The organism is Rhizobium sp. BG4 (assembly GCF_016864575.1).
Taxonomy (GTDB): domain Bacteria; phylum Pseudomonadota; class Alphaproteobacteria; order Rhizobiales; family Rhizobiaceae; genus Rhizobium.
In genome coordinates this window covers 338,619-569,304 of record NZ_CP044127.1, presented here as the reverse complement: position 1 = coordinate 569,304, position 230,686 = coordinate 338,619, and the positions used below count along the sequence as shown (strand labels likewise).

At 58.2% G+C, this 230,686-nt stretch carries 204 protein-coding genes, 2 tRNA genes and 13 pseudogenes (2 of these 219 only partly in view); 105 read left to right on the top strand and 114 right to left on the bottom strand.

Features of this window, described 5'->3' with window-relative positions; genetic code table 11:
- The 3 genes from F2982_RS30380 to F2982_RS32140 all read left to right on the top strand — a co-directional run.
- Positions 1-138, top strand: partial view of a hypothetical protein gene (locus F2982_RS30380; RefSeq protein ID WP_199629773.1) — the 3' portion only. Its footprint begins 150 nt before the window's first position; only the last 138 of its 288 coding nucleotides appear in the window; its start codon lies beyond the left edge, outside the window; its stop codon occupies positions 136-138.
- 740 nt (positions 139-878) lie between these two features.
- A complete protein-coding gene (locus F2982_RS30375) occupies positions 879-1,817 on the top strand; it encodes a CDP-diacylglycerol diphosphatase (protein WP_203431281.1) in 939 nt (312 codons plus the stop codon).
- 447 nt (positions 1,818-2,264) lie between these two features.
- Positions 2,265-2,390, top strand: coding sequence for a hypothetical protein (locus F2982_RS32140; RefSeq protein ID WP_281438226.1), 126 nt, complete (start codon positions 2,265-2,267; stop codon positions 2,388-2,390).
- A gap of 1,291 nt (positions 2,391-3,681) precedes the next feature.
- Here F2982_RS32140 and F2982_RS30370 read toward each other — a convergent pair.
- From F2982_RS30370 to F2982_RS30350, 5 genes and pseudogenes are all read right to left on the bottom strand, one after another.
- Positions 3,682-4,431, bottom strand: a pseudogene (locus tag F2982_RS30370) (PQQ-dependent sugar dehydrogenase); the annotation flags it as partial.
- A gap of 145 nt (positions 4,432-4,576) precedes the next feature.
- Positions 4,577-4,876 carry a DUF736 domain-containing protein gene (locus F2982_RS30365; RefSeq protein ID WP_058328783.1) on the bottom strand — a complete coding sequence of 100 codons (300 nt, stop codon included), beginning with the start codon at positions 4,874-4,876 and terminating at the stop codon, positions 4,577-4,579.
- Positions 4,877-5,361: 485 nt separating this feature from the next.
- The gene (locus F2982_RS30360; RefSeq protein WP_174047123.1) at positions 5,362-6,351 is read right to left on the bottom strand and encodes a tyrosine-type recombinase/integrase; all 990 of its coding nucleotides are present in this window, start codon (positions 6,349-6,351) and stop codon (positions 5,362-5,364) included.
- Complete coding sequence (locus F2982_RS30355; protein WP_174047122.1) at positions 6,348-7,265, bottom strand: tyrosine-type recombinase/integrase; 918 nt, start codon at positions 7,263-7,265, stop codon at positions 6,348-6,350. Before F2982_RS30355 ends, F2982_RS30360 begins: the two co-directional genes overlap by 4 nt.
- The gene (locus tag F2982_RS30350; protein WP_174047121.1) at positions 7,259-8,467 is read right to left on the bottom strand and encodes a tyrosine-type recombinase/integrase; all 1,209 of its coding nucleotides are present in this window, start codon (positions 8,465-8,467) and stop codon (positions 7,259-7,261) included. The genes F2982_RS30355 and F2982_RS30350 overlap by 7 nt, the downstream gene beginning before the upstream one ends.
- Before the next feature lie 510 nt (positions 8,468-8,977).
- Between F2982_RS30350 and F2982_RS30345 the strand changes: the two genes are divergently transcribed.
- Positions 8,978-9,277 carry a DUF736 domain-containing protein gene (locus F2982_RS30345; protein WP_058328783.1) on the top strand — a complete coding sequence of 100 codons (300 nt, stop codon included), beginning with the start codon at positions 8,978-8,980 and terminating at the stop codon, positions 9,275-9,277.
- Between the two features lie 167 nt (positions 9,278-9,444).
- On the opposite strand, the pseudogene F2982_RS30340 reads toward F2982_RS30345, so the two are convergent.
- The 8 genes and pseudogenes from F2982_RS30340 to F2982_RS31920 form a co-directional block, all read right to left on the bottom strand.
- A pseudogene (locus F2982_RS30340) lies at positions 9,445-10,023 on the bottom strand (sorbosone dehydrogenase family protein); the annotation flags it as partial.
- Positions 10,024-10,030: 7 nt separating this feature from the next.
- Positions 10,031-10,474 carry a DUF2231 domain-containing protein gene (locus F2982_RS30335; protein ID WP_199629772.1) on the bottom strand — a complete coding sequence of 148 codons (444 nt, stop codon included), beginning with the start codon at positions 10,472-10,474 and terminating at the stop codon, positions 10,031-10,033.
- A 450-nt stretch (positions 10,475-10,924) separates the two neighbouring features.
- On the bottom strand, positions 10,925-11,077 hold the full coding sequence (locus F2982_RS30330; RefSeq protein ID WP_199629771.1) for a hypothetical protein: 153 nt from the start codon (positions 11,075-11,077) through the stop codon (positions 10,925-10,927).
- 277 nt (positions 11,078-11,354) lie between these two features.
- Positions 11,355-12,842, bottom strand: a complete 1,488-nt coding sequence (gene amyA, locus F2982_RS30325) for an alpha-amylase (RefSeq protein WP_199629770.1) — start codon at positions 12,840-12,842, stop codon at positions 11,355-11,357.
- A gap of 691 nt (positions 12,843-13,533) precedes the next feature.
- Positions 13,534-13,962: a hypothetical protein gene (locus F2982_RS30320; protein WP_203431280.1), complete on the bottom strand. Its 429-nt coding sequence runs from the start codon at positions 13,960-13,962 to the stop codon at positions 13,534-13,536.
- A gap of 142 nt (positions 13,963-14,104) precedes the next feature.
- Entirely contained in the window at positions 14,105-15,427 is a 1,323-nt protein-coding gene (locus F2982_RS30315; protein WP_199629801.1) for a type II toxin-antitoxin system HipA family toxin, read from the bottom strand.
- Complete coding sequence (locus F2982_RS30310; protein WP_199629768.1) at positions 15,417-15,701, bottom strand: helix-turn-helix domain-containing protein; 285 nt, start codon at positions 15,699-15,701, stop codon at positions 15,417-15,419. Before F2982_RS30310 ends, F2982_RS30315 begins: the two co-directional genes overlap by 11 nt.
- 370 nt (positions 15,702-16,071) lie before the next feature.
- Positions 16,072-16,278: pseudogene (locus F2982_RS31920) on the bottom strand (hypothetical protein); the annotation flags it as partial.
- Between F2982_RS31920 and F2982_RS32245 the strand changes: the two are divergent.
- The 3 genes and pseudogenes from F2982_RS32245 to F2982_RS31905 form a co-directional block, all read left to right on the top strand.
- Positions 16,190-16,723 (top strand): annotated as a pseudogene (locus F2982_RS32245) (glycosyltransferase family A protein); the annotation flags it as partial. The pseudogenes F2982_RS31920 and F2982_RS32245 overlap by 89 nt on opposite strands.
- The gene (locus F2982_RS31910; RefSeq protein ID WP_246777684.1) at positions 16,705-17,046 is read left to right on the top strand and encodes a glycosyltransferase family A protein; all 342 of its coding nucleotides are present in this window, start codon (positions 16,705-16,707) and stop codon (positions 17,044-17,046) included. The pseudogene F2982_RS32245 and the gene F2982_RS31910, both read left to right, overlap by 19 nt.
- A 6-nt stretch (positions 17,047-17,052) precedes the next feature.
- On the top strand, positions 17,053-17,538 hold the full coding sequence (locus F2982_RS31905; RefSeq protein WP_246777683.1) for a hypothetical protein: 486 nt from the start codon (positions 17,053-17,055) through the stop codon (positions 17,536-17,538).
- Between the two features lie 187 nt (positions 17,539-17,725).
- Here F2982_RS31905 and F2982_RS31900 read toward each other — a convergent pair.
- Positions 17,726-17,840, bottom strand: a pseudogene (locus F2982_RS31900) (conjugal transfer protein TraH); the annotation flags it as partial.
- A 30-nt stretch (positions 17,841-17,870) separates the two neighbouring features.
- On the opposite strand from F2982_RS31900, the gene F2982_RS30295 reads away from it, so the two are divergent.
- Together F2982_RS30295 and F2982_RS30290 are read left to right on the top strand one after the other, a co-directional pair.
- Positions 17,871-18,305, top strand: coding sequence for a chemotaxis protein CheW (locus tag F2982_RS30295; protein ID WP_203431279.1), 435 nt, complete (start codon positions 17,871-17,873; stop codon positions 18,303-18,305).
- 258 nt (positions 18,306-18,563) lie between these two features.
- Positions 18,564-18,773, top strand: a complete 210-nt coding sequence (locus F2982_RS30290) for a hypothetical protein (protein WP_199629766.1) — start codon at positions 18,564-18,566, stop codon at positions 18,771-18,773.
- Positions 18,774-19,076: 303 nt separating this feature from the next.
- On the opposite strand, the gene F2982_RS30285 is transcribed toward F2982_RS30290, so the two are convergent.
- The 6 genes from F2982_RS30285 to F2982_RS30260 all read right to left on the bottom strand — a co-directional run bounded on the left by F2982_RS30285 (position 19,077) and on the right by F2982_RS30260 (position 21,701).
- Entirely contained in the window at positions 19,077-19,679 is a 603-nt protein-coding gene (locus tag F2982_RS30285; RefSeq protein ID WP_203431278.1) for a hypothetical protein, read from the bottom strand.
- A gap of 118 nt (positions 19,680-19,797) precedes the next feature.
- Positions 19,798-20,037 (bottom strand): hypothetical protein, encoded by a 240-nt coding sequence (locus tag F2982_RS30280; RefSeq protein ID WP_199629764.1) that lies wholly within the window; start codon positions 20,035-20,037, stop codon positions 19,798-19,800.
- A 7-nt stretch (positions 20,038-20,044) separates the two neighbouring features.
- A complete protein-coding gene (locus tag F2982_RS30275) occupies positions 20,045-20,404 on the bottom strand; it encodes a hypothetical protein (RefSeq protein WP_203431277.1) in 360 nt (119 codons plus the stop codon).
- 222 nt (positions 20,405-20,626) lie between these two features.
- Positions 20,627-20,881 (bottom strand): hypothetical protein, encoded by a 255-nt coding sequence (locus F2982_RS30270; protein WP_203431276.1) that lies wholly within the window; start codon positions 20,879-20,881, stop codon positions 20,627-20,629.
- A gap of 242 nt (positions 20,882-21,123) precedes the next feature.
- Positions 21,124-21,375 carry a hypothetical protein gene (locus F2982_RS30265; RefSeq protein ID WP_203431275.1) on the bottom strand — a complete coding sequence of 84 codons (252 nt, stop codon included), beginning with the start codon at positions 21,373-21,375 and terminating at the stop codon, positions 21,124-21,126.
- A complete protein-coding gene (locus F2982_RS30260; protein ID WP_203431637.1) occupies positions 21,372-21,701 on the bottom strand; it encodes a helix-turn-helix transcriptional regulator in 330 nt (109 codons plus the stop codon). The genes F2982_RS30265 and F2982_RS30260 overlap by 4 nt, the downstream gene beginning before the upstream one ends.
- Before the next feature lie 376 nt (positions 21,702-22,077).
- Here F2982_RS30260 and F2982_RS30255 point away from each other — a divergent pair, with 376 nt between their 5' ends.
- From F2982_RS30255 to F2982_RS30245, 3 genes are all read left to right on the top strand, one after another.
- Positions 22,078-22,305, top strand: coding sequence for a hypothetical protein (locus F2982_RS30255; RefSeq protein ID WP_199629760.1), 228 nt, complete (start codon positions 22,078-22,080; stop codon positions 22,303-22,305).
- 2,215 nt (positions 22,306-24,520) lie between these two features.
- On the top strand, positions 24,521-24,871 hold the full coding sequence (locus F2982_RS30250) for a hypothetical protein (RefSeq protein ID WP_199629759.1): 351 nt from the start codon (positions 24,521-24,523) through the stop codon (positions 24,869-24,871).
- 91 nt (positions 24,872-24,962) lie between these two features.
- On the top strand, positions 24,963-25,307 hold the full coding sequence (locus F2982_RS30245) for a gamma-glutamylcyclotransferase family protein (RefSeq protein WP_199629758.1): 345 nt from the start codon (positions 24,963-24,965) through the stop codon (positions 25,305-25,307).
- A 498-nt stretch (positions 25,308-25,805) separates the two neighbouring features.
- Here the strand turns inward: F2982_RS30245 and F2982_RS30240 are convergent, their stop codons facing one another.
- Positions 25,806-26,030: a hypothetical protein gene (locus F2982_RS30240; RefSeq protein ID WP_199629757.1), complete on the bottom strand. Its 225-nt coding sequence runs from the start codon at positions 26,028-26,030 to the stop codon at positions 25,806-25,808.
- 249 nt (positions 26,031-26,279) lie between these two features.
- On the opposite strand from F2982_RS30240, the gene F2982_RS30235 reads away from it, so the two are divergent.
- Both F2982_RS30235 and F2982_RS30230 read left to right on the top strand, forming a co-directional pair.
- A complete protein-coding gene (locus F2982_RS30235; protein WP_148194569.1) occupies positions 26,280-27,545 on the top strand; it encodes a DNA repair exonuclease in 1,266 nt (421 codons plus the stop codon).
- A gap of 1 nt (position 27,546) precedes the next feature.
- A complete protein-coding gene (locus F2982_RS30230) occupies positions 27,547-31,053 on the top strand; it encodes an AAA family ATPase (RefSeq protein WP_203431274.1) in 3,507 nt (1,168 codons plus the stop codon).
- A gap of 651 nt (positions 31,054-31,704) precedes the next feature.
- On the opposite strand, the gene F2982_RS30225 is transcribed toward F2982_RS30230, so the two are convergent.
- Positions 31,705-32,082: a hypothetical protein gene (locus tag F2982_RS30225; protein WP_112719030.1), complete on the bottom strand. Its 378-nt coding sequence runs from the start codon at positions 32,080-32,082 to the stop codon at positions 31,705-31,707.
- 83 nt (positions 32,083-32,165) lie between these two features.
- Between F2982_RS30225 and F2982_RS30220 the strand changes: the two genes are divergently transcribed.
- Entirely contained in the window at positions 32,166-32,519 is a 354-nt protein-coding gene (locus tag F2982_RS30220) for a hypothetical protein (RefSeq protein WP_203431273.1), read from the top strand.
- A 1,500-nt stretch (positions 32,520-34,019) separates the two neighbouring features.
- On the opposite strand, the gene F2982_RS30215 is transcribed toward F2982_RS30220, so the two are convergent.
- The gene (locus F2982_RS30215) at positions 34,020-34,235 is read right to left on the bottom strand and encodes a hypothetical protein (RefSeq protein WP_148194572.1); all 216 of its coding nucleotides are present in this window, start codon (positions 34,233-34,235) and stop codon (positions 34,020-34,022) included.
- Between the two features lie 616 nt (positions 34,236-34,851).
- Between F2982_RS30215 and F2982_RS30210 the strand changes: the two genes are divergently transcribed.
- Together F2982_RS30210 and F2982_RS30205 are read left to right on the top strand one after the other, a co-directional pair.
- On the top strand, positions 34,852-35,904 hold the full coding sequence (locus tag F2982_RS30210; RefSeq protein ID WP_348652532.1) for a DUF1932 domain-containing protein: 1,053 nt from the start codon (positions 34,852-34,854) through the stop codon (positions 35,902-35,904).
- Between the two features lie 141 nt (positions 35,905-36,045).
- A complete protein-coding gene (locus tag F2982_RS30205) occupies positions 36,046-36,303 on the top strand; it encodes a hypothetical protein (protein WP_203431271.1) in 258 nt (85 codons plus the stop codon).
- A 283-nt stretch (positions 36,304-36,586) separates the two neighbouring features.
- On the opposite strand, the gene F2982_RS30200 is transcribed toward F2982_RS30205, so the two are convergent.
- Positions 36,587-36,778, bottom strand: a complete 192-nt coding sequence (locus tag F2982_RS30200) for a CsbD family protein (protein WP_199629750.1) — start codon at positions 36,776-36,778, stop codon at positions 36,587-36,589.
- Positions 36,779-36,893: 115 nt separating this feature from the next.
- Here F2982_RS30200 and F2982_RS31895 point away from each other — a divergent pair.
- Positions 36,894-36,986 (top strand): annotated as a pseudogene (locus F2982_RS31895) (SOS response-associated peptidase); the annotation flags it as partial.
- A gap of 148 nt (positions 36,987-37,134) precedes the next feature.
- On the opposite strand, the gene F2982_RS30195 reads toward F2982_RS31895, so the two are convergent.
- Complete coding sequence (locus F2982_RS30195; RefSeq protein WP_199629749.1) at positions 37,135-37,623, bottom strand: cupin; 489 nt, start codon at positions 37,621-37,623, stop codon at positions 37,135-37,137.
- 170 nt (positions 37,624-37,793) lie between these two features.
- On the opposite strand from F2982_RS30195, the gene F2982_RS30190 reads away from it, so the two are divergent.
- On the top strand, positions 37,794-38,693 hold the full coding sequence (locus tag F2982_RS30190; RefSeq protein ID WP_199629748.1) for an SDR family oxidoreductase: 900 nt from the start codon (positions 37,794-37,796) through the stop codon (positions 38,691-38,693).
- A complete protein-coding gene (locus F2982_RS30185) occupies positions 38,693-40,474 on the top strand; it encodes a glycoside hydrolase family 15 protein (protein WP_203431270.1) in 1,782 nt (593 codons plus the stop codon). The genes F2982_RS30190 and F2982_RS30185 overlap by 1 nt, the downstream gene beginning before the upstream one ends.
- A 687-nt stretch (positions 40,475-41,161) precedes the next feature.
- Here the strand turns inward: F2982_RS30185 and F2982_RS30180 are convergent.
- The 5 genes from F2982_RS30180 to F2982_RS30160 all read right to left on the bottom strand — a co-directional run bounded on the left by F2982_RS30180 (position 41,162) and on the right by F2982_RS30160 (position 44,617).
- Entirely contained in the window at positions 41,162-41,629 is a 468-nt protein-coding gene (locus F2982_RS30180; protein ID WP_203431269.1) for a hypothetical protein, read from the bottom strand.
- Positions 41,619-41,936, bottom strand: a complete 318-nt coding sequence (locus tag F2982_RS30175; RefSeq protein ID WP_199629745.1) for a hypothetical protein — start codon at positions 41,934-41,936, stop codon at positions 41,619-41,621. Before F2982_RS30175 ends, F2982_RS30180 begins: the two co-directional genes overlap by 11 nt.
- Positions 41,937-42,146: 210 nt before the next feature.
- The gene (locus tag F2982_RS30170; RefSeq protein ID WP_203431268.1) at positions 42,147-42,515 is read right to left on the bottom strand and encodes a hypothetical protein; all 369 of its coding nucleotides are present in this window, start codon (positions 42,513-42,515) and stop codon (positions 42,147-42,149) included.
- A 793-nt stretch (positions 42,516-43,308) separates the two neighbouring features.
- Positions 43,309-43,500: a CsbD family protein gene (locus F2982_RS30165; protein ID WP_199629743.1), complete on the bottom strand. Its 192-nt coding sequence runs from the start codon at positions 43,498-43,500 to the stop codon at positions 43,309-43,311.
- Between the two features lie 247 nt (positions 43,501-43,747).
- A complete protein-coding gene (locus F2982_RS30160; RefSeq protein ID WP_203431267.1) occupies positions 43,748-44,617 on the bottom strand; it encodes an NmrA family NAD(P)-binding protein in 870 nt (289 codons plus the stop codon).
- Positions 44,618-44,718: 101 nt separating this feature from the next.
- On the opposite strand from F2982_RS30160, the gene F2982_RS30155 reads away from it, so the two are divergent.
- Complete coding sequence (locus tag F2982_RS30155; RefSeq protein WP_203431266.1) at positions 44,719-45,612, top strand: LysR family transcriptional regulator; 894 nt, start codon at positions 44,719-44,721, stop codon at positions 45,610-45,612.
- A 526-nt stretch (positions 45,613-46,138) separates the two neighbouring features.
- Here the strand turns inward: F2982_RS30155 and groL are convergent.
- Together groL and groES are read right to left on the bottom strand one after the other, a co-directional pair.
- On the bottom strand, positions 46,139-47,767 hold the full coding sequence (groL, locus tag F2982_RS30150) for a chaperonin GroEL (protein ID WP_112719010.1): 1,629 nt from the start codon (positions 47,765-47,767) through the stop codon (positions 46,139-46,141).
- Positions 47,768-47,826: 59 nt separating this feature from the next.
- The gene (gene groES, locus F2982_RS30145) at positions 47,827-48,141 is read right to left on the bottom strand and encodes a co-chaperone GroES (protein ID WP_203431265.1); all 315 of its coding nucleotides are present in this window, start codon (positions 48,139-48,141) and stop codon (positions 47,827-47,829) included.
- 273 nt (positions 48,142-48,414) lie between these two features.
- Here groES and F2982_RS30140 point away from each other — a divergent pair, with 273 nt between their 5' ends.
- The 9 genes from F2982_RS30140 to F2982_RS30100 all read left to right on the top strand — a co-directional run bounded on the left by F2982_RS30140 (position 48,415) and on the right by F2982_RS30100 (position 53,635).
- Positions 48,415-48,687 (top strand): usg protein, encoded by a 273-nt coding sequence (locus F2982_RS30140; RefSeq protein ID WP_199629739.1) that lies wholly within the window; start codon positions 48,415-48,417, stop codon positions 48,685-48,687.
- Positions 48,688-49,310: 623 nt separating this feature from the next.
- Positions 49,311-49,784: an Hsp20 family protein gene (locus F2982_RS30135; RefSeq protein ID WP_203431636.1), complete on the top strand. Its 474-nt coding sequence runs from the start codon at positions 49,311-49,313 to the stop codon at positions 49,782-49,784.
- A gap of 73 nt (positions 49,785-49,857) precedes the next feature.
- The gene (locus F2982_RS30130; protein ID WP_148194588.1) at positions 49,858-50,157 is read left to right on the top strand and encodes a DUF982 domain-containing protein; all 300 of its coding nucleotides are present in this window, start codon (positions 49,858-49,860) and stop codon (positions 50,155-50,157) included.
- Between the two features lie 9 nt (positions 50,158-50,166).
- A complete protein-coding gene (locus tag F2982_RS30125; RefSeq protein WP_148194589.1) occupies positions 50,167-50,445 on the top strand; it encodes a hypothetical protein in 279 nt (92 codons plus the stop codon).
- 752 nt (positions 50,446-51,197) lie between these two features.
- Positions 51,198-51,407, top strand: a complete 210-nt coding sequence (locus tag F2982_RS30120) for a cold-shock protein (protein WP_162708743.1) — start codon at positions 51,198-51,200, stop codon at positions 51,405-51,407.
- 121 nt (positions 51,408-51,528) lie between these two features.
- On the top strand, positions 51,529-51,756 hold the full coding sequence (locus F2982_RS30115; protein WP_203431635.1) for a hypothetical protein: 228 nt from the start codon (positions 51,529-51,531) through the stop codon (positions 51,754-51,756).
- Between the two features lie 27 nt (positions 51,757-51,783).
- Positions 51,784-52,164 (top strand): DUF6481 family protein, encoded by a 381-nt coding sequence (locus F2982_RS30110; RefSeq protein ID WP_112719003.1) that lies wholly within the window; start codon positions 51,784-51,786, stop codon positions 52,162-52,164.
- Positions 52,165-52,230: 66 nt separating this feature from the next.
- On the top strand, positions 52,231-52,506 hold the full coding sequence (locus F2982_RS30105) for a hypothetical protein (RefSeq protein ID WP_112719002.1): 276 nt from the start codon (positions 52,231-52,233) through the stop codon (positions 52,504-52,506).
- Positions 52,507-52,642: 136 nt separating this feature from the next.
- The gene (locus tag F2982_RS30100; protein WP_203431264.1) at positions 52,643-53,635 is read left to right on the top strand and encodes a PAS domain S-box protein; all 993 of its coding nucleotides are present in this window, start codon (positions 52,643-52,645) and stop codon (positions 53,633-53,635) included.
- 135 nt (positions 53,636-53,770) lie between these two features.
- On the opposite strand, the gene F2982_RS30095 is transcribed toward F2982_RS30100, so the two are convergent.
- Positions 53,771-54,769 carry a sensor histidine kinase gene (locus F2982_RS30095; RefSeq protein ID WP_203431263.1) on the bottom strand — a complete coding sequence of 333 codons (999 nt, stop codon included), beginning with the start codon at positions 54,767-54,769 and terminating at the stop codon, positions 53,771-53,773.
- Between the two features lie 158 nt (positions 54,770-54,927).
- On the opposite strand from F2982_RS30095, the gene F2982_RS30090 reads away from it, so the two are divergent.
- The 4 genes from F2982_RS30090 to F2982_RS30075 all read left to right on the top strand — a co-directional run bounded on the left by F2982_RS30090 (position 54,928) and on the right by F2982_RS30075 (position 60,671).
- On the top strand, positions 54,928-58,047 hold the full coding sequence (locus F2982_RS30090; protein ID WP_203431634.1) for a response regulator: 3,120 nt from the start codon (positions 54,928-54,930) through the stop codon (positions 58,045-58,047).
- A gap of 425 nt (positions 58,048-58,472) precedes the next feature.
- Complete coding sequence (locus F2982_RS31890; RefSeq protein WP_246777682.1) at positions 58,473-58,865, top strand: hypothetical protein; 393 nt, start codon at positions 58,473-58,475, stop codon at positions 58,863-58,865.
- Positions 58,866-59,125: 260 nt separating this feature from the next.
- Entirely contained in the window at positions 59,126-60,052 is a 927-nt protein-coding gene (locus F2982_RS30080; protein ID WP_348652531.1) for an SDR family NAD(P)-dependent oxidoreductase, read from the top strand.
- A gap of 73 nt (positions 60,053-60,125) precedes the next feature.
- Entirely contained in the window at positions 60,126-60,671 is a 546-nt protein-coding gene (locus tag F2982_RS30075; protein ID WP_203431262.1) for a response regulator, read from the top strand.
- Positions 60,672-60,921: 250 nt separating this feature from the next.
- Here the strand turns inward: F2982_RS30075 and F2982_RS30070 are convergent, their stop codons facing one another.
- Together F2982_RS30070 and F2982_RS30065 are read right to left on the bottom strand one after the other, a co-directional pair.
- Positions 60,922-62,742 (bottom strand): ABC transporter ATP-binding protein/permease, encoded by a 1,821-nt coding sequence (locus F2982_RS30070; RefSeq protein ID WP_246777767.1) that lies wholly within the window; start codon positions 62,740-62,742, stop codon positions 60,922-60,924.
- Between the two features lie 499 nt (positions 62,743-63,241).
- A complete protein-coding gene (locus tag F2982_RS30065; RefSeq protein ID WP_199629738.1) occupies positions 63,242-63,685 on the bottom strand; it encodes a PRC-barrel domain-containing protein in 444 nt (147 codons plus the stop codon).
- Between the two features lie 164 nt (positions 63,686-63,849).
- On the opposite strand from F2982_RS30065, the gene F2982_RS30060 reads away from it, so the two are divergent.
- Positions 63,850-64,182, top strand: a complete 333-nt coding sequence (locus F2982_RS30060) for a hypothetical protein (RefSeq protein WP_203431260.1) — start codon at positions 63,850-63,852, stop codon at positions 64,180-64,182.
- A gap of 34 nt (positions 64,183-64,216) precedes the next feature.
- On the opposite strand, the gene F2982_RS30055 is transcribed toward F2982_RS30060, so the two are convergent.
- The 4 genes from F2982_RS30055 to F2982_RS30040 all read right to left on the bottom strand — a co-directional run bounded on the left by F2982_RS30055 (position 64,217) and on the right by F2982_RS30040 (position 70,218).
- The gene (locus tag F2982_RS30055; protein ID WP_203431259.1) at positions 64,217-65,464 is read right to left on the bottom strand and encodes an arsenic transporter; all 1,248 of its coding nucleotides are present in this window, start codon (positions 65,462-65,464) and stop codon (positions 64,217-64,219) included.
- Between the two features lie 19 nt (positions 65,465-65,483).
- Positions 65,484-68,621 carry an efflux RND transporter permease subunit gene (locus tag F2982_RS30050; RefSeq protein WP_203431258.1) on the bottom strand — a complete coding sequence of 1,046 codons (3,138 nt, stop codon included), beginning with the start codon at positions 68,619-68,621 and terminating at the stop codon, positions 65,484-65,486.
- Positions 68,618-69,775, bottom strand: coding sequence for an efflux RND transporter periplasmic adaptor subunit (locus F2982_RS30045; RefSeq protein ID WP_203431257.1), 1,158 nt, complete (start codon positions 69,773-69,775; stop codon positions 68,618-68,620). Before F2982_RS30045 ends, F2982_RS30050 begins: the two co-directional genes overlap by 4 nt.
- 83 nt (positions 69,776-69,858) lie before the next feature.
- Complete coding sequence (locus F2982_RS30040) at positions 69,859-70,218, bottom strand: hypothetical protein (protein ID WP_203431256.1); 360 nt, start codon at positions 70,216-70,218, stop codon at positions 69,859-69,861.
- A gap of 274 nt (positions 70,219-70,492) precedes the next feature.
- Here F2982_RS30040 and F2982_RS30035 point away from each other — a divergent pair, with 274 nt between their 5' ends.
- From F2982_RS30035 to F2982_RS30025, 3 genes are all read left to right on the top strand, one after another.
- Positions 70,493-71,155: a response regulator transcription factor gene (locus F2982_RS30035; RefSeq protein ID WP_203431255.1), complete on the top strand. Its 663-nt coding sequence runs from the start codon at positions 70,493-70,495 to the stop codon at positions 71,153-71,155.
- Between the two features lie 11 nt (positions 71,156-71,166).
- The gene (locus F2982_RS30030; protein ID WP_203431254.1) at positions 71,167-72,516 is read left to right on the top strand and encodes a HAMP domain-containing sensor histidine kinase; all 1,350 of its coding nucleotides are present in this window, start codon (positions 71,167-71,169) and stop codon (positions 72,514-72,516) included.
- Positions 72,517-72,666: 150 nt separating this feature from the next.
- Positions 72,667-73,092, top strand: a complete 426-nt coding sequence (locus F2982_RS30025) for a sulfocyanin-like copper-binding protein (protein ID WP_112718991.1) — start codon at positions 72,667-72,669, stop codon at positions 73,090-73,092.
- 154 nt (positions 73,093-73,246) lie between these two features.
- Here F2982_RS30025 and F2982_RS30020 read toward each other — a convergent pair whose 3' ends face one another.
- Positions 73,247-73,444 (bottom strand): hypothetical protein, encoded by a 198-nt coding sequence (locus tag F2982_RS30020; RefSeq protein WP_112718990.1) that lies wholly within the window; start codon positions 73,442-73,444, stop codon positions 73,247-73,249.
- A gap of 344 nt (positions 73,445-73,788) precedes the next feature.
- Here F2982_RS30020 and F2982_RS30015 point away from each other — a divergent pair, with 344 nt between their 5' ends.
- Positions 73,789-74,211 (top strand): hypothetical protein, encoded by a 423-nt coding sequence (locus F2982_RS30015; RefSeq protein WP_130279573.1) that lies wholly within the window; start codon positions 73,789-73,791, stop codon positions 74,209-74,211.
- Between the two features lie 683 nt (positions 74,212-74,894).
- Here the strand turns inward: F2982_RS30015 and F2982_RS30010 are convergent.
- Positions 74,895-75,185 carry a hypothetical protein gene (locus F2982_RS30010; protein WP_130279572.1) on the bottom strand — a complete coding sequence of 97 codons (291 nt, stop codon included), beginning with the start codon at positions 75,183-75,185 and terminating at the stop codon, positions 74,895-74,897.
- Between the two features lie 1,124 nt (positions 75,186-76,309).
- Between F2982_RS30010 and F2982_RS30005 the strand changes: the two genes are divergently transcribed.
- A complete protein-coding gene (locus F2982_RS30005; RefSeq protein ID WP_112719047.1) occupies positions 76,310-76,489 on the top strand; it encodes a DUF3309 family protein in 180 nt (59 codons plus the stop codon).
- 244 nt (positions 76,490-76,733) lie between these two features.
- Here the strand turns inward: F2982_RS30005 and F2982_RS30000 are convergent, their stop codons facing one another.
- Complete coding sequence (locus tag F2982_RS30000) at positions 76,734-76,949, bottom strand: DUF3072 domain-containing protein (protein ID WP_203431253.1); 216 nt, start codon at positions 76,947-76,949, stop codon at positions 76,734-76,736.
- Between the two features lie 137 nt (positions 76,950-77,086).
- Between F2982_RS30000 and F2982_RS29995 the strand changes: the two genes are divergently transcribed.
- Positions 77,087-77,788 (top strand): DUF72 domain-containing protein, encoded by a 702-nt coding sequence (locus tag F2982_RS29995; RefSeq protein WP_203431252.1) that lies wholly within the window; start codon positions 77,087-77,089, stop codon positions 77,786-77,788.
- On the opposite strand, the gene F2982_RS29990 is transcribed toward F2982_RS29995, so the two are convergent.
- The 6 genes from F2982_RS29990 to F2982_RS29965 all read right to left on the bottom strand — a co-directional run bounded on the left by F2982_RS29990 (position 77,785) and on the right by F2982_RS29965 (position 82,443).
- The gene (locus F2982_RS29990; RefSeq protein ID WP_148194602.1) at positions 77,785-78,387 is read right to left on the bottom strand and encodes a J domain-containing protein; all 603 of its coding nucleotides are present in this window, start codon (positions 78,385-78,387) and stop codon (positions 77,785-77,787) included. The two genes, F2982_RS29995 and F2982_RS29990, sit on opposite strands and share 4 nt — an antisense overlap.
- 948 nt (positions 78,388-79,335) lie before the next feature.
- The gene (locus F2982_RS29985; protein ID WP_148194603.1) at positions 79,336-79,554 is read right to left on the bottom strand and encodes a hypothetical protein; all 219 of its coding nucleotides are present in this window, start codon (positions 79,552-79,554) and stop codon (positions 79,336-79,338) included.
- Positions 79,551-80,351 carry an exodeoxyribonuclease III gene (xth, locus tag F2982_RS29980; protein ID WP_203431251.1) on the bottom strand — a complete coding sequence of 267 codons (801 nt, stop codon included), beginning with the start codon at positions 80,349-80,351 and terminating at the stop codon, positions 79,551-79,553. Before xth ends, F2982_RS29985 begins: the two co-directional genes overlap by 4 nt.
- A 3-nt stretch (positions 80,352-80,354) precedes the next feature.
- Positions 80,355-80,531 (bottom strand): DUF3606 domain-containing protein, encoded by a 177-nt coding sequence (locus tag F2982_RS29975; protein WP_203431250.1) that lies wholly within the window; start codon positions 80,529-80,531, stop codon positions 80,355-80,357.
- A 786-nt stretch (positions 80,532-81,317) separates the two neighbouring features.
- A complete protein-coding gene (locus F2982_RS29970; protein ID WP_203431249.1) occupies positions 81,318-81,461 on the bottom strand; it encodes a hypothetical protein in 144 nt (47 codons plus the stop codon).
- Between the two features lie 106 nt (positions 81,462-81,567).
- Positions 81,568-82,443, bottom strand: a complete 876-nt coding sequence (locus F2982_RS29965) for an SDR family oxidoreductase (RefSeq protein ID WP_246777766.1) — start codon at positions 82,441-82,443, stop codon at positions 81,568-81,570.
- A 246-nt stretch (positions 82,444-82,689) separates the two neighbouring features.
- Between F2982_RS29965 and F2982_RS29960 the strand changes: the two genes are divergently transcribed.
- Both F2982_RS29960 and F2982_RS29955 read left to right on the top strand, forming a co-directional pair.
- Positions 82,690-83,565, top strand: coding sequence for an alpha/beta hydrolase (locus tag F2982_RS29960; RefSeq protein WP_203431248.1), 876 nt, complete (start codon positions 82,690-82,692; stop codon positions 83,563-83,565).
- 282 nt (positions 83,566-83,847) lie between these two features.
- A complete protein-coding gene (locus tag F2982_RS29955) occupies positions 83,848-85,122 on the top strand; it encodes a cation:proton antiporter (RefSeq protein WP_203431247.1) in 1,275 nt (424 codons plus the stop codon).
- Positions 85,123-85,172: 50 nt separating this feature from the next.
- Here the strand turns inward: F2982_RS29955 and F2982_RS29950 are convergent, their stop codons facing one another.
- Positions 85,173-85,478, bottom strand: coding sequence for a metalloregulator ArsR/SmtB family transcription factor (locus F2982_RS29950; protein ID WP_203431246.1), 306 nt, complete (start codon positions 85,476-85,478; stop codon positions 85,173-85,175).
- 408 nt (positions 85,479-85,886) lie between these two features.
- Between F2982_RS29950 and F2982_RS29945 the strand changes: the two genes are divergently transcribed.
- The 4 genes from F2982_RS29945 to F2982_RS29930 all read left to right on the top strand — a co-directional run bounded on the left by F2982_RS29945 (position 85,887) and on the right by F2982_RS29930 (position 88,642).
- Positions 85,887-86,153, top strand: coding sequence for a YMGG-like glycine zipper-containing protein (locus tag F2982_RS29945; RefSeq protein WP_246777681.1), 267 nt, complete (start codon positions 85,887-85,889; stop codon positions 86,151-86,153).
- 210 nt (positions 86,154-86,363) lie between these two features.
- Entirely contained in the window at positions 86,364-87,116 is a 753-nt protein-coding gene (locus F2982_RS29940) for an exonuclease domain-containing protein (RefSeq protein ID WP_203431245.1), read from the top strand.
- Positions 87,117-87,437: 321 nt separating this feature from the next.
- Positions 87,438-88,334: a magnesium transporter CorA family protein gene (locus F2982_RS29935; RefSeq protein ID WP_246777680.1), complete on the top strand. Its 897-nt coding sequence runs from the start codon at positions 87,438-87,440 to the stop codon at positions 88,332-88,334.
- Positions 88,335-88,441: 107 nt separating this feature from the next.
- The gene (locus tag F2982_RS29930) at positions 88,442-88,642 is read left to right on the top strand and encodes a LuxR C-terminal-related transcriptional regulator (protein WP_112718976.1); all 201 of its coding nucleotides are present in this window, start codon (positions 88,442-88,444) and stop codon (positions 88,640-88,642) included.
- A gap of 205 nt (positions 88,643-88,847) precedes the next feature.
- Here the strand turns inward: F2982_RS29930 and F2982_RS29925 are convergent, their stop codons facing one another.
- On the bottom strand, positions 88,848-89,888 hold the full coding sequence (locus F2982_RS29925) for a phosphatidylglycerol lysyltransferase domain-containing protein (RefSeq protein WP_112718975.1): 1,041 nt from the start codon (positions 89,886-89,888) through the stop codon (positions 88,848-88,850).
- A gap of 136 nt (positions 89,889-90,024) precedes the next feature.
- On the opposite strand from F2982_RS29925, the gene F2982_RS29920 reads away from it, so the two are divergent.
- Positions 90,025-91,212 carry an NAD(P)/FAD-dependent oxidoreductase gene (locus F2982_RS29920; protein WP_112718974.1) on the top strand — a complete coding sequence of 396 codons (1,188 nt, stop codon included), beginning with the start codon at positions 90,025-90,027 and terminating at the stop codon, positions 91,210-91,212.
- A gap of 142 nt (positions 91,213-91,354) precedes the next feature.
- Here F2982_RS29920 and F2982_RS29915 read toward each other — a convergent pair whose 3' ends face one another.
- From F2982_RS29915 to F2982_RS29880, 8 genes are all read right to left on the bottom strand, one after another.
- Positions 91,355-91,771 carry a CBS domain-containing protein gene (locus F2982_RS29915; protein WP_203431244.1) on the bottom strand — a complete coding sequence of 139 codons (417 nt, stop codon included), beginning with the start codon at positions 91,769-91,771 and terminating at the stop codon, positions 91,355-91,357.
- Positions 91,772-91,897: 126 nt separating this feature from the next.
- Positions 91,898-93,982: a glycogen debranching protein GlgX gene (gene glgX / locus F2982_RS29910; protein ID WP_203431243.1), complete on the bottom strand. Its 2,085-nt coding sequence runs from the start codon at positions 93,980-93,982 to the stop codon at positions 91,898-91,900.
- A gap of 924 nt (positions 93,983-94,906) precedes the next feature.
- The gene (locus F2982_RS29905) at positions 94,907-95,125 is read right to left on the bottom strand and encodes a hypothetical protein (protein WP_130279569.1); all 219 of its coding nucleotides are present in this window, start codon (positions 95,123-95,125) and stop codon (positions 94,907-94,909) included.
- 212 nt (positions 95,126-95,337) lie between these two features.
- A complete protein-coding gene (locus F2982_RS29900; RefSeq protein ID WP_112715766.1) occupies positions 95,338-95,823 on the bottom strand; it encodes a hydrolase in 486 nt (161 codons plus the stop codon).
- A gap of 63 nt (positions 95,824-95,886) precedes the next feature.
- The gene (locus F2982_RS29895; protein WP_199629720.1) at positions 95,887-96,429 is read right to left on the bottom strand and encodes an MOSC domain-containing protein; all 543 of its coding nucleotides are present in this window, start codon (positions 96,427-96,429) and stop codon (positions 95,887-95,889) included.
- An 826-nt stretch (positions 96,430-97,255) separates the two neighbouring features.
- Complete coding sequence (locus tag F2982_RS29890) at positions 97,256-97,456, bottom strand: hypothetical protein (RefSeq protein ID WP_130279568.1); 201 nt, start codon at positions 97,454-97,456, stop codon at positions 97,256-97,258.
- Between the two features lie 302 nt (positions 97,457-97,758).
- The gene (locus F2982_RS29885; protein ID WP_203431242.1) at positions 97,759-97,947 is read right to left on the bottom strand and encodes a hypothetical protein; all 189 of its coding nucleotides are present in this window, start codon (positions 97,945-97,947) and stop codon (positions 97,759-97,761) included.
- 181 nt (positions 97,948-98,128) lie between these two features.
- Entirely contained in the window at positions 98,129-98,518 is a 390-nt protein-coding gene (locus tag F2982_RS29880; RefSeq protein ID WP_246777679.1) for a DUF4142 domain-containing protein, read from the bottom strand.
- Between the two features lie 191 nt (positions 98,519-98,709).
- Between F2982_RS29880 and F2982_RS29875 the strand changes: the two genes are divergently transcribed.
- Together F2982_RS29875 and F2982_RS29870 are read left to right on the top strand one after the other, a co-directional pair.
- Positions 98,710-98,970 (top strand): DUF982 domain-containing protein, encoded by a 261-nt coding sequence (locus tag F2982_RS29875; protein WP_112715772.1) that lies wholly within the window; start codon positions 98,710-98,712, stop codon positions 98,968-98,970.
- Positions 98,967-99,449 (top strand): DUF2243 domain-containing protein, encoded by a 483-nt coding sequence (locus F2982_RS29870; protein ID WP_112715773.1) that lies wholly within the window; start codon positions 98,967-98,969, stop codon positions 99,447-99,449. The genes F2982_RS29875 and F2982_RS29870 overlap by 4 nt, the downstream gene beginning before the upstream one ends.
- 284 nt (positions 99,450-99,733) lie before the next feature.
- Here the strand turns inward: F2982_RS29870 and treY are convergent, their stop codons facing one another.
- The 3 genes from treY to F2982_RS31885 all read right to left on the bottom strand — a co-directional run bounded on the left by treY (position 99,734) and on the right by F2982_RS31885 (position 103,814).
- On the bottom strand, positions 99,734-102,241 hold the full coding sequence (gene treY / locus F2982_RS29865) for a malto-oligosyltrehalose synthase (RefSeq protein ID WP_203431241.1): 2,508 nt from the start codon (positions 102,239-102,241) through the stop codon (positions 99,734-99,736).
- Positions 102,242-102,647: 406 nt separating this feature from the next.
- Positions 102,648-103,226: a hypothetical protein gene (locus tag F2982_RS29860; protein ID WP_203431240.1), complete on the bottom strand. Its 579-nt coding sequence runs from the start codon at positions 103,224-103,226 to the stop codon at positions 102,648-102,650.
- A gap of 264 nt (positions 103,227-103,490) precedes the next feature.
- Entirely contained in the window at positions 103,491-103,814 is a 324-nt protein-coding gene (locus tag F2982_RS31885) for a hypothetical protein (RefSeq protein ID WP_112715777.1), read from the bottom strand.
- Positions 103,815-104,130: 316 nt separating this feature from the next.
- Here F2982_RS31885 and F2982_RS29855 point away from each other — a divergent pair, with 316 nt between their 5' ends.
- From F2982_RS29855 to F2982_RS29830, 6 genes are all read left to right on the top strand, one after another.
- Positions 104,131-104,601, top strand: coding sequence for an Hsp20 family protein (locus F2982_RS29855; protein ID WP_203431632.1), 471 nt, complete (start codon positions 104,131-104,133; stop codon positions 104,599-104,601).
- A 49-nt stretch (positions 104,602-104,650) separates the two neighbouring features.
- Entirely contained in the window at positions 104,651-104,893 is a 243-nt protein-coding gene (locus F2982_RS29850; protein ID WP_203431631.1) for a hypothetical protein, read from the top strand.
- Positions 104,894-105,617: 724 nt separating this feature from the next.
- The gene (locus tag F2982_RS29845; protein ID WP_203431239.1) at positions 105,618-108,824 is read left to right on the top strand and encodes an alpha-1,4-glucan--maltose-1-phosphate maltosyltransferase; all 3,207 of its coding nucleotides are present in this window, start codon (positions 105,618-105,620) and stop codon (positions 108,822-108,824) included.
- Between the two features lies 1 nt (position 108,825).
- A complete protein-coding gene (treS, locus tag F2982_RS29840) occupies positions 108,826-112,122 on the top strand; it encodes a maltose alpha-D-glucosyltransferase (RefSeq protein ID WP_203431238.1) in 3,297 nt (1,098 codons plus the stop codon).
- Positions 112,119-114,335: a 1,4-alpha-glucan branching protein GlgB gene (gene glgB, locus F2982_RS29835; RefSeq protein WP_203431237.1), complete on the top strand. Its 2,217-nt coding sequence runs from the start codon at positions 112,119-112,121 to the stop codon at positions 114,333-114,335. Before treS ends, glgB begins: the two co-directional genes overlap by 4 nt.
- Positions 114,336-114,924: 589 nt before the next feature.
- A complete protein-coding gene (locus tag F2982_RS29830) occupies positions 114,925-115,167 on the top strand; it encodes a DUF2934 domain-containing protein (RefSeq protein ID WP_203431236.1) in 243 nt (80 codons plus the stop codon).
- A 29-nt stretch (positions 115,168-115,196) separates the two neighbouring features.
- On the opposite strand, the gene F2982_RS29825 is transcribed toward F2982_RS29830, so the two are convergent.
- Positions 115,197-116,111 (bottom strand): EamA family transporter, encoded by a 915-nt coding sequence (locus tag F2982_RS29825; protein ID WP_203431235.1) that lies wholly within the window; start codon positions 116,109-116,111, stop codon positions 115,197-115,199.
- A gap of 75 nt (positions 116,112-116,186) precedes the next feature.
- On the opposite strand from F2982_RS29825, the gene F2982_RS29820 reads away from it, so the two are divergent.
- The 7 genes from F2982_RS29820 (at position 116,187) to F2982_RS29790 (ending at position 125,275) form a co-directional block, all read left to right on the top strand.
- Positions 116,187-116,786 carry a CGNR zinc finger domain-containing protein gene (locus tag F2982_RS29820; RefSeq protein ID WP_203431234.1) on the top strand — a complete coding sequence of 200 codons (600 nt, stop codon included), beginning with the start codon at positions 116,187-116,189 and terminating at the stop codon, positions 116,784-116,786.
- A 1,378-nt stretch (positions 116,787-118,164) separates the two neighbouring features.
- Positions 118,165-119,403, top strand: coding sequence for an adenylate/guanylate cyclase domain-containing protein (locus F2982_RS29815; RefSeq protein ID WP_203431233.1), 1,239 nt, complete (start codon positions 118,165-118,167; stop codon positions 119,401-119,403).
- A gap of 668 nt (positions 119,404-120,071) precedes the next feature.
- Positions 120,072-120,725, top strand: a complete 654-nt coding sequence (locus tag F2982_RS29810) for a hypothetical protein (RefSeq protein ID WP_203431232.1) — start codon at positions 120,072-120,074, stop codon at positions 120,723-120,725.
- 686 nt (positions 120,726-121,411) lie between these two features.
- Complete coding sequence (locus tag F2982_RS29805) at positions 121,412-121,765, top strand: helix-turn-helix domain-containing protein (RefSeq protein WP_203431231.1); 354 nt, start codon at positions 121,412-121,414, stop codon at positions 121,763-121,765.
- A 1,729-nt stretch (positions 121,766-123,494) separates the two neighbouring features.
- Complete coding sequence (locus F2982_RS29800) at positions 123,495-124,622, top strand: PAS domain-containing protein (protein WP_203431230.1); 1,128 nt, start codon at positions 123,495-123,497, stop codon at positions 124,620-124,622.
- The gene (locus F2982_RS29795) at positions 124,619-125,050 is read left to right on the top strand and encodes a response regulator (RefSeq protein WP_112715815.1); all 432 of its coding nucleotides are present in this window, start codon (positions 124,619-124,621) and stop codon (positions 125,048-125,050) included. The genes F2982_RS29800 and F2982_RS29795 overlap by 4 nt, the downstream gene beginning before the upstream one ends.
- Positions 125,051-125,059: 9 nt before the next feature.
- Positions 125,060-125,275 carry a hypothetical protein gene (locus F2982_RS29790; RefSeq protein WP_203431229.1) on the top strand — a complete coding sequence of 72 codons (216 nt, stop codon included), beginning with the start codon at positions 125,060-125,062 and terminating at the stop codon, positions 125,273-125,275.
- Positions 125,276-126,554: 1,279 nt separating this feature from the next.
- On the opposite strand, the gene F2982_RS29785 is transcribed toward F2982_RS29790, so the two are convergent.
- The 6 genes and pseudogenes from F2982_RS29785 to F2982_RS29760 all read right to left on the bottom strand — a co-directional run bounded on the left by F2982_RS29785 (position 126,555) and on the right by F2982_RS29760 (position 130,890).
- Positions 126,555-126,962: a hypothetical protein gene (locus F2982_RS29785; protein ID WP_203431228.1), complete on the bottom strand. Its 408-nt coding sequence runs from the start codon at positions 126,960-126,962 to the stop codon at positions 126,555-126,557.
- A 421-nt stretch (positions 126,963-127,383) separates the two neighbouring features.
- Positions 127,384-127,959, bottom strand: coding sequence for a hypothetical protein (locus F2982_RS29780; RefSeq protein ID WP_203431227.1), 576 nt, complete (start codon positions 127,957-127,959; stop codon positions 127,384-127,386).
- A gap of 137 nt (positions 127,960-128,096) precedes the next feature.
- A complete protein-coding gene (locus F2982_RS29775) occupies positions 128,097-128,510 on the bottom strand; it encodes a hypothetical protein (protein ID WP_203431226.1) in 414 nt (137 codons plus the stop codon).
- 445 nt (positions 128,511-128,955) lie between these two features.
- On the bottom strand, positions 128,956-129,168 hold the full coding sequence (locus F2982_RS29770; protein ID WP_203431225.1) for a hypothetical protein: 213 nt from the start codon (positions 129,166-129,168) through the stop codon (positions 128,956-128,958).
- 655 nt (positions 129,169-129,823) lie between these two features.
- The gene (locus F2982_RS29765; RefSeq protein WP_203431224.1) at positions 129,824-129,985 is read right to left on the bottom strand and encodes a hypothetical protein; all 162 of its coding nucleotides are present in this window, start codon (positions 129,983-129,985) and stop codon (positions 129,824-129,826) included.
- A 171-nt stretch (positions 129,986-130,156) separates the two neighbouring features.
- A pseudogene (locus F2982_RS29760) lies at positions 130,157-130,890 on the bottom strand (Ku protein).
- 463 nt (positions 130,891-131,353) lie between these two features.
- Here F2982_RS29760 and F2982_RS29755 point away from each other — a divergent pair.
- Both F2982_RS29755 and F2982_RS29750 read left to right on the top strand, forming a co-directional pair.
- Positions 131,354-131,611 (top strand): GlsB/YeaQ/YmgE family stress response membrane protein, encoded by a 258-nt coding sequence (locus F2982_RS29755; RefSeq protein WP_203431223.1) that lies wholly within the window; start codon positions 131,354-131,356, stop codon positions 131,609-131,611.
- Between the two features lie 210 nt (positions 131,612-131,821).
- Positions 131,822-132,293, top strand: a pseudogene (locus F2982_RS29750) (DUF1003 domain-containing protein).
- Between the two features lie 101 nt (positions 132,294-132,394).
- Here F2982_RS29750 and F2982_RS29745 read toward each other — a convergent pair.
- Together F2982_RS29745 and F2982_RS29740 are read right to left on the bottom strand one after the other, a co-directional pair.
- Positions 132,395-133,318, bottom strand: a complete 924-nt coding sequence (locus F2982_RS29745) for a neutral zinc metallopeptidase (RefSeq protein ID WP_203431222.1) — start codon at positions 133,316-133,318, stop codon at positions 132,395-132,397.
- Positions 133,319-133,427: 109 nt separating this feature from the next.
- Positions 133,428-133,940, bottom strand: coding sequence for a ferritin-like domain-containing protein (locus F2982_RS29740; protein WP_203431630.1), 513 nt, complete (start codon positions 133,938-133,940; stop codon positions 133,428-133,430).
- Positions 133,941-134,426: 486 nt separating this feature from the next.
- Here F2982_RS29740 and treZ point away from each other — a divergent pair, with 486 nt between their 5' ends.
- On the top strand, positions 134,427-136,208 hold the full coding sequence (gene treZ, locus F2982_RS29735; protein ID WP_203431221.1) for a malto-oligosyltrehalose trehalohydrolase: 1,782 nt from the start codon (positions 134,427-134,429) through the stop codon (positions 136,206-136,208).
- 6 nt (positions 136,209-136,214) lie between these two features.
- Positions 136,215-138,098 carry a 4-alpha-glucanotransferase gene (gene malQ, locus F2982_RS29730; protein ID WP_203431220.1) on the top strand — a complete coding sequence of 628 codons (1,884 nt, stop codon included), beginning with the start codon at positions 136,215-136,217 and terminating at the stop codon, positions 138,096-138,098.
- 310 nt (positions 138,099-138,408) lie between these two features.
- On the opposite strand, the gene F2982_RS29725 is transcribed toward malQ, so the two are convergent.
- Together F2982_RS29725 and F2982_RS29720 are read right to left on the bottom strand one after the other, a co-directional pair.
- On the bottom strand, positions 138,409-138,585 hold the full coding sequence (locus F2982_RS29725; protein WP_203431219.1) for a hypothetical protein: 177 nt from the start codon (positions 138,583-138,585) through the stop codon (positions 138,409-138,411).
- Between the two features lie 9 nt (positions 138,586-138,594).
- Entirely contained in the window at positions 138,595-139,770 is a 1,176-nt protein-coding gene (locus F2982_RS29720) for a zinc-dependent alcohol dehydrogenase (protein ID WP_203431218.1), read from the bottom strand.
- Between the two features lie 516 nt (positions 139,771-140,286).
- Here F2982_RS29720 and F2982_RS29715 point away from each other — a divergent pair.
- Positions 140,287-143,568 carry a DEAD/DEAH box helicase gene (locus tag F2982_RS29715; RefSeq protein ID WP_246777678.1) on the top strand — a complete coding sequence of 1,094 codons (3,282 nt, stop codon included), beginning with the start codon at positions 140,287-140,289 and terminating at the stop codon, positions 143,566-143,568.
- Positions 143,569-143,814: 246 nt separating this feature from the next.
- On the opposite strand, the gene F2982_RS29710 is transcribed toward F2982_RS29715, so the two are convergent.
- Positions 143,815-144,684, bottom strand: a complete 870-nt coding sequence (locus tag F2982_RS29710; RefSeq protein ID WP_203431217.1) for an SDR family oxidoreductase — start codon at positions 144,682-144,684, stop codon at positions 143,815-143,817.
- A gap of 610 nt (positions 144,685-145,294) precedes the next feature.
- Here F2982_RS29710 and F2982_RS29705 point away from each other — a divergent pair.
- Complete coding sequence (locus tag F2982_RS29705; protein ID WP_203431216.1) at positions 145,295-145,711, top strand: hypothetical protein; 417 nt, start codon at positions 145,295-145,297, stop codon at positions 145,709-145,711.
- Positions 145,712-147,226: 1,515 nt separating this feature from the next.
- Here F2982_RS29705 and F2982_RS29700 read toward each other — a convergent pair.
- From F2982_RS29700 to F2982_RS29675, 6 genes and pseudogenes are all read right to left on the bottom strand, one after another.
- Positions 147,227-147,966 (bottom strand): annotated as a pseudogene (locus tag F2982_RS29700) (ribonuclease activity regulator RraA).
- A gap of 21 nt (positions 147,967-147,987) precedes the next feature.
- Entirely contained in the window at positions 147,988-149,151 is a 1,164-nt protein-coding gene (locus F2982_RS29695) for a mandelate racemase/muconate lactonizing enzyme family protein (protein WP_203431215.1), read from the bottom strand.
- A 30-nt stretch (positions 149,152-149,181) separates the two neighbouring features.
- A complete protein-coding gene (locus tag F2982_RS29690; RefSeq protein ID WP_203431214.1) occupies positions 149,182-150,279 on the bottom strand; it encodes an ABC transporter ATP-binding protein in 1,098 nt (365 codons plus the stop codon).
- A gap of 10 nt (positions 150,280-150,289) precedes the next feature.
- On the bottom strand, positions 150,290-151,180 hold the full coding sequence (locus F2982_RS29685) for a carbohydrate ABC transporter permease (protein WP_203431213.1): 891 nt from the start codon (positions 151,178-151,180) through the stop codon (positions 150,290-150,292).
- On the bottom strand, positions 151,177-152,136 hold the full coding sequence (locus tag F2982_RS29680) for a sugar ABC transporter permease (RefSeq protein WP_203431212.1): 960 nt from the start codon (positions 152,134-152,136) through the stop codon (positions 151,177-151,179). The genes F2982_RS29685 and F2982_RS29680 overlap by 4 nt, the downstream gene beginning before the upstream one ends.
- Positions 152,137-152,213: 77 nt before the next feature.
- Positions 152,214-153,692 (bottom strand): sugar ABC transporter substrate-binding protein, encoded by a 1,479-nt coding sequence (locus F2982_RS29675; protein WP_203431211.1) that lies wholly within the window; start codon positions 153,690-153,692, stop codon positions 152,214-152,216.
- Positions 153,693-153,893: 201 nt separating this feature from the next.
- Between F2982_RS29675 and F2982_RS29670 the strand changes: the two genes are divergently transcribed.
- The 5 genes and pseudogenes from F2982_RS29670 to F2982_RS29650 all read left to right on the top strand — a co-directional run bounded on the left by F2982_RS29670 (position 153,894) and on the right by F2982_RS29650 (position 159,647).
- Entirely contained in the window at positions 153,894-154,604 is a 711-nt protein-coding gene (locus F2982_RS29670) for a GntR family transcriptional regulator (protein WP_112716169.1), read from the top strand.
- A gap of 53 nt (positions 154,605-154,657) precedes the next feature.
- Positions 154,658-155,823, top strand: a pseudogene (locus F2982_RS29665) (mandelate racemase/muconate lactonizing enzyme family protein).
- A 65-nt stretch (positions 155,824-155,888) separates the two neighbouring features.
- Positions 155,889-157,250 carry a mandelate racemase/muconate lactonizing enzyme family protein gene (locus tag F2982_RS29660; protein ID WP_203431210.1) on the top strand — a complete coding sequence of 454 codons (1,362 nt, stop codon included), beginning with the start codon at positions 155,889-155,891 and terminating at the stop codon, positions 157,248-157,250.
- A 15-nt stretch (positions 157,251-157,265) separates the two neighbouring features.
- Positions 157,266-158,471, top strand: coding sequence for a mandelate racemase/muconate lactonizing enzyme family protein (locus F2982_RS29655; RefSeq protein ID WP_203431209.1), 1,206 nt, complete (start codon positions 157,266-157,268; stop codon positions 158,469-158,471).
- A gap of 189 nt (positions 158,472-158,660) precedes the next feature.
- Positions 158,661-159,647 (top strand): aldo/keto reductase, encoded by a 987-nt coding sequence (locus F2982_RS29650; RefSeq protein ID WP_203431208.1) that lies wholly within the window; start codon positions 158,661-158,663, stop codon positions 159,645-159,647.
- Between the two features lie 576 nt (positions 159,648-160,223).
- Here the strand turns inward: F2982_RS29650 and F2982_RS29645 are convergent.
- Positions 160,224-160,727 carry a 2'-5' RNA ligase family protein gene (locus tag F2982_RS29645; protein WP_203431207.1) on the bottom strand — a complete coding sequence of 168 codons (504 nt, stop codon included), beginning with the start codon at positions 160,725-160,727 and terminating at the stop codon, positions 160,224-160,226.
- Positions 160,728-161,072: 345 nt separating this feature from the next.
- Here F2982_RS29645 and F2982_RS29640 point away from each other — a divergent pair, with 345 nt between their 5' ends.
- Positions 161,073-162,929 (top strand): glycoside hydrolase family 15 protein, encoded by a 1,857-nt coding sequence (locus F2982_RS29640; protein WP_203431206.1) that lies wholly within the window; start codon positions 161,073-161,075, stop codon positions 162,927-162,929.
- A 498-nt stretch (positions 162,930-163,427) separates the two neighbouring features.
- Here F2982_RS29640 and atzF read toward each other — a convergent pair whose 3' ends face one another.
- From atzF to F2982_RS29590, 10 genes and pseudogenes are all read right to left on the bottom strand, one after another.
- Positions 163,428-165,224 (bottom strand): allophanate hydrolase, encoded by a 1,797-nt coding sequence (gene atzF, locus F2982_RS29635; RefSeq protein WP_203431205.1) that lies wholly within the window; start codon positions 165,222-165,224, stop codon positions 163,428-163,430.
- The gene (locus F2982_RS29630; RefSeq protein WP_203431204.1) at positions 165,221-165,574 is read right to left on the bottom strand and encodes a cupin domain-containing protein; all 354 of its coding nucleotides are present in this window, start codon (positions 165,572-165,574) and stop codon (positions 165,221-165,223) included. Before F2982_RS29630 ends, atzF begins: the two co-directional genes overlap by 4 nt.
- Positions 165,567-166,235, bottom strand: a complete 669-nt coding sequence (locus tag F2982_RS29625; RefSeq protein ID WP_203431203.1) for a cysteine hydrolase — start codon at positions 166,233-166,235, stop codon at positions 165,567-165,569. The genes F2982_RS29630 and F2982_RS29625 overlap by 8 nt, the downstream gene beginning before the upstream one ends.
- Positions 166,235-167,785: an ABC transporter ATP-binding protein gene (locus F2982_RS29620; RefSeq protein ID WP_112715953.1), complete on the bottom strand. Its 1,551-nt coding sequence runs from the start codon at positions 167,783-167,785 to the stop codon at positions 166,235-166,237. Before F2982_RS29620 ends, F2982_RS29625 begins: the two co-directional genes overlap by 1 nt.
- A 1-nt stretch (position 167,786) precedes the next feature.
- On the bottom strand, positions 167,787-168,842 hold the full coding sequence (locus F2982_RS29615; protein WP_130279540.1) for a ring-opening amidohydrolase: 1,056 nt from the start codon (positions 168,840-168,842) through the stop codon (positions 167,787-167,789).
- Positions 168,842-169,543 (bottom strand): isochorismatase family cysteine hydrolase, encoded by a 702-nt coding sequence (locus tag F2982_RS29610; RefSeq protein WP_203431202.1) that lies wholly within the window; start codon positions 169,541-169,543, stop codon positions 168,842-168,844. The genes F2982_RS29615 and F2982_RS29610 overlap by 1 nt, the downstream gene beginning before the upstream one ends.
- Before the next feature lie 9 nt (positions 169,544-169,552).
- Positions 169,553-170,569 (bottom strand): formamidase, encoded by a 1,017-nt coding sequence (locus F2982_RS29605; protein WP_130279539.1) that lies wholly within the window; start codon positions 170,567-170,569, stop codon positions 169,553-169,555.
- Positions 170,570-170,588: 19 nt separating this feature from the next.
- Positions 170,589-171,514: pseudogene (locus F2982_RS29600) on the bottom strand (ABC transporter permease).
- Positions 171,514-172,644 carry an ABC transporter permease gene (locus F2982_RS29595; RefSeq protein ID WP_130279538.1) on the bottom strand — a complete coding sequence of 377 codons (1,131 nt, stop codon included), beginning with the start codon at positions 172,642-172,644 and terminating at the stop codon, positions 171,514-171,516. Before F2982_RS29595 ends, F2982_RS29600 begins: the two are co-directional and overlap by 1 nt.
- A 21-nt stretch (positions 172,645-172,665) precedes the next feature.
- Positions 172,666-173,793, bottom strand: a complete 1,128-nt coding sequence (locus F2982_RS29590) for a BMP family ABC transporter substrate-binding protein (RefSeq protein ID WP_112715965.1) — start codon at positions 173,791-173,793, stop codon at positions 172,666-172,668.
- 319 nt (positions 173,794-174,112) lie between these two features.
- On the opposite strand from F2982_RS29590, the gene F2982_RS29585 reads away from it, so the two are divergent.
- The 5 genes from F2982_RS29585 (at position 174,113) to F2982_RS29565 (ending at position 179,983) form a co-directional block, all read left to right on the top strand.
- Positions 174,113-174,781: a GntR family transcriptional regulator gene (locus F2982_RS29585; RefSeq protein WP_130279537.1), complete on the top strand. Its 669-nt coding sequence runs from the start codon at positions 174,113-174,115 to the stop codon at positions 174,779-174,781.
- Between the two features lie 469 nt (positions 174,782-175,250).
- Entirely contained in the window at positions 175,251-175,937 is a 687-nt protein-coding gene (locus tag F2982_RS29580) for an HAD-IA family hydrolase (RefSeq protein ID WP_130279536.1), read from the top strand.
- 205 nt (positions 175,938-176,142) lie between these two features.
- Positions 176,143-177,255 carry an NADH:flavin oxidoreductase/NADH oxidase gene (locus F2982_RS29575; protein WP_130279535.1) on the top strand — a complete coding sequence of 371 codons (1,113 nt, stop codon included), beginning with the start codon at positions 176,143-176,145 and terminating at the stop codon, positions 177,253-177,255.
- 678 nt (positions 177,256-177,933) lie between these two features.
- Positions 177,934-178,167, top strand: coding sequence for a DUF2171 domain-containing protein (locus F2982_RS29570; protein WP_112716171.1), 234 nt, complete (start codon positions 177,934-177,936; stop codon positions 178,165-178,167).
- A gap of 79 nt (positions 178,168-178,246) precedes the next feature.
- Positions 178,247-179,983, top strand: a complete 1,737-nt coding sequence (locus F2982_RS29565) for an FAD/NAD(P)-binding protein (protein WP_130279534.1) — start codon at positions 178,247-178,249, stop codon at positions 179,981-179,983.
- Here F2982_RS29565 and F2982_RS29560 read toward each other — a convergent pair.
- The 4 genes from F2982_RS29560 to F2982_RS29545 all read right to left on the bottom strand — a co-directional run bounded on the left by F2982_RS29560 (position 179,899) and on the right by F2982_RS29545 (position 183,504).
- On the bottom strand, positions 179,899-180,906 hold the full coding sequence (locus F2982_RS29560) for an MOSC domain-containing protein (RefSeq protein WP_203431597.1): 1,008 nt from the start codon (positions 180,904-180,906) through the stop codon (positions 179,899-179,901). The genes F2982_RS29565 and F2982_RS29560 overlap by 85 nt on opposite strands.
- A 111-nt stretch (positions 180,907-181,017) precedes the next feature.
- A complete protein-coding gene (locus tag F2982_RS29555; protein ID WP_203431596.1) occupies positions 181,018-181,707 on the bottom strand; it encodes a VWA domain-containing protein in 690 nt (229 codons plus the stop codon).
- Complete coding sequence (locus tag F2982_RS29550) at positions 181,674-182,372, bottom strand: pilus assembly protein TadG-related protein (protein ID WP_203431595.1); 699 nt, start codon at positions 182,370-182,372, stop codon at positions 181,674-181,676. Before F2982_RS29550 ends, F2982_RS29555 begins: the two co-directional genes overlap by 34 nt.
- 493 nt (positions 182,373-182,865) lie before the next feature.
- On the bottom strand, positions 182,866-183,504 hold the full coding sequence (locus F2982_RS29545) for a L,D-transpeptidase (RefSeq protein ID WP_148195175.1): 639 nt from the start codon (positions 183,502-183,504) through the stop codon (positions 182,866-182,868).
- A gap of 679 nt (positions 183,505-184,183) precedes the next feature.
- Here F2982_RS29545 and F2982_RS29540 point away from each other — a divergent pair.
- Positions 184,184-184,444 (top strand): hypothetical protein, encoded by a 261-nt coding sequence (locus tag F2982_RS29540; protein ID WP_203431594.1) that lies wholly within the window; start codon positions 184,184-184,186, stop codon positions 184,442-184,444.
- A gap of 1,040 nt (positions 184,445-185,484) precedes the next feature.
- Here the strand turns inward: F2982_RS29540 and F2982_RS29535 are convergent.
- A complete protein-coding gene (locus F2982_RS29535; protein ID WP_112715981.1) occupies positions 185,485-185,895 on the bottom strand; it encodes a response regulator in 411 nt (136 codons plus the stop codon).
- A gap of 356 nt (positions 185,896-186,251) precedes the next feature.
- Between F2982_RS29535 and F2982_RS29530 the strand changes: the two genes are divergently transcribed.
- The 5 genes from F2982_RS29530 to F2982_RS29510 all read left to right on the top strand — a co-directional run bounded on the left by F2982_RS29530 (position 186,252) and on the right by F2982_RS29510 (position 190,953).
- Entirely contained in the window at positions 186,252-186,470 is a 219-nt protein-coding gene (locus F2982_RS29530; RefSeq protein ID WP_112715985.1) for a hypothetical protein, read from the top strand.
- Between the two features lie 243 nt (positions 186,471-186,713).
- A complete protein-coding gene (locus F2982_RS29525) occupies positions 186,714-186,914 on the top strand; it encodes a hypothetical protein (RefSeq protein WP_203431593.1) in 201 nt (66 codons plus the stop codon).
- 2,610 nt (positions 186,915-189,524) lie between these two features.
- A complete protein-coding gene (locus tag F2982_RS29520) occupies positions 189,525-189,923 on the top strand; it encodes a DUF1236 domain-containing protein (RefSeq protein WP_112715989.1) in 399 nt (132 codons plus the stop codon).
- Between the two features lie 60 nt (positions 189,924-189,983).
- Complete coding sequence (locus F2982_RS29515) at positions 189,984-190,565, top strand: BA14K family protein (RefSeq protein WP_148195172.1); 582 nt, start codon at positions 189,984-189,986, stop codon at positions 190,563-190,565.
- Between the two features lie 28 nt (positions 190,566-190,593).
- The gene (locus F2982_RS29510; protein ID WP_112715993.1) at positions 190,594-190,953 is read left to right on the top strand and encodes a response regulator; all 360 of its coding nucleotides are present in this window, start codon (positions 190,594-190,596) and stop codon (positions 190,951-190,953) included.
- Between the two features lie 745 nt (positions 190,954-191,698).
- Here the strand turns inward: F2982_RS29510 and F2982_RS32240 are convergent.
- Both F2982_RS32240 and F2982_RS32235 read right to left on the bottom strand, forming a co-directional pair.
- Positions 191,699-192,247 (bottom strand): substrate-binding domain-containing protein, encoded by a 549-nt coding sequence (locus F2982_RS32240; protein ID WP_246777765.1) that lies wholly within the window; start codon positions 192,245-192,247, stop codon positions 191,699-191,701.
- On the bottom strand, positions 192,169-192,723 hold the full coding sequence (locus tag F2982_RS32235) for a LacI family DNA-binding transcriptional regulator (protein ID WP_246777755.1): 555 nt from the start codon (positions 192,721-192,723) through the stop codon (positions 192,169-192,171). The genes F2982_RS32240 and F2982_RS32235 overlap by 79 nt, the downstream gene beginning before the upstream one ends.
- A 121-nt stretch (positions 192,724-192,844) precedes the next feature.
- Between F2982_RS32235 and F2982_RS29500 the strand changes: the two genes are divergently transcribed.
- On the top strand, positions 192,845-193,669 hold the full coding sequence (locus tag F2982_RS29500) for a phytanoyl-CoA dioxygenase family protein (protein WP_112715997.1): 825 nt from the start codon (positions 192,845-192,847) through the stop codon (positions 193,667-193,669).
- Positions 193,670-193,783: 114 nt separating this feature from the next.
- On the opposite strand, the gene F2982_RS29495 is transcribed toward F2982_RS29500, so the two are convergent.
- Positions 193,784-196,033 carry an EAL domain-containing protein gene (locus tag F2982_RS29495; RefSeq protein WP_203431592.1) on the bottom strand — a complete coding sequence of 750 codons (2,250 nt, stop codon included), beginning with the start codon at positions 196,031-196,033 and terminating at the stop codon, positions 193,784-193,786.
- A 209-nt stretch (positions 196,034-196,242) separates the two neighbouring features.
- Between F2982_RS29495 and F2982_RS29490 the strand changes: the two genes are divergently transcribed.
- Positions 196,243-196,986, top strand: coding sequence for a transporter substrate-binding domain-containing protein (locus tag F2982_RS29490; RefSeq protein ID WP_246777764.1), 744 nt, complete (start codon positions 196,243-196,245; stop codon positions 196,984-196,986).
- 170 nt (positions 196,987-197,156) lie between these two features.
- Here F2982_RS29490 and F2982_RS29485 read toward each other — a convergent pair whose 3' ends face one another.
- Both F2982_RS29485 and F2982_RS29480 read right to left on the bottom strand, forming a co-directional pair.
- Positions 197,157-197,858, bottom strand: coding sequence for a hypothetical protein (locus F2982_RS29485; protein ID WP_199629689.1), 702 nt, complete (start codon positions 197,856-197,858; stop codon positions 197,157-197,159).
- A gap of 204 nt (positions 197,859-198,062) precedes the next feature.
- A pseudogene (locus F2982_RS29480) lies at positions 198,063-199,852 on the bottom strand (thiamine pyrophosphate-requiring protein).
- Positions 199,853-200,114: 262 nt separating this feature from the next.
- Here F2982_RS29480 and F2982_RS29475 point away from each other — a divergent pair.
- Positions 200,115-200,732, top strand: a complete 618-nt coding sequence (locus tag F2982_RS29475) for an NAD(P)H-dependent oxidoreductase (RefSeq protein ID WP_203431590.1) — start codon at positions 200,115-200,117, stop codon at positions 200,730-200,732.
- A gap of 1,045 nt (positions 200,733-201,777) precedes the next feature.
- On the opposite strand, the gene F2982_RS32230 is transcribed toward F2982_RS29475, so the two are convergent.
- A complete protein-coding gene (locus tag F2982_RS32230; protein ID WP_203431589.1) occupies positions 201,778-202,203 on the bottom strand; it encodes a hypothetical protein in 426 nt (141 codons plus the stop codon).
- Here F2982_RS32230 and F2982_RS29465 point away from each other — a divergent pair.
- A complete protein-coding gene (locus F2982_RS29465) occupies positions 202,196-203,857 on the top strand; it encodes an alpha-amylase family protein (RefSeq protein ID WP_203431588.1) in 1,662 nt (553 codons plus the stop codon). The genes F2982_RS32230 and F2982_RS29465 overlap by 8 nt on opposite strands.
- Before the next feature lie 523 nt (positions 203,858-204,380).
- Here F2982_RS29465 and F2982_RS29460 read toward each other — a convergent pair.
- From F2982_RS29460 to F2982_RS29445, 4 genes are all read right to left on the bottom strand, one after another.
- Positions 204,381-204,983 (bottom strand): general stress protein, encoded by a 603-nt coding sequence (locus F2982_RS29460; protein WP_203431587.1) that lies wholly within the window; start codon positions 204,981-204,983, stop codon positions 204,381-204,383.
- Positions 204,984-205,007: 24 nt separating this feature from the next.
- On the bottom strand, positions 205,008-205,319 hold the full coding sequence (locus F2982_RS29455; RefSeq protein ID WP_112716013.1) for a PepSY domain-containing protein: 312 nt from the start codon (positions 205,317-205,319) through the stop codon (positions 205,008-205,010).
- 458 nt (positions 205,320-205,777) lie between these two features.
- Entirely contained in the window at positions 205,778-206,134 is a 357-nt protein-coding gene (locus tag F2982_RS29450; RefSeq protein WP_203431586.1) for a hypothetical protein, read from the bottom strand.
- A gap of 1,065 nt (positions 206,135-207,199) precedes the next feature.
- Positions 207,200-207,976 (bottom strand): SDR family NAD(P)-dependent oxidoreductase, encoded by a 777-nt coding sequence (locus F2982_RS29445; RefSeq protein WP_203431585.1) that lies wholly within the window; start codon positions 207,974-207,976, stop codon positions 207,200-207,202.
- A 1,093-nt stretch (positions 207,977-209,069) separates the two neighbouring features.
- On the opposite strand from F2982_RS29445, the gene F2982_RS29440 reads away from it, so the two are divergent.
- On the top strand, positions 209,070-209,306 hold the full coding sequence (locus tag F2982_RS29440) for a hypothetical protein (RefSeq protein WP_130279523.1): 237 nt from the start codon (positions 209,070-209,072) through the stop codon (positions 209,304-209,306).
- Positions 209,307-209,414: 108 nt separating this feature from the next.
- Here F2982_RS29440 and F2982_RS29435 read toward each other — a convergent pair whose 3' ends face one another.
- Positions 209,415-209,942, bottom strand: a complete 528-nt coding sequence (locus F2982_RS29435; RefSeq protein WP_246777754.1) for a response regulator — start codon at positions 209,940-209,942, stop codon at positions 209,415-209,417.
- Positions 209,943-210,404: 462 nt separating this feature from the next.
- Here F2982_RS29435 and F2982_RS29430 point away from each other — a divergent pair.
- A tRNA-Ile gene (locus tag F2982_RS29430) sits at positions 210,405-210,478 on the top strand.
- A 27-nt stretch (positions 210,479-210,505) separates the two neighbouring features.
- On the opposite strand, the pseudogene F2982_RS29425 reads toward F2982_RS29430, so the two are convergent.
- Positions 210,506-211,057 (bottom strand): annotated as a pseudogene (locus tag F2982_RS29425) (HipA domain-containing protein); the annotation flags it as partial.
- A gap of 170 nt (positions 211,058-211,227) precedes the next feature.
- Here F2982_RS29425 and F2982_RS29420 point away from each other — a divergent pair.
- Both F2982_RS29420 and F2982_RS29415 read left to right on the top strand, forming a co-directional pair.
- Positions 211,228-211,482, top strand: coding sequence for a hypothetical protein (locus tag F2982_RS29420; RefSeq protein WP_203431584.1), 255 nt, complete (start codon positions 211,228-211,230; stop codon positions 211,480-211,482).
- A gap of 74 nt (positions 211,483-211,556) precedes the next feature.
- Positions 211,557-211,629: transfer RNA gene (locus F2982_RS29415), tRNA-Ile, on the top strand.
- A 779-nt stretch (positions 211,630-212,408) separates the two neighbouring features.
- Here F2982_RS29415 and F2982_RS29410 read toward each other — a convergent pair.
- Positions 212,409-213,538, bottom strand: a protein-coding gene (locus F2982_RS29410; protein ID WP_203431583.1) for an IS3 family transposase whose coding sequence is annotated in 2 segments (ribosomal slippage) — positions 212,409-213,295 and positions 213,295-213,538 — 1,131 coding nt in all. Because the reading frame shifts where the segments join, the coding sequence is not laid out codon by codon here.
- Between the two features lie 88 nt (positions 213,539-213,626).
- Entirely contained in the window at positions 213,627-214,436 is an 810-nt protein-coding gene (locus F2982_RS29405) for a mechanosensitive ion channel domain-containing protein (RefSeq protein ID WP_203431582.1), read from the bottom strand.
- Positions 214,437-214,675: 239 nt separating this feature from the next.
- Here F2982_RS29405 and F2982_RS29400 point away from each other — a divergent pair, with 239 nt between their 5' ends.
- Complete coding sequence (locus tag F2982_RS29400) at positions 214,676-214,873, top strand: hypothetical protein (protein ID WP_199629684.1); 198 nt, start codon at positions 214,676-214,678, stop codon at positions 214,871-214,873.
- A 699-nt stretch (positions 214,874-215,572) separates the two neighbouring features.
- On the opposite strand, the gene F2982_RS29395 is transcribed toward F2982_RS29400, so the two are convergent.
- The gene (locus tag F2982_RS29395) at positions 215,573-215,725 is read right to left on the bottom strand and encodes a hypothetical protein (RefSeq protein ID WP_199629683.1); all 153 of its coding nucleotides are present in this window, start codon (positions 215,723-215,725) and stop codon (positions 215,573-215,575) included.
- Positions 215,726-216,126: 401 nt separating this feature from the next.
- Here F2982_RS29395 and F2982_RS29390 point away from each other — a divergent pair, with 401 nt between their 5' ends.
- On the top strand, positions 216,127-216,606 hold the full coding sequence (locus tag F2982_RS29390) for an MgtC/SapB family protein (RefSeq protein WP_199629682.1): 480 nt from the start codon (positions 216,127-216,129) through the stop codon (positions 216,604-216,606).
- Between the two features lie 36 nt (positions 216,607-216,642).
- On the opposite strand, the gene F2982_RS29385 is transcribed toward F2982_RS29390, so the two are convergent.
- The gene (locus tag F2982_RS29385) at positions 216,643-217,581 is read right to left on the bottom strand and encodes a transposase (protein ID WP_203431581.1); all 939 of its coding nucleotides are present in this window, start codon (positions 217,579-217,581) and stop codon (positions 216,643-216,645) included.
- Positions 217,582-218,076: 495 nt separating this feature from the next.
- Positions 218,077-218,535: a hypothetical protein gene (locus F2982_RS29380; RefSeq protein ID WP_203431580.1), complete on the bottom strand. Its 459-nt coding sequence runs from the start codon at positions 218,533-218,535 to the stop codon at positions 218,077-218,079.
- 372 nt (positions 218,536-218,907) lie between these two features.
- On the opposite strand from F2982_RS29380, the gene kaiC reads away from it, so the two are divergent.
- From kaiC to F2982_RS29355, 5 genes are all read left to right on the top strand, one after another.
- Positions 218,908-220,593, top strand: a complete 1,686-nt coding sequence (kaiC, locus tag F2982_RS29375) for a circadian clock protein KaiC (protein ID WP_203431579.1) — start codon at positions 218,908-218,910, stop codon at positions 220,591-220,593.
- An 11-nt stretch (positions 220,594-220,604) separates the two neighbouring features.
- A complete protein-coding gene (locus F2982_RS29370) occupies positions 220,605-220,898 on the top strand; it encodes a circadian clock KaiB family protein (RefSeq protein ID WP_246777753.1) in 294 nt (97 codons plus the stop codon).
- Complete coding sequence (locus tag F2982_RS29365; protein WP_203431577.1) at positions 220,895-222,373, top strand: HWE histidine kinase domain-containing protein; 1,479 nt, start codon at positions 220,895-220,897, stop codon at positions 222,371-222,373. The genes F2982_RS29370 and F2982_RS29365 overlap by 4 nt, the downstream gene beginning before the upstream one ends.
- A 506-nt stretch (positions 222,374-222,879) precedes the next feature.
- On the top strand, positions 222,880-223,758 hold the full coding sequence (locus F2982_RS29360; RefSeq protein WP_203431576.1) for a hypothetical protein: 879 nt from the start codon (positions 222,880-222,882) through the stop codon (positions 223,756-223,758).
- Complete coding sequence (locus F2982_RS29355) at positions 223,755-226,508, top strand: EAL domain-containing protein (protein WP_246777752.1); 2,754 nt, start codon at positions 223,755-223,757, stop codon at positions 226,506-226,508. The genes F2982_RS29360 and F2982_RS29355 overlap by 4 nt, the downstream gene beginning before the upstream one ends.
- A gap of 30 nt (positions 226,509-226,538) precedes the next feature.
- Here F2982_RS29355 and F2982_RS29350 read toward each other — a convergent pair whose 3' ends face one another.
- Both F2982_RS29350 and F2982_RS29345 read right to left on the bottom strand, forming a co-directional pair.
- Positions 226,539-227,054: a helix-turn-helix domain-containing protein gene (locus F2982_RS29350; protein ID WP_203431575.1), complete on the bottom strand. Its 516-nt coding sequence runs from the start codon at positions 227,052-227,054 to the stop codon at positions 226,539-226,541.
- Positions 227,055-227,091: 37 nt separating this feature from the next.
- Complete coding sequence (locus F2982_RS29345) at positions 227,092-227,661, bottom strand: hypothetical protein (protein WP_203431574.1); 570 nt, start codon at positions 227,659-227,661, stop codon at positions 227,092-227,094.
- Between the two features lie 209 nt (positions 227,662-227,870).
- Here F2982_RS29345 and F2982_RS29340 point away from each other — a divergent pair, with 209 nt between their 5' ends.
- From F2982_RS29340 to F2982_RS29325, 4 genes are all read left to right on the top strand, one after another.
- Entirely contained in the window at positions 227,871-228,173 is a 303-nt protein-coding gene (locus tag F2982_RS29340; protein WP_203431573.1) for a hypothetical protein, read from the top strand.
- 171 nt (positions 228,174-228,344) lie between these two features.
- Positions 228,345-228,548: a CsbD family protein gene (locus tag F2982_RS29335; protein WP_203431572.1), complete on the top strand. Its 204-nt coding sequence runs from the start codon at positions 228,345-228,347 to the stop codon at positions 228,546-228,548.
- Between the two features lie 733 nt (positions 228,549-229,281).
- The gene (locus F2982_RS29330; protein ID WP_203431571.1) at positions 229,282-229,704 is read left to right on the top strand and encodes a hypothetical protein; all 423 of its coding nucleotides are present in this window, start codon (positions 229,282-229,284) and stop codon (positions 229,702-229,704) included.
- Positions 229,705-230,223: 519 nt separating this feature from the next.
- On the top strand, positions 230,224-230,686 hold the 5' portion of the coding sequence (locus F2982_RS29325; protein WP_203431570.1) for a DUF992 domain-containing protein. It continues 62 nt past the right edge of the window; the window shows 463 of its 525 coding nt (coding positions 1-463); its start codon is at positions 230,224-230,226; its stop codon lies off the right edge, out of view.

The window sequence follows — 230,686 nt, the reverse complement described above, 5'->3', positions numbered from 1 at the left end:
GTCCGGCGGTATTCGCAACAATTATTGTCCTCCGCTGGCTTTGACGCTGCGGATGATAGCGCCTGGTTCCGCGAGATGCCGCACCTGGCTCATATTAAAAAATACGCGCCGTTGTCAGCAAATGGGGATGAGGCATGATCGGCACCATCATTCTTCTCGAAAGCTGCAGCCACGCTGCATAAGGCCGATTCAGCGGCGCTGAAGTCGGAAAGCCAGATTGATTCCTTGTAGACCAATCCAACGGTAACGAGGCAAACGGCGGTCTCGCATGAAAAAGCTGACATGGCCGGGGAACGCCGCCGATGCGTTGGACTACCCCATCCTTTTGGCGCTCCCGTCCAGGATGATGATGATAAGGGCGCTCTTTTCAGCCGCTCGGCTCTAGACCGGCTTCCACCGCCCCAATCAGCGAACCAAAAGACCCGCTGGCGTGTGCCAGCGGGTCTCAAGCTGATGGGTATCAGGGGAGGCGGTTGGTCTGAAAGCCGCCATCCAGATTCAACCACGATGCCGAGATATCGTCCAGCCTGGGGGCGGCTCGATCATCCGAGTGGTTACCAATTTCTACCGACGCCACCGCCTGATCGTCCCTTTTGGCCGTATGTGAATAATAGGCAACGTTGGGATCAAGGGCGGGTTATGAGCCTCGGTTGGGAAGTGCCGTCTTGCCGACGACGCCACCTGCGGTGAAACTCAACGTTGCTGACCTCATGGCCTGAATATCTTCTCTCGATGGCAAACGCGCTGACGCAGCGTGTCCCGGATAGCGCTATCAACGCTGCCTTGTCCTTCCATGCCTCGCAGCGATGAAAGATGATCGTGAACACGCGCCGATCGCTCGGAAGCTTTGCCTCCTGCGGCTCAATAGGAACGTGCGCTTGCGTTCCCAATCTCCTTATGAAGAGGCAAGTTATAATATTACCAGGCTGTCAACCGCGGAAGAGACTACCGAAACCGGTATCCGGATCGACGTCACGAATTTGAGATTGGACATTGGCCGTTCCCACGATAAGAGCTTCAGGCGACCAGCTCTTTGGATCGGTGGTGGTCATTTCACAAACTTACTCGGCAACCTCATGACGTTCCGACTTCTGCCTCTTACAATTGCGCTGACGCTCGTCGCGGTCGGGAGTATGTCGTTCTCGAGCCGGGCGGCACTCGGGATCGTGCTCAAGACTTGCGAGGTCAGCTACGAGCTGTCGGGAGGAGCGTTTCCCTGTCTTAAGGTAGTGGAGGGGAAGGTGCCGCTGTCCTCATACGCCGTCCTGCGTGAGCCGACGGCTGGCGAGCGCACAATCTTCACACCGCTTTCGGCGCTAAGCGCTATAGAGGACCCGCGGCTTTTGGATCCTGCCACTCCCAATTACTTCGCTATGGCGTGGCAAGAGAGATCGCTTGGCATTCCCGCAACGCGGCAGGCTTGGGACGACGCGGCACTGGCGATCAATGCCGCAATCTTCCGCACACAAGACCATCTGCACATTCATATCGGATGTGTGAAGCCACGCGTAAAAAACGCTCTCGCCAGGTCGACCATTAGCGCCGTGCGGTTCGAGCGCCTGAAGCTGAAGCTGGAAGGACAGCTCTACTGGGCACTTTTCGTTCCCGGCGACGGACTAGCTAGCGTCAATCCGGTTCAGGTCGTCGCAAGCGAGATCCCGGGGGCGGCGCGCAACATGAAGGGTGTGACAATCGGAGTTATCGGCGGTGAACACCCCGATGGCACAAGGGGCATCTACATCCTAGCCAATGTCATGACTTCGTTGCCTCGCCATCCTGCGGCGGCGGAAGATCTCGTCGACCCAAAGTGCAGTTAAGTGGGCTACTCGCGCTGGTGAACACGGCCGAGTGCCGATTTCGATGAAGCCGCAGCTTTGTTCCGAGATGATCGCGCCCTTTGATTCCGTGAGGACCGCGCTCCTTTTCCAGGAGGTCTGCAGGTAGGTATCGCCGTGAATACGCTGAGGCGAAGCGTCAAGCGCTCGGGGAAAATCTCTTAATAATCTGATTGACGACCACCGGTGGGGCCACACAAAAGCCGCATCATTATAAGCATTTGGCTCTCGGCAGGGCGACTCGAGACCGGCCTGCCATCTGGATCGACCCATCCGCTTTAAAGCCCGCAACCGTGACAGGACGCGGGCTTTATCGCGTTGAGCCGCGATGATATGGCGGGCCAGAAAATCTCATCTAGCCATAGGATGTAGTCCATATAGCAAATTGCGGTTCACCGGGTTCACCGGCATGTTCGCGCCATGGAAGCAATGCCTCTTTACATGCGCCTGTCGTGGGCGGCCGCCATCGTTCTTTTCACACTGATCGGCATGTGGGTGCTCGATGATTTTTTCATCAACGTCGAGCAAGAGGTCGAGTATCTTCAAGATGGCTAGCCGAATGGATGCTCACACCAATGAGGAAGGCACTGATCATCACCTCTACCGGCATGGGGCTCGCGGTATCGATACTTCGAATTCGGACCGACCTCGCTTATATTCTGATCAGCCGAAAGGCCTGAGGCTGGCGGTCTTTACGCTCTTCCTCACGGTACTGGCCCTGGGCGCCGTCGCCTTATCGTTCAGTGTCAGCGTTTTTAATTAAGCAGCCTTCTGGCTGCACTGCAGCTGGATTATCTGGTGCCGGCCGTGAAGGTGTGATCCACGCCGTCTGACAGAAGCAAGATGCCTCCTCCGATGATCCCGCCCCACATCAGGAGCGAAATCGCGGTTGCCAGAAGCAGGAACTTGGCGCGATTCGTCATGCCGTATAGGTTACCCTTAGGGCGAAGGCCAGCAACCGATGGTTCGCTATGGTACATATTGGCCGGTATGCCGCACCTGATCCCGCCAGCTTCAGAACCGCTCACCCACCATTGTCGCCAATAGGCATGGATTAGAGGTGTAGCGTTTGCGATTTAAATCGGACCTAAGTCCGATAGGCGCACGGAATAGCTATCCCATCTCCCTTAGCGTCAACGGAGTGCAAAGCATGCTTTGGTGGGTTCTGACGGTATATCTTGTTCTTCAAGCGGCCATCTTCGCGGTCGTGGGCGCGATGGTGATTAAACACGTCCTGAGCAAGCGGCGAGAAGAAAGTAGGGTAACTGCAAATAACAACGTTGCCGAAGAGCAGGGAGCCAGGACCGCCGCGACGTCTTGAACCGTGGAAAATTTACTTTTACGCAACGGCAGTTCCATTGCATCAAACTGATTGTGTACTAAGCTTTTTCCATGGCGTTGGAGGACGCTGCGGAGGGATCGACATGAGCATAAGCGACGCTGCTGCAGCCATCATTGTTTCATTCGAGCTTTCAGCGCTGATGTGGCTTTCCGCGTGGCATTTGGTGATCGGATAGCGGCGCAGTTCATGGGCGCTTTCGGTGGCATCTGAGATGGCTCGAACCGCACTGATTGTGTAGTTGTCTGTTCAGCCGGCAGCGTCCAAATCTCCAACTCTGTCCGCCCCATCGCCGCTCCTTCCCGGACCGCATCGATAAATGCTCGAAGAGCCGGTGCCACCTGCCGTTGTTGCCGATAGCAGATGAACCAGCCAGGAAATGGCGCGGGCCGCGCATCGAGACAACTTACCAGTCACCCATCCGGCCCTGGCCTGATTGCCGATCTCGATGCCATAAACACCAATTGAAGCTGATGCAGCCGGGCGGCAAAGCCCGGCTGAAGACTGCTATTGCGCGGAAACGCGCCAGACGGTATTGCCGACATCATCGGCAACCAGCAGCGCCCCCGATTTATCGAGTGCCACGCCAACCGGGCGGCCGCGGGCCTGCTCTTGGTCATCGAGGAAACCAGTCACCACATCCTTGGGCGAACCGTCAGGCTTGCCGCCATTGAAGGGCACGAAGACCACCTTGTAGCCGTTGAAGGCGTTGCGGTTCCAGCTTCCATGCTCACCGACGAAGGCGCCGCTGGCATAGTCCTGCGGCAGGCTGGTACCCTTGCTGAAAGCCATACCGAGCGGCGCCACATGCGAGCTCAGCGCATAATCGGGCGCGATCGCCTTGGCAACCATATCCGGCCGCTGCGGCATGACGCGCGGATCGACATTCTGGCCGTAGTAGCTGTAGGGCCATCCGTAGAACGCGCCGTCCTTCACCGAGGTCATATAGTCCGGCACCAGATTCGGCCCGAGTTCGTCTCGCTCGTTGACCACCGTCCACAAGGCCTTGGTCTGCGGCTCGATGCTCAGCCCGTTCGGATTACGCAGGCCACTTGCATAGATGCGATGGCGGCCGGTCTGCCGGTCCACTTCCCAGATCGCAGCGCGATCCTTTTCGGCCTGAATGCCATTCTCGGTGATATTGCTGTTCGAGCCGACCCCGACATAGAGCAGAGAACCGTCCTCGTTGGCCGTCAGGCTCTTCGTCCAGTGATGGTCGATCGGCCCGCCGGGCAGTTCGGTCAGAACTATGCCGGGATCGTTGATTATGCTGAGAGTGTGATTATGCGGAGTGCCTGTCGCTGAAGGCTGGATTTGGCGGCGGTTGCGGCGATTTCGTCTCCGCATAATTCCGCTGGTGTGGAGGGGCGCCCCGCCGTGAAGCGGAGCGCCGATCGGCTGGTCAGCGCGACCAGATGAGCTTGTGCTCGCCCTTGTCGCCCTGGACCAGGGAGGCGTAGACCGGCGCCGTGAAGGACGGATCGTCGAGCTTGAGCGAGAGGTATTCGGCGCCGGTTTCGCGGGCGGTGCGGGTCCAACCTGCGCCGAACTCGACACCCCCTGCGGTGACGCGGAAGTCCGGGGCGCGGTCGTTGTCGCGGTCGCAGGGCTTGATGGTGGCCTTGACGTTGAGGGTGAGGGTCTTGATGGTGCCTGCGTAGGTGCCGTTTTCGTCGCGGGTGAAGGTGCCGATCTGAGCCATTGTCGTATCTCCTGAGGTTGTCCGAAGCCACCCGATGCGGCCTCGATGGCGGTCGAGAGGCGACGGATTGGACGGAATGCATCTGCAGGACCGCAGCGTGAGCGTAGGACGGCGGCAGCCGAGCTTGTTGGCTCGCGAGGAATGGCCGCTTGCGGTCAGGGGAAGAAGGTCGGCGGAGCCGTTGCAGGCCAAGGCCGGTCCGGTGCCAGACCAGCCCAAAAGAGAGGCCGTATTGGGGGCTTTGCGCCGTCAGCAGAGAACGACGCGAATGATCGGTTGTCGCCTCATCGGCATGATCAACGGCGCCGCCGGCGCCATCACCTCTCCCGTCGTCGCCGTCGGCACCATCTTCCAATCCACCACGCTAGCCGCGCCCGACAAGGCACACCGGCTATGTCGAGCGCGATATCAGATGAACCGGAACAGACCGTAGCGGTGTAGAACTCCGCTCAAGAGTGCACCCGTTCGGAACCCGCGGATACCTTCTAGTCCGAGAGCAATGATGCGATCAGGGCATCCGGTGCCTTGAACCGGCCACGCCTCAGCTCAGGTGGAATTACCGCCTCGACCGCTTCCAACTTCTCGGATGGGTCGATGCGGAGGTAGACCTCGGTCGTGCGGATATCGGCGTGGCCGAGCCATAGGGCGACCTTGCGGATGTCGCGGGTTGCCTGCAGCATCACAACTGCGCAGCCATGGCGAAGCTGATGTGGTGAGACGCGACGGCCGCGAAGCGATGCGTAGCTCTCGGCTGCCTTGCCGACATGTTTGTCGAGCACATACTCGAAGCCGGCGCGGGTCATCGGGTCGCCCTGAGCATTGACGAAGAGCTCCGGTACGCGGACTGCGCCACGAACACTCAGCCACGCACGAAGGTCCCGCGCAGTTTCCTTCCAGAGCGGCAGGCAACGTTCCTTGCGGCCCTTTCCCATGACCTTCACGCTCGCACCGTTCTGAAGCGAAAGGTTCTCTGTCTGAAGGCCGACCAGTTCGGAGACCCGCAAGCCTCCGGCGAAGCAGAGATGCATCATTGCCCGATCACGGATGCCAGATCTCGTCGCCAGATCGGGCGCGTTTAAGATCGCGCGGATTTCGTCCATCGTCAGATGACGGATGAGCTTCTGGTCATGGCGCTTGGTCGGAATCGCATGGACCCGGCCGATCTGCTGAAGCGCGGAGGGAACCTTGTGCTCGAGATAGCGCATGAACGCCTTGATGGCGGCAAGCCGCATATTACGGGTGGACGCGCTATTGCCACGATCCTGCTCAATGTGCTCCAGGAAGGCCACGATCATCGATGCGTCCAGGTCTTCGATGGCGAGCAGAGACGGACGCGTGCCGAGCCGTTTGGCTGTGAAGTTGAACAGCAGCTTGAAGCTGAACGCGTATGTCTCGCAGCTTTGCGGGCTGTAACCTCGCTGTCGCGGCATATAATCTCGCAGGAAGCCAGTGATGAGAGGGGCGAGCTCCGTCATAAGCCGTCCTCCCCGACCAGAGTTTCTGCCGCGGCGGCGATGTCGGTCATCATGTCCGGCGTCGCCTCGAGATACCAGTACGTATTGTGGATACTGACATGGCCAAGGTAGGTCGACAGAGCGACGAAGTGCCGGGCAACTTCGCCGCGATCGGCGCCGCATTGTTCCAGGACGCGGGTTGCGAAGGTATGTCGAAGGTCGTGGATGCGTGGCTGCTGACTTCGCGCCGGCGCGATGCCTGCCCGTCGTAAGATGCACCGGAACGTATAGTTCACCGTAGTCGGGTAGAGCCGTCGGTGCTGGACAGATGGGAAGAGCCAATCGCTCTCGCCGGCGTGTTGACGCCGAGCTTGAAGATAGCGTTGGAGCGCTTCCATGACGGTGGCGTGCAGCGGTACCAGCCGGCTCTTGCGGAACTTGGTTTCGCGAATGTGTAACACGCCGTCTGGCAGGATGTCGTCGAGCTTGAGCGCGAGAGCTTCGGAGATGCGCAGTCCAGTCGCTGCGATCAGCCCAAAAAGCATGACATAGAGCTCGCGACGCAGTGGATTGGGCTGCTGGCGCCTCAGATTGCCGGCCACAACGAGAATACGGGCGATCTCCTCCGCGCTGTAGATGTAGGGAACAGGTCGATTGGTGGACCGCTTGATATCTGCGGGCGGTATCTCGTGACGAGGATCTTCCGCCTGCATGAAGCGGGCAAAGGCGATCAGGGCCGTCAGCCGATGCGACATGGCGTTTGGGCTCTTGGCTGCCACCGGCAACCAAGAAAGAGCGGTTGCCGTGCGAATGTGGCTCTCGTTGCGTTCCGCTGCAAAGCGCGCGAACGCCAGGAGATACCGGTCCACCCGGGCAAGTTTGTAGCCCAGCGCGCGGCGTAAACTGATGTAGCGGGTGACGTCGGCGCTCAGCATGGCAACCTCCCGCCCCATGGCTGCGCGATCTCGGACAAGAGGCCAATGTCTACTTTGGCGTAGAGCGCGGTCGTCGATGGAGAACGGTGACGCAATACAGCTCCGACGCCGGCAAGGCTTGCGCCGCTCCGCAGCATCGCGGTCGCCGCTGAGTGCCGAAGCACATGCGCGCCACGGTGGATGCTTTTAATTCCGGCTCTGTCGAGCGCGCGACGCACGATGCACTTTACGGCAATGCGGCTTAGCGGTCTGATCGGCGCGATATCCGTCAGGAACACACGCGTCCTTGCAATGTGCGGCCTTGCCCTTTCGATATAGGCTAATATGGCATCGCCGACGTCCTGAGGCAGCGGGAGCCATTCCTCGCGCCGGACCTTTCCGATCAGCGTTATCCGACCATTCTTCCAATCGATTTGACCAAAAGTGATATTGGCAACTTCGCTCGCCCTGAGGCCCAACCGAGCCAGAAGCAACATGACAGCGCGGTCGCGCAAGCGGCTTTCGCCCTCACAGTTGGCAAGGAGGCGGTCGATATCACTTTGACCAAGAAAGCGCGGTGTCGTCGCCAGTTGCCAGTTCGCAAAGCTCGGGACCGCGTGTTCCCGCCCCGCCGGGCAATGCCCCATCGCGACGAGATATTTGAGGTACATGCGCGTGGCGACGGCGATGCATCGCGCCCGCGAACGGCCGTGCGGCCTCGCTCGAACAAGCACGAAGTTGCGGATCGCCTCGGCCGTATAAGCCGCGGGATCTGATCCAAGCGATATCAGTAAATCGGCCAATACCGGCTGGTACAGGTTGAGCGTCGAGTCCTTGATGCCGCGTTGTTCCCGCATCCAGCGACTAAAGGCGGCCAGGGCCGGCCACGTCTCCTCCAGTGACGGAGCCTGCTCCTGCAGCAGAATGTTGCACTCGCGCAGATACGTGACGAACAGTGCGGCAGCACCCTGTGGCGCACGGGCGGTCTTGCTGCCTTTGAACACCGATGCCGATGCGTTCAGACCCTCGGCGAGTGTTTCGACACCGAAGCCGGCGGCACGCACCCAATCACCCCACAGTGCCAGTAGGCGCACCACCTCCACGATTGTTGCGCCCGAATAATTCCGCTGGCCAAGCCAGTGCTTGAATCCGTTGACATGTGGTTGCAGCCAAGTGATCCGAACATCGACACTGCGGCGATGTCTGTACTTTCGCTTTGTCATTCTGCTTCCTCGATTTGATCGTTGGTGCCGGAAGAGTCCGGCGCGTCGAACAAATCGAAGGTTTCCAAGCCATTCCAGCGTCGGCGGACAGCTTTTCCGGCCTCACCCTTGCGTTTGCGAGCAAAGGGACAGAGCAGCGCTTTTTTCTCGGATCAGATGGAGATGGTGCCGACGGCGACGACGGGAGAGGTGATGGCGCCGGCGGCGCCGTTGATCATGCCGATGAGGCGACAACCGATCATTCGCGTCGTTCTCTGCTGACGGCGCAAAGCCCCCAATACGGCCTCTCTTTTGGGCTGGTCTGGCACCGGACCGGCCTTGGCCTGCAACGGCTCCGCCGACCTTCTTCCCCTGACCGCAAGCGGCCATTCCTCGCGAGCCAACAAGCTCGGCTGCCGCCGTCCTACGCTCACGCTGCGGTCCTGCAGATGCATTCCGTCCAATCCGTCGCCTCTCGACCGCCATCGAGGCCGCATCGGGTGGCTTCGGACAACCTCAGGAGATACGACAATGGCTCAGATCGGCACCTTCACCCGCGACGAAAACGGCACCTACGCAGGCACCATCAAGACCCTCACCCTCAACGTCAAGGCCACCATCAAGCCCTGCGACCGCGACAACGACCGCGCCCCGGACTTCCGCGTCACCGCAGGGGGTGTCGAGTTCGGCGCAGGTTGGACCCGCACCGCCCGCGAAACCGGCGCCGAATACCTCTCGCTCAAGCTCGACGATCCGTCCTTCACGGCGCCGGTCTACGCCTCCCTGGTCCAGGGCGACAAGGGCGAGCACAAGCTCATCTGGTCGCGCTGACCAGCCGATCGGCGCTCCGCTTCACGGCGGGGCGCCCCTCCACACCAGCGGAATTATGCGGAGACGAAATCGCCGCAACCGCCGCCAAATCCAGCCTTCAGCGACAGGCACTCCGCATAATCACACTCTCAGCATAATCAACGTTTTGCGGTGCACCGCAAAACGTTGATCTTGGTTTCGCCGGGTACATAGGGATAGCGCACGATCGCATCCGTGTTGGCGACGTAGAGATCATTGCCGACAAGGACGACGCCGAAAGGCGAGTTGAGGTGATCGAGGAAAACGTCATGAACCTCGGCGACACCGTCGCCATCGGCGTCCCTCAGGAGCGTGATGCGGTTGCTCGCCTCGTTTCCACCACCGCTTCCCCCCGTCGCGAATGACTGGACGAAGCCCATAATGAGGTCTTTGGGGCGCTTGGCGGATGCCTCCGGCGGTGCGACAGATTCGACGGCTAGGATATCGCCGTTCGGGAGCGTATAGACCGAGCGGGGATGCTTGAGGCCGGAAGCGAGCGCCTGGATCTTCAGCCCGCTTGCGACCTTCGGCGTCTCGCCATCCTTCCAGCCGACGACCTTTGCCACATGCATCGGCGGGATGAGATATTGCGATTGCTCCGGCAACTTCGGATTGGGGCCAATTTCGCTGCCAGGATCAGGCTCGTCGCCGCTGCATCCGGCAAGGAGCAGTGCGGTGGAGGCAAGCAGGACCGCAGCGGGAATCGCGTGGCGCGCAACGGAGTGCATGGTCATCTCAATATCCTCCCGCTATGCGCCGTTCTGTGATCGATCCACAGACGGCGACGACGATCATCAGCACGAAGGCGATCACCGACAGCGCCAGGCCTGTCGGAACAACGGAGGTCCAGGCGTCGCGGCTATGGACGAAGGCGTTGAAGAGCGAGACGACGAATACGGCAATGTTGCCGAGCACGTAAAGCAACGCCGCCCCACCCGCAAGGCGGAAACGGCCGCGTGCGAGATCGACAAGGCCCGCAAGCAGAGCTAGCCCGCCAAGCAGCAAACCGGCCGTCAGCAGCCAGGCCGAGAAATTCGCCCAAGTCATCTCCGCTGTCTGCGAATAGGCGATGTCTGTGATCAAAGCGCCGGTGAAACACGCGGCGGCGAAATGCAGTGGGATGGCGCGCAGCGACGCGCTGTAGCGCTGAATTGGAATTCCTGAAGTTGAATATGTCATGGTCCTCACCTGAGCGGGGCCTTGCCCGCCGCGGATAAACCTTGCGGAATCCAGTTTGTTCCGGCGTTCACGCGATTGAGACGAGAGCGCAGACACCCGGGCCGGATGCCGGCGCCGCCAGTCTTCTGCCGCCTGCAGCGCGGTGGTGTTCCGCTTGTCGCTGAACGGCTTTCCGACAATGGCAAGCCGCTATAAAACCTTGCGGTACGGCGCGCGGGCGCGCCAGCAGCGCTTCCGCCGCCGAGCACCCCGTCGAAACGAAGCAGGTCGCGGCCTCTGCCCTGCGCCGCTGCTTTGTCGAAGGCTCCATTGTCGGCATCTGTTTCTCCTTCTTCTTCAGGGTAAGGAGCTTACCGAGCTCTTCCCATTGCGCCTTGTGCGTGTCAAGGTTTCGGAACCGAGCTTCTTCAGGTTCAGCAGCTTCCAGCGCACAGCGGGACGTTCTGCCGCCTATCGCAAGGCGATGGCTTCAATGTCCGGATCGCCGTCATGTAACGTCGTCAGGAATCGTTGGGCAGTCGCGACGAGGCGGGCGCCGACATCAGCGATCAGGCAATCCTTCGTTTCGATGAGATCGTCGGGAGTGAAGGGTATGGTTTTCATGCCGACGAATTCGCGGGCGCAGGTCTTATCGAGACTGCTGAGTGACGGCCGGAGCAGTTCGTGCGCCGGGCGGAGAGAGCTGGCAACAGGACAAAGAATGTGCGGAAGAGCTCGTCGGTGAGCCCTCCGTTCTCATAGAGGAGCTTAACGTCGAACAGGGACACGCCTCGCCGGCTCCACCGCCGCCCCCCAGTGGCGGATGATTCCGTCGCATCCGCCATTTCCTGGAGGGCGTGTAAACAGACGTTTGCAAGGGTGAGGGGGCTGATCTTGTGTCCTAAAGGCCGTCCCGGCACACCCAGACACTAACGCTTCCACCGTTTGTGGGGAAATCGCCGCGACCGTGTCGATCCGTAGTCACCTCAGCATCGTGATGACCGAGAAAGTCGACGAACGCCATATTTGCCTGGTCCGGACCAAGCTCAAGAGACAGATTTCCGGCGTCACCGTTAGACATGATCACCGCGCAACCGGGATCGGTATCAGTTCCCTGGCGGACGAAACCGATAACGTTGGGGCTTTCGAAGCGATCGATCTGAACGCCGTTGGCAAACCGCCTTCGGGCCTCAATTAGTCTCGGCAAGCAGCCGATCAGGGGCATCTGCACCTCCTGGTGGCTGCCGTCGTCTCCCGCATCGCTGTAATTGGCACCGTATAAGTCGGGATAGAAGACGCAGGGCGTTCCTTGTTCGCGCAGGAGGATCAAGGCATAGGCCAGGGGCTTGAACCACGGTTCAACCGCCGCTTCGAGCGACTGGAGAGGCTGCGTGTCGTGATTGTCGACCAGTGTCACCGCGTGCTCGGGAATGGAGGAAACGAGTGAACCGTCGAAGATCGTTCGCATGTCGAACTCTGCGCCCGCTTTGGAGGCCTCATGGAAGCGGTGGTGAAGCGCGACGTCAAAAAGCATCAGCTGACTGTCCACGAGGTCAAGATAGTTTGCGAGCGTCGCCATCTCGGGGTGCCAGTATTCAGCGACCACGAACAAGTCTGATCCGACGGTATCGCGCATATGGCCGACCCAGTCTTTGAAGAACCATGCCGGGATATGTTTCGCGGCATCCAACCGGAACCCCGATACAGGAACCTGTTCGGAGAACCAACGGCCCCAGTATTTCAGCTCCTCGTAGACAGCCCTGTTGCGGAATTCGACATCAGCGCCCATCAGATAGTCGAAATTGCCCAGCTCGTCATCGACTTCAACGTTCCATTGACCCTCGCCATACGCGTTCATAAGCCGGAACACTCCGGTCTCATCGGGCTCTTCGATGACGTCGACGCCGCTAAAACACTGCTTGTCCCATATGAACTCGGAGTGTTTGCCGGATCGTCCCGGAAACGTGAACCGGGTATGGGCGAGGGCCTCAATATCGTCTTCTTCGATCCGTGTCCGGTCGTCGGAATTCACGCGTCGGACGACGACGCGCTCCTTCTCGTCCGCTCCCATCTTGTGGTTCAGCACGACGTCATGGATCGGACGCAGGCCGTGGTCATTCAAGGCTTTGCAAGCTTTCTCAAGTGCATTTCTGTCGCCGTATTTTGTCGCGACGCTTCCCTTCTGGTCGAATTCGCCGAGGTCGAAGAGATCGTAGGTGTCGTATCCGACCGATTTTGCGCCGGAGGCGCCTTTGTAAGCTGGCGGCAACCAGACGTCGGTAATGCCCAACGCCGAAAGTTCGCCAGCTTTCTCGGCTACCTCATTCCAAAGAATGCCTTCGCCTGGCAAGTACCAGTGGAAAAATTGAAACAGCGTACGTTTGCTCATGTTGTTTCCGAGGTAAGAGCGCTTTGTTCGTGGAGCATCACAGGCGCGATGACAAAATAGGATCGGCCGCCAGTGGGGCTATCGGATTCGATGGGGAAGACGGCAGTTGGTCAGTAGTTCATGCAGTGTCGCAAATTGTCCAAACAATGCGAGAAGATCGCGCTCTTGCTTTTCGTCCAGTCCGTGTCGAGCAGCAAAGTCGAGTACTCGGAAAACCCGCCGATCTCGATCTGTCGCAATTGATTTTGTTTGGAAATGACTACTCATCAAATGGCCCCCGCTGAATGCGCCGTAAAAACGCCCACCCTGGCGATTGGTTCCGAACGACGTGATAAGGAGGATATTACCGAGCCGTCACGGCAGGGTAGCGTCCAGTCTGTGACTATCCGCAGCGCAGTGGCGCTTGCAAACAAGCTTGCCCGTATCGCTTGGGCAGTACAGCGGAAAAATCGCCCGTTCAATCGAACTCCTGGCATAGCGCAAGCATGGCAGGACCGGCTGCGCTTCACGCACAGCCCACGGGAAGGATTATAGATGGCCTGACAGTTGATCGGCGCGCGGAAAGGCGTTGGCGACGATGTCTTGCCTGAGCCGGGGCCGGCGAGGACGAGTGTTGCCTCCTCATCGGTCACGACGACAAGGCGCTGCTCCGGCGTCAGCTGGTTTTTCTCGATCGTGTCGAAGACGCCTTTCATGCCGGCGAGGTCTGAATCGATGATGCGCTCGATGGCAGCGCGGAGTACGTCGTCGGGATGTCTTGGAACGCCCGGACGGCGATGAGCTGTTGCGGCTCTTCTGAAAGGACGCCGTCAGGGATGGTGGCTGGCAAAGCGTTGATGATGGCTGTGGCCCGCGAGAGGAAGGGTGAGAGAAGGCAGGCGGCGGGGTAGCGGCGGGGCTGGCCAAGGCGCGCTATCACTTCGGACAGCGCAGTGAGTTCGCCTTGTGCCGCTTCGAATTGCCTGAGGAAGTGGGTGCGGAAGGCTTCTTTGGCCCGCAGAAATAAAGCCGGCGGCATTGTGCGGCGTGACGCCCGCCAATCTTGCGCTCCGGCCGCGGCCAGCGGTACGTCTATCGTGGTGAACCCCGATATGCGGTGATTTGCGCCGGGCCTGCCCATGATGAGAACGGCGCCTGGCGGCGGCTGCCGAGGAAGGTGATGCCGGAGGCGGTCTGCTCGGCAGCCCATGAGGCATGGCCGAGGGAGCGGAGGAATGCTCCCGGCCGGGCGCGTGTTTTGAGCTGCTTTGGCGCTGTCATCGTCAGGCGCCTGCGCTTGTGAGCAGCGCGTTGTGGGCGGTGCGGAAGGCGTCCTGCAGCGCCTTGTGGTTGGCGAGTCCTTCAAGGGCGTAGCTGTTGAGAAACTGGCGTCCGGCGAACAGCTTGCGGTCGACGGGGCTGAGGTCTGCTTCATCGCAGATCTCTTGCCAGAGCTTGGCGATGGTTATGATCTGTTGTTCGATGAGCGCGGCGGCTTGGGCCTCTTTCAGGTGATAGTCGGGCGCGGCAGCGAGCAGAGTGGCGAGCGTGCTGGCACGGCCCTCGCCCTTGATGAGCATGGCTTGGGTGGCTTCACTGCCGGTGCGGCCTTGCGGGCAGATGTCATAGGCCGGCGTGAGCGTGAGCATCTTGCCGTCCCAGAAGGCGGCGTGGTTGCGGGCGTGGTCGTCGGTATTGCCGCACAGCACGTTGAAGCAAATCCGCCCGTAGAGTTCCCTGAGCGTGTCTTTGGGGTTACTGAAGCGGTGGCGGATGAGTGCGGCCAAGTCTTCGTAGGAAGCGTAGCGGGCCATCATCTCATCGAGACCCAGCATGGTCAGGGCCGAGACCATGGCGCGGCGCGTCCAGCCGTCCTTTGTGTGGGTGCGGTCAAAGCGTTCGATCAGCAGCACGTCCTTATGGGCGGCGCTGGTCATCGACACGGGCGCGGCGTTAAGACCGCAGGCGGCTGCCAGCTTCATCGCGATGAATTCGGCCTTCGCAACGCTGTAGGTGTCGTTAGCGGCTGAGAATTTAGCGATGAATTTCCTTGTGCCGTCGTCGATGAGCGCCTTGGGACGCGCGCCGCCGATCGACGTGCCGTGATTGAGGGCCTGGTCGAGCGCCGGGGTCAGGGGGACGCCTTTTTCGATAAGGGCGGCTGCCTCCATGAGCTCGTCAAGCGATGCCTGTGCGGCAAGGCGGGGGACATACTCCGTGGCCGACGCCTGGAAATCGAGGGCGCCAATCCGGTCGGAGCCTGACTGGAGCAGGAAGGTCAGCTCGCTGATCTCGGGTACGCCGGCAGCATCAGGTTTCTTACCCGTCAGCCTGTTGATGATGACGCGGCGGCCCCACGCATCCGGCGAGCCGTCGCGAATGCAGCTCGCCATCGACAGGCCGTTGATGGGCGCAATGACGCCCTCCTGAAGGGGCAGTTCAGGCTCGTAGATGGGGATGGCGCTCTTACGGCGGCGGTAGCTGGCGCCGTAGGTAAAGAGCAGGCGCTCGCCATCCTGGTCGAGGCGGCCGGCGACCACTGGTTCCGTCGCCCCGGGCAGCCACATCCAGACAAAGGCTTCGGTAGCGTCCGCCTTAGAAGTCATCATCGACCTCCTTCACGGCGTGGCGGACGCTCTTGGGCAGCAGGGTCAGTTTTTCGTCAAGGCGGGCATTGTGCATCTGAAGCATGCGCTCGTCATAGTCGAACAAGCGCACGCCGACGATTGAAGCGACCTCGAAAACGATGCCGATCTCGGGGCCGGGAGCGCCTTTTTCGATGCTGGATAGGGTCGTGCGGCTGATGCCGGCGCGGTCGGCCAGTTCCTGCGCGGTCAGGCCGCGCCCGGCCCGGCCGACGCGGATCAGCTTGCCGAGCATGGCGAGCGCTTGGTGCGTGACTCTGGAGTAGCTTCTCTGACGGGGCACGGCTATACCTGCTTGTTCATTTGAGTGGACATGAGGCTTCTCCTCGCGTCCAGAATTTTGTACATTGTGCCATGAGCTCGGTGGACAGTCAAGGATTGTTCATTTGATTGGACATAAGGCTATCTCGTGAACAGGATTTTGAACAAAATTGGGTGCCGGGGGCGGTCAGGCTAATCCGCGTTCGGGTAAAGCGCCTGAGGCAGCCGTCGCCAAAGCCTGCGCTTTCTGCAGAGCAGTCTCAAATACTGGTGAAGGCCCGTGATGTAGGTGATGGCCTGTGACCTGCGCTTCACCCCATTTATCAAAAGTGTAGCGCCAGATCTTATCCTGGGCCGCGTCTGCGCGGGGATAAAAGCGGTAGTCCCCATGACCAGCGCTGCGTATTATGGTGGATCACATCCTCTGCCGTCACGGACAGAAATTCGCTGTCATCGGCATGCATGGCCGGACCAAGCTGCTTCTGCAGGCTTTCCCAGGCTTCTTCACGGCTCTTCAAGTCGCGCCGTATCAGAGCGCGAATGTATTCGGCCCGAAAGCTGCCGGACGTGGAAAGTGGTGTAAGAAGGACCCGATCCGGTGGCAAGAAGCGGTCGCCCTCAAGCACAAGACGCGACCCAGCGCGCCCAATTAGTCAACAATGCAAATGCATAGAAAAAGGTTACAAGCACGATGGCAAATCCCGGGTCCAGGAGCATATCATTGATCTCTCATGCCGAGGCCAGCGCGGCTATTTGGCCAAACATATCGTGCGCGGCGGCGCGTGCGTGACGAACGTAGCACTGGGCCCGTTCCCGATCATCGTCGGTCCAAGCAGCCAGCCGGCTGAAGGTCTATTTCGGATCGGACTCATGCAGATGGCCGAGTCCGGCAGCGTCGAGCAGACGCTTGAGAGTGTGGTCCGAAACAAAGCCGACATGGACATCATCGTCGTTGACGATGCGTCAACGGACAATACGTGCGAAGTCGTCGAGCAATACATGCATGTCCATCAAAACATCAGGCTGCTTCGAAGCGAAACCAATACCGGCCGCGGGGCGCCCGCAACAGGGCGCTCGCGCTTGTCGATAGCGAATATTGCCTGTTCCATGATGCCGACGACCTTCTTGGCGAAGATGACATCAATACAGTGCTGCCGCTGATGGACAGCTCCGGTGTGGATGTCGCTGCCTTCAGATACAGCGTCCTCAGAACGGCCGACGAAATCCCCGGAGGGATGCCGCCGGTCGACAAGAACATATGGGACGGCGTGCTTGGCGATCGTGAGAGTGCCATTGTCGAACTGGATGAGGCCGCATAGTTCCTGGTGACGATCAACTATCCCTGGAACGAGATCATTAGGACGTCATTCATCCGGTCGACGAACTGGCAATTTTCGACGGCGCGAATTAACGAGGACATCCTGCCGCATTGGGCTGCCTATATGAATGCCGGCAGGTTCCTGGCCATCAATACCAGCCTCACCACGCATCGGCTCGTTCCCGGCCGTGAGCAGCATACCAACACGTTTGACGAGCGCCGCCTCGAAATGTTCAAGGCACTTGAGGATGCCGAGAAGCTATTTGCCGAGAACCGGATTTTCAGGGCGAAATACTATCCTGTCTTTGTCATTTTCAAAGCGGGCCTGCTCGAATGGGTCAACCGGCAGATCAGGCAGGATCTGCGTAGCCTGTTTAGGGAATATGCCTCCTATTCCTACCGCAATTTTACGGACGAAGATTTCGACAGGGTCTATCGCATCAATCCGGGCATTGCACTTGGGAGCTATAGAACTAAACACTCTCACAGGTAGGTTTCGATCGGCTCGGGCCGATAGAGTACTGTGAGATTTTGTGGCGGCCTAAACTACCGAGACGGGTAGGCACTGACGGCTTACGGTTCTCCGCTCGAGAAGCTTTCAGACATCCCAATCATCGAACTCAGGAGTACCTTCCTTTGAAGGACGAGCGTCTCGTTTGTCGTCGGCAACACGGGTGTGACTCGAACTGACCTGTGTTCCAGACGTAAACCGCATCGTCGAAAATTTTGTGGAAAGACCTCTGCGCTCGTGGGGTTTCCGTACCATTTTCTCAAGATCCGAAGGATCTTGGCGAACAAGGGCGGCGACAGCTGGGAGGAATTCTGATGTCCAGCATGAGCACGAACCTGAATGAGCAGACGACGCTGGACATCATCTCATTCCAGCTTGACGCACAAACATTCTGCATCGAGACGACGTCCGTCCGCGAAATCCGCGGATGGGGAGCCTCGACACCGTTGCCACATACGTCGCCCGAGGTTCTTGGCGTCATCAACCTGCGCGGCACGGTTATTCCGACGATCGATCTTGCCCGTAAACTGGGAATGCGCCCGTGCGAAACCACGGAAAGTAGCGCGATTGTAGTCGTGGAAGTCCACGGCAGGCCATCAGCGGCGTCTCCCGTAACCGGCAGGCGCCGCTTTTTTTTGGCCACGACCAATAATCAAGGAACAATCTATGGAAGACACAGCAACGGGCAACCAGCCGACCTATTCGACGTGGCTAGACTTTCGGTCCGCAACCGGCGGGACGACGAATAATGGCTGCAACTAACCTCGAAAAGCTAGTCGTCCAGCAGCCAGCAAATCGAGGGGCTCGTTGAAACCGTACAAAGACCGCATGGAGATCCTGACGGACGGCGCGCGCTACCTGCCAGATGGCACTGTCGTCGAAATCACCAGCAAGGTTCGGGCTTCGGCTTTCGCACCGCTGGCAATCACCGGCAGCGGCTCGGTTGCCGCGATCGATCGGCTGGCGCCGCAGAGGCAACCGGCTCCGTTGATGCCACGCTGGCCGTTTTGGAGACCTCGCTTGCAACGATAGGCGGGGAGGGCATCGCCAGCGACAGCCCGGTCAATATCGCCATCGGCGCGATTTCGGACACCTATCGTCCCGTGACGCTGTATTTCGCCACTTTCGAAGAGACCGGAGCGCCGGCGCCGTTTGTGCTGCACAAGATGCCGTTGGGCTTCGGTCAGGCGAGTACCCGCTGCATGAGAAGATGCTAGCTCAAGACTGGTTATCGCTCGGGATGTGCGGGCCGTTCATGTTCGAGTATATGCGAGCTCGCAAGCGGCCGAACCCAGCCGATCCTGACGCCGAACAGATCTCTTGCGTCGGCGGTCACCTGGATCTGACAATTGCCCGCGCTGACGCGAGTATGAGCAGCGCCGCTTGGTGACTTGAGCAGATGCTGTCGGATGTAAGATCGATCCGTTGTCGGCCTAGCCATCAAAGGGCTCGCCGGTGTTTGCCGGCGGGCTCGTCCTTACACCTCGACAGGTCAAGCGGCTTTCAACAACCCAGACAGACTAGTGCGCGGCGGCTTCCGTCGGTGCGGACGAGGCGCCCGCATCGCCGTTTGCGGCGGGAGTCTGATCCGATGCGCCAGCGCCTGCTTCATTAACGCCACCATCGGCCGCCGAACCGGTCTGCCCTGCATCATCACTTTCGGTCGGCGAGGCCGAGCTGCCATCGGTATGTACGGTCGTCTGCTGATTGCGATCGTCTGCCATTGAGGTTGGCACATCGGTGGCAGGCGCGCTTCGGAGTGATCGAGCCAGGGTCGTTCGAACATGGGGCTTGGGCGCAGCTCTCTTCGATGGATCGGTCAACACAAAAATTCGTCCTGTTCGGTCCCGAACCTTGAGGTGACCGTTGTTGTCGTAGGCTACAATCACGCCAACACCACCCGAAATGCGGCTATCGACGACAACCCGCATGCCCCCAACACTTTCGACGTGCAGGCCGGGCCATCCGTACGCCGGCTTAGCCTGTTTGGGCTTGGGCGTGTCCGAGCGGTTGGTGTCGGTACGAGAGTCATTATGGCGGCAGGACGCATAGGCCATGTTACAGGCGTTTGCGGCGACCGGCAGCATGATCGCCAAGATTGCCGCTGCGAAGGTTTTGTGCATCGAATTTCCTCTAATGATTGAGGAAATCAGTAGCGGAAATCGATTTGTAGGCTATAGCTAAATCTTACGATTGCTATCGCTCGTCGCTCCATCCGCACCCAAACTCGAAGGGCGCAACCTACTTCTCCCTACGCTTGCTGATTTCTCCCAGGGTGCCGAGCATCAGTGCGGCAAGGAAGCCATAAACGCCTCGATCTATGATTGCTCCGGAGCTCGCCGCCGTGCCGCCGTATCGGCGCAGCGCTTCCTCGTACGGGCCCAGGAACTCGGTCGCGATGCCGAGGCCGGTGATGATTCTCAGGACGCTGCCAACGAGGACGATCCACGCCGCAATGGTGATTAGCTTGGTGAAGATCATTCGGCGCTCAACTCTTTTTGGCCGATGGCTTTGACGGCTTTTCTTCAAGGTTCTTCGGTAGCGGCGTGCTTGAACAATGCAGGTGCATCTCTCGGGCGAATGCCTTACGCTTTTCCTCCTGGCTGGCATCCGCCGCAGCGGCGAGAGGAAGGCCGAACGGCCCTAACAAGATACCAGATGCCAAGCCGATAGCCATGCGGCCGCCGACCTTGTCGTCGTAGTTAAGCGCTTGCAGGCGGATCTCTTTGCACTCCGCGCTGTTGAATTTCGGATCGGTGACCGTCAGCGTGCCAGCGTATTTTTGCGGCGTAGGCGTGCACGACGACAGGACGGCAAGGCTTGCCGCTATTACAACCAGTTTCTTCATGATGTTCCCCAATTCCTGCTTGTGATCTAGCAGCAACTTGAGGACGTGTTTAGCGGCGCGATAAACAACCCACCGATTTTTTTGGGTGTTCGGCCGGTAACGCAGAAAGCCGGCCGAGTTGGTTGCTCAGCGGGCTTTCTGGTCCCTCAGTTGGTGGGCGTGGCGACACACCGGTGTCTGCGGCGCGCGTTTGCCCAGGGCCGTCCGCCACCTACACAGATATCAGCGCCAATAGCGGCGATAATCGTAGTCCGATGCCGCAGAATTGCGGCCGAGAATGTAGCCGATGCACAGGCCGATTGCGCCGACCGTCAGCGCGAGGCCAGTTGCTGTGTGCGGATGTTCGGCTGCGCCGGCAGCCACTGCGCTCGTCTCGCGGCGGACAGCGTCCACAGCGTCAGATGCCACTTTGCGAACGCCTGTCGGCGGCTCAGTGGGGGTTCCGGTGAAGCCGGTTGTCAGATCGTCCTTAGCCATTGTCTTCCTCCAGGAGTTTGAGTTGGTGGAAGAACTGGGGAAGGGCAGGGATGGTTCCGTAACTGTTTCAACCATGTTGCCTTATCGTGTCTGTGTCGAGAAGGTGAGATGTCCCGACACGAAGACCAAAGGCATGATACCCTAGAAGCCCGTTGCCACCCCGGCGGCGGGCTTTTTATTCCGAGCGACATCCAGCGTACTGCTGCGCTTCACGATACAGACGCAATCGTGTGAGGGATGCCTCATTCCGCAATGAGAGCAGCCAGCACGGCCAGATCCTTCCGCTTTATCTCGTCGTCGACGTCGTCGTTCTTGTTGGCGTGGAACCAGTCTGCAACGGCCTTGACCCGTGCGCCTTGCGGCTCGGGATATAAGCCGAGGCGGCTTGCCCACTCGCGGACCGTCTCGCGCTCCATGCGGCCGACTAGATACCGGTCGTGGACAGTCTTGGCGGATGCTAGGAGGTCAGTGGTGGCTTTGGGTGTGTGGTTCATCCGCCGGCACCGGGATGCGCGTCGTTCTCAAACATGTCCTTGTATTGGATAGTCTCGTCTTCGTTGGTGTCGATAGAGGCACCGGCCGGCGCGAAAAGACGGACACCAGGCCCGCCGCTTCCGCTGTAAGTACCGTCAATGAAGGTGACGCCAGCAGCTTGAAGGGCGCGCGCTATAGCAGCGAGGTTATTTGCGCCAGGCGTCCGCCGGCCTTTCTCGAAATCGATAATCACGCCACGCGATACGGAAGCGCGAGCTGCGAGCTCGTTTTGGTCTAATTCCAATAGGGCACGAGCGGCTCTGCACTGCGACGGAGAAATCGACATAAAGTCCAACGTTGGATCTAGTGCTGACAGAAAGGCTGATATCTGACATAAAGTCTTACATTGAACTTCCGCACTTGGCAACGAGGAGCCGCCAGGACGGCCTAGTCGAAGTACGCTTCTATTTCGGTGTCAAAGGAAGGAAGAAGGTCCAGCTTCGCGAGAAGCAGGGCACGGCCGCGTTTCTGCGCGAATATGCATGCGCCGAAAAGGGCATCCCCTATAGCGACGCTTCAGTCATCGCGGACTCGGCCAAGCCCGTTGTCGCGCGGTCGTTCCGTTGGCTCTGCCAGCAGTATTTCAAGCGAGCCGATGAGTCGCCGGCGCCATTTGCATCAAGCATGGCGACAAGCCTTTCGAACTCCTCGAGAGAAAGCATGTGACTGCTATTCGAGACACGCGGATCGACAGTCCGGAGGCTGCCAACAACATCGTCACGGCGATCAGCGCTCTCTATGCGTGGGCCATCGAGGTGGGCGAGGCGAAGGTCGATCCGTGCAACGGCATCAAGCGGCTCAAGTCAGGCGAGGGATGGCATTTGCTACCTAATTGCGGACCTTATCATGAAGGACGTCGGACCTGCTGGGCGAACAGGATTATCGGCTGATTTGTTTGGACGGGTGCCTGACGAACCGCGTCGGTGCTGATGAAATACAAGTAGGGCGCTCAACCCGAAGACGGGGAGCGCCCACACGTGTTGCTCGAAAACGCGAAAGCCGCGCGATGCAGCAGGCGTCTCGAAGGGCCTGCTCATTATAGGCTCGCCTCAGGTGGAGAAAGATAAGCTGGCGCATAGCAGCTATGCGCCTTCCATCGCTAAGTACTCATGCGAGGCGATGGAATTTGCATGAGGGACGTCAGGTGATGGGCTGCATCATAAGGGTCGCGAAAGACCTGTCGTGCTGATCCTACGGTCCTGGTGGAGCCACTTCGCACCGCGAAGTCTCTGTAGAGACGCCCGGTGCCTGGTTCTTGCTTCAGCCAAGCATGCGGAACCGGTTCGCCATCTGCCCGGCGGCAAACAACGAGCGCCGGTTCGGGACCTTTCAACGTCTTGACGACGTGGTGCTCCAAGAAGCCCGTCAAGGCTTCGAGGAGGCACGTGATCTCTGCGAAGACATCGACATCAGAGGCGCCATCGTCTGAGTGTGGGATGTGCCGGCCTGTAGAGCGGTAAGTGGTCATGTCCATCTTCGCGAATTGTGGGTCTGCTCCATGTCGCTGCACACAGCATTAGTCAATGCTCGCATAGCCCGCCGAGCGCGGGTTTCAACGACCCAAGACGAATCCGATGTTGGAAGCTCCGGCGGCCTCGCTGTTGTTCAGTGCATTCTGGCATCAATGGAGCTGGTGACTGGAATTGCTGGCTGAGCGATGTCTGGAACCGGGTCTTGTACGCTATCGGACGAGACTGTTGCCTTGTCCTCGATCCGACGCAGTTATGCGCGCATGAGTGAGCAAGACGATCCACCCAAAATCCGTCACCGAAATGCGATAACAAGGGCCGAGCGGCGATCGCGCGAAGAAGAGACGCATCGCGTTGCCATTGCGGCGATAGAGGCCGAAGCAGAGGCCCGTCGCCGTAAGACCGAGCGACTCAAAGCGGCGCGCGAGGCAACGAAGCCTTTCGGCTGAGGTCGTCCGCACCGTTCAGGGGAGGGTTCTCGAATGGCCCCTGGATCCAACATCAACCGGCCCAAACCGTGGCAAAGCGGCCACGCAAGAATCACCGTAGAAAATCCTTCGAAGATCACGTGCCGATTCAAGACGCCCGGCGCGTGAGATCGCCTCACTCATGCGGCGGGTTAGGCCTTGGACTTGTGAGGCGATCTCTGTGCGGCGGAGCAGTGACGAGCCGCCGGACCTGGATTTCGGCGAGGTCATTGCCAGAGAGTGATGGGAGAAGCAATGACCTCTAGGCGGGAAAGTGTCTGATGCTTTGACGCCTGAGGACCAGCATGCACGGAAACGACAGCAATGTCGAACGTTGTGCGAAACACTGCGAACTGAGGCAGGGTCGAGTGCCGGGCGCCGGTGCCCTTCGCTTTACATAAGCGTTCGCTTCTCCCTCCGTCGAGAGCCTAGGCTTTGAACGGCGTGGGCTGATGGAGACGATGGTGGCGAATTTGTTCTCGTCGCGCCGGATAGCGGGATTTTCACTGAGAACGCTGAACGCAATGCTGCTTTCGCCGACGCCGCCCAGCTGCTTTATCTTGAGGCGCAAGACATTCGCTTGAATACCGATAGAGAAATTCCTGGACCGCGTTGACCGAGAGGATAGGCCGGAGCCAGAGAAAATGCTGTGCGCTACTATCGTCGTTGCGATTCCTCAGCAAAATACCGATCGTGTGAAAAACAGTCCGGGAGAGTAGCGGACGGTGGCAGCATTCTGTCGTGCGTTGCGAACTCCTGGAGGGTCACCTGCGCTGTGTTCTGGCTCGTGCCGGCGAGTGAGGAGAGTAGCGCCGGTACGCCAGCCAATCGAACCTCGCAGACGGCGACGTAGTGCGGCCGCCGCGTCCCGACAGGAGACTGCGGGAGGGGGTGCGGCGGCCATAACCTTTCGATCACGATCGAACTACGTCTCGGCAGCCCAGAAAGTTTTAGCCAATGCCTCCGCCCTGAAGAGACAGGCTTCCCGTTCGACAATGGCCTGCGCATTCTGCAATGGGAAACCTGTCGCCACTATTCGGCCGATGCTGCACCGATGATGCCGACGTCGGCTTCGTGGAACTGCAACGCGTAACCCGAGTTATTCGCAGGAAATGACTTTGGAGGCTGCAATGCAAGTGCGAGACACCCGGATCACGCCGGAGGGGAGGATGCTGACCGTCGAGTTTGTGGGACAGGGTGGCGAGCTTGTATCCATTGCTATGGATAACTCCGATAACAACATTGATGCACAAAATGCGGTGGAGCACGCGAAAGCAATCATGGTTGAGCTCGTGTCGTCGGGAGGCGAGGGTGAAGATCCTGGCGTCAATCGAAATGACGCCCTCAGCGACGGCAACTTCGACGAGGGCGGCTTGGGGTTGCAAACACCATCGAGCGTGCGTCACGGGCAAGATCACGAGACCCTAAAGGGAGAGGTCGACGAAGGTTTCCAAGCCTGGCCAGCAAGCGAGGCGGTGTCTGCCACAGCCACAAGCGTTTCCCAAAGGCCGAAGAAGTAGCCGGCCTTTCAAGCGACTTGGCGATCATTCGCAATTCCTTTCCACTTAGGCGTTATCAGAACGTCTGGTTTTAAAATACGGCACAGTAACAATGACAGTTGAACATCGCCTCGCGACCTATGGCAGCCTTGCACCTGGAAAGCTCAACAATAACCAACTTGACGGACTTGCAGGCTTCTGGCGGTCTGGCAAGATTTTCGGGCGCCTCGTGGACGCTGGCTGGGGCTCGGACTTGGGCTTTCCCGGTCTTGTGCTCGATGACCAGGCCTACGCGATCCCGGTGTCGGTCTTCGAATCCTCCGATCTTCCACATCACTGGCAGCGGCTGGATTCGTTCGAAGGCGAGGGTTATCGTAGGGCGCCGGTCTCCGTCACCATCGATGGCGAACAGGTTGAGGCTCACGTTTACACCTTGGCTAAGATTGCAAGGCTGTGAGATCCAACGTTCCAGCGATCCGGTTTGGGTATAGATCGGTTCGTTCGAGGCTACACCTACCTGCATGCGGCAGGCCGTGTGAGTTGCGCGCCGGCCGGAACAGACGTGCAAAAACCTGCGAACACCGGCATCCGCGTGTCCTCGGCAAATACCCGCTTTACCTACACAACGAAGAAGCCACATCAACTACGGGGGTTGGGCTTCGCACCGGAGTTGAACGCATGCTCTTCAGCGTCGCGTTGAAGCGGCTGGCCTCATGGACAAGCGTTGATGATCACCGCCGTCAATACTGATAGGGCCGAATGCTGGCTTCGTCGTGGTCTTTGCTGAAGAGCGAGAGCCCGCTCGCCTCTTCCGCTTCACCGCGATAAAGCACCGTCGCCGAGACGTGCTGATGAGAAAGTACGTGATCCAGCGCGCGCAACGATAGCCATCGGAACTGGACTTGTCGCTCCGGTCGGCCGGGAAAGGGCGTACGACGCGATGGAGAAGCCGACTTCAAACGGCTGTCGGGTGACGCTTGATCTGCCTCTGAGCCGTGACGCCCTTCGAGGTCAAACTGCATTTCAGCGATGTTTTAAAACCGGTCTGGATTTCGATATACCCCGCCTGCTTGGCTGCCAGCGCGGTTTTCAAACCGATGTTATGCGGCGGATAGGTGAAATGCTTGTCCGTCAAGCTGGCGATAAGCCTTTGCATCCTCATCCCTATATCGGTGGTCATGCCTTCCTCTCGCATTCTGCAGCTTCCGCGTGGCCTAACGTGCGTTTTAAAGCCGAGATTTAGCGATCGCAATCCTCCTGGTGGCGCGCCCAGAAGAATTGGGGCCCATCGAAGAAGCCGGCAAAACGCGCAGCCGCGGGTGAGGATTTGACCTTGCGGAAAGTTGGGGATAGCAGAACAAAACAGGAATTCGAACTGGCATTTTGAACCCAGAAAGGCTAACGAGGCTGACACGGACAAGGGCAGACCATGGCATTCCGATTCGTCCACACCGCCGACATCCATCTCGACTCGCCGCTGAAGTCCCTTGCGCTTCTCAACGGCGAGCTGGCAGATCTCATCGGGCTTGCTACCAGGCAATCGTTCATCCAGACGATCGAGCTGTGCCTCGAAGAGCAGGTCGACGCTCTGATCATCGCTGGCGACCTCTACGACGGTGAGCAGACGTCGATGAAAACGGCGCGGTTCCTTGCCGAACAACTCGGGCGCTTGCATCAGGGCGGTATTCGGACCTACATCATCCGCGGCAACCACGATGCCCTCTCAAAGATCACCGCACAGCTTGTGATGCCGGACACGGTCAAGGTGTTCGGTGAGGTCGCTGAACTGGTCACCATCGAGCGGTCCGCCGGGGATTTCGACGTTGCGATCCACGGAATGAGTTTTGCTAAGCCGCATGCGCCAGAATCTCTCCTCCGACACTTCGCCGCCCCACTGCCCGGCGCGGTCAATATCGGGATCATGCATACCAGCCTTGGTGGCTCAGCAGGACACGATCTTTACGCGCCCTGCAGTGTTGCCGAGCTCAGACAGGCAGGGTTTCAGTACTGGGCGCTCGGCCACATTCACAAACGATCCGCTCTGCAAGACCAAAGCTGCGCTGTCGTGATGCCCGGAATACCGCAGGGGCGTGACATCAATGAGGACGGATCGAAGACGGTGTCACTGGTGACCGTGCGTGATGACCGCTCGATCCTCGTCGAAGAACGAAGAACTGCCGTCGCCCAATTCGAGCGGCTCCAAATCGACGTCTCAATGGCCGCTGACTGGGACGACTTGGTGGCACTGTGCAAACTTCAGCTTGGCGAACTGGCCTCGGCGATACCGAAAGGCCAGATCGTGGCACGGGTGGAGGTGATAGGGACGAGTGAGCTTGCTTGGCGCGCTCGCAGGGACATCGATCTTCTGAGGACGGAGTTCGAAACACATGGGTCGTTGATCGGAAATATCTGGATCGAAAAAGTGAAAGTCTCGTCGTCGCGGCCGCGGCAAAACGGCGGGAATCCGGGAGCGCTGGGCGAGCTTGCGACTATCATTGCGCGAGAGATCCATGGCTCGATCGATTTCAATTCGGAGGTCAAGGCGATTGCCGACGAATTGCGCGGCCAGTTGCCGGCGGAGCTCAGGGACATCATCGGAAAAGATCAGGCGGCGTATGACGGTTTGATGGCGAAGTTTGCAAAAGAGGGGACAGCGCATGTGCTCGCGCTTCTCCAGGGGGCCGAGGGAGAGTGACGTGCGGATCAATCGTCTCGACCTGACGCGCTACGGCAAATTCACGGACGCTGTTGTTGATTTTGGGCAACGTCCGGTCGGATCGCCCGACCTGCATGTCGTTTACGGCCCTAACGAGGCAGGCAAGTCGACCACTTTCAATGCGATCCTCGATCTCGTCTTCGGGATCGGACACAGCACCAAATACGGATTTTTACATCCTTATTCAGCAATGAGATTAGGCGGCAACCTGCTTGTCGCTGGACGGGATCGTGAGTTCGTCCGGGTCAAGCGCCTGCAAAATAGCCTGCTGGACGGCGATGAGCGCACTGTTGCGGAAACCGAGATCATGGCTGATCTCGGTGGGATCGATCGCTCTGCGTTCTCGACGATGTTCTCGCTCGACGAAGAAACCCTCAAGAGCGGCGGCGAGAGCATCCTGGCCAGCAAAGGCGATCTCGGGCAGCTGCTTTTTTCTGCAAGCGCGGGTCTTTCAGATCTCAGTCGACGGCTCGGCGAAATCCGGGGCGAAGCCGATCGGTTTTATAAGCTACGGGCTCGCAACACGGAACTCGGAGAGCTCAGGTCGCGTCTCGCGGACCTTAAGGTGAAGCGTGACGAACTCGATCTGCTGGCAACTGATTTCGCGCGGATGAGGATTGAACTTGCGGCGCATGAGGAACGATACCAGAAGGCGGTTGATCAACAGTCGGCGATTCAACGGCGGTCAAACGAGATTAACCGCATCCTGCGAGCTCTTCCAACGATGGCGCGGCTGTCACTCTACCGGGAAGAACTGCGGGCGACGATTGCCGTACCGGAGCCCCCAGGCTCATGGAAGAATGAACTCTCGGCCATTCGCAAGGAAAGCATCGAACTGCGGGTTAAGATTGACGCCGTTGCGCATTCGATCGCCACCATCGAGAGCGAGATCGAGAGAGTTGCCGATCCATCGGAGGTTCTGGCCTTCGCAGGTAGGGGGGAGGAGCTCCTAAAGACACTGGAGCCACGCTATGTCACGGCGGTGGTCGACATTCCGAAATTGAAAGGGCGGATCGCAGACCTTTCAGTTGACGCGCTGCTTCTCCAGCTTGGGCAGCCGGGAGAGAAGAACCCGGCTCGCCTGATTCTTGACGCGACCACAGTCGGCAGACTGAGGGGCCTCATCAACGCGAGGTCAGGCGTTGATGCGCGGTTGGAAGCCGCCAGCAAAGAGCTCGCCCGAACCAATCGCGCTCTTGCAGAGGAGGGCGGAGCCTACGAGCGCCTAGTTGAATACAGGCAGCCAGAACGCCGCAGAGCGTTCGAGGCTTTAGCCGCGACTGTCAACGCGATCGAGACGCTCGACGACGAAACATCGCTTCGGCTTCTGACGCGGCGCAGACAAGCCGCTGAGGCCAGCGTGCTGGAAAGCATGGCCCAGCTCGTGCCGTGGCGAGGCACGTCGGCTGAGCTGGCTGCGATCCCGGTTCCGTTGACGACCACCGTCGAAAAATGGAAAGCCACATATGCAAACTGCCGCGATTCTGAAAAGTCCGCGGCCTCGGACAGAGATAGATTGCAATCCGAACTCGACCGTGTGGATGCCGAAATCGCGGATATTCGGGGACGTTCCGGAAAAATCGACGAGACGTCGGCGATCGCCAGCCGTGCTGCGCGCGATGAAGCATGGCTATTGCATCGACAGACGTTAACGATCGAGACCGCGCTCGACTTCGAACGCACCATGAGGGCAGACGACCAGGCCGTGTCGGCGCGTCTTCTGCATTTCGCCGATAGCGGAATGCTGGCGCAACTCAGCCTCACGCGCGCCGTTGCCATCGCAGAGCTTCAGTCCGCGGACCAGCGCCTTTCAGACGCGCGCTCTGCGCTGGCAGCGTTGACTTCGGAGATGCTCACCAGTTTCTCGGGCGTGGCGGCGGCCCAGCTCCTCGTGCGTGACCCAAACGAACTTCAAGAATGGCTCCGTCGCCGGACAACGGCTCTGGCGGCCCGCGACGACTTGGGTTCGATCGACCAGGAGATTGCGGATGTCCGAGATCGATCTGTCTCGGCGAAGCTGCGCATAACAGCAGCGCTCAAAGCCGCCGGCATCAAGGCCGTCGATGTTGACGATACCGTCTCACTCATCGCGCTGGCCGAACGTGAGCTCGATCGGTTCAATTCGGCGATGGATCAAGCCGACCGGCTTGAACGCCTCAATGCTGACCGCAACGAGCGGACAAAGCTTCTGGCCGAAGCGCAAAGCGACGATGCCGAGTGGAACGCTAGGTGGGCGGAGCTATGCGCTGGTTGCTGGCTCGAGGATCAACAATCTGTTCCGGATGTCGACGCCGTCAATGTGATCATACCGATCCTTGAAAAGCTGTCGTCGGCGGTCGAAATGAAAGAGAGCCTGGTAGACCGCGTTCAGAAGATGGAGCAGGACGCCATTATCTTCGAGCAGACGGTCTTTGCTCTGTGTTCGGGCCTCGGTATGGACCGGTCGGGATCGCTCGGCGATATGACGCGGGCAATCGGAGAAAAGATCAAAATCGCCGAGCGGGACCGGGATCGGGTCGAGAAGCTTGAAGAAGCACTCGATCAGGCGCGGGAGCAGGAGAAAGAGCTGTTGGTGACCCGACAGGTTCTTTCCGCTCGCACTGACGAGATGACGGCATTCTTCGGCTGCACCACCATTGATGAGGTGGAAGCGCAAATTGATCTTTGCTTGAAGCGGCAGGCAGTCCGCGCGGCCATTGATGACCTTGAGCGCGAACTCCTGGAGATCACCGGCGTCCAGGACATTCTCGAGGTTGAACACCGACTTTCGCTTGCCGACAGGAATGCGCTTGAGGTCGAGCTGGAGGGCATGAAGCCGCTTCTTGCACACCACGAGCAGGCGTGCCGAGATGCGTTTCACGAGCTCTCCACCATCCGCAAGGCATTGGACGCGGTCGGAGGCGACGCAGCGGCCGCTCAGATCGAGGAACGGCGTCGGACCACGCTGCTGGACATTGAAGAGCGGGCAGAGAGATATCTCGAGCTGAGGATCGGTATCGTTGCTGCCGAACAGGCGCTCAGGCTTTACAGGGATCGTCATCGGAGCGGGATGATGTCCAGAGCGTCGGAAGCGTTCCGGACCATCAGCCGCGGCGCCTATTCCGGGGTAGCCGCGCAGCCCGGCAAAGATGGGGAAGTGTTGATGGCTCTATCAGCGAGCGGCGGATCTCTATCGGCAGACGCGCTGTCGCGGGGAGCACGGTTTCAGCTTTACCTGGCATTGCGAGTGGCGGGATACCACGAATTCGTGACCGAGCGGCCCGGCGTCCCGTTCATCGCCGATGACATCATGGAGACGTTCGACGACTTTCGGGCGGAAGAAGCCTTCAGGCTGTTTGCCGGGATGGCGCAACATGGCCAGGTGATCTACCTCACGCATCACAGACACCTAATCGATATTGCGAAAAAGGTGTGTCCATCGGTACGGGTACATGATTTCGACCACTTCCAGCGGCAGGCAACAGTGAGCGGAATAGCGGCGGAATAAGATATAAACGCAGCTATCCCTTTTGCTCGTGCGGTACGATGACCTTTTCGGTCTGTTCCCGATCACGCCTCTGTCTCGGCGGCTGTAAGGCTGGTTTTAATTGGCTCTCTTGAATTGGGGAGATCATGCCATCCGCACGGAGGCTGCATTGCGGACTGGCGAGCCGTCCTGGTTATGAAGAGTACGCTTGGACCCGATTGTCGGCCGGCTCGTTGCAGGCCTGGGATTGACGCCACGTGGGTGACAAGGAAGCGGACATGCGCGATTGGCCGTGTGTTCGTCCCCTGTCGGTTTCGATCCCACAGGCTTCCTGCCGCGGGCTAGCTGTTCGGATTAACAACCTCGGACACAGGCTCCTTCGCGGCCTCACCTGGTTTTGCGATAACGACATAGGTCCCCGCTAATGCGAGCGCTGCTGCGAAAATAATCGCCACGAAGATGTACATATGGTGGCGAGCTTTGCTACCCGAGGACATGTGATCTCTCTCTAAAGACGACGGAGAAAACGCACACACGACGACTTGAGTTCCCGGTGCGCGAAAGATATCAACCGGGGATCCCTGGTCGCATGCCCTCGGAGTTGAAGACGCGACCATCAACTTGAACGGTGGTGGTTCAGATATGGTGGGGGCTCTTCACGCCCAAACATCTTCAGTCTGCTGCTCTAACGGGGCTTTCCGCGGTTCGGGTTCGAGCGGTCTGCCGAAGCAAAAGGATCGCCTCACCATATATCTCCCGGCGGCGCGCTTCGCGCATTGCCACCAATCGAGTCCGGGTCGCAGGCGAACGATGATCGTCCGGTCTCCGCACTGCCAGTTCCTCGTTTTCGACGAGATCGGCCAAGATATTGCGCATCACACCATTGAGTTCACGCAGTTCGCGCATCTCGGACAGCACCGGAGACGTATGGAGCCTCCGGGCGATTGCGGCGTCGATCGACTTTTCCGTCAGCCGCGTTTTCGCGAGCAGATATCGAGCGGCCAGAGTGGCAACGAGCGTGATGACCGCGGCTGAGATGATGACAAGCATGACGTGGCTCCTGACCCCACTTACATCGTGCTCGCACGGGCATTGTTCAATGCCTGATCGGCATAGAACTGGAAGTGGATTGGATGGCGGCTGCTGCCCCAAATTTCGCGGCCGAAGGACTATGTGCCGCCGAGCTACCGCTCGCAGAAGAATCCGATATGGGAAGGGGTTTGCTGCAGTGCTGCGATCAGACGCTAAACTCTCCGCGAGGTGTGCCAAATGGCGTGCATGTCGGGGGAGCTCAGGCTTCAATGCAGTTATCGGAGATTGCCGCGGCGGGCACAATCGCCGATTTTGAAGACATCGGCCATCCTGTCTGCCTCCTCGGCCTCGAGCGTATTAAGCAGCACGCCGTCAAAATCGAGCGGCCAGCCCGTAAAGATGTCGATGATCGACCAGCACTGGTGGTAAACATTCTTGAAGACCCAATATTGTAGGTGCGACATACGCGAAAGGTAGCGCTCGCAACATCGTGGGAGGCGCGCACTGCGATCGGGTCATTGCGATCTTTGGCGGACCGCAGCCTCGTTCTGAGCAAGTTGACCCTTGGGAGAAGTCGGAACATCCTCGCTCGCCCATATCAAAACGGCCAAAGCCGCGACCGACAGATAGCCAAGCTTGTGTGTCAGGACGCTGCGCGCGGCTTGCGAGCGCGTGCAGCAAGTTCTCGTAACTGAGTTCATTCGTCTCGCCCATTGGTGGTTTCCGCGGAGCCTAAGGCCTTGGTTGAGCCGAGCCAATCCCCAGAAATGGGCTACCGAGCTCTGCATTTGCGTGGCGTTGCCAGCAGCCGCCCCGCGTAAGCGACCGGATCGCGACAGGCTGTCGTCAAGCTAGAACCCCGGCAGATCCCTGTATTGCGCAGGCGCCTCCAAGATACAGTGGGCAGCTACAGCGGCCTGGATTGGCGTTCGATGCGGGCAGGGGAAGAGACGTAATGTACGACAATGGCGGCAAACGCTCGAACGCTTTGGTCGACGGCCCGGCGGGATTAGGGCGGGAGTGGCATCAACAGCAAAACGAATGTGGCATGTCCATTGGATTTCAGTGATGTAGCTCATTGGCTCCCTCACGACATGGGAGTGAGCCCCTTGATCGCCCGCAAGGGTTGGTGCAATACCGTCGACGTTGGATAGCTTAGGAGTTTCGGAATGCCCGATGAACCCTTCGAAAAGCTCAAGGACTATATGTACACCCTGATAATCGTTGCAGTTATCTTCTTGGTGATTGCGGCCGCAGGTGGAACACCCATAGGGTTTGGGCCGCGATAAGGCTGAAGGGTCATTGCCAATGCCATAGGCTTCTTGATTATGGCCTTGGCCTCGATGATCGCGTGCGCGTTTGGCCACCAAGTTGTGTGTGAGTCCCTCCTGCAGGCCACTATGACGGATCTATATTGAGCCACCTTGAGGCTATCGCGGGATTGCCGCGACATGGAGAGCACGATAGCGTCGCGGCTATGTAAACCCGGCCGCCATTATCCCGTCGGATATCCGCGTTCGCGACGATATGATGCGCCTGCTTGGGTTAGCTTGCAGCGGGGACGTAGCCCAAGCGAACCCTCCCGCTGAATGAGGCCTGCCTTCTCGGCGAGGATGACCGTTTTGATGCCGACGTTATGCGGGAGGGGGCGAAACGCTACGTCACTCATCGAATTCAACAGCAACATAAGACGAACAGAGGAGTTGATCTGTATTCCCGGCATGCGAGGCTCCAATTCACCTCGCTGAAACGACACCGCTGAAAAGTTGTTCGGGAGGGATTGTTCAAAACCGTACAGAAGCCGATTTGCCCTTATATCGCGAATAGGAGGAAGATCTGCATTCCCATCATTACGAAGTTGGAAAGCTTTGTGCGGCAGTGGACAGGAAAATTGCGATCAAGTAGCAACTGCCACCAACAGCGACGTTTTGGAAAGATGGGCTACACGACAGACCTCACATGGCCATTGTGTATGCCGGGTCCGTTTCTTCGTCTACAGGTTCAGTCAGCACGACCTCCTCTGGAAGCGGTGTCATACCCGTGCGGATCTCTTCCGCATGCCACCACATCGCGTCGCGGGGCATGCGCGCCCGACGAAGAGGCTCCATTTCCGTGAAAATGAATCGGCGCCTGTAAGCGCTGGGGCTTTCGGCAATGTAAAACGGCTTCATGCGCTCTTGTCCAAGGAACCATGGCTTCTTTAGGAAGCGTTCCGGCGCGTCGGTCCAAAGCGGAGCCGGTCCTAGCCTCCACCTACGGCAGAGGTGTTCCCCAATAGCTCTCACCAGCGCGTCAAAACGCTGGTCAACCGTTAAATCGGGTGTATCAACGAGCCGCTCTCGTCTCCGGCGACTTGAGGGATCAATGTAAAAACCGTCAAGAAAACTGGCAAGGTGGTATCGAAACTCGCTACCCGTCTCAAGGTGCGAGTGGACGGCCGCGGCCAGCGATCCAGGTCGGACTCGCTTGCATTGGCGCCATTGTATTCATCTACCAAACCCTTGATCTTCGTGCTCAATTGCTAGGAGACGGGGGGAACGACGATTCCCGGAATGTTAGGATAGCACTGCTCCATGAGTTCAACAATCTTCTCGTAGGTGTTGATCCCGGTGAGTTCCATCAGCGCCACAGCATCTGTCGCGTCTAGCGATCGCACGGCCGAGATCGTCTGCTGAGTCTCGCGCTTAAAATTCCCAAGTGACGGTCATCGTTGCTGGCTATCTCGGCAAAGGTAACTTGCATCGGAGCTTGTCGCCACTAGTTCCGACTTCAATATCATAAAGGCAAATGTTAATGTCAAAAATCGCTGTGATCGGAATGGGAGCTATGGGTAGCGCTGTCGCGGAAGCCCTTATGTCCTCCGGAGCGGAAATCAGTACCACCTTGGAAGGACGCAGTTCAGCGACACGGGATCGGGCTGCGGTTGCTGGCATCCGTGAGGAAGACCTGATGTCGTTGGTCGACGCCGATATCATCTTGTCGATTGTCCCGCCGTCTCAGGCTTTAGCGGTGGCCGACAAGGTCGCGACGGCGGTTCGCTCATCCAAATCTTCTACGACATTCGTTGACTGCAATGCCGTTTCTCCACAAACGATGGAAAAGGTCTCTGAAGTCTTTAAGGACACTGCTGCGACAGTTCTCGACGCCTGCATTATCGGTGGTCCGCCACAGGCAGGCAAACCCGGCCCCCGCTTCTATATCAGCGGAGATGCAAGAGAGACCGTAGCGGTTCTCACCGAATTCGGCTTGGATGCGCGTCTTCTTGAGCGCGATGTCGGTGCCGCATCGGCACTCAAGATGTGCTACGCCGGTATCAACAAAGGCCTGATTGGCCTCGGCACCGCGATGCTGTTGGCAGCCGCTCGGAATGGAGCTGACAAAGCCCTGATGGCGGAGCTATCCGAAAGTCAGCGGCAGCTGGTCGAGAAGCTCGGCCACGGCATTCCTGACATGTATCCCAAAGCGTACCGTTGGGTTGCGGAAATGAACGAAATTGGCGCGTTTCTGGGAGCGGATGAGCCAGCTGTCGAAATATTCGCTGGAATGGCAGGTGTCTTCCAGCAAGTTGCGGACGACCAGGCCGGCAACAACGGTCTAACGGCCGTTTTGAGCGGCATGTTAGCCCAGCGACCGGAAGGAAGCCTCAACCGATACGATGCCTTGAGCAATGGCAACTTTGATGAAGGCAGTAGAGGTCTGGAGCCGGTCCCAAGCGCTCGCGAAAGTCACGACGAAGTCGAATTGGAGGCCGAACTGGAGGAGGGGCTCGAGGATAGCTTCCCTGCCAGTGATCCGGTATCGGCGATCGTGACGAGCATACCGGGGACGACGAAGAGATAGAGGCTGCAGCTTTCGCCGGGCTGCGCCAGCTTGGTGCGTGTCCTGCTTCTAAGAACGCGGTTGGAACAAAGTAGTGGTCGGTAGATTTAACCTGCGCGGCTGCTGCGGGGGTCGCGTCCATGAAGTGGAGGGAATTTCGGAATGCATCTGGTGCGGACAAATGTTGCCAGGACGACAGAGGCGACTGTCACGGTGGAGTTTCATGGGGAGGGCAACGAGCTTGTGGCTGTCCGCATGTCAGCCGACAGCGTTTCCAGCGATGACGACGCTATAGCGTTCGCTGCGCAGATGTTGGAAGACTTGCGTATTGCTGCGACCACGCCCGGACCAGCAACGACCCGCGAGGGAGCAAGCATCGCTGAAATGCTTGCTGCCGAGGAAGCGATGAAGTCCAGCTGATTGCAGCGATGGAAGATCGCTCATCAGCATTTCACAATTTGTCCAGGAACCATGCTGCTGCAAGTGAGGGCCGCACCTCCGACAAAGCGGGGGCCTCAAAGTCTGCCTGCATGTGTTCTGAAGATATCTGCCTGTCTGCTACACGCTGTGGGTTCCCTGGCATGGGCTTACGAAGACGGGGGTCAGGACGGAGATCTGGCACTAGAATCTAGGGAAGCGCGGCTATGAGAGCCGGCCCGCTGGGGTAGCACTACCAGCGGACCACCATGTCCTGCCGAAGGCGTTATGCCTTATCGACGACCTTCTTTACTGCGTCCTTAGCCTGGCCTTTCGCCTGCTGAGCATCGCCCTTGGCTTCTTGCGCCATGCCCTTTGCCTTCATATCACGGTTATCGGTTGCATCGCCCACGCTTTGGCGGGCTTTGCCAGCCAGTTCATTGGCTTTACCGGAAACCTTGTCAGCTGTGCTTCCCATCGGAAAACTCCTCTCAAGAGACTTGATTGCCTCGAAGGGGTGAACCTCTGTCCGAAAAGTTCGTTCCGCCGCGACCGCCTGATTGCGCCTTGAGCGATATCGCTATCGGCGTCACGATTGGCAGGCCTGGCTTGACCTTTCGCAACCGGAGGCCGAGCTTATCAGACCGCTGCCGGCGGGCAGCCTCGCTGTAGAGCTGGTTCGTCAATGCCGTGACATGTTGGGGGCCACACACCTAGAGGCGCGGGCGCACAGCAAGCGTGTGCCCTCCCCAGATCCTCGAAGGACATTGCGCCACTTTACTGGGAATTGCCAAAGCGTCGAACCGCGCGATCAGGCATTGGCAAAGGAAAAAATCATCGCCAAAACTCTTTCAAGCCACCGGTCGCGCCAACGACCGGATCGTTGCCTGGTATTGAAAGCGACGAAATGATCGCAAGCAGCTCGGCGCTCGGTGCCTGCGTCTGGATATCTGCCTGCTGGCGCGGAGGGTAAGCTCCGACGATCTCGAAGTCGCTTGATGCCTCTATTTTCTTGTGGCCCGTTCCTGCTGGTAGGAGAAGGCAATCTCCCGTCGCGAGTTCGATGATTTCGCCACCAGGTCCGCCGAGTTGAAGCTTGGCTGTACCGCGCCCCACGCCCAACGCCTCATGCGCTCCCGAGTGGTAATGATGATAATCGAACACGCCATCGCGCCAGATACCGGTCCAGCCGTTCTCCTCGAATGCCTCCTCGAAATCCGACGAGGTGGCATGGAAAATTGCCTGGCGGTAGATCAGGACTGGCAACCGAGTGTTGTTTGGGACCCAGTCACTTGGTCTAAAAGATTTGTGCTCGATGTTCATAGGAGTTGGCCCGTTGAGGATAGGGCGGCGGCAACGGCCGTAGCCCGCATTCGACCAACCACCGAAAGCAGAAACAGTTCCGAAATTAAGTGCCCTTTCTGCGCTGCTCGGGAACAACTTCCTATCACGGAGCTTTTGATCTCTCCTTCATGAAAAAGGTTAGATGATCAATGGCTTCCGCCGACCAGTTTAATATGCAGAACCCGCTCACGCAGTATCCTCAGCCGAAATTTCCTGAGCAACCACAGCCAGTACCCGGCTTGGCGAGCAAGATGCAGCCTGTGCCCGATCACGGTGAAACATCCTATAAGGGTACCGGTCGACTGAACGGTCGCAAAGCACTCGTGACTGGTGGCGACTCCGGGATCGGCCGGGCAGCCGCGATTGCCTTCGCCCGTGAGGGAGCCGACGTCGTCATAAACTATCTGCCTGAAGAACAGAGCGACGCGGAGGAGGTGATCAAGCTCATTGAGGCGGAAGGCCGAAAGGCAGTCGCGATCCCTGGCGATCTCAAACGCGAAGCGTTCTGCAAAAAGCTTGTTGAGACAGCGAATGACGAGCTGGGCGGTCTCGATCTCCTGGTCAATGTGGCTGGTCGCCAGAAAGCCATCGCCGACATTTCGCAGCTGACAACCGAACAATTCGATGAAACCTTCAAGACGAATGTCTACGCCCTGTTCTGGATATGCAAGGCGGCTGTCCCGCTCATGCCTGAAGGCTCATCGATCATCAATACCGCTTCCATTCAAGCTTACCAGCCGTCTGCGACACTTCTCGACTACGCGCCGACGAAGTCGGCAATCGTCGCGTTCAGCAAGGCACTGTCCAAGCAGGTTCTGCCAAAGGGGATCCGCGTGAACATCGTGGCACCTGGTCCATTCTGGACGCCGCTGCAGACATCCGGAGGCCAAACGCAGGACGTCATCACGGCGTTCGGCAGCGAGGTCCCGATGAAACGTCCCGGTCAGCCAGCCGAATGTGCGCCAATCTACGTTTTCCTGGCCTCCCAGGAATCGAGCTACATCACGGGCGAGAGCTTTGGCGTGACCGGCGGCAATACGCTACCCTGATGCTGGGAACCCTCGTTCCAGTCAGGATTGACGGCTATCTCCCACTGGAGCACTACGCTGCAGTGGGAGGTGGTCGCTCAGTTGCCCTTGTCGGCGCTGACGGCGCCATTGACTGGTGGTGCGCCCCCGACATGGACTGCCCGCCGCTGTTCAACCGTCTGCATGATCCAGCGGGCGGTCAATTCACCATCACGCCGACCGCAGAGTTTCACATCGAGCGGCAATACCGGCAAGACAGCAATGTTCTGGAAACGATCTTCATCACCGACACCGGGTCTGCCCGGTTGACCGAGTCCCTGAACAGCGGTGTCGCTGGACGGCTGCCGTGGTGCGAACTGGCTCGTCGAATTGAAGGTTTGAGGGGTTCTGTCGAATTCAAAATTACGCTGGAGCCGACATGCGCTGAGCGGCAGGTAAGGCGCGCCGATCATCCGAACGCAGCAATACGGTATATCGGGGATTTGACAACAACCTTCTGTCACGATGATAAGGTTGGTATCATCGTCGATGAGGATCAGCGAACACTTGCCTGCCACACGACGTCAGCCGGTTCATCGACATGTGTTGCTTTTCTCGTGGCCGATCAAGCTCCTCTTGCCATACCAAACCTCAAGGATATCGACCGTCGGATTGACCTCAGCGATGACGAGTGGCGAAGGTGGTCCAGCGAGTTGGCCTATGACGGCCCATTCAAAGGCGACCTTGTGCGCTGTGCGCTATCCCTGAAATTTCTCGTCTATTCCAAGACTGGGGCTATCGCTGCAGCCGCGACGTCTGGACTTCCTGAGCGGTTTGGCGGCGTCAAAAACTATGATTACCGATATGCGTGGGTGCGGGATGCTGCCTATACGATCAAGGCTTTGCTGCGTGCGGGATCACTTGAGGAGCCCATCGGTGCTTTTGGCTGGTTGGTCCGTACCATATCTGACGATGGGCCGGTACCGAAGGTCGTCTACACATTGACAGGCGAGGCAGTGCCTGACGAGCGAACGGTCGCCGTCCCCGGGTACAAGGCGTCATCGCCTGTCAGGGTGGGCAATAGGGCCAGAACACAGACACAGCTCAGCTGTTACGGCGATGTCCTGGAAACCGCAGCCCTGTTTGCAAAATGTGGCCATGTCCTTGATCCGCAGGCAGCCGGGCTTATGGCAGGCTTGGCGGATCAATGCCTGACACGGTGGCGCGAGCAGGACTGCGGTATTTGGGAGCTTGAGGACCAGCAACACTACACCTTTTCCAAAATTGGCTGCTGGCTGGCGCTGAAGAACGCGGCCTGGCTTGCCAGGGAAGGACATATCAGGGGCGACGCTGATCGCTGGCTTGGCGTGAGCGATCAAATACGCAAATGGATCGACGAGAACTGCTGGTCCAGCGAGAAGCAGGCATACACATTTTTTGCCGGGACCGATCGGCTCGACGCGGCGCTCTTGCTGACAACCCGCTTCGGTTTCGAGCACGACGACCGCCTCAAGAGTACGCGGGCCGCAATCGAACGAGAGCTGGCTGTCGGTCCGCTGGTTTACCGCTACAGCGGCGCTGCGAAGGAGGAGGGGACTTTTGTTGCCTGCTCATGCTGGCTTGTCGAAGCATATGCCTTCTTAGGTGAGGTCGATCATGCCGAGCAATTGCTCAAGCGCTTGCTCGAAAGGCTTGGAAATAATTTCGGCATTCTGAACGAAGAGATCGATCCGGCGACCGGCTCGGGGCTTGGAAACCTGCCTCAGGGCCTCAGCCACCTTGCACTGCTACATGCCATCTATTCCATTGAGGAAAATCGATGACCAATGGCAAGCCGGCTTTGCGGCGGAAAACTGTTGACTGCGGATCTGCTAGCATCAATGCTTCGATGACAGCCCGGGTTGTGGGCGACGCATCGAGCTTGCCACCGTTGATTTCCTCAACAGCCTGGTAAAAGCCACCAACCCATTTACCCGACAGGATAGCAAAGATCCGAAAAACACCTCGGATCTTCTGGGTCCTACCGCATCCGCAGGGGTCGCGTAACGTTCCTTGCCCTCAGCATGCACACCTTTCCACCGTGAAAATTGTTCCATTGGTGGCTTAAGCCAAAGGGCCTATGTGATTTCGCGCGCCTTCAATTGGATATTGACGGCGCACCAGGCGGCACTTGGGCAGCCTGGCAAGCGGAAGGTAACGGACCGGGTAGCTCATGGCATAGTCAGCAGAGCAGCGAGCAAACACCGGCTATCCCGCCTTGTTTAGCCGACGAGTTACATCATCGCGGCGGCAGGTATTCCTAAACGGTACACTATTTATGCCGCCTTAAGCCTGTCGTCGTCCGAGTGTGGAAGGGAAGGTTCCGGTTTTGAACGACTCATCAACTAGCTGCTTATTGGTTTGGCCGCATTGCGGTAGGAGCCCGCTGAACCCCCGCTTTCGAGCGCGGCGGGCTCCGCAACTGAAGCGCTTGTTCGGCGCAGATTACTGCCTGGGTCTGCCGGTGTCGCTCATCGCGACATATTCCCCAGGTAAAGGCTCGCGCCTTTCTTTCCGCACTTGCAGCGCATGGCTTTCGCGAGCGCTCCCATGGTGACATCCTTCCCGAACCTTCGCTGGATCTCCCAGCGGCTCACCGGCTTGCGGCGTTTGCATGCCAAGCACTGAGCAAAAATGGTGTTGTACTCTGCCAGCTCGCCGATCGTCCTATCATCATCGGCCTTCGGCTCTTCCTTCAGCAGGACTGTGCCGGCTCCAGCATACGAGAGCTTGCAGGTCTCATTGATCGGCGCGTTCGGTCCGCGCGTGCAGCCGAACCGCGAAGCCAGATGGTAACGAAGGCTCGGCATGCTCTGATCACCGGATTCGGCCAGAAGATCGTCTGCCGATGCCGCGCCGGCCCTTTCGCATTTGATGCAAAGGAACTCGACGGTCCGGCCGGCATATTCAGACAGCCAGTAGGCGCCATTACGAGGCACCGAGCCGCTCCAGGCGCCAGCCGCCGGCAGGGGGCTTTCCACCTCTCATCGCAACACGGTAGTCAGCTTCGATGATCGCTTCCTCTTTGGCTGCGGTAACGCTTTCGGCCCAGCGAGTGATCCGGAATTTGCCGACCCGGAATATGTACCGCTTCAGGTTTTTGCGTTTGCCAGCCGTGTAGCCCGCCTGGAAGATGGTCCAGGCTGCGTGGACGTCCGTGCGTTCCCTGAATTCGGGTGTCTGGGCGTTCCACCATTCGTCGAAAGCCTTGCGAAACTGCGTCTTAGGTTGCGGTTTGTCGAGCACGTCAATCCCCGTGCTCGCAGGCAGGCCCAGACAAGCGAGCAAAGCCCTTGCCCGTTGCGGCCCCCGCAAGGGTCGATTGAATGCGCAGATGCCAACAGTTATCGAGCAGCGCCTGGATAGCTGCTATTGCGTCGCCGTCAAGCCAAGCGTGAGCCGCGGCGGACTCGTCGGAAGCGGACGGCCTTGGCGGATTTTTTATAACATGAGACATCAAATAGGTTCCTGGTTGGCCTGATGCGCTCTGATCCGAACGTAGGCGCCGCCGATAGCGTCATCGATGTCGCCTTGCCACGGAAACCAAGCTGCCTTCGAGAACCGGTCCGGGTTATAAAGCCGGTGGCCGCCGCAAGCCTGCTTAGCCGCTTCGTCGATCGCCACTTCTATTTCGCCATACGGCCCAGCGTCGGGCATCGCATAGGCGCAAGCCACGGCAAAACGCAGACTGCTGATCGCACGCGTGCCAACCATCCGAATGAGGTCGGGGTGGACATCGGCTGCGCTCACCTCGCCAGCGGGTGTCATATACATATCGACACCGTTATCCTGTGCAGCGGCATGGTCTATCGATCGCGCAAACATGCTCGTTCTCCGTGGTTCGAATTGTGAGGTAGGCGGCCGCATCGCCAAGATTGTTCCTATTATGTTCCGATGGCGTCGAGAGTCAATATCGATCTCGTGCTCGACCTAAACAAAGCTTTGGCTGGCGATCTTGTGAGCCGAGACAACGGTTAAACTTTTGTCGAGGGTAGCAGGTGCGCTGCGCGAGCTTGACCTGGCGGTGTGGCACTTCGGGCAGGGAAGCCACGCAGATCGTCAGTTGGGATCGGGAAGGGTCACAGATTATCTGGGAGGATCGAAAGGCGATGTGGCAGTTCAGCAAGCGGGTGAACTCGATAGCAGGAGTGCGGCGCATCCCTGCCTCCTCACGCATATTGGCAGGGTGGCTGCCAGAACTCCGTGTCAAAGAGGATGAAAGACAGCGGGCCGAACAAAGTTCAACGGTTCGCGATGATGATCAAGCTACCTGCCTCGTCTCGATGAAGTAGTAAGTCCGGCTGTCGATGCCGACATGGCGTTCCCCGCTGAGGCACGCGAGGCCAGCCCTGCCGGTCTCCGCGGCAAGCATGCGGCATCGCGGTCGATCACACACCCTGAATTTGCACTTCCTCCTGCTCCAATCGCGGTTGTCACATCTAACCGCGGGTGTCGCTGGCCGTCGTCAGCGTAGGCTGCCGCATAGAGAGGAAGCTCTGGGTCACTTGCGCTTATCGTTTTGTGACGGGGATCTTCGCGGGCCGCGATCCAACTGAAAAGTAGACAACAAAAAGGCGCGCCGACTTGGCGCGCCTCTAAACGCTTCGAGCCTTCAAAATCAGGCGCGATCGACGATGTTCTTCACAGCATCCTTCGCCTGACCCTTCGCCTGCTGCGCATCGCCGTTGGCTTCCTGCGCAAGACCCTTGGCCTGCATTTCCCTGTCGTTGATGGCTTTTCCAACAGCCTGCTTGGCCTGGCCTGCCAGTTCGTTTGCCTTGCCAGAAATCTTGTCGCTGGTGCTACCCATTTGAAATTCTCCTCAGAGACATAAGCGTCTCGGCCAAGAAACGGCGCATGCGGTGTTTGGTTCCACGCTGCCAGAAACGCCACCAAACCCGCAAGCGCGCCGCAAGTTGCATTGGATCGGCTGATTGCTTGAGCCTTGAGGCGCCAGCGGTTGCCGGCAGTCGTTCGGAGCGTCACTGCGGCTGCGCTCCAGCAGGCGAAATGCAGCTATTTCGCTGCATTTCGACAGGCCGACCCCCAATCAGCTCTCAATGCATGGCTGCCAGCGATGTTGCCGTCTCACGATAGCCGTGCAGCGGTCGCCCGAGCATCGTTATCAGCCGCTCCACGTCACCTTGTTCAGGGATCATGCCGTGGCTCACGTAGCGTTCGGCCATAAGCCGCATTTCATAGGCGGTCCATTTCGGCATGAATGTTGCCATGGTCTGCTCGAAGCCGCTCGGGTCGTCGCCGCCGTAGACGATAGGCCGGCCGAGAACGTCGGACCAGATATCGGCAACACTTTGGCCGGTGAGCGTGTCCGGTCCGACCAGATTGATCGTCACCAGTGGAAGTTTGCCGGTGGCCATGTCGCGACGGATGAGTTCGATGGCTGCCACCTCGGCGATATCGCGCGCGTCGACCATCGCAACGCCCTTTGACCCGATCGGCATTGGATAGACGCTGTGGTTGATGACAACGTCCTTGATCATGATCTCATTGTCGATGAAGTAGCTCGGGCGCAGGATCGTCGCGCTGAAACCCATCTCTTTCAACATTTGCTCGGCGCCGGCCTTCACCGCGAAGTGCGGGACATTGACGGCGCGATGCGCGTCGAAGACCGACAAATAGACGACGCGTTCGACACCGGCTTCTCTGGCGATGTTCAGTGTGATGATCGCCTGGGTGAATTCGTCGCCTGTGACCGCGTTCAGGAGGAACAACGTTCGCACGCCCTTAAAAGCGTTGCGAAGAGCGTCGAGGTCGAGAATCTCGCCTTCTGCGACTTCGACCTCCATTGGAAAGTCGGCCTTTGACGCGTCACGGGTGAGAATCCTGACGGTGGCTTTGCGAGCCACGAGCTGATTGACGACATGCCGACCGACACGACCCGTTGCACCGATTACGAGGATTGTCATGGAAGTTCTCCTTGCGTTGTTGACAACCCGAATATGAATGGATCACTGATGACCCACTAGACGGGAATTTTGGACCAAATGTCTCGCAGGTGGAACAGCTGATGGATCTTCTCGGGCTTGCCGATTTCGTTCTTGTTGCCAGGCATGGCGGTTTTGGTCGCGCAGCGCGCGCGACCGGACGCCCCAAAGCAACGCTCTCGCGACGCGTCAGCGACCTCGAAGCCAGCCTCGGACTGCGCCTTGTTGAACGCGGTGCAAGGACGCTGAAGCTCACGGAGGAGGGGAGGGCACTGCACCACCGTGCCGGGGCACTTCTCATGGAATTGGACGAGACGGCGTCGGCAATTGCAGCTGGGGGCGAGCGACCGCGCGGGAGGCTGCGGATCAGCGCTCCGTTGCTGTTTTCCCAGATGGCGATGGGAAAGCTGGCATCGAGTTTTGCGCTGCAATATCCCGATGTGCGGCTCGACGTCACGACTGAAGACCGGGCAGTGGACATGGTTGAGGAGGGCTATGATCTGGTCATTCGGGTAAACCCGGACGCGGACAACGCCCTCGTCGGCAGGGCCTTCCTTCGCGACCGGCTTGTCATCGTCGCGCCGTTGTCGCTGCAAGCGCCACCGGAAGGCACCAACGTGCCTGTGGTCGTGCGCGGCCCGCCGGGGCCGCCTGATACTTGGCACGTGAACCGCAACGGTTCGGCATTTACGATAGGTGCGGAGCCGATCCTTGGACTGACGTCTTTGTTGAATGTGCGCGATGCTGTGCGAATGGGCGTGGGTGCTGCCCGCCTGCCGATTTCGCTGGTAAGTGGCGATATTGCCGCTGGGAGGCTCTCGTTATGGGGCGATGTGCAAGGATCGGATATCAGGCTTTGGGCTCTTTATCCTTCGAGACGACTGCTTAGCGCGCGCGTCTCAGCGTTCCTCGATCACCTGAGGGAAGCGTTTCCGGACGGATCACCGGAAGCGCTTTCGGCTTACATCGACTGCTGATCGACAAGGGTAAAGAGCGTTTCAGGAGCTCGGCGACCACCATATTGGCGAAAACGATGCGCGGCTCGTCTCGGTCGCAGAAGCCAGCCGGCTATCGCTATTGCGCCGAGCGGCTTTAACATTGGTCCGCGCCGGCGTATCCGACGAGGAAGAAGCGCGCCGATTTCCGGTTCGGGGAGATGGGCATGACGTAAACCCGTTCGGGATCGATCCGGACAGGCGGTACCACCAGTGCCCGAGCCGGCGGCTAGCGCTGCCGGCTCGGAGCTTTGCCCTATACAGCTTGGTCTGCTTCCATGGCCGCAGCCATGAGCTGATCGCGCTCGCGAAGTCCTTTGTTGAAAAGTCGGGCGACGGCAACCGTTAGCTTTGCAACGGCACCCGGGTCATTTGCGATGCCCTTTGCACGGACGACCTCCCTGACCACCCCGGCGCATAGACGTGCATCGTCTCTTGAAATCGGTTCTATCATGACAACCGCTCGCTAGTACCCGCCCCTGGGAAGGGGCGGGCTGGCCTTTGGAGACTAGAAATCCATGCCGCCACCGGCGGGCAGAGCAGGCGCGGCTTCCTTTCTGGGCTTTTCAGCGATCATCGCTTCTGTTGTTACCAGAAGTCCTGCAACCGAAGCCGCATCCTGGAGTGCGGTGCGAACAACCTTGGCGGGGTCGATGACACCTTGCGCGTAAAGGTCGCCATATTCGCCGGTTTGAGCGTTCCAACCGAACGACGGCTCGTTCTTTTCACGCAGCTTGCCAACCACGATCGAGCCTTCGGCACCGGCGTTTTCGGCTATCTGCCGTACGGGGGCCTCGATCGCCCGGCGAACGATGTCAATCCCGACCCGCTGATCGTCGTTGGCCGTGGGCAGACCCTCAAGCGCCTTTGCCGCGCGCAGCAGCGCAACGCCGCCGCCGGGCAGAATGCCTTCCTCGACCGCCGCGCGCGTTGCATGTAAGGCATCGTCCACTCGGTCCTTCTTTTCCTTCACCTCGACCTCCGTCGAGCCTCCGACACGGATGACAGCGACGCCACCCGCGAGTTTTGCCAGGCGCTCCTGCAGCTTTTCGCGGTCGTAATCGGATGTCGTCTCCTCGATCTGCGCGCGGATCTGGGCGACGCGGCCATCGATCTCGGACTTCGAGCCGACGCCATCGATGATGGTCGTGTTTTCCTTCTCGATCGCCACCTTCTTGGCTCGGCCGAGCATGTCGAGCGTGACGTTTTCAAGCTTGATGCCGAGGTCTTCGGAAATGACAGTGCCGCCTGTGAGGATGGCAATGTCTTCAAGCATCGCCTTGCGGCGATCGCCAAAGCCTGGCGCCTTGACGGCAGCAATTTTGAGCCCGCCACGCAGCTTGTTGACGACGAGTGTCGCAAGTGCCTCGCCTTCGACGTCTTCGGCAATGATCAGCAACGGTTTGCCGGACTGAACGACCGCTTCCAGGACTGGCAGGAGAGCCTGTAGATTCGAGAGCTTCTTCTCATGGATGAGGATATAGGGATCCTCCAGCTCGACGCGCATCTTGTCCTGATTGGTGACGAAATACGGGCTGAGGTAACCGCGATCGAACTGCATGCCTTCGACCACTTCGAGCTCGGTCTCGGCGGTCTTGGCCTCCTCGACGGTAATGACGCCCTCATTGCCGACTTTCTCCATCGCCTCGGCGAGGTACTGGCCGATCTCGGCGTCGCCGTTCGCAGAAATGGTGCCGACCTGAGCGATTTCGGAATTGCTGGTGATTTTGCGGGCGTTGACCTTCAGCTCCTTGACCACGGCGTCGACGGCAAGATCGATGCCGCGCTTGAGATCCATCGGGTTCAAACCCGACGCCACAGCCTTGGCGCCTTCCTTGACGATTGCCTGCGCAAGCACTGTTGCTGTGGTCGTGCCGTCGCCGGCCAGATCATTGGTCTTCGACGCCACCTCGCGCAACATCTGTGCGCCCATGTTCTCGAACTTGTCTTCGAGCTCGATTTCCTTGGCCACCGAAACGCCGTCCTTGGTAATGCGCGGGGCGCCGTAGGACTTGTCGATAACCACATTGCGACCTTTAGGGCCGAGCGTCACCTTGACGGCGTTGGCAAGAATATCGACCCCACGCAACATGCGCTCACGGGCATCGGTATTGAATTTGACTTCTTTCGCAGCCATGTCTTCACTCCTTCAATAGGCAGCTTTTTGACTGATATCGTTCGCCTGACAGCCAGCGGTCAGGCGGCTTTCTTCTGTTCGACCTCGGCCTCGATAACGCCAAGAACGTCGCTTTCCTTCATGATCAGCAGGTCTTCGCCGTTGATCTTGATCTCGGTACCCGACCATTTGCCAAACAGGATGCGATCACCCGCCTTGACGTCGAGCGCCTGAACCTCGCCCGCGTCATTGCGCGCGCCGCCGCCGACGGCAACAACCTCGCCCTCTTGGGGTTTTTCCTTGGCGGTATCGGGTATGATGATGCCGCCTTTGGTTTTTTCCTGGCTCTCGATGCGGCGCACGAGAATGCGATCATGAAGCGGTCGGAACGACATGTTTTCCTCCATTGAGCAAAAATAATGACGTTGAACCCGGACCGGACCGGATGACAGTCAGGGCGGGTGCGAACCTCAACCCGAGCGTTCGCGCGAAAAATTTATTTTCGAGATTTTTTGATTTCAAGTAGGTGGCGACAAAAAATTAGCACTCACCCCACGTGGCTGCTAACAAAATGAAATCTAACGATAAAATATGGATTATGGGTGAGGTGCGTTGATCGCGGCGCCGTTTTGCGCCACCATGATCACGCAGAAAAATGGAGCTTCGCTATGCAGTTTTCATCGGATCTGGACCGCCAGCTCAATGGTTACGGGCTAACCACCGCACACATCCTCTATCGTATCCCCGACTTTGTGTCCGTCCTGCAGACCTACGTCTGGCAAGACTATGATCAGGCTCCCGACTTTCCGGTGATGCGCAGGTTCCTTCATTTCTGGGAGGCATCGCTCGATGGAGCGCTGCATTCGGTCCGTTACAGCCATCAGAGGCTGGTCGGGCCAAACGAATGGCGGCGCGTTGATGGCGAGTTCAAGCTAAACTGACCCTGAAAGAGCTTTGCTGCTCATTCTAGCTCGTGTGCGACCCAACTGCAGGGCCCGCTAGCGATCGGTCGTTGCTTGGCTTTGGTCGTCCTGAAATCCTGTATGGAATGCGCGTCCCTGCTGGCAAACCTCGGTTCTTGTGGGCAGTTCAGAGACCATCGGCACCGCGGTGAATGCTCAGTGACGCCTCAAAGCCTGCCATCTTGACGCGCCCTGGCTTCCCTCGCACATCGAGCAGCGTGAAGAGCGGCTCGTACGCCAGGGCAACGATCAGGTCGATGTTTTGCCAATGCGGCGCAAGGCTCGCTCGACGCTACCATCCTTTAAAACAATCCGCACAAGGCCGCTTCAGTGCCGCAACGCTCTCTGACATTGGTCGTGACGGACACATCCGCGGCGCAGGGACGCACGCACAGAAACTATAAATTGCCGATGGTGGGCATTCCGGGAAAGAGCCAATCTCATGCGGAACCTTAAATCGCAAATTTTCTTTTTTGCCGGTCTTGAAACCGCAAATCTTGAAACCAAATCGTTTTGCGCCAGCTGCTGGAACGGAGCTGGCCTTGCTAGGGGCGCCACTTAGAGCGCTCCCGTACCCATGTTGCTTCAAGGAGGATATGGCTATGGCAACATCTTACGACTACGCACCGTTGTTCCGATCGACCGTCGGCTTTGACCGGCTTTTCGATCTTCTTGAAAACGCCCAGCGCGCCCGCTCGACGAGCGATTGGCCACCTTATGATATCGTCAAGACCGGCGATGACAGCTACCGTATCTCGATTGCGGTTGCCGCCTTTGCAGACGGCGATCTCGATATCACCTTCCAGTCAAATCTCCTGACGGTGACTGGCAAGAAGCAGGAAGGCTCTGGCGAAGCCTACCTTCATCGCGGGATCTCCGGCCGATCCTTTGAGCATCGTTTCGAGCTTGCTGACCATGTCAGGGTGGACGGCGCCGATTTGAGCAATGGTCTATTGTCGATTGATCTTGTTCGAGAAATCCCGGAGGCGCTGAAACCGCGCAAGATTGCAATCGAGAGTTCACCTGCTTCGAACACACGCGGCCGCCCTCAGATCGAAGGGCAGAAGGCGGCGTGATCAAGCCCGCTTGGAAAGCAGGCGCCACCGCGGTGGCGCCTCTCAACGCAAAGGGTTTGGAAGGAGACGAACAATGAAACCCGATATGTTTAGACAGCCGATCACGATCTTGGTCGGCTTGGGCTTTCCCGCCGAAATACGCGGCGCGATGGATGCTTACCGCTACCTTGCTGAGTGGCCCGCCTCGTTCAGAGATACGGCTCACTCCGTTGCTCTGAAGGCGTGTCAAGCGGTCCTTCGCGGTGAGATCGAGGCCGAGACCGCCCGTGGTCTGTTCACGGCATTTGCGGAGAAACATGATCTGATGGCGCCCGAAGCCTCGGCGATTGCAGCATTGCGCAGGCGCGGCGATCGCGATCCGCATGTTCAGTGAGGTGTTGCCGTGATGAACACAGTCTTGCAGCAGGCAGTCGACAATGTCGTGTCGATGGGACCGGCAGTATTGATGCAGGGCATGCAACTCGCCCGTCCGATGGATGTCGTAAGATCCCACTCGCTTTCGCTCGATGACAGGCGCACCATCCTTGCGGCCTGGGCCTCAGATCTCTACGCGGTGGTTTCGAAACCGGCTCTCCGGCACTTGCCCGGAACGCCTGAACCAGTATCGATCGACGAGATCCAGTCAGCGCTCAAGGAACTTGACCGCCAGGACGGATCATGAGGTGCAGTCAGCCGCGAAACGCGTCAAGCCGCTGACAGAGGGTTCATTCCCTCATTGCGACGCCCAGATCGCCACGTGTCGCGAAAGGCGTGCCACGGTGAGAGCGTCAAAGGTATACGAAAACAGCTGGCGCGGCATTGCGCCAGCCGGGTGTCTCCGAGATGGTCGGAACATGTTGTGTTTGCTGCCGGCAGGGGACGGTATCTTCTGCGATCGCGTTGCGCCGAACCTGCGGGACACATCCCGGGGGGCGCATTGTCATGATCCAGCCGCGCCAGTCTCAGGCGCCGCGATACGGCGATGGCCTTTCAAGCCCGCTTGCGTCTGAAGATCAGATGACGATTGGGCCACCACTGGATCGGGCGAATAAGCCCTGGGTAAGTCTTCCGCATGAAGGTCATGCTTGATCATCATCGCCGTACCGTCACACCTTGAACCGTCGAGCATCACTTGGCCAGGCCAAGCCAGCGGAATTGCGGACGCTCAAACGAACTGTCCCCCGGCCACGGCCCGCTCGCATGGCTGCCACGCATGCAATCTGAAGATGCAATGCAGTTAAATCGAGAACTAAACGTTGACGCGATGCGTTCCTTGCTCTATCTATTGGTTCATCGATCTTTTGCTTGCCGAGCTTTGTTCACCGCGCGATTTGCAACGCGCCCTAAGCGAACTTTTCTTTCAAAAATAGTCGGTTTTCACCTGCGCGGCATCGGCTTCGCAGTTCTTCACTCTATGCTTTGAAAGGGTTTATCATGACCACTGGCACCGTAAAATGGTTCAACACCACCAAAGGCTTCGGCTTCATCCAGCCTGACAATGGCGACGCTGACGCGTTCGTCCATATCTCGGCAGTCGAGCGCGCGGGAATGCGCGAGCTGGTCGAAGGCCAGAAGATCGGCTTCGAGCTGGAGCGCGACAGGAAGTCGGGCAAGATGTCGGCCGTCAATCTTCAGGCCGCGTGAATTGAAACATGCTTCCCTTTGACCACGGATGTACTGGCACTGCCGGAAGCTGTTTCGTTGAGGCCGGGCGTCACGCCTGGCCTTTTTATTTTCGGCGGAGCGCCGGATGATCGAGGTTCTAATGACAGAAACATACAGTAAGTCCCGCCAGCGCGCTGAAAATGCCTTTAGTGCCGTGCAGACGCAGGCCCAGTTCTTCGCCAAGAACCATGCGGCAGAGGAACTGGAAGCCGTCGCTCAGGCAAGGGACGCAAAGACGCAGAGGCTGAGAGAGGCCCGTCTTGCCAAAGAGTCTGAAGAGCGCATGGCGGCTACCGCGGTTAACACCGCAGGTGTGAAGTCGCGCTGATTTTCTACGAAGAGACATGAGACCAGAATGAAGAACGCCAAGAATACAGACATCGTCGATCGCCGGGCTGCATCCGCCGCCGCGAAGACAGATCTTCTCAATGCCTATCGCGCAGCCCAGGCTGCGGCAGCACCTTCCAAGCTCGAAAGGCAGGCCGAACGAATGGCTGTCGCGACTGCGCGCGAAGAGCGGCGCGTCGAACGGGAGCGCCTCAAGCTTGAGGAACAGGAGCGGACCAGGAACGAGATGGCAGCGCATCAGGCCGCACTCGAGGCTGCAGCTGTTGCCGAAAACCAGGCGAAAGAAGCCGCCGAAAACGCGCGCATCGCGCGGGTGATCGAAGACGAGGCCGCACGAAAGGCTGAGCGCGACCGGCGTTACGCCAACCGCAAGGCAAGGCAGGCCTAGTTTTCGGACCCGCCCGGACCATCAGCGCGCGGCGTCATGCTTGGCCCATCAACCGAAAGGCAACCTATGGCACCGGACACGAACGAACTTCAGGCAATCAACACCGCCTGGCAGATAGCTATTCAGGAGATCTTGCGGATGGTCATCCGCGATATGTACCGAGCCGGCGGCGAGTCCCACTTCAAGGAACAAATCGCGCGCATCGAAGAAGCCGCGGTCGACAGCATTCATACCGATCTCAGGCTGAGAGGAACGAATGAGTGGACGGAAGTTCTCGTCAAAGAACGGGCAAGCAATTTCGTGACCACACTGCTCACCTCATTTACTTACGACCGTGCCTGAACGTGGAGCAGAACCAGGCGATTTTTTTGTGCGGGCGCGATGCGTTGATTGAACTTTTTTATGGCTCGCGAGGTTGATCTGTCAGGCGACTGCCTAAATCACGGTAGCGCAATTCATAAAAGGTCATCGGTCGTCCATGGAAGAGCACAGCGCAGAACGCCTTGCAGCCATTGTAGAATCGTCGTTCGACGCCATCATCAGCAAGGATCTTTCAGGCATTATCGTAAGCTGGAACAAGGCTGCCGAAGGCATGTTCGGTTATACGGAAAGTGAGGCCATTGGAAAGCCGATTTATCTCATAATCCCCGATGACAGGCGCGATGAGGAAGCCGATATTCTGCGTCGGCTGAAGCTGGGGGAGCGGATAGAGCCCTTTCAAACGACGCGACGCTCCCGAGACGGACGGATCGTGCCGATTTCCATTACAATCTCGCCGATCAAAAGCCGCGACGGTATACTTGTCGGTGCATCGAGTATCGCGCGGGACATTTCAGAAACGCGCGAGACCGACCGGCGGCTTCGCCTGCTCATGCGGGAAATCAATCATCGCGTCAAAAATCAGTATGCCGTCGTTCTTGCTGTCATAAGGCAGACGGCGACACGCTCGCGGTCGATCGAAGATTTCGAGAAACGGGTTCGAGAGCGCATTATGGCGCTATCGCATTCTCATGACCTGCTCTCCCATGTTGACTGGGCTGGTGTCAGCCTTGCTGATCTCGTGACGCATCAGCTCAAGTCCTTTGAGGATCTGCAACCAGTCCAGGTGGCCGGGCCCGAGATAGTGCTGGACGCCAATGCCGTTCTCAATCTCGGCATGGCCTTTCACGAACTGATCATGAATGCGATGCGTTTCGGGGTAACGGATGCCGGAAGCATATCTGTGAGATGGTGCCTGATCGGTTCTGAAGGTGGGGATGTTCTCGAACTCGTTTGGTCCGAGCCGGCAGCGGCCTATGCTGATCTGCTCGCGCAAGAAGAGGGCTTCGGAGCTCTCGTTCTCGCCAAGCTGGTGCCCTCGGCTCTGTCTGGTCAGGCGGAATGGAGTTTCACCGACGGGCTGATTGTTTGGAAGCTTAAGGCGCCGCTGGCACGAATCCAGATTGGGCTGGGTTCGCCGGCACATCTGTAATGATCGTTGGCGCGATCGAGCGATGGTTCGTGCGGGACAGCTGGTGGTCTCGCAGACAGTCAACATAGTCGTCACGAGCCGATAGCGACGAAATCCGGATCCATCTTCAAAAAGGACGCGAACGGGGCTGCCGGGCTACACCGTGAGGTGAGCTTCTCTCATCCTCAGCGTTACCACGACACCCCCCTCTATCCAGTTGTAGTCGATCGAACCAGCAAGTTGACCGGAAATGGTTCGCTGCAGGAGCTTGCTGCCATATCCCTCTGCCGACACCGGTGTCGAGGTTCGATTAGCTCCGCTTTCCGTCCAGACGATTTCGACCTCGTCATCGTTGACGCGGCCGGATATGTCCAGCAAGCCGGCATCATTCGACAGCGCGCCGTATTTTAGGGAATTTGTTGCCAGCTCATGAACGACAAGGGCAAGGCTTGTCGCGGCCTTTTCCCCGATGCCCATGCGCGGGACAGCCACACGGATGCGTCCCGCAAAGGCACCGACATCGTCATAGGGCGCCAAGATTACGCTGAACAGATCCCCCAGCAGAGCCGCGTTGCCCTGCCCATTCGGCAGAGGCCGAACGAGCTCGTGGGCTCGGCCAAGCGCAGTCAGGCGTTGTGTCAGCTGCTTTGCCATCTCCTCCTTGGTCTCGGCGGACCGCGACGTAATGTTCGTCAGACCGGCTGCTAGGGCCAGCAAGTTCTTCACGCGATGGCTCATCTCGCCCGCGAGAAGCTCATGACCCTCCTCGGCCTGCTTGCGACCTGTCACGTCCAGAAAGATGCCAGTCATTTTCTTCGTGGCGGCATCGCCGTCGTTCCCCTGGCCCCTAGCGGAAATCCATCGGACATCGGATGCATCGGTCAGAATGCGGAAATCAATTTCAAAGGCACCGTCGATGGCACGGGTCGCTACGAAGGCAGCTCTGACCCGATCGCGGTCGGCGGGATGGACCTTGGCGGAAAGGTGTTCGAAGGTAAGTTGCTCTGTTGCAGCGATGTCCCAGAGCTCGTAGGCCTTGGCATCCATAACGAACGTGTCATCATCCACCATCCAGCTCCAGAGTGCGACGCCGGCCGACTTGATCGCCAGCCTGAGTTCATTCGCGCTCCATTCCGGCTGCGACCCTTCACCCATCTTAGATCTCTTCCTGCAAAAAAACGTGGCCTTCAGAACTAGCGGGCTGGACAAGCGTTATCAATGGCCTAAGTCGGTCCTGCAATAGTCTGCCGGGAAATGTGATGAATACACAAGCTCTTGACCGATACTCGGACATATTCGTCGGTGACGGCGAAATGGCGCGAATGATGCGCCAGCATGATTGGGCGAGTAGCTCGCTTGGACCGCCCGACCAATGGCCGGAAGCGCTGAAGGTCGCCTTGCGGTTATTGCTGACGTCGAAGTTCGAGATGTGGCTCGGCTGGGGACCTGAGATCGCATTCTTCTATAATGATGCCTACCGGCCAACGCTTGGAAACAAGCATCCCAATTCGCTTGCCGTCCCCACTAAAATTCTCTGGGCGGAGATCTGGGACGATATCAAAGGGCGCCTGGAGACCGTTTATGAGACCGGGCAGTCGACCTGGGACCGCGCTTTGTTGCTTCTGCTCGAACGCAGCGGTTATTCTGAAGAAACCTATCACACGTTCTCCTACAGCCCGTTAATTGGCGACAGCGGCAAGGTTGAGGGTGTGTTTTGCGCGGTGGCCGAGGAGACCGAGAGGGTCATCGGCGAAAGGCGTATCTCGACGATGCGAGCGCTGGCTTCGGGACTTGCAGCTGCCGACACTCAGCGAGAGGTCGTCGAAGCGTCCTTCTCCGCTCTCGCAGGAAATCTTCAGGATCTTCCGTTTAGTGCGCTTTACTTGTTCGATGAGCATGGCAACGCCAGACGGCAATGGATAAGTGGCGGGTCGGATGACAATCCTTTATTGCCCTGCATCGTCACGGGCAGTTCCGGGCTTTGGAATTTAAAACGCGCTTGGACAGATCAAGTGGTGGATCTGGTTGACCTGGCAGAAGCCGATAGTGTTCCATCCGGACCATGGCCAAGGGCGCCCGAGAAGGCGGCTATCGTCCCCCTGATCGGACAGGGCGGGGACAATCCCAAGGGCGTACTCATCAGCGGCCTCAACTATCACCGCGCGATCAGCGACGAGTATGTCGACTTCCTGAAGCTCATCGCGGGGCAGATTGCGTCTCGCCTGGCAAGCGCCGAAGCCTTCGAAACCGAGCGCCGGCGAGCGGAAGCTCTCAGCGAGGCAGCTCAGATGAGGGAGCAGGCGGCAATCGCTCTTGAGCTGCTTAATCGCCAGCTGTCGTCGGAAGTCGAGCTTCGCACCGCCGAGAGAGACCGGATGCGAGAGCTGTTCCAGCAGGCGCCAAGCTTCATGTGCATTTTAAGCGGAGCGGATCACGTCTTCGAACTTGTCAATGATGCTTACCTGCAATTGGTTGGCCCCCGGCAGCTTCTCGGCTTGAGTGTCAAAGACGCGCTTCCAGAGGTTGCTGGACAGGGCTTCATTGAGCTGCTGGATAGCGTGTTCCAGTCGGGCAAGCCCTATATCGGTCGGAACCTGCAGGTATTTTTGCAGCGAGAGGGCGACAAGGAGCCGGACGAACGTTTCATCAACCTGATCTATCAGCCGATTGTTGGGACGGATGGCCAGGTCACAGGGATATTTGTTGATGGCTTCGACGTAACGCACCAGAAGAGGGCGGAGGATCAGCTCCAGAGCCTCAACCATACTCTTGAACAGCGGGTTGAGCAGCGTACGCACGAACTTCGAACCGCACTGCTACAGCTTGAAAAAGAAACCGTGGAACGCGAAACTGCGCAGATGGCCTTGCGGCAGGCGCAAAAGATGGAGGCTCTTGGAAATCTCACGGGCGGTGTTGCGCACGACTTCAACAATCTCTTGCAGGTTGTAAGCGGAAACCTTCAGCTCCTCTCCAAGGATGTCGACGGAAACGCGAGGGCGCAGCAGCGTCTGGAAAACGCCTTGTCCGGCGTTGCCCGAGGCGCGAAATTGGCATCCCAACTCCTGGCATTCGGTCGCCGCCAGCCGCTTGAACCGAAGGTCATCAACTGCCGCAAGTTAATCCAGAACATGGACGACATGCTGCGGCGCGCGCTGGGCGAGGAGGTCGAGCTCGAGACCATCGTTTCTGGTGGCTTGTGGAACACCTTAATTGATCCGGGTCAGCTTGAGAACGCGATTCTCAATCTGGCAATCAATGCCAGGGATGCCATGGATGGGCGCGGACGCCTGACAATCGAAACAGCGAACGCGGTGCTTGATGACGATTACGCCCGTGCGCAGGAAGACGTCCGGCCCGGCCAATATGTACTGGTGGCGGTAACAGATACAGGATCGGGGATCGCCGATGATATCATCGACCATGTGCTTGAACCGTTCTTCAGCACAAAGTCAGAAGGCAAGGGAAGCGGCCTTGGATTATCCATGGTTTACGGCTTCCTGAAGCAATCTGGTGGCCATCTCAAGATTTACACCGAAGTCGGTCATGGTACGACGATCAAGCTCTATATGCCGCGAACGATGCAGGTCGAGGACGGCGTGGCGAACCTGAGTGCCATGCCGGTTGAGGGAGGCACCGAGACCATTCTTGTGGTCGAAGACGACGAGGCTGTGCGGGAGACTTCCGTCGCTCTTCTAACCGATCTCGGTTATCGCGTTCTCAAGGCGCATGACGCCCAGTCGGCGTTTGCCATCGTCAATAGCGGGATGCTGATCGATTTGCTGTTCACCGACGTCGTAATGCCGGGGCCAATGCGCAGCACAGAACTCGCCCGCAGGGCAAAGGCAATGTTGCCTGGTCTGGCAGTGCTTTACACCTCAGGATACACGGAAAATTCCATCGTCCACGGTGGCCGGCTGGATGCCGGCGTCGAACTTCTGTCAAAGCCCTACACCCGCGAGGCTCTTGCTCGGAAAATACGACATGTCCTTAGTAATGCCCGCCAGCACCTGATCGCTGTCGAGCGGATCGAACGGCTGGAGCAAACGCCTGTACACGGCGAACCGGATCAAGAGGCGGGAGCGACGAGGGTCCTTGTGGTCGAAGATGAGCCGCTGATCCTGATGGCGACCGTCGACATGATTAGCGAGCTCGGCCATACCGTTCATGAAGCCGGCTCGGCTGAAGATGCGCTCGCCGTTTTAGAAGAGGAACAGATCGATATTTTGGTGACTGATGTCGGGCTTCCCGGGATGGCAGGGACGGATCTGGCCAAACGTGTCCGAGAGCGATGGCCAACAGTGCGGATTGTCTTTGCGAGCGGCGACGACAGCGCCAGGGCGGCCTCCGGCATCGAGGATGCATTTCAGCTGGCGAAGCCATTCACGATCGATGGCTTGGCCCTCGTCCTGTCGAAATGTTTGGCCCTCCCGTGATGTCTCGACGACGGATGGTGGCGTCGTGAGGATCGGCGTCGGCGCGCGTGCATGGCCAAATGCATCGCGTATCGGCGCGCAAGATCGTCATGATGAGCGTCTGACAAGTGGACAGGACACCACCGGCAATCACCGCTGGTAACCGTCAGCCCAGCGGATCCCGTGCGAGCATGCTCTGGCGACGAGTTGACGCCGCTTTCCCTGTGCTGGGTCAGAGACCGCGGCGGGCGAGATTTGTCCTGGAAAGGGCGCCGACATCTTTGAGAGCGCAGGTCATGTCTCGATCGCCGTCCGCGGCTTCGACGAGCGGCTCACTGCAAGCGTAGCTTATCCGACAGTCAAACCTCGAGACGTCTTGGTCTGGAGGAAAGATTGCCTGAGCGATCGCAGGGCGGTGGTCGTCCATCCCAAGCATCATTCAATCGGTGCGACCCACCCCGGACCTTGGTCTGACCGGCGACCGCATTTGGAACAAACAGTCGCCGATCGAATTATCTGTTGGCAGAAACAAGCCTAAGGCACTGGAATTTCAAGGGAATGCTGTGCTGGGTTATCGCTCAAGAGGAGGATTGGATATGGAAGATCGCGGGCCGACAGTTATTAACACAGGCGGTGGCAACGGTGGCTGGGCGGTTGCTGTTGTCCTTGCAGTTGTCGCCATCGGCGCTCTGCTGCTGTTCACCGGAGTAATCGATATTCACGGCGGAAAGGGTGGCGGCGGCACGAGCGTTACTGTCAATGCTCCTGCAGTCGAGGCGCCTGCCGCGGAGAAGCCCGCAGCCTCGCCGGAAAAGCCGGCCGCGCCTGCCGCTCAGTAACGCTGACGATCGACCGGTCCGGCGTCCTCTGGACCGGTCAAAACCTCGTGCGCGAGAATGATGGGACGGCTGACAATCACGGGACGTCGAAGTTTCTGGGACGCTCCATGCCCGTCACCGTAGGGAGCACATATGCAGCAGCGATCGCCGCCATAAGCACTGCGATGGCCGTGCACACCAACGATAGCTTCGTCTTCAGCCTCATAACAGCATTACAAACGAAGACGCCGCCGCCGGGTTCCTTCGTAAGACATCTTTGATTGGTTGCGACGCATAGCAGCCGCTCGCATGACAGATCAATTTCCGATCATGAGACGAAGGGACGTCAGGTCAGGCGTACCAACCGTCAAGTCAATAATTCTGTGTGGCTGGTCGATCCGCGCACTTTCCTTAACCGTATAGCGCATATCGAGAAGGCCTCCGTCGATGAGACCATCGAGCACCGCGAGACATCGGCGACCTTACATGCAGTGAGAGGGCAATCCGTGTTTTCCATGCGTTCGCTTCCCGAAGGATATGCTTCGATTGTCATAGGCGCTTCGGGAGGAATTGGTTCTGCAATTGCCGAAGCGATCCGTCAGGATCCGAGGGCTGGCGAAATCGTCAGGTTGTCTCGATCGGATGATGGGCTGGAAGTCGAGAAGGAGTGGACGGTAAAAGCGCATGCCGCCACCCTCGGCGCACGGACATTCCACCTGATGATCTGCGCCACAGGAGCTCTCACCATCGATGGCCACGGTCCGGAAAAGGCCATCCGGCAGATCGATCATGACATTATGGCAAAGCAGTTCTCGACCAACGCCATCGGGCCAGCCATTGTGCTCAAACACTTTATGCCGCTGCTGCCGCGAAAGGAACGCTCTCTCTTTGTCGTGCTCTCTGCGAGGGTCGGATCGATCGGCGACAACAGACTGGGCGGATGGATCTCTTACCGAAGCGCAAAGGCAGCCCTCAATCAGATAGTCAAAACCACGTCTATCGAACTGTCGCGGACGAAGCCACATGCCATCCTCGTCGCTATCCACCCCGGTACTGTCGCCACGACACTGACGGAGCCATTTTCGGGCGGCCACGCGCGACAAGCGCCGGATCGAGCCTCAAGGCTGATACTTCAGACCGCAGACGGTCTCACGTCTGCACAAAATGGTGGGTTCTTCGCCTATGACGGCAGCGCGATTGCCTGGTAGATGCTTTTGCGGCGATGCGATCCGGGAGGGTGATCTCACCGTAATAGCGGGGTAACTGAAACGGAGGGTTAGGATGGCCCAAGCCGAGGAACCGAAGGCACGTTTTCTGATCGTCGACGATGATAAGGTCTTCGCGCAGAGGCTTGCACTTGCTCTGTCCAACCGAGGCTTCCGTGCCGCGACCGCTACGTGTCTCGATGCTGCTTACGCCGCCTTGTCCGCCCGTGATTTCGACGTCCTGATCACCGATTTGCGGATCGGTGATGAAAGCGGCCTCGACTTGGTCACGGCGATGCAAAGAGAATTCCCCTTCTCGAAAATCCTGGTCCTGACCGGTTATGGAAGTGTTCCGGCTGCCGTGACTGCCGTCAAGCTGGGCGCGACTGAATTTTTGAGCAAGCCGGCGGATGCCGATGAGATCCTCGAAGTTCTGGGTTTCACCAGACCGACTGCAGAGCGCACTGACGTCCCGCTGACCTCGCCGCAACTGATGCGCTGGGAACACATCAACAGTGTCTTCGAGGCGACGGGAAAAAACGTCTCGATGACCGCCAGGCAATTGAACATGCATCGCCGTACGCTGCAGCGCCTGCTGGCGAGAGGGCGGCCGCAGAACTGATCTAAGGACGATCTCGAACGTAACAGCAAAGTCCGCCGAGCCGCCAACGGCGGATACGCGCGTTTGCGCGATGCGTCGCTCGTGCTGCGACGCGGGACCGGCCGCTCCGCCCTCCTGCGGCCGGTCCCCCTTGCTGCCGCGAATGCAGGGGCCGTGTGGCGGAATCGATCCCTGGCAGTTTGCTTTTGATGGCACCCGCGCGCTCCCGGCTGGCTTTGCGATGCCGGCACATGCGGTTAAGCTTCGCTGCCTAAGGGACCTTCTTCAGTTTGCGAGAATATTTGGTGAGCTTGGTCAGGACGTTGCGTTGTTTTCGGTAGGGTGCTAGGTCGACGTCGCTGACGAGCCTCGCTCCGCCTTCCCGCTTCTCAAGCGTGATCTTACGGCTATGGAAGGCCTCCAGTTCGGCGCGGTGGGCAACGCTTACGATTGTTGCGTCCGGCAGCTCGTCGATCAGCATTTCCATGATCTTGTCCTGTGTCTTTTCGTCAAGCGCCGAGGTTGCCTCATCAAGCACGATAATGTCGGGGTCGTTGAGCAGCAGGCGCGCGAAGGCTAGCCGCTGCTTTTCGCCGCCGGACAAGGTGTGGTCCCACGGAGCATCTTCTTCGATTTTCTCGATCAAATGACCCAGTCCGACTTTCTCTAGAGCGGTTTGCAATTCGTCTTCCGTATGGCTGTCCGCGGGCTGCGGGTAGGATACGGCACGTCGGAGCGTGCCCGAGGGGATGTAAGGCCGCTGCGGCAACATGAATAGCTGCTTGCCGGGATGGAAATTGACGCTGCCTCCGCCCCACGGCCACAGGCCTGCGATCGCTCGCACCAGGGTGCTTTTTCCTGATCCCGACTCTCCGGCGACCAGCACGCGTTCACCCGGTCCGACTTCGACCTGCGTCTCTTTGACGACAGCGGTCCCGTCTCCGAGCGCGACCGAGACGTCGTTCAAGCTGAGCATGGTCTCGCCTTCTGTCTCGCCGCGCTTGATCCGATCCAGGGATTGGCTCTTTTCAGCGTTTTCCAACCCGTCCAGCGACATCATCAACGACGCCACGCGCCGGGCACTGGCGTTCCAGTCGGCAAGCCGCGGGTAGTTGTCGACCAGCCACCCAAACGCACTTTGGACGATGGTGAAGGCCGACGCTGCCTGCATGACCTGCCCAAGCGTCATGCTGCCATCGAGAAATTTGGGTGCACACAGCAGCACCGGGACCACCGGCGCGATCAGCATGGAGCCGTGCGAAACAAGCGTTGTGCGCATATGCTGATGGGCGAGCAGCCGCCACTGTTGGCGCACATTGGCGAATGTTTTGTCGAGATCGTTGCGCTCTTCTTCCTCGCCACCCAAAAGGGCTATACTCTCACCATTCTCGCGTACACGGGTCAGGGTATACCTAAATTCCGCTTCGACCTGATTTTTTGCTTCGGAGACACGAACGAACCGCCTTCCTATAAATGTGATCGAACCGGAAGTTACGAGCGCGTAGATAACCGCTGTCACGACGAGAAAGCCCGGAATCGTGATGGTCATCCCCGCAATAGGCAGGCGCAGGGCGCCGCCTATCGTCCATAGCACGACGATAAAGGTGGACGCCGAGACGAACGCAGCGATCACGCCGGCGACAAAGTCGACGGGGGATTCGGTAGCGATGCGCATATCTTCCGATAGCCGCGCTTCCGGGTTCTGGTGATCGCCGCCGATAAGATTGAGCTGGTAATAGCGCCCGTTTGCCAACCAGCGAGCAATCAGCGCTTTCGTAAGCCAGGATCGCCAGCGTCGCTGTATGAGCATGCGCACGTAAACCTGGATGGTGACGACTGCGACGCACCCCAGAACGAGCGGCGGAAACACCGCCCCAAGAAAGTAGACTGTCGACGCATTGCGCTGCTCAATGGCGTCGAAGAGGCCACGGTTCCAGACATTGATCCCATACTGGAAGGCAACGTTGATGGCTATGAGGAGGAGGAGACCAATCGATGAGGCCCAGGCCAGCCGGTCTCCGTTGCGACCCCAGTACTCGCGGCCACTGATCCAGAAACGCCGAAGCAGATACGCCTTGCGCGCGTCTTCCATCTGCTCGGGGGTCAAACGGGTTTCAGCCTCATGCGCTTCTTTGGCCGGCGTTTTATCCAATGTCGATCCCTCCCGTTTGGTCGATGCTCAGGCTCGGGTGCGGTCCGAGCCAGCTCCCTAGCGAAATGCACCGTCTGTCGTCGCTGCGACGTCCCGCAGCATATCAAAAGTGCGAAATGCCTGCATAAAGATGTGGTTGTATTAGGCTCGGCCGGTCACGCACACGCCACAGGGTCTTTGAGCCTAGGCCGATCCAACGGCCGCTAGCGGCTATAAGCGGTCTGGCAATCCTGTGTTGCGATATCCCAATGCGGCCGTGTTTGGTGGGGAACCCGCGGCTTAAATGCCAATAAGGGCGCGCCTTCGAACCTATTGCGAGCCCTTTTCATTATTCCTTTACCATTTTCCCGCAACTCTAATAGCGTCACGGGGTTGAGATATCGTGGCGCTATTCGGGGCACGCCTGATTTTCGCGTAGCGTGCCCCACTTCCTAAAACATCACTTTTTCAGCTTCGAATAGTCGAACTTCGGAGCCTTGGACAGATCGTCCTTGTTGGTGTCCACGTAAGCCTTCCAAGTGCCGTTATCGTCTGCCAGGGCCAGCGATGCCGGATCGATGACGATGTAGCTTTCACCAATGCCGAGAAAACCACCGACGCTCGCCACCACGCCAATTACCGATTTGCCGTCACCAATGACGATATCGGAAATTTCGCCGACGTCCTCGTTCGCCTTGTTGTAGATCTCCACGCCGATCAGTTTGGACGTTACAATGTCGGCATCTTTGATCTCGACATATTTCAGCGGCGTGGTCGCCGCCTTGCCCATGGTGATGCCAGGGCCAGCCATCATCGCATCCGCGCCCGGGGCAACGGTCTGCTGCGCGAAGGCGGCGCCTGCGGAGAGGATCGAGAGGGCGGCGGCGATAGGGATAAGCTTCATGAACACTCCTATGAAAACTGCGCTCAGGTCGACGCCTGGCGCCCATAAACGGTGTTCCGTCGGAAAGAGTTCCACGGCGCGGGAACGATTGATCGCGTCGACGCATTTATGCGCTGCCGGACTGAAAATCTCGTGCGCTGGCAGATTTTACGCAAGGAGATAAGATGCTTGAAAGAGTGTTTGCCACGTTCACGATCTGCCTGATTGCGTCAGGCGCCTCAGCCCAGTCCGTGACAGATCCTGCTGTCGATGCGTGCAGGTCAACTGGTCTGCTGGCGTTGCGCGAGCGCGCTCCCGATATCACCGATCTTGTTCTCGACATGGAAAGCATCGCCGTCAGTAAAGCTGACACCCGTGTCGAGGACGTTCCGGTCAAGACAGTGGTCCTCGGTGAGGCGTATATCGCCCGAAAAGATAAGACGGGCGCGCCGGACCGGTTTGTGTGCCTGCTTGGTGAAAAAGGCAAGGTTCTTTTGACGTTCTTTACGGCCCAATAAGGGTTACCTTCAGATCAACGGCATCGCCAGCTTTCTAAAGCGCAGCCAGCGAAGCAATCAGCGCCGGGATCATCACGACCGCCCCCGCCTTTAGAAACGTATACGCGCTTACGGTGATGCCTTCGCGTCGGAGAGCAGACAACCATAGTATGGTTGCCAGTGATCCGGTGACCGAGAGATTGGGGCCGAGGTCGACGCCGACGAGAACTGCCCCCGCCAGCCGGTCGGAAAGATGGGCTGCATTGACAACGCCGCCAGCGAACAATCCGACCGGCAAATTGTTTGCGACGTTTGACAGGAAGGCCAAGCCGATGCCTGTGATCGCTACTGCCTGCCACTCAGAATAGGCACTGATCGCCGTCAACTCGCTTGCTAGGGAAGCGGTCATCCCGGTCTGATTGATAGCCTCTACCACGACAAAAAGTCCAGCCACCAGGAGAATAACACTCCAGTCGATCGCGCGGACGATGCCAAATGGATTTTGCCGGGCAACAGTAAGAACGATGAGCGTGGTGACCGTGGCGGCGATAAAGGTGGGCAACCCCAAGTCCAGATGTGCAGCCGATGCTCCGACGAGAACAAAGGCGGTTGCAACGAGGCCGATGCCCGCAAGCCTCGCCGGAAATGATAATGCAGGTGTCGGAATATCGGCGGCCAAGGTCTCCGACAACAACGCCTTGCGCTGCGTGACGTAGAGCGCGACGAACGTTATCATGATTGCCGCAATCGACGGAACGAAAAACGTCGCCAGCCAGCGGCCCAGTGAGGGCATTTCGCCGCCAGCGAAGATAACGAGGTTTGCGGGGTTGGAAATTGGCAGGATAAAACTCGCAGCATTTGCGATGAAGGCGCAGATGAACACATAAGGCAACGGGTCGTTGACCTTGGCGGCCCGGCAAGCGGCGTATACGGCGGGTGTCAAGACAACGGCGGTCGCATCGTTAGACAGAAGAGCTGTTACGACCACTCCGACGGCGTAGATAAGCGCAAACAGCCTTTTCGGCGATCCCTTGGCACGGGATGTGGCAATTGCCGCGACCCAGTCGAAAAGTCCTTCTCTGCGAGCAAGTTCGGACAGCAGCATCATGCCGATCAGGAACAGGTAAACATCGGTTCCCTTTGCCACGCCCGCCCAGATTTCCGCCGGATTGAGGATACCAAGGACAAGGATCAATCCTGCGCCCAGGACGGCCCAGACGGCTTCAGGTAGCCGGAAAGGGCGAATGACGACGCCAGCCGCAGTTCCTGCAGCAATTGTAAGGGTAAGAGCTGACTGGTTCATATGCATTCCGGAGTGTATGTCAGTGCGCGATCTGCGCGGGTTTTTCCTTGACCTCGGCCCAGTTCGACCGGCGTAAATGGTCGAGCAAGAGGTAGATCACGGGCGTCGTGTACAGTGTCAGCAACTGGCTGACCAGCAGGCCGCCAACGATTGCGTAGCCGAGCGGCTGACGCAGTTCCGATCCCACTCCGTGCCCGATAGCAAGGGGCAGGCCTCCAAGCAAGGCTGCCATCGTCGTCATCAGTATCGGCCGAAAGCGCATTTGCGCCGCCTGGACAATCGCCTCCTCGCTCCCACAGCCCTCCCGCTCGGCCTGAACGGCAAAGTCCACAAGCATAATCCCGTTTTTCTTGACGATGCCAATCAGCAGTATGACGCCTATCATCGCAATAAGTCCGAAATCAAAACCCGCCACCTTCAACGCGAGCAGCGCGCCAAGACCAGCCGATGGCAGTGTCGAGAGAATGGTCAGCGGATGAACAAGGCTCTCGTAAAGAACCCCAAGGATGATATAGACAACAACGAGTGAAGCGACGATCAATAACGGTACGGTTGCAAGCGAGGCTTTGAAAGCTTTCGCGCTGCCCGCAAAGCTCGTTTCCAGAGAGGCAGGCGGATGCATGCCGGCGACTGCGGCTTCAATCGCCTTTGTTGCATCACCCAGAGCAATATCAGGCGCGAGATTGAAAGAGATCGTCACCGCAGGCGACTGACCCTGATGGGCAATCGAGACAGGCGAGACGCCGTCCGTTGACCACTTGGCAACGACCGACAGGGGCACGAGGTTGCCGTTGCTCGCACGTACCGACAGCCGGTCCAGAGTTGCTATGTCGTGCTGCAGGTTTGGCAAGACTTCGAGGATGACCCGGAACGTATCGGTTTGCGTTGAATAGGATGCGACCTGACGCTGACCGAAGGCATCATAGAGGGTATCGTCGACCGCCGATGGTAATACGCCGTAAAGCGTTGCTGCTGCCCGGTCGATCTTGATGGACAGGTTGGGCGCCTCGGCCTGCTGGTCACTGCCGACATCACGCAGTTCTGGAAGGCTTTGCAGCTGACTGGTGACCCTTTTGGCCCAGTTGCCGAGCTCAGCGATATCGGCGTCCTGCAACGTGAACTGATACTGCGTCTTCGCTGGACGTGCGCCGATATTGATGTCTTGGGCCGACGACATGAACAGCTTTATCCCCTGCTGAGCATTGAGCGCCTCGCCCAGCCTGTCGATCACTTGTTTGGCACTGGCGTCTCTTTCATTCAGAGCTTTAAGGGTGATGTTGACATGCCCCTGATTAAGGGCATTTCCGCCATTGCCCCCGCCAATGTCCATGAAAACCGAGTAGACCGCCGGATCCTTCAGGATGATGGCGCTTACGCGCTCCTGCAGCTTGGCCATTTCCGTGAATGAGATATCGGGCGAGGCCTGAGACAATCCACCGATAAACCCGGTGTCCTGTTCGGGGAAAAAGCCTTTGGGAATTGTGATGAACAGGTAAGCCGTCGCACCAAGGGTGGCCAAGAACAGCGCCAGCGTCAGGAAGGGATGGCGGATGAAGGGACGGAGCGATCTGACGTAGCCGGCGGTCAAGGTCTCGAACAGCGCCTCGCCGGTGCGATGAAACCATCCTTCCTGCGCCGGGTTGACCGGGCGAATGAATTTCGATGCCAGCATCGGGGTCAGCGTCAGCGAGACGAGCGCCGATATGGTGATTGCGATCGTCAGGGTCAGCGCGAACTCTCGAAACAGTCGTCCGACGATACCGCCCATCAGCAGGATCGGGATCAGCACGGCAACCAGGGACAGGCTGATCGAGACAATCGTAAAGCCGATCTCTCGAGAGCCCCGCCTGGCCGCTACCTCCGGTTCGACGCCTTTCTCGATATGACGCGTGATGTTTTCCAGCATGACGATGGCATCATCGACAACGAAGCCGACTGCCACGACGAGAGCCATCAGGGAAAGATTGTCCAAGCTGAAGCCAAGGGCCCACATGGGTGCGAGCGAGCCCGCAAGCGCGATTGGCAGGGTCAGGGCGGGTATGATGGTCGCCCTGAGGCTCCTCAGGAAGAGAAAAATGACGGCGACGACGAGACCGATGGTCAGCATCAAGGTGAACTGGACGTCGTCCACGGATGCACGGATCGTTGTCGTTCGATCAGTCACCAACTCCAGCCGGATCGACTTTGGAAGCGAGGCTTGCAACGCTGGCAGCTGCTCCTTTACCGCATCCACCACGGCGATGACGTTGGCCCCTGGTTGTCGAAAGACGTCGAGCGCAATGCCACGCGTGCCGTTCGTCCAATGCGCCATCTTGTTATCTTCTGCGCCATCAATGGCCAGGCCAATGTCGCGGATACGTACGGGGCCGCCATTTCTGTAAGCTATGACCGCATCATTCCATTCAGCGCTGCTCCCGATCTGATCGTTCGTGTAGATCGGGAAGGTTCGGGTTGGATCGTCGATATTGCCTTTGGGTGCACTAAGGCTGAGATTGCCGATCGCGCTTCGAACGTCTTCCAGCGTCACGTCAGCCTGCGCCAACCTCCCAGGATCGACTGAAATCCGAATTGCAGGCTTTTGCTTGCCGCCAATGTTGACGAAGGCGACGCCGTCGACCTGGCCGATTTTCGATGCGACGTTGCGCTCGATATATTCGTCGAGTTCAGGAAGAGGAAGCACGTCCGACGTTGCTGAGAGCTGCATGACAGGTGCATCGGCCGGGTTTGCCTTATGAACCCTTGGCAGCGACGTCATGTCTTTGGGCAGCTGTCCTGCGGCTTCACTGATGGCCGTCTGCACATCGCTTGCCGCTGTCTGGATATTCTGGTCGAGCCCAAACTGCACGGTTATGGAGCTGGTGCCGAGAGAGCTGTTAGAGGTCATTTCGCTAATGCCGGACACGCGCGATAGGGCGTCCTCTATCGGCTGCGCAACGCTGGCGGCCATCGTTTCAGGCGAAGCGCCGGGAAGATTGGCTTCAATTTGGATCGTCGGGAAGTCGATTTGTGGTAGTGCCGATACCGGCATGAACGGGTAGCATATTGCCCCGAGAAGAAAGATACCGCTCATGATCAGACCGGTTGCAACCGGATGAGCGATGAAGAAGTCGAAAAAGCCCCCCGACCTCGAAGTGTCGCTGTTCTCCTCGATTGTCATGGTTTGGTCGCTCCGGATAGCTGGCCGGTAGGCGAACCGCTCCATGGGGTGACGACAACCTTTGCGCCGTCACCGATACGCGATTGGCCGTCCATAACAACCTCCTCGCCGTCGCCGATACCTTCGCTGACGAGCGCCATGGCGTCGGTGACAAATGCCGTCTTGACGCTACGACGGGCCACCTTGCCATCCGCTTCAACGACATAGGCATAAAGGCCGTCCTGTCCACGGGCGAGGGCCTTGTCAGGCACGACGATCCCTGTGCGCCTTTCGACTGTCAGTCGCGTTGCGACAGGAAGCCCTGGCCAAAGAATGCTTTTGGCATTGTCGAACGTGGCCTTGAGATGAATCGAACCATTGGACGCATCGACAGAATTGTCGAGTGTCGTCAGCTTGCCCTCCGCCAGGGTTTTGCTGCCGTCGGTACTTGTCAATCTGACGGCCGCGATGCCACGCTCGAGCGCCGCTCGAATCTCACCGAACCGGTCGCCGGGAGCGACAAAGGATACGCCGATCGGGTCCATCTGCGTGATTGTGACGACGCCGCCGGTGGAGGCGGCGGTGACGACCGAGCCGACGTCGACCTGTCGAAAGCCGGCTCGCCCGGCAAAGGGCGCGGTTATGGTGGCGAAGCCGAGCTGGGTCTGCGCATTTTTGATGAGCGCATCATCGTATTGAACGGCTGCTAATGACTGTTGGCTCGATGCCGTCTTTTGCTCCAGGGTTGACGCGGAGGCTACGCCCTTATCAGCAAGTGCAGCATAGCGCTGGGCGTCGGTTCGCGCGCTATTGAATTGTGCTTCGTCCTGAGCCTTCTTGGCCCGCGCAGAGGCAAGCGATGACAAAAGTTCGCGGTCGTCGAACTTAACGAGAGTGCTACCCTTTTCCACCATTTGCCCCTCATCGAACAGGATTGCGACGACCTGGCCGTCGATGCGCGGCCTGATCGTCACTGACTGGAGAGGTGAAACCGTGCCGATACCATTGATCACACGGTCAAGGATGGCCGTTCGCGCTGCGATCGCCGTGACCGGGATCGCAGGCTGTTCGTCCGCCATCAAGGGACAGGTCATCTGGACAAGAATGCTGAAGGTAATCAGCGCGCAGCCGAGCTTGCCCGGTGCGGCAAGCGGTTGAGCCAAGGATTTGATCATGCCCGCCACTCCGTGAAAGCCGCCGATTAACGCACGCCGACGAGTTTGGTTTCATCGGCGCGCGTCAGGTCATAGTCCGCCCTTCAACGGCGCAACTCACGCAGCGCTTCGCCGATTGGCCCGCCATGAGGCGGGGGACCAGGCGGGGGACGAAGTGCGTCGGTTCTCCCATTCTGATGGACGACGTAGCTAGCGTGCAGGAAGCCATGTTCGAAGCGGCCCTGGACGCTGACAGGCTCGCTGATGGCGACAATGCTTCCGCTCTCACCGGCAGGCCCCGTCTCGATGAGCGCGCGGCCTGTCTCGTCCTGAACGATGAACTTGTTGCCGTAAATTTCTGCTACCGTCCCTTTGACCGTGACGGTGCTCCAATCATCTTTCAAGCTGGAGATCGATGTCGGTGTCAAAGGTGCGAGATCGACGTTTGGGCGGGTGAATTTCATTGCTGCCGCTCCGCCAACCGCTCCTATGGCGAGCACGGCAAAGGCTGCGATGCCAAACGCGGCTACGTGTGCTGCTCCTCTCCGTCCGCGTTGTGGTCGTTCCAGATGCGCCGCTTCGTGGGTCGCTGGGTCATTCGACATGTTCGGTCTCCAGGTTGTTTTGACGTGCCGACTATAGTCCTGACCGCCCGACAGAGCCTGAACGCCCATGTTCAGTTTGAGTTAAGCGAAAACGCCCTATTTCGGATGGAGCATAGGATGATGTGGATTAAACATGCGCATTCTTTTGGTGGAAGACGACGTCGATCTTTCGGCCCGCATTGCAGCCAGTTTGCGTGCGGAGAATTTTGTGGTTGATATCGCCCGAAACGGTGAGGACGGTGAGCATGCCGGTTTGACGGAAATCTATGACGTTGTGGTGCTCGACCTCGGTCTGCCAAAGAGTGACGGGGTCACGGTTCTTAAATCGTGGCGAAGCCAGGGACGTAACTTTCCGGTCATGGTCCTGACGGCGCGTGAAGGATGGCCAGACAAGGTTGCGGCATTCAAGGCAGGGGCCGACGACTTCTTGACGAAACCCTTCCGCTTCGAAGAGCTTGTTCTTCGCTTGCGGGCTCTGGTCCGGCGCGCGGCAGGACACGCAGCTTCGATCGTGCAATGTGGCGACATATCCTACGATGCACAGCTCGGGACGTTCGAGCAGTCGGGACTTCCTCTCAAGCTGACAGCCTTTGAATGGCGCGTGCTTTCCTGTCTTATGCTGCGCAAGGAAACCATCATCGACAAGCGCGAGCTGCTCGAGAGGGTCTATGAAGGCGACGCCGATGTCGATTCCAATTCGATCGAAGTCATTGTTGCACGGCTGCGGCGCAAGATCGGGGCGGACCGGATCGAGACGGAGCGGGGGCGCGGCTACAGGCTGACGAAAGGGATTTGATTCGGGACGCTATGCGAAACCAGTCGACACTGGCGGGCCGGCTTATATGGTTCTCGGTCGCCTACGCCTCGCTGGCGGTGATTGTCACGTCGCTTGTACTTTGGTTCGTCATTGCCGGCGTTGTCAGAGAGCAGGTCGATCAACGCCTGGACCTTCAGATCGAGACCATACGCAATGCAATCGTTATCGGCGCTGATGGCGGTGTCGGCTTGCGAGGATCTGTGGATGCCCCTCCTTTCGACCGGCAAGGTTCCGGTTGGTACTGGCAGGTCGAGGCAAAGGGCCAAAGGCTGTCGTCGCGTTCTCTTGGCAGCGAAACGATCGAAAGCCCACCGTCGCCGTTTGACTGGCGTCGGTTGCTGACAGGCACCTCACAAGCAGCCGACGGAGGTGACGGCCGCGGCGGGGATCTGCACTTCCGGGTCGCGAGGACTTTTGTCGGCGGAACCGGTATGGAGATTGTCGCCTCTGCCCCCTCATCTGCGTTGAGCGTGCCCTCGAAGAGGGCATTGGTCTTTCTGGTTCCCGCCATGCTGATACTGGGTGCCTGCTTGATCATCGGAAGTGTTCTTCAGGTGCGCTTTGGACTTTCTCCGCTTCGCAGGCTTTCCGGTCAAATCGCTGAGATCGCGACGGCGCAGCGATCCGCCCTGCCGCCAGCACAAGCTGCCGAGCTTTTTCCAATAGTGGAGGAAATCAACCATCTGGTCGAAGCCAACAGACTTCGTCTGGCCCAGACCAGGCTTCAGTTTGCCAACCTGGCCCATGGGCTGAAAACACCAGTGGCAGGCCTTGGTCTTGCTCTCAATGATGATAACGATCCAAGCGGAGCGTCGAGGGCGCTCGTGGCGCGCATTGACCGGAACATCCGACATCACCTCGGTAGGACACGGTCCAGCTTTGCCGATGCAGGTCATTACTTTTCGATCGAGCTGGCTCCAAGGATCGACGATATTCTGGAAATGATGTCGAGGATCTACGCGGACCGCAAGATCGTCATCAGGAATAGCGTTTCGAGTGGAACCTTTCTGAACTGTTCTCCGGAGGATGCAGACGAGATACTGGCAGGCATCATCGATAACGCCTTCAAATGGGCCGCTTCGGAGGTTCAAATCTCAACCACAATCGAGCAGGACAATGTCGCCGTCGTCATCGCGGATGACGGCCCGGGCATCGAGGAAGCCTTTATCGGTGACGTCCTTTCTCCCGGACGCCGGCTGGATGAGACGAAGCCAGGCGATGGGTTCGGGCTTACTATCGCGGCAGAGCTGGCTGAAATGTACGGCGGTTCGGTCGAACTGGCCGTGCGACAAAGCCATGGCCTGGTGGTGACGATCAGGCTTCCGGTCGCCATGCGCTGATCAGCCAGACGCTCTGTGCCGCAGGAATACTGTCGTTGACTCGCGCCTGGACGATGACGCGAATATTTCTGTTATTTCTTGATTTCAGGTAACTGTCAGATTTCGCCCCTATGTGCCTCTGGTTTTGTTCAATCCAGGAGACCTGAACGCATGCTGCAAAACAAGAGCATTTTTGCTACGCTTTTAACGCTGTGTCTCGCGACGCCAGCGCTTGCCGCAACAACGGTGACGGTGACAGAAGGCGGAGAGGGCGGCGGACCAATGACCCTGACCGTCGACCAGCCGACCGTGAAGGCAGGCGACGTGCTGTTCAAGGTCCACAATGATGCGATGACCGAGGAACATGAAATGGTTCTGGTCAAGCTCAAGAGTGCCGACCAGCAGGTCTCCGTCGTCAAGGGCAAGCATCGCGTGGATGAGAAGCAACTCAAGAGCCTAGGCGAAGTGTCCGACCTCAAGCCTGGGGCCGACGGCACACTGAAGGCCAAGCTCGCTCCAGGTTCCTATCTCTTGCTCTGCAACATCAAGGGGCATTACGAAGCGGGCATGCATGCCACGCTGACTGCAGTCAAATAAGCCGCCGTCGGGCGGCGTGGCGCCGCCAGACATTTTATTCGGGGCATGATGCGTCACTCTGCGGCATCCTTGCGCATAACACTTGCGGAGAGAAGAAGGCTTCTCGCCAACTTGTCACGCAATCGTAAGCCGTTTGGGTCTTTGAGCATCTGGTCTAGAAGCAGTGGATCTCGTCGCAAGACGGATCGGCTGCTTCTTCCTGTGGGCCATCAGGTTCGATTGTCGCTGGTGCTGCAAATCCGATGTCGGCAAGAATTTGTGCTTTCGTCGCAATGGAGAACGCCTCGATGGCATTGATGAGATCTTCTCGTCCGCCTCGACGATAGATTTCGGTCGCTTTTGCAAAAATCATGACGTCTCCCTCGCTGCGCCCGCTCAGGCGTGCGCGCGATCCTTCGGAAGTAGGAGGAGCAAGGTGTTAGTCAACTCATCCGAAAGCGGTAGAGCGCGGCCAGCAGACGTGCATCAGCCGATCTCAACGTCCGGCTTTCGCAGGAGGCCGGGCACTGCCCGGCAGCCTCGATGATATTAGGTCTTCAATCGTCCTTTTGCGTCGCAACTTGCTCGGTCATTGCGGCGCGGTGCAAGCGGCGGTCTTTGCCGCGTGAAACCCTCGTCACCTCGCTACTTATATCTCGACTTTCTTCTGCCGCCATGCAACTAAAGATCGTCTGCCTTAGTGCCCAGGGGATTGATGTGTCAGTCAGCTATGACGAAATTCTGGCCGCAGCAAATGCAGCACTGGAGCCAACGGCTGCGGCATATACAGCGGTGCACGACAATGCTGGCAGCGCGAAGGTCAAGGCAGCGGTCGCACGTGCCTGGAAGACAGTTCACGAAGCAGCAGAGCTTGTCTTAGAGGCGGATCAACATGCGCTGAAGCGCTCGACATTTCGCGGCAACGACTTGAAAGAGTTGATCGGCATTGGAGTGGCCTTGGTGGAAGGGTCGATGAAGAAGACCATGGAACAACCGCGCCAGGTCGCCAATCTTTTGCGTGAGATCGAGACGGTGCTCCGAAACGTGTTCCGCTCGCTGAAAATCGTCGACGCGAGAGTTGAGGCTATCACAAAATTAACGAGCCCAGAACCCATTCGTGCCTCGTCGTCGGAGCGCTGACCGTGCCTTGACAGGCCGGGGTGGCATGTGGCGTGCAGTTCGGCTGTCGCGGGACCGTCGACCTCTCAATATCTTTAGAAACTCGCGGCGACTACGCTCATCGATCACGACCTTCCTCACGCCTTGGTTGTACGCTTTAGGTGTCAGCTGCTCCAGCGGTGTCTTCAACGCGTCCCACTGACCACACTATTGGCGCTTGGCCCCAAGCTGACGATATCAAGGAGCTCAGACATGCTGAAGAAGACCACTCCGAGCAGGACAAAAATTGCCAAGCTGAGCAGCGCCGTTCGTTTTTTCATAGCGCAGAGCTAACGCAGTAGCGACACGCAACAATCGGACTTAGGTCCGACGTCTTTCTAAGATTTCCAAGTTCTGCAGTCTTGTCGGCCGGGGTTGACGTCGCTGAGGCCTCGGCGCGAGCTCTTGCGGGGATATAGAACACCGCAAAGAAGCCTCGACAATTGCGCGGAGCTCGTCCATCGAGGCGGGCGCCGCTCGCCCAACAGGCGCGTCCTTTCGCGACGGACACCGGCAAACCGTGCGCACGAAGCTCACGACACCGTCCCGCATGGTGTGTACCACAATTTTGTTGACGATCGGCCGATGCAGTTGCAACTCCCGGCGGAGGCGTATCGCGGTCGATGATTGCTTGAGCCGAGGCGCCAATCCTGACGATGGGCAATTCACCGACTGTTGCGCTCGATCAGGCGATTGAGCTTGCCGTTGCCCCAGGAGTGATAAGATGCTCGAACCGGATTTCGGGGCTGCGGGGCAAGGCGGCGGTTGATGACGGACGAAAACAGCAGACGCTTGAGACGCGCATGGCCTCGGACGCCATGGCTGTACAAGTCGTGAAGCAGGGCGCGAATTTCGAACCATTCATCCTCTGATGAGATCGGCAGATCCTCCTCCAGCTCGCGCAGTATCTGGAGACAGGTTTCGCTCAACGGAGATTCTGTGCTTTCTTCCACCATGTTACAGGGACGATCCGCGCTCCAAGCTGGTAAGACACTTAAATTCGGTCAGACGTTTAAACGAAAATTGCAATTACGAAAAGCCCGCCGTACTTAAGGAGGCACCCCACAATGTCGGTTCTGCTGCTCAAGCCTCGCCGGCGAGGGTCTTGATCAATTCGAACAGGCTTTGTGATCATGACGAATGCTTATTCAGCGGGCCTGCCTCTTGGGGAGGCGGCGGGTCTTTGACTGCAAGAAGTGCAGCGTCGTGATCGTCAGTGTGGATATTTCTTCACCGAAAGGCACTACCGGAGTGGTCCCGGGTATGCCCGCAACTGCTGCAATCGGCCAACCCAATCCGGTCCGACCTAGTTCGTATTGTTGCACGTCCTGAAACACAATGGCCAGCTTCTCAGGCAGAGCGGCTGAGATATTTTCAGCATTCTTCTCCGGCTTTGCAAACGCGCGCCCACATCAACGTCGACCTGCGACGGGATGGAAGGCGGACGTCGTGACATGACGGATCGTTTCCGATGTGTGGTCTCGGTAGAGGACGCGTGGGATGCGAAGAGGCAATCCGACCGATCGGCGCGAATGTTCCTGCAAGCGCCGTAAGCGAAGAATGACACGAATGAAGGTGGTGAGCATTCTGTCGGTCTAGCCCGTCAAGCAGCGCCCCGGTATGCCGTCACTCGCTGCCGGGGTGTTGCGACGCAGTCTGAAAGCGGCAGGTGGGCTAGGCACTACCGCAATGGCCGCAACTGCCCCCGGCGGTCAAAGTCCTGCAAGTTGAGGACGTCGACCATCCGGTCGGCTTCTGGTCCGTCCAAGCAGTCGAGCGTGACGCCATGAAACTCTGCCGGCCATCCCGTAAATATGTCGATGACGGAATAATTCCGATCAAACGGGTTCTTCGAGATTTGGTAGCGTAAATGATCCATTGTGAAGACAAAATAACGTCGGTGCCACCGCGATCAAGAGGCTTGAGGGTCAGCTGCCACTCCTATCAGAACGGCTTTGTAAGGCGAGCCCGATTCGCTCGCGCATCAAGTTGGAGGCAACCTAGACATAAGGACTCTGGGCCCTAACTAACTGATTGCAGTGCCGTAATGGCAAAACTATCAATGACGAAGGATGCTCATATGACAACACTCATAATCATCATTGTTCTTATACTCCTCCTCGGCGGCGGCGGCGGCTACTACGCCCATGGCAGATATGGCGGGCGCGGCTTGGGGGGCGTGCTTGGCCTTGTCGTTGTCATCCTGTTGGTACTTTGGCTGCTTGGTGCGCTGCATGGAGGCGCTGCCCCGCCAGTGTGATCTGCCAGGTTGGGTGGCGGCAGAGGTCGCCACCCGCCCCATGCCTTGGACAATTCGATCGAGCAGAGGCGGCGCGCATGGCCCTAATGAGACCCGGCCGATGGCGATCGCGTTGAACTTCGATGTCATGACGGCTACGGCGGCGAGACCTCCAGAGCACGATAGTCGATCGTTGCCAATGCCGTTTGCACCCGACGCAAGTCAGCCGCGTCGAAAGCACCTTGTGCGCCGGCGCGCCCCTTCGTCATTCCAGGTCGAGTGAGCGGCGTAGGTCCTCGATCCGCTTGGAGGCCTTTGCTTTTGTCAGGTCTTCCGAGAAGGCGTCAGAGCGGTGGGCCTGCTCCGACAAGGTCTTGAGGTAGGAGCTTTGCGCCCCGGTCATTGGCTCGTCGCCACTCACCCAGTCGTCCGGGTCCTTCTGTGTGTTCGACGAACTGTCCGGTTTTGAATTTTCACGCATGCCGATCTCCTGAAAACTGAAGTCGTTCCCCAAACGTTCCGGAAGCGCGGTGGTTCCAATCTATGTTGGTTGGCGTGGAACCAGGCCCAGGTCTGCTCCGTTTCGCCTTGATGATTGTCAGCTGCGAGGACATCGATTTGCCGACCATCGCTACGGCAGGCTGGTCCATTCCAAAGAAAAACGCCGATCGGTTCGCTGAAGAAGGAAGCGCCCTGACACGATATGCTTCCATCTTCGACGGCGTAGAGATCAATTCGACCTTCTACCGCCGACACCGGCCGTCCACCTTCGCGCGATGGGTCGACGCAGTACCGGATGCATTCCTGTTCTCGGTAAAGCTTCCGAAGGAGGTCACTCACGAGCGAGCGATGAGAGACATCGCTGCGCCGTTCCAGACGTTCCTTGGCGATATCGCACCATTGGACAAAAAGCGCGGACCTCTTCTTTGCCAGCTGCCGCCGTCGCTTGCCTTTAATGCTGAGGTGCTCGCACCGGCCTTCAGGATAATGCGCGACGCCGATGATGGACCGGTTGTTGTTGAGGCACGACACGCGAGCTTTTCGTGCAGCGAGGCATTGGATCTATTAAAGACATATGCGATGGACCGTGTTCTTGCAGATCCTGCGCCGGTCTGGCCAGCAAACGATTTTGACAGGCGACCAAGATACATTCGTCTGCATGGCACGCCAAAAATTTACTGTTCAAGCTACAGCAAGGAGGAAATCCGTTCATTCTGCGATCTGCTGGCGTCGGACAGCTGGTGCGTTTTCGACAATACAGCTTCGGGCGCTGCAATCGAAAACGCAATGACGATGCGCCAGCTCCGCGAGCCATCCTAACAGAAGCCGCTGCCTTTGAGGATTCTATAGGCATTGATCGTGGCCCTAAGGCGATCCTCCGACTGCCGATCCCCGCTATTGGCGTCCGGATGGTCGAGTTTAAGCCGCTCTTTATATCGACGTCTTATGTCGTCTGCGGTGGCATCACGCGGGAGCGCGAGCGTGTCAAAGGCCTGGGCTTCAAGTGGCCTCAGCTTTCGCAACGAAATAGTGCCGGTCGGCTGGACGGCTTTTCCGCGCGCTTTCAGTGACTTTGCCGAACCCGAGGGTATCGACGAGGGCAGTGGCGTCTCCAAAGCCTGGTGATTTGTTCTGACGCCACGCGCCGGAATTCTGCCAGCGGCGGCGTCGAGCTGATATCTCGCGACGACGGGGTCTGATTTGCCTGGCGAGTAGTCGTAGCCCTTGCTGTACTGTCTCGAGTGTCCAGCGCAAAACATCAGGTAGAGCCCATCGGCGGCGCCCCCAACCGGTGCGCGGTGAGTGCCGGCGCTTTCGCACCCTTCCCACTGACACTTAGGGCCAGTCTGCTCCTGAGTTGCGCTGCGCCGTCCACTGCGTGTTGGCCGGATGCCAACGAAGATCTTATTATCGCTCATTGGACTGCTATATGGCGAACACTTTGTGCAGGGCAAGCGTGCGATCGATCATCGTATCCTGACGGCAACCTCGCGAGCCCTCAAGGCATAGTGTGACGGCGGTTCGGCCGGCAGTTACGACCTCGTCTCCCCCTTTGACCTCCGCTCTCGCGGCCGGCGGTGACGTTCTTGAACGCAAACGAGATTGCACCGGTCTGTTCGGGTGAAGGACCAGGTTCGAGCTCTCTTCACATCCCTGGCGTCCTCTCGTCGTGGATCATTGTGCTATGGACACTGAAAGACGGCGGGCTCGGCCGGAGAATGGATAAAAGAAAAGGCTCGTCGCATTCCGGTACGACGAGCCTTTGACATGCAGGGGTCTCGATCATCTTACTCTACTACCCCAGCTGACATAAAGTAACAGCTCTAAGCTGTAGGGCAATTCATCCGAAAGACGTAGTTCACCAACCGGTAGGTTGTAGCGGACCGGCCCTCCGAAGAGATCTCGCCCTTTGAACTGTAGGCCATCCTCAGCAACGCTCGGAGCAATTCTTGTCGTTCTCGCTGAGCAGCGGGCGCAGTCTGTGCTGACCGGTGTCCCATTCCCTGCTTCCAGAGCCTCCCGGCACTCGGTCTCCAATGCTCTTTTGCCGCAGTAATCTTTGATGAGGCCATGAACCATGGAGATTTCGTCAGGTTCAATCGGCTGCTTGCCGCGCCTGCCGAATGCTTGAAACATCCCATCGCCTAACCATGCCTATCAAGCGCGCAGACCATCGGCTGAGGAGACGCAGACGCAACGACATATCAAATGCGCGCGCCAGGAGGCGCGACGGTGATGAAGGCCCAGCTCTCCTGTCGAACAAGTGCCGTCAGGATTGGCGATATGGTAACACGTCGATGCGACCGTTGGACCCACTGCTGCACCGCAGCCGAGGCTTTGCGCGGTCGACAGCTGGCCGCCACGGTTCAATTCTTGTCAGCGGACGGCCAGTCGTTTGCAGGTTCCTCGACCACCGCACTGCCATCTTCCGCAGGGTCGGGGTCACGATCAAGCGCCATCCGCAGCTCATCGACCTCTTCGACGATCGCCCGCAAGACATCCTCATGCCTCGCTCCGGCAACCACGAAGGTGTCGACAAAATCTTCCAGCCGGTCGCGCAACCGCGCTCTCCATGTCTCGGTCATGATTTCCTCCTCTTCTTTACGATCTTGTCGCTGAGCTCGATCCATACGGGCGCGTGATCGCTTGTGTGGTCCCAACCGCGCACGTCTCTATCGACTTGCGCCGCCGACAGACGGTCCGCCGCCCCAGGGCTCAGGAGGACGTGGTCGATCCGAAGACCCGCATCACGGGCAAAAGCGTTTCGGAAGTAGTCCCAGAATGTATAGATGCGCTCGCCCGGGTAGAGATGGCGCAGGGCATCTGTCCAGCCCTGATCAACAAGATCCTCATAGGCCTGCCGCACTTCGATCCTGAACAACGCGTCATTCGTCCAGCGCTCCGGCTTATAGACATCCAACTCCGTTGGCATGACGTTATAATCGCCGGCAAGCACGACTGGAACATCCAGCTCCGGCAGTTCCCTGGCATAGTCCTGCAAACGCTTGAACCAACGTAGCTTGTAGTCGAATTTCGGTCCTGGATAGGGGTTGCCGTTGGGAAGATAGAGACCCCCGATCACCATTCCGTCGACGATGGCCTCGATATACCGGCTGTGTTCGTCAGCCGGCTCCCCTGGAAGCCCTCTCCTCGTAAGATGCGGGTGCTGTCCTTTGGCAAGGATCGCCACACCGTTCCAGGACTTTTGGCCATGCCAGACGGCGCCATAGCCAGCTGCCTCGATGGCTTTGACGGGAAACTTATCCTGCGGCGCCTTGAGCTCTTGCAGGCAAACGATATCGGGATCCGCCTCCTGCAGCCACCGTAGGAGGACTTCCAGCCGGCCGTTGACGCCGTTGACATTATACGTCGCGATCTTCACGGCTCAGCGGCGACTGATGTCTGCTTCCACGTTCTTGCGACAGTTTCCAGCGCTCTTGATGGCCTTCTTAACCGCGTCTGCAGAAACGCCCTGCTTCTTTGCTTCATATCGAACCTCGTAATCCTGACCGCCCGCTACTCTTTCTCGGTCCTGAGCACGTCCCCTCGAAGTGGTTGCCATGGACAGTCTCCAGATTTATTGCCTCGGTATGCAGAAACGATCAAAGAATCAGTAAGTTCCATGGGCCGGGAGCATGATGGTTTGAAGGATGGAGCAGCCATCATCGTCGAACAACCTGGGGCGGGACAGACACAGCCATCGCGTCAGTTGTTGCTGCAGATGCGGATGCAGGATACTAAGGCTCCGGCTGCAAGCAACCCCGGCCGTGGAACCGATTTGCCGGGTAGGCCATTTCTGACGCATGCAAACGCGAAGCCTTTTCCTCATTATTTCGCAACCCGTCGCCTGGCTGACGGGACATCGATTGGTCTTGGCGGGGGCATTAGGCGCTGTGACGGTCTGGTCAGTTGGTGGATGGATTGGCGGCCTGCCGAAGGAATGGTGCATGTTGTCCAACATGATCGGAAGCCTCGTCACCCTTTTATCCTGCTCATCATACAGCACTCGCAGAACCGCGGTATAGCGGCGCTTCAAGTGAAAGTGGGCGAGCTGGATCCGATCAAGCGATGCCGGTAACCATATGATCGGCATCGAGCGAGCCGAGGCAGACGAGCTGTCGCGGCTTGCGAGCGTTCTTCGGGCAGGCCCGTGACTGCCCCGGCGATCCTGCTCCCGTTCCACGGCCTCCTCGACGCACTCTGTCGGCTAACCGCTTGCTTATCTCGCGCAGTTTAGAGACGGACCGATCACGCGTGAATGCGGGACGTTGCGATGGGCGTATGGCAGGAACGGTGCCGGCTGCTGCGCCTTGTCGCTCGGATGGCCAAAACCTCTTCCTTAGATGGCTCACCTGCCGAGATCTTTTTCGCCACCGGATACCAACCCTCGCAAGCCCAATACGCCAAGTCCACTCGCGGCATTTCCCAGCGGGACTGTGATCAGCACGACGACACATTCTCCGAGTTTCATGTTCGAGCCGATGCCCGTCATCGATTGTTCGCCATCATGAGATTTCTCGCATCGACATCGCTGCTGCCGTACAATGGAGCGCTTGGATGGCGTGTCTGTTGGTCCGCATCGGCGTTAAGCCGCTCTCTTACGGTTGCCCGCCGCCGCCTGCTGCGCCATAAATTTGTCCGGTGGCGTAACTGGCCTCAGGATCTGCGAGCTGAACGTAGATGGACGCCAGTTCTGCCGGCTGTCCCGGGCGCCCCATCGGTGTGTCGCCTCCGAACTTTTCCAGCTTTTCCATCGTGGCGCCCCCGCTGACCTGCAGCGGAGTCCAGATTGGGCCGGGCGCGACACCATTGACGCGGATGCCTTTGGGGCCGAGCTGCTTGGCCATCGATTTGGTGAAATTCATCATCGCGGCCTTGGTCATGGCGTAGTCGACGAGGTTCTCTGAAGGATCATATGCTTGCTCCGAGGTTGTCTGGATAATCACGGAACCTGGCTGCATGTGCTTGAGCGCTGCACTTGTCAGGAGGAAGGTTGCGTAGATATTGGTTTTCATAGTCGCGTCGAACGCCTCGTAGGTGATCTCTTCGATCGACTTTGCTTGCTGTTGGCGGCCGGCATTGTTGACCAGTATCTCGAGGCCGCCGAGTGCACCCACCGCATCTTCTACCAGTTTTTCACAGAAGGCCGCATCCCGCAGGTCGCCGGGAAGCGATATGCCTCTACGGCCTTCCTTCTGGATCAGCGCGATCACCTCCCGTGCATCGGGCTCCTCATCCGGAAGATAGTTGATGGCGACATCAGCGCCTTCGCGGGCGTAAGCGATGGCTGCCGCGCGACCCATGCCGGAATCGCCCCCGGTGATCAGCGCCCTGCGTCCCGCAAGACGGCCAGAACCCTTATAGGAAGCCTCCCCGTGATCGGGCTTGGGCACCATCCTGCCGGCAAGGCCTGGAAATGGCTGACTCTGCTTCTGGAATGGCGGTTTCGGGTACTTTGTTGTAGGATCGTCCATCTGTGCATTCTCCTGCGTGTTCGAGGCCGACCAGGCGAAGCCTTGGAAAGCCGAGGCTGCGAGCGTTACGCTTGCCGCAGCAATCACCGATCGCCGGGTCATGGGGACGGAGTGTTTGGGTGTGATGACAGCTCTTTCAGCGTTCGCGGCTTCGGTCGCCCACCAACTTAGGTAACGCTGCGAGGTTCCCTGCTTCGGAACCAAGAGTGCTCTTATGGTGTTGCGTCCTTGAACCGGAGTACCATCATGCCGCACCTTGAAACGGACAGCCTGCGAATAGTCTTCGACGAAACTGGAGTGCGTCATGGCCAGCCGGTTCTCCTTCTTCACGGATGGCCCGACGACGCTTCCACATGGTCGTCTGTCACGTCGCTGCTGGGGAACCGGGATCTTCGACTGATTGCGCCATACTTGCGGGGGTTCGGTCCGACCGTATTTCGCAACGACAGTGCATTGCGCAGCGCGAACGGTGGCGCCCTTGCGATGGACGCCATAGCCCTCATGGACGGCCTGGGCATTGAGCGGTTTTCCGTCGTTGGCCACGACTGGGGCTCAAACATCGCCGAAGCCCTCGCCATTGGCTGGCCCGAGCGCGTCGACCGGATGGCGCTGCTTTCGTCGCTGCCGCGCATGGGCGGTTTGAAGACCCCTTCATTTCGGCAGGCCGAGCGATACTGGTACCATTGGTTCATGGCGACGAAGCGCGGAGCTGAGGCGATCCATGACGATCCGCATGGCTTTGCCCGCATCCAGTGGGAAAACTGGGGGCCTGACGGCTGGTTTGACGAGGCAACTTTTGCCTCGGTATCGAAGTCCTTCGATAATCCGGACTGGGTCGCTGTCACGCTGCACAGCTATAGGGTTCGTTGGGGGGAAGCCGAGCCCGATCCGCAAAGCGCATGGCTTGAAGACCGCGTCAGGCAGACACAGTCGCTCTCGCTGCCGACGGTCTACTTCCAGGGGCTGGAAGATGGCGTCAATCCGCCTGAGCTCTCCGAACACTTGCACGAAAAGTTCTCGGGCCCCTTTGAAAGGATCATTCTTCAGAATGTCGGACATTTTCCGCAACGCGAGGATCCGCAAACCGTAGCGCGAGAACTTGCCATATTCCTTGAGCAATAGGGCCCTAGGAACAGGTAGGCTGCAGTCGACGTTTATCTTGTTGGCCGAAGGGACCATGTTCATGTTCAAAACTTCCGACGCCGATCTCGAACCGCGCAGTGGCAGCCCGAGCGCCCGGCGACCTGAGGGGAAGATCAAGCGCCGCTTCATGAGCCAGTGTAGGGACGCAGCGCATCAAAAGCTGTCGTTGGAGCTCGCAAAGGTCTTCGATGCAGCCCGGGATGCAGACAAGCACGTCGCGGCTGGATCCGCCATCATACCCGCGTGGGAGAGATGACCGGAGTGAACACCTACGTCGTTACGCTCCTGATCTTCGGCGCCGTGGTTTTGTTGACCGCCTGGCTGCCCATGGCGCTGAGGCGGGTCCCTCTTTCTTTGCCCATCTGCTGCATTGCCATCGGAATGGCACTCGCCTGGTCTCCATTCACGCCTCTGCCGCAGTTCAACCCGCTGGAGAATGTAAAATGGGCCGAGCACTTGACGGAGTTCGTGGTCGTCGTTGCCTTGATGGGGGCTGGCCTGAAGATCGACCGGCCGCTCGGTTGGGCACGATGGATGATCACCTGGAGATTGCTGGGGATCGCCATGCCTATCTCGATTGCCGCGATCGCGCTTCTTGGGTGGAGCGTCCTCGGTCTTGGAGCAGCGTCTGCTCTTTTACTCGGTGCAGCACTCGCACCCACCGATCCTGTTCTTGCAGCAGATGTTCAGGTGGGGCCGCCGCAGACAGGTGAGGAAGACGACATCCGTTTCGCGTTGACGTCGGAGGCCGGCCTGAATGACGGGCTGAGCTTTCCTTTTGTAATGGCGGCGATGGCAATCGCCGGCAGCACGGCCGGTCATTCGGACTGGGTCTTGCCCTGGCTGGCTGTCGACGTTGTCTGGAAGCTCGCCGTGGGCGCCGGAACGGGATGGATTGTCGGCCGCGCGCTTGGATACCTCACCTTTAAGGTTCCGGAACGAAGCCGGATCGCACGAACTGGCGACGGGCTTGCAGCGCTCGGTTTCACCTGCGTGGCCTATGCGATCGCCGAACTCGTCCATGGATATGGGTTCGTGGCGGTGTTTGTTGCTGCGCTGGCGTTGCGCAGTGTCGAACGACACAGCAGCTTTCATGGCGAGCTTCACGATTTCGGCGAACAAATAGAGCGAATGCTGATGATGGTGCTGCTCGTCTGCTTCGGATCAATCGTCGCTGAAGGATCGCTTCTGCAAAAGGTGGATTGGCGAGTGGCAGTGGTCGCTGTTGTGACCCTTTCGCTTGTGCGACCGCTGGCGGGTTGGATCAGCCTGATGGGCTGCCGGCATTCCGTTGCGGAGAAGGCGATTGTTTCAGTGTTCGGCATCCGTGGATTAGGATCGATCTACTATCTCGCCTACGCATCCGGGAAAGTGCAGTTCGAAGGAATAGAGACAATATGGGCAACAGTTCTCGTCATTATCCTTGCGTCAATTGTGCTGCACGGCATTGCGGTGACGCCGGTGATGCGGTGGATCGACCGGCGACGCGGCGTCCACAAGATGAAGCCGGCGCCAACGCCTGGCGCGACCGATTGATTACCTGTTTGCCGGGCTGCCAGCTGGGCGCAACCCCGATCACCGGAAATCTACGCGCCCGGCGGGCGGGATCCAAAGATCTCGTCGAGGGCTCGCAGCAAACTGAGGATCCGTTGGTCGTCGGTCCGGTAAAAGACCGTTTGAGCGCTCCGCCTCGTTTTTACCAGCTTGTCCGCGCGCAGTTTGGACAGGTGCTGTGAGAGCGCCGACTGTGAGAGGTCCACATGAAGCATCAGGTCACCGACCGATATCTCCTTGTGGGCCAGAACGAGCAGTATCTTCAAGCGATTTTCGTTAGCAATCGCGGACAGCAAGGCGGCTTTGTCCTCAAGGGCGTCGTCCGGTTCTAAGGTCATCGAGGGATCCGAGAATGCTGGTCACGATGCGTGGCGCCGCCAGTGTAGATCGGCTCTCAGGCAATGCAATTAAATATTCTAACAACGCTATGTTTTTCGTGCCGCACGATAAGCTAGAATCAAATGGCGCAGGGTGTTTGGCGAGATCTCCAAGAATACCGACATCGGCGTTTCGCCCTTAATTGGCGCGCGCGGGTGCGTTGACGTCGAGACAAACCCGTTGCGGCGACTTCACTCATGATCGAATCGATCTCTGCGAAGGCGCGCATCGAAACAATGCCTGCGGTAGGCAGAGGTCGGACCTTGGTCCGATGCGACGACGCGGACGGAACAAAACCTGACTGGTGCGGTTTGAGGGAGACCAAACGCCTCGCGTCGTGGGGCTGCGGACAACCAAGGAAACTCGTCATGTTCAAAAACCTATCACTTGTTTTGGCTTTCACCGCGACCTTGCCGATGTTGACGGCTTGCACAGCCACCGAGAAGGGGACCGCAATTGGCGCGGGAACGGGTGCCGTCATCGGCGGAGCCGTCACGAATAGCTGGGGAGGAGCCGCGGTTGGTGCAGTTGCCGGTGGCGTCGCAGGCGCTTTGATCGGCCGTTCGACCGAACATAGAGGCTATTGCATCTATCGTGATCAGTATGGCCGCAAGTACGAGGCGCGGTGCCGCTAGGCCGTCGGGTCGTTCGGTATCCGCTCCAGCTTGTACGGGGACCGTTGCTCGCTCGCGAGAAATTGGTTCCCGAACAACTGCGCAGAAAACCAGGACCGCTAGATTCGCAGGTCAAAAGCTGAAGCCACTCTGGAGCCGCCTAGCTGCTGGATCGCGAGCAGGGTGGGCAGGACTAATGTCGACGCGTCGGAAATTGCGAGAGGTGAGCAGGTGGCCGAGGCAGCGAGAGTTCGGGTCATTGACCTGGAGACCGCGGGAAACGGCCCCAACGATGTATGCGAGATCGGCTGGCAGGACGTCGTCCAGGCGCCAGACGGACGCTGGGGGCTGGATGCCGAACGCGGCTCGTTCCTGGTTGACCCAGGTCGTCCCATATCGCCGGAAACAATGGCGATCCATCACATCCTCGACCGAGACGTGATCGGCGCGCCTCTGTGGAAGCAGGCCGCAGCTTCCGTCCTTCAGCCGCGGCAACCAGTCGCGGCACTTGCTGCACATCGCGCCGCCTTCGAACGACGCTATTGCACGCCCCGGCTTTGCGCAGGGGCGCCGTGGATCTGCACATGGAAGTGCGCCCTGAGGCTATGGCCGCATCTGCCGCGGTTCTCGAACCAGATGCTGCGTTACCAGCGCATGCCGGTTGGGCTTGTGCACGAGATCGGTCTGCCCGCCCACCGCGCGATGCCAGATGCATATGTGACAGCTCATCATCTGCGTGACATGCTGAATGAAGCTTCACTCGAGCAGTTGCTGGCATGGAGCGCTCAACCGGGCCTGTTGCCCCGCGTCCCCGCAGGATCCGAACGCGGCAAGGCTTGGAGCCAAGTCGATTTGCAACTCCTTCAGGGATTCCTCAAGGATCGAGACGCCGACATCCGGTTTACTGCCGAAATGGAATTGGCCCGGAGGGAAGACAAATCCTCCACGGTAAAAGAGCCGCCCATCCAGCCACGCCTGCTTTAGCACTCGTTTCGGTCGCCACGGGCCGCATGGCGGGACCCGTCCAGACAGAGGAATTATGCGCTTGCTATGATCTCCTGGACTTCAAGTTGAGGGGAGAGGAACGGTGAGGCATCCGGTCGAACATTCGGCAACGGGTCACCGAGACGACCGGGCAAAGCACCCACGAGCGACGATATGGCACCTGGCCGCAAAAGGGATGCGTGTCATATCACAATATGCTGGAATTTTGAGGAACCGAGAGTGCTAAAAATCTATCGTGACATTGACGGAACTGTCAGGGCTGGCCAACCTCAAGACACATTGCCTGGTCGGGTAATCTGGATGGACCTGATCGATCCCGACGAAAAGGAAATAGCGTTTGTCCAACATCGGGCGAAGGTGCGTGTTCCGACAAAGGAAGCGCTGAGCGAAATCGAGGCGTCCAGCAGGCTCTCCAAACAAGGTAACCGGCTCTATCTCAGCGCGCCTGTCGTTGCCCACGCCAGCATCGAGCATGCTGAACTGTCGCCAGCTGGGTTTATCGTCGGTCCTGACTTTCTCGTGACCGTACGCTTCGAAGCCTTGCCCGCTTTCGACGCGGTGGCCGATCGCATAAAACATGATGAAAGCCTGTCCAGTGGAATGGGAGTTTTTGTCGCGCTGCTTGAGGCGATGGTCGATCGTGGTGCAGATGCCCTTGAGCATCTGGCCACTGCAGTCGACCACGTGTCCCGTTCGGTCTTCAAAGGCAACCTTAGGGGATCTACGTCCTCTCGAAACGCCAATTTCACCTTGCGCCTGGCGCTTTCGAAAGTTGGCAGGCTGGGCGACCGATCATCGAAAGCAAGAGATGTTCTCCTCGGTGTCGGGAGGATGGCGTCGTTCACACTCGATGTGTGTCATGACATGCTGTCGGACGAATTCCGTGACCAGCTCCACGCCGTTACCAAAGACGTCGCTTCTTTGAGTGACTATGAGACCCACCTTTCTGACAAGACACAGTTTCTGCTCGACGCCGTTCTTGGCTTCATCACCATCGAGCAGAACGACATATTCAAGGTATTGACCATCGCATCGGTGGTGGGCGTCCCGCCCACCCTGATGGCTGGCATATGGGGGATGAACTTCAAGTTCATGCCTGAACTTGGCTGGACTTGGGGTTACCCATTTGCCTGGGCGGTCATCGCCTTGAGTGCCATACTGCCGCTATTATGGTTCTGGCGGAGAGGGTGGTTTTGATGCCGACCGAGGGTGGTCTGTCATGGGAATGTTCTCACGGCCTGCTGTTTCGCAAAAAAGCTTTGACCAGAGGGTGAACCGCGCGAAAGAGTCACCATATCGATCTTATGGAATACCATCTGTCCCCGCGTGAGCGAGAAGTGCTGACATTGATGTGCGATGGCAAGAGCGCCCAGGAAATTGCAGACATCCTGGGGATATCGGTCTACACCGTGCGCACGCATATCGATCGACTGAAGGACACGTTCTGCGTCTACAAAGACACGGCGCTGGTGGCTGCTGCGTTCAGAACTGGCGTGATACATTGACTGGCCGGGGCTGGCTTGCGAACCCGGGCAGTGCTGGCTTGTTGCGCACTGAACGCCGAACCTTCAGGGGGAGGCGCATAAGCCTCGATTCGACATTGCAGGGATGACATTCGAAGATAATCCGATGAGCGGTTTGAACCGGTTCGGTCTTGGGATCGCACGTCGCGGTCGGCTCATCGCACATGTTCATCGCGGAGTGACACGACTAAAGCGTTTTGAGCAGGCGGAGTAACGCGATCATCTCTATCGGGGTCGGCCTCTTGAACGCAATGTAGGTGGGAACTTCTTCCCCATGAAACCGGCGCTTGAACGCCGCCTGACCACGCAAGTTGAATATATGAGTGTTGACCTTTTCAGACAGGAAGGCCTTCTCGAACAAGGTGCGCCAGAGGCGGCTCTCGGCAAACCCGCTCGCGGCGATCGCTGCAAGCGGCGATAGGCCAAGGGTAATGCGCGCGCGTCCCTCTTCGCGGAAACGGTCAGCAGCAAATTTTGTCAGCCCGACCTCGGCATGTGGTGTCGTTCCCTCGAGCTTTCGCTTGAAAGCTGCCGTGTAGCCTGTCACCACGCCGTCTTCAAACATCGGATCGAAATCGAGGATTGCAACTGGATCGCCTTGTGGGCTCAGGATCACAAAGCGACGCATATGCGGTGATAGTTCCGGAAAGAAGGGTCGATTCAGGAAGCGCATTTCCCTCCGGCTGACGATCCGCCCAGCACGCCAGCTTTCCGAAACGGTCTTGATCTGGTCGGCCTGGGTCCTGGTGCCGTCACACTCGGCGATCGTGTAGCCTTGCTTGATCAGCCATCTCTCGGAATAGCGGACCGTTTCGTTCCGTTTGCCGCTGAAACTGTGGGTATCGAAGGTCAAATGTGTATCGATCCCCATGTGATTGACGCGATATCCCATCGTTGACAGAACCCCCGCCGTTTGCGGCCCGATTTGGACGAAACAAGGATTTCCGGCCGCTTGAACAAAGTCTCGTACATATCGTTCGTGCTCACTCTTTGGTGCAACGGGATCGCCCAGGGCGAACGTGTGGCCCATCTTGGTCGCATAGGCGACATATCCCTCGTCGTCCCCGAAGTGTTTCAGGTCCCGCTGAACGGCGGTCGAGTAGGCGAGGGCGAAGTCACCGTGCCTACGACAGAGCTCCAGCTTCTGGCTCGCGGAAAATCGAACGTCCGGGATATGAGATACGCGTCGGTCGAGTAGATCATCGAAGACCCTGCGGATGTTCGGCATTGCGTTCCCCTGGTGGTCACGCACCTTGCGCACAGTTTAGAGTCGTTACCAAACGCGAAAGCATCCTTCGTCCGATACCGTACAATCGTCAGCGGGCGGCGTTGCGCCCGTATTCTGTTTTAGTCATGGTTGTCGGATGGAAGCGCAAGCGAATGTAGAACGAGTCGTTATCGTCGGTGCCGGCTTGGCAGGACTGACGGTTGCCTATCACCTTAAAAGGTTGGGAATTAAAAGTCTTATCTTGGACAAAGGCGGCAAGATCGGCGCCTCCTGGTCTGCGCGCCACCAGCAGTTGACCCTCAATACTCACCGGAGCGTGTCACACTTGCCGGGTCTGCAATATCAAAGTGGAACGCCAGCGTTTCCGAGGCGAGATGACGTTGTGCGCCATCTCGAGAGTTTCGCGCAGCGCCATGCGTTCCCAATACGCTTTAACGTAGATGTCACTGGGATCAGCAAGGCCGGCTCTTGCTTCGTGATCACATCCAGCACCGGTCCTGTCTTTGCCGAGCATGTAGTTATTGCAACAGGGAGGGACCACGATCCACGATGGCCACAAATTCGTGGTGTTGAAACCTTCACCGGCCAACGCATCCACGCGAGCGACTTTGGCGACGTGAAGCAATATGCGGGAAAACGCGTCCTCGTTGTGGGAGGGGGAAACTCAGGATTTGACATCCTGAACCATCTTTGCCGGGTTGATACTGAAGAAGTTTGGCTCTCCGTTAGATCGGGGTCAGCGGTTCTTCCCAAGCGCTTGAGGGGTATCGCTGTGCATCGACTGTCCCCGCTCATGGACATGTTGCCATCAGCGTTTGCCGACCTTGCGATCGGTTTCACTCAGCGGCTCGCTTTCGGAAACATTCAAAGTTTCGGCTTTCCGAAGCCCGGTCGGGGAGCAGCGACCCGGCTCAGATGCGATCACATTGCCATCCCTGTCGACGACGGAGCAATGGGCGCGATAAAGGCGGGCCGGATTGCGGTCGTCCGCGAGGTCGACCGCGTAGTTGGCGGCACGGTTTATCTGGCCGGCGGCGACATTGTCGAGCCAGACATTCTCATCGCAGCGACCGGCTACGGCCCACGACTGGGATGTACTCTTGGCGATCTTTCCGTACTGGATGCCAAAGGTAATCCAATCCTCGGTTCCGACAATGTGTCATCAAGTGTTCCGGGTTTGTGGTTTTCGGGGATGACGCCAGGCCTTGTCAGCTACTTCAGAAGTGTCGATCGAGAGGCTGGGAAGATTGCGGCAGCCGTGGCTGCAGAGCCGCAAAGGCCAAGGACAGCGGTCAGCCGGTTGGATGAATGGGCCGAGGACTGAATTTTGCATAGGTCCGAGCAGGCATTCTGGAGGCGGTCGAGCCAACGACAGGGCGCAACTGCGCTGCCCCTATCAGACCACGCATCAACAGGCAGCCCGTGTGGAAGGTGCAGGACGCCAGCCGACGTCACGCACTCCTGACCTACCGAGCGGAAACGTCGTCACTGATCTCCTCCAGGGCAACGCCGGCAAGTTCTTCGTTGATGCCCGCAACGTCGCCCAGAGACAAAATGCCGACGATTTTCCCGTCATCATCGAAGACCAGAAGCCGGCGCATTTGCAATTCGGACATCCGATCCGCCGCCTCTCGCAGATTGTCTCCTTCGAGGCAGCTTTCCACGCCTTCGGTCATGATCGACGATACCGCCTCATCATATCCGATCCCCTCGGCAACGCCTCGAATGACGATGTCGCGGTCCGTCACGACACCGAACACTTCTCCGTCGACGACCGGAATAACCCCGGAATCGATCTCCGACATAAGCCTCGCGACCTCCCTGATGCTCGAAGCGGGAGCGGCCGTTACCACCTGCCGTGTCATCACGTCTTTTACCTGCATCGCCTTCTCCTTTTGTCGAGGACGTCCCATGCCAAGCCAAAGTTCCTTTCCGAAACCCAACGATTATACGCATCCCAGCGGACTGCTGGATGCACGATCCAGGCTTACGGAGCAACGCGCGGCGCACTAGGCGCGTGGCGACAACACCACCAGACTGCGCGGTGCGAGAACGTAGGTTTGCGCATCCCCAATGTCTTCGTCGCTCCGATCGGGCTCGTCAGTCGCCAGTTCGACAGCCCAGCCGCCGCCAGGGCTATCTGGGAGAGAAAACTCTATGTCACCATCATGGGGATTGAACAGAATGATGACGTCCGTCAAGCCCTCGCACGCTTGGCTGTCGCACGCCAATCGCAAGCCGATTGTCGTGCTTCCGGCATCGGCCCATTGCTCTTCGGTCTGTTCACCCCCGCCTGGATTCAGCCAGGCGACTGTCATGCCGTCACGCCAGCTTTCTCGCCGCAAGATCGGGTTGTCGTTGCGGAGTTTGATCAGCCTGGTAACGAACTCGCGAAGCTGATTGGCGGTATCGGGCAAATCATCCCAGTGAATCCAGCTGAGCTCGCTGTCCTGGCAGTAGCCGTTGTTGTTTCCCATCTGGCTGCGGCCAAACTCGTCTCCGGCAAGAAGCATTGGAGTGCCGTGGGAAAGGAAGAGTGTGGCGAGGAAGTTGCGCTTTTGGCGCTCACGTATGACATTGATGTTTTCATCGTCGGTCGGACCTTCGACACCGTAGTTGTCGCTGCGATTGTCGCTGTGGCCGTCATTATTGTCTTCGCCGTTGTCCTCGTTGTGCTTCTGCGCGTACGATACAAGGTCGTTCAAGGTAAAGCCGTCGTGCGCTGTCAGGAAGTTGACGCCAGCCCATGGCCTGCGACCACGAAGATCGTAGACGTCCCCGGAGCCGAGCATGCGTGCGGCGAAGTCGCTCGTCGTGCCGTCTGTATCCTTCCAGTAGTCGCGTACTGTGTCACGATACTTGTCGTTCCACTCGGCCCAGCCCGGTGGGAAGCCGCCGACCTGATATCCGCCTGGGCCGATATCCCATGGCTCACCAATGAGCTTCGCCTTAGACAGTACCGGGTCCTGGCCTACCGCGTCGAAAAAGCCGCCGCGCTGGTCGAAGCCTTCCGGTTCGCGACCGAGAATTGTGCCTAAATCAAAGCGGAAGCCATCAACGTGCATTTCGTCCGACCAGTACCGTAGGCTGTCGGTGATCAACTGGAGGACGCGAGGGTGCGACGTATTGACCGTATTTCCCGTGCCTGTGTCGTTGATATAATAGCGAGGCTCTCCGGGCATCGTCCGATAGTAGGAGAAATTATCGATGCCTTTGAACGACAGCGTTGGCCCAAGTTCATTGCCTTCAGCGGTGTGGTTGTAGACGACATCCAGAATAACCTCGATGCCGTTATCATGAAACGCACGGATCATGTCCCTAAAGCCGGCCATGCCGCGGGGGCCGTAATAGCGTGAGGCGAGGGCGAAAAACCCGAGTGAGTTGTAGCCCCAGTAATTTCTTAGCCCCTTGTCGAGAAGATGCGCATCGTCTGGAAACCAGTGGACCGGAAGAAGCTCGACGGACGTGACGCCCAGACTGCGGATATACTCGACGATCTTCTTGTGTCCGAGGCCCTCGTAAGTCCCACGCAGCTCTTCGGGAACCGCGGGGTGGAGCTTGGTGAAGCCTTTCACATGAGTTTCATAAAATATCGTTTTCGACCAGGGGATCTGGGGCTGTTTCGCATGCTTCCACTCTGCGGCGGAAGTGTCGATGACGCGGCACTTCGGCATCGCTGCTGCGCTGTCGCTCTCGTCATACGACAGATCTTTGTCCTCGCTGTCCATCTGGTAGGCAAATTGCTCCTGCCCCCACCGGATGTCCCCGACGAGTTCGCGAGCGTAGGGATCGACCAGCAACTTGTTTGGATTGAAGCGATGCCCGTTTTCGGGATCATATGGTCCGTAAACCCGGTACCCGTAGAGCGACCCGGCTTTGAGGCCAGGAACATAGCCATGCCAGATTTCGTTGGTAAACTCCGGAAGCGTGATCCGGTCGGTCTCGACCTTGCCGCTCTCGTCAAACAGGCAAAGCTCGACGCGCTCTGCATGAGCGCTGAAAATCGAAAAATTCACGCCGTCCTTGTCAACGGTTGCACCAAGACGCGTCCAGTCGCCGGCAAGCACGTCTTTACTGTTATGAGAAGCTGTCATGTCAAACCCCAAAGCAATGGCGCGATGAAAACTTGGAGGCACGTGAATGGTTCCAGTTCCGTCCGGCAATTATCGCGACGCTGCATCACGAACAGGCCATCAGCGGATTGGGTCGGAGGAGCGAGGATCCAACTGCGCCTGTTCTGATCTTCGTCCAAGGTGGACCGGTGGTTGGGCGATGGCCTATGTCGGGGAGGATAAAAGGATGACCGGGCTCAGACAGCGTCGATAAGCGCTGTTTACAAGGCTCCGTGCCATGGCGGCCGAAACGTGTCTCGACTGATAGCCGTCGCAACGCTCGTCGTTCCGGCGAGCGGTCGGAAGATATTGCAATTGCAGACAGCACCTTTGGATGTCGCACCACGGTGACGCGCCAGCTTGTATCAGATTGCAGACTTGGAGATTTGGTCCCTGACGGGCGGCGCCAGTCTTCACAAGAAGGAGCGCTGCGCTTCCAGTTCTAAGGGGCTTCTCCCGACAGCGCCAGCGCCTCAAGGATTTGACTGAACTCTGCTCAGCAGGACAGCGTCGAGCCGCGAGCGCTTAGCCTGGTCACAACAGATGAAATCGAAGAGCGCCCACATGAAAACCCCCGGTCCGGGAGGGAGGAGACCGGGGGTTTGCATGCTGTCGCAGCCTCCGCGGAGAGCGGTTGCCCGATGGGAGAATCGAGTGCTGCCTGCGAGTTAGAACCTCCTGATCCAAAGATTGTTCCCTCCACGCTCTCGAGAACATTGACCATTGCTACTGCGTTGCTCATTCCTAGCTGAAAACAGACTGTCATGATGCCGGCGGACCAGATAATCGCCTGGACCGGACATCTGCGGTGAACGGAAGGGCCGGAACCGAACCGCCATTGGAGGCTGACGTGGAAGCTCAGTTGTGGTTCCATGGCATTGGAGATCAAGCTCCGCCCAGCGGCTTCTAAGCTGAATTTCTCGCTTTGCGGACCCGGTCCAGGACCGACGATGCCGCAAGCAGGATCGCGGTGAGCAAAGTTAGACAGACCATCGCCGCAATACCGGCCATCATCACAGGCATTCGATGGTGAGCGATGAAAATCATCGGTGAGGCCGCTAGGCTTAAGGCGGCAAACAAAACGACGAAAGCGGCCAGAACGGCCAATTGCGCGAGCTGAAGCATGTTGAATTCCTCAAAGGTGATCGCGGCGACAGATCGCACGCTGGTGTATCGCCTTTGTGTCCGTCTGGATCTGGTGTGTATCTTCTTGTAGGAATGTTCGGGCCCGGGGCAGGTTGGCAAGGCCAATCAAAACCCGAGGGAAATTCTTGAGAGCCATAAAAGTTGGCAGGCGCTGATCTTCAGCGAATGCCACGCCGCCGGAAGTGACGGGCTTACTGCCCCAAGATGCTCGCGAGTGTCACGGGACGCAGGCCGCGCGCATCGACGCCGACGTCGAATTGGCGGGGATAGGGTTTCAGCCTGCCGTGCGAATGGCCATGTAGATTGATCGACTTCCTGCCCATGTGGTTCCATGTCCTGAAAGCGTAGTGGCATAGGACCAGGTGATGCCCATCATGCCTGATTTCAGCGTAGTGTTGCACACTTTCCCATGCGGAAGAACTGGTCGTCGTCGGCGGGTCATTGTTGCCGATGATCAGGTGCTTGCGCCCATGCAGCTTTGACAGAAGCACTGTGCAATCACCCGCGTTTGCCGACATGACGTCTCCCAGGTGCCAGACCTCGTCGCTGGGGCCAACGGTTTCATTCCAGCTGCGAACAAGCGCCGCGTCATGCTCGGCTGTACTTGAAAACGGTCGCCGATCGAGGCGCAAAACGCGCGGGTCGCCGAAATGCGTGTCAGCGGTAAAATGGATCATCAGCGTTATCTGCAGGCTCTTGCCGGAATTTCTAGGGGCGGCGTATCCGCAGTGCACGAAATCTTACACAGCCTCGAGCCCAAAAAGTGGAGGTTGGGGGAGTTCGACCACGACAGGATCACCGGGAACGACAACGCCACCCGCCAAAACAACGGCCATCACACCAGTCTTCCTGACGACTTCGCCGCTCGGCGCTTTTAGCAGAACCGCCTTGAGAAGACCGGAGCGAAACTTTTCGATCTGGGAGCATGGATTGCGAAGGCCGGTTACATGCAATACCGCGTCTGCGCCGAGCTTGAGGATCGTCCCGCGAGGAAGTGCAAGGAGGTCGACCCCGCGGGTGGTGACATTTTCGCCGAGGTCGCCCGGAGCGACGGCAAAGCCACTACTGGCCAGTTCGTCCAGAAGTTCCGCTTGGATCAAATGCACCTGACGAAGGTTCGGCTGGCTTGGATCGGTCCTCACGCGGTAGCGATGTTTGATAGTGACGCCAAGATGGGCGTCGCCTTCAACGCCCAAGCCTTGCAACATAGTTATCCTTGGTACAAGCATCTTTGAAAATCGATGTTGGTGGTCGCAGGCGACCGCAATAACCACGCCGCCCATAGGGCCAACCTTCGCATTCGTTCGTGGCGTGTTCATAACGTTGTTTGCCCGGATGTAAAGCACGACCTAAGATGGCTGCGTCGATTGCCGCTCTCGTTGGTGGCTGGAACGTTGCTCCCTTAGCGTTCCCCTGTTTCAACTCAAGCAACCAGCGAGAAAGCCTCGCCGTTTCTTGGCGAGGCCTTTCCTTAGAATGTGGACCCGACCGTCGAGCTGGTTCACGACGCGGAGCTAGCGCCGGTCATTATGGACGTGAGCGATTGTCTGCCGACTAAACGGCCGAAGCCCTCGTTGTTTCCCAGGCGTGGAAATGCGAGCTGCGCCGCCAGGCCCGGAGGACCAACAACGTCCACGGCTGGGTTCATCGGGCCGGCATAATATGCCTTCATGCTGCCGGTCGCACAGAAAGTGGAAGGGCCATTCCCGCGTCTGTCGTCACGGCTTGCCCGATATGCGGTTCCAGCGACTAGACGCACGAGATTCCGTCGGAAGCTTTGACCTATGGTTTGATCAGTGAGAACTTTTCTGCCTGGGCGGAGTATAGCGGCGGTCACTCAACGACTGCTGTGTTCACACCATGACCATCGGACCTGTGATCGGGTGACCCTGCAAGGAAATTCGTCGCGGCGCATCTTTCCACATCGAGAACGCCGAATAGACGATTGGTCGTTGATAGCGCAAATTCAGCAGCCGAGACTCGGGGGTAAGAACGGGCTTCATAGCTGGCGACTTGCGCAACCGTCAGGTGGAAGGAATGGCGCAAAAGGCGAGCATAAAAAAGAAAGAGGCCGCCGTGGCGGCCTCCTCGTCGTAGAACAAGCTGTTATCAGTGGCTGTTCTTATGGCTCTGCTGGCCAGCCTTGACGTGCTGCTCGTGCGAGCCGCCCTGCTTGCCAGAGGAGGCGCTTTTGGCAGAAGAAGAAGCCTCGGAAGTCTTGCTCGAAGAAGCCTGCTTCGAGCCAGAATTCTTGTGGCTCTGCTGGCCTGCCTTTACGTGCTGCTCGTGCGAGCCGCCCTGATTTGCCATGACATAGTCTCCATTGTTTGAAGAGGCCCAGATGCCTCGCAAACTTAACCTGCGTGCGGCGATGTTGTTCCGCTTTTTTCGCCGCTTGCTCAGACTATTGGACAGGTGTCGCCCAACACGACCAGGAGACAGAAGGCTTTGCAAGTAAGGACGTGCCGGGCGACCGGGCCCGAACATTCCCAGAGTGCAAGAGTTCCCGCGTCCCGGGGATTTAGAGATGAAATGTGGGCGGCCCTATCGATGTGGCAATGCTGAAAGGGGGAACTGGCGTACGAGTGATGAACGAAGCTAATCTCCAATCGTCAGCGGGCTTTCTTCAAGGCGATGTCTTCGATGTCGAGAAGAAGAGCGATCTTTTCTTTAGGACGGGAGATAGCCAAGGCGGCTCCGAGTGCGACGAGTGCAGAGGTTGCGCCAGCTCTCGAAGCTGCAGGCTGGCCACGGCGGCTAAAATAGAAGGCGTTTGCCCCGGCGACAGAAGCGACGTTCACATTATCGTTTCCGCAGAAGATTGGCATAGCCATCCTATTGCGAGCGATTTTGGCAGCGGCGTGGGCGGCAGGCTGTCGGCTATTTGTTAGAAATGCCCTGGACACGGGTCAGGTGCATGTGGAGGTCGGGTAACATCGTCACACCCGCGTTTTTCAATGGGCCATCAGGACCCTCTTTCGCTTAGGCCACAAACAGCTCGTATGTCTGCTGATGCGCGGTTACCTGTGTCGACAGGTAAGCTTGGTCGAGATTTGCGGGATCGCTGTTTTTAAGAGCGTCGATCTTTTGCTGATGTTGGGCATCGAGCGACTGTGAAACGGTGACGCCATCGTTTCTGGCGGCCGCTGATAGCAACCCTGCGGCGCGGCCATGGTCCCGCAGCATATCCTGAGCGAATTGCTTAGCGGCGACCGCTCGCCCTTGGGAGATTTCGATTTTCGCGGCCTCGATCTCGAATATGTTCGACACCGCGGCTTTTTGCGCGAAATCCTGCTTCGCGCCCTCCCCGTCGCCGGCGCGTACTGGAAGCGTGATCAGGCAGACAACTAGGCTGAGAGCCAGTCTTTTCATCGTGAAGCCTCCGGGCGAGGGTGGTTGCAGCCCACCGAAAATGTTGAAGTTGCCCTTCCAGGGCAGAGCGGGTCACAACCACAGCCTCGGCTAGAAGTTCCAGACGCCCAGCGAAGGTTCGCTAGCGCACACAGCCAAGGCCAGTGGAACCCTGCGATACGCTTATTGTTATGGGAAGCAGGAGGCCCTCAATGGAAAATGTTATCGATGTCGACTTTCACGTTATCTGGCCGTCACCGGTCTTTATAAGAATAGGCAGCGGGATGCGCGAACGGATCGGTGGGCCTGATGCAGCGCTTTCTGCACTGCTCCACCGATGGCCTACCGGGAATAACTCTGAATATCTCGCTGCCAAGCGCCACTGCATGAATGCAGTGTCTCGGCACGGTAGCCCCGCGCTCGCGCGAAGCGCGTTTGTAGAGGCTGCAGCCGCAGCGAAAGTTCTCGCATGACAATAATCAGACGCAACGTCAGAAGTGGCGTCCCGCTATCTGCGGGCTTGCTGCTTGGAATTGGGCTCGGGGGCTTTTTCGACGGAATCGTGCTGCATCAATTGCTTCAGTGGCATCACATGATAAGCTCTTGGTATCCGATCAACACTATCGCAAATCTCGAGCTCAACACGCTGTGGGATGGGGTTTTTCATTCGGCAACCTATGTCCTGGTCCTTGCCGGGCTATTCATTCTCTGGAGGTCGAGCAGGCTTAGTCACTTCCGCTGGTCGACGGCGGAGCTCGCGGCTCTAATGCTTATCGGCTTTGGGGGCTTCAATCTTGTCGAGGGGATCGTCGACCATCAGATTCTGGGGCTCCACCACGTCAACGAAACGGTCGCTCGCGGTTATTGGCTGCTCTGGGATCTCGGCTTTCTCGCAGCGGGCGGAACGATGGTCGCTGCGGGAGCCTTTATCTGGATCCGGCGGCATGGCTGAGGTATTTCGTGAGCTCCGAGCGGCAGTGATCTGGGTCGCTTTTGGCGCTGCGCTCGTCTTCGCCACTCGACCGGTCTGGTCTTATCTGATGTTTGGATCCAGTGTCACGCTGGACGATATTTTGGCGCTACGGTGCTTTGGACTGCCAACCTGACCCTCCGTCTGCATCGCCCCTGCTGGCCGCCCTCGATTGCGACCAGCCGTAACCATCTGGTTGCCGCAATGGCGCAACACTATTCACAAGCTCCGCACAGACGGTCACTGGCGACTGAGCGATGCCTGCTTCAGGTGGACTTGAGAACCACGAAAGGCTTCGTGAACGCTTCGAGTTGAAGCGCATCGTGCACATGAACAAGTCGCCCCGTCAACAGATCGATGAATGAACGATCTTGAAAGGCCGCCGGAAGGGCTATGCGCGTTCCGGCCCATGGAATGGGAGCGCTCAGGTCGTCAACGCCGAGCCACAAGCGGGGCGTAACGACTACAACGACATCTGTCTGATCAGCGCGAGCATAAGCGAGAACATTAGTTGCTCGAGGACCGGAAGCTATGAGTGGCAGGTAATCTCCCCGGCGAAAGAGCGTCGGAACTTGCTGACGCACATGCAGAAGAGTGGTGATGACATGCTGCTTCAGTCGCCCATTGTCCTCGGCCCAGACCTCATCTCCAGCTCCCAGTAGGTGCCTCTGGAGGGTCTCGAAGTCCGGCTCCCTCCGGTTGTCGGGATCGACGAGACTGAAGTCGAGGCCTTCGCTTCCCTGATAGATATCCGGTACGCCGGGAGCAGTCAGCTTGATGATCGCCTGGGTAATACTATTCACAAGGCCCGAACGAACGAAGGGACGAAGGGTCTTGGTGAAGTCGTCAAGGAAAGCACGGTTGTCTGGTGACAGTAGGCGGCGCACATAGGCGATGACGGCGCTCTCATAGGCCTCGTCAATCTCACTCCACGTCGTACGAAGTTTTGCTTCGCGCAAGGCTTTTTCCGTGTAGGCAACGAAGCGATCTTCGATGGCACCCAAAGAAGCGGCGTCTTCGTGCTCCAGATCTGCTGGCCACACGCCGGCAAGTGCCTGGTAAAGCATCCACTCGACGGAAGGCTCGGGGGCAAGACCGTCGTCGAGCTTCTGAACGAACGTTCTATTCATCTCCCGCCAACGATCAACGCCGCGGCTCCAGGCCTCCGGCGCCTCGGTGAGCGCGTAGAGTCGTGCGCGAGCGTCTTCTCCGCGCTTGGTATCATGTGTGGACGATGCGGAAAGTGCATCGGGCTGGCGCAAAAGGCGAGACTTCATCTCCTCGTGAAATCGATCCAGCCGATAGGTGCGGGGAAGGGGGTCTGCTCCAACCTCGTTCAGCGCGAGTAGCGCGCCCTGGCGAAAGAAGAGCGTGTCCTCGACAGACTTTGCCATCAGCGGACCAGTCAGCTGCTGGAAGCGCGTTCGAAATGTCGAAGCGAGCTCACCAACAGTGTGATCGACGTCACCGAGAAGTATGCGCTCGAGGGTAGCGAGCGCCCGGGCATCGGGGCGATTGGTGGCGTTTTGGACCGTCGCCATGACTGACGCTAGCCTGAGTCTGTCTTCCCCCGGCAACCCTGCGCCCGTGCCATAGGTGCGGTACACCGGGAAGCAGATCAGCAATTCGCGCAGGGCTTCCGCAAGCGCTTCTTCCGGCAAGGCGAGGCTATCATCCGTCTCCCCGATCCGGCGAGCGAGTTGTATCAGTACAGCAAACTCCCCCGCGAAGTTGTTGTCTACCATCAGCGTTTTAGCCGAACGCAGTTCTTCTTTCATGTCGAGGGGGCCGACAAGCTTCTGGTAGGCGCCCCTTAGAACCTCCATCTTGTCGTTGTCCACGAAAACATCGCTCAGAGCTGCGATGAACTCGTAGCCCGTCGTTCCGGAGACCGGCCAGTCTGGAGGAAGCATCTCGCCTTCACCGAGGATTTTTTCGACAGTAATGTAACACGCTGGCCCGGTTTGTTCACGCAGTCGCTCAAGATAGCTTTTTGGGTCGGCAAGGCCGTCGACATGGTCGATACGCAGACCATCCACGGCGCCAGAATGGACGAGGTCAAGGATAAGACGATGGGTGTCTGCAAAAACTGTAGCGTCCTCAACGCGAACACCGGCCAGGCCAGTGATCTCGAAAAACCGGCGATAGGACAAATCTCGTGGAGCATCACGCCACGACATCAATCGGTAAGGCTGAAGATCGTGCAGTCTCTTGATCTCGGTCTTGTCGGAGAGGCTCAGGATCTCGTCCTTGCGACCGGAATAGGTCTCGGGCGCCAGGGGATAGAACGCTTCGTAAAAAGCGAACGCAGGGTTTCCAGTTTTCGGATCTCGCTCAATCGTGATCTCGCCTGCATGCAGCGCCTCATCGAATGAGCCTCCCAGAAAGGGAAGCGTGAGTTTGCGCGACCAGTCGATATCGAAGTGCCCGGCGTAGCGGCTGGCTGCGCCGTGTTCGACGACGTCGCGCCACCACGCATTCTCAAGCGATGCCGCCATATGGTTCGGTACGATATCGAGGATGAGACCGAGGCCGGCTCCCTTTAAGCTTCTCACCATTCGGTCGAACCCGATCCGACCACCGATCGCCGGATCGATTTCAGTGGCATCCGTGACATCGTAGCCATGGCTGGAGCCGGATGTCGCGGTGAAGATGGGTGAGGCGTAGAGATGGCTGATCCCAAGACGCTTCAAATAGGGCACCTGTTCGGCAGCACGATCGAACGTCATGCCGTTGCGGAACTGAATGCGATAGGTTGCTGTTGGTACGCTCATAGATCTTTCCGGCTGTTGTATAGGCTCTGGATCGCCCGCCTGGCATGACGACTCGAGAGCGCCGTCGTTTGAAAGGCGCCCTTTAAACTCCGAAGACCACCGCCGGTTCCAGTCACCGACCCCGTTCTCACCCTGGCCGACCTGGCTTCGGCAGATTTTGTACGCGACGTCCCAATATCTCTTGAGTTGAACGGCTTGGAACGGGTCGCGGTGCCGTTATGCGTCTGAAGTGGAGTTTTCCGTCCACGGGTATGGCTTGAGGCAACCCGCCCTGACGAAAAGAGCATGCGGTTTGTCCCTCGCTTCCGCGGACGCTTGCGCAACATGATTGAGCTTGAGTTGTCCAAGCCCTCAAAGCCCGTTTAACTGGAGCATCTTTCCGACGGACGATTAATGCAAGCGCCACTCAGGCCGCCCTTTTTGGCGTTAAGCGGACGCCTCGCTTTTCAGGGAAACGTATCCGATTGCGATACCAGTGAGGGGAAATGCTGTCTCGGGATCCGGCCAGGCCCTTCCCCGAGCCGACATCGTCTGCATCATCCATTCGCTCAAAGCCCACAAAGATGAAACGCGTCGAAGAGCGGTGGATCGTGTCTGGGCACGTGCTAACTTCGTGGTCGATCTGGACACTCACGAATTCGGGGGCGCGAATGAAACCTCTGGAAAGATCCCCTGCAATCTGCGTGGCAAGGCGCTTCTTCCCCATATAAGCCGAAATAAGCTGATTGTGCGTAAAATCCAGAAGCCGGAACGTCATCATAATAGCTTCGTCATCGATCATTGCGCCGCTGATCGTGTCAAGCGCTCGTCCTCTGGCAAAAAGCATACCCGCACGGCTGGTGCCGGAAAAGCTGAACCACGTCTTGCGCCTGGTGAGGTAATCAACGCTCCAAGCGGCCCGGCCATCCACGGGATCGTCGCCCGCAAGGTCAGAGAGCTCCTGAAGCGTCTCAAGAAAAGCCATTCGAAAGTCAGCCGGCTGCATGTCCCACTCCTCAAGCAACTGGATCGAACGCTGATTTCTGAGACAAGTTCCCTGACAAACACACAATCGGCAACGACGTGACTTAGGCTGTCGCGCCTGCGTCCTCGACGCCGAGAAGCGCATTTGCCTAGCCTGCCAAGCCAGATCACACGAGGGCTCAAGAGGACGGCTTTCCGGCTGAGACGGCCTGGAGGCCTACAACGCAATGGTCTCTCATTTCGTCCTCCAATCCCGCGCCTCCCTTCGGCTAAAATGGCGCTCAGTCTAAAGGGAGTGATCGGGAACAATAAAGGTGCCATCCAGGTTGTCGATGTTCTGGCAATTCAGTACCCGGCAGCTCCTGTTGTCTCTGGTCGGTATGCTCTTCCACTCAGCGTATTCGTTGGCCTCGCAGAACCGACTATTGCGCACAAAGCGGTCATAGAGCGGCAGACCCCGCGGCGACTTCCATCGGAAGATGACTGCTCCCTGTGAGTGGACTGCCTCTCGGGCCTGCTCACAGGTCATGGACAATGGGCTTAGTCTCGAAATTGCGTAGCACGGCGAGCCGGCGAGGAGGGCGGCCAAAGTCAATAAAACTGCGCGCATGAAAGTTTGATCCTGTTGGTGACGCCGTCTAACATCAGAATATGGAAATGGTTCCACGGCTCGTTCACCCGGTTCGCCAAGGAGCGATGCGCGCCGCTGAACGCCTCTGAACCTCCGCCTCTTTTCGCGTGAAGCCCGGCGATCGCATATGCAAACGTCGCTCCAGGAGTGTGCAAAAAATTTTGTTCGGCTGCCTTGAAAACAAAAATCAAAAAAACCAGATTTGCGCACGCCGGTAGCCCAGATGGGGGCCGGAGAACAGGGAACGCCCTTTCTCAGCGTTCCGCTTCCAACTCGCTTTAAAGAGGTTTTGGTCATGAGAACAGAATTCGACTTCGGGCCACTCTATCGGTCCAGCATCGGCTTCGATCGGGTATTTTCGCTGCTCAATAATTCACAGCGTCTCCAGCCAGTCGACGCGTGGCCGCCTTACGACATCATCAAGAACGGCGACAATGAGTATAAGATCGTGATGGCTGTCGCCGGGTTCGAGGATGGCGATCTCGACATTACGCAGGAGCGCAACCTTCTCGTCGTCAAGGGTGGAAAGGCCGATGACAGCAAGGCTGAGTACCTGCATCGGGGCATTGCGGCGCGCAGCTTCGAGCGTCGGTTCGAACTTGCAGATCATGTTAGCGTCGAGAACGCTTGCCTGAAAAACGGGCTGCTTTCCATCGATCTCAAACGGGAAATCCCCGAAGCTATGAAGCCGCGCAAGATCTCGATCGGCGGTGACAGCGAGGCTTCGGCTCCGCTCCAGATCGAAGGCGACAAGCAGGTCGCTTGATTTCAACACAGGGGAGCGGGCGGCGTAGCATGCGCCGTCTGCAATGGCTATGGAAGCGTTTCAAATTGATAAGCACGACGGCTTTTACGTCGGCGACTTGGAGGCCTGTCAACGTGTCTTCGATGCCGTCGCGTCCAAGGCCGGCGTTGACCGTCGATCGGAAGAAGGCGAGCGGATCGCTTCGATCCTGGTGCAGCTTTATCGGCAAGGCGTGCACGATCCTCAACACCTTGACGCGATGGTGAGTGCTGCCCGCGGTATATTTGCAAAGCGCGAGCCCTCCAAGCAATAGGCTAGACCGGGTCTGTTGCAGGTCCGATCCTGTTTGGACGGTGGCGATGAACGTACGCGAGTGACAACGGGTGTGGTTGCCAATCGTGTACGTTTCCGGACGGTAGTGTTGCCTTGAGCGCTTCACGACGCAATTAGCAGGCATGAGCAAAAACGAAGAACGACCGATATCACGCCGCCGTAAATCGATGACTATGACCGAGCGCCGGTCTCGTGCGGAAGAGACCCATGTCATAGCAATATCAACGATCGAAGCCGAAGCGGAGGCGCGCCGGCGAAAGACCGAGCGGCTGAAGGCAGCACGCGAAGCTTTAAAGTCCTGACCCATGGCATTGCAAGGCGCGACGCGGCTTGCCACGTCTTGATGCTTGGCGGGACCGGGTGCCGGGGCGGCAAACCCTGACTAACGTCGTATGCAGCGCGCTGATCTAGGAAGCGGCGGGAGCGCGTGACCTCGCCGGCGCGCTATGCGCCGTCCGCCGAACCGCCTCGGCGAAGGGCGGGCTGAAACTTGGCCGATAACGATCGCAATCCCGAGGACTCGGCAACCGGCCGCCGAGCAAGTTGCTCGATCGATTTCCGGGGTTAGCCGCGGGGCCTGCTGCCGCGTTTGCTCGTCAATCACAAACCGCAGATTGTCGGGAACAACGGCCAGGTCCGAAAGTTTCTATCGCTCCTGCGTAAAGAACCTGCGGCTCGACCTGCCCGTGCGTGGAGAAATACAGATGATGCCTGCGCGTCGCTCGAAGATCTCAAGGCCCCGCATCTATTATGTCAATCCTCTCGATTTGCCAACGGAAAGACGTTGGCTGGAGATCTTCGATCACGCCGCATCTTTGAATTTCGACACGGTCATGTCCGCGCCGATCTTTCGGCGCCACTTCCAGGACGCCAGCATTTTCAAAGCATTCGATGCCAGTTCCATAGATCCCGCCTTCGGGCTCCAGCGTCCATTGGAAGAGGGTGTCGCATTCCTGTGCGAAAGAGCGAAATCGCAAGGGATGGACTTCATGATCGACGTCGTGCTTCCGGCAGGGCAGGCAGAAACCACTGGTGAAAGTGATGCGCTCGATCCCCGTCCTTCACCATCCGCGCCCGCGCGAAACGGCGCAGCCGGCGGCGACATCGACCGTTTCGGTGAACTGTTGCGCAAATTAACCACCCTTGGAGTCTCAGGATTCCGTTATCTGGGGCTTGACGCCCTGGGCGAGGCTGATCTGAGGCGATTGGCAGTGGCTGAGACGGGCGGTGCGGATCCTTTACGGCTGGTCTACACCCCGGGGACCGACTTCTCATTTCGCCGACGGCTCGCCGGCCTGGGCTTTGATGGCACATTTTCATCGCTTGCCTGGTGGGACTTGCAGGAAGCGTGGCTTTTCGAGGAGCTGCGTCTGCAGCGAGCACTTGGGCTGCAGGTCGCCTTTCCCGAAGCTCCGTTCGCAAGGCGGCTCGCCCATGGGACCGAGAGCCGGGAGATCCGCGAGCGGAAGTCGATCCGGGCGCTGCGACTTTCGGCCGAGCTTGGCGATGGAATGCTCATTCCTATGGGCTTCGAGTTTGGCGCGGTCCTGCCACTGGATGCCACCCGCGGTTCAGGTCAAGACCTGCGCATGATTCGGTCGAATGGTGCTTTCGATCTTTCGGCAGCGGTCCGTGAAGCCAACGCGGCTATTGCTGCTAAAGATGCGCTGACGCCGACGGCATATGAGGCCGCGGCGCAGGTGATCGTCATGACCCTAACTGACGCACCAGACCCACGTGTTGCGGAGCGAAAGCGTCTGCTTGTGGTTAACCGGGACCTGCGCCGGCCGTGTGCTTTTCCAGACGACATCATTTCGCGTGCTGCCGCACCCTTCCTTGTTTCCGAGTCGCATCTCCGGTCGAACCGACTTGCTCCCGGAGAGGTTAGAACGGTCGCTGTCGCGGCGGGCGCCGTGATCGCAACACAAAGCCTGACGTCACCAGGGACGGCAACCGACCCGTCCGGACGTATCGCGATTGAAAATATCGAGCCGTCGGTCGACCTTGGGCGTTTCCCTGTCAAACGCGTCGTCGGGGACAGGGTTGCCGTAACGGCCGATATATTTGCCGACGGGCACGACCGCTTGGAGGCGGCGATATTGTACCGGGCAATAGATGAAGCGGAGTGGCATGAGGTGCCGCTGAGTTCCGACAGCAATGATCGTTGGGCCGGTGCCTTTTCCCTCGAAAGGATCGGCCGCTATCACTACTGCATCGAGGCTTGGAAGAACCCGTTTGCTATATTCCGCTACGAGCTGTCGAAAAAAGCCGAAGCCCGGCTTGACCTCAGCCTGGAACTGACCGAGGGGGCAGCGCTGGTACGACGCGCGGCCGAGAGAACCGCGGGGAATGCCGACCCCGGCCTTCATGATAAACTTGTGGAACTGCTGGAAGCGATAGAGCGCAGCGACGCGGCCGAAAAGACCCGGCTGCTCTTGTCACCTCATCTCTCGGTACTGATGTCGCAGGCTGACGAGCGACCGTTCCGAACTCGGTCGGGCACCTATAGCGTCGATTCAGAGCGCGCGGAGGCCGCGTTCTCAAGCTGGTATCAAGTCTTTCCTCGGTCACAAAGTGGAGATCCTCATCGTCACGGAACCTTCGACGACGTTGTTGCCCGACTGCCGGCGATCCGCGAGATGGGCTTCGACGTTTTGTATTTCCCACCGATCCATCCAATTGGCACCACCAATCGTAAAGGCCGAAACAACAGCTTGGTAGCGGGCCCTGGTGATCCAGGCAGTCCCTATGCGATCGGTTCGCCGGATGGCGGTCACGATGCAATCCATCCGGAACTGGGCGGGATTGACGCGTTTCGGCGTCTTGTTGAAGCAATGCGTAACGAAGGGCTGGAACTGGCACTCGATCTCGCAATCCAGGCTTCTCCTGATCACCCTTGGCTGACCGAGCACCCTGGCTGGTTCGAGTGGAGACCGGACGGAACGATCCGCTACGCGGAAAATCCGCCTAAGAAATACGAGGACATTGTCAATGTCGACTTTTACTCTCAGGATGCCGTGCCAGCGCTTTGGGAAGAATTGCGCGATATCGTCCAGCTTTGGGTGGACGAGGGCGTCAAGCTCTTCCGGGTGGATAATCCCCACACCAAACCTTTTCCGTTCTGGGAATGGCTGATCGGCGATATACGCGCCCGCCACCCGGAGGTCGTCTTTCTGTCCGAAGCGTTCACGCGGCCGAAGGTGATGTACCGTCTCGCCAAAGTCGGATTTTCTCAGTCCTACACCTACTTCACTTGGCGCAACAGCAAGTGGGAGCTTGAGCAGTACATGCTCGAGATAACGCAGAGCCAAGCCAAGGAATTCTTTCGGCCCCACTTCTTTGTCAACACGCACGACATCAATCCAGACTTTCTCCAGAATGCGCCGCGGCCGGCATTCGTGATCCGTGCCGCACTGGCTGCCACACTGTCTGGCCTGTGGGGGGTCTATAACGGGTTCGAACTTTGCGAGGGCCGTCCCGATGTCAAGCGCAAGGAATATGCCGACAGCGAGAAATACGAAATTCGCGCCTGGGACTACGACCGGCCTGGGAACATCAAGCCGGAAATAACGATGCTGAACAGGCTTCGCCGTGATAACCCCGCGCTCCATTCCCATCTCGGCCTGACGCTTTTGAATTCGTCCAACCCGAATGTGATGTTCTTCGAAAAGGCCGCGCCTGGGCGCCACAACGTCCTGCTGATCGGCATATGCCTCAATCCGCATGGCATCGAAGAGAGCACCGTCGAAATCCCGCTCTGGAACTTTGGAAAGGATGACGCTGGCACGCTCGATTTGGAAGACCTGGTCAACCCCCGACGGTTCTCGCTAACAGGCAAGCGGCAGACGCTCAGGCTTGATCCCATTCATTTGCCCTTCGCCATTTGGCGCGTCAGAACAGGAGAGATTTGACATGGAAGACGTGTCGAGCAGCGAAGGCCGGGCAGAGACAGCCGACGCCACGTTGTGGTATAAAGATGCAATCATCTACCAGTTGCACATCAAATCGTTCTATGACGCCAACGGTGACGGAATTGGGGATTTTGAAGGTCTATTCGAGAAGCTTGATCATATCGCTTCGCTTGGCGTGAACGCGATCTGGCTCCTGCCTTTCTTTCCTTCGTCACGGCGCGACGATGGTTATGACATCGCCGACTATGGGAGCGTCAGTCCCGACTACGGCACGATCGAAGACTTTCGCAAATTCGTAGCCGCCGCCCACGAACGCAATATTCGGGTTATCATCGAGCTGGTCATCAACCACACGTCCGATCAGCACCCGTGGTTTCAACGTGCGCGCCAGTCACCCGCGGGAAGCCCGGAGCGCGACTTCTACGTCTGGTCCGATACAGACCAGAAATTTCTTGAGACCCGTATCATCTTCATCGACACCGAGAAGTCCAACTGGACGTGGGATCCGACGGCTGGAGCGTACTATTGGCATCGCTTTTATTCGCATCAGCCTGATCTGAATTTCGACAACCCCTTGGTGATGAAGGAACTTCTGTCGGTGATGCGCTTCTGGCTGGAAACTGGCATTGACGGCTTCCGACTGGACGCGATCCCCTATTTGGTAGAACGCGAGGGAACAAACAACGAGAACTTGCCGGAAACGCATGCGATCCTGAAGCGCATTCGCGCCGCGCTCGATGAGACACATCCCGGCGTGATGCTGCTTGCGGAAGCCAACCAGTGGCCGGAAGATACCCGGGAATATTTTGGAGACGGGGACGAGTGCCACATGGCATTTCATTTTCCGCTGATGCCCCGGATGTACATGGCGATCGCCAAGGAGGACAGGTTTCCGATTACCGACATCATGCGTCAGACGCCGGATATTCCCGACAGCTGTCAGTGGGCGATTTTCCTGAGAAACCACGATGAGCTGACGCTTGAAATGGTGACGGATGCCGAGCGCGATTATCTTTGGGAAACATATGCGTCCGACAGGCGAGCACGCATAAATCTCGGTATCCGCCGTCGCCTGGCTCCGTTGATGGAGCGCGATCGCCGGCGTATTGAGCTGATGAACGCGCTTCTGCTGTCGATGCAGGGCACGCCGGTTCTTTACTACGGTGATGAGATCGGGATGGGCGACAACATCTACCTTGGCGATCGCGACGGCGTTCGAACCCCGATGCAGTGGTCGCCCGACCGCAATGGCGGCTTCTCAAGGGCCAATCCCGCCCGCCTGGTCCTTCCGCCCGTTTCGGACGCGCAGTATGGCTATGAAGCGCTCAACGTCGAGTCCCAAACATCAGACGCGCACTCGCTGTTAAACTGGACCCGGCGCATGCTTTCGCTGCGCGGCCGGCACCCCGCATTTGGCAGAGGGTCGCTTCGGTTTCTTTCTCCTGACAACCGGCGTATTCTGGCCTATCTCCGAGAGCACGGAGACGAGGTTATCCTGTGCGTGGCAAACCTATCGCGGGTACCTCAAGCCGTTGAATTGGACCTCTCCGCCTACGAAGGCCGCGTGCCTGTCGAGCTGACCGGCATGTCACCGTTCCCGCCAATCGGCCAGCTTACCTATCTTCTGACGTTGCCGCCCTATGGGTTTTTCTGGTTCCAGCTCAATGCTGAATCGGATGGTCCGGCGTGGCGCACGGCTCCGCCGGAACAGTTGCCCGATTTTCACACGGTCGTCATTCGCCGAAGCCTCACGGAGCTGGTTGATGAACCTCAGCATCAGAGGGCGCTCGGCAACGACATCCTTCCAGCATATCTTTCAAGACGGCGGTGGTTTGGTGCCAAGGATCAGTCTCTTCAATCGGCAAGGCTTGTTTCGGCGACGCCGATCCCATTCGCTGATGGGATAGTGCTGGGCGAGCTCGAGGCCATCCTGCCTGATCACGTTGAGACTTATCAGCTCCCGCTCGCCATCGAATGGGATGACACCACGACGAACATCCTAGGCCAGCAACTTGCCTTGGCTCGCATTCGTCAAGGACGACGTGTTGGATTTCTCACCGACGGCTTTACGGTGGAGCCAATGGCGCGGGGTTTGATCGAGAGCCTGAAGAACCGCTCGACCGTGACCGGTCGTTCCGGCACGATAGACTTCATCGGGACCGATTACTTGGACCAGCTGGATATCACCGCCGAAATGGAGATCCGATGGCTATCTGCGGAGCAGTCAAACAGTTCTCTGATCGTCGGCGAGATCGCCATGATCAAGCTTATAAGGCACGTCTTCGAGGGCGTTCATCCCGAAGTTGAAATGACGCGCTATCTTACCGAGCAGGGATATGAACACACCGCTCCACTTCTCGGCGAAGTCGCGCGTAATGACGCGGACGGGCGGCGGTGGACACTTGCCGTCGTACAAGGCGCAATCCGTAACCAGGGCGATGCGTGGAACTGGATGCTCGCCAATCTGCGTCGGGTTGCAGATGAGGTTGCAACCACCGAAGCGGAGCCTGACGCCGCTGACGACGAGCTACAGCCGCTTTTGAACTTCGTTGCTATGATCGGCCAGCGCCTGGGTGAACTTCACGTCCTGCTTGCGCGACCGAGTGAAGATCCATCTTTCGCGCCGCGGAGAGCGGATGAGGCTGACGTTGCTGGCATCGAAAGATCAGTGACCGGCGAGATCGCCTACGCCTTCTCCAAGTTGGAGGAGCTCGCGGACACGCCCGACAGCGCGGTCGAGAAGGATATTCGCAGTCTCTTGGCGCAAAGGGAGCAGATATCTAAATTGGCTGCAAGATTGTGTGGACGGGCGGCAGACGCCGTGCTGACACGCACTCATGGGGATTTTCATCTAGGTCAAATACTCGTGACGGAAGGTGACGCCGTCATCATCGACTTCGAAGGCGAACCGGCGCGCAATCTCGCGGAGCGGCGTGCAAAGACCAGCCCCTTGCGGGACGCCGCCGGTCTTTTGCGATCTCTTGACTATCTCGTTGCCACGGCGACTCTTGAAAATGATGCCGTGTCCGACCATCACGACGAGCGCAGGCGCTTGTTTGTCAACCGCTTTGGCAAAGCAGCCGAGGAACTTTTTCTTCAGAAATATATCCACGCGTTGTCTGCATCACCAGATCTGCCGAGCGATCCGAAGACCATACGTGCGCTTCTCGACATCTTCCTTTTGGAGAAGGCAGCGTACGAGATCGCCTACGAGGCACGCAATCGCCCGAAGTGGCTGCCAATTCCCCTGGCCGGCTTCAGCGCAATCGTGTCACGCCTTGACGGAGAACGGGCATGATGGAGCCATCGACGGTCGACACATCTAGTTTGGCTCCCGGCGAACTTCTCGCAATCGTCGAGGGCCGTCATGGCGATCCCTTCGCGTTTCTGGGACCCCACCGGTCGCAAGATGGGCGAATTACAGTTCGCACGTTCGTTCCTGGCGCTCTAGGCGTCGAATTGGTCGACCGCGCAACGGGTGCTGTGCTTGCAGTGTCGTCGCTGGTGCATGCAGGCGGCGTGTTCCTCGGCCCGGTCCAAAGTGACGCAGGATATAAGCTGAGAATCCTCTGGCCAAACGGCGCCCAGGAGACGGAAGATCCCTATCGGTTCGGCCCCCTGCTTGGTGATCTCGACCTGCATTTGATTTCGCAAGGAACGCACTACCAACTTTCGTCGGCTCTCGGTGCAAATCCGGTCACCGTCGACGGCATCCAGGGTGTGCGTTTTGCGGTCTGGGCGCCAAATGCGCGCCGGGTCTCGGTGGTTGGAGATTTCAATAGCTGGGATGGTCGGCGCCACCCAATGCGCTTGCGGCGTGAGGCAGGTGTCTGGGAAATCTTCATCCCAGATCTGACGGTTGGCGACCGCTACAAATTCGAAATTTTGGACGGGCAGGGCAATCTGCTTGCTCAGAAGGCTGATCCAGTGGCCCGGGCTTCGGAAGCCGCGCCTTCCACTGCATCCATCGTTGCCTCAACCGAACCGGTGAAATGGCGGGATGCTGAATGGCTCGAACGGCGGGCTGGGAGGGACATTCTGGACGGTCCGATATCGATCTATGAAGTTCATGCCGGATCCTGGCTTCGGGACATGAAGGATGGCGGGCGTTCGCTCGATTGGTTCGAACTGTCCCAGCGGCTGATCCCCTATGTCAAGGAAATGGGGTTTACGCATGTGGAGCTTATGCCGATCATGGAATATCCTTTCGGGGGTTCATGGGGATATCAGCCACTAGGCCTTTTTGCCCCGACGGGACGGTATGGAACGCCGGAAGACTTCGGATATTTCGTCGACCGCTGCCACGAAAGCGGGATCGGCGTCATCCTTGACTGGGTGCCGGCCCATTTCCCAAGTGATGTCTGGGGTCTGGCGCGCTTCGACGGAACTGCGCTCTACGAGCATGAGGATCCAAGAGAGGGCTATCACAAGGACTGGAACACGCTGATCTACAACCTCGGGCGATCCGAAGTGAAAGGGTTCCTGATTGCAAGCGCCCTTGAATGGCTTGACAGGTACCATGTCGATGGTCTGCGGGTCGACGCCGTTGCCTCGATGCTTTACCGCGATTACAGCCGTGCCGAGGGTGAATGGATCCCGAACCGGTACGGAGGGCGAGAGAACCTAGAAGCCATAGAGTTTTTCAAGCACCTCAACAGCGTCGTTCGCGACCGCCACCCGAATATCTTAATGATCGCCGAAGAATCGACGGCCTTTCCGAAGGTCACAGCCTCGCCGGCTGACGGCGGCCTGGGGTTCGACATGAAATGGAACATGGGGTGGATGCATGACACCCTTCACTACATTTCGGACAATCCGGTCTATCGCAAGTATCACCATGGCTCGATGACCTTCGGGATGGTCTACGCTTACACTGAGCGGTTTGTCCTGCCGTTTTCCCACGATGAGGTGGTTCACGGCAAGGGATCGATGCTGGGTAAGATGCCAGGTGACGACTGGCAAAAACATGCCAATCTCAGAGCCCTGTACGGCTTCATGTGGGGCCATCCAGGGAAGAAGCTGATATTTATGGGTTGTGAGATCGGCCAGAAGAACGAATGGAATCACGACGCCTCGCTCGACTGGGATCTTCTCGACGACCCTCGTCATCGCGGTCTTCAGAGGTTGGTGAGAGACCTTAATCGCGTTTATGCTCACTTTCCATGCCTGCAATATGGCGATCTGCACCCGGACGGGTTCGAGTGGGCCGTCGCCGACGACGCTGAGAATTCCGTCCTGGCGATGATCCGCTACGATCAGACCCGCGACACCGCCTGCGTGATTGTATCCAATTTCACGCCCGTCCCGCGCCAAGGCTATCGAATTGGCGTGCCTCTCGATGGCCTTTGGCGCAAGATACTCAATACGGACGACACCGTATATGGAGGCGCGGGAACCGATATAGGCGACGTTGCTGTACAGTTCGTTGCCGCTCACGGCCGGCCAATGTCGATCGAGGCTGATCTGCCACCTTTGTCGACTGTCATGTACATTAGAGATCGAAATCGATGAAACCCTCGCAGCCGAAAGCGGGTGCGCGACTGGCCGGCAAGAGGATGTATTTGGCACTGTACCGCGGGTATGAACGGCCTTCATATATCAACTTTGCCAGCTGAACGCTCCATCGATGATGCAGCGCCCCAGGTGTGACGTCGACCTGGGGCGGTTGAGCTGGAGAGAGTCGCAAGTAGGCTCTGAGAGATATAGCGGACGATCTCCCACGTTCTTGGCGGCGGCCGAAAGAGTTACCGCGGTTCCACCGGTTGCATGGCTTTCCACTCTCAGATGCGGCTATTAGCCGATTGGTGTCGATACCCTTTCCAGCCGAGAGGCGCGATTGTCGCCTTCCGGCGCTTTTGCACGGCCTGTCCGTTGTCACACGACGCTAGGGGTCGGCACCAAAGTGTGATGGCCTTGTCACACAAGAAGGAAAGCCCATTTTCCGGGCGATCCTTGCGTCTCGAACCCGCACTCCTGGATGAGCTCAATAGAACCGCAATGGGCGCGGTGCAACCGCAGGTCCCGTCAATCCGGATCCTAGCTGCGGAACTAGTACGCCACATGTTGGTTATGCGCAAAGGAAGAACGGGAGGACGGTTCCATGAACGACAAAGACCAAAAGCGACGCGAGCGGGCTTACAAGATTTGGGAAGACGAAGGAAGACCGGAAGGTGCTGATCTTGATCATTGGCAACGAGCCGAAGATCAACATGAAGCGACAGAGGCGGAAGTAGCGGCGGAGGTGACCGGTGAAAATCCAGCTGCTTCAGCCCCTGAGTTGGGCAAGGATAAGCCTTCGCCGGTCCCGCCGCCGATTTCAAAGCCGGCCAGAAAACGGCGTTGAGCTATACGCGGTAGACGTAATGGCGCCCTTCATCGACGCGGAGTTGCCTTCTCCGAAGATCGTGGACCGCACAGGCACGTTGCCGCCGACAACAGCATGAGCATTATGCCAATGACGTTCGCGACTGTAATCGTTTCCTGCGCAAAGAGGGCGCCAACAACGACGGCGATGACGGGAGAAACAAAGGCGAACATACCGGCTCGGCTCGGTCCGGCGTCCCTCAGGAGCTGCATGTACAGTCTGTAACCGACCAGCGAACCAAAAATCACCAGGAAAAGCCATCCTGCGAACGCTCCCATAGTCCAGTTGCTTAATGCTAATGCGCTTGGGTTTTCGCCGCAGATCACGGCCCCGGCGGAAAGCAGCAGCCCGCCGAGGAATGTTGTCGAGCCCGCAACAACTGCGCTTCCGTGTCTTGCAATGAGCGGTTTTGCGAGCACCGAGCCCAATGCGGACGAAGCCGCAGCCCAGCAAACGGCAAGGATGCCAAGCCAGGCGCCCCTATCGTAGCTCACCTGTGCTTCACCGACGAAGAGCAGATATAGTCCGAGGGATCCGACGGCGAGACCGATCGCTGGTGCCCAGCTCCAGGTTTCCTGACGCAAAGCCACCCCGAAAACGAACAGGCAAACCGGTGTCAAAGACATTTCCAGCACCGCGGCAGTGCCTGAAGGTATCTTTGTCATTCCCCAGAAGAGTGGGCCATAGCACAGCGTGATCATCAGCAGACTGGCTATAATTAGCCCGCACCAATCAACAGCCAGCGCTCGTATCGACTGACCCTGCCACATCGCAATCCCCAAGAAGACAGTTCCTGCAGCGACGAAACGCAAAGCTGCAAAAAGCATTGGTGGCAAGCTCGTGACGCCGAACTTGACGGCGATCCAGGTTAAACCCCAGACAGCGCAGAGGACTGCAAATTTCCCGTAGTTTGAACCTGACATGGCTTGGACCCCGATTGTGTAACGCGTAAAATCAATTTATACCGTTACAACTTCGGCAGCATCATCGGGTTCCCTATGGCGAAATCAGTAAGCACCATGCGCTTGAGCGGCGGGCACCCCGCCCTGGATTTTGTCAATACAGTTGACAGCCGCCGAGGTCGGTTGGGCCCGGATCTCCTGACAAAGTTCGTCGACCTTGTCACTTTCAGTCAAAGGGTGGATCTCATTTCTGGGGCTGCGGCTGCAACTCTAAGGCAGGCGGCAGAGGCTAGCCCTGGGGCGGCTGCCAAGGCGCTGGCGACGGGAATTGATCTCCGTGAGAGCCTTTATCGTGTCTTTCTCGAAGAAGACGGGGGCGCAATTGCCCCGGAAGGTGATGCAAATGTCGTCAAAGCGGCTGCGATCGTTGCTCGAAGCCATCAAGTCTTCGAGCAACTTGCCGGCGGGTGGGCTTGGACAACGAAGGTCGAGACGCCCGCCGACCTCGTGCATGTGCTTTCGAGCTCCGCTGCCGACCTGCTAGTGTCGCGACCGAACCGACGATCGGTGAAGGAGTGCAAAGGCGACAATTGCGGTTGGTTGTTTCTCGATACATCAAAAGGCGGACGGCGGATCTGGTGCTCGGAAGCAAGCTGCGGCGTCCACAATCGCGTCAGGAAATTTAGGCAAAGTTGATGACCCTCGTCGGTCGCGCTTGGGGCGCGGGGGTCATCTAAATCACGTGGGTCGCCGTTTCATCACAGCCAAGGCCAGAACCATTGTCATGGCTGAGCCGGAAACCGGTTGCGAAATGGATAACGCTGGAAGGATGTATCCATCCGTTCAGGGCCTAAGCCAGGACCCCTCATCACGGTGTGGCGCGTTAACCGGATCTTAACCATCCGCTGCCATCTTCGGGCTGCATTCCCCATGCGTGCACCTCATTTTTAGGCGCGTGTCCGTTCAAGCGGCACGCGCCGTTTTTCTTCCCGGTTCATCGATAAGGAGCTCGTCATCCGCCATGCGGGGCCGCGGCGCGTCGCGATCCGCATCGGCGTGACACGCTCGGCTTCGTCGACCATCCGCGATGAACGGAACCGACGCCCTGTTCGCGGGTTACTCCCGCGAAAAACGAGGGATGCCCTGCATGAGCAATGAAGAAGACGCACCGTTGGTCACGTACAACAGAATTGATGGGAAGGCCTTCTTCGTTTTTCAGCGGCGCCGTTATGATCTTCCAGGTCAGTACAGAAGCCTCTCAGACGCCCAATACGTGGCTGAGAAGCAGTGTCGGTCTATGGGGTGGCAGCGCGATGAGCCGTGAGCATGTCGGCGGACCCGCTTGATGACCGAACCGAATGCGCGAACAGCAACTGAGGAAGGTGTTCTTGAGCGTTGCGCGAGACGACTAGCGCCTCGACCAAGCACGGGCAAGGTGCCTATCCGGTGGGCCGCCAGCCACCGTTTGGCGTCCGGGACGTGCTAAGCTGACACATGGATAAACGGGTCATTCAGCTTGAATTCATGCCGCGCGTCGTAATTCTTATCCAAACCGGCGACGCCCGCGGTAGGAGCGGGGCACCAAAATCGGAGTAACCTAATGTTCAAAAAGATTGTTTTAGCTGCGGTGGTCGCTGCATTTGCCGCTCCGGTCGCCCTGGCTCCCGCGGCCGCGGACGCGCAGGACTACTACAATCGCGGGTGGCGGGATCACCGCGGTTGGGATGGCTGGGACGGACCGCGGCGGGATTGGCGCAGGCATAGACATCACAATGACTATGGCGGCGCAATTGCAGGCGGGCTTGCAGGTGGTCTGATCGGGGCTGGCTCGATAGAAAACAGCGCACCGCGATATTATGCGGCTCCGGCTCGGGAGTGCTGGTACGAACGCAGGACGGTGCAGGACCGATACGATTACGGTTATCATACTGAACGGGTTCAGGTCTGCAACTAGATTGCCAGGTTGAGCCTCGGGCGATAAGCGCCGACAATCTGAGGAACTACAGCTTGATGGACAAAACCTCCTTCCCCATTGCGCTTGGCACCCTTAGGATGCGCGGGCAGGAGGACCTCTATGAGCAATACCGTTTCACACCTTCCACGCACGCGCAGTGGATCGTGGCCCCACAAGCGTCGAGCGGTCCTCGACTGGTTGATGAATGACACGAGCGCGCAGCGGTTCCTTGACAACTTGCTGGTGGACATGTGCGAGAGGCTCGTGGCTGACGGTATATCAGTCGCCAGATCGTCTCTTCACCTAAGAATTCAGCATCCGCAATGGCAGGGTGCCCGGATACTGTGGCAAACCGGTGCAGTTGAAGCCGAGATCGATACATTCGACTACAACGTCGACACCACTGAGATTTTCCTCCGCAAACCAGCCACTGAAATTTACAACGGAGCTTCGGAAGTACGGCAACATCTCTTTGCGCGTACCGGCGAGATATCCAAATACCCACTTTTTGAAGAGCTCCACCGCGAGGGATATACCGACTATGTTGCGTGGCCGATCAAACATACACTCGGAAAGTGCCACGTCGTCACCTTTGCCACCAAGAAACCGCATGGGTTCCTCCAGCACGACATGGATTACCTGAAGGACTTGTTGCCTGCGCTGGCACTGGCAAGCGAGATCCGGATGAAGAATGCCATGGCCCGCACGCTTCTCGAAACATACGTAGGCGCTCACGCAGGCGCTGAAATTCTAGCCGGTGCTACGACACGAGGCAGTGGAAAGACCTTCAAAGCCGCAATCATGATCTGCGACCTGCGAGACTTCACGGCCTTGTCAGATCTGTGGCCCCGTGACGATATAATCGAAATTCTAAACGGCTACTTCGACGCGATTTGTGACCCAATCGAGACCCGCGGTGGCGAGATATTGAAGTTTATGGGAGATGGCCTTCTGGCTATTTTCCCGCTCAGCAACCCGGACGCCTGCGACGATCTCCTCTACGCGATCAAAGAGGGGCAATCGCGAATGGAAACCCTGAACGGTCAACTTCTGGAAACCGGTAAGGACGCTCTGCGCTACGGCATTGGGGTACATGTCGGCGATGTCATGTATGGCAACATAGGGTCGCGGAAACGTCTGGATTTCACTGCGATCGGACCTGCGGTCAACATCGCATCGAGGCTGGAGGAATTCACCAAGAAGACCAAACAATCAGTGTTGCTTTCTGCGGAGTTCATATCACTAGCAAATTGCTCTTCAGAGGTTGTAGCACTGGGATCCCATCGGTTGCGCGGTCTTGAAACGCCCGTCAGCATATTCGGTTTAATTGACGAAGGGTATCGTGCCGATGACACTTGACTACTCGGCGACCGGCTCGAAAAAATCCGATCGGTTCGATGCTCGTCTATTGTAAGGGACACGTTCTACCTTGGCCCGAGCCGATGAGCATGAGCGTGGTCGGCGTTTCCCCCTTCATGTGCTGGTGACGCTGGCCTGCAACGCTACTGCGGATTAACGCTCCGGGACCGGCAGTGCCCCAAATTGAGGCGCAAGCTTGAAAGGTGGCGCTGAAAACCAGAACCCCGGCTCCGCCGTTTCCTTAAGGCCCTAGGTGGCCGGCCCACCGCTCCTGCCAGTGGCTGCTTACGACCGAAGTCCTCGGCCCTCCCAGCAAGGCGCCGAGTTCCTTGTCTTCCATGTCTTCGGCGATAGCTTGGACGCTGTCGCCGATCTGCCTGGCGTAGCGGCCCACCTTGGCTGTTCACCTTTTTCGAGCTCGGCGCCAACCTTCTGCAGGGCAGTGGCTATTCGAGTAATTTGGGAGGCGGTGTGACCGGCGTCGGCATGCTACGGCAGAGACGGCTTTGATTGTTCCGTCCTGGACAAGTGTCATTAGATGATGCTGGAGCAGGTCGCGTTGATGGGCAGGCTGTCGAAACTTGCGCAGCTCCATTTACATCAGATAGCGATTTGAATAGTTGATGCGGATGGCAGAATTGGCCTCTTCGACAGCGAGGGCGAAACCGATGAAAAGAGCGCACAAAAATTTGATAGTGGAGTACAAGGGGGGGAACCGTCGGAGTGCTGATAAGCCGACGTCCATCTGGGGAAACCTGGACCTAAAGTCGATTTCAGAAGACGTGGAGAATGAACTACACTCCAATATGCGGCGACCAGCAGCTGAGATTGGGGCGAGAAGCGAGACGCAGCAGGCACCGGCCGTTGAGCGGCAGCACAGCGACTTGCCGCTGCAAGTCAAAGCTGTGGAACAGGGCGCTGAGCCGAGAACCGAACTCGGGATGAGAAGCGACATCTCTCCTGCCATCGCAGAGACGAAGGACGAAAGTGTCCCAAAATCAACTGACGCGCATACAGTCCCCGCTGCCGCAGTTGCGGAGGCGGCGACCAGCAACCTGTCAAAAAGCGCGGAAAAGAAGCGGCCTCGTGCGCAAAAGCCGAAGTCGCCCACGTCTGATCCAGTAACGACTAAATATAAACCCGGAAGTCAGCGGCACGGTCTGAAGTTTCTCTCCTGCCCCCCTTCCTCGCCATTGAGGAAGAGCGGGCCGAGCTGCAGCAGCTCGAAGATGAAAACAGGAGGCTGCGAACGCTTCTTGTCGAAAAACTGCGAGCTGAAAACGCATTTCTTCGCCGCCGCCTTGCCTGATTATCAGGAGTGATTTGTTTATGCTCGACACTCTGGTCCTCAATGCCGCGTTGAAGACCCTCTGCAGAGAGTTCAAGGTCGAGCGCGATCGACAGTGTGTGCTTCGTCTCACAACCTTGCTCATCCAACTGTCGAAGACTGGAATTACCGACACCGGTGAGCTTGTCGCAAACGCGAGACGAGATTTTGCAGCTGGCTTGAACTCGGAGGACCTGGATTAACTAACGAGGAGAGCTCCCCCAGGTTAGCAATCTGGCCTGCCAGCCGTTGATTGATACTCCGCGGCTCGTGACGCGTGCCACTTCCACGAGAGCTAGCCTCATGCCAAGCTCGCTAAAATCGCGACCGCGAACAAAGAGCTCGAGACCGCGGGAGTCATCGAATTTTGAAAAGCATGGGGGCATCCACGTGGAGAGGTCGGGGCCTTTACCGCTTCGCAGCATCGTTCCATCGCTCGTCAAAAACGATTGCCAACGTGCACAGGCTTTCCCCAAGGCTTGCGATCCAGACTGTGCCCATCCATCCGCAGCGCAGACGTGCTCGGACAGTATACTGGCATGCAACCTATCCGATGGCACTGGTACTTCTTTTATTAGCAGGCGCTTGAAATCCCGTCTAATCAATTTGGTACGGCAACGCACAGACAGGTGGCGCTTCAACGCTGGTGCTCCAGATATGGAAGAAGGAGCAGCCGACATCATGGACGACGAAATCCGATTGAAAGTCTCTCTACTGGATGCATTGGCGAACCCGGTTCGCTTCCGTGTTGTGTCTCACCTCATCGGGCACGAAATGAGCATCAGCGAACTAACAGGGAAATGCCGTACGACCCGACGCAATGTTACCTATGCGATCACGCAACTGCATCGAGATGGCTTCGTGTCTCGACGGTTCGAAAAACAGACTGCCCTTTATTCTTGCTGTCACCCCGGCATCATCAGGCTTTTTGATGTCACCAGCGGTATCATCCAGGCTGACCGGAAGGAAATAGACCTGGAGCGAAGACGCTCCCGTAGCTCGAGACATCGATGCGCTGGAGAGGTTGAGCAATAGCGTGAAAAACTTTTTGAAGATAGCCTGCGCATCGAAGCCGGTTCACCACGATGGTCACCGCTTTTCCTTATCGCCTAGTTTCCACTGTCGCGGAACGGTGCGAGCGCTACCCGCACGGGGCTCCATGATCGTTTGCCACGCAATCAATCAGGGTATGGCGCCCCTTCCGCGACAGCTTGGCGGCGGTTAGTCTGCATCAGTTCAGCGGCCCGGGCGCGCTGCCAAACCATCCGAGCGGCACGCCGCGTCCTTTAGAGAAAGATGGATACTCGCACACCCCTCCCTCAGCAAGTTCTTCTCCGACCTCTGCCTCAGCCGCGCTTGCCTGCATTGGAACAATAGGATCTGTCCGATGTTTCGCGAACGGAGGAAATCGAAATGCGCAGAATGACGAAGTTTATTCTCATGGGGCTCTCTGCCATGAGCAGCCCGACGGTGACCCCCGTCATTGCCGCAGCCCAGGATCTCGAACTCCGGGTGCGAACCGGGGGGAGTGGTGTTTACCCTGCCGATGACGAGGGAGATCGCCAGGATTGGTGTCACGTCAGAACATGTGAGCGAGATGAACGCGCTTAGATGCTTGCGGTGAAGAACGTCGCCCGGCAGAGACAGTCAAGAACTCAGAGCAGGACCGCAGGCGAAAAGCTGGTCGTCCGGCAAGCAAGGTCGTCATTGGGATTTCGGTTCCCCCGGCAGCTCTTCTGTGTGCGCCGGTCCAGCCGGAAGGTTTTCCTCGGTATGACTTCTGTCCGGGGCTGGATCGGCGCTGTAGATGCTTGGGATACGTAGATCCCAGCTCCGAGCGCGAGGATAGCCACTATAAAAGAGCCGGCAATCGCTCCAATCGATCTCTTAGGATCCTGCGATATCATTCCGAACGCCAGAGCGAACCCCAAGAGGGCCGCCCCGCCGGAGACGACAAAAAGCCAAATATAGTTCACGGCATCCTCCAATTTTTGCTGCAGATATTGCGGCTCAATGATTGATAAGCGACCAAACTCATGGGGATGGATCGCATGCATCAACTCATGTTTATGATGCTCGTCTAACATCGAGATATGAACATGGTTCCACGACAGCAAGGCTCAGGCAGCTGCATTAACGGCCGGCAAAGGATTCGAACTCGATAAAGTTCACCTTCTCCAATTCGTGGCGGAAGAGACGGGCTGACCATCTGGTGATCAGACAAACATGCACTCGCGCATTATGCTGTCGCCTTATCAACCACCCTCCGTTGCGAGCTGATTATCGTGCTGCGATAATCGCGGCGCGTGGGCCGGAGCGCTGCCTCCTCTATCGCCAACCCCCAAAAAGAGCGCGCTGCGTATTTTGTAACCGCGCCAACTGCTGGAGGGATGGAACTTTTTTCACTCTATTCCATTTCGTGACTGGCCTTACTGCTGCAGGGGGCTTTCTCGTTTGTATTGCTGGTGAGAACGCCGGCGTGACCTTTGGTGAATTGTGCCACAGATAAAGCTGATTTTGATCGCCGGTTGCCTGCATCCGGCAAAGTCCGCGCAGTTGGAGACGCGATTATTGACAAACCGGCGTGGCACAATTCTTTAGAACGGATGCTGAGTGCCCGGGCTTTCTTTGAGTGAGAAGACCAGTCCGCTTGTTCTTACAAAAAAAGCCCCCTTTGCGGGCCGATGAATTCGAAATTCGGTTGCGCACGATGCCGGTTTCGCCGCAGTCTACCGCACCCTGCTCAACCACAATCTGAGATGTTATGACTGATAACGAACAAAGAAGGAATGCTGCACAAACCGCCGGCGACCGCCTTGTCGCCAGGCACGTTCGTGAAGACCCCTTCGCCGCGGCCTTCAAGGCGACCAGGATGCCGATGATCGTTACCGATCCCAATCAGGACGACAATCCGATTATATTTTGCAATGCGGCGTTCGAGAAGTTGACCGGCTACTCTGCTGAAGAAGTCGTCGGCCGGAATTGTCGGTTCTTGCAGGGGCCCAACACCAGTCGTGAGGCCGTCGCTAGGATCCGTGCTTCTGTGGAAGCCGGCTCTGATATCGCCGTCGATATCCTGAACTATAAGAAGGATGGCAGCGAGTTCTGGAACGCTCTTTTCTTGTCTCCCGTCAGGGATGACGACAACCGAATTGTCTACTTCTTCGCATCTCAGCTGGACTTCACCAACGTCAAGAGCCGCGAGGCCGACCTCGCTGCGGCACGCCACAAAGCCGAAGAGGAGGTCGCGAAGAACACTGAACGGCTTCAATCAGCGCTGGGCGCAAAAACCTTACTCGTGCATGAGGTCGATCATCGGGTGAAGAACAACCTGCTTACGATGGCATCAATCGTAAAATTGCAGGCTCGCATAACGAAGAACCAAGACCATCGACAGATCCTCATGTCAGTGCTCAACCGCGTTGAAGCTCTCAGTACGGTCCAGCGCAAACTGTTTACGCTGGACGACGTTTCCCGCTTCGATATCGCGGACGTTGCCCGCGAAATGGTCTCGGATCTGGTCGGTGCTATCAAGCGGCCGGATATTCGCCTGACGCATGAGCTTCATCCAGTTTATGTCCCAGCGGTGAAAGCCACCCCGCTGGCGCTTATCATTAACGAACTTGTTGGGGACGCCGTACGCCGGGGGCTGAGTGATGGCGGCGGCCAGATCCACGTGGTCGTCAAGCGACTGAACGGTCATTTTCTGATCCGCGTAGAGGACACTTCAATTCCAGTGGAAGTAGATATCGAGACCGCTGAAATCGGCCGTATCCTTTTGGAGACCTCTGCAAGGCAAGTTGGGGCAAAGATCGAAAGACGGACCGCGGGTCATCGAACCACTGTTGACGTAACGATGCTCGTGGAATCGCCGCAGGAGAGTGAAAATTGAAAGTACTTATTGTTGAGGACGAAATGCTGTTGGCGATGGAGCTTGAGAACGAGGTGGAGATGGCCGGCCATCAAGTGATCGGTACTGCCGCTACCCGAGACCAGGCACGGGAAGCAATCGCGGCGCAGCGGCCGGAATTCGCCTTCGTGGATATCCATCTACAAGATGGTCCCACAGGCATCGAGGTGGGGCGGGACTTAGCCGCCAAGAACATTCCCTATGTGTTTGTCAGCGGCAACATCAAGAAGATACCGAGAGATTTCGCTGGAGCACTCGGCGCGATTGAGAAGCCGTACACGATCAACGGTATGAAGAACGCGCTCGCCTACATTTCCGGGCTGATTGAAGGATGCGTTGAACTCAACCCTCCGGCGTCTCTCGTCCTGGCTGAGGACGTCGAACTTATTGAGGCAGGCCCGCGGATCTAGGAAAGCGTGATGGCAGAAGCAAAGAACCCTCAGATGGCGTTGGCAGAGATCAAGCCGCGGATTGCCGACCTTGTCGACGAGCTTGTGGCCAAGGGCGCGGACAAGCTCTCGATCATCTACGTGATCGAGAAGGAAGCCGATGCGCTGCGCGACAGACCGCAGTTGGGAGAGCGAGACGTACCGCCCGCCCGGCCGACCAACAAGTGGCAGATCGAGGACGTGTAGGCCTTGCAAGCCGGATCAAAGAACATGCCCGCTATCTTCTCAGAACCCCTGGGCCAGCCCGAACTGGTTTATTCTACTGCGTATCCAGCGAACCTGCTGGCACGTATCAGTGTCGCCGGAAAGTGTTGCGCACCGCCTCTAATTAATCCTCTTGGCGTTACGAAAAGGCGAGAGCGATAAGCATAAGCTAACCGCCCTGCACACTATAGAATTTCGCGGGTTGAATGTCACTCATGCTCTCATGCTTCATCGGTTTTGTTAGTGGGGAATGGAATTTGCTTCAGCAGCTGTCGGGCCCGCTAAAATCACACGGAAAATCGCACCGAGCTGCCAGATCGTTGATAGGCCTACCAGAACGTAGACAACGATGGAAAGGTGCTATCGTGACCACCGACTCCCACCAAGCAGGTGTCCGCGTGACGGCCGCCCGAGGCAAACGCGCGGCCGTCTCCAGGCAGTTGGAGAAAGCGGACGACCCCGTCCCGCGCCATTCAACTGGGTAATTAATTTCCCGGAAATGTCGATTGTGTCGACCGTACAAAACAAAACGGGCTTGGCCTAAATCTGGATTTCGATCCAAGCAAAACGCCATTCGTCTGGTTTTCCCATTGAATGAGTATAGTGCGCCGCGCCAGCCAGATCTTGTCGTTTCCGGAGTTCCTGAACAAGCCAACTGGCAGATGGAATTCCCTTCAGCTGGCATCGATGGATTGCGCTTTCGACTTCACTAATTGTTCCAAGACCAACAGTGGGCACGGCACCAGGCTTCATCAAGGTCCAACTATATTGCCGCATCCTTCCTCCACTGGCATCACAACAGAGCCTTAATGATGGCACACAGCGCGTGTTTGATTGTCGACTTCTCACTGGCCTGGCAAGGGCCAAACAGACGTCACCTTAATGCGGAACTCAAGTTGAGGTTCCGCAAGCAAACGTTCGAAGATGGCACCGATCGCCGGTGAAATAGTGTTAAGCCGGAATGAGGACGGTATTGTCTCGAGCTGCGCTAACGCCACAGTCTGAGGCAAGACCGGCTCGCCGCGACGCTTAATCGCTGAGGGCCTCAGACCAGTCTTCGGCCGGGTCGCATTTTTGCCTTGGAAACGCGCGCGGGTAACTCTGGCATCTTTATTGAACGCCGCCCGCGTGTCTCCTGGATCGACACGCCCCCCAAGTCGCGCGGTGGGGGCGCTGACAGAAAAAACAGTAGATATCTCATCAACTGGCTCTCGAACTTTCGTGAGAGCACTGGGATGCGGCTAAGAGCGGTGCCAAAAGCTTAGAGCTCGGCGATTTCCGCTGCGAGTTCTCGTCGCTCGATGTCGGCGATTTCAAGGCTTATACGACCAGTGAGGACCAACGTTTGCAGGCACAGCTCGAAGATACTCCGAAATCCTTCTCCTTCAGGGTTCAATTTGCCCGGCGACAATGTGAACTCTCCGCTAGTCATTGAGGCAAGACTACATTGCATGACCATCATTGCAGCGAGATCGTCCGGCGTCCAGCCGAGTTCGAGGCAATAGCGCCTAGCAATCATAGGATTGTGCTCCGTGCTCCATTTCGCTGTATCAATGCTGCGACGTAAAGCGCTGGCGGCACTGTCGCCCTCAATGGGACACCACTCAAAAAACGCATTCAGGGAATCCAATAGCTGCTGTGCAGGATCGGGGGCGGCGAAAAGCGACATGTGACTATTCCGTGTACCGTTGTCGACCGCAAGTCTGGCGTGCGGAGCGAACCGAAGTGTATGTGCCGAAGGTTGAGCCATCCTGCTGCCCAGTCCTGAGGAGAACAGACTTCCAAGTTCTTCACAACAACCTCATTGAGCTGCGCCGTGCGCGAGGACGACGCGAAGGGTGTGTGATCAACAAAGGGTGCGGGAGCTTGGTCATGTCAAGATAGCTCGGGCCGGGATGCCTCGGGAAGACCGAGCCAAAGATACATCCATCGCGCCGCCGGGTATCAAAAGATCCGCCGGTTGCCTCATACCGTCCGTCCCGAGAGCTGGCGGGCTATGCATCGGCATTCATCTGCACCACGCGGCAGTCAATCAGTTTATCTGATTTACTCGCAGCGACGCTTCTTCTCCCACTCGAGGTATCGCACTTTCAGCTGCCCTCAAAACGCGAAAGCATATTCCTTAATTGGCCGTTCTGGGTCTCGAGCTTTTGAGCGAGCGCTGCCCTCAGTTGCTTGATGTCATCGTCCAAGCCGTAGACCGCGTCCAAATAGCCATCCTGCTCCGAGATCTGCATATGGGTCGCCGGTAGCACTTTTGCCCCTGATTCTTTGTCCTTTAAAGTGATGCGGGGTCCCTTTCGAGCCTTTTTGGTCGCACGGATATCGTAGGTCGGCCGCTTAGACTCGTGCGGGTTGGAGATTTCGCTAGCCGGAGCAGTTGCCGGAAATTCTTTCGCTTCGGCCTCCGCTACAGCCACCTCTTCCGCAGCCGGGCTGCCGACGGGTTTTACTGCATGATCGTCGGGACTGGTCATGACGGGGACAGGATTGGCGTCAGGATTTGGCGGGGCTGTCGTACCGTTTACCTGAGCAACCGCTATAACATCGAAATCCTCTTCCATAGAGCTGGCCTTGGAGCCGATGGTCAAAACTGTCGAAACGACGTTCGCCTTTGATACGTCCTTTTTGGACCTGAATCTTGAGATGATGTTCCACGGCGACATCGAGGTTCCCTCTCGCTTGACACGCCTAATGTACGCGGCGCAGAAACCGGATCAGGTACCGATCCGGCGAACGATTCTCTAGAATCCAGTTTACCCGATGGCGGACAAGGAGCAAACCGTCCGCCATCGCGCGATGATTACTTTAGGCCAAGACGCTTACGCAGATCGGAGTTCTCAGTGCGAAGCTTCTCGGCGAGCGACTTGCGTAGGCGCTGGTTTTCCTCTTCAAGCTTAAGAAGATCTACCAAATCGTCCGCCAGCGGAGATGCAGTCGCGGACGTGGAAGCGCGATTTGGACCGCGCTTGCCTGCTGCGGATGGCGACGATGTGCGCTTAGCTCGGGTCGTAGGGGTGCTGACGACTTCAGGTACTGCAGGAGCCTCGGCACGCTTCGGGCGACCGCCGCGATTTTTCTTCGCCGGCTCCGCGATCGTTGGGGCGGCTTTCGCCTCCACCTTTTTAACGCGCGGTGCGCGCTTCTTTTTTACCGGGGCTTCCGGTGACACTACCGCGTCTGCTGGTGCGGAGCTGGGATTGCTTTCGTCGGCCATTGGCGTTCTCCCCTGTTTGGCAATTTCGTTGTCATGTGTAGATGATCGGATGTCAATATCGCATGTGTTGTTGAGTGCCTTACGCTCCGATCTTAATTGAGCTTTACGGGACTTGGGCAGGTTACGGACTGAGATCCCCGACATTTCACTCTGTGGCTACTGCACCAGCAACGCGCGCTCACCGTCGCTAACACGATCCGAGCTGCGAACATATTCGGAAACACCTTCAGTCAAAAGGACTAGGAGGCACGCTGTGACCGTAGATATCAAAGTGGGGAAGCAGCGCCGCGGCAGGAATGACAGCGCAGGAAATCGCGGTCGTTTCCGCAACGGCGAACATTACCGGCTTCTAATGCGCAGTTGCCAAAGGGCGCTCAAAGCATGGCGAGGTTTACAGTAGTGCCCTTTGGATGGCCTTAGAGATCGTGGCGCCTGCACGAGCTTGTTAAGAACGGGCACCAAGCCGGTCAAAAAAGCGCTCACTGAATGATGCAGCGTCCCAAGTATCACCTAGCGCCATCGAAACCGCAATTTCCAAAGCGCCTTTTCCTGTGTCGCTATGGATGTCGTAGCCTTGAAGTCGGCACCACGCGCAAACAGTATTCATGACCACGTCGATCTTGGCATCATCCAGGGAAAGGAGAGTGACGATTGACATAACGCTGCCTAGCGGCTGGAATTGAGCAAGCTCAAGATTGGGCTGCAAGCCGCAGTTAGGCAGTAGGACTCAAGAGAAACGGGGCAAAGGGCTTCAAGGGAAAGGAAGGTGCGTCGTCTCTCAGCTGTGCGCAAGACGCACCGGGGCACCACTGGCCGTCAGACGCTCTACAGGCGACAAATGAAATGGACGCTGTAGCAGCCTGGTGGCCCGAATATTAGGGCATTGCCTTGAAGCGTTCGATTGCGCACACGGCTGTTAGGGCGGCAACTGGTCAAACCCACGTGGCGCGAGCCATCAGCACACTGGCTTTCAGAAGAGCGGTGGCAAGAATAAATCGCCATGTTCGAACTCTGGCAATTTCGCTCGGTGGCTGCGCCCGTGGAGGTGGAAGCTCAGACGGCCAGCAATTACGTGTCGGCCCCGACGAACCTCAGCACAGGTCGCCCGGCAATAGTTTCTTCGGGAATGAGCTTTAGACGCTCCAGATCCGACACGACGCGAGATGAAGACGATGGTCGCCTCCCAGCCATGCGCTTCCGAGCTTTCGCTGCATCCGAAACTGCCTGATCGATGACATAGCGCTACGCTAAGCGCTCGTCAGTGGAACACGGCGGGTCTGGTCATGCGAACGGTTCATCTAAGTCCTCGCCTTTCAGGCCGCGATACGCCTTGCCGCCTTGTCGGCAAGCTTCCGGTTGTCGCCATGTTCATCGAGGATTATTTTGGCGTCCTCCAAAGATATCCGATGCTTCTTGGCGAGCGTGACTGCATCGTAAGGTTTCTCCGACGCAGATTTGACATTGGCGTTAGCCATGGACGTTCTCCAGTCTGTGGGGTGTTGCAGTGCCGCTGCGACTTCGTTCGAAGACGAAGATGCCTGATCCCAGATAAGTACTCGAAGCCATCATTTCCAGAGCCTGCGTGTTGACTAACAACGGGCTGCAATGGGTAGCGAAGCGGCACAGAGTCCATGACCGGCTAGCCTTTATCGGTCCGCTTTCACCCTTAGTTCTTTCTGCACGGACTTCCTCAGCGCATCCATGATGTCAACGACGTTGCTGGACTTCTGATCGTTGTCTTTTTTGCTCTCGGTCCCGGATCCGTGTGGGGGTTTCGTAGCCTTCTTTTGTCGGCAATGAGCTTCAGCTTCGGCCTGCGCAGGCTTGTAGGTACCGTCAAAATAGTCACCTTCGGCCCGGACTTCGTCACCGAACCGCAGTGTCCAGACGATAATGCCATCTCCACGGGCTTCAAGGATTACGGCTCGCTCTCGACGACCGAGCACCACGCGCGAAACGCCCACAACGTCTCGTGCCTTCATAGCCTCGCGAATGACGGCAAATGCCTCATCACCAATTTTCTCGTTTGCGGTTAAATAGTAGGGCGTGTCGAGATAGATTCATTCGATCTTGTCCCTAGACACGAATGTCTCGATATCAATTGTTCGAACGGTCTCCAGCTCGACAGCTTGCAAATCGTCGTCGGTCAGAATGATGTAGTCTTCCTCGCCACGCTCGTATGCTCTCGCCTCATCTGCGTCCTTGACCCGCTTGCCGGTAACGCTGTCGACAAATTGGGACACGACGCGGTTCCCGGTTCCTTGATTGATTGTGTGGATCGCACCTTCCCGCTCTCGGAGGTCGCTGGCACCATCGCTACGGGGCAAGTCACGAGCGACAGTTTTAGATAGCCCCTCCAGTATGGACGACGTGGTGCCATGATCAGCTCTCCTTCTTCCGAGTGGATTTGCCTTCGGATTTAGCCGAGCTTGCTGCGGGCTTCCTTTTGCCAGAATTGGCATTTGCAGCCTTGGGCTTGCCGCCACTATCTTTTTGCATTCCAAGGCTCTCTCTCAATGCCTTCAGGAGATCGTTGGGTCTGGAGACTTTCAAGGGTCTCGACTTGGGAAGAGATCTTCCCTCGGCACCGGCCGTCAATCCGCAGATGGCGATCGGGCGGTCTGAAACCTGCCTGCCGTCGAGAAGTTCTAATGCCAGAGACGGGAAAGTTCCTTGCCTTCAGAAGGCGCTTCCGCGTCGCCAGGTGTTGGTGGCAGCCGCGGTCGCGGAGGCGCGGTTGTGAGCGTCAATCCATGTCGCGGAACAAAATGTCTCCGCTGATGTTAAGTGCCTGCTTCCGGCGTTTGGAAGCTCATATCAATCTCATCGAAGGGGAAGTCTCCATGGAAGACGCAGGCATTGGCTGGATCGCGGCAATCATCATCGGCGGCATTGCCGGATGGCTCGCAGAGATGTTCATGAAGAGCAACATGGGCGTCATCATGAACATCATTCTGGGTATCGTCGGAGCTATTGTCGCCAACTTCATTCTCTCGCTTTTCGGCGTCGTCCTCGGCGGCTGGCTGGGCTACCTGATCGCTGGCTTTATCGGTGCCTGTATTTTGATCGCTCTGGCGCGAATGGTCAGGCGGACCGCTTGATCGGCCTCACGCAGATTTTCACTGAGGTTCCAGACTGTACCTGACTACGATCATCGAACCGAACGAGGGCGCTTCCCATTGTTGGTCAAGCGCCCTCTTGCGCGAGCTCGAGTGCGAGCAAAGAGCTTCCATGGCAACCTCATCCGAGGCTGATCGCGGCGCATCGAAGACCGGGTTGCATGCGCGACCGGTGCTCGTTAAAGCCCTTTTTTGCTGAGACGGCGCCAGGAGGCCCGCGCGGCGTCCTTCCAGGACCGCGCGGCAGCAGCGATTACTCGCTTCGCCGGGTCCATGATCTTCGTCTACCCCCACGCGGTCCTGTTCGGCGGGTGGACCCTGATCAATGTACAGGTGTTTCCGCTTCTTCCCGCTTTTGACCCTTCTCTGGTCATTCTGGCAATGGTGGCGTCGGTGGAGGCGATCTTCATCTCGACCTTTGTCATGATCAGCCAGAATCGCATGGCAGAGGCAGACGACAAAAGGGCGGACCTCAATTTGCAAATTTCGCTGCTTGCCGAACATGAGACGACACAGCTTCTGACAATGGTCGCCGCGATCGCCGACAAGCTTGGCCTCGACCTAGAGGAAGCACGAGATCGAAGAGCTCCAGCAAGACGTCACGCCCGATGAGGTTTTCGACACAATGGAAAAGATCACAGAAGGTTCATCCTCAGACCTTTAAGTCACGGCCGACAAGCAGGAGCACTGACCCCCCTTAGCTTGCGATGGCAGGAACCGGCTTTTGCGGACGATCACTTGACGACGATCTCAGGCAATTTTGCATCAGACTGGTCCAGAAAAGGTGTCGCAAGATGAAAGTTGACCGCTGTCGAACCCTCGCTTGAACCATTTTACACGTTGAGCGGAGGTGCCGTGGTTGAAGCTGTCCGGCACGACATAGCCCTGCGTGCGCTTTTGCAGTGTGTCGTCACCGATCTGCTGTGCGGCGTTCAAAGCCTCTTCTGTGTCGCCTGCATCGAGGATGCCTTTCTGCTGTGTGTATTTCCCCCAGATACCCGCAAAGCAGTCCGCCTGAAGCTCGACGCGGATCGACATCTTGTTCGCATCGCTTTCGCTCATCTGTTCTCGGGCTTGGTTGAACTTCGGGAGAATGCCGAGCTGGTTCTGTACATGGTGCCCAATCTCGTGAGCCACCACGTATGCTTCAGCGAAATCACCGATGGCGCCGAAGCGATTGCTGAGTTCCTCGAAGAAGGCGGTATCAAGATAGACTTTCCGGTCTTCAGGGCAGTAAAACGGCCCGGTCGCAGCCGACGCCGCGCCGCAGGCGGATTCCGTCTGATCTCGGAAGAGTACAAGCTTCGGATCCTCATACGAAAGGCCTTGTGACTGAAAAATGCCCTGCCAGGTATCTTCAGTCTCTGCAAGGACTGTCTTCATAAATGCTGTCATCTGGTCGCTGGCAGGGGTCTGCCCCGCCCCCGCGTTCTGACGCTCGCTTTGCTCGTATCCCGATCCGTCAGAGTTGGCTTCCCCCAGCACCTGAAGAAGGTCGACGCCCATTGCTTTGAAAACCAAGTAGATCACGACGAGAAAAATGATCGTGCCGATGCTCAGCCCGCCACCGCGGCGTCCGATCGGCAAGGTGAACCCGCCGCCCCGACCGAATGCACTATCGTTGAGCCCGCCGCTTTCGCCTTGGCGATCCTCGACGTTTTGAGACTGACGTCTGCCTTGCCATTCCATCTCTCAGTTCCTTTGAATTGGGACGGTCCGTTACTAACGCTGCTGTCAAGGTTGCGTAAAAAGGAAAAGGCCGCCTCACGAGGCGGCCTTCTCGGCGAAACTGCCCAAATTAAGCAGCTTTGGAACCTTTGCCCTTAGGATTGGCCTGCGCCTCGGCGAGGTGCGTCAACTTCTGATCAGTTGCTTCCTCCTCCTGAAGATTAGCCTCCAGCAGGGCAACGGCGTCCTTTAGGCCAAGCTGCTTGGCCCATGCGATCAAGGTGCCATAGCGTGCGATCTCATAGTGTTCAACAGCCTGAGCCGACGAAATGAGACCAGCGTCGAGAGCAGGCGATCCCTTGAATTCTTCCATGATCTCTTCGCCCTCGGAAATAATGCCCTGGATGGCTTCGCAGGTCTTGCCGCGCGCGGGCTTGCCAAGGATCTCGAACACCTGCTCCAGGCGGTCGATCTGGCCCTGTGTTTCATCACGATGCTGAAGGAAGCCAGCCTTGCCTTCCTCGGATTGCGCAGCGCGCGCCATCTTCGGCAGAGCTTTCAGGATCTGTTTTTCCGCGAAATAGATATCCTTGAGGGTGTCGAGAAAGAGATCGTCGAGTGTCTTGGTCGAATTCGTTGCCATAATATCCTCCTTGTCGGCCAGCTTTCTGGCGCGTGCTGCTCCGCCCGTGGCGGCGCCGCCGGTTGCAGAGATCGAAAAAACAATGCGTGTTCGAAGCATTTGTTCCGTAACTTTGACGGCCGCATCCCACGCATCTTTTCAGCGCTTGAGCTCAAGATGTCGCCCGTCGCGCCCCGCCATGACGATGAAAAACGGTATGTCTTTCCCCCATCCGCCGCCGTTGCAACCAGAGCCGCGCATTCAGCTTCTTAACGTTCTTGACCGTACGGACAGTCCCGTCGTGGAACTTCGATCCGTGCTTCTAGTTGTAAGTCCGCTCGCAGTCCTGGAGACCTGAATGCTTCCATCGATAAACTTATCCGCCAAGGCCGCTGGCATACGGAGCTTGGTGCCGTCTTGGGCGATGTCAGGTTCGCCACCCGCATGTTGTCGGATGAGATCAGGTCACCCTGCCGGAGCTATGAATTCACAAGATAGGATGATGTCGTGATCGAATACGCGTTCGGCCCGCTGATCTATGAGGATGGTGTCGAGTTTCGGCTATGGGCGCCTTTGAAAGACAGAGTTCTGGTCGACCTGGAAGGTCTTCAGCCGCAGCTGATGGAGCGGCAGGCAGACGGGTGGCATCGCTGTCGCGTGAATGGTGTCAGGCCCGGTGCCCTCTACACCTTCGTCTTGCCGGATGGATTGGAGGTGCCGAATCCGGGCTCGCGATACCAGCCTCAGGACGTGCATGGGCCGAGTGAGATCATCGATCTGTCACGACATCGCTGGAAGACCGATGCCTGGACAGGCCGTCCTTGGGGAGAGATGGTGATCTACGAGCTGCATGTCGGCTCTTTCACATCGGAGGGAACTTTCGCGGCCGCGATCACCAAGCTCGATCACTTGGCAGCTTTTGGTGTAACCGCCATCCAGATCATGCCGATCAGCGATTTTCCCGGCCGGTACAACTGGGGCTATGATGGTGTTCTCCCTTACGCGCCGGACAGCACCTATGGCCGCCCCGAAGACCTGATGGCACTGGTCGATGCTGCACACGAACGCGGCATTGGCGTCTTCCTCGACGTTGTCTACAACCACTTCGGGCCGGATGGGAACTATCTTCCGAACTACGCACCGCTGTTTACCGAGAGCCACAAGACCCCGTGGGGCAACGGGGTCAATTATGACGGTGACGGATCAAGAGCAGTTCGCGAATTCCTCATCCAGAACGCGGTTTACTGGATCAAGGAATTCAGGCTCGACGGGCTGCGGCTGGATGCCGTACACGCTATCAAGGACGACAGCGAGGAGCATCTTCTCCATGAGCTTGCCCGTCGTGTCCGAGCCATCGCTGCCGGTCGGCATGTTCATCTGATCGTCGAGAACGAAGATAACGACAGCGATCTTCTAGAGCGGGATCAGAATGGCCGGGCCGTCCAATTCACCGCCCAGTGGAATGATGATGTACATCACGTCCTTCATATTGCCGCGACCGGTGAAACTTTCGGCTATTACCAGGATTATGCCAATGACCCCTTAAAGATCGGGCTCGCTCTTGCTGAAGGCTTCGTATTCCAGGGCGAACATATGCCCTATCGTGGCGAGAGCCGGGGCAAGCCGACTTCGAACCTGCCTCCGACCGCGTTTATATCATTCATCCAAAATCATGACCAAATTGGAAATCGGGCGCTTGGCGACCGTATGATCACCTATCGGCCGCTGGAGCCGCTCAAAGCAGTCACAGCTCTCTATTTGCTGTCAGCGCAGATCCCTATGCTGTTTATGGGTGAAGAGTGGGGCGCGCGCCAGCCGTTCCCTTACTTCTGCGACTTCGACGAAGACTTGAACGAAAAGGTGAGACAGGGCCGCCGAGAGGAATTATCCCGTCTTCCTGGCTTCGATGCCGATGATTTACTCGATCCGACAGCCAAGTCGACGTTTGACGCGTCAAAACTTGACTGGTCTGAGCTCACCGGTGCGGCCGGCGCCGAAATGCTGGCGTTCTATCGATCACTTCTTGCTCTGCGGCATGACCGGATCGTTCCGCTGCTGGAAACCGTTGGCCCAATTGGCTCTTCGTTTCGGCAGGAGGGCCGCGTGACTGTTGTCGAATGGGTCTTTAACGATGGCTTGACGCTGTGTGCAGTTGCCAACCTCTCGGACCACCCGGCGCGGTTTTCGACATCGTCGGCGGCGAAACAGATCTTTTCGATCGGATCGTCGACCGAAGACACACTGGCACCCTGGGCTGTTACCGTCGGCATTGCCCAAGCTGGAGGTTAAATCTGCATGGTCTCCCGTAAAGAAAGTGACGCTCCTTCGAATGCGCGTCTCAACCAGCTGGCAACAGAACACGGGATCAGCCTCAAAAGGCCAGGCCCAGACAATGGGGACGTTGCGATTAGCGACGACACGAAGCGAAAAATCCTTGCGGCGCTCGGCGTCTGCGTCGACAGCGATGCCGAGTGCCTTGGGCGGCATGCCACCCATAAAGCTTCCAGCAAAGCCATCCCGCGCGCTTTTCTGCCGGATTTTCTTCTGACCGATCGAGTATGGGGCATCAGCTTGCAGCTTTACGAGCTGCGATCTGAACGCAATTGGGGCATTGGCGACTTCCAGGACCTGATCGACATCATCCGCTTTGCCGGGACGCTTGGCGCCGACTTCATCGGGCTTAACCCTCTGCATGCGCCTTTCCTTGCCGATCCTGACCGGTGCAGCCCCTACGAGCCATCAAGCCGGCAGATGCTCAATCCGTTGTACATCGCGGTCGACCATGTCCCCGGCTTCAAAAGCGATCCGCAGCTCGATCTGCGGATAGGGCAGTTGCGGTCGAGCGATCTCGTTGATTACGGCGGGGTGGCCGAGGCCAAGATGGCTGTTTTGCGCCGCATCTGGCAGGCTTGGCGATCCTCTTCAGATCGTCAAGCGGAAGATCGCCAAGCGTTCGATCGCTTTGTCGATGAGGGTGGGGAGGTCCTGCGCCGTCACGCGCTGTTTGACGCTTTGTCCTCGGTGATGGCTGATCAAGGTCTCGGCGCGGGTTGGTCATCTTGGCCAGCGGAATATCAGCGGCCGGAGAACGCAGAGGTCGCAACGTTTGCCGACGAGCATGCAGACCAGATCGACTTCAATATCTGGCTGCAATGGGTTTGCCATCGCCAATTGAGACAAGCCACCGACGCTGCGCAAAACGCCGGTCTGCGTATCGGTCTCTACCTCGACCTGGCTGTCGGAGAAGCAACTGACGGCTCGGCAACCTGGAGCGAACAAGGCAACTACATCTCCGATGCAACGGTCGGAAGTCCGCCCGATCCGTTTGCTCCCCAGGGCCAGGACTGGCACTTGGCAGCCTATCATCCTGCAGAAATCGCTTCGGGCAACAACGCGCCATTTCGGCGAATGGTAACGGCTGCGATGCGGTACGCAGGCGCTATCAGGATCGATCATGCGGCAGCCCTGCGCCGGCTATTTCTCGTCCCGCTCGACAGTACGCCCGACGAAGGTGCTTATGTGGATTACCCGCAAAACGAGCTGCTACAGATTCTGGCCGAAGCCTCATCAAATTACCGTTGCCTGGTGATCGGAGAGGACCTCGGCATGCTGCCGGAAGGCCTGCAGGAGGATCTTGCTGAAGCCAATATCCTCTCTTATCGCATCCTGTCTTATGAACGGGGACAGAAGGGTTTCACGCCGGCAGGTGCATATCCGCGTCTGTCGCTCGCCTGTATTTCCACACACGACCATCAGACATTGGCAGGCTGGTGGCGTGGCGCGGACATCAATGCCAGATCCGAACATGGGATCGTCCCACCCGAGATGACGAAAGCGCATTCAGAACAACGCCAGCATGAGCGAGAAGATCTGAAGGTCGCGCTGAAAGAGGAGGGTACCAACCCGCCCAAACACCTGCCTTCGCCGAGAGCCGACGACGACAAGCTGAAAGACCTGGTCGTCAGCGCACATCGCTTCATAGCAAAGACCGCCTCAGTACTTGCTGCGGTTCGGTTGGCCGACATGACGGCCGAAAAGCGACCGACCAACATTCCGGGCACGAGCGGCACCTATCCGAACTGGAAGCCAAAGCTATCTGTGGCACTTGAGCGGCTTTCCGGATTACCGCTGCTTCAGGAAATCGCTGACGCCATGCGGGACGAGCGACCAAAACATTAGTTGGCGAGCACGATGGGAGACGACAGGTCTTCGCGCAATGTGCGGTAGGATTTCACAGAATCCCTCCACCTTGCGCAACGCTCCAGCCAGCAAATGTCACCTATCGGACACTTCGCGACCGCCTCGCATGGCTCGGTTCCTCCGCCTGCACGCTGGAACGAATGCTCCTTCGATGGACGGGAAGGGGCAGTTTCGATCTTTCAGAATGAAACGCTCGGCGAGCAACCCGTCCTCGGGCTGGCCGGGCCCGACAGCGGCGCTCAGAGCAAACAGACCGGCTGAAGGCCAGCGATCCAGGCCGCGGGCGAGATCAACACTCGGCTGGAGGGCGCGTCGGCCCTCTGATCGGCATCATCGAAAAAATTCGCCTCCAGCCTATGAGCGGCCATCCGGTCGGCATGATCCCGGCGATGGCGTCGAGGAACGCCTCCACGCCGTGCTCATGTTCGAACTTGCGGCAAGCCGCCTTGAGGTCGTTGGCTTCCATTATCGGTTCTCACGCAGTCAGAACGACCTTTATGCAATTGTCCTTCTTGTCACGGAACGTCTCGTAGAGTTCGGGCCCGCGTTCGAGGTCCGCGCGGTGGGTTATTACAAAACTCGGATCAATTTCGCCTTCCTCGATCCGGCGCAGGAGATCGAGCGAGTAACGGTTGACATGCGTCTGGCCGGTTCTGATCGTCAGGCCCTTGTTCATTGCCGCTCCGAACGGGATCTTGTCGAGGAACCCGCCATAAACGCCGGGAACTGAGACGATACCGCCAGGACGGCATGCCATTATTGCGGTCCGGAGAACATGCGGGCGGTCGGTTCCAAGCAATGTGGCGGCTTTTACCTTATCGACGATGGCATCAAAGGATGCCGTTGCATGCGATTCAGCACCAACAGCATCGATGCATTTGTCGGCGCCATGGCCAGCAGTCATGTCCTTGATGCGATCGGGGATGGTACCCTCGATTTCATCAAAATTGATCGTTTTGGCGCCAGCTGCGGCGGCGAGAGCCAGACGCTCTGGTACGTTGTCGATCGCAATGACGCGGGCGGCGCCTTGCATAAGTGCGCTCTTGATACAGAACTGGCCGACCGGGCCACAGCCCCAGATCGCAACGATGTCTGTTGGCTCGATCTCGCAATTGGCCGCTGCCATCCACCCGGTCGGAAAAATGTCGCCGAGGAAGAGTGCCTGCTCGTCAGAGATGCCGTTCGGTATGATTATAGGGGAGACATCTGCGTAGGGCACGCGCACATATTCGGCTTGTCCGCCGGCGTAGGCGCCCGTTAGATGCGAATATCCAAACAGCCCCGCTGTCGGATAGCCGAATGCCTTCGTGGCGTTCTCGGCATTGCGGTTCGTTCGCTCACAGACTGACCAGTTGCCCTTTAGGCATTGCGAGCACTCGCCACAGCAAATTGTAAAGGGTACGACCACTCTGTCGCCGACCTTGAGCTTCTTGTTGCCGCGACCGACTTCAACCACCTCGCCCATAAATTCGTGGCCGAGAATATCGCCCTTCTCCATGAAGGGGATGTAGCCGTCCATCAAATGGAGGTCGGACCCACAAATCGCGCAGGCCGACATCTTGATGATCGCGTCTCGGTCATTTTCTATTTTGGGATCTGGGACGCTGTCGCAGCGAATGTCGCCTTTCCCATGCCAGCAGAGTGCTTTCATCACTGTCTCCTTGTTGTCTCAAGATGCGGTGCCGACCGCGCGGGTTCTCGTGGTCAGAGAGATCACGATGGAAAGGACGCCGACCGCGTGGACGATCCAGCGCGCTGCGGGCGGAAAATTGACGATTGACGGTGCTATGAGCATGGCGAAGCCGAATACAGCATCGTTCCGCTATCGCTCGAAGCCAGGCGATAGTCCGTCTGGAGGTTGCCCAGGATAAACGCCACGGTGGTGGAAGTCTCGTCAATGCCCATCAATTGTCCGACTTTATCGTCTGGTGCCTAACAACGGCGCGTACGGAAAGTTCCGCGTTCGAAAACGGTCAGGGAAACGCCGGGCTGGTGCAATACCTGACACGTTCGACTAATCGGGCCGTGAACGAAAGCTTACACGGGATACGAAATCCGCAGGCGCGACGGGCAAGCCTGGAAACGACGCGATTTTGACGAAGCAGATCACGGAACAACAACCCGCATCCGTTGTTCTTGCAACGGACCCCTTACAGCGAGATTTTCATTGCGCATTACCGAATACGAAGCCACAGATCCGCCACCACTCCCGTCCGCGGACGAGAGAAGTCCGCCGGGCAAGGCGCCGGCGGCCTTCGTTGCGACGCGTCTTGCCGCCCTGCTTGAAAGCTCGCGCATGTCGATCTGCTACGTTGCCTTGAGTGAACTCTCCGCGGAGCGCGTCTCACGTTCGATCCGGTGCCTGTTTCCGGACCTGGACGTCGTCGAGCTGCCACCATGGGACTGCTTGCCCTATAACCGTGTTCCCCCATCTCGCAATTGCATGGGAAGGCGGATGGACGCCTTGAGTGTCTGGAGCGAACCCAGCCGGACACCAAGGTTGCTGATCACCTCGCTCAATGCTGTCCTTCAGCGGATCCCACCCCTGGACATCATAAGGAACAGTCGTTTTGCAGTCAGGACGGGGAGGCCCCTCGACAGGCAGATGTTCGAAGCGTTTGTCCGCTCCACGGGGTATGCGATCGAAACCGTGGCCGATGAGCCTGGGGAGCTCGCAATCAGAGAAGAGGTCATCGACATATTTCCCGCGGGAACGGCAGCGCCGATGCGGATCGTTCTGAGCGAGGACGACGAGGTCGTCGAACTCAAATCCTACGACCCCGCGACCCAAAGGACGACCGAACTTCAAGACGAGATGGTCTTTGGTCCGGCATCGGAGGCAATCCCTGCCGATGACGGGATAAATGAGGAGAGGCCGTCTCGCAGCATGGAGCTCGCCCTCCTGCAACTCTACGATTCCATGCCGACCGTTTTCGATGTTCTCGGACAGTGTCGCGTGGCATTCGCGCCCGGAGCAGAAGCACGCCTTGGTGAATATCTCGGCATCGTCGATGACGCCCTCCAGGCAGATGACAGGTTCCGGGCTCACGACGGTTCACATCCTTGCTCCCTCTACCTTGATCGCGCCGAATGGAATGCACAGATTGCGACGCTTGCGACTGTCGAGCTTGACGTGAGGGGAGGCGATGCCTTGCCGCCCGCTAAAGAGGCCGGAAACCCTCGAAGGTTTCGCGAGGATGTCGCTCTTGCTAACCTGCAAAGGGGACGAAAGGTCGTCATAGCGGGCCGCGGCCGTTCGCTGGATGCGCTGTGTCAGCGGGTTGAAAAGACGTCCGGGCGCGTTTGCGACAAGGCAACGGCGTGGGATGCGGTCCTGAAGGCGCGCGCTGGTAGCCTCATCAGGGTGGAAAGCGACGTTGAGGAAGGTTTCGTGGATGAAGACCGGGACCTCGCCCTTATCCCCGCAAGCGAAGATTTGGCCTCCCTGCCGTCAACCGGCTCTGCGCTGATCGAGCCTGAGATTGAAATCGGCGACGTGGTCGTTCATGAAGATCACGGTATTTCGATCCTGTCTGATCTGGAGCGCGTCGCAATAGAAGGGCATGAAAGGGATGCTGCCCGGCTCCAGTTCCGGGATGACGCTTCCCTGTTGGTGCCGACCGAAGAATTCGGCAAGATCTGGCGATATGGCTCGCAAGCCGGGTCCGTCACCCTCGAGCGACTACACACAGATGCCTGGCGAAAGACCCAGGCAAGGATCGTTAAAGACATCGGGTCGACCGCCCGTCATCTTATGAAGCTTGCCCGTGAGCGGCACGCGGCAAAAGCCAAAAGGTTCGTTGCGCCACGCGGGGAGTATAGCCGGTTTGCCCGCCGGTTTCCCTATTCGGAGACGCCGGACCAGCTGGCCGCAATCAAGGCCGTGCTTTCGGACCTATCTTCAGGCCAGGTGATGAACCGGCTGATCTGTGGTGATGTCGGCTTCGGCAAGACCGAAATTGCGTTACGCGCAGCTGCGGCCGTGGCTCTTGCCGGCGGCCAGGTCGTGGTCATCGCGCCGACGACTGTTCTGGCTCGTCAGCACTTCTCGACGTTCCAACGCCGCTTTGGTGACACAGGAGTTTCGGTCGCGATGCTGTCGCGGCTGGTCAAGCCTTCTGGCGCAAAGGCGGTGAAGGCCGGGCTCGTTAGTGGCGAGATCAGCATTGTTGTCGCGACACAGGCCATTCTCGCGAAAGACGTGGCCTTCTCCCGTCTTGGTCTGCTAATCGTTGACGAGGAGCACCGTTTTGGCTTGAAAGAAAAGCGGGCGATGAGCGCACTTGCGCCGGCGCTTCATACACTTGCGATGTCCGCCACCCCCATCCCACGCACTCTGCAGTCTGCCATGATCGGCATCCAGGAGGTCAATCTCCTGGTCACCGCGCCATCGAAACGCCGGCCTGTCAGAACATCGCTTGGCCAATTTGACAAGGCGTCGATGCGTACGGCACTGATGCGGGAATTTCGCCGAGGTGGCCAGAGCTTCGTTGTCGTCCCAAGGATCGAGGACATCGGGGAAGTCGAAGCAATCCTTGCGACAATTGTTCCGGAACTTACCATCGGGATCGCGCATGGGAAGATGTCGGCCGGAGACATTGACGAAGCAATCGTTGGTTTTGCCAGCGGCGACGGGGACGTCCTGCTGGCGACCAATATCATCGAAAATGGCCTCGACGTTCCGTTGGCCAATACCATGTTTATCTGGCGAGCCGATAAATTCGGGCTTGCGCAGCTCCACCAGCTGCGCGGTCGGGTTGGACGGGCGAGAGCGCAGGGTTTTGCCTACCTTGTGACCGAAGAGGGCGCCGACGTTTCGGAGGAAACGCGGTTGAGACTATCTACCCTTGTCGAGAACGATCGCCTCGGATCCGGACTTTCCATCAGCATGCGAGATCTCGACCTTCGCGGCGCAGGTGACGTTGCCGGCGAGGAGCAGAGCGGGCACATCAAGGCGATCGGCATCGGGCTTTACCAACGGCTCCTCGAGCAAGCCGTGTTGGAGCTGCGTGGCCAAAAAGCGTTGGATCACCGGCGCTCGATCGTCAACCTCGGGGTTTCCGGCTCCATCCCGCGCGACTACGTGTCGGACCCGGCAGTGCGGTTCAATTTCCATGTGCGCCTACTGCACGCGGTCTCCATCGAGCAGGTGGACGATCTCGAAGAGGAATTCGAAGATCGGTTCGGTGATCCGCCTCAGGACCTGTTGATTTTGCTCCGGCTGACCAGGTTGCAAATTGCGGCGGCGCGCTTTGGTTTGGCGAGACTGGAGGCTGGCCCCAAGGCATTGGCAGTCACGGTGACCCCGAAAACGCCGGCGAAGGTGCTGACCACCTTGCTTAAAAATGCTGGATCGTCTCGACATGACGACCGTGTGGTGTTCGAGCGAGCAACGCAGACGGGCGCCGAACGTGTGTTTTTCTTCGAAAAGCTTCTCTCGTTGCATTAGGCGGCGGCTCGGTCACCGTGGCGCATCGCCGCATCGCCGCATCGCCGCATCGCCTGCATCGATCAACGTCCGCTTTCCGCCTGAAGCTTAGAAAGATCGCTTGTGGACCGCGAAGGCGGACCGATTGTTATCAGCTGGCTTTTGTCGATCTGGCTCGCGTTGGGCCTACTCCTGAAGGAGGCCCGTGGTCGGCGCGGCTTTCGGCTGACAGCGTCTTGAGCCGACGCTGTCAGTTGGCCTTGCTATCTAGATCATTACCTCGCCACCCGTCACGGGGATGACGGCGCCGGTCATGTAGCTGCCGAGGTCGGAGGCCAGCAGGACATAGGCGCCAGCCAATTCCGCTGGCTGCCCGGCGCGGCCGATCAGCGTCTGTTCGCCGAATTTGGCAGCCTTTTCGGCTGGCATTGTCGAGGGAATGAGCGGGGTCCAGATCGGACCGGGCGCCACCGCGTTGACACGGATGCCCTTGTCGGCAAGCATCTCGGCAAGTCCAGCCGTGAAGTTCAGGACTGCCCCCTTGGTCGACGCATAGGCCAAAAGCTGCGGTGAGGGTTGACGCGACTGGATCGAGGTCGTGTTGATGATCGCACTTCCGGCCTTCATGTGTTGAGCGGCAGCTTTGGAAAGGAAGAATGGGGCGTAGATATTGGTGCGAAACGTCTCGTCCCACTCCTCCGCGGTGATGTCCCCGATATCAGCATATGTGCGTTGGAAGGCGGCATTGTTGACGAGAATGTCGATGCTTCCAAGTTCGTCGACGGCGCGCTGAACCAGGGAGCGGCAATGATCTTCGGACTTGATGTCGCCGGGGACTAACACAGCCTTGCGGCCGGCCTTTGCAATCCACTCTGCCGTGTCTTTCGCGTCGTCCTCTTCAACGTCCAGATAGGAGACGAGAATGTCGGCGCCCTCGCGGGCAAATGCGATCGCGACAGCCTTGCCTATTCCTGAATCGGCACCTGTGATCAGTGCCACCTTGCCGTTCAGTTTGCCATCGCCTTTGTAGGATTGTTCGCCATGGTCGGGAATCGGGTCCATGGCCCTCGTTTTGCCTGGCGGGCTTTGCTGCTGCTCCGGATAGGGCGGGGTTGGCCGGCGTGCATCATCTGTCATCGTGGGCTCCATTATTGTTTGACGCTTACCAAACATCTGCAGGCAACCACAGTTCCATTGCCGTCACGGTCGTTCGAGAAATGAGGCAAGATGTGACGTGAGAATGCCCGGGGGCCAAGCCGGACGCCTGCTCGGTCACGTAAGCCATCGTTCCCAATCCTGACGACCCTAGAGCACGGACCCGTCCGATTAGAGTTGCTACCACGAGATTTGGACCAGTCATTGTGATTTTTGGGCCCTCTGATTTCTGACGGCCGAACCGGTCGATGAAAGGATTAGCGCCCCTCTAGCCAGTGCCTCTCGGTCTCGGCGGCAGGGCGCCGCATGCGTATAGACATGCCGGCAGTCCGCGATATTTCTCTTGATGGGTCGAACGAACTTCGCTGACCGTCGTTAGCCGTCAGTCGATGGATCTAAGCAGACCAACGCAAGAACCGCCGCGTCGCTGCGGGCGGAATTGAAATTCTGTGCAAAGGGAATTCATTTGCCCAACAACCATGACGAGAAGGGATGAACATCTTCTGTCCCACGGCGTTCATGACCAAGATCAGCTTCTAATCAGAAAAGCCGCTTTTTAAGTTGGCTCTTTTCAACCAGGGAGAAAAACACAATGGCAGACCCCAAGGATTCACCCGCCGTCCAATCGTTGCTTCGCGAACAGGCGGCACAACGCTCACGGTCGCAAAAAGGCGAGCTCGACAAAGCTCTTGAAGACACCTTTCCGGCGTCAGACCCCGTATCCGCGTCGACAACGTCCATTCCAACCGGCCGGGCTGACCCAGGCGAGGCAGCGCGCGTGCTGCAGGCCGATGAGGAGTCCAGCTCTGATCCGGCTGATCGGTCCTTGAGGCGTGACGCTGGTCAAGTGAGACAGGCGGCGTCTCAGGTTGCAAAAGACGGGGCGAGGGCCGCCCGTGCCGAGGCTCGAAGCTTCTGGGCCGATGTTGAAGCGACCGTACGCGAAAACCCGCTGACCGCAGTCGGCATTGTCGCCGGCCTCGCCTATCTGTGGGGCGCCACGCGGTAAGCTCAATCAAGCACCGCAGGAGGCTTGCGGACAAGGGCGAGCCTCCTGCTCATGCCCAATGCGGCGTTCAGTTTGCTCTGCCATCAGTATCCACGACAGGCAGATGCAAGTGGATATAGAGACGCAACCGCACGATCGTATTGCGTCCTCGTTCCTGTCATTGCTATCGCACCAGCCGGTCGTTGCCCATTTCCAGCCGCGCCAAAGATGGTATTGATCGCCGATAATGTAGACCCAATCCGCATAATGGTCGAAGCAGGCGCTCCGGTTGGAGCTAAGATGCGCGACTATCGCGTGCGAGCCCAGAGCGCGCTGCGAGGCCTTTCTCGGTCAACCGGCATCTGTAGGCCAAGGAAAGGTCTCCTATGACTTCGATCAAATCATTTTGCAGAGCTAGGCGAGTTGTTCGCCGTCCCACAGTCGATGGCGGCGGCCGAAAGCTTAAGTGATCGAGATGCATCAGTAATGTGCGCATGCGCTGGCCGGTCAATGTCTTCATGGGCAATCGTAATCGCAAAAAATCGAGTGGCGTCAAACGGCAGGATAAATCGGCGCAGACATTCCGGCCGCGCACTGGCATCGCATTTCCAGCGTAAGGCTCGCGAGGTGTCAAGGGGCCCCAGGCCACGGTGGCGATCAGCCTTTCGTCCGGGCGGCAAAACGGGGATCGTTTCAACACCGCTGGTCGCCTGCCGGGTCGGTCATTGTCGGTGGAAGCGCAGGGGTTGGGGTGGCCGGCACGCGGGAGGAATAAGCCTCGCCCTGCACAGGTGGATGCACAGGACGAGGCAGCTGGTTTGGATTGCCCTTCAAACCATAGCCATGATGAACGCTTAAAAGCGAGCTGTCAGCCTGACCCTTAGGATTAATCAAAGCGGCTTGGACGCTACGTAAGGTTGGTTGCCAGGCCGGCAACATCCTTGCAAAAAGCAATGTGGTGCTTCTCAAACCGTCGTCTACCAGCGGCAGATACGCTTATCACTATAGACCCAGCGGTGATGATAACGATGCCGGACAGTGGTCACGCGGCAGCGACGACCAGGGCGGTAGTAGTGGCGCGCATGGTGGCGGCGCCAGTCGCGCCGGTCTCGGCCGCCATCCCTGTAGCCTATGTGAAGATCGCCGACGGTAAGCGTCAGACTGTCGGCCATTCCCGGTGTCGCGGTCGCGATTATCGATGCCAATCCGATCTACCAGCCATCAGTAGCGTTTTCATTTTTCAATACTCCGTTCGAAACGCAGACCTGAAAACGCAGCCGTCCGTTTGCTGTGCCTCGATCGACCTTAGTCCTACTATGCGCGATCGGACGGCAGCGCTCCTATCTCCCAGCCACAAAGCGGCCGGTACCACGCAACTGTGACCCATCGACAGAGACGGGAAACGAGCGAAAAGACTAGCTGTCGTGCGGCCTCCGAGCAGCAAAACAGGAAACGAAGAGCCGACCGCAACTCACCCCTTGACTCAGGACTGGGTGAAGGATCCGTTTCTCGCTGCTGCACCCTCCGCAGATCGCGCTAGCGCCGGGTGTTCGTTCTGGTCCATTCCTCGTATTCGCCCCGAGCATCATCGTGCAACGGATAGTATCGCTGCAGGGATCCGCCAGCCATCAGCTTCATACGGGAGAATTCTTCCCAGTCATGGTGGGTTTTTGATTCCTGGATCACCTTTGAGGCCATGGCAACGGGGAGCACGACCACCCCGTCATCATCCGCCACGATGATGTCTCCGGGGATCACCGTGACGCCACCACAGGCAATCGGTACGTTCACTGCGTTGGGATAGATGCTCGTCTGAACATGGTAGTTCGGCGTCCAGCCGCGAAGCCACAGCGACAGGTCCAGCTTTTCGACGTTGGGTCTGTCGCGCATGCATCCATCGATAACGATGCCGGCGCCGCCGCGGCCCTTAAAATAGGTCGACATCATATCGCCGAAGACACCCGAGCTCATATCGCCGCGCGCATCGACGACGACCACGTCGCCTTCCTGCACGTGATAGAGGACATGGCGGTGCAGCTGCGTTTCCGGATCAGCGTATTCGCCCTCGCTGAAGAGATCAGGCCGCTGGGGCATGAACTGGAGTGTCAATGCCGGTCCGACGATCGATCTGCCTCGCCGCTGCGAAACGGGGCCAACCATGTGCGGATTGCGAAATCCCATGTGCCCAAGCGTTCCCGCTATCGTTGCCGCGCCGATTTCTTCCAGAGCCTCGATCAATTCCTTGGGGGCCGCGTAATATCCGTTGTCTTGGTCATGGGGGCTCCAGTGTTTGGTAATTACCAGTTGGTGACTGAACCGTCGCGGCGCCTCAGATGCGGCGCTTCCCAGAAGCGGAAGCTCTCGGCGGCAATGGCATCCTCATTTACCTCGATGCCGAGCCCGGGCCGTTCGCTGACTGGGTAGTCTGCTCCGTCCAGTCTTGGCTGAACTGGAAAGAAGTCCGAATTGTCAAAGCCGAGCCTGGCTTCAGGCGCCCGGGTCTCTAGCCAAGCGAAATTGGCGACAGCGGCTGCAAAATGGATTGTCGCAGCGGTACAGACCGGGCCAAGTGGATTGTGCGGCATCAAATCGACGTAGTGCGCCTCGCTCCAGCCGGCGATTTTCATCGCTTCTGTGAGCCCCCCGACGTTGCAGACGTCAATCCGGTTGAACTGGTGAATGTCGCGCTCGATATACGGCAAGAACTGCCACTTGCTGGCAAATTCTTCACCAATGGCAAAGGGGATATCCGTCATTCTGCGCAAGGATTCATAGGCTGACGGTGTTTCATCGCGTATCGGCTCTTCAAGAAAATCAAGAACACCGCGGCCGAGCTTGTTGCAGAAGCTCGCCGCCTCCGCCACCGATAAGCGGTGGTGATAATCGATACCGAGGACGACGTCATCACCCAATACCTCGCGTGCCTCGTTCAGCATCGATGCCGTTGGGCCAATTGATTCTCTCGGCTCGAAAATATCCTTGCTGTCCTGCCCGGCCGGGAAGAAACGGATTGCCTGCCAGCCTTGTGCCCGCAATTCACGCGCGCGCTCGATGGCGGCAGCCCCCTCGGCCTCGTCACCGGTCGATGCAAAGGTTGGAATGCGCTCGCGCTGCCTGCCGCCGAGCAGTTCATAGACCGGCACGCCAAGGGCCTTGCCCTTGATATCGTGAAGAGCGATATCGATCGCCGACATCGCCGCCTGGAGAACCCGGCCACCTTCAAAATACTGGCTGCGATAGATCTCCTGCCAGATCCGGCCGATCTGCATCGCGTCGCGGCCGATCAGAAATTCGCGATAATGCTCGATCGCTCCCGTGACGGCTTGCTCGCGCCCACTCAAGCCGCTTTCGCCCCAGCCAAAGATCCCTTGATCGGTTTCGACCTTGACCAGCATCTGATTGCGAATGCCCACCCATACTGGATAGGGCTTGATTGCAGTGATCTTGAGTTTTGCCGTCATCGACGCCTCGTGTTGCGCATTCGCCTGCTGTCAATCAGCTCTCAGGGCCATTTCTGTTTCACCGTCGAAGAGATGGATCCGCTCCTGATCGAATTCGAGCCAGATCTGTTCGTCCGGCGCAACCGCGACAGCCGGCGGCACGCTGATATTGACGATCGCGCCGGAGAGGAACGCTTGCACGAAGGTGACGTCTCCCGTCGGCTCTACGGTATAGGCCTTGGCGGGCACGCTTCCCGGAACCGCACTTTTGTGCAGTTTGATGGTCGAGTGTCGCGCACCGAGAACGACTTTCCTCGACTTTGCCTTGTCGACCTTGCGAGCATTTGCTGTGGAGAGTTCCAGATGCCAGCCTTCCGCGCTGGTCAAAACAGCTCTTCCTTGGCCTGTCGATGCTTCGAGGGGCACCAGGCTCATCGCCGGGCTGCCGACAAATCCGGCAACGAACATGTTTACGGGATTGGCAAAGACCTGCGCTGGCGTATCGTATTGCTGGAGATAGCCACCATTCATCACCGCCATTCTGTCTGCCATCGTCACAGCCTCAAGCTGGTCATGCGTCACATAGATGATTGTCGCCTTCAGATCCTGATGAAACCGCTTGATCTCCGAGCGCATTTGAACGCGCAGCTTTGCATCCAGGTTGGAGAGCGGCTCATCCATCAGGAACACGGCAGGGTCGCGAACAAGAGCGCGGCCGAGTGCCACGCGCTGCTGTTGTCCGCCCGACAGCTCCCGCGGCTTGCGTTCGAGCAACTGCGTCATATCGAGGACGCGGGCCGCTTCCCTGACTTTCTTGTCGATCTCGTCCTTCGGCAGTTTTCGCATCTGCAGCGGAAACGCCAGGTTTTTGTAGACGGATTTTTGCGGATAAAGAGCGTAATTCTGGAACACCATTGCGATGTCCCGGTCTTTGGGGTCGAGTTCGTTGACCACACGATCGCCGATGACGATATCGCCAGATGTGACCGAGGTCAGCCCCGCCACCAGGTTGAGCGTCGTCGTCTTGCCGCAGCCTGAAGGGCCGACGAGTGCGACGAATTCGCCGTCGTTGACCGTCAGCGAAACGCTTTTAACAGCATTGAAGCTGCCATAATTTTTGATCAGATCCTTTAAGACCACATGGGCCACGAGCAACTCCCTAGTGCTTGACGGCGCCCTCTGTCAGCGCGCGGACGAAGTATCGTTGCAGAAGCAGAAACAGGACGACAACCGGTACGCTCATCATGAAGCTGGCCGCCATAAGGCCAGGAAAGTCGGTGGTGTTTTCCGAAAAGAAGCGCTGGATGCCGACAGGCAAAGTCAGCTGTTCGTTTTTCGAAAGGAAGGTATAGGCGTAAATGTACTCGTTCCAGGCGCCGATGAAGGAGTAGATCGCTGTTGCGATGATCCCGGGCGTCGACAGCGGCACAACGATCAGAACGAAGGCCTGAAAGCGTGTCGCCCCGTCAATGCGCGCGGCTTGTTCCAGCTGGATTGGAATGTTGTCGTAGAACCCTTTGAGGAGCCAGATGGCCAGAGGCAAGCCGAAGGTGAGGTAGGTCAGGACGAGGGACCCGTGGGTGTTGACCAGCCCGATTGCCCGCATGAGGATAAAAAGCGGTACGAGAAAAATCACCGCTGGAAACATGTTCCGAAGCAGGACGGCAAAAAACAGAAAGTTCCGTCCAGGAAATGAGAAGCGAGAGAAGGCGTAGGCGGCCGGGACAGCGACGATCACCGACATTATGGTCGTCGCCGTGGAGACGAATAGGCTGTTCCAGAAGAAACGCAGGAAATCCTGGCCGACGCTGTTTTGCGGGTCGAGCAGCTTCTGGTAGCTGGCGAGCGTCGGCTGATCCGGCCACCATTGAGGCGGAAACTGCATTGCTGCGAAGCCCGATTTGATTGACGTGAGCAACATCCAAATCATCGGCAAGGCTGTGTAGAGCAGCATGAAGAGCAGGAAGATGCGCCCGCCCCATCGCCATGCATCGACGCGCGTGCGGTGGTGCGGCTTGGGCGCGTCTCGGGTCTGTGCAATCGTGCTCATTCGGCCGCTTCCTTTTTATCGTTGGAGCTGAGCGCGCGGACATAGAAGTAACCGAACGACATCAGGATCAGGAACAGCAGGACCGAATATGCAGATGCAACGCCCCACCGCTGGCGGCCGAAGGCGAGCTCGTAGATGTGGGTGATCCAGATGTGCGACGCGTTCGACGGGCCACCGCCGGTCATGATCCATGGGATGATGAACGAATTGAAGTTGGCGACCGCCAGAAGCAGGATCGTTACGATCGAAACGTTGCCGACATGCGGGAAGGTCACGTGCCAGAACCGCTGCCACGCATTGGCTCCATCTACTTTTGCTGCGCGCAGCAATTGGTCGGGAACGGTCTGAAGAGCGGCCATCATCATGATCATGGCGAACGGGAACTCGCGCCAGATATTGACGATGATGAGAGAAGGCAGAACGGTATCGACATTGTCGATGAAGTTGGGTGGCCGGTCTGCGAGACCGAGGCCGACCAGAACCGCGCCGATCACGCCGAAGTCTGAATGATAAATCCATTTCCAGATATAAGACGCGGCGACTGCGCTGATGACCCACGGGATAATCAGGATTGCGCGCAGGATCGCTCTGCCTGCAAAGTCGCGATGGAGCGCTAGTGCACAGGCAAACCCGAGAACGAAGGAGATGAAAGTCGACCCAACCGTCCAGATAAGCGTGTTCTTGGTCACCGTCCAGAACACCGGGCTTTTCAGGATGGCGGTATAATTGTCGATGCCGACAAAGATCTTGTCGCGCAGCTGCAGACCGGGCGGCGTGTTGAAGAAGGACAGTTCTATCGTATAGTATATGGGGTAGGCGATCACGATAAGCATCACCGCGATCGACGGCAGCACATACGCGTAGTCGAAGCGATGATCCCAAACCCTGCGCATCACTCCAGATCTACGGTTATGCCACCGGCCAGTGTTTTCGGCCTTTCCGGTCAAAATCGTCACTATGCAAAGCCCTCATCCGTGGGAAGAAGGCCGGCTGCAGATCGCTCTGCAGCCGGTCCAAGATCAAAGGACCTTGTCTAGAGGCCACCATCCATCAGTTCCTTGACCTTTTTAGCCGCGTCATCTGCGGCCTGGTCAACGGTCATCGCCCCGGTCAGCGCGTTTTGCAGCATGTCGGGCACGATGATGTTCATGATTTCCGGTGACTGCGGAAGTGCTGGGAAGGGAATGCCGTAGGGCAGCATGGACGTCGTCACGTCAAGAAACTTTATCTTTTCCAGCCGGTCTTTCATCCACTTCGTCTTGAAGCCGTTCAGGTTCCCGGGGTTGGATCCGACATAGGCGAGTTTCAGCGACCATTCCGGGCTGCTCCACATGCAGATGATCGCCTTGGCTGCGGGTTCATCGACCGTGCCGCCCTCGACATATTCCGGCTTGAGAATATGGATGTTCGAGCCACCGAAGACCACGGCACGCTTGCCGTCAGGTCCGGTCGGGATCAGGCCGTAGCGCATGTTGTCGATAACGGTCTGTGCTTTCTCCTTGTCCGTCGCCGTTGCTTTTTTCTGCAGGTCGAGCATGACGTCGTAATCGGACGGGTGCGAAACCATCATTCCCAGCTGGCCAGCAAGGAATAGCGGCTGATTGTCAGCCTGCTGGTTGGTCAACGCCGAAACGGGAACCGACTTGTCGCGGACATACATGTCATAGGAGGCCTGCAAAGCCGCCTTGCTTTGAGGGCTGGCAAGTTCGACCTCCTTGTAGGTCGGATCGGCGGATGCTTCGTCGAAGACACCACCGCCATAAGCCCATAGCTGCGGCATAAAACGGTATGGCGTATTGCCAGCGTTCTTGCGGGCCACGAGGCCATAGCCCGACACGCCAAGCTTGTCATGGATCTGCTTGGAATATTTTACGACGTCATCCCAGGTGGCTGGCGCCTTGTCGGGATCGAGGCCAGCGCGCTTGAATATGTCGGCATTCCAGATGAATGCCATCGTCTCGTTATTGGTCGGAATGCCATAAGGCACGCCATCCCAACTGACGGCCTTCATTGCGCCGGGCCAGAAGTCCTCTGTCTTGTAGCCGACATCCTCTGGCTTCAAAGGCTGAAGGTAACCCTTGGCAGCGAACTCGACGCCTCCGAGGATTTGCAGGCGGACGGCCATCGGTGCGGCGTTGCCGAGAAGCGCGGTGCGGAACTTGTCGAGAAGATCGTTGTAGGTCAGTCCCTGTTCTTCGAGCTGAATATTGGGGTAGGTCTTGCGGAACGTCGCGAAGAAGTCCTTGTAATATTGCCGAAGTGAATCGGGATCTCCCTCGAAGATACCCTGGTACCAGAAGGTCAGCCGCCCCTTATAGTCGAGGGGTGTTACCTTGCTGCAGTCCGCTGCGGTATCGAAGTCCTGTGTGCCGGCGATCGACCTTACATAGTCGGGTGACCACTTGCTCAGGTCGACCGATGCGCCCAAGGCTGAGGCAGACATCATCGACATCAGCAAAGCGGTTGAGACGGTGCCGCGCAGCACGGCACCTCCGAGTGAAATCCTCGTCATGGGTATCCTCCAGGTTCTCCCGAGCCGCTCGGTCCACGGCGAGCGCTCCTGTCCGCTGGGCCGCCTCCTCAAGCAGTGTATCCCATCAGACGGATTGCACGTTTTCAGATCAAGGAATGTCTGTCAATCGGCAAAATCGTACATTGTTTGAAGCCGATTTGCATGATAGGCGAGTAAGCCGAGTATTGGATGGGGATTATTTTGAACGAGACGAGCGATTTCAGAGCCGGACCACCTGAAGGCATCGATGCCGATGGAGCATCGAGCGAGGGGGCCTCGCTCTACAAAATCATCAGGGACGACATCATCGAGGGCCGGCTGGCGGCAAACGAGCGGCTGGTGGTGACCGATCTCGCCCGGCGCCATGGTACGTCCACCAACCCGGTGCGCGAGGCCTTGCAGCTTTTGCGAGGAGAGGGTTTCGTCACATTCGTGCCGAACCGGGGTGCGCGCGTCCGGCCGATCGATCAGGACTTTGTTCGCGATATCTACGAGATTGGTGTCCTCATTGAACCGGCATTGACACGCTGGTTCGTCACGATGGCAACCGTTGACGACATTGCCGAACTTGAGCGCATTCAGGATCTGATTGAGCAAAACGATTTTGCCGACCCGTTCAAACACAGTGAGTTGGACACGGCTTTTCATACGGTGATGTACCAGAAGCACTATAACCGTCATGCTGCCGAACTCTGGTGGAAGCACCGTGAAGTGCTGCGCGCAGTCGGGCGGCGGTTCAATTTCACGCTTGCCCGCCGGGCCGCCATCCTGAGTGAACACCGTGAGCTCATCGCGCATGTGAAGTCGGGAAACGCCGAGGCGGCAGCTGAACTCATCGCCCGGCACGTCGAGGGCTCCGGCCGTCATCTCCTCGAACACATGCGGGCGCGTAGCGCTCTTCGTGCGGGATAGACAAAGCCCGGGTGTAGACTCTCCTTCATGCCTCCAAGTCAAAGGTACCCCAGATGAAGATTACCAGTGTACGGCCGTGGCTCATCAAGTCGGATGCGTCTTACTGGGGCGAGTTCCTGTTCGTCGAGGTGACGACCGACGACGGGGTGAGCGGCTGGGGAGAGATCACAACGACGACGAAACTCGCCAATCGTGCGCTCTGTACGATCCTGCGCCAGATCGGCCAAGCACTGAAAGGCGAGGATCCGGGGCGCATCGAATACTTGTGGCACAAGATATTTCGCAGCTTTACCTACATGGGCAGCCGAGGTGCGGCTGTCGAATGCGTCAGCGCGATCGACATAGCTCTATGGGATATCCGCGGGAAAGTCATCGGCAAGCCGATCTACGAGCTTCTCGGGGGCCCGGTACGAGACGAGATCGCGCTCTACACCCATCCCAATCAGGCGAGGTTTACCAGCAGAGAGGCCGTCATCCGCGAAATCCGCGACATCGTCGATTCTGGTCACACCGGACTGAAGTTCGATCCTTTCCCCCAACAAGGACGCATCGCCGATGGTTACGCGCGAGAACAGCGAGACGGCTATCTTGACGGCACCATGACCCGAAAGGATGAGCGCGAAGCCGCAGAGCTTACCGCGCTGATCCGTGAGACGGCGGGTCCTGATGTCGACATCTTGATCGACGCCCACGGCCGTTTCGATGTCCCCACTGCCATTCGCCTTTGCCGAAGCCTTGAGGAAGCGGGGCAAATAGACTGGTTTGAGGAGCCTTGCCCACCCGAAAGCCTCAACGCTCTCAAGCAGGTCCGGGAGAAGGTAAGCGCCGCGATCTCGTGGGGCGAGCGCGGCCACACCAAGTGGGACTTCGTTCCGGTTCTCGAAAACAAGCTTGCCGACTACATCATGCCGGACGTCACCTGGACGGGGGCATTACCGAACTGAAGAAAATCTCAGCTCTTTGCGAAGCTTATTATATCCCGGTCTCCCCGCATGACGCCGCCGGCCCGATCAACGTTGTCGCTGGCGCCCAGGTGATGATGACCGTTCCGAACTTCTACAAACTCGAGACATCGGAGTGGAACCTGGGCAAGTACGATCATCTCATCGACCGCCCACTCGATGTCTCAAATGGCAACCTGAAGCTCAGCCCCAAGCCCGGGCTCGGTATCGAGATGAACCGCGACTACCTTCAAGACCACGAGATTGCACTGGACTGACCAACGTTTTCGGCTGTGCCGGCCGCGCGGCGGCCAGCCCTGTCGACAGGAGCGAGGATCAACTTATGAAAGAGGCAGACGGAGCCGAAGACGCGCTCGATCGGGTGAACCAGAATTCCAAGCCCTCGGACCTTCGCATTACCGACATGCGGGTTGCCGAAATCGTCGGTGCACCCTTCACCTCTGCGCTTCTCAAGATCTATACGAACCAGGGAATCGTCGGGCTCGGCGAGGTCCGGGACGGGGCGAGCGCGACTTATGCTCTCATGTTGAAGAGCCGATTGCTTGGCGAAAACCCCTGCGACATCGATCGCCTGTTCCGGCGCATCAAACAGTTCGGCGGACATGGACGGCAAGGCGGCGGTGTATCGGCGGTCGAAATTGCCCTTTGGGATCTTGCCGGCAAGGCCTATGGCGTTCCGGTCTACCAGATGCTCGGCGGTCGCTTCCGGGAGAAGGTACGCGTTTATTGCGACACGGACGCCACCGTGCCGAGCGGCACGGAAACCGGCAAGCGCCTAAAAGAGCGCATGGATCTCGGCTTCACCTTCCTCAAGATGGACCTTGGGCTGATGCAGATCGCCGATGTCCCTGGAGCGGTGGTGTTTCCTGCAGGCTCGCTGGAAGGATATCGCGACAGCCCGACGCGCGGACCGTTGAAGACGGCGGACGAACGCCGTCTTCGCAATGCAGCCTATGACGTGCATAACGTCCAGCATCCATTTACGGGTCTGCACTTTACCGACAAGGGCCTGGACTTGCTTGAGCAATACATCGCCGAGGTTCGCGAAGTCATTGGAATGAATGTACCGCTCGCGATCGACCACATCGGCCATATTTCGATGCAGAACGGCATTCGCCTCGCGCGACGCATCGAGAAATATGTGCCGGCATGGCTCGAGGACGTGATCCCCTGGCAATACGCACAGCAATATCGGCAATTGCAGGATGCCACCACCGTACCGATCTGTACCGGCGAAGACATCTATCTCAAGGAGGGTTTTCAGCCGCTCCTCGACAGTGGCGGTGTTTCGGTCATCCATCCGGATCTTCTGACCAGCGGAGGCATCCTTGAGACCAAGAAGATCGGTGACATGGCCCAGGATCGCGGTGTGGCAATGGCGATCCACATGGCGGAGAGCCCGATTGCGGCGATGGCGGCTGCTCATGTTGCGACAGCGACCGAAAACTTCATGGCCCTTGAATATCATTCGGCCGATGTCGACTGGTGGGACGACATTGTGACGGGCCTACCAAGACCATTGGTGAAGGATGGTTTTATCACTGTGCCCGACAAGCCGGGGCTTGGGATCGACGATGTCGTCGACGAGGTCATCCTGCAGCATTTGCAGCCGGGTGTCGCCGGCATTTGGCAGCCCACTGACCATTGGGATGACGAGTATTCCTGGGATCGTACCTGGAGTTGAAGCGAGAAAACGAAGATGAAGATCACCGACCTGCGCTGCGCTGTTATCGGCAAACACCCCATCGTCCGGATTGTGACCGACGAGGGCCTCTATGGCCTCGGCGAGGTGGAGTTTACCAAGACTTACCTCAAGCCATGGGTATTGCATTTTCGCGACGCTCTGATCGGTGAGGACCCCACCGACGTCGAAAGGGTGATGCTGAAGATCCGCCAGCGCGGCTCGTTCAAGCCATATGGCGCGGCCGTGAGCGCCATTGAGCATGCATTGTGGGATATCGCCGGCAAAGCGGCTGGCGTGCCGGCCTACAAGCTGCTTGGGGGCAAGGTGCGAGACAAGGTGCGCGTCTATAATGGCTCGGTGCGCCGGAAGCGTTCGGGTGATCGGCCGGAGGATTACGCCGCCGACGTCAGATGGATGATGGAGCAGCCGCAGAATTTCTTTATGGTCAAGCAGGGGATCTCGTTCCACTCCAATATGAAGGATACGGTCGAGGATTTTCATTATGGTGTGACGCAGACCAAGGCGGGTTACCACGGCGCGATGGATCAGGGCGTCATCAGCGAGCGCGGCTTCAACAATATGCTCGACTGCGTCATCGCAATGAAGGAAGTGCTTGGGGACAAAGTCAGCCTGGCGCTTGATTGTGGCCCAGGCTGGATGTTGCCGGATGCGATAAAGTTTGCTCGCGCGGTCGAGAAATACAATCTGATGTGGCTGGAGGACATGCTGACAGGCGACTATGTGCCCTGGGTCAATCCTCAGGCCTACAGGGAGCTGACCACCTCTACCTCGACACCGATTCACACCGGCGAGCAGATCTATCTCCGTCACAACTTCAAGGAGCTGATCGAAACGCAAGCCGTTCGTGTCATCGGGCCTGACCCGGCTGATGTCGGAGGTATCGCGGAACTGAAATGGATCACCGAACACGCCTATATGCACTCAATCCTGATGGCCCCACACGGAACGGCAAACGGGCTCCTTGGTCTCGGCGCGTTGATCAATGTGTGCGCGACGCTGCCGGCAAATTATGTTGCCTTTGAATATCCGACCGCCTCGGATCCTTGGTGGGAAGATCTGATCATTGGCTTGCCGGAAGAGATCGTGAAGGACAGCATGGTGGATCTTCTTGAGACGCCAGGCCTCGGTCTCGACATCGACGCGGAGAGCGCGAAGAAATACCTCAAGGAGGAAGATGCAGGATTTTTCGACCTGAACTGAAATGTCATCAGCGCGAGCAACGACCAGGCGAAAAATAGCCTTCAACGAACGTGTCACCCCAAATTTCTCGGCCCCGCTGGCAGGTGTCTGAAGCAGCCAAGTCTTCTGCTGGAAGATGGGTGGGCAGGTGAGCGACTGGTTCATTGCAATGTCTGGCCGCCTTGAATTAAATCATAGAAGGAGGAAAAGATGCTCAAAAGGACGCTCGGCCGGCAGGGTCTGGAAGTCTCGGCTATTGGTTTTGGCTGCATGGGTTTGAACCATCACCGCGGTCCCGCGATGCGCTCAAGCGATGCGATCACTTTGATGCGAACGGCATTCGATCGCGGAGTGACCTTCTTCGATACCGCCGAAATCTATGGTCCTTTCACGAACGAGGAACTCGTAGGGGAGGCTCTCGCACCGATCCGCGACCACGTCGTGATTGCCACAAAATTTGGCTTCAGGGACGGGCGATCAAGCAATGGCCTTGACAGCCGGCCGGAGAGTATCCGTCGGATGGTCGATGCCGCGCTTGTCCGGCTTAGAACCGACCACATCGACCTTCTCTACCAGCACCGTATCGATCCTGACGTTGCGATGGCGGATGTTGCAGGAACGGTCAAGGATTTGATCGACGCCGGTAAAGTCTTGCACTTTGGGCTATCGGAGGCCGACGATGAAGCTATCCGGATAGCTGATGCGGTCCAGCCGGTTGCCGCCGTGCAGAGTGAGTACTCCCTGTGGTGGCGCCGCCCCGAGGCGAGCGTTCTTTCGACCGTCGAAGAATTGGGGATCGGGTTCGTAGCCTATAGCCCTCTGGGACGCGGCTTCCTGTCGGGGACGATGGGGCAAAGCACGAACTTCGCGGCCGACAACGATCAGCGCAAGACAAATCCCTATCTCTCAGCTGAAAATCGCGCGGCGAACCAACCGATCATTGATGCGATCCAGGCAATCGCGGAGGAAAAGCGGGCGACCGCTGCACAGGTTGCGATCGGTTGGTTGCTGGCACGGAAGCCATGGATTGTTCCCATTCCCGGAACGACGAAGCTGCAAAGGCTCGACGAAAATCTCGATACGCTTTCCCTTGAGTTCAGTGAAAGTGATCTGGAGAAAATCGATCGCCTGTTTTCGACCATCACGGTTCACGGTGAGCGCTACGCCAGCGCTCCTGCGCCAACGGCCGAACGATAGAGCGCCGGTTCCCGTCGCAGCCTTACAGAGCCATTTCAGGCTGCCATGTCCTATCGGCAAACGAGACATCTTACGCCGATGAGCCGCCGCCGCTGATCGTCCTTCTATCCAAGTGGGGAACTGTTACCGTCCGGAGATAATTCTGCAGATGTTTTGAGCCCCGTGCCTGTCACGTTTGCCCAAGCGTCTCTATAACCTCTAAGCCAGGCCGCATAGCGGTCAGGTCGACCTTGATAAGGGTTTGCAGACAGTAAGGCCCCATTTCGCGCGCTCAAACAACCAGCCTGCTCGGCGTCCTTGGTTTCCCTCATCAAGCTCATAAGGATCTCCACAAAAGCAAGATTGATAGAAAAATCTGGTTGATGTCCAACGTCGGTACTTCTCCCGCTGCCAATGTCAAGTGGCAGAGGCCGCGGGATTGGCGTCCAACCGCTGCAGGCCTGATCGTTCGCCAGAGCTTATAAAGTGGGTCTTCAACCATGCGTTGTCCATGATCGATTGCGTCACCCTTGCCATTCTTTGCGGCTTTCAACCCGTCGGCTCCCCGGCACCAAGCGGGCACAACAGCCAGTTGCCCTATCTCGCCGGATCGGAGAAGCTATACGTTGCCTCCAGCTTCCAGGGACCACCTTGGTAGTGCCATAGCTGATACCCAATCATGTTCAATGTCTTCGGCTCAAACTCATCGCGGAGTTCGTCGAACAACAGGTTGGCCTTTTTCGTGTCGACCCCGTTTTGCACGGTAATGTGCGGCCGCCATGGCTGAAGGTCCTGCGGGCAAAGCCACGGCTGAAAGCTGCGTCGCAAGGCAGCGCGAATATTGTTGAGCTCGTCGGAGGCGACCGCGAAGGCGACGCCACGGCCGAGGTGGTATATGCCGGTCGTTGTCACGGTCGCAGGCACGACGTCTGCTGCCAGGGCTGCGAGTGTCGTACGGATGTCTGCGAGGCGGATGTTATCGATTTGATGAAACATCGTCAGATGCGCGCGCAGAAAGTTGCGGGGACTGGGAAAGTGCCTTTTACGCAAGGCTTCAAACGCTGCGAGATCGTCATCGGGGAATGCTGCGGTCAGGATCATAGCATCGAGATAGATTGACGCAGTTAAAATACAAGCAGGGGCATCTCAGAGAAGCGCGCAAAGGCGCTCAGTGCGCTGGTCTGGCCAAACAAGCTACCAGCATCGCTCGGCGATCGATCGCCGGTGGAGAGATGAACGCCAAGTCGACACCACCATGAGGCTGTCGGGGCACGGCGCCGCCCGCTGCCGGGACCGGAGCGAAGAATGCAGGTAGCCGAGAAGGCAGGCGATCCTTACCACCCACAGACCTCCCTGTGCAATTAGCGCTTTAATGTTGCCACCGATCGCCACGAAACCGAATCTCGGTCGGCGCGTTTTGAGCAGGCAACATGACTGGAGTGGCGGATGGATCGCCTGTCGGCAGGATACGACGAGATTGAACGTGAAAAGCAGGGAAACGCCATACCGCGTCCGATCTCTGATCATGGCGTTATCGGTGACCTCGCAACACTGGCCTTGGTCGCCAAGGATGGGGCGATCGATTTCATGTGTTGGCCGAACTTTGACAGTCCGACAATCTTCGCGGCGCTCCTCGATCCCGAAAATGGTGGAAACTTCGAAATCTCGCCGAATATCGCTGATGCCAGGGTGGTCCATCAATACCGTTCAGACACCAATGTTCTCATCACCCGTTGGATGGGCGCTGATGCGAGTGCGGAACTTACTGATTTCATGGCCGTCAACAATGGCGTAGCCGACACAGCGACGACGCTCGCGCGGCGTCTGAAGGTCACGCGCGGCAAGGTCCAGTTCACGATGCGCTGCGCGCCGCGTTTCGACTACGCCCGGCAAAAGATGGGCGCTATCGTGAACGGCAAAGCGGCATCTTGGGAGCCCTCAGCTTCCGTTCAGGGATTTCGTTTGTCGTCGAACACTGGCCTTTCCGCGGATGGCGCCGACGTCGTAGCTGGCGGTCTCCTGATGGCCGGAGAGACGGCAGATTTCATCCTTGCAGCTGTCGATCAGCGTCTAATCGAGATATCGGAGATTGATGGTTTCGAGGACGCCACCATTGCCTATTGGCAGGATTGGGCTTCGCAATCAACCTATCGCGGCCGATGGCGGGAGATGGTCAACAGATCCGCGCTGACGCTGAAGCTGATGACGTCAAGGCGCCACGGCTCGATTGTTGCAGCGGGAACTTTTGGTTTGCCCGAAGCGCCCGGGGGTAGCCGCAATTGGGATTATCGCGCGACATGGATCCGGGATGCATCCTTTACTATTTACGCCTTGATGCGACTTGGATACCAGCAGGAGGCCGAGGCTTTCAACGGCTGGATCGGCAAGCGCGCTATGAGATGCGGTTCCCGAGGCAAACTTGATATCATGTACGCCGTCGATGGTGGGCAAGTGCCGGAAGAGGTCAGTCTTGACCATATGCGGGGCTATGGCGGAGCGCGTCCGGTTCGCATCGGCAACAAGGCATCCGAGCAGTTCCAGCTTGATATCTACGGCGAGCTTATGGATGCGATCTATCTCAGCAACAAATACGGTCACGCCATATCTCATGACGGCTGGCGTGGCGTGCGAGACGTCATCGACTATGTGTGCGAGCATTGGCAGGATGCCGATGCGGGTATCTGGGAAATGCGCCGGGAGCCGCAGCATTTCCTCCATTCCCGGCTGATGTGCTGGGTGGCGGTTGATCGCGCGATACGCCTTGCGAGCAAGCGCTCGCTGGCTGCGCCTTTCGCCAAATGGATCGACGTGCGCAATGATATCTATGAGGACATCTGGGCCAATTTCTGGAATGAGGAAAACGGACATTTCGTTCAAACGAAGAATGGCGATAGCCTCGACGCATCCCTGCTACTGATGCCACTGGTGCGCTTCGTCAGTGCGACAGACCCGCGATGGCTGGCAACTCTTGACGCGATCGGGCGAACACTTTCTGACGACGGCGTCGTCTATCGCTACAAGAGCGCCGACGGTTTGCGCGGCCGGGAAGGTGCTTTCTCGGCCTGTTCTTTCTGGTATGCAGAATGCCTTGCGCGCGCCGGCGACCTGAAGAAGGCGCGGCAGGTATTCGAGGCGGTCCTCAACTACGCCAACGATCTCGGTCTTTATGCCGAGGAGTTCGATGTCCGCTCTGACCTGATTGGCAATTTTCCGCAAGCTTTTACGCATTTGGCGCTGATCAGCGCAGCCTATTATCTCGACCGTGAGCTTGATCGACGAAACGACCAAGAATGGCGGCCGTAAGCAATGGCGGTTGCGGATCCCGGCGTGCGAGCAGAAATCAATAGCCATCTGTCGAGCGCACGTTCAATAGCAGTGCCGGGCCGACTGGCCGGAGGATCCGGCTTGATCCGTGAGCACGCCACCCTGTCTTGGAGACTGCTGACCGCTCTGCGCGGCCGTCCCTTGCGAGCGACCGGTGCAAGGGAAAAAGGAGATCACGCTCGCCCGCGTGATCTCCAATTAAAACTGCTCCACGCCCCCGCAAAGCAGTCGATGCCAGAGAGGAACTGACAAGCTGAGACTGAGGCGGTTTGGTTAATGCAGCGTTAATGAACGACAACATGATTTTGCCGCTGTGAACAGCGCTGAAAAACAAAAACGCTTCATCGCATGGGTCAGCCGTGCGTCAACTCATGTGCCATCGACGGTTCTGCGAACATCTCTTGCTTCATCAGCACTCAGCGACATTGACCGCATCGACCGACGCGGCGTGCATGGCAATGGCAGGATGACGGGCAACTATTTGCCCGTCAGGAACGCGCGCCAGCCTCCAAATGCCGTAATGTCGGCACTGTTGCTCACTGCAGATGCTTCAACGAGGAAGCCCTTAACACTGGACCCATCGGCCAAGGCGATCGTCCCGATCCCTAAGGGGGATGGTATCTCGGCGACGAAACTTCCGAACGCCTCAGCAGACAAACGCCAAACCTCCACGTCGATTTCGCCGCCTTCTCCATCACGGATGCGAAGCAGGCCGGGCTTCGAAGGCTTCTGAGATGTCAATTCGAACAATCGGTACGCATCGGATGTCTTTGCGGTGCGCACAAAACGCGCGTCCCTGGATGTGAGTTGGGCATTGAGAGGCATGCCGCTCAGATGAGCTCCGACCACCGCAATTTCAATTTGGCCACGCGCGGGTGGCGCCACAGCAGCGGTCTTTGGAAGCGTCCAGCCGGTAGCACCCAGCGTTAGGCCGCTCGCCTGGTGAAGCCTCCGCGCCACGGCGCCAGCGATGCCGTCCTGGCCAGCTGGCGCAAGCAGCGTCACGCTCGATGGCAGGCCGTCGCGGCGCCGGCCACAGGGTACGGCGATGCCGCAGAGACCGAGCAGATTGACGAAATTCGTGTAGGTGCCCAGCCGCGAGTTCTCGCGGATCGGTTCGGCTTCCAGCTCGGCGACAGTGAAGTGCCGCGGTGCCGTCGGCACGCAGAGCAGATCGACCGAGGCGATGACAGGCGCGAGCTGCTTTTTATAGGCCTGAAGCGCGTAGAGGCCGCGGAAGGCGTCCGAGGCGGAGAGCGTCCTGGCGCCGCCATAAATCTTGCGGGTCACCGGATGGAGGCTCGCTTCCTTCGCATCAAAGAATTCCTTGACGGCGGCATAGCGCTCGGCGACCCAGGCCCCCTCGTAGAGCAAATCGGCGACCTTATAGAAATCGTGGAAGGGCAGTTCGGTGATCGCGTAGCCCATCCCGGCGAGGTCATCGAGGCTCTTGTCAAAAGCTTCAGCCATCGCCTCGTCGCCAAAGAACCGCAGATCGGCACGCGCCGGCACGCCGATTCTCAGAACCGGCGGCAGCGCCTCTAGCGCAAGCGGGCCGTAATCTCTCGAATAGGCGTCGGTTTCATCTGGCGCGGCCGCAGCCGAGAACACGCACCATGCATCGTCGACCGTCAGCGCGAAGACCGAGACGCAGTCGAGCGTGCGGCAGGCGGGAGTGACGCCCGATGTCGAAAGCGCGCCGAGGCTCGGCTTCAAGCCGACGATGTTGTTGAGGCCGGCGGGAATGCGGCCGGAGCCGGCTGTATCGGTGCCGAGCGCGAAGCTGACGATGCCCTGGGCGGTGGCGACCGCCGATCCGGAAGACGAGCCCCCTGGCACAAGCTTGGGATCGATGGCGTTGCGCGGTATCGGATAGGGCGAGCGGACGCCGACGAGGCCAGTGGCGAACTGATCAAGATTGGTCTTGCCGACGACGATGGCACCGGCCGCCTTCAGCCGGGCAACGACGGTCGCATCCTTTTCGGGCGTATAGGCATAGTCGGGGCAGGCGGCGGTGGTCGGCATGCCGGTGACGTCGATATTATCCTTGACGGCGAAGGGGATGCCCCAGAGCGGCTTTGCCGACGGGTCGAATGTGCCGAGTGCCGCTGCTTGGGCGAGCAGATCCGCCTTGCTGGCAATTGAGATGAAGATGCCCGGATCGTTTACCGCCGCGATGCGGGCGAAGACCGCCTCGATCACATCCTCAGCCTTTCCGCCGTCGGCGTAGAAGGCGTGCAGTGAACTGATATCGAAGGCTGGTACCGTCCTCATGCCATTTCCTCTTCCAAAATCCTCACCGGCCTGTCCCACTGGATCAGGACCACGCATCCGGTATCGCTCCACACGGAATGCTCGGTGCCTTCGGCATTGACGACATAGCTGCCGCGGCCGTAGTCGCCCGCCTCGTCGGATTGCGTGCCGTCAAGAACGAAGATCGTCTCCAGACCCTCATGCCGGTGCCGGGGGACGGCTGCTCCTGCCTCGTATTTCAAGAGCGCTATCCCCGGCTGGTCCGCCTCGAACCTGCGGATCCAGTGTATCTCCACCCCGTCACGGAATGGCTCGAAGGCCAGTTTATTCCAGCCGCCCAGCGTCAGCATCTCGCGCGTCGTTTCAGGCATCGGCGATCCCTTTCAGAATATCGTCCACATGGGCGGTCCAGCCGACGATCGCGCCCTGGGCGCGGATCATGTCGATTGCCGCCTTTTTGAATTCGGGGAAATAGCTTTCGGTCGCCTCCTCGGCGAGCAGGCACTCGTAGCCGCGGTCATTGGCTTCGCGCATCGTCGTCTGCACACAGACCTCGGTGGTGACGCCGGCAAAGACCAGCTGGCTGATGCCTTCCTCTTTCAGGATGTCGCCGAGCGGCGTTGCATAGAATGCGCCCTTGCCGGGCTTCTCGATAACGATCTCGCCATCGACGGGTGCAAGCTCAGGGAGAATTGCTGTTCCCGGCTCGCCTGCGATCAGGATGCGGCCCATCGGACCGGCATCGCCGATCCTCAGCGACGGGCTGCCGCGATCGCGCTTTGCCGGCGGCAGATCGGAAAGATCGGGCTTGTGGCATTCCATCGTGTGAATGACCGGCAGTCCCGCCTGGCGGAAGCCTTCGATCAGGCGCTTGACGTCGGGAATGATCCTGCTGATCCGGCTGACATCGTTGCCGAGGCTGGCGCCGAAGCCGCCGGGCTCGGCGAAATCACGCTGCATGTCGATGACGACGAGGGCCAGTTCGCCCGGTCTTGCCGGGAAGGCAAATGGTTCTGCCGCAATGCCGACCATCAGTGATGTCCTGCCATATGGGCGCCGATCACGCCGATGTCGGCACCGCGGGCTGGCGTTTCGTAAACCAGCTTGCCTTCCGAGATGACCATAATGCGATCGGACATTTCCAGGAGCTCGTCCAGATCTTCCGACAGCAGCAGCACCGCCGTTCCGGCGTTGCGCGCCTTCATGATGCGGGCTCGGATATCGGCGACAGCAGAAAAGTCGAGGCCGAAACAGGGATTGGAGACGATCAGGAGATCGACATCGCCGGTCAGCTCGCGGGCAAGCACCGCACGCTGCACGTTGCCGCCCGACAGAGCCGCGATCGGCGAGGCGGACGAGGCGGTCTTCACCTTGAAATCGGCAATCAGATCGGCGGCGCGCTTCTTCATCTGTCCCTTGCTCAGCCAGATAGCATCGCCGCCGCCGTCCTTGAGATCGAAGGTGCGGAAGGCAAGGTTCTCGCTGACGGTCATCTTCGGGGCGCAGGCGTTCTGCAGCGGCTCTTCGGGGATGAAGCGGACGTTGTGCTGGCGCGTTTCCGGCCGGGTGGCGCCGTAGCGGCTGCCCTTGACGGAGACGCTGCCTGCTTCCAGCGGGCGCTGCCCTGCGAGAATTTCTGTCAGTTCCTTCTGGCCGTTGCCGGATATGCCGGCGATCCCGAGGATTTCGCCCGAGCGGACGGTGAGCCTGTCGATCTCGATGGTCTTGAGGCCGGAGCGATCCGGTGCCTTGGCGGCCTCGACGGCAAGCACCATCGGCGCGCTATCGGAAACCGGTGTGCGGGCGTCGAGCTCGGCAAGCTTGACGTCGCCGATCATCATCGCCGCCATATCGGATATCGAGAGCTCGCCGATCTTGCCGCTGCCGACCAGCTTGCCGCGGCGCAGGATCGAGACGGCATCGGCAAACTTGGTCACCTCGTGGAACTTGTGGCTGATCATCAGTACGGTCAGCTCGCCGCGCTCTGTCATAGCGCGCACGAGCCCCAGCATCTCGTCGGCTTCGGCCGGGGTCAGCACCGATGTCGGTTCGTCAAGCACGATGAAGGAGCGGCCGAGATAGAGCTGCTTGACGATCTCAAGCTTCTGCTTTTCGCCGGCCGCCAGCTCGCTGACAGGGCGTTCGAGCGGGATCTTGAACGGCATGCGTTCCATGAAGGCCGCAAGATCACGGCGTTCCTTGGCCCAGTTGATGACTGCGGGCACTTCGGCTCCGCTGATCACCAGGTTTTCGGCGCCGGTTAGCGACGGCACCAGTGTGAAGTGCTGGTAGACCATGCCGAGGCCATAGGCAGCCGCATCCCGGGGCGAGGCGATCGCAGCCTCGCGGCCGCCGACCGATAGCGAGCCCGATGTGGCATGGTAGAAGCCCATGATGCATTTGACGAGGGTCGATTTGCCGGCGCCGTTTTCTCCGAGCAGCGCGTGAAAGCTGCCGGCAGGAATGCTGATCGAGACGTTGTCCAGTGCGGTGAACGACCCGAAGCGCATGGTCATGCCGAGGGTATCGATACCGATGGCCTTGCCGGCCTGGGGAAGGGGCGTGTCGCGAACGATGCTCACTTCAACTCTCCTTTTCAACGATGATGGCGACGGGACCGCCGCCGGAGGGACCCTGGTGTTCGGCCCCGCCGGAGACATAGAGATCGGTCATGCCGAAGACGCCGGCGAGCACGCCGCCGACGAAGGCGCGGGCATGGCGTGTGCCTGATATGTCGGAATCGTCGAGCATGGTGTGGCGCAGACCACCGACCTTTCCCGACGGGTCGGGCTCAGCCTTGGCGAGCACCGCGGTGAGACGGGCACTGGCGGGCAGACGATCGCGTGCCTTTAGCACGGAGGATGTGTCGATCGCATTCTCCATCACGGCATGGTCGATCGCGAAGGGACCGGACCAGCCGTTGCCCATGCCGAGCACGACGATTTCATGGTCAAGCAATTCGACGCCGCCGGAGGTGGATGCGCGGCGAGAGAAGATGGCGTAGCGCGTGCAGATGTCGGCGTCGGCAATCGAACCTGGGTCGGCCTCGCCGAGGGCGACGGCGGCACCGAGGGCGGAGGCACCGCGCGACAGGCCCATCGATTTCAGCGTGTCGCGGGTCGCGACCGCCTCGCCTTCGTTCTCGGCGACGCCAACGCGGGCCAGCGTCAGAAGCGGGCATTTGATCTGGACGAAATGCACGTCCCTCGGGTCATCGATGCCGGCATCGCGCATCGCCGCCTTCACACCGTTGGCGACCATCAGGATCTGCTGGCGGCGCCCGAGATGGTGGAAGGGAAGGACCGGCGTACGTGCGGTGCCGATCGCCAACGCGCGGCCCGCCGGCGCCTCGCTCTTTTCGCGGGAAAAGACCGTCCAGTGCGGCGACAGCGCGCCCTCCGTGCCGCCGGACATGACGAGGCAGACGCCGGTGACGCCATGCCTCGCGAACAGCGCTTCGAAGCTGCGGCTGGCAAAGCCGCGGGTGAAGTCGTTGACGCAGCCATTGCCTTCCGTCTTGCCGAGGATGGCAACGACGCTTTCCGGCCTCAGCCCGGCGGCAAACAGCGCCTCGACGCCGGAGACGTCGTCGGGGCCGGCTGCCGCAACGCGATAGACATGGGCACGCATTGAGGACATCAGGGCAGCGCCTCGATCAGAGTGTTCGAATTGGAGACCGAGCCGAACACGCCGCCCTGCATCTTCACCATCTTGATGGCGGCGAGATGATTGCCGTAATCGGTGGCGCCGCAGCAGTCTTCGAGCAGCAGGCATTCGAAGCCGCGGTCGTTGGCTTCGCGCATGGTGGTCGAGACGCAGACATCAGTGGTGATGCCGGTCAGGATGATGTTTTCGATACGCTTCTGGTTGAGGATCAGCTCCAGGTCGGTGGCGCAGAAGGAACCCTTGCCGGGCTTGTCGATGATCGTCTCGCCGGCGACCGGGTACAGTTCGGGGATGATGTCCCAGCCTGGTTCGCCACGGGTGAGAATGCGGCCGCAGGGGCCGGGATCGCCGATGCCGGCGCCGATGCGTTGCGAACGCCAGCGCTTGTTGGCCGGCAGGTCGGCGAGATCGGGCCGGTGGCCCTCGCGGGTATGGATGATGTGATAGCCCTTGGCACGCATGGCTGTAAGCACCGCCTTGATCGGCTCGATCGGTGCCTGGACCAGCGACAGGTCGTAGCCCATGTGATCGACATAGCCGCCCTTGCCGCAGAAATCGGTCTGCATGTCGATGATGATGAGAGCGGTATTGTCGGGTCGCAGCGCGCCATTATACGGCCAGGGATAGGGGTCGGCGGTGATGTAATGCATCTTGGTCTCGACCAGAGTGTCCATCGTCTTGTCCTATTCGGCAGCGGGTTTGAGGGTTTCGCCGTAGCGGCGTGCCGGCGTGTCGAAGCCGCAGGAGGTGCCGTCGGTGACCTTGATCTGGTCTTCCCAGGGCAAGCGGTAGCGGCCGGCGATCAGGTCGTGCATGTAGCTGTAGGGCGCGTCACCGGCGCCACCCGATACCGCGACATAACCGCGATGGCCGAACTGGTAGATGTTGTTTTCGACACCCCAGCCGAGACGTGCCTCTCGGACGAGATCGGGACGGACCTCGGCGGTGATGATCTCGTTGACGCGGCCGGATGTGCCGTGAGCGATGATCGTGCCGTCGAAATTGCAGATCATGCCTTCGCCCATGGAATCGAAGGTGCCGTCGGAGCCGCACATGCAGACACTGGCGGTGACCATGAGATTGCAGAAGGCGTTGGACTGGTTGGTGAACTTCCAGCTGTCGCGGATCGGCGCGGTATAGCCCGCCGTGCGGATCATGATCTCGGCGCCCTTGTAGGCGCATTCGCGGGCCATTTCCGGGAACATGCCGTCGTGGCAGATGATCAGCGCAAGCTTCGCGCCCTTCGGGCCGTCGATCACGGGAATGCCAAGATCGCCGGGCTCCCATGGCTCGATCGGGACCCAGGGATGCATCTTGCGATAGTAGAGCTTGAGCTCGCCCTGATCGTCGATGACGATGCCGGAATTGTAGGGCATGCCGCCGGGGTTCAGCTCCATGATCGAGAAGCAGCCCCAGATGGCGTTGTCGCGGCAGGCCTGCTTGAAGGCGGCGACTTCAGGACCGTCGAGGCTGCACATGATATCCGGATTGATGTCCATCGACAGGCCGTGCAGGGCATATTCGGGGAAGACCACGAGATCCATGCCCGGCTGATTGCGTCTCGCCTTGCCGACGAGATAGACGATCACCTGCGTCTGGCGCGCAAGGTCCGCCCTGGTGACGGTGACCGGCAATTGCAGCTGGACGAGGCCGATGCCGACACCGTGCTCCGATTTGTTCAAACCGCCTAGGCCATTCATGGCTGGGCTCCTTTCTGGTTCATTTCGTCAGTGACAGGGCGCCCGGCGCGCCCGTCAGCGAGCGGTTGGGCGACGAGGTGGCGATCAAGATGGCGAGCGTCAGCACGTAGGGGGCGGCGTAGAAGAGGTAATAGCCCTGCGTGACGCCGACCGACTGCAATGCCGGACCAAGCGCACCGGCGCCGCCGAAGAGCAGTGCCGCAAAGAAGCAGCCGATCGGGTTCCAGCGCGCGAAGATGACGAGCGCGACGGCCATCAGGCCCTGTCCGGAGGAGATCCCCTCGTTCCAGGAGCCGGGATAGTAGAGCGACAGATAGGCGCCGCCGATCGCTGCCAGCGAGCCGCCGGTGGCCGTGGCGAGCAGACGGACGCGGTCCGGATTGATGCCCATGGCACGCGCCGCATCGGTACTGTCGCCGACGACCCGCAGGATCAGTCCGACGCGCATGTTCCGGAACGCCCACCAGAGCAGGAATGCCAACGCGGCGCCGATGACAAACAGCACATTGATGTTCAGGGCGGCCTGTATCTGCGGGCTCGCCGACCAGAAGCCAAGCGGGATGGCCGGCAGGCGCGGGGCAACCGGCTGGATGAACGGCTTGCCGAGGAAGAAGGCGAGGCCAAGCCCGAACTGCATCATGGCGATGCCGATGGCGATATCGTTGACCTTCGGCCATTTACAGATCCAGCCGTGCACCAAGCCGAAGATCGCGCCCGACCCCATCGCGGCGAGTACGCCGAGCCAGGGAGAACCGGTCATGACGGCGATGGCATAGGCGGTCATGGCGCCGAAGACGAGCGTGCCTTCGAGGCCGAGATTGATGCGGCCGGAGCGTTCGGTGATCGTCTCGCCGAGACTGACGAAGATGAAGGGGTGGAGACGCGGATCGCGCCGGCCAGGATTGCAAGCGGAACACCCCAGATGCCGATGCCTGAACTTTCCATCACTGGTTCCTTTTCCAGAGGTCCGGATTGAAGATCTTGAAGCGGCCGTAGAAGGTCTCGCAGAACAGGATGACGATGAAGAGCGTGCCCTGGAGGACGAGAACCGTGGCGTCCGGCAGGCCCATGCGCCGCTGGATCAGACCGCCCGAGGCATCGATGCCGCCGAGCAGGATGGCAACGGGGATGATGGCCAGCGGATTATGCCGCGCAAGGAAGGCGACGAGGATGCCTGTATAGCCGTAGCCGGCCGCAAGCGAAGCATTGGCGCCGCCCTGGACGGCCGCCACCTCGATCATGCCCGCCAGTCCGGCAAAACTCCCGGCGATCGCGGTGAAGCCGGTGATCAGCCTGCCGACCGGCAGGCCCTGGATCTGGGCGGCGCGGACGTTGCCGCCGGCGATGCGCGCGGCAAAGCCGTAGCTGGTCGCCTCGATCAGCAACCAGGAGAGGATGCAGGCGGCGATGCCGATCGCCAGACCCCAATGGACGTCCATGCCGGGGATCTTGCCGAGCATGTATTCGGCCGGTAACGGCGCGGTGGATGGCTTGTTGAGACTGGCCGGATCGCGCAGCGGTCCCTCGACGAACTGGTTCATCAGGGCAATGGCGATATAGGCGAGCAGCAGCGAGGAGATCGTCTCGTTGACGCCGCGATAGTGGCGCAGGAAGCCGGCAAGGCCGATCCACAAGCCGCCTGCAACCATTGCCGCCAGGCCCATCAGGATCAGCGTCGGCCAGACCGGCGCAAAGCCGACGAGTGGCAGAGCGATCGCCGCCGCTGCGACCCCTCCGAGCACGACAGCGCCTTCGCCGCCGATGATGACGAGGCCGAGACGGGCGGGAAGTGCTACGCAGAGTGCCGTCAGCAGCAGAGGGGAAGCTCGGCTCAGGCAGTTCTGGATCGAAAACCAGCTGCCGAAACCGCCGGTATACATCAGCTGGAAGAGCATCGCCGGCGACTTGCCGATGATGAGGATGAAGAGGGAGAAGAGCGCGAGCCCGATCAGGATGGCCACGAGCCCGATGGCGACGGGCTCGGTGCGCCGCGCCAGCCATTCGATGGCCGGGCGCAGCGAGGCGGGCTTGGCAGGAGCGGCTGTCATTGCGGGATCGTGGGTCTCGACCGTCATGGCACTTCTCCCTTCAATCCATCAGGCGGTGGATCCGACGACGCCCTCGACCAGATAATCCATGCTCTCGAGCTCGATCGCGTCCTCGGCGAAGCTCTTGCCGCCGGCGATCACCTCGTTGCCCTTGTTGTCTTTCATCGGGCCCTTGAAGACCGAGAAGCCGCCCTTCATGATTTCCGCATGCGTCGCTTCGAACGCCTTGCGGCCTGCCTCCGGCACTGCCGGTCCGAGCGGGCTCATCTTGACGAAGCCGTCCTTCAGGCCGCCGCGGACGAAGTTGGCGAGCTTTTCGCCGGCCTGGGCCTTCTTGACGAAGTCGGTGTAGACGTTGCCCCAGGCCCATTCGGCGCCGGTCAGGTATTTTTCAGGAGCCAGCGGGCTCTGGTTGGCGTGATAGCCGCAGACGAAGGCATTGCGGCCAGCCGCCGTCTCGACGACGACCTTCGGGCTATCGACATGGCAGGTGATGACGTCGGCGCCCTGATCGATCAGCGCGTTGGTCGCTTCCGCTTCCTTGACCGCCAGCGACCACTCGCCGGTGAAGATCACTTGGCAGGTGATAGTCGGATCGACGCTGCGGGCGCCGAGCAGGAAGGAATTGATGTTCTGGATGACCTGCGGGATTGGTTTGGCTGCGACGAAGCCGATCTTCTTGCTCTTCGTCGTATGGCCGGCGGCGATACCGTTCAGATACTGGCCCTGGCCGATATAGCCGAAATAGGAGCCGGTATTCTTCGGATGCTTGCCCTCCTGCCAGAGGCCGCCGCAATGGCGGAACTGGATATCCGGATATTTGGCGGCCATGGCCAGCATGTGCGGATCGAAATAGCCGAAGGAGGTCGGGAAGAGCAGCGTTGCGCCGTCGAGGTTGATCATCGATTCCATGGTCTTCTGAACGTCTACGGTCTCGGGGACGTTTTCTTCTTCGACGACGGTGACGCCGGGGATCGCCTTGACGACGGCGGCACCCTCGGCATGCGCCTGGTTGTAGCCGTAGTCATCCTTTGGGCCGACATAGATGAAACCAATGGTCAGAGCATTCTGGGCGAGCGAGCGTGACGCGGTGAGGCCGGTAACGGTTGCGGCGAAGGCGCCGGCAGCAGTAGCAGTCAGAAATTTGCGGCGGTTCATGGGAAGGAGGTCGGTCATTGCAGGCTCCTTGACGGCTGGGCCGATAAAAAGGGTTACGAAAAAGTGTATGCAATGGCCGTGCCAGTTCCTAAGTCATTGAAAAGAGGAGTTGAAAATCGACATTCAGCCGCACCTGATAAAAGTGTATGCACTTTCGTTCCATAAAATGATGATTTTATAATCAAAACAGGTTCCATGGTGAAAATTACGCCTTCTGCGTAACGTCTTTCGAACTTCGATTCGTGGACGAGTTTTTAAATCCCTGAATTATCTAGATATTTGACTATCTCGTAAATCTGTATCATCTGTATGCAGATTGCTGAGAGAAGGCAGGGCGTTGCCGCGGATACGAAAAAGAGAGGTCATTAGAGCCGGTAACACCGTCGAACAGATGGTGAGGGCAGTTGCCGATCTGATTGTGACGGGAGAACTGCTACCGGGCGAAAAGCTCGATGAGGGCTCGCTAGCCGACCGCTTTGCCGTCTCCCGCACACCGGTGCGCGAGGCTTTGCGCGAACTCGGGGCGATGGGGCTGGTTGCCCGCGAGCCCAACCGCAGCGCAGTTGTTGCAAATGTTTCCGGGCACTATCTTCATTCGATGTTCGAGGCGATGGCTGAGCTCGAGCGAATATGCGCCCGGCTTTGTGCCGAGCGTATGAGCGTTGACGAGCGCAGATTGCTCGAGCGCCAACACGAGGGTTCAAAGGTGTTGGTGCATCAGTTTAACGTGGATGAATACGCCGCGCATAACGCCGAATTCCACACCCGCCTCTATCGCGGAGCGCGCAACGATCATATCTTCGAGCTAGCGACTGCAACTCGTGCCAGACTTGCACCTTTTCGCAGCGCCCAGTTCCGCCTGCCTGACCGTTTGGCAAGATCATTTCAAGAGCACGATCTTATCGTCCAGGCAATCCTGAGAGCGGATGGAGCGGCGGCTGGCGATTATGCTTTCCAGCACGTTGAATTGGTCAGTAGCGCAAGCAGCGTCTTCGCAAGGGGCTGATATGTCGATGATGCGTTCTTTTTAGAATGGGTCACGCTGCAACCAGTCCGGTCCAAACAATCCGATAATGCTCTGACGAGCTCACCCCTCGGGTCGGAAGCGAGAGCGCATCAATGCTCCCGGGTCTAGATATCGGGTGAACTGATTGAGGGGACGACACGCGTCCGTCGTCTGCGGTTATCGTAGATAACAAAGCTGCCGAAGCACCGCGTGGACCTCGCGTCCAGGTCCATAATCTTCACGAACCATTGACGGGAGGCCCCTCAAAAACGTGATCAGTGCGATCATCGCGATGCCCCAGAAATAGGCCGCCGTTGATAGAGCGGCCGTGCGCGTGAGATCTCACCAGTGGATGGCTGGATGTCAGAAAAGGTCAGGTCACATCCTTGACTGTAGAAGGCGGTACCACACGTGTTTCACGCGGTTGGCTGCCGCGAGTCCGAAACACGAACTGCGGGAAGAGCTATTCATGATCTCTGTTTTCACAAAGCCATTTGCCGGCTTCCTTTTCGATATGGACGGCACGATCATCAACTCAGCAGCTTCAACTGATCGGGTTTGGGGCAGGTGGGCCGTTCGCCACGGATTAGATCCACATGAGCTTCTTGCGAAAATGCACGGATCGAGGTCGGTTGATACGATCCGGCGATTGAACCTGCCGGGGGTAGATCCCGAACGGGAAGCCGCGGCAATTGAAGCCGAGGAAGCTGATGACATCGAGGACGTGGTTGCCATTCCCGGCGCTCAGACATTCTTAAACAGTCTGCCGGCGCGACGGTGGGCACTGGTGACATCGTCTTCGAAGAAGCTTGTGCTGCGTCGACTGGAGGCTGCACAACTTCCTGTACCTGAGTTTCTCGTAACGGCTGAGGAAGTCGTGCATGGGAAGCCCGATCCCGAAGCCTATCTTCTCGGCGCCGAGAAGCTGGGTGTCAATGCAAGAGATTGCCTGATCTTTGAGGATACGATGCCGGGTCTGAACGCTGGCGAAGCTGCTGGGGGCAACATCCTGTTGATCAGCGCCGTTCATAATCCTCCCCTGGCAAGCAAACACGAGGCGGTCGACGACTTTCGGCAACTGAGAGCGGTTCCTTCCAACGACGGCGCTGTGCTTCGAATCGAAAAAATCACAGGCAGCAGTATTGCCGGTGGGTAAACGTTTGATGGCGGCCAGGCGCTCGACGCTGTCTCATCCGGTGCTCTGGTGTCGTTTTAAATCATGATGATCGCGCCTGACGTGCCGCGACGAAAACCCTTCTTGATCTCCTTTCAAATGGCACGGTGTCAGGCGTGTTGCGTATGAGATACACTTGCAAGCGGCTGTCACCAGCGTCATAGCTGTGCGTCGTAGAGGAGCCCACATGTCAAAGACAAGACTGTTCTCGCCTATCCGTATCGGGTCGCTCAACATGCGAAACCGCATCGTCATCGCGCCTATGTGCCAGTACTCGGCTGCCGACGGCGAAATGACTGACTGGCATCACATTCACCTTGGCCATCTCGCACTCTCGGGCGCGGGCATTCTTACGATCGAGGCGACAGCAGTCTTACCAGAGGGTCGGATAACCTACGGTGACGTCGGCCTATATTCCGATGGCTGTCAGGCCGCGATGGATCGTGTGCTGACCAGTGTCAGACGGTGGTCCAACATGCCTGTTGCGATCCAACTCGGCCATGCTGGCCGCAAGGCCTCGACTGAGAAGCCATGGCTTGGTGGCCATCAGCTGAGCCCAGGCGAAAAGAACGGCTGGAAGACCGCCGCTCCTAGCGCTGTTGCGTTCAAGCCTGAATACGATCCGCCTCAACAACTCGATAGAGACGGACTTAAGCGGGTGCGAGGTGCTTTTGCAGACGCCGCAAGACGTGCTGCCGCTCTCGGGATCGACGCTGTGCAGATCCATGGCGCACATGGCTATCTGCTGCATCAGTTCCTGTCACCACTGTCAAACAAACGCACCGACGAGTACGGCGGCTCGCTTGAGAACCGCATGCGGTTTCCCCTGGAAGTTTTCGATGTGGTCAGAGAGGCTTTCCCTTCCGACAAGCCTGTGACGATGCGCGTGTCGGCGACCGACTGGGCACAGGGGGGGTGGGACAACGCTCAGACCGTCGTTTTCGCCGAGGCGCTGGAGGGGAGAGGGTGCTCGGCAATCCATGTTTCGACCGGCGGGCTCTCGGCTCACCAGCAGATTTCAATCGGTCCAAGCTACCAGGTACCTTTCGCGCGCACCGTCAAACACGCAGTCAAGATACCTGTGATCGCTGTCGGTCTCATTACTGACTTCGAACAGGCGGAAGCCATATTGACAACGGGGGATGCTGATCTCATTGCGATCGCGAGAGCGATCCTCTACGATCCGCGCTGGCCGTGGCACGCTGCCGCGCATTTCGGGGAAACCGTTGATGCGCCCGAACAATATCTTCGCAGCCAGCCTCGTCAGTTCAAGGACCTGTTCGGTACGCCGGCGGGATGATTGCCGTAGGGTATTGCCACTCAGACCTTCGATGAGACCTCGCGGCAACCGAACTAACGCTTCTCCGGTCCCCGCCGTCCCCGCCAGCTGCAAATGTTTTCCCAAGCCAAGGCGATACCGGCTAGCAATAGGAAAACGGTCGGAATAGCGACTATCGGAATGGTCCAGACGCTGAGAGCACCGGTCAACCACCATAGCATCCATACTGCGTCAACCATCAAAAACAAGGCGACAAGAAATGAGATCGCTCTACGCATCACGCCCCATCTGACCATTTACATGAAAGTAGAACTTGGACGGCCTCCATGGGTTCCGGCCTGCGGGCATTGTCTCGGCTGCGATGCTGCGCAGCCAGGATCACGCGGGTGGCTATCGCGCCTGCGTGGGATCTGGCGTCAGCCGAAACGTTCGCCTGTCAAGCGCCCCGCTGTCGGCGGCACCCCGCACGGCGCCAATATTTCAAATTCAGTACCGATGAGGCTCCCTCGAAGCCGATCCGGTGGATCTTCCCTTATCGGTCGCTGCAGTTCAGGAATACAGAAAACCTCGCGCGGGCCTATGACGAGGCAGCGTATTTGGAGACCGTCATATTCCCATTCTCATGTGAACCCTCGCATTGATGACAATGGAACATCATCATCATCTACACGTTCCTCGCCGCCAGCAAAGGAGCAAATGATGATACGAGCAGAACAGATTACCGAGCACATGGAAGTCATCTCTCAGGACGGAGCGCATGTCGGCACGGTCGACCACATGGACGGCGACAGCCGCATCAAGCTTACCAAGACCGACTCCGACGATGGAAAACATCATTTCGTTTCCTTGGAATGGGTGGATCATGTCGATGAGCATGTGCACCTCTCCAAGAGCGAAGCTGATGTTCGCAGCGCATGGTCCGTCGAGGACTGACGACCTACAACGCTTGACGTGAAACAAACCCATGGGGCCGGGCCGTCCGGCTCCTCCTTCAAGCAGCTACGGGAACAGCATGGCAAGGATCGCGATCATCGGCTCGGGACCGACGGGGATCTATACTCTCAAGGGGCTCATCTCGCACCCGGCTGGACTTTCGATCACCGTCTTCGAGGAAAGTCCGGACCCCGGTAAAGGCACTCCTTACCATCCAGCCGTCAACGACAAGGCTATGTTGGCGAATATAGCGAGCATCGAGATTCCGCCGATCATTGACAGCCTCGTAGGCTGGCTCAGATCGCGGTCCAACGAGGAGCTACAGAATCTCGGCATAGCACGCGACGCGATCGGCGAGCGCGAGTTCTATCCCCGCATCGTTCTTGGTGACTACTTTGCTGCGCAGTTTTGGGAGCTGGTCAGGCGTGGCCATGCGGCGGGTCACACGATTGACGTCCGGGGAAGCTGCCGGATCGCCGACATCGCATTGAATGCGCATGATCTAACAGTCACGGCAACAAGCAGCGAGAATTCGCCTTGCCGGTTGAGCTTCGATCATGTTGTGATGGCAACAGGTCATGACTGGCCGCAGGATACGGAAACATCTCCGGGCTATTTTGCCTCTCCATGGCCCGCAGCTGCTATCAAGCGGATCAAGGCCGTCAAGGTCGGCGTTCTTGGAACGTCCCTCAGTGGCATTGACGCCGTGGTTTCGGTGGCGACGGCGCACGGGGTGTTCCTACGGGACGATATGGGGGCGCTGCTGTACCAGCCTTTGCAAGGTCGCGAGGACTTGCACATCACGATGATGTCGAGGAAGGGACTGCTTCCTGAGGCCGATTTCTACTGCCCTATCCCTTACGAGCCATTGGCTATATGTACACCGATGGCGGTCGAGCAGGCAGTACACGATGAACCGGACAGGCTTCTGGACGCTGTGTTCGATCTCTTCAAGCAGGAGCTTGCCCGTGCGGATCCTGATTTTGCTGCACGCATTGGACTGGCCCTTGCGACGGTAGAAGATATTTCCGATCGATACTTCCGCGAACGGACAGCCAGCGACCAGTTCGTATGGGCCGGCCGTGTTCTCGCACAGGCCAAACGGGATAAGATCGAGCGCAACACGGTTCCTTGGCGCTACGCTATCCTGCGCATGCATGAGGTCATTGCACGAGCCGTGCCGCACTTCAGCAACGGCGACCTGGGACGCTTCCATAAATATTTCAAAACGGTCTTCGTCGACGATTATGCGACGGTTCCACATGAATCCATTGAGCGGCTCTTGGCGTTGCACAATGCCGGGAAGCTAGAGGTGATGGCAACGGGTTCTGATTACACGATCGAAAAGACCGACGGTCAGCCGGGAGTCGAGCTGACTATCGCTGCTTCCTCGCCCATCCGTTTCGCGGCCTTCATTGACGCCACCGGGCAACATCCTCTCTCCGCAAAGGACATTCCGTTCGAGAGCCTCCGACGCCAGGACGTCATCCGGCAGGCTCAGACACCGACCAATAGCCTGGGTGGCGACGGGTGCGATCTCAGGCCCACAGGGGGGATCGACGTCGATGAAAGCTTCCGGCCGAAGTTCGAAGCGAACTTGACAAACCAGCTCTACTGCGTATCGGTGCCTTTCCTGTTGCACAAGCTGCCATTCGTCCAGGGCATAACATCTGCAAGCGATATGGGCGAGATCGTTTCTGAATCGATCAGGAGCGCGCTCGGGAAAGTTAGTCAGTTACTGCCATTCCCGGTTTCGACTGAAAGGCTAAATCGATCGCCTACACCGACGACGCCCACCGAGGATACGGTTGCATAGACGCCGAATGCTCGATGCCGCTTTCTGACGATGGTACGAAGCACCTCGGCATCCTCGTCAATTCCTTGTTGGGCGATCATGGTCATGCCGCAACGCTTGGCAACCTCCTTCACCAGCCCGCCGCCCCCAACGCCGACGTGGAACGATTGCCCTACCCAGCCCTGGTCATTGCTTTCAGTGCTGATCACCAGATTGGGCCGGAAGCGGCGTGTGTCGACAAAGCTTTTACCAAGTTCGAGCGATAAAGCGCGTAGGGATGATGTCGTTATGAGGTGAAGCGGGGTGACGTCGTACCTTGGTTTGAGGCAGACCGTCGACCCATTGGTGAGAGACACCATGGTTCCGGCAGCTCGTATGCCGCACCGGAAGCCCATGTGCTCGCTTACCAGTCTATCGAGTTCGCTTCCATGACTGGCCTCGTGCTTTCCAACTGAGACAACCACTGATGTACCTTCAATGCGTGCTGCCATCAGCAAAGCCTTGCGCCAACGAAGGTCGCTTTCGGGAGAGGCGACTTGACCGTTATCGAGGTCAACGAGAAGATGCGTCCTGTCCCCGGCTATGCCCGAGAGGCACATTTCGCCCGAGGTGAGCTTCTCGCCGCCCAAGCTCGATACCGGATATCTCCAAACTTCTATAACATGGCCAGCCATCAAACCTCTCGCATTTTCGCAGCAACCCATGCCGAGAGCTGCTACGACAAATGCGGACCAGGATAGTTCGTTCCTGCAGTGGCTTTCAAAATGTCCAAAACGTGTCGCAACGGTTGGCGCGCCGGCCTTTGGTGAGCCATGCAAGGCCATGGCGATGCGCACTATTCCGTTACGTTCCTTCTCGCCCTCATGCGGCCGGAAATGACAGCGGCGGCTCCTGTCATCGAACTCTGGTGATCCAATTGCTAAAGCATCGGTCGCTCTACTCAACCGCTGGACACCCAAACGTTCACGGATGCCACGGCATCCCGGATGAAGCCGTTGAACGCTTAATGGCCGGGCCCGACAAGATTGCTGCGAGGCCGCGTGATCTGCGGCGCACTACATTGTTAGCCGCGGCGTGATGATCTGCCCGGCGATTGTCTTGAACACGTCCACCAGCTTGGCGGAATCTTCCATCGCATAGGCTTTCGAACTGTCGGAGGCGCAAGACGCGAGGCCAGCGGCTGTCGGGCCCGTGACGCCGACGGCCACCGTAAAGATCGTGATGCCGGCCGCCTTCGCATTTGTGCAGACGCTGGACATCAACGCATTGGCCTTTGCGGCGTCGGTCCCTGTGTGCTGAAGGTAGTTCGACTTGTTAGGAGACAAAGTGTTGGCGCCATCGGTCATTAAGACAATGAATTTGCTGAGGCCATTACCCTTTGGAAGAGCTTCCTCCATGGGCATTTGCGAAGACAGGGTGTTCCAACCCCACAGGATGCCCGCAGGAATATAGGTCTCGTCCTTAGCAGCCATCTTAGATATCGCCATGCGTAACGAAGTATAGTTGTTGGTCAGCGGCATGACGACCGACCCGCAGGTGGTATTCTGCAGCCCAGTATATTTGGTCGCCGGTTGAACGTCGTTGACGTCGAGCGGACTTGGCCGCGAACCGACGCAGCCGTTCCAGGTATAGTTGAAAGTTTTATCGGAGCAGGTGGTGACGGGCTCGTCATATGTATAGCTGTCGCATTGCTCCTTCTGCCCCGTCGTGGTCACGCCGTCATTCGTAGTGGTGGTCGGAACCATTTTGCAGCCCGACTTGGACAGGAGTTTTTTCGAGGTAGTGCAGGTATTTCTGACCTCAGACGTATCATTAGGTACACTAAGCCAAGGCTGCCCCGGTTTTCTGTCCCGACGTTAACGTATCGTGAGAACGGCACCAGCGAGAAGCGAGCATTCACATTCGATGCCGTCTCGAAAACCTTAAGCAAGGAGTTCGCTGCCGCCTTCAGATCTGTCAGCTTTTGACCAGACATCGATCCGGTATTGTCGAGCACCATCGAAACCTCGATCTTCTGATAGCCGGAGCGCACTGATTGCGCAGAAACGGCGACCTCGAGGTTGTCTTGGAACAGGATCTGACCGATCGTCAGCGGAACACGGGTCCTGGCGTTCAGGGTAATGTAGTTGGACGCCGAGACCTGGAGATCGTCGACACTGGCAGACTTGGCTAGATCGCCGCTCAGATTGGCAATGAAAACACGGGTTGCTTCTATTTTCATGTTGTCGACCGACGTCGACGGCATTGATGCCGCAGCGAGGACGGCGGCATCCGCTGCAGCTTGCAAATCGGCCTTTCGTGACAGGGCCATGGAGAAGTCAGTCGCCATCCCAGCGGCCCCAATCAGTGGCACGGCGACGATTGCGGTCATAACCGCGAAATTACCTGACTTATCTTTCCAGATCGACATCGTTCACCCCGCAGTTCTAGGTGGTTCAAATTGAAGTGAAAGCGTTTAGCATTTGTTAAGAAGAGATCCGGGTGATCCCGAATGAACGCGAGGAATGGCCGGCCAAGGCGCGCCGACGGAGCGACGCCAGTCGGCGATAACGTCTCCTTGGGCCAGACGGCTAGGACAAAGCAGCCGGTCCAGGAAAGAATGCACCAGTACCAGTTGGTTCGGACGGCGCGTCTGGGGCAGGCGCAAAAGCAAATGGCCCGGGCGCCGGGTGGGGGAGCCGGTCCAGGTCGTCATAGCGTCCCGGGCGGCAAAAGCTCTAGCGGTGGCGGCGGCAAGGGTTCCTGCGATGGGGATGCTGTGAAGGGCCCCGGCAGCCATTTGGCTGGAGTTTGTAATGTGCAAGAAAAGCGAGGGTCAACGTTTCAAACGGTGCTGCTGCACAGCCTTGTTGACCGCCGAGGGTCAGTTACTATGAAGTGGGCGGATGGTGAGGGGCAGGACGCTATCGGACAATGACCTTTGTTCCGGTCTGGACCAGCTCGTACAGCTCCTCCACGTCCTGCCGGTACATCCGAAAGCAGCCACTTGAAGCCTTTGTGCCGATCGAGGACGGATCGTTGGTCCCGTGAATGCGCAACAGACCATCGGCAAGGTAGATCGCGCGCGTTCCCAGCGGGTTTTGGGGGCCAGGGGCGACGACCGCGGGCAGCCGCGGGTTTTTTTCCCGCATGCTTGCGGTCGGTCGCCATTCCGGATGTTCGCGCTTGGCGACCACCCGCGTCGTTCCAAACCACTGTTTTCCCTCCCGTCCGACGGCGATCGGGTAGACGAATTGCTGTCCCTGCGACGTCGTGTAAGTCAGCGTTCTGCGGCGTGTTGAGATTTCGATGGTGCCGCGGCCGATATTGATCGACGGCCGTTGACGCTCCAGCTCTGGCGCCCGATAGCGCGGTTCCCGATACCCGGGTTCAAGATAGCGCTGGTCGTTCTCATCGTAGGGAGGCGGCGGATACGGACTGTACGGGTCGTCGTAGCCATACCCGTCATAATCTCCGTAATCCTGCTGAGGGGGGTAAAACTGCGCATTGGCGTTTCCCGCGAAGAGCGCGCTGCACAAGGCAAAGACGACCATCGATTTCATGTAGAGCCACCGAACGTTTTTCATCGATTGGACCGAATTCTGTGGCAGCACTATGACGACGACTACGCAGTGCGAGCTTTCGAGATGTTGATCCGACCGAGACTGTCTGCATCCTCGGTCTCGAAGGAAATCCGGCGGGCTCGCGAAGTCTCTGCAAGCGCCCAGATTTGCCGTCCCTTTTTAGGGCGAGTTTCAGGAAAGGTGCAAAGAGTAGTGCTAAGTGTTCGTTAATGCCCGCGCTCGAGACACCACGGCTCTGCCTCATCGTCGTCGCCAAAATGTCCGTTTGGAAAAAGCCGACGCTTGCGCATCGCAAGGCGTTTACTCAGCCGATCGGTGGCCGCAGCGGTCTCTTGACCGGCTGATCCTCGTGCACTGCCCGGAGTGATCTCCGTTTTCGGACGTCAGTTCAGCGAGCTGGGTCGACCTTTCTATGCCAGCCGACAGCGGCGCGGGTCGAGGCCGCGCTTTAGGCGTCCCAATCAACATCGGAACAACGCCGTTGGATGCAGGTTAGGTTGATGAGCGTTGCGTTTTCCTAACTCAGGATGCGCAGCATGGTAAGTCACGGCAGCTCGCAAGGTCAGAACGTCAACGCTGGCTTGTCGGATTTTCAGGCTCTTACGCTCATGCGCGCAACGACTAATCAGCGGCGTCCATGACGCTGAGGCAGGGAAAGATGCAACGATTTTACCGTGTGGACAGTCAAACAGCACAAGCTTATCCGGGGCATCTCATCGTCGTCTGGGGCGACGTTGAAAGGATAGTTGGTGAAGTGGTTCCTATGGGTCATACTTCCCGCGGCCAAACGGAACCCCTTGAAGCTGCAATCCATAACGCCCTCCTTATAAAACAGCGTGACGCGCTGCCCATTGCGGTGCGAGATGATTTGGGGCTGTGGCCGCCGAGGCTCGGTCAGTTGGTTGTTTGGGATCCATGAGAGTATTGAGAGATCAAGTTAATGATCGCTGTTATAGCTTTCACGCCTGACATTGCCGCGCTTAGCGCTGCCACATCGGCCGCCCTTAGGAAGCCGGCTGCATCAAGATGCGGTGGCAATGTTTCATGGCGTGGTAGGGTGCATGCTGACTCGCTCGCTTTTCACCTCAGGCGGCCAATCTGAGCCATGCAGAAGGGGTGGATGAGCGAGTCATTTCGATCAATACTCTTATTGTCGAGGCTGCTTACTTTTTGCCGCCTGCATCGCCATTCGTATAAGGTACTCAATGAGCTTCTCGCCGTCGCCGCGGACTGCCTTGCACGACTTCGATTTAGCTGATTTGCCATTTATTCCTCGTGCTCGCAGGCTCGGGAGACGCCACTTTAGCCAGGTGCGGCCTAAAAGGCATGGGCATGCTTTCGCCGCCGGCAGCCAACCTAGGGCACTTTGCTGTCCGTTTCGGCTTAGCCCATCATGGATGTGCCGGGCAATGATCAGTCCGCTGTCTGCTCGTCATCTGCGCACGATGCTACCGGCATATGACCCATCTTCAGCGCAAGAGGCCACAGCCGGCGTTTCTTCCATCTTTTCTTCGCGTTCGCCGCCATTGGATTCGTATCGCCTGTGACCGGCTCAACTCCCCGAGGATTGAGTTCAACTCCCCCTGTCCGGCGATGGAGATGGCTCTCGGCCCAAACCGGAAGCCCTGTAAAACCGGCGGTAGCAACGCAAGGCGCCTCAGGCGATGTTGAACGACGTTCGGGAGCGTTCAACGGCGGCCCGCTTTGTCGGTAACGGATTTCACCGACAGCAAAAGGAAGCGAAAGCTAACTTAAAGCTTTCCACGGGGCGCGCGACAGCGGCCAAGGACTATCTACAACAGAAGGAGCATTTCGCCCGGGGTTGGGGCGCCCGCATGGAAAATTTAGGGGCAGACAAAAGAACCGGCGGGTGGCAATTTCCGTACATTCGGCAGAGTGAGAGGTTTGATCGGCCCGGCGACGAACTCCTGGCTCTGCTCTGGCCGGATAGCGGCGCCGTCACGCGAACCCGACGAGAGAAGGGGGCGGCACTAGGCTCTCTCCGCTCCGTCTGGCGGCAGCGTAATCGAGCGCGGCCACGACCTCTGCACCAGAGAGCGGCTTTGCCACCACACCGACTGCACCGGGAAATCCCTTCGAAACGATTTCTGGTGACGCCGTCGCGAATAGCACCGTGACATTCCAGCGCTCTGAGAGCATTTTGCCGATCGCCGTTCCGTCTTCCTCATCAAGATGAATGTCGACTATCGCGACATCGACATGTTCCGCCAGTCGAGCCGCCTCAATAGCATTTCGGGCATGTCCGCAAACCTCGTAACCTCCTGCCATCGCCGCCTCCTCGATGGTCATAGCCATCTCAAGGTCGTCCTCGACGATCAGAACCTTGATAGGTCCTCTAACAGGCTCCATGGCATCACCTCGGTTCTAAGCCCAATGCCATCATTCACGGCATCGCAACAACGAGCATGACAGCTCCGACCAAGAGGATGACAAATAACGTGACGATTGTCCAAAAAGCGAGCCGGAAGCCCTTGGAGAATTGGATACTTTTCCAATCCGTCTTCGGGGAGGGGCTGGTTCCCAGAGAAGTGTCGGTGTGCAGGTATCGGGACATAGTGTTCGGTTCCAGTTGGCGCATGGTGAACGGGCGGTAACCGCGAATGTTCCTCTCCCGACTGGTCACGGCTGCGAATGCCTGAATTGAGTAGTTGCTTATACGCCGACAGGCGTTACGCTTACGAAGGCCCAGCATAGAGGTATTGCATATGGATGCTCTCTCCAGGAAAACGGTCGGTATCGAAGACAGTAAGATATTGGTGACGATCCTCGATCAGTGGTGTGCTGCAAATCCGGCAGCGTCGGGAGGTAGCGAAGCGCGAGCAAAAGCTGAGGAACTTGTAGACTGGTTCGAATTCGGCATTTCGGATGCGAATGAATTGGTTGATCTGATCCATCGAAAGCATTGGCAGGTTTCGACAATTTGAGAATAGCTCACGTAAGCATCTCCGATGATTTTTCGACGACGGGATGCCAAAACGACAGGCTCTTGAATCGTCTCGTTCCCGGGTTGCGAGTGTCGATAAGGAACATTCCTGGGACAGTCGACACGGCAGGGGATGACGGGCGGCGTCCTTTCAACTTGTCGTCCACGTCGGCCCGGGAAACTGGCCGCAGCGGTCTCGGTAGAGTGCAAGCAAACCGTAACGCCTTCCTGCTAGCGTTTTAGAATGGAAACCCAAATCATCAAGTTCGGCCTCAGCACGCCCACTCTCGTCATCATTCAGGACGAAATGCCGAAATCGCGGGTTATCAACCTCCTGATTGATCACGTCGTCGACGACGAGGACGCGAGGGCAGCCATCGAGCTCGTCTGCGGCTCTCCGCGGGCCGTTATGATGGCAATGGATGGTCCTTCTGGTTTGCAATGAAGGACGCGATCTTACACTGACAGCGCAACGTGTCTTCCTTCGCGGTTCGAGCGAAAGCCATTGGTTCTCATGCCCCGACTGCTATGACATGCATCAGAAGCTTTCCAGCCCGGACTCGCCAATGCCAAGATTGCGCGCCGAGCTCATATGGTTTTGAACGTAATGCGAGATGACGCCAGCCCCGCTTGGCTGCGAAGATGGGTTGCGAACCCACTCATTTGAGGATGAGACGGCCGTTTCATTGTGTCCGACAAGCACGGACGGCAACTCCTGCGATATTGGCGAGCGGCGTAAAGCTGTCCACTTCGTCGTGAGTAGCGCAATCTCCTGTGAAAACATTGCCGTAGAGAGAAAAGTGATAGAGGCCTCCCGTTAACAGGGCCAGATCCCGGTCTGGCCTTCATTTCTGTTGAAACGAAGAGTGCCCACTGATGGCCAATCGGAGGGATCGCCTCCGTAGGCAGAAATATATGCGACAACCCAGTTGCTTTGCACGCTTTACCTGGTCAACGAGCGCTTTTACGCTGACTGCCTGGCGCCAGCCCTATCCAACTGTAAGTGTTTGGCATGGTTCGCATCACGATCGCCGGCGTTTGCCGCAATGACGGTCATGTTGGAGGCATCCGGGGCCTGGTCTGAGCGCCGGCCCGCTAACAGAAGGGCGTTGAATGGACGCAGGCAATAAATAGAGGTTACAATCGCGGCGGCCAGCTGTACGCCAGTGCGCAGGATGCGACATTTCGACAACGGCCCTTCGGACCGTCGTGAAACCTGCCTTTGAGCACGCCACTCAGGACCGCCTATCCTTCGTTTCCATCGCTGATGAAGTTCGTATCACTACCGTCGGGTGCCGGATTTGCAATGTCTGTGACAGAGACGGGAACTTCTTGCCGCCGCTTTTGCCGACGGACCTCCGCCGTTGAAGATACAGGGTCGGTTATAGAAGGTTGCGCCTGAACTTGGTCCGGTAGTTCCGTGGCATTGCTATCGGTGCGGATCATAATTTCCTCCTAGTTTTGTTTAAACCCGCACGAGTGCTTCCAGTTCCCAAGCGCCACCGGCCTAAGATGCGGAGTAGAACTAAAAACTAATTGCACATCAAAACGCCCGGGCTGCTTCGGCCAAGGGAAGCTGTTGAGCGCCGGGGGAAAATGATCAGGCACTGCTGGATCAACGTCGGCCTGGACGTCATACCTGCGACCTACTCCTGCAAGATGATGCCCATCTCGTTCGTATTATCAGCCGATACGATAGGAAGGGTTTGAATCTCATACCGGTCCGAGCCGGTGCGCGGTAAACCGATCAGGCCACCGTCACGAAATCGTGGCTCAGCTTTTGGATCAGGTCCAGGGGGCTCGTATAAGATAGAATTTCAACGTGGTTCAGGTTTGTCGCAGTTTCAAAATTGGAAAGACCGGGTCGGTATATGAGGCTCACCGGGTTGTCGTCCGAACCTCGACACGCACTGTCGGACGAGAAACTTGCTAGTGTTCTGCCGGCTTAGCTCACGGTGAGCGCAATGACCTTAATATTTCGTCTGAGGCGAGAAGATTGTCGGATATCTGAGCGAAGCGTCGGTAAGGGCGCGCGGCTGGACGCTAGCTGATGCGAGAAGAGGGCTCACGCTGCGATCCGCCCAGCAAAGGATGCCTGAGGCGGAGGACGGATAACGGAAACTCGTGCATAAAACCGAGCCTAATTCCCTGGCCGCTGGGCGAGCTCGACATCTTGTGCTGCAGCAACGCTGATTACGACTAGTCCTTCTAATTTCACCGTGCGCCGGAACTTGGGACCATGCGCTGCGTTCGGCGCGTGAGGAGAGCAAACATGTCTGTTCCAAACGAACCTATCGTCCCGCCACAATCGCCATCACCGATCGACAGACCTCCGCAGGATCCTGATCGTGTTCCCGCAGACGAACCCGTCCGCGATCCGGATCCCGACGAGCCAGCCAGCCCGTTCAGTCACACCACATCGCATTGCCCGACTTGGGGCCTGATCTGCAGGGGCGTTCGCCTGCAGCCGGAAGATTTCCGGCAAACGGCTTGAGTTGCAGAGCCAAATCTGGCGTTGGATTGAACGGCCGCGCGGTGGTCTGGCCAGTGTGAATTGTCTGGGCTGTGAAGCGGTGCGGCAGTGACGCCGCCACACCAGCCGCGGGGGTGGGCGTTCCGCCGCACGTTTGTCCTGACAGATACACCCATAGAGGGTGCTGCCTCGAAGCTGCAGATCTTTTAATGTCGTTTAGACGCCGCATGCGCCCGAACCCGAAAAGAGTGCGATTGCGATTGACAGGCACGATGCCATGCTTCGGACAGCTCGGTCGTTAAAGCGGATGACCGCGACAGGGGCGACCTCGGATGCCCCTGACGCGTGCGGAAACTCCAGAGATATGTTGTTCGGCCAAAGCCCAAGCAGCTTCAACCTGATCAGGGACCGTAGCCCCTGCTGTTAAACCAGTAGGATCCAGTCTTCAGCTGGCGACTTTTTGGTCCGGCGGTGCATCCGAGTGGCTTAATCTCGGACCAAGGTCGGGGGTAGGGAACAGCTAATCGCCTCGCTCGTTCTTTGGCAGCGGTCAGATCAGACCGCGTCCAAGGAGAGGTAAAAATGCTCACGAAAATCTCGATAGCCGCCACCCTGTCCGCAGCGCTCCTGTCAGGCACAGCATTCGCTCAGTCGTCGACCGTCAATGGAGCCGCTGGCGGAGCGGTCACCGGCGCGATCGTCGGCGGCCCGGTCGGCGCAGCCGTGGGTGGCGTTGCAGGCGCCGTGGTCGGCACAGTCATCGATCCGCCGCCGCAGAAGGTGGTGACCTATGTCCAGGAAGCTCCGGCTCCGACCACGCGGGTCGTCGTAAAGGAGAAGGTCGTGGTAGGTCAGCCGCTTCCTGAAACAGTCGTCGTCACGCCCGTGCCGGACAATCCGACCTATTCCTACGCGATCGTTAACGACGAACGGGTCATCGTCGAACCATCTTCGCGCAAAGTTGTCCAGATCATCAATTGACGTTCGGCGGGCGCGGGTCTGCCGCGCCCGCCATTTATGTCCCATCAGGAAAACTGCACTATGAAAGCAGTCGCTTCATTGGTCTTTGGCATCGTCTGCGCAGTCGGCGCCGGTATTGTGGGAATTTCAGCAGCTTCTGCTGTGATGTCCAATCCGGAAGGCCAGCATTTAACGACACTCTCCGAGCCTGATCTCTGGACCTCTGAGCCTGTGCGGATAGACGTTGCAAAGCAACAATATGAGCGGGTCGAGCCCGTCTATTCGAGCTACGTCACCGATCACGCTGGTGCCAGGATTGCGACGAAGACCCCGGTCGAACGCAGCTTGGAGGCGGATAGTGTACAGGAAAAGGTGGCCACAGCTGCAGCTCATCGCGACTGGTGCGTGCAACGATATCGCTCATACGATGAGGCCGAAAATACATATCGAAGCTTCAGCGGCGAAACACGGACCTGCGTATCGCCCTTCGCACCGCCATCTGCGGTCGCTCAGAGTGCAGACGAGGATCGGGCCACAGCAAACGTAGCCTGGTGCGCTGCACGCTACCGCTCTTATCGCGCCAAGGATAACACTTATCAGCCCTTCGACGGGCCGCGTCGCGCCTGCGTGCCATCAGCGCGTCAGGAAATAGCAGCAAATTGATGAGCTGTTTCAGAGCAAGGGGATCGCTATGCGGCTTTTGATTGTTGAAGATGAAGTCGACGTGGCTCTCACGATCGAGGATGTGGCCCTAGGCTTAGGGTTTGAAGTGGTTGGAATCGCGACCAACATGCAGGAAGCTCTGGAGATAGCTCCAGAAACGGAGATTGCGCTGGTCGACTTGCGGCTTGCCGATGGCATCACAGGTCCCGCAATCGCCCGCGCGCTTGTCGCCGGCTGGAATATCGGCGTGGTTTTTGTGACCGGCAGTCCTGAACTGAACGAGGAGGTCGATGGTCTGCTGACGATCGAAAAGCCGGCCACTCCGGACGTTGTCAAAGCCGCGCTTCAGGCAGCGGCGAAGTGGAGACGATCTCACGCCCACGCCTGACGCGCGGAGGCCGGCGAAAGGAGGTGGCTTTTCCGGAACTTTGGCGGTGAATCAAAAAGACGTGACACCATTTGCCGTACTGAAGTCGTCCTGCCGCATGAGGAATCCGGGCTGCGGCTCGAACTGGAAGGCCAACGCGTCAGCGACCATTACCAGCCTGTCACACAATCGCTGGATGCGCTGCTTTGAAGATTGATCGGCTTGGAGTCAGCGGCTTTATGTTTCAGGTGGCGCGGGCGAATGCGGTCACGGAGTGGCCACTGCGAGAACTTTTGTCCAACCGTCCAGCTGTTACGCCAATTTTGTCGAAGACGGTTGTCCCGACCGAAATCGATGCCCCGTCCTTCAACCGTTGCAGATGGCGCAGTGCTTCAATCCCTCTACTGATATACCGGAAGGTTCAGGGCGATGACGCCTTCCGGTTCATAAAAACCCTCGATCTCAGCAAGCAACTGTCCCTGTGGCGAACGACTGGCGCTTTACTGCGGAACTTACCGCGGAAACCTTCTCGAAACCCTTGCCTTGAGCGATCCGGCTTCCCAGGGAGGCAGGCAACCGCTTAAGCGTCATTCCAAACGTGATCGGCCCCCGTTGCCTCGAACGGCTCAATTCCCAACGCAGCGGTCTCAGGTTAGTCAATTCTCCGGTCTGGACATGCAGCGAGGTGATAAGCGTAGAGGCGACGCAGTCGGGCCCCAATGTTAACCGAGAGCCGGTGCCGGGGTCGCCGGCGGCAGAGCCGAAGTCATTCAGCCGTGCGGCGATCATCGCCACCGATACGCATCACCGATGCCCGGTTGACCAGGGCGCAATCGGCTTTTCTAACCTGTTGTTTCGCCCCCCTAGCAGATGATAGCGATGCGATAGCCCACCCTCCCATCGTCCGATGCGGAAGGTCGACGCTCGTTAACTGCGGTCTTATCTGCCGACAAATCTCGCTGTCGTCGTAGCCGACAACCGAGATATCGTCAGGGACCTTCAGACCCATGTCCAGCAGCGCATTGAGGCAGCCGAGTGCCATCTGATCGTTCTGACAGAAGATTGCCGTTGGCGGCGTCTTCAGGGACATCAGCTGGCGCGTCGCGTCATAGCCTGAGGAGGGCGTCCAGTTTCCGCGCACAACATAATCAGGAACCTCGTCCAAGCGTCGCTCTGAAAGCGCCAGCCGGTAGCCGGCAAGACGAAGACCCGCCGCTTCCATAAACATCTCCCCAGTTATCGTCGCGATCCGCTGGTGGCCACGGTCAAGTAGGGTAGCAGTGGCGCGCCGACCGCCAGCGAGCTCGTCGGGAATGATTGAGGGATACTCGCCCCCGATGTGTAGCAGTTCAGAAGGACCGCGGGCACTGGGAGCCTGCGCATGGCCGGGCTCAATTCAACCGGCCGGGTGAAGACTGACATGAAGACTATTCCGCCCACACCGGCCGCAAGCAGACGCTCGATAGCCAGTTCTTCATGCCTTTCACGGTCGAGGCTTTGGGCGACAAGTATCGTCACGTCCTGATCCCACGATACGATCCGCGCCCCTTCGATTGCATTGATTGCTTCAGGCGTCGTTGCAAGCTGATCAACGATGAAGCCGACGGAACTTCCACGAAGGTTGTCGAGGCCCGACCGTCTGACCGGCCCTGACACCCCGTAGCCGAGTTCGCGAGCCGCAAGGATGACGCGAGCCTTGAGCTCGGCAGAGATCTGCACCTCGGTGACGTCGTTTAGCACCAGCGATACCGTTGCCTGCGAGCAGCCCGCGGCCTTCGCCACATCTGCCATTGTCACTCGGCGGGGCGATTTGTCTCGTGGTCGTCCGTTCAAAAGCGCACCTAATATTTATTAGCTTGACTGAAACTTATTAGTACCGCTACCGTACCTACAGTTCAAGGAGGATAACACGATGAACGACAGTGCAAAAATTCTCAACGATGCACAGACGCTGCGGACGGATGGCATCGTCGGCTTGAAGGGGGCATTTGCGCCAGAATGGGCCGATCGTATGCGCGAAGACATGATGACGGCTTTTTGGGAAGCGATCCAGCGTCCAGGCGGCGCGGTGGGCCGAGGTCCGCGACGGTGGTATGTCGAGCTACATCCGCAGGCCTTCGGCGGATTTGTCGATCTTATCACCCATCCATGGGTCGTAGCACTTTGCACCGAAGTTCTGGGCCCCAGTTACCAGATTGTCGAAATTGGGCTCGATGTACCGTTTCAGGGAGCGAAGTTCCAGCCGTGGCATCGGGATTTTCCATCCCCACGCGACACGTATGAAGAAAAGAGGATCACCTCGCTCGCTTTCAACCTGACGGGGGTCGACGTGACCGAAGACATGGGGCCGTTCGAAGTTGCTCCAGGCACACAGTATGACGACGGCAGGGAATGGAAGCATGAGATGTTTCCGGATAAATCGCTGTGGGGGCGCTTCAACGAGCGAGCCGTTCGGAAATATCCACGACGTGGCGACATTTCTTGCAGATCGGCACTGACGGTTCATCGCGGCACCGAACATGGCTCGCCCATTGCCCGTCCGGTCATGGTGTTGGGGGTCGACGCGCCAGGGGCGGGTCATGCCGAGATGCATGACATGATGGTGACACGCGATTGGTACGAGGCACTGCCCGACGTTGCGCGAGATCATCTTGTCTGCCGGGTTGTCGATGAGCTCGTCCCGATCACTCAGAAGCACGATATCGAAGGCCTTGTCATGGGGGCCGATCCAACTTGATCGTGATGAAGACCAGGTGTGCTTTACCGCTTGACCGCGCCTCGCATCCTGGGATCGGGCTGTAGCGCTGGATCCCACTGTCGCGACTATCGCGGTCGCTCGGTCTTGATCATCCTAGATCCGTCCGCGTAATCTTCCGTCGGGCGTCAGCATCAACGCAGCGAACTCGGCGCAGGGAAGGGGGCGGGAATAGAGGTAACCTTGGAGATCGGTGCAGCCTGCGGCAATCAGAAAGTCTTGTTGTCCGACAGTTTCGACGCCTTCTGCGGTTGCCGCCTTCCCCAGTTTCCGGCTCAAAGCAATGACGGACGAAACGATGGTGGCTCCCTCCGCCTTGCTTCCGAGCAGCGTCACGAATGAGCGGTCGATTTTGATCCTGTCGATGTTGATCTGGAGCAGGTGGCTAAGGGACGAAAAGCCGGTTCCGAAATCGTCGAGCGCAATTCGGACACCCTGAGAGCGAAGATTTCCCAAGGTTGACTGGACGGCGGCATCAACCTCGAACAGCGCAGCCTCTGTTAACTCAAGTTCAAGACGCGCCGGATCGAAGCCGGTTTCCTCGATGATGGACAGGACCTTGGAATCGAACCCGCGACGACGGAGTTGGGAGGGGGAAACATTGACCGCCACCGTCATCATCTCGGGCCATGCTCTAGCCTCTTCTGCCGCCCTGCGCAGAACCCATTCGCCAAGCTGGTCTATCAGCCCAGCTTCTTCGGCAAGCGGGATGAACCTGTCGGGAGCAAGAAGCCCAAGCCGGGGATGACGCCACCGGACCAACGCTTCCGCCCCCGATATAGGCTCGCCGCGTGTTGCGCGGTGTACGGACTGGAAGAACAGCTCGAGCTTGCCAGCATCATCTTCCGGCCTCAGATCATTGCAGGCCGAACTTGGCATTTCGGTAAGAACCTTGCGGAGTTCCCTTGTGAGGTTTTCCCTCTCGCTGCCGCGGCTATCCATTGACACGTCATAGGTAACATATTTTCCGCGGCCGCTCGACTTTGCTTCATAGAGAGCGACGTCGGCTCGGCGTAAGGTCTCTCCTCTCTCAGCCGTCCCTTCGACGATACCGACGGCACCAATCGAGCAGCCGATCCGCACGATGACGCCGCCGCCTGCCCGAAGTTCAAAGGGCGCGCTAAGCGTTTTTATGATCTGAAGCAGCAGTTCATTATCGCGTCCGGCGCTAACACCGGGCACAAGCAGTGCGAATTCGTCACCGCCCACTCTTGCAAGCGTATCTGCGTTCCCCAGAAGCTCCTGCATGCGCGCGACTGCCTTGATCAGCAATTCGTCGCCTGCCGGATGCCCGTAGGTGTCGTTGACCTCCTTGAACCTGTCGAGGTCGATGAGGGCGAGAAGGGCTTGGTTGCCATGGTGGCGGAGACCGTCGAGGCAGTGTTTAAAGCGTTCGGAAAATAGCGCTCTGTTTGGCAAGCCGGTGAGCACATCGTGGAGAGACAAGTGGCGTGCATGGTCCTCGCTCTGAGCAAGTTCCAAGAGGCTTTTCCTGAGCCGAACCATGAGGGCAAAGAAAAGGCCGCCGATCAGCACGCCTGCGAACGTCAGAAGCGGGGTCAGCCGCGCCACGACCCGGGATCCAGGCAGGTCAGGCGTCCAGATAATGAAGCCGATCGGTTCATGTGTCGCCGTGGCCTCGATTTGGAAAGCAACTTCGTTCGCCTCTGCATCAGCGGTTCGCGCATATCGAGCACCCGCCAGGCCTTGCTCCCGGCTCAAGGTATCAAGGGTGGGCCCATCCAAGAACCGGAACGCGGCAAGAAGCAACGGCTGGGACGTCCGGGATGCTGCGTCAATGGATGCTATGCCTGCTATCGACGGACGGCCTTCCAGGCGCATCAGATCGACGCGGATCGGTGCGTTTGCAGCGGCTGCTTCTTTTCCATGCAAGACGGTCCTGACCATTGGCAGGAGGAGCGGGCGGATCCATTTGTAACGTCGGGTCGTTTCCGGGTCCGAAGCGAAGGCCAGGTCCCCTGTGGGTGTTATCAAAAACGTCCCGTTGTAGCCGAACACGGTCTTGGACATGGTCGCAAACGCTTGTGCCGTGCCTGCATCGTCCTCATTGCTCATCGAGGCACTGGCTGAAATAAGTGAGGAGTATCCGGCCGCCATCAGCCTGAGGTCGTTCGAAACACGGTCGACCTGATCCTGCAAGCGGCTGTCGACCAGCTTTCGCTGACGGTCGAGCGCTGCGGCATCGCTTTCTTTTCCTGCCCAGAGGGCTGCAACAAAAACCAGCCCCAGGATCGCCAGCCCACTGATTGCGAGCAAGGCCAGTGTCGCACTTGACGATCGTGTTGCTCTTTTGGCCAGACGTTGTGGAAAATCATATGCGGACAAAGGTACCTCTCCCAGATTTTTCAATTCTGGAGGGCATAGATTACGAAAGGCTTTTCAAGCGACTGCAAATTTAGCCGGTCAGCATGATGAGCTTCTTAAAGGTTTCGTGTTCGACTGTCCGAGTTCTGATGCTCAACCAGATGGATTACACGATGACCAGATCGAACACGTCTTTCCGCTTCAAACTGCTGGCTGTGGCATCGAGCCTGATGCTGAGTGTCGGTGCCGCCCATTCTTCCTCGGCCGCCGAACAGGAAATGGTGCGAGTTGCCGTCGAGGGGGGATTTCCTCCGTTCAATTACCTGGACTCGGAAAACAATCTTCAGGGCTTCGATGTCGATATCGCAAAGGCGTTATGCGAGGCAGCCGCGCTGAAATGCCAGTTCATCGTGCAGGAATGGACAGGTATGATCCCGAACCTGTTGGCAAAGAAATATGACGCCATCATTTCCTCAATGTCCATGAGCGCGGAGCGGCGTCAACAGGTTGCGTTCACCAGCAAATATTACGATAGTCCGTCCGTATTCATCGTGCGCAAAGGCGCCGATATCACCGGCACTTCGCCCGATGATCTGAAAGATTTGAGACTTGGGGTGACGGCGGCCACATCGCAGGAGTCCTACGCGCGGAAATTCTACCCCGGCGTAGAAACAAGTGTGGTCCATGCGTCACCTGATCTCTACAAGAACCTGGCCGAGGGAAACGTGGATATCATCTTCGAGGACAAGTTGGCGGTGTACGACTGGTTGGCAAATACGAAGGCCGGCAGTTGCTGTGAATTCAAAGGTGAGGACGTCAAAAACGCCGAATATTTCGGCGACGGCGCGGGCATCGCCGTTCGCCCCGACGATGTCACGCTTCTTGCGAAGCTCAATGCCGCGCTGGACAAGATCCAGGCCAATGACGTGTACGATACGATCAACGCAAAATACTTCCCGTTCTCGATCCGATGACCTTGTGCCGGATCCGCATCGCTGGCGACCTCGAAAAAAGGAAAGAGCGTCCAGGTGCCGGCCTCAATAGCAGGGAGGTCGACGTTGGCATCGCGTTGTGCACAAAAAAACCCTGGCAGGCGCCAGGGTTGAAGTCAGGATAACGACTGCGGGAGGGATGTCGCAGTCTGTCAAAAACGCCGGGCATCACCATTAGTTCCTTCTGAAGAGGTAAGATCGGACGGTTTGCCGGCGACCTCTTCCCCGTCGCCCTGGTTCAAGCTCTCGAAGGGGCGTTGCAGCGCAGCCGTACCTCGCGCGCCCGTTTGGCGAAAATCTCCATTGGCGGGCTCGCTCGTGCTCTCCAATACCGGAAAGACGCTTTCGCGATCATTGGTGGTCGGCAGCAAGGTGCCGTATCGGTGGTCATCCAAGTTGGTCTCCGCTGGTTGTCTAGCAGAAAAAGCCGAGGCAGCGTCGGCAAGGTTGCCGTCCCAGCCGTCCAATCGCCATTGGCCAGCGCGCTCTTCAAGGTCGACAGCACCCTCAACGTCCAGTATGTCCTGCGCCGTCTCATAGTGCGCGTCGTCGACCTCTGCTGACACGAGAAAACCGCCACGTCGCAGACCCTCTGCATACGTGACCCGCTCGTCCTCGGAGATCTTCCAGCCGTCAAGCTTTCGCCAGAAGCTGTTGTCGCCGGTCACTGCGTCATCGACCCTGTCTGCCTCGAAGCCAGGCACGAAGCGGATTGCCTCCATCATCAGGCCGGCCTTCTTCAGGCGCTCTACCGCCTGTTCTGCGTCCTCGCGGGTGTCGAAGAAACCGACGAGCGTGTCTTTTGACTTGTCGGTCGACAGTGCGGGGGTTCTTTCGGTCGATAGGTTCGTCATCTCAACTCTCCTGTAGTAAGCTTTATTTGCCATCGCGATCGGTCGCATGTCGGTGCAACTTTCATGCCGTCCCATTGTTCCATGCAGCGCCGATCGGTCCCGACGGGGCGCAGCGCGATAATGTGAACGTGTTGCGGCGTGGGCCATCTTCGCTGGCGTGGGGCCGACCGCTGACGCTGGCTGCAGCGGTTCGATTTGCCTCCTTCAGCTCTCAAGACTGCCGGGCCAGAAGGAAGAAAGCAGTTGTCGCATGGTGCCCATGACGATCCCAGCCTCCCGGCTATCACCCTTTGCGAGTGTTTCAGTGATCTTCTTCATTTGCTCGAAGGTTAAATGTGGGGGCAGCGGTGGGACCTCCGGGTCCGTCTTGACCTCGAGCAGCACCGGCCGGTCAGACGACAGCGCCTCATCCCAGGCCGGCCCGACATTTTCTGGGCGGTCGACATAGATCCCCTTTAGTCCAATCATTTCCGCAAAGCGATGATACGGGACGTTTGGAATGCTTTGGGACGCTTCGAATTTAGGGTCACCCTCCATGACCCTCTGCTCCCACGTCACCTGATTGAGGTCTTCGTTGTTGAAAACGCAAATCACACACCGAGGGTCGTCCCAGCTCGACCAATATTTCGCAATGGTGATGAGTTCGGACATGTTGTTCATCTGCATCGCGCCGTCCCCCACCAGCCCGATAACGGGCCGGTCGGGATGTGCAAATTTCGCAGCGAGGGCATATGGCACAGCTGCTCCCATCGATGCGAGCCCTCCCGACAAAGAGGCCATCATGCCGCGGCGAATCTTCAAATCCCGCGCATACCAATTGGCACACGATCCGGAGTCGCTGGTGATGATGGCGCCATCAGGCAACCGGGGTGAAAGTTCCCAGGTGACACGCTGAGGGTTGACCGGGTTGGCATCTGCATGTGCCCGCTCCTCAAGCGTCTTCCACCATTTCGCGACCTTCGCCTCAATACTCTTGCGCCACTCTCCCTCCTTCTGTCTGAGATGTGGTAGAAGTGCTTTGAGGGTTTGCGCAGCGTCCCCCTGCAGATTGGTGTCCATCGGGTAGCGCAATGACAGCATGCTGGGGGTGATATCGATCTGTACCGCTTTCACGCTGCCCTCCTCGGGCAAGAACTCTGAGTAGGGAAAGCCGGAGCCGATCATCAAAAGCGTGTCGCAGTCACGCATCAAATCCCAGGAGGGCTCCGTCCCCAATAGGCCAATGGATCCGGTGACCCACGGCAAATTGTCTGGCAATGCAGCCTTACCTAGCAGGGCCTTTGCTACACCGGCGTTCAGTCGGTCGGCAACGGCGATAACCTCGTCTGTCGCCGCCAGGGCGCCCGCTCCCACGAGAATGGCTACACGCTCTCCTTGGTTGAGGATATCGGCGGCTTCCTGCAGGTCTTCCAAATGTGGTACGGTGCGAGCAGCCCTGAAACCGACACCGGAGTGGACCGTGCCGTGCTTGCGAGGGGGCTCTTCATAGGGAAGGTCCTGGAGGTCGTTGGGAAGGATAACTGCCGTGACAGTTCTGTTGGCCTTGGCGATGCGGACTGCCCTATCGATGAGATGTCGCACTTGTGCTGGTGTAGCGGCTTGATGAACAAAATCGCCGGCAACGTCCTTGAAGAGTGAGGCGAGGTCGACTTCTTGTTGATAGTGGCCACCAATTGCAGCGCGGGATTGCTGCCCGACGATGGCCAAAACCGGCTGATGATCAAGCCGGGCATCATACAGGCCGGTGAGGAGGTGGGTTGCACCAGGTCCTGATGTCGCTATACAAACTCCGATATCGCCAGTGAATTTTGCATGGGCCGACGCCATGAAAGCGGCCATCTCCTCGTGCCTGGTTTGGATGAACTCCATTTTGCCTTCGCGCGAGCAAGAGCACCGAAGACGCCGTTGATACCGTCCCCCGGATATCCGAACAAGCGACGAACGCCCCATTGGTGCAGCCGTTCCACGATGAAGTCGCCGACAGTCATTGTCATTTTTCCAATCTCCAGGACGTATTTCCTTCTGCCAAACCGGGGAAAGAGCGCGATGTTCCATCGCGCGAGGAGGTAACCTGGCGCAGCTGCAACCGTTCGGCCGCGGTAAACTGCTGTCCAAAGTCCGGCAAACGCAGGGTGGACGACCACTTCTATTATCGGAGCGTTTCGGGGAACCGACTGGTTGGTCCGGCCTTTATGTTGCACAGGGTCGAGGCCTAGAGGTGGCCATCGGTCAATTTCCCAATCGCGAGGATATCCTATGCCAATGAAAGCAGTTGCCTTCAACAGCACCCTAAAACCGTCTTCCTCTTTCGAACAGTCGTCGACCGGAAGGCTTCTTGAGCTGATCTCTTCGCAGTTTGAGACGCACGATGTCGAAACCGAGATAATCCACTTGGCCGATTACGACATCAAACCAGGCGTAACCTCTAACGAGGGGGATGGGGACGCCTGGCCGGATATCAGGGCCAAGGTGCTCGCGGCCGATATCCTTATCATCGGCACACCGATATGGCTCGGTCAGCCTTCCAGCATTTGTAAACGCACACTGGAGAGGATGGACGCCTTCCTCGAAGAAACAGACGCTCACGGCCGGATGGTCTCCTACGGAAAGGTCGCCGCAGTCGCCGTTGTCGGAAACGAAGACGGCGCCCATCATGTTTCGGCAGAACTCTTCCAGGCTCTAAACGATGTCGGCTTTACCATCCCGGCCAATGCGTTAGCCTATTGGGTTGGCGAGGCGATGGGCTCGACTAACTTTGTCGACCTCGAGGAGATCCCCGGCGCAGTCAACACGATGATTTCTGCTCTGGCCCGAAATACCGCTCATTTGTCGCGCCTGCTAAAGCCAAATCAATATCCAAGCGATAAAAAATAACCGCCGCTGGCTGCAGCATGTGGGCGATCTCACCTGTCGGCAGCGGACGTACAAACATCGCAGTCGTCGGGCTCTTCCGGAGACAGATTGCTGCGAGCGTGGCGACCGTTGCGAAAAGCCGCATCCCTCGGGACTTGTTATCGTCTTGCCAGGAAGCGTGATAGGGTTGAGCCAAAGCGATGCCGCCAGAGATAAGGAGCTCAAAAAACCGGTTTGTGCGAACCTGGAGGTCCCTCAAACGGAACTTCCTGATCCAGCCCGCGTTAGTGATATGGATCGTTAACCCTCAACAACGTATCCAGTTGTGCTTTCCGCAACTTTGAAAAAGCCTCACACTCCAGCGTGAGGCTTTTTCTTCTTCGAACGGCGGGGCGATTTCCGCACCGTTCCATTCGCTATTGCAACGGACGTCGCGGGGTGTCCCTGCCTTTGCTCACGCTAGGCAGCCCAACGTCAGCTTGCGGCCGGTGGCAGGACTGGGCAATTCGACCTAGCGCACCAGCGTGGGCGCGAAAAAATGCCGGCAACTCGCCAAACCGGTTTCGCCCTCTCTCTTTTCGAAAAACCTCCGCCGTTGATCAGCTTAAGGCCTCTGGGAACCATTCGCTGATAAAGGTTCATAGATCGCTCTTCGATCATCACCGCAGGGCCTCGCCTGATAACCTCAGACTAAGCGCCGTTGGAAGAAGCGGCGCTCTTTTCCGCAATCCCGATAGACATGCAAAGGCAACGGCCACAACGGCTAGCCGTCGCAACGCCCTGAACGCGCTCGACCCGAGGAAAAAACCCGCTGCCTTCCTGGGGGACAAGCAGCGGGCACAGTCCAGAGAAGAGGATTGCGACAAGCAATCCAGACTCACCAGCCCGTTGAGCTTACAGAATCGGACTGCCGTGAAAAGGCTCCGTCTGAAATCGGACAGTTGAGTTGAAGCCTGCCTGTTGCCAGGATCGGCACCAGATTCAATCTGGACGGCGAGCGAACTTTCCCGGTGACTGGAACATTCGCGACAGCCATTACGTTGACAGCCAAAGGGAGATCGGGATGTCAGACGAAAACACCAAGACCGTCGTCGCAACTTTTCAGACGCGGGAAGCCGCCGACCTTGCCGTTCAGCACATGGTTCAAAAAGCAGGCTTGGACCGAGCCGCCATTTTCCTCGAGGCCGTCGGCCGGTCCAACAGTGCCGGTAAGATCCAGAGCGGTGGTGACACTGCATCGGCAAACCACGAGACGAGGATGGATGCCGCCCTTCGTGGTGAGATCGCCGTCTCGGTCGATCCGAGAAGCGATCAGGCGGCAGTGCTTCACCGCATCTTCGGCGACGCTGGTGCCATCCACGCTGCCGCTCGCTAAAGCAACTCGCTTGGCCATGGCATCCACACCGGACGTCGGGCGAGCTCGTGTTGAAGAAGAGAGATCGAAATCGGAGGTCTCGACGAAAAGAGCCTGCGGAGAAAAACGCGTGATCAATGATCTGTGGTACAAGAACGCCGTTGTCTATTGTCTGTCGGTCGAGACTTTCATGGATTCAAACGGTGACGGCGTCGGCGACTTTGAGGGCCTGCAGCGCCGGCTTGACTACCTCGCCGGACTGGGCGTCACCGCGATCTGGCTGATGCCATTCCAGACGTCGCCCGGGCGCGACGATGGCTATGATGTCTCCGATTATTATAACGTCGATCCACGCTACGGCACGCTCGGAGATTTCGTCGAATTCACGCATGGCGCAAAACAGCGCGGCATTCGCGTTCTCATTGATCTTGTCGTCAATCACACCTCGGACGAGCATCCCTGGTTCAAGGAGGCGAGAGCCGATAAGAAGTCGCGATACCGCGATTGGTATGTATGGTCGAAGACGAAACCGGCGGCCGCGGACGAGGGGATGGTGTTTCCCGGAGTGCAGACGTCAACGTGGACACGGGACAAGCAATCCGGCGAGTATTATTTCCATCGCTTTTACGAGTTCCAGCCGGATCTCAACACTGCGAACCCCCTTGTCCAGGCAGAGATTTTGAAGATCATGGGCTTCTGGATCCAGCTCGGTGTTTCGGGTTTTCGCATGGACGCGGTGCCCTTTGTTATCTCCGAGAAGGGCGCCGACGTTGCCCAGCCCAAGGAGCAGTTCGACATGCTTCGAACGTTCCGCGAGTTTCTTCAATGGCGAAAGGGAGACAGCGTGATTCTCGCCGAGGCCAATGTTTTGCCGAAGGAAAACATCGAATATTTCGGCGATGACGGCGAGCGAATGCAGATGATGTTCAATTTCCATGTCAACCAGGCACTCTTCTACGCGATGGCAAGCGCAGATACCCGTCCGCTTGTAAAGGCGCTCAAGGATACGGAGAAGCTTCCCAAGACTGGCCAGTGGGGCATCTTCCTACGCAACCACGACGAACTCGATCTCGGGCGACTGACCCAAAGCCAGCGGCAAACCGTGTTCAATGCGTTCGGACCGGACAAGGGCATGCAACTCTACGATCGCGGCATCCGCCGCAGGTTGGCTCCAATGCTGGGGGGAGACATTCGTCGTCTGAAACTCGCTTACAGCCTCATGTACTCGCTGCCAGGGACGCCTGTGCTGCGTTACGGTGATGAGATTGGTATGGGAGACGATCTGACGCTTCCAGAACGGAATTGCGCGCGCACCCCCATGCAATGGTCAAACGAGCCACAAGGCGGTTTCACAAAGAGTGAAAAACCCGTTCTTCCTGTTATCAGCGAGGGGCCTTACGGCTATGGACATGTCAACGTTGCCTTTCAGCGTCGTGACGCCGAATCCATGCTGAACTGGACCGAGCGTATGGTCCGCATGCGCAAAGAAGCGCCTGAGATCGGGTGGGGCACCTGTAGTGCGGTCGACTGCGGCGATCCGGGCGTGCTGATTCTTCGGTACGCATGGAGAGATAACGTTGTGATAGTCATACACAGCTTCCACGACAGGCCGGTTGAAATTGCTTTCCGCCTTCCGCAGGACAATAATGACGGCCCTCTGATCGACATACTGGATGGGCACGACAGCCGTGCTAACCACGACCGACGCCATCATATGGTTCACGAACCCTATGGCTTCCGCTGGTTCCGCGCCGGCGGCCTGGATTACCTTCTCAAGCGCCGGCGAGCGTAATTTAGCTTCCAAGGACGATTGCCCGGGGCAGCGTGTGATCCCCGTTGGTCAGGCAAGTCTACCGTCGAACGGCGCCTGCGGTAAAGAATTGATCGATCAGCAACAGCGCTTATGTGCGACAGGTGGGGTTATTTGTCTGGTTGCCTTCCGCGTTAGACGCACTGCCAGTCAAGATGCGCTGCGCGTCAAACACTTGGACGCTCATGATGTTCGTAGGAAACAAGAAGGCTTTTCCCGGGCCGCTTTGCCAGGCGCTGCTCTCACTTCGGACCGGGGAAAGCGCCGAAATCCCAAGGTTGTATTCCACTGGGTGGTATCACTGCCGGCCCGTTCATACGCTGAAAGATGGAACACCGGTCATGGCTTCACTTTAGCAAGCCACCTGCAGGCAATCCGTCCGGCCCGACTGGCCACACAAGACATTCCCGTCCAGGCGACACTTGTTTAAGGGAAGGTTCGCCTTCGGCTACCTGTGGGACGTGTCGAGCGGCCGCTATCGGCCGCTCGACGGATGTTTCAACCTTCAGCCGCGGCGGTAACGCTGGCGCTCCGCCTCGATCTGCTCGATCGTATAAGGTTCGGCACTTTCGTCGAAGCGGCTCCAACCTTGTTGCTGATAGCTCGTGCGACGGGATACATAATCGACCGGGCGGGATGCCGACAGGATCGACTGCGCAACTTCGGCTTTGCTGCCCTCGACCTTTGCCGTCACAACGGAGCCGCCACGGCGGATACCTTCAGCATAGAAGTTGGCTTCATCCTCGGGGACACCTTCGCTGATCATCGCGCCGACAATGCCGCCGACCGCGCCGCCGGCCACCGCGCCGGCAACCGCGCCTGCAGCCGTTGCTGCGAGCCATCCCGCAGCAACGACGGGGCCAACACCTGGAATGGCAAGCATGCCGAGGCCGGTAAGCAGGCCACCGGCGCCGCCGGCCACAGCGCCGACGCCAGCACCGGCACCCGCACCTTCGCCTGCGTAAGAACCCTGGCCCTCGACATCAACACCATTCGCCTTGTTCGTCACAATACTGATGTGATCGGAAGGGACACCCGCTTCTTCCAGGGCCGTGACGGCGGACCGGGCATCATCGTAGCTGTCATACAGTCCGGTAACAGTTCTCATTTGATCATCTCCTTCAACGGTCCATTACTTGGCGAGTGTCACGTTGCCCTGAAAATCTAGGGAGACAGCTGCATCAGCGCCGTCTTTTTTGGCTGTTGCGCGCCAGACGCCCTGATCATCGAGCTTCAGTCCCATAACGTCCGAAAAGCCGGCTTCCTCGATACGTGACTTCGCCTGACTTTCCGTGAAACTGTTCTTACCAGCCACAGGCGCGCCGGGATTGTGCTCGGTATTTACGGCCGGGGTCGTCTGAGAGGTCGACGGTGTCTCGCTCTGGGCAAAGGCGACCGTCGCCGACAGCAGCATGGCGGCGGTAAACGTCGTAATCTTTTGCATGGAAAGCTCCTGTTGTTGCCAGGACGAAACTTCGAAAAAAGCAACTTGTTCCGACGCTTACATCAAGCTGGGACAACAGTCGCGTAAATGCCCGAGGCGCGAGGCGCTTGCGCAATCACTGCGATGTCAGACAATATCGGGAAACGCCTAGAACTCGTGAGCAGATCGACCGGCAGTGTTCCTACCTGCGTCCCCCGAGGGTCAAACAGGCGCTACCTCAGCCCCAGCGTCGTCGCCGCGATCGATGTCGCGCGATAGCGTCCAGGGTACGCGAACCGACATCTTTGAGCACGTGTTCAAGGCCTCGCCAGAGTTGAACGGTAGTGACTGCGTTCTTGGCATCTGAACCCGACCTCGCAGAGATCAAGCCAATGTGCGGTGGCTCCGCCGCTGCTCCGCAGTCTCAGCGAGGAACCTGAATTTGCTGTCTCGAAAAGACGCTGCAGCAAACGAGAAAGCTATATCTCGAAGGGAACGTGCGCGACAATCGCGCCTGTCGGGTCTCTGATTTCGAACACTAATCCGTCTAAACCACGGCAACGGCAACCGAGAGCGTCGAGTATCTTGCGACCATCGACCAACGCAGCCGTAATAGCGGCGCCGACATCCGGAAACATGCACCCCACTTCATCGCGGACACGTCGCGACGCCATGTTGACGTCGAAAAAGAACCGGGCGGCGATAGACGTTTCTCCGTTGTTAAATGAGCCCCGCGAGGCGGAGCCGGCGGCGCAGGTGTTCTCAACGCATGCTTCTGGCAGCGTCAGGGAAAATTTTGGAACTGCGAATGGATCCCGTCCGCGATAGCCCGACATGTTGACTATCCTTTCCGGTCACCTGATAGGTGGGCAGCTTCGGCAGCACCTTCAACCGTGAGACATTGCGCGTCCGATTGCGTACAGACGCGCCCCTTAAGTTTTCCCGGGCTTCCACCGTCCTGAATGTCCTTCGCGACTGTGTCGACCATCCCTCGGGAGGGTCGAGACAGTTGATCCGGCCTGTATGATGAGCGGCCTGAACGAGGAGCGCTCGCGAAAACTTCCTTGGAAATGTGGGTGGAGCCTGATGGGCAAAATCAGTCGGTTGATTGAAACCTGACGCAGCAAACGACCGACGAGCGAGCGGGGACCGTCGGCAATCTGGAGAACTGCGCGCTGCGAAGACAACGGCCGTCCGAGTAACCCTAGCCTTGGGTAGACCGCTTCAGCGCAAGGGCACCCGCATTAGCGGCTGTCTCCGCAAGACGGGTGGGAGGCTGTAGCAAATCATTACTTTGCATGATAATGCGGTCGTTGATTAAGCAAGATTTGACGCGAGAAGTGATGCACAGGTTTCTGACATATCTCAGCTTTGGCTTTTTGATCTGCGTCGCAATATCGATCTTTCTCATCGTCGTGGTGAGCGAGCACTATCCGGGGCCTCTTGTTGCAGGGGTAGACATGGGCGTCCGCGAAATTGGCATTGGACTTCTATGCGTCGGTGCACTGGGCGCAGCAATCATTGCCGTCCGGCTCGTCCATGCCTTAATTTCCCTCTACTCCAATTCCTGATGTCAAGCCCTTGTGGGCCGATGGAAAGGCGGCTTTCCACCGGGAGCGATAACTTTTTCGCTCCGGCTGCGACTGCGCGTCGTTAATGGCGTGGCCCAAGGCTAGACCTCGGGCGAGTTTTGGGTAAAGTCGCGACAATCGACTTGTCGCGTATCTGATTGGATGCAAAAGCTGTGAGAAGACTGGACACGCGACACAAGATTGCAGCCGTTCATCCCTTCGCGAGCGCTAAGTTCGGTCTCGCCCCAGCCGGCCTTCGGTGTAGTCAAATGGATCGATCGAGGCGCCGCTCGCTTTGACTTCGCAATAACTCTATTTCTGATTCAACTGTCATCGAAGTAGCCCTTGGCCTCCATCGACCCAGATCGGAGAGCCGGTGATATGTCGCGACCTGTCAGATGCCAGAAACGCGATGACCTCGGCAACGTCTTCACTTCGACCGGGCTTTCCTCCAGTCAGCGGTACCTGTCCTTCAGGCCAGATGACGGGTATGGCTGTATCATCCTTCTGCCGGAGGTTTGTGTTGGAACCAATGTTGGTTTCGATTTCGCCCGGGCAGACGGCATTGATCCTGATGTGGTGACGGGCGAGCTCCAATGATAGCTGCTGAACCATAGCGACCTGTCCCGCTTTCGTGGTCGTGTATGCTGTCGCTCCGGGGGTGGTGAAGGTCCGGGTTCCATTGATCGAGGACACAACGATGATCGCGCCACCACCCGATTTCTTCAAAAATGGCACCGTCTGCCTAATCGTTAGAAATGTGCCAGTGAGATTGACAGATATCGTCCTGTTCCATTCGTCGAGCGTAAGACTATCAATCGGCGCCCAGGCACCATTTATTCCCGCGTTGGCAACAACGGCATCAAGCCTGCCATACATGTCTACAAGAGAGGAAACCGCCGTCTCCATCTGCCTCTCGTCAGAAATATCGGCATCGAGCGCAATCGCATTGCCTCCCAGAGCCGCGATATCGTCAACGACGGCAGCGAGTTCGCGGTGAGAGTGACCCAAGGCGCCAATAGAGTAGCCGTCGCGTGCCAAGGTCAAGGCAGCCGCCCGACCTATTCCCGATCCGGCTCCGGTGATCATTGCTACCCGGTTGGTCATGTCTTTTCTCCGCTGACTGTTCCTAAAAACGCGCGAAAGATAAAAACGATGCCGTACGGTTGCGAACAACCATCCTTGTTGCTGATGTCTGAGCTAAGCCGGGGCCGCCGGGCCAAGGATCCTAGTTCCTTAGGAGGCGCGAAGATGAAACAACCCTCTGTTTTCGTGGATTTAGATGGGAGAGCCGAGACGAGGGCAGCATTCGCGGACATAATCCCGGCATGACGGAACCCGCTGAGAGTAAGATTCGCTTTTGGAGAAAGGCTGCTGCGGCAAAGCACGCGAGCCAGAGAGGGACGGCGAGACACATAAGACTGGATGAACAGGATCGCTTAAGACGCGCTAAAAGACCGCTCCTTTGGGTCAGTTGTAGGGCAACTTCAAGGGAGCGGTCTGATGCAGCGTTTTTCGACGGCAGCACAGTCACACTACCACGCTCGGGCCGGAGGGCAAGGATTGGTCCGCTACCGTACCGGTCGTCTTCCCCTGCTGTGACATACTGATCGATCGAACTCCATTACAGGTCGCTGGAGTGTCCTGCGTCAGTTGGATTTACGAGGTTTGGCGGCCCTGCTGATGGGCTGCCCGCTCGCCGCACAGAGGTCAAACGTAGTCCGGCGGGAACGACCATAAGAATTGCCTCAGCCGATGCAGTTTTTGCTTCTGCTGCAGACCAAGATCGGCGCTACGCAAATGGGTAGAGGTACCCTGGCACTCGCTCTCTACGAAAGTTCCAAATGGAAAGGGCGCTTCTCGACATCATGTCGGAGCGCCCTTGATCGGGATGGCGACGTTGCGGCGGAAGCCATCGGCCGAGGACTTCATCTGAGCGGATTCGGATGTCCCACGCAAGATCCATGCCCATTCCCTTAACGTCGGGAAGCGGCGTTGCACACAGTTCCTCCACATGTTCTCCACAACCTGTCCACAGCGCAAGCCTCTGGAAAGGCTACGGCAAAGGGCTTCTCCGAGCTTCTGTGCGTAGAGCTATATGATAGGGACGACGACGCCGCGAAAAAGCTGCGAAAATGAGTTTCCGTTCCGAGCCATATAGCTTTATGTTCGCCGCGCTCCTGAGCGCAGGCGGCGGACCTTGGAGAGCCGCGGCGGCGAGCATTCGTTGCTCCCGCCGCATCGTTTAGCCGGGGAGCAATGGGTAGCAGGCAAGGTCAGGACTTTCGTCGAAAGCGGAACGCACGACCGCGGGAGTGGTATCTGCCCGCATAAAGCGATCGTGACACTCGATGACATCGACGTGCCGCTGGTAAAAGTTGAGGCCTCCCGCTCCAGCATGTCGATTTTTGGTGCGGCTTGCCCCTTGATTATTTGATCCCTATGCATTGCTACTCAACCGGCGTGATCGAAGTCGTCGCAATGTTGGTCTTGCCTGTCTGTCAAAACACGCGCTAGCAGTCGTCGCGACGCCGGTTCACGTCGCCTATCGCGTTCCGAAGCCTGGTGCCTGCAGCATGCGGACAATCGCGTCATATGTGTAGGGCTTGGGAATAAATGACACGCCGCTCGCAAGGTCAAAAGCACCAAGTCTAACATGGCCAGAAGTGACGATGACGCGAGTCTGCGGCGAGCGGGCTCGCACCAGGGAGGTGAGCCCCAGTCCATCCGTCGTTCCCGGCATATTCACATCGGTGAATACAGCGTCAAAATCATTCCGTTGAAGAAGGACGAGAGCCTCGTCAGCGTTGCCCGCCTCAAGGACCTCGAAGCCGGCGTCTTCCAGGGCCTCGACGGTAGCAAACCGTATCAGCGGCTCGTCGTCGACCACCAGAACGCGCCTCACTTGCTCCCGCAGCGCCTCGTAGGGGACCTCCAGCCGCCTTTTGCGGTGTTCCCATTCTTCGGCCGCTTTGGCCCAATGCTCGCGATCTTTCCCATTTGGACAACCTTCAGATTGCCATATCTCGTGAGCTCTGATGCTGATCCAGTTATATTGGCTATGTTCCATCATGTCCTCCGATGCTAAAAAACGCGGCCTCGCGCTCGGGGTTCCGGACGGCTACAAGTATTCAACGAAACTCGCCCGTGATTAATTCTCATCAGCTTGCCGGATGATAGCGGGGTCAAATCGACCGAGGACGAGGCTGATCGTGGTTCTCCGGATATTTGAGAGAGTGGGGGAGCAGTACACGACGGCAGTCGTTCTCAATCCTGATGAAAGTTATTGCAATGGATCAAGTCGTAGCAATCTCTGAAGAAACCGGCCTTGGACAGGCGCTTCTGCGCGAGGCCGATCGTCTTGGGATCGGATACGGAGTTGTCCGAGAGGCATGGCAGCGGTTCTGGGATGAGGACGAATTGCCGACCTGCGGCCTCCAAGAGTTGCCCACTGTTCTTTTGACAGCGGCCCGCGAGAGAAACTTGCGGAGTTCGTCAATCGCTGGCGCGAACGCGCATAAAGAAGGGAAGGCAGGCCTGTAGCTCAATGGTGAGTGCCGTCGGCTCATAACCGATTGATTGCAGGTTCGAGCCCTGCCGGGGGACCCATCGCTCAAGGTCGAATTTAGCTCCATGCTAATCAAATGCGGCCAAACGCTGGCAGACAATTGCCCGCATCTGCGCCGCCCGTTCAGCGCCGACTGAACCGTCTGTCAGCGGGTCCGGCAGAGCAAGCTCATCTCACGCCGCGCGCAAGGGTCGCCGCCAGTTCATCCATGGCCGTGTCCGCCGCCGCCACCGGAATACCCGCCGTCGCTGCAAACCGCCGGAAATCCGCTCTTTTCAGCCGTTCGTCCTTGCCGCTGATTTTCAGGTCATTCTGAAGGTTCGGAAACACCCCCATTGTTACAGCGTCATAGAGCGGCGCCATACGGACCGAGCTAAAATCTCCTCTGGTTCAGCAATTTTCAGGACGGCCATGTTCTTCAGGTGCATATCGCCGCCCGCGATCAACCACGCAAATAGGGTCCGACGCAAGACCAGCAGCGAATCGGTGTCGGTGTCGGTGGAGAGGGGACGCAGTGCTGCCGCAATCCGCTCCATGGTGCCTGTGGCTTTGTCTTCCGCCCGAACGCCCAGAACGGATGTCATGTCCTCGAGCGCAATACGGCGCTTTTCGTCAGGGGCACACTATGTAACTTTCGCGTATGACAGATACGGAAAAGTTACACCATTCCGCCGGGTGATCAAGATTACTGTCACTATCGCGTATCTAAATACGCGATAGTGACGCCCCTCAACATTTCAAACTGATATTACCACCGATTGGAGCGGTGGGCCCGAAGATCATCGCTGTCATGATGCAGATCTTTGGCGCGATGATGCCGCTGACCCGCCTTTGCATGCGTCAGCATGACGATGATCGTCAGCTTGCACTGGACCGTTGCAAAGCGCCGAAGATCCAGGCCATCCCTTTACGACCGGCTCGCGGGCAACTGGCCGTCCTCCGTGCACTGACAGCAGGATCGGGCTCGGCATCGCCTAGTCGAAAGAACCCTACCGCTTGCAGCGACGACATCTTCGAGATCGCCAAGTCGTTGGTGCGGCGATGACGCCGACCGCTTTATCAACTGCCGGAAGCCGATTTGTGGGCCTATGCCAATCCATTCGCGCTTTCTGCGAGCGCGAGCCTGTAGCTCAATGGTTAGTGCCGTCGGCTCATAGCCGATTGGTTGCAGGTTCGAGTCCTGCCAGGCCCACCGCAGATGTCTGAACCGCAAGCCATCCCTGAGTTAAGCGTAGCTCTCGCCTCTGTCGCAACACCGTCACCCGGCCATACGCCCTCATCCTAACGCTTCGGATTACGCTGGAACGGTTTAGCTTCGGCATCCGTGGCGACATGAACATAGTTCTTGAAATCGTTGGCGGGATCTTGGCGGCAAGACCGATTCATCTGCATGCGGCAGGGGTATCACTCAAATTGCTCGCGAAAAATGCTTATCTCCCGACAACAGCCGGCTCAGGTATGAAACCTTTTGGGGAAAAAAGGCCGGTCCGGAACAGCGATTGCGCGTTCCGGGTAAGCTCTGGCCATGCAGGGACTATGTAGTAAAATCGATGATGTACGATCCTATGGGCAGCTCGTTGGGGCCGGAACAAGCATATCTCGGCCGTTGGAACCTGACTTGAGCGTTCTGTCGGCACCGGGTCGTAAACGTTCGCCGAAGACCTCCTCATATGAATCGGTGCGCAAAACGAAGAGTAAATGCATTACCGACGCGTACGCCGACGCGACGGACCTGGGTCAACATTCTCATGTTGCTGGGCATCCTATCTCCTGCGCAAAGTCGCTAATGAGGATGGTCGGCAATTTCTCTCTGAATGTACCCTTGAACAGGTTCCACTCACGAAGGACGTTGCCGCGGGGCGGAAATCAAGTCACCCTTTGCCTAGGCGGCCGCTCGGCCGATAGCTCTCCTCAATGGTGATCTATTCTTGGCAGGTCTGAATAGCCCCGAGTTTCGTAGACACCCTCGGGTTACGTTTTCTGCTGCCTTTCGAACTCGACGGGCGACAGCATCCCGTTTCTGACATGCTTGCGCTTCGGGTTGTAGAACATCTCGATGTAATCGAACACGTCCTGCCTTGCTTCGTCTCTTGAGCGATAGACCTTTCGGCGTATTCGCTCCCGCTTCAACAGATTGAAGAAGCTCTCAGCCACGGCATTGTCATGGCAGTTGCCCCGTCGGCTCATCGAGTGAACCAGATTGTGGTGCTTGAGGAACGCTGCCCAGTCCATGCTGGTGAATTGTGATCCCTGATCCGAATGCACCAGAACCTTTTCCTTTGGTTTCCGCCTCCAGACAGCCATCAGCAACGCCTGCAGCACGACATCTGTTGTCTGACGGTTCTGCATCGACCAGCCGATGACACGGCGAGAATAGAGATCGATCACCACCGCGAGATAGGCGAAGCCTTCGCTGGTCCGGATGTAGGTGATGTCAGTGACCCACGCCTTGTCCGGAGCAGCAACGTCGAATTGCCGAGCCAGCGTGTTGTCGATGACAATGGATGGCCTGCCGCCGTAAACTCCGGGACGTCGCTTGTAGCCGATCTGAGCCTTTATCCCGGCAATCCGCGTCAGACGCGCAACCCGGTTGGGGCAGCATGTCTCGCCGTGATCGAGCAGGTCGTCATGAAGCTTGCGATACCCGTAGACCCTGCCACTCTCTTCCCAGGCCGTCTGGAGCAGATCGATCTGGCGCTTGTCCTCACAGGCACGCTTGCTCAAGGGTATCCGGAGCCAAGCGTAAAAGCCGCTGGGGTGGATGCGCAACAGGCGGCACATCGTCCGCACCGAAAATCGCTGCTGATGCTGTGCAATGAACGCGTACTTCACTTTGCATCCCTGGCGAAATACGCGGTCGCTTTTTTTAATATGTCGCGCTCCTCGGTGACACGCGCCAATTCCTTTTTAAGCTGCCTGATCTCGTCGGCCTGGTCGCTGCCCTGGTTGCCAGACACGGAGGAGAACTTCTTCTTCCACTCATAGAGTGAGTGCGGGCTCACACCCAGCCGCTGCGAAACCTCCGCAACCGGATAGCCCCGTTCCGTGATCTGACGCACCGCGTCCCGCTTAAACTCTTCGCTGAAATTCGATTTGCTCATGATGCTCTTCTTGCCTCAAAATTAGGAAAGAAGGTGTCTACAAATCTCGGGGCTATTCAGTCTCGAGCAACAAGCGCCCTCCAGCATTTCACTTTAAAGCAATTCCTTTCGCGGCCAACCCCGCCTTGAGACCGTCGATGATTGCGTGCCTGGTTTCCGTCCATTCACCCGTGGATGCCCAGTATTCGATCTTGAGAGTGATCTTGTCGGCACTGAGATCGTCCGCAAAAACGCGAGGTGGCGGATCGGAGCGCACGCGCTTATCTGACGAGATGATGTCCAGAATCAGCCTCTTGACCATGTTGCCGTCAGCGTCATTCCCAATCGCGACGGACATCTCCTGGCGTCTGTCCTTTTCCCTGCTATGGTTTATGATGGGTGTGTTCCATAGCGTCGAATTCGGAGCGAGCAGGTACAGGCCGTCAGCGTTTCTGAGCTCCGTTGCAAAGAGGCCGATCTCTCGAACCAGGCCCTTCACACTGGACGTCTCGATGTATTCGCCTACGCGGAACGGCCGTAGTACTAGCAGCATGATCCCGGCCGCAATGTTTTGCAGCGTACCCTGGAGCGCCAGTCCGATTGCCAAGCCTGCGGCGCCGAGAGCGGCGACGATGGATGCTGTCTGCACCCCGAACTGGCCGAGAACCATGACGAACACCAAGATCAGCAATCCGTAGTGAAGAACGCTCTCAAAGAAACGAGCGAGCGTTTCATCAATCCCGTGGATTCGAGATATACCCTTATAGGCCCATCGGCTTAAAAAGCCGGACAGAATCCAGCCGCCGACCAGAAGGACCACTGCGCCTGCCAAAGCCAATCCGTAGTGAATGAGCAATGCTCCGATCTGCGCTAGCGCTGTTGGATTAGAAGTAACGGCCTCTGTGGTATGATTTTCCATGCAAATGTCCCGTCTTTTGGAAGCTGACGATAAAGAGCGTCCTCCATTCAGCAATGTCGGCACAGCGTGGGTGGTTCCATCAAAACAGCGGCTTGCGGTACCGCGCGTTGACGCGCCGAGGCGACGCTGTTCGAACAGCGCGTACCCAGTCCATGCTTTGACCATGTCACGCCGTTGTCACGCGACACCGCCGCGCTTTTGAGCATGATGTGGTGAGCACACTGTTTTTGGAACCGGACATGAAGCTTTCGAAAATGACCGAAGTTTATCAGCGCGGCGGCCGCGAAGAACTGATCATCGCCATAGAAATCTTTTCGGCCACAACAAAGGCAGAGATGCTTTTTGACCTGGATACCAGCCCCGCGAGCAACGCCCTTCGAAGGCGTTACCCGATCCCGGCTGAGCCGCAACCGAGCGTCGAGGATTGTTGTTATTAATATCTTCAAGACTGACCTGGTCGCATCCGTCTTCACGGCGTCAAATAGACCTCTCAAAAACTAATTGCCTGACGACATACCGCCGGCGGTCGGCCCCTGCCTTGCCACGGGCTCGTTTTCCGGCCATCAGGCCGCATGTAAAATTGGCCAGGGGTTGCAGGATGTATTTGTTCCCGTTATGTTTCGGGTTTCCGGAGCGCCTGCGTTTGAAATCCTCCATATCGCTTTACCGAGATCAGAGACGGCTGGCAGAGACGAAAATGCGTGCGCTCTCGCACAACGATCCGTTACGTGCGAAGTATGTGGCCTGGATCGCGGACCTGCTCGGGCGGGAGGCCACCGCTGCCGACAGCGCCTTGGCCAGTTCGGCTGGAAACACAGCGCCGATGCGAAACGCGGCGGCAGCGCCTGAATCGGTCGTGAGAGTCGAAGTTCCCGCAACCGAAACATCGGGGACTTCCAACCATGAGATGACATCGCTAACCGTTGCAGAGGCTTGCCGCAAGGCTCGGCGTGAGAACCAGCTTCTCCGGCAAATGCTGGCGCGGTACGACCGGTCTTAGCGACCCTAAGGCCGGTCATGCGAACCGGCCACCGCAATGACGTGGCGTATGGAAATTTCGTTCAGGCCCGCTGCCAGGACGCCAGGAAGCAGCATCGTGATGTCGCCGGATGTCGCGTCTACGGGGGCGGCGTATCCTAGCGTGGGCCATTCGATCCTTCTTTCGATGCCTGTTGGGACGCTTTCTTCAGCCCACGAGCCGCTTCCTTGGCAAGCTCCTCCCGGTTCCGATCGGCAACTGCGGGATCGCTTCGCTCAGCATCGCTCGTCTTGTCGTTTTCCTTGCTCATGAGTCTTCCCTTGGGTGATTGGGGAAGCGGCGGTCTGCCTTGGAAGAGCAATAGCCGTCGCTGCTGACCTAAGCACGCCGCCGACCTTTAGTTCCCAGATTTTGAGGCCGGTAGGGGCAAGGTAAGACAATAGGCAACCACAGCTTCCGAGCCACTGCGGTTCCTGAAAATCCGAAGAGCTCAGGACTTCCGGAACGCGCCATTCACGTCCTTCGGCGCAGCTTCAGACCTTGTCGCCTCTGGTCCGGTTCGTTTCGAGGGTGCAGATCCACTGCTCGATCACCATGCCGTCGGCAAAGCTGGTGCCGATATCGCTAGTTCGTGGGCGGCATCGAGGTCACGGCACCTCTTGTCGGAAGCCCCCACGCTCCCATCTTCGGCGTGAGGCACGGGGGTGAGTGATGGAAAGTTGGCTTGGCAGTGTTGGCGTCCATATCGATCTTCTGCGTAATCTCGGTGTCCTCGTGGTCGCATACGCCCTAGCTCTTCCGATCGCATGGGATCGGGAACGCAACGAGCGAAGCGCCGGGCTTAGGACCTTCCCTCTCGTTGCACTTGCGGCCTGTGGCTTCATCCAGGCCGCTGAGACGGTCACCCGCGAAAATGCGGAGGCGACAGCGCGCATTGTCGAGGGCATTATCAATGGCGTGGGTTTCATTGGCGGAGGTGCAATTCTGGTGGGCAAGGCCAGCATTAGGGGAACTGCAACAGCCGCCAGCCTGTGGGCAACGGGTGCAATCGGCGCGGCAGTTGGGCTGGGCGCCTATGAGACTGCGGTCGTCCTCTCGATTGCGACCTTCGCGACATTGCGCTTCATGACGAGCTTCAAGGTGGACGACAGGGACGCAGTCAAAATACCGAAGGACCAGCAGGACGGATAGAGTGTTGGCAAGTCGCGACTAAAGTATCCGTGTTGATCAAGCCATCTTCGGGACCCATTTCTGTTTTTTTCGCAGCAGTGCGTTAGCCAATACGATGAGCTTACGCATGATCGCGGTTATGGCGACCTTTGGCGCTTTCCCTGCGGTTTTGAGTTGGTCGTATTTGACGCTGAGATCCGGGTTGAAGCGGCAGGCAGCGAGGGCCGGCATGTAGAGTGCCTGGCGGACAATGGCCCTTCCGCCAGCGATGAAAGCGCGTCCGGTCCATCGTCCGGATTGGCGGCTCATGGGGGCAAGACCGGCAAGGGCTGCTGCGGCCTTCTCATCCAGCTCGCCGAGTTCCGGCATTTCGATAAGGAGTGTGAAGGCCGTGACCTGCGACAGGCCGGGAATTGAAACGAGGATATCGAACCTGGCCTTCAGGTTCGCGTCTTCGGCAATGAGGGCCATGATGGCGTCGTCCACGGCCTTGATCTGCCGCTCGACCTGCCGGAGCCTGTCGCCGTTGTGTCGCTTCAAGAGCGGGTTGGAAAGATTCTTTGCCCTGTTCTTTGCAGCAGTCCTGTCCTTGATCAGGGCAAGGCGCGCCATATGCAACTCTTTCAGGTCATTGTGGATTTGCGCACTTGCCTGCAGGAGACGCGGTTCAAGAAGCGTGCCGTAACGAGCCAACAGTGCGGCATCGATCCTGTCTGTCTTGGCAAGTCTGCCTGTGGCCTGTGCAAAACGTCTGGCAAGCCGGGGATTGACCTTGGAGAGAGCAACTCCTTGCACCATCATGAAACGCTCGAATGCCTTATGGTAGGCACCGGTTGGTTCGTAAACGATCCGCTCTACATCCTTTGTGCCGATCCACCGGACAATGGCGGCAAATCCCTTGCGGTCATTGGCAACCTTCAGCGTTTCGCCGTCCGGCAGGCTGTGCAGATCGATATGGTCTTTCGAGATGTCCGCGCCGATGGTAATGTCAGTCATCTTTTCTGATCTCCCATGCTTGTCATCCGAGCCCGAAGCTCGGGTATCCGTTCAGGACGATTGGAAAAGATGGGGGCGATCGTACTTTAGTTCGGCCCGGCATTCGCAAGAATGGCGGCCTGCGCGTCCACGATCCGTCCCCCATCGCCGGATGAGGGCGGCGACCCTCTCCGGCGCTTCTTTATCTCACCAAGAAGCAAGGAAATCATAAGACAAGCGCGTCAACGCGCTTCGAGTACCGTCAATAAAACAGGGGCGGCGCGAATACCGGACGCATTAGAGATTCAACTGGGGATTCATTCAGTTCGCTGACCACAAGAGCAACCCTTGGGCGGCGAGATTCCTAGCGATGCCGGCCCTGTTTATCGTCCGGTTGGGCTGATGACATCGGCGCCTTTGTCGTGAAGCTCGGTGCCGCGGATCAGACGAAGATTTCGACCTCAAGTTCTCCGCCGACCGGAAGATGAAAGCGCCCCGCCGAAGCGGGGCTTTTACTTACTTGCAGTTTGCCTGCTCCTGCGGCGTCATCGTCGACGGATCGTGGTTTGGCGTTGTTGTCGTGTGAGCGCAATTGTCGCTGTCGGACGAACCGTTATTCGTCCCCGAATTCGTCGATGCGCCTGAATTTGTCGTGGAATTGGTGGCATTGGGGTCGAGCGCGTTCCCGTTGGAGCCATTGGCGCCGGGGTTGACGGTCCCGTTGTTGCTGGAGCCACTGGTGCCCGTGCCGCTATTCGCGCCAGAGCCAATGGAACCGCTACCCGAGGTGCCGCCAGTAGCGGAGCCGGCGCCACCCGAAGCCTGAGCCATTGCGGATGTTGCAAGGCCGAGCGACAAGACTGATGCGGCGATGATCTTCATAAGCATGATTTTCTCCTTGAGCTTTGTGAAGGACAGGGACTCAACCACCGTCAATCGGGCTTGTTCCTGATTTTGACAGAAAATCGTCAGCATCACAGAAACGTCTCTGAAGCGATCAGGCAGTCCGCCACTTCGATACCGGCGCAGTGCACCTAAAAGCTAACCGGACCGGGCAGCTTTGCGATTGAAGCGATCGCGGGCCGGTGCCGGGTTCACCCTACACACTGTCTCCCAAGCATCAGCAGCCACTCGTGTGAAGCGCGCGATTCAGCCGCGGCGGAAATTGTTCCAAAATAGACCGATAATGGATTATGCTATTCAATTAGAGAGGTTTTTCTGGTTGATTGACGCGGGCGGATACGGGCAGTTTGATGGTGGGGGCAGGAAGAGCGCGAGTGACGATTTGCTAACGGAAAACCATTCAGATACGACAGCTTCAGAAGAACATCACAGGACGTCGCATACATGGCTGATATCGCCGGGATCAAAAAGTCGCTTACGGGCATCGCCGGCTTCGATGATCTGACGCTCGGCGGCCTTCCGACGGGGCGACCGACGCTCGTGTGCGGCACAGCCGGCTGTGGCAAAACCTTGTTTGCCTCAACCTTTCTCCTCAACGGAGCTCGCGACTATGACGAGCCTGGCGTCTTCGTCACCTTCGAGGAACGGCCGGTTGATATCGTTAACAATGTCGCGTCGCTCGGCTTCGATGTGCAGAGCTTGATCGACGCCGACAAGCTCTACATCGAGCATATCGTCGTCGATCCATCCGAACTTGAGGAAATCGGCGACTACGATCTTGAAGGTCTCTTCCTGCGCTTGGAACTAGCGATAGACCAGGTCGGCGCAAAACGCATCGTGCTCGACACGATTGAAAGTCTTTTTTCCGCATTTACCAACCCCGCCATTTTGCGCGCGGAAATCCGCCGGCTCTTTGACTGGTTGAAGGACAAAGGCTTGACGACGATCATTACGGGGGAGCGCGGCGACGGGTCACTTACCAGGCAGGGCCTTGAGGAGTATGTTTCGGATTGCGTCATCCTGCTAGACCATCGCGTTCATAACCAGATATCCACCCGCCGCCTTCGGATCGTCAAATATCGTGGTACCGCCCACGGAACCAACGAAATCCCTTTCCTGATTGATGAAGACGGTTTCAGTGTCCTGCCGGTTAGCACACTGGGCCTGAACCACAAGGTATCGAACGATCGTATATCATCAGGCGTACCAGATCTCGACGCAATGCTGTCGGGAGGAGGGTTTCACCGGGCAACAAGCATTCTCATTAGCGGTGTTGCAGGCTCGGGCAAGAGCTCATTGTCGGCCGCATTTTGTAACGCCGCCTGTATGGCCGGCGAGAAAGCCCTCTATTGTTCCTTCGAGGAGTCGGTTGACCAGACCGTCCGTAACATGCGCTCGATCGGCACCGATCTCGCGAAATGGATTGACGCTGGAAGAATGCACTATATCGCTGTGCGGCCGACCTTTTATAGTCTCGAAATGCACCTTGCCATCATGCTGCGCGAGATCAACAAGTTCGATCCCTCTCTTGTTGTCCTCGATCCGATTTCCGCCTTTGTTGGAAGCGGAGATCCGCTTGAGGTCCAATCGATGCTGTTGCGCATGGTCGATTTCCTCAAGTCGCGCGGTACGACCGCTGTCTTCACGCACCTCATGCATTCCCAGGAAGGGGTCACGGAGACGGACGCCGGCCTATCGTCGCTGATGGACGCTTGGATATTGTTGCTCAATCGCGAGGTCGGCGGTGAATTCAACCGCGAGCTCTATCTGCTCAAGGCCCGCGGGACGGCCCATTCTAATCAGGTCCGTGAATTTGTCATGTCAGACAATGGAATCCAGCTTGTGGCGCCATATATCGGCGATGGAAGGGCGTTGACGGGATCCCAGAGACAGGCAGAAGAGGCACGGCTTCGGAAGGCGGAGCTTGAGCGTCGGGCGGACGTCATCCGTCGGGCCGATCGGCTGAAGCAGAAACGCCGCAGGACGCTTGCCCAGATTGAGGCTCTTCAGGCAGAACTTGACGCCGACGAGGCCGAATTGAATTTCGATGCTGAGGCCGAGCGGGTCTATCTCGACCAAGCTGCTTCGGATAGGTCTGATATGGAGAAAAGCCGCCGCGTGGCGGAATGACGATGGAAGATATGGAAGACCAACCTACCGGAACGCCGAAGAAACTCACGCTTTATGTTGCGGGCCAGACCCCGAAGTCGCTGGCTGCGCTCCAGAACCTCGAACGAATCTGCGCCGAGAGCCTTCCAGGCAAGTATGTGATCGAAGTCGTTGATCTTCGAAAGTCGCCGCAGCTTGCGCGTGAGCATGGGATCGTTGCCATTCCGACGCTGGTGCGCGAACTACCAGTTCCTATCCGCAAGATCATCGGCGACCTTTCGAACACGGAGAAGGTCCTGGTCAGCCTTCAGGTGGAAGGCGAATGACGTCTACTACGGTCTCAAAGGCCGAAAGCCTGAATGCCGACCTTCGCCGGCGCCTCGAGGAGGCGGAAGAGGTCATCCGCGCTATACGCGAGGGGGAAATCGACGCGCTGGTCGTCCGCAATGAAGCGAATGGCGAGGAAGTCTTCACCCTCGAAGGAGGCGTAGAGTCCTATCGCTCTTTCATGGAGGCGATGAACCTCGGCGCTGCGGCTTTCGACAGGTTCGGCAATCTGCTTTACGCCAATAGAGCCCTGACGGACCTTGTCGATGTTGCTCGCGACGCCCTGGACGGGCCGGTGTTGTTCACAGCGCTTGGAGCGAACGGCGCAAAGGCGCTGAGAGACTTGATTTCAGCAGCGCATCCCGCGACGTCGGCCGTCGAGGTCACGCTTGGCAGCGGCGATGGCGCAAGACACCTGCTGATAGCAGCCGGCGAAATGACGCTTGGCACAAATTCCGGTGTTGCCGTCACCTTCACCGATGTTACCGCGCGCATCAACGCCGAAAAGCGTGCCCAGGCTGAGCGGACAGCTCTTGCGATCCTTGCTTCGGCCGTCGAGGCCGTCGTGGTTTGCGACCTCAACGGTGTCGTCACCCACGCCAACGCCTCCGCATCGTCGCTTGCCGGTGCCGATCCGATCGGCTCTACGTTCGACGAGGCATTCGCACTCGATTTTAGAGGAGCGACCGGCTTGATGCAGGGCGGCGATTTTCTTGACGTCGTCGCCAGTGGCCAACCAATTCAGGGCATCGAGGCAATAGCACCGCGCAGCCGTGGCGCAAAGGACGTTCTCGTCAGTGCGTCCGCGCTGATGGTCGGCGAGGGAAGCATTGGGACGGTCGTCACACTCGTCGATCTGTCGCGCCGCAAGGCAGCTGAGAAGCAGCAGCTGCTGCTTATGGGCGAGCTCGATCACCGCGTTAAAAACACGCTGGCACTGGTCGTATCCATTTCTAACCGGACAGCCTCGACCGAGGAGACGATCGATGGTTTTCGCAAGGCATTTTCTGGCCGGATCCACGCACTGGCTGCAACCCACAACGTTCTGGCTGACCGCTCCTGGGCCTCGATCTTTCTTCGCGATATCCTTTCCACCGAGCTGGCACCTTACGTTAACGAGCTCGGTTCGCGACTTGAGATGATCGGCGACGACATCGAAATTCTGCCGCGTGCCGCCATTGCGTTTGGGCTTGTCGTGCATGAGCTCGCGACCAACGCGGTAAAATATGGCGCCCTGGCAATCGAAACCGGCAAGATCGCCGTATCCGTGGCTGCCCGTGACACATATTTTGAGGTTTCATGGAAGGAAATTGGTGGGCCTGCCGTCTCGATGCCAACCCGACGCGGTTTTGGAAACACCGTGATTACACGCAGCCTTCAATACTCGGCCAATGGCGGCGCATCGCTCGATTTTGAGACCGACGGCGTGCGCTGTACGATCAGGATCCCAGTTGAGGACGTGGTGCAAGCTTAGCCACATGCCACCCGACACCCAGGCATCCACGCTGTCGGCGCTTAAAGGCGGCGGCGAGAGTACCCAAGCGCATAATCATCATCGCATGCGGTGCGCCAGGCACTGTTTGCTTCAAGCCGAGCCCGTCCTGCACGGACCTTGCAGCATGAGCGCCGAAGCATATGTTAAACCGATCTTTGGAAATATGGACATGCGATGCAACATCCCGACGGTGCCTGCCTTTGAACGCTTCCGCCAAGGCACGCTTTGCACAGCTGGTATTACCGCGACTTGACGAAGGATTTCGTCTAGCGCGTTGGCTAACGGGCAGCGTGACGGATGCATGGATCGGCGCACGAAGGTCAGGTGTACAGGCAGTCGGTCGATCGCTCTCGAGCACGATCACGAATCTTTGAGGGCTCCGTACGATACCGTACATACTGCGTGTTTGCGGTCAGCTTCGGCGCGAACTTAAAACGATTCTTAAAGATGCCATGCCTAAATGCTCCGATAACACGGGGGTGGAAATGCGCGTTGTTCTTCGTTTTGTCGTCCTGCTTTTCCTCTTGCCGGTCTCGGCGATCGCTGGCAGCGATGACTGGAAAGTCGACAAGGCAACGAGCCAGGTACGCTATACGACGGATCAAATGTCGTGGAAGGACTTAAAGTCGGGCGACATTCTTCCCAATCACGCCTGGATCTCGACGGGGCCTCGCGGAAAGGCGCGACTGGTAAGGGGCGTGGAAAGCATCGCCTTTCAGCCTAACACGATGGCCGCAATCACCACCAAGCCAGCCGGCTTTTTTGCACCGCGCAAAACGGAAATCGTTCAGCAGGTGGGCGCGCTTGATCTGGAGATCGAAAGGCGAAGCCTGCCCCATACGACGGCGCAGACGCCCTATCTAGCGGCTGTTGTAAAAAGCACAATCTTCCATGTGAGCGTTGGAAGGTCCAAAGCGTCTGTGTCCGTTGATCGAGGCCTCGTGCAGGTGACCGCCTTCGCGAGCGGCCAGCAAGCCAATGTCGGGCCGCGCCAGAGCGCCATTGTCGACCGAAAGACGAGGATGAAAGTCGATGGTGCTGCCTCGCGCCCATCGATAATAGCCGTTACACCGTCCGTCGCGGTCGTGCCTGCGGTGGGAACGACCACCTTCGCCGGCCAGACCGAAGGTTCAGCAGAAGACAAAGAGAAATCGGGCAAGGGATCGCAGGATACGAGCAAGAACACTGCCAACGACAGCGGGGGCAAGTCCGGCAAGGAACACAATCGCTCGACCAATAGCGGAGGCGGTAAAGACAGCAGCTCTGGCCATGAAAGCAACGGTAATGGTGGAGGCAATGGCAACAGCAGCGGCAAGGGCAATAACGGAAACGGCAGCAATAGCGGCAAAGGCAACAACAAGTGAAAAGCTACGGCGCGACGCTTAGGCGGATCTATGACGCAGTCACTGGCCCGATCGCGCTTCGCGCCGCGCTTATCACCGTCATGCTTGCACTTCCGGTCGTCGCCCCCAGCCTGACCGCGCTAACGGCGCTCAACCAAAGGCTGATCGACAAGCGGTTTCAATGGGCGCCAAGGGAAGCCTCCGGCAAGATTGTATTCATTGCCATCGACAAGCGAACGCTTGACGAGGTCGGCGTCTGGCCTTGGCCTCGCAGCATCTATGCCACGCTTCTGGACAAGTTGATCGCTGCAAATGCAGCAGACATCTTCCTCGATATCGATTTCTCCACCCCCTCCGATGCCGATGACGATAACGCGATCGCATTGGCACTGGAGCGCGCCGGTGGAGGCGTTCTTCTACCGATCTTCCGCCAGCAGATCGCCGCGGCCTCAGGAGAGACGGTGGTCACCAGGCCCATCCCCCGGCTCCTGTCCAACGCCTGGCCGGTATTTGCGAACGTCTCCACAGACGCCGACGGCGCGGTGCGCAATTTCGATTTAGGCAGCGCCTTCGAAGGCATTTCAACGCCATCTGCAGCTTCGGCTCTCGGCGCAAGCCCGGAGACGTCAGGGCATCGGCTGATCGACTTTTCGATTGAGCCCGGCAGCGTGCCCACTTACTCACTGGCGGATGTCCTTACCGGCAAGGTAGCAGCCGGTCAGCTTGCTGGACGTTCCATTGTCGTCGGCGCCTCTGCAACCGAACTGAAGGATATCTTTCCGGTCCCGGTGCATGGAGTTTTGCCGGGACCTCTTATTCATGTTCTCGCAGCCGAGACGCTGATCCAGGCCCGCCTCCTGACCGAAGTCGATCAAGGGCCATTGGAGCTTCTCCTTGCTGCCGCGCTAATCGCTGCCGTCCTGTCGTCGCGTTCCGTTGGATTGGCCAAGCTTTCGGCGCTCGCCTTGACATTAGGCGCCGTCTGCGAATTGACGGCCTACGCTCTCCAGAAAGATTATGCCATCGTGACAGGGACGACTGTCTCCTGGCTTCTGCTCGCGCTCGCAAGCGGTCTCGCGTTGAACGAACGGGTAGATCTCGGTCAGATGATGGTGACGCTTGCAAACATCGACGCCCGCAACGCCCGCCGCCTCATGCGGCGTATCATTGCCGACAGCTCCGATGGAATTGTTGCCTTCGCTGGCGACATGAAAATCGCAGAAATCAGTGAATCTGCCAAATCGATCCTGAGAGTCGGGGCCGGCGCAAACCTGCTGAGCAGCGCAGAACAGTCGGTGACGGCGGCGATCCGTGATCTTGCTGTTTTATACGAGGCCGATCCCGGCAGGATCCAAAGCACGATCGTAGAGTTTGTCAGACGCAGGGGTGAAAGCGAAACAAACTATGAAGCGGCGATCACCCTTTCTCCGGTCGAGGAGAAGGGATTTCGAGCGGCACCCTCGTTCGGCGGGTGCGTCATTATCCGCGATGTCACCGCCCGCAAGGCATACGAGGCGAAGCTCAAGTCGATGGCCGAGAAGGACGAGCTAACCGGGCTTTTGAATCGCCGCGAGTTCCTCGCACGCCTTAAAGGACGCGGCGGCGTAGTGGCGGTTCTCGATATCGAACGCTTCTCGGACGTGTGCGCGACTTTGGGCCGCGATGTCGGTGACAAGCTCTTGAAGGCAGTAGCTTCCCGGCTCGCCGCCAGCTTCCCAGGCGATCTGCTGGCGCGAATCGATGGCGACCTGTTCGCGATCCTGAGAGCCGGGGATGATGCCGACCCGGCGTCTCAAGCCGATCTTTTGCTGGCTCTTTTCGAGGAGCCTGTCGTCTTCGACGAGATGTCCGCCACCGTTGTCGTCCGGCTCGGCGTAGCACGCACCGAGCTTGTCGATTCGGCGAGTTCTCTGCGCGCAGCCGAATCCGCGCTTGACATCGCTAAGGAAACGTCAGGGCGCTGGTCGATCTATGATCCGGCCGTCGCGCTCCAACAAGCCCGCTCCAGACGTCTCGAAGCCGACATGAGGGGTGCGCTGCGCGAAGGGCAGTTCTTTCTGCTCTACCAGCCTCAGGTGGACCTGGCGATGGGACATTTCGTCGGCGCGGAAGCACTTTTGCGCTGGCGCCACCCCGAACTCGGCATCGTCCCACCGACGGAGTTCATCCCAATTGCAGAGTCTTCCGGGATAATTTGCGATATCGGCCGCTGGGTGCTGATGCAGGCTTGTGCGGACGCCATGCATTGGCCAACGGGTGCTGTATCGGTCAACATCTCGCCAATTCAGTTCGAGCGCGCCGATGTGGAAGGGGAAATTAGCCTTGCTTTGTCCAGGAGTGGGTTGCCGGCGTCACGACTCTGTGTCGAGCTGACCGAATCTGCGTTCCTCGACAATGGCGGCCGATCGCAGGCAAAAATGGCTGCGGTTCGCGCGATCGGTGTTTCCATTGCACTCGACGATTTTGGAACGGGTTATTCCTCTATGAGCTATCTCGCTGATTTGCCGCTCGACAAACTTAAGATCGATCAGTCATTTGTTCGCAGGATGACTGCGGACCACGGGGTCTTCGAGATCGTCAAGGCAATCGTCTCCCTTGCCCATGGGTTGGGGCTGGAGATCGTCGCTGAAGGCGTCGAGGGCTTGGCTGAACAAGCGCTTCTTCGCGAGTTCCATTGCGCAACCGGTCAAGGCTATCTCTTTGGCAGGCCCCAGCCACCCGATGATATGCTCGCAGCTTTCGGCTTCGGGCCTGAGCGCAGATCAGCTTAACCTTGGATCGCCATCATCGAACGAGGTTCGTCAACCGACAGCGGCGAGTCGGGCCAGCGGTTTTGCGACGATCGGCAATGACATGAGGCGGCGATACTCCGCTTCCGGAGTGCCATAGGACTCGCCTGCGAACTGAAGCAATTTTGGTCGATCGCGGATTTCGAGGTGACTTCGAGTGGATCGTATGAGCCTTTCTCCTTCTAATACGTGAATTGCTTCCGTCACTGATGGCCTTCTGGCGCCAAGCATGATGGAGAGATATTCGTGAGTGAGGTCAAAGCCGCTCTTGGACGTACGGTCGTCCACCATCAGCAGCCATCGGGCAAGCCGCGTGCGGATGTCGAACCTGCCGTTGGCGAGAGCGGTATGGCTCACTTGTATGCCAAGGCATCGTGCAAACCGACCTGCAAGAAGATCGAGTTCGGGAGCGTCCTTCAGCACGAGCTTGAAATCGTCGGCGGCTATGGCGAGAGCAAAGCCTTCAATCTGATTGACAAGTTCGTGCGGCGTGCGCTCATCGCCGAGCGCGATCCCGAAGCCTGTCATCCCCTCCCTGCCGATGAGCCCTGTTTCAATCCTGGCGTCACCGCTCCGACGGCGATGAGCGAACCGACACAATCGAGCGGGAAGTAGACGCGGCTGATCGTCTGATGGGCAACTTCAAGAACAGCCCCCTTGGCACGCTCATCCTGCTCAGGAGCGGCAAAAGTTCCTTCAGAGTGTGTGCGGGAAGAAGGGCGAGAAGATCGTTTTGTAGTGCCTCCTCGATCGAGACGGTTCTTTGACGCGCAACGTCCGACAAGACAAGCGCCAAACTCTCGACCTCGACGGGTTTGCGCAACACAATTTTGTCAGCGTGGCGATCGGGTAAGACATCCGGGTCGTAGCCGGTGGCGAAAATGAAAGGGATGCCGAGCCGCTCCAGCCTGTCTGCTACGGGGAAGACCATCTCGCCCGACAGATTGATGTCCAATATAGCGGCACCGAGGTCAGTTGACGCCGCGATCGCCCCCAGAGCCTCTGCAACACCTGGGCATTTCGCAGCGACGATGACATCCATCGCCGCGAGACGCTGTGCTAACTCGCTCACCATGTAATAATCGTCTTCAACCAGGAGAATACGCTTCCCGGTCAGCGCTTCGCGGCAAGTCATGACCCGGCTCCTACTGTTCGAGACTCCTAGATGGGGCAGGAATCATGGCAGGCAAGGATGGTCTGGACATATCTCCGGTTGTGGGGCTCTCCAAGCGGCGTTGCGTGTTGGCAGCCCTGCCAGTTCTGCAGCCCTGAGGTGGTGCATCTTTTTCAAGCAATCAGCGTTTAACCCTGCAAACCCTCAAACCTTGCGACAGGAAAACGATCATGACCGACATTAGAGCCAAGGGGTTCTCGTCTCGCGCGGAACTGGAACAATATCTCGAGGAACTGGAGGATGATGGTGGCCCGAGCGTCTTGGAAGACGACGACGACGAGGTTTTTCGCGCCGCCCGTAAAGAGCTCGCATGGCTTCGTAAGGAAGTCGCAGATCTCCGCGAGCAACTATCCTTTGGACATCTGCGAAGAAATGCGGTGGACGAACGGGAAAATGGCCGTTCCCTGGCGTGGGTTGCAGCGAGCGTTATCATAACCGCCATGCTGGCCAGGCTTGTGAGCCGCAGGGGCTAGAAGATTGTGGGGCCGGCTGAGCCATGGTCGAGGGGCCCATGGGCATGCAACCGGAAGTTTGGCCGTTCCCGACACTGCCAGTGCCATGGTCAATTTCGAAAATCAACATCAGCGGCTGGAACGAGCGCGCGTCCATCGCGTTTCGTCCTAACATAGAAGGAGAAAACACCGATGGATTGGAACCGCGTCGAAGGCAATTGGAAGCAGATGAAGGGCAAGGTCAAGGAACAGTGGGGAAAACTTACTGACGATGATCTTGACGTAATCGATGGAAAGCGCAACCAGCTCGAAGGTAAGATCCAGGAACGCTATGGTTACGAGAAGGATCGTGCCAACAAGGACGTTGACGCCTGGTATGGCCGTCAGACCTGGTAAAAGCTCCAGGACTTTCTAGTCGCCGGCCCTTGTGCCGGCGACTTTTGTTTAGACGATTGGAGCCAGCTGTATCGATAATCATGCTCGTTGCCAGCTGATGTTGCTGCCTTTCCTGCTTCGACGTGTGCAAGTGATCATTTAACTTTTCGTCAACGCCGTCGACCGCCGTGGCTTTAGCCGTCACAGCCGAACCGTTCGCTGCGATGACGAATTCGATTAGCGCCCTTGACGCATTCGTCGATCGCGTCCGTGGAACGAGTTTGTTGCTACACCGTTTCGTGATCAATTCGGTTGAAACGCACGGAGTTTGATGATGGCACGCGAGAAATTAACTTGCGGGGACGCCGGTTCGACCAGCGCGAGCAAGCCGAAACGCCAATATACCGAGGGCGGCGATCCGAAACATGCGCAAATGCTAACCCGGCCAGACGCGCATGAGACCTCCCACATGGATGAGTACACACTAATGATGAAGCAGGCGATGCAGGGTCGCGCCTAGCAGCCCGTGGCGTACGACGAGTGTCAGCTTCTTTGTCCCAATCTCCTGCTACTTAAACGGCGGGAATGCCAGCGAGACGATCGAAGCGAGGTCCGAAATCAATTTTGGGTGGCTCCGCTAAACACGTCGTTCTCGGACAAGTTTCCCGAACTACACTTCCGAGCGTCCTGGTAGTCCTGTCGACCGTTGCCATTGGACATCCTACAACAAATTCGCCCTGAAACGGAGAAACCCATGGCTAACGATACAAATCCAGCCCCAGCGTCAGACCCGGCCACTGCCGAAGTCGTAACAACTCCCCAAAAAAAGAAACGCGCGCCTCGCAAGCCGGCGGTGGTTTCAACGTCCTCACCAGCTGAGAAGACCAGCAGTGCCGCGACCAGCCGCGGCAAAAAGAGATCAGCCGCCAAAGCTGCAGAGGATAATCCTTTAGCTTTGGCAGCGCCGGCCGGCCGTAAGGGTAAGCCCAAGTCTGAAGCGACCCAGATTGGTGGACGAAAGCGCACGATCTCTGCGACCGCCCGCCCTGTCGCCTCTGCGGATGAGATGGCCGATTTGCTCAAACTCGAAGAAGAGAACCAGGTGCTGCGCAAGCAACTTGGCGACAAGCTCCGGGCTGAAAATGTAGACCTGCGTAAGAAGCTCGGCGTGAAGTAATCGTCATCTGCGCTTGTTCTGGCGCAGCGTCTCACTTAGCAGCCCGGCCGCACCACGGTCCAGGCTGCTTTTCGTTGGAAGAGCGATAAGACCAGTCGTCCAGTGCTCCTTACTCGCGATAGCCGGGCTTAGACGGGTCCATGATCCGGCCAGATGGCAGAGCGGCGTCTGTCTACAGCCAATCACGTAATCCCTGACCCAAGCGAGACATGGAGATCGGCACGCTTTTATTCGGTCCTGCCGTTGTCGCCATCCATTGCCGCGGCAGTTCCTGTGCTCGCATAGCCGTCGCGCCCGTGAAGGGTGGCACGCCGATCCGTTCACGCGCATGATGATGCGCAACCTCGTGCGATTGAGCGCAAATCAATCGCGCACCGCCGCACGCGGCCACATCGGCAAACGAACCGCTGCAGGTTCCGGTTCAGGCCATCACCGTTGAACCCTCTCCACATCCAACCGGCTGAACCAAAACCAAAGTCGCGCGTTAGGCGGCTGGACTATTTCTAAAAGGAGATGACAATGAAATCTGCTCTATTCGCTTCCGCAGTGGTCGCTATGGCTTTTGCAGGCTCGGCCGATGCTGCCACAATGCGGCAACACCACGGCTCAAAGCATGTCAAACAGGTCGTCGCTGATCAGCCGAAGGAACGCCTCGGCACGCTCCAGTGTGAGGTGGCTGGAGGCATAGGCATGGTCATCGGCTCGAACCGTAAACTGGAGTGCTCCTTCAAACAGCGATCCGGCAAGATTGAACGGTATGTCGGGACGATTGGAAGGCTGGGTGTCGACGTGGGCGTGACCGGCAAGCGTTATTTGAGCTGGCTGGTCGTCAACACCGTGCCCACGCGTGTCGGCGACGGGGCGCTTGCCGGCAGGTATGTCGGAGCATCAGCCGGAGCGTCGGTCGGACTCGGTCTCGGCGCTAACGCCCTGGTCGGTGGCAGCTCAAAGAACTTCGCTTTGCAGCCAATCAGTGCCGAGG

Coding starts and splice junctions, on each gene's coding strand:
- F2982_RS32140 (WP_281438226.1), top strand. CDS start 2,265: ATGCCTCTTTACATGCGCCTGTCGTGGGCGGCCGCCATCGTTCTTTTC.
- F2982_RS30365 (WP_058328783.1), bottom strand. CDS start 4,876: ATGGCTCAGATCGGCACCTTCACCCGCGACGAAAACGGCACCTACGCA.
- F2982_RS30360 (WP_174047123.1), bottom strand. CDS start 6,351: ATGACGGAGCTCGCCCCTCTCATCACTGGCTTCCTGCGAGATTATATG.
- F2982_RS30355 (WP_174047122.1), bottom strand. CDS start 7,265: ATGCTGAGCGCCGACGTCACCCGCTACATCAGTTTACGCCGCGCGCTG.
- F2982_RS30350 (WP_174047121.1), bottom strand. CDS start 8,467: ATGACAAAGCGAAAGTACAGACATCGCCGCAGTGTCGATGTTCGGATC.
- F2982_RS30345 (WP_058328783.1), top strand. CDS start 8,978: ATGGCTCAGATCGGCACCTTCACCCGCGACGAAAACGGCACCTACGCA.
- F2982_RS30335 (WP_199629772.1), bottom strand. CDS start 10,474: ATGACATATTCAACTTCAGGAATTCCAATTCAGCGCTACAGCGCGTCG.
- F2982_RS30330 (WP_199629771.1), bottom strand. CDS start 11,077: ATGAAAACCATACCCTTCACTCCCGACGATCTCATCGAAACGAAGGAT.
- amyA (WP_199629770.1), bottom strand. CDS start 12,842: ATGAGCAAACGTACGCTGTTTCAATTTTTCCACTGGTACTTGCCAGGC.
- F2982_RS30320 (WP_203431280.1), bottom strand. CDS start 13,962: ATGGGCAGGCCCGGCGCAAATCACCGCATATCGGGGTTCACCACGATA.
- F2982_RS30315 (WP_199629801.1), bottom strand. CDS start 15,427: ATGACTTCTAAGGCGGACGCTACCGAAGCCTTTGTCTGGATGTGGCTG.
- F2982_RS30310 (WP_199629768.1), bottom strand. CDS start 15,701: ATGCTCGGCAAGCTGATCCGCGTCGGCCGGGCCGGGCGCGGCCTGACC.
- F2982_RS30295 (WP_203431279.1), top strand. CDS start 17,871: ATGTCCAGCATGAGCACGAACCTGAATGAGCAGACGACGCTGGACATC.
- F2982_RS30285 (WP_203431278.1), bottom strand. CDS start 19,679: ATGCACAAAACCTTCGCAGCGGCAATCTTGGCGATCATGCTGCCGGTC.
- F2982_RS30280 (WP_199629764.1), bottom strand. CDS start 20,037: ATGATCTTCACCAAGCTAATCACCATTGCGGCGTGGATCGTCCTCGTT.
- F2982_RS30275 (WP_203431277.1), bottom strand. CDS start 20,404: ATGAAGAAACTGGTTGTAATAGCGGCAAGCCTTGCCGTCCTGTCGTCG.
- F2982_RS30270 (WP_203431276.1), bottom strand. CDS start 20,881: ATGGCTAAGGACGATCTGACAACCGGCTTCACCGGAACCCCCACTGAG.
- F2982_RS30265 (WP_203431275.1), bottom strand. CDS start 21,375: ATGAACCACACACCCAAAGCCACCACTGACCTCCTAGCATCCGCCAAG.
- F2982_RS30260 (WP_203431637.1), bottom strand. CDS start 21,701: ATGTCGATTTCTCCGTCGCAGTGCAGAGCCGCTCGTGCCCTATTGGAA.
- F2982_RS30250 (WP_199629759.1), top strand. CDS start 24,521: ATGCTGACCGTCGAGTTTGTGGGACAGGGTGGCGAGCTTGTATCCATT.
- F2982_RS30245 (WP_199629758.1), top strand. CDS start 24,963: ATGACAGTTGAACATCGCCTCGCGACCTATGGCAGCCTTGCACCTGGA.
- F2982_RS30240 (WP_199629757.1), bottom strand. CDS start 26,030: ATGACCACCGATATAGGGATGAGGATGCAAAGGCTTATCGCCAGCTTG.
- F2982_RS30235 (WP_148194569.1), top strand. CDS start 26,280: ATGGCATTCCGATTCGTCCACACCGCCGACATCCATCTCGACTCGCCG.
- F2982_RS30225 (WP_112719030.1), bottom strand. CDS start 32,082: ATGCTTGTCATCATCTCAGCCGCGGTCATCACGCTCGTTGCCACTCTG.
- F2982_RS30220 (WP_203431273.1), top strand. CDS start 32,166: ATGGCGGCTGCTGCCCCAAATTTCGCGGCCGAAGGACTATGTGCCGCC.
- F2982_RS30215 (WP_148194572.1), bottom strand. CDS start 34,235: ATGAAGCCGTTTTACATTGCCGAAAGCCCCAGCGCTTACAGGCGCCGA.
- F2982_RS30210 (WP_348652532.1), top strand. CDS start 34,852: ATGTTAATGTCAAAAATCGCTGTGATCGGAATGGGAGCTATGGGTAGC.
- F2982_RS30205 (WP_203431271.1), top strand. CDS start 36,046: ATGCATCTGGTGCGGACAAATGTTGCCAGGACGACAGAGGCGACTGTC.
- F2982_RS30200 (WP_199629750.1), bottom strand. CDS start 36,778: ATGGGAAGCACAGCTGACAAGGTTTCCGGTAAAGCCAATGAACTGGCT.
- F2982_RS30195 (WP_199629749.1), bottom strand. CDS start 37,623: ATGAACATCGAGCACAAATCTTTTAGACCAAGTGACTGGGTCCCAAAC.
- F2982_RS30190 (WP_199629748.1), top strand. CDS start 37,794: ATGGCTTCCGCCGACCAGTTTAATATGCAGAACCCGCTCACGCAGTAT.
- F2982_RS30185 (WP_203431270.1), top strand. CDS start 38,693: ATGCTGGGAACCCTCGTTCCAGTCAGGATTGACGGCTATCTCCCACTG.
- F2982_RS30170 (WP_203431268.1), bottom strand. CDS start 42,515: ATGTTTGCGCGATCGATAGACCATGCCGCTGCACAGGATAACGGTGTC.
- F2982_RS30165 (WP_199629743.1), bottom strand. CDS start 43,500: ATGGGTAGCACCAGCGACAAGATTTCTGGCAAGGCAAACGAACTGGCA.
- F2982_RS30160 (WP_203431267.1), bottom strand. CDS start 44,617: ATGACAATCCTCGTAATCGGTGCAACGGGTCGTGTCGGTCGGCATGTC.
- F2982_RS30155 (WP_203431266.1), top strand. CDS start 44,719: ATGGATCTTCTCGGGCTTGCCGATTTCGTTCTTGTTGCCAGGCATGGC.
- groL (WP_112719010.1), bottom strand. CDS start 47,767: ATGGCTGCGAAAGAAGTCAAATTCAATACCGATGCCCGTGAGCGCATG.
- groES (WP_203431265.1), bottom strand. CDS start 48,141: ATGTCGTTCCGACCGCTTCATGATCGCATTCTCGTGCGCCGCATCGAG.
- F2982_RS30140 (WP_199629739.1), top strand. CDS start 48,415: ATGCAGTTTTCATCGGATCTGGACCGCCAGCTCAATGGTTACGGGCTA.
- F2982_RS30135 (WP_203431636.1), top strand. CDS start 49,311: ATGGCAACATCTTACGACTACGCACCGTTGTTCCGATCGACCGTCGGC.
- F2982_RS30130 (WP_148194588.1), top strand. CDS start 49,858: ATGAAACCCGATATGTTTAGACAGCCGATCACGATCTTGGTCGGCTTG.
- F2982_RS30120 (WP_162708743.1), top strand. CDS start 51,198: ATGACCACTGGCACCGTAAAATGGTTCAACACCACCAAAGGCTTCGGC.
- F2982_RS30115 (WP_203431635.1), top strand. CDS start 51,529: ATGACAGAAACATACAGTAAGTCCCGCCAGCGCGCTGAAAATGCCTTT.
- F2982_RS30110 (WP_112719003.1), top strand. CDS start 51,784: ATGAAGAACGCCAAGAATACAGACATCGTCGATCGCCGGGCTGCATCC.
- F2982_RS30105 (WP_112719002.1), top strand. CDS start 52,231: ATGGCACCGGACACGAACGAACTTCAGGCAATCAACACCGCCTGGCAG.
- F2982_RS30100 (WP_203431264.1), top strand. CDS start 52,643: ATGGAAGAGCACAGCGCAGAACGCCTTGCAGCCATTGTAGAATCGTCG.
- F2982_RS30095 (WP_203431263.1), bottom strand. CDS start 54,769: ATGGGTGAAGGGTCGCAGCCGGAATGGAGCGCGAATGAACTCAGGCTG.
- F2982_RS30090 (WP_203431634.1), top strand. CDS start 54,928: ATGGCGCGAATGATGCGCCAGCATGATTGGGCGAGTAGCTCGCTTGGA.
- F2982_RS30075 (WP_203431262.1), top strand. CDS start 60,126: ATGGCCCAAGCCGAGGAACCGAAGGCACGTTTTCTGATCGTCGACGAT.
- F2982_RS30070 (WP_246777767.1), bottom strand. CDS start 62,742: ATGGAAGACGCGCGCAAGGCGTATCTGCTTCGGCGTTTCTGGATCAGT.
- F2982_RS30065 (WP_199629738.1), bottom strand. CDS start 63,685: ATGAAGCTTATCCCTATCGCCGCCGCCCTCTCGATCCTCTCCGCAGGC.
- F2982_RS30060 (WP_203431260.1), top strand. CDS start 63,850: ATGCTTGAAAGAGTGTTTGCCACGTTCACGATCTGCCTGATTGCGTCA.
- F2982_RS30055 (WP_203431259.1), bottom strand. CDS start 65,464: ATGAACCAGTCAGCTCTTACCCTTACAATTGCTGCAGGAACTGCGGCT.
- F2982_RS30050 (WP_203431258.1), bottom strand. CDS start 68,621: ATGACAATCGAGGAGAACAGCGACACTTCGAGGTCGGGGGGCTTTTTC.
- F2982_RS30045 (WP_203431257.1), bottom strand. CDS start 69,775: ATGATCAAATCCTTGGCTCAACCGCTTGCCGCACCGGGCAAGCTCGGC.
- F2982_RS30040 (WP_203431256.1), bottom strand. CDS start 70,218: ATGAAATTCACCCGCCCAAACGTCGATCTCGCACCTTTGACACCGACA.
- F2982_RS30035 (WP_203431255.1), top strand. CDS start 70,493: ATGCGCATTCTTTTGGTGGAAGACGACGTCGATCTTTCGGCCCGCATT.
- F2982_RS30030 (WP_203431254.1), top strand. CDS start 71,167: ATGCGAAACCAGTCGACACTGGCGGGCCGGCTTATATGGTTCTCGGTC.
- F2982_RS30025 (WP_112718991.1), top strand. CDS start 72,667: ATGCTGCAAAACAAGAGCATTTTTGCTACGCTTTTAACGCTGTGTCTC.
- F2982_RS30020 (WP_112718990.1), bottom strand. CDS start 73,444: ATGATTTTTGCAAAAGCGACCGAAATCTATCGTCGAGGCGGACGAGAA.
- F2982_RS30010 (WP_130279572.1), bottom strand. CDS start 75,185: ATGGTGGAAGAAAGCACAGAATCTCCGTTGAGCGAAACCTGTCTCCAG.
- F2982_RS30005 (WP_112719047.1), top strand. CDS start 76,310: ATGACAACACTCATAATCATCATTGTTCTTATACTCCTCCTCGGCGGC.
- F2982_RS30000 (WP_203431253.1), bottom strand. CDS start 76,949: ATGCGTGAAAATTCAAAACCGGACAGTTCGTCGAACACACAGAAGGAC.
- F2982_RS29990 (WP_148194602.1), bottom strand. CDS start 78,387: ATGAGCGATAATAAGATCTTCGTTGGCATCCGGCCAACACGCAGTGGA.
- F2982_RS29985 (WP_148194603.1), bottom strand. CDS start 79,554: ATGACCGAGACATGGAGAGCGCGGTTGCGCGACCGGCTGGAAGATTTT.
- F2982_RS29975 (WP_203431250.1), bottom strand. CDS start 80,531: ATGGCAACCACTTCGAGGGGACGTGCTCAGGACCGAGAAAGAGTAGCG.
- F2982_RS29970 (WP_203431249.1), bottom strand. CDS start 81,461: ATGACGGGCATCGGCTCGAACATGAAACTCGGAGAATGTGTCGTCGTG.
- F2982_RS29965 (WP_246777766.1), bottom strand. CDS start 82,443: ATGGACGATCCTACAACAAAGTACCCGAAACCGCCATTCCAGAAGCAG.
- F2982_RS29960 (WP_203431248.1), top strand. CDS start 82,690: ATGCCGCACCTTGAAACGGACAGCCTGCGAATAGTCTTCGACGAAACT.
- F2982_RS29950 (WP_203431246.1), bottom strand. CDS start 85,478: ATGACCTTAGAACCGGACGACGCCCTTGAGGACAAAGCCGCCTTGCTG.
- F2982_RS29945 (WP_246777681.1), top strand. CDS start 85,887: ATGTTCAAAAACCTATCACTTGTTTTGGCTTTCACCGCGACCTTGCCG.
- F2982_RS29935 (WP_246777680.1), top strand. CDS start 87,438: ATGGACCTGATCGATCCCGACGAAAAGGAAATAGCGTTTGTCCAACAT.
- F2982_RS29930 (WP_112718976.1), top strand. CDS start 88,442: ATGGAATACCATCTGTCCCCGCGTGAGCGAGAAGTGCTGACATTGATG.
- F2982_RS29925 (WP_112718975.1), bottom strand. CDS start 89,888: ATGCCGAACATCCGCAGGGTCTTCGATGATCTACTCGACCGACGCGTA.
- F2982_RS29920 (WP_112718974.1), top strand. CDS start 90,025: ATGGAAGCGCAAGCGAATGTAGAACGAGTCGTTATCGTCGGTGCCGGC.
- F2982_RS29915 (WP_203431244.1), bottom strand. CDS start 91,771: ATGCAGGTAAAAGACGTGATGACACGGCAGGTGGTAACGGCCGCTCCC.
- glgX (WP_203431243.1), bottom strand. CDS start 93,982: ATGACAGCTTCTCATAACAGTAAAGACGTGCTTGCCGGCGACTGGACG.
- F2982_RS29905 (WP_130279569.1), bottom strand. CDS start 95,125: ATGCTTCAGCTCGCGCAATTGGCCGTTCTGGCCGCTTTCGTCGTTTTG.
- F2982_RS29900 (WP_112715766.1), bottom strand. CDS start 95,823: ATGATCCATTTTACCGCTGACACGCATTTCGGCGACCCGCGCGTTTTG.
- F2982_RS29895 (WP_199629720.1), bottom strand. CDS start 96,429: ATGGGCGGCGTGGTTATTGCGGTCGCCTGCGACCACCAACATCGATTT.
- F2982_RS29890 (WP_130279568.1), bottom strand. CDS start 97,456: ATGGCAAATCAGGGCGGCTCGCACGAGCAGCACGTAAAGGCAGGCCAG.
- F2982_RS29880 (WP_246777679.1), bottom strand. CDS start 98,518: ATGAAAAGACTGGCTCTCAGCCTAGTTGTCTGCCTGATCACGCTTCCA.
- F2982_RS29875 (WP_112715772.1), top strand. CDS start 98,710: ATGGAAAATGTTATCGATGTCGACTTTCACGTTATCTGGCCGTCACCG.
- F2982_RS29870 (WP_112715773.1), top strand. CDS start 98,967: ATGACAATAATCAGACGCAACGTCAGAAGTGGCGTCCCGCTATCTGCG.
- treY (WP_203431241.1), bottom strand. CDS start 102,241: ATGAGCGTACCAACAGCAACCTATCGCATTCAGTTCCGCAACGGCATG.
- F2982_RS29860 (WP_203431240.1), bottom strand. CDS start 103,226: ATGCAGCCGGCTGACTTTCGAATGGCTTTTCTTGAGACGCTTCAGGAG.
- F2982_RS31885 (WP_112715777.1), bottom strand. CDS start 103,814: ATGCGCGCAGTTTTATTGACTTTGGCCGCCCTCCTCGCCGGCTCGCCG.
- F2982_RS29855 (WP_203431632.1), top strand. CDS start 104,131: ATGAGAACAGAATTCGACTTCGGGCCACTCTATCGGTCCAGCATCGGC.
- F2982_RS29850 (WP_203431631.1), top strand. CDS start 104,651: ATGGAAGCGTTTCAAATTGATAAGCACGACGGCTTTTACGTCGGCGAC.
- F2982_RS29845 (WP_203431239.1), top strand. CDS start 105,618: ATGATGCCTGCGCGTCGCTCGAAGATCTCAAGGCCCCGCATCTATTAT.
- treS (WP_203431238.1), top strand. CDS start 108,826: ATGGAAGACGTGTCGAGCAGCGAAGGCCGGGCAGAGACAGCCGACGCC.
- glgB (WP_203431237.1), top strand. CDS start 112,119: ATGATGGAGCCATCGACGGTCGACACATCTAGTTTGGCTCCCGGCGAA.
- F2982_RS29830 (WP_203431236.1), top strand. CDS start 114,925: ATGAACGACAAAGACCAAAAGCGACGCGAGCGGGCTTACAAGATTTGG.
- F2982_RS29825 (WP_203431235.1), bottom strand. CDS start 116,111: ATGTCAGGTTCAAACTACGGGAAATTTGCAGTCCTCTGCGCTGTCTGG.
- F2982_RS29820 (WP_203431234.1), top strand. CDS start 116,187: ATGGCGAAATCAGTAAGCACCATGCGCTTGAGCGGCGGGCACCCCGCC.
- F2982_RS29815 (WP_203431233.1), top strand. CDS start 118,165: ATGAGCAATACCGTTTCACACCTTCCACGCACGCGCAGTGGATCGTGG.
- F2982_RS29810 (WP_203431232.1), top strand. CDS start 120,072: ATGAAAAGAGCGCACAAAAATTTGATAGTGGAGTACAAGGGGGGGAAC.
- F2982_RS29805 (WP_203431231.1), top strand. CDS start 121,412: ATGGACGACGAAATCCGATTGAAAGTCTCTCTACTGGATGCATTGGCG.
- F2982_RS29800 (WP_203431230.1), top strand. CDS start 123,495: ATGACTGATAACGAACAAAGAAGGAATGCTGCACAAACCGCCGGCGAC.
- F2982_RS29790 (WP_203431229.1), top strand. CDS start 125,060: ATGGCAGAAGCAAAGAACCCTCAGATGGCGTTGGCAGAGATCAAGCCG.
- F2982_RS29785 (WP_203431228.1), bottom strand. CDS start 126,962: ATGTCGCTTTTCGCCGCCCCCGATCCTGCACAGCAGCTATTGGATTCC.
- F2982_RS29780 (WP_203431227.1), bottom strand. CDS start 127,959: ATGTCGCCGTGGAACATCATCTCAAGATTCAGGTCCAAAAAGGACGTA.
- F2982_RS29775 (WP_203431226.1), bottom strand. CDS start 128,510: ATGGCCGACGAAAGCAATCCCAGCTCCGCACCAGCAGACGCGGTAGTG.
- F2982_RS29770 (WP_203431225.1), bottom strand. CDS start 129,168: ATGTCAATCGTCACTCTCCTTTCCCTGGATGATGCCAAGATCGACGTG.
- F2982_RS29765 (WP_203431224.1), bottom strand. CDS start 129,985: ATGGCTAACGCCAATGTCAAATCTGCGTCGGAGAAACCTTACGATGCA.
- F2982_RS29755 (WP_203431223.1), top strand. CDS start 131,354: ATGGAAGACGCAGGCATTGGCTGGATCGCGGCAATCATCATCGGCGGC.
- F2982_RS29745 (WP_203431222.1), bottom strand. CDS start 133,318: ATGGAATGGCAAGGCAGACGTCAGTCTCAAAACGTCGAGGATCGCCAA.
- F2982_RS29740 (WP_203431630.1), bottom strand. CDS start 133,940: ATGGCAACGAATTCGACCAAGACACTCGACGATCTCTTTCTCGACACC.
- malQ (WP_203431220.1), top strand. CDS start 136,215: ATGGTCTCCCGTAAAGAAAGTGACGCTCCTTCGAATGCGCGTCTCAAC.
- F2982_RS29725 (WP_203431219.1), bottom strand. CDS start 138,585: ATGGAAGCCAACGACCTCAAGGCGGCTTGCCGCAAGTTCGAACATGAG.
- F2982_RS29720 (WP_203431218.1), bottom strand. CDS start 139,770: ATGAAAGCACTCTGCTGGCATGGGAAAGGCGACATTCGCTGCGACAGC.
- F2982_RS29710 (WP_203431217.1), bottom strand. CDS start 144,684: ATGACAGATGATGCACGCCGGCCAACCCCGCCCTATCCGGAGCAGCAG.
- F2982_RS29705 (WP_203431216.1), top strand. CDS start 145,295: ATGGCAGACCCCAAGGATTCACCCGCCGTCCAATCGTTGCTTCGCGAA.
- F2982_RS29695 (WP_203431215.1), bottom strand. CDS start 149,151: ATGACGGCAAAACTCAAGATCACTGCAATCAAGCCCTATCCAGTATGG.
- F2982_RS29685 (WP_203431213.1), bottom strand. CDS start 151,180: ATGAGCACGATTGCACAGACCCGAGACGCGCCCAAGCCGCACCACCGC.
- F2982_RS29675 (WP_203431211.1), bottom strand. CDS start 153,692: ATGACGAGGATTTCACTCGGAGGTGCCGTGCTGCGCGGCACCGTCTCA.
- F2982_RS29660 (WP_203431210.1), top strand. CDS start 155,889: ATGAAAGAGGCAGACGGAGCCGAAGACGCGCTCGATCGGGTGAACCAG.
- F2982_RS29655 (WP_203431209.1), top strand. CDS start 157,266: ATGAAGATCACCGACCTGCGCTGCGCTGTTATCGGCAAACACCCCATC.
- F2982_RS29650 (WP_203431208.1), top strand. CDS start 158,661: ATGCTCAAAAGGACGCTCGGCCGGCAGGGTCTGGAAGTCTCGGCTATT.
- F2982_RS29645 (WP_203431207.1), bottom strand. CDS start 160,727: ATGATCCTGACCGCAGCATTCCCCGATGACGATCTCGCAGCGTTTGAA.
- F2982_RS29640 (WP_203431206.1), top strand. CDS start 161,073: ATGGATCGCCTGTCGGCAGGATACGACGAGATTGAACGTGAAAAGCAG.
- atzF (WP_203431205.1), bottom strand. CDS start 165,224: ATGAGGACGGTACCAGCCTTCGATATCAGTTCACTGCACGCCTTCTAC.
- F2982_RS29630 (WP_203431204.1), bottom strand. CDS start 165,574: ATGCCTGAAACGACGCGCGAGATGCTGACGCTGGGCGGCTGGAATAAA.
- F2982_RS29625 (WP_203431203.1), bottom strand. CDS start 166,235: ATGGTCGGCATTGCGGCAGAACCATTTGCCTTCCCGGCAAGACCGGGC.
- F2982_RS29615 (WP_130279540.1), bottom strand. CDS start 168,842: ATGTCCTCAATGCGTGCCCATGTCTATCGCGTTGCGGCAGCCGGCCCC.
- F2982_RS29610 (WP_203431202.1), bottom strand. CDS start 169,543: ATGGACACTCTGGTCGAGACCAAGATGCATTACATCACCGCCGACCCC.
- F2982_RS29605 (WP_130279539.1), bottom strand. CDS start 170,569: ATGAATGGCCTAGGCGGTTTGAACAAATCGGAGCACGGTGTCGGCATC.
- F2982_RS29595 (WP_130279538.1), bottom strand. CDS start 172,644: ATGACGGTCGAGACCCACGATCCCGCAATGACAGCCGCTCCTGCCAAG.
- F2982_RS29590 (WP_112715965.1), bottom strand. CDS start 173,793: ATGACCGACCTCCTTCCCATGAACCGCCGCAAATTTCTGACTGCTACT.
- F2982_RS29580 (WP_130279536.1), top strand. CDS start 175,251: ATGATCTCTGTTTTCACAAAGCCATTTGCCGGCTTCCTTTTCGATATG.
- F2982_RS29575 (WP_130279535.1), top strand. CDS start 176,143: ATGTCAAAGACAAGACTGTTCTCGCCTATCCGTATCGGGTCGCTCAAC.
- F2982_RS29570 (WP_112716171.1), top strand. CDS start 177,934: ATGATACGAGCAGAACAGATTACCGAGCACATGGAAGTCATCTCTCAG.
- F2982_RS29565 (WP_130279534.1), top strand. CDS start 178,247: ATGGCAAGGATCGCGATCATCGGCTCGGGACCGACGGGGATCTATACT.
- F2982_RS29555 (WP_203431596.1), bottom strand. CDS start 181,707: ATGGTTCCGACCACCACTACGAATGACGGCGTGACCACGACGGGGCAG.
- F2982_RS29550 (WP_203431595.1), bottom strand. CDS start 182,372: ATGTCGATCTGGAAAGATAAGTCAGGTAATTTCGCGGTTATGACCGCA.
- F2982_RS29545 (WP_148195175.1), bottom strand. CDS start 183,504: ATGAAATCGATGGTCGTCTTTGCCTTGTGCAGCGCGCTCTTCGCGGGA.
- F2982_RS29540 (WP_203431594.1), top strand. CDS start 184,184: ATGCAACGATTTTACCGTGTGGACAGTCAAACAGCACAAGCTTATCCG.
- F2982_RS29535 (WP_112715981.1), bottom strand. CDS start 185,895: ATGGAGCCTGTTAGAGGACCTATCAAGGTTCTGATCGTCGAGGACGAC.
- F2982_RS29530 (WP_112715985.1), top strand. CDS start 186,252: ATGGATGCTCTCTCCAGGAAAACGGTCGGTATCGAAGACAGTAAGATA.
- F2982_RS29525 (WP_203431593.1), top strand. CDS start 186,714: ATGGAAACCCAAATCATCAAGTTCGGCCTCAGCACGCCCACTCTCGTC.
- F2982_RS29520 (WP_112715989.1), top strand. CDS start 189,525: ATGCTCACGAAAATCTCGATAGCCGCCACCCTGTCCGCAGCGCTCCTG.
- F2982_RS29515 (WP_148195172.1), top strand. CDS start 189,984: ATGAAAGCAGTCGCTTCATTGGTCTTTGGCATCGTCTGCGCAGTCGGC.
- F2982_RS29510 (WP_112715993.1), top strand. CDS start 190,594: ATGCGGCTTTTGATTGTTGAAGATGAAGTCGACGTGGCTCTCACGATC.
- F2982_RS32235 (WP_246777755.1), bottom strand. CDS start 192,723: ATGGCAGATGTGGCGAAGGCCGCGGGCTGCTCGCAGGCAACGGTATCG.
- F2982_RS29500 (WP_112715997.1), top strand. CDS start 192,845: ATGAACGACAGTGCAAAAATTCTCAACGATGCACAGACGCTGCGGACG.
- F2982_RS29490 (WP_246777764.1), top strand. CDS start 196,243: ATGCTGAGTGTCGGTGCCGCCCATTCTTCCTCGGCCGCCGAACAGGAA.
- F2982_RS29485 (WP_199629689.1), bottom strand. CDS start 197,858: ATGACGAACCTATCGACCGAAAGAACCCCCGCACTGTCGACCGACAAG.
- F2982_RS29475 (WP_203431590.1), top strand. CDS start 200,115: ATGCCAATGAAAGCAGTTGCCTTCAACAGCACCCTAAAACCGTCTTCC.
- F2982_RS29460 (WP_203431587.1), bottom strand. CDS start 204,983: ATGAGAACTGTTACCGGACTGTATGACAGCTACGATGATGCCCGGTCC.
- F2982_RS29455 (WP_112716013.1), bottom strand. CDS start 205,319: ATGCAAAAGATTACGACGTTTACCGCCGCCATGCTGCTGTCGGCGACG.
- F2982_RS29450 (WP_203431586.1), bottom strand. CDS start 206,134: ATGTCGGGCTATCGCGGACGGGATCCATTCGCAGTTCCAAAATTTTCC.
- F2982_RS29445 (WP_203431585.1), bottom strand. CDS start 207,976: ATGACCAACCGGGTAGCAATGATCACCGGAGCCGGATCGGGAATAGGT.
- F2982_RS29435 (WP_246777754.1), bottom strand. CDS start 209,942: ATGATGGAACATAGCCAATATAACTGGATCAGCATCAGAGCTCACGAG.
- F2982_RS29420 (WP_203431584.1), top strand. CDS start 211,228: ATGATGCAGATCTTTGGCGCGATGATGCCGCTGACCCGCCTTTGCATG.
- F2982_RS29405 (WP_203431582.1), bottom strand. CDS start 214,436: ATGGAAAATCATACCACAGAGGCCGTTACTTCTAATCCAACAGCGCTA.
- F2982_RS29400 (WP_199629684.1), top strand. CDS start 214,676: ATGAAGCTTTCGAAAATGACCGAAGTTTATCAGCGCGGCGGCCGCGAA.
- F2982_RS29395 (WP_199629683.1), bottom strand. CDS start 215,725: ATGAGCAAGGAAAACGACAAGACGAGCGATGCTGAGCGAAGCGATCCC.
- F2982_RS29390 (WP_199629682.1), top strand. CDS start 216,127: ATGGAAAGTTGGCTTGGCAGTGTTGGCGTCCATATCGATCTTCTGCGT.
- F2982_RS29385 (WP_203431581.1), bottom strand. CDS start 217,581: ATGACTGACATTACCATCGGCGCGGACATCTCGAAAGACCATATCGAT.
- F2982_RS29380 (WP_203431580.1), bottom strand. CDS start 218,535: ATGCTGACGATTTTCTGTCAAAATCAGGAACAAGCCCGATTGACGGTG.
- kaiC (WP_203431579.1), top strand. CDS start 218,908: ATGGCTGATATCGCCGGGATCAAAAAGTCGCTTACGGGCATCGCCGGC.
- F2982_RS29370 (WP_246777753.1), top strand. CDS start 220,605: ATGGAAGACCAACCTACCGGAACGCCGAAGAAACTCACGCTTTATGTT.
- F2982_RS29365 (WP_203431577.1), top strand. CDS start 220,895: ATGACGTCTACTACGGTCTCAAAGGCCGAAAGCCTGAATGCCGACCTT.
- F2982_RS29360 (WP_203431576.1), top strand. CDS start 222,880: ATGCGCGTTGTTCTTCGTTTTGTCGTCCTGCTTTTCCTCTTGCCGGTC.
- F2982_RS29350 (WP_203431575.1), bottom strand. CDS start 227,054: ATGACAGGCTTCGGGATCGCGCTCGGCGATGAGCGCACGCCGCACGAA.
- F2982_RS29345 (WP_203431574.1), bottom strand. CDS start 227,661: ATGACTTGCCGCGAAGCGCTGACCGGGAAGCGTATTCTCCTGGTTGAA.
- F2982_RS29340 (WP_203431573.1), top strand. CDS start 227,871: ATGACCGACATTAGAGCCAAGGGGTTCTCGTCTCGCGCGGAACTGGAA.
- F2982_RS29335 (WP_203431572.1), top strand. CDS start 228,345: ATGGATTGGAACCGCGTCGAAGGCAATTGGAAGCAGATGAAGGGCAAG.
- F2982_RS29330 (WP_203431571.1), top strand. CDS start 229,282: ATGGCTAACGATACAAATCCAGCCCCAGCGTCAGACCCGGCCACTGCC.